This window comes from Comamonas resistens, assembly GCF_030064165.1.
Lineage (GTDB): Bacteria > Pseudomonadota > Gammaproteobacteria > Burkholderiales > Burkholderiaceae_C > Comamonas > Comamonas resistens.
In genome coordinates, this window is record NZ_CP125947.1 from 396564 (window position 1) to 627249 (window position 230686).

196 protein-coding genes, 6 tRNA genes, 9 rRNA genes and 1 pseudogene (2 of these 212 only partly in view) are annotated in these 230686 nt (G+C 61.0%); 145 read left to right on the forward strand and 67 right to left on the reverse strand.

Annotated elements, in window-relative coordinates; all coding sequences use genetic code 11:
- From QMY55_RS01800 to QMY55_RS01820, 5 genes are all read right to left on the reverse strand, one after another.
- On the reverse strand, positions 1-470 hold the start of the coding sequence (locus QMY55_RS01800) for a CMD domain-containing protein (protein WP_283487010.1). The gene continues 682 nt to the left of window position 1, outside the view; the window shows 470 of its 1152 coding nt (coding positions 1-470); its start codon is at positions 468-470; its stop codon lies beyond the left edge, outside the window.
- Between the two features lie 15 nt (positions 471-485).
- Entirely contained in the window at positions 486-1949 is a 1464-nt protein-coding gene (locus tag QMY55_RS01805) for a SidA/IucD/PvdA family monooxygenase (protein ID WP_283487011.1), read from the reverse strand.
- Between the two features lie 198 nt (positions 1950-2147).
- On the reverse strand, positions 2148-3158 hold the full coding sequence (locus QMY55_RS01810) for a Bug family tripartite tricarboxylate transporter substrate binding protein (protein WP_283487012.1): 1011 nt from the start codon (positions 3156-3158) through the stop codon (positions 2148-2150).
- A gap of 186 nt (positions 3159-3344) precedes the next feature.
- Positions 3345-3749 (reverse strand): YXWGXW repeat-containing protein, encoded by a 405-nt coding sequence (locus QMY55_RS01815; RefSeq protein ID WP_283487013.1) that lies wholly within the window; start codon positions 3747-3749, stop codon positions 3345-3347.
- A gap of 205 nt (positions 3750-3954) precedes the next feature.
- Complete coding sequence (locus QMY55_RS01820) at positions 3955-4686, reverse strand: helix-turn-helix domain-containing protein (protein WP_283487014.1); 732 nt, start codon at positions 4684-4686, stop codon at positions 3955-3957.
- Positions 4687-4798: 112 nt separating this feature from the next.
- Between QMY55_RS01820 and QMY55_RS01825 the strand changes: the two genes are divergently transcribed.
- Positions 4799-5599, forward strand: a complete 801-nt coding sequence (locus QMY55_RS01825) for a hypothetical protein (RefSeq protein ID WP_283487015.1) — start codon at positions 4799-4801, stop codon at positions 5597-5599.
- A gap of 105 nt (positions 5600-5704) precedes the next feature.
- Positions 5705-7672: an MFS transporter gene (locus tag QMY55_RS01830; RefSeq protein ID WP_283487016.1), complete on the forward strand. Its 1968-nt coding sequence runs from the start codon at positions 5705-5707 to the stop codon at positions 7670-7672.
- An 8-nt stretch (positions 7673-7680) separates the two neighbouring features.
- Here QMY55_RS01830 and QMY55_RS01835 read toward each other — a convergent pair whose 3' ends face one another.
- On the reverse strand, positions 7681-8418 hold the full coding sequence (locus tag QMY55_RS01835) for a DUF3047 domain-containing protein (RefSeq protein WP_283487017.1): 738 nt from the start codon (positions 8416-8418) through the stop codon (positions 7681-7683).
- 216 nt (positions 8419-8634) lie between these two features.
- On the opposite strand from QMY55_RS01835, the gene QMY55_RS01840 reads away from it, so the two are divergent.
- The 3 genes from QMY55_RS01840 to QMY55_RS01850 all read left to right on the forward strand — a co-directional run bounded on the left by QMY55_RS01840 (position 8635) and on the right by QMY55_RS01850 (position 11143).
- On the forward strand, positions 8635-9099 hold the full coding sequence (locus tag QMY55_RS01840) for a hypothetical protein (RefSeq protein WP_283487018.1): 465 nt from the start codon (positions 8635-8637) through the stop codon (positions 9097-9099).
- 38 nt (positions 9100-9137) lie between these two features.
- Positions 9138-9962: a DUF2145 domain-containing protein gene (locus QMY55_RS01845; RefSeq protein WP_407650678.1), complete on the forward strand. Its 825-nt coding sequence runs from the start codon at positions 9138-9140 to the stop codon at positions 9960-9962.
- Positions 9963-10033: 71 nt separating this feature from the next.
- On the forward strand, positions 10034-11143 hold the full coding sequence (locus tag QMY55_RS01850) for a zinc ribbon domain-containing protein (RefSeq protein WP_283487019.1): 1110 nt from the start codon (positions 10034-10036) through the stop codon (positions 11141-11143).
- Between the two features lie 28 nt (positions 11144-11171).
- Here the strand turns inward: QMY55_RS01850 and QMY55_RS01855 are convergent, their stop codons facing one another.
- Positions 11172-12176, reverse strand: a complete 1005-nt coding sequence (locus QMY55_RS01855; RefSeq protein ID WP_283487020.1) for a Bug family tripartite tricarboxylate transporter substrate binding protein — start codon at positions 12174-12176, stop codon at positions 11172-11174.
- Positions 12177-12199: 23 nt separating this feature from the next.
- Complete coding sequence (locus QMY55_RS01860) at positions 12200-13315, reverse strand: aryl-sulfate sulfotransferase (protein ID WP_283487021.1); 1116 nt, start codon at positions 13313-13315, stop codon at positions 12200-12202.
- A 112-nt stretch (positions 13316-13427) separates the two neighbouring features.
- On the opposite strand from QMY55_RS01860, the gene QMY55_RS01865 reads away from it, so the two are divergent.
- On the forward strand, positions 13428-14378 hold the full coding sequence (locus QMY55_RS01865) for a LysR family transcriptional regulator (protein WP_283487022.1): 951 nt from the start codon (positions 13428-13430) through the stop codon (positions 14376-14378).
- Positions 14379-14440: 62 nt separating this feature from the next.
- Here QMY55_RS01865 and tgt read toward each other — a convergent pair whose 3' ends face one another.
- Entirely contained in the window at positions 14441-15613 is a 1173-nt protein-coding gene (gene tgt, locus QMY55_RS01870) for a tRNA guanosine(34) transglycosylase Tgt (RefSeq protein WP_283487023.1), read from the reverse strand.
- Between the two features lie 122 nt (positions 15614-15735).
- Between tgt and QMY55_RS01875 the strand changes: the two genes are divergently transcribed.
- Positions 15736-16203 carry a universal stress protein gene (locus QMY55_RS01875; RefSeq protein ID WP_283487024.1) on the forward strand — a complete coding sequence of 156 codons (468 nt, stop codon included), beginning with the start codon at positions 15736-15738 and terminating at the stop codon, positions 16201-16203.
- Positions 16204-16254: 51 nt separating this feature from the next.
- On the opposite strand, the gene QMY55_RS01880 is transcribed toward QMY55_RS01875, so the two are convergent.
- Together QMY55_RS01880 and QMY55_RS01885 are read right to left on the reverse strand one after the other, a co-directional pair.
- Entirely contained in the window at positions 16255-16677 is a 423-nt protein-coding gene (locus QMY55_RS01880) for a hypothetical protein (protein WP_283488861.1), read from the reverse strand.
- Positions 16678-16772: 95 nt separating this feature from the next.
- Positions 16773-17312 carry a MarR family winged helix-turn-helix transcriptional regulator gene (locus QMY55_RS01885; protein ID WP_283487025.1) on the reverse strand — a complete coding sequence of 180 codons (540 nt, stop codon included), beginning with the start codon at positions 17310-17312 and terminating at the stop codon, positions 16773-16775.
- 101 nt (positions 17313-17413) lie between these two features.
- Between QMY55_RS01885 and QMY55_RS01890 the strand changes: the two genes are divergently transcribed.
- From QMY55_RS01890 to QMY55_RS01920, 7 genes are all read left to right on the forward strand, one after another.
- Entirely contained in the window at positions 17414-19738 is a 2325-nt protein-coding gene (locus QMY55_RS01890; protein ID WP_283487026.1) for a bifunctional salicylyl-CoA 5-hydroxylase/oxidoreductase, read from the forward strand.
- A 135-nt stretch (positions 19739-19873) separates the two neighbouring features.
- Positions 19874-20641, forward strand: a complete 768-nt coding sequence (locus tag QMY55_RS01895; RefSeq protein ID WP_283487027.1) for an SDR family NAD(P)-dependent oxidoreductase — start codon at positions 19874-19876, stop codon at positions 20639-20641.
- 150 nt (positions 20642-20791) lie between these two features.
- Complete coding sequence (locus tag QMY55_RS01900) at positions 20792-21646, forward strand: enoyl-CoA hydratase family protein (protein WP_283487028.1); 855 nt, start codon at positions 20792-20794, stop codon at positions 21644-21646.
- A 161-nt stretch (positions 21647-21807) separates the two neighbouring features.
- Positions 21808-22980: an acyl-CoA dehydrogenase family protein gene (locus tag QMY55_RS01905; RefSeq protein WP_283487029.1), complete on the forward strand. Its 1173-nt coding sequence runs from the start codon at positions 21808-21810 to the stop codon at positions 22978-22980.
- Between the two features lie 11 nt (positions 22981-22991).
- Entirely contained in the window at positions 22992-24626 is a 1635-nt protein-coding gene (locus QMY55_RS01910) for a benzoate-CoA ligase family protein (RefSeq protein WP_283487030.1), read from the forward strand.
- 76 nt (positions 24627-24702) lie between these two features.
- Positions 24703-25164: an acyl-CoA thioesterase gene (locus QMY55_RS01915; RefSeq protein WP_283487031.1), complete on the forward strand. Its 462-nt coding sequence runs from the start codon at positions 24703-24705 to the stop codon at positions 25162-25164.
- 24 nt (positions 25165-25188) lie between these two features.
- A complete protein-coding gene (locus tag QMY55_RS01920) occupies positions 25189-25581 on the forward strand; it encodes a RidA family protein (RefSeq protein WP_283487032.1) in 393 nt (130 codons plus the stop codon).
- Between the two features lie 233 nt (positions 25582-25814).
- Here the strand turns inward: QMY55_RS01920 and QMY55_RS01925 are convergent, their stop codons facing one another.
- The 3 genes from QMY55_RS01925 to QMY55_RS01935 all read right to left on the reverse strand — a co-directional run bounded on the left by QMY55_RS01925 (position 25815) and on the right by QMY55_RS01935 (position 29651).
- Complete coding sequence (locus tag QMY55_RS01925) at positions 25815-27032, reverse strand: phospholipase A (RefSeq protein ID WP_283487033.1); 1218 nt, start codon at positions 27030-27032, stop codon at positions 25815-25817.
- 111 nt (positions 27033-27143) lie between these two features.
- Positions 27144-27464, reverse strand: coding sequence for a hypothetical protein (locus tag QMY55_RS01930; RefSeq protein WP_283487034.1), 321 nt, complete (start codon positions 27462-27464; stop codon positions 27144-27146).
- A 114-nt stretch (positions 27465-27578) separates the two neighbouring features.
- On the reverse strand, positions 27579-29651 hold the full coding sequence (locus QMY55_RS01935; RefSeq protein WP_283487035.1) for an ATP-dependent helicase: 2073 nt from the start codon (positions 29649-29651) through the stop codon (positions 27579-27581).
- A 285-nt stretch (positions 29652-29936) separates the two neighbouring features.
- On the opposite strand from QMY55_RS01935, the gene QMY55_RS01940 reads away from it, so the two are divergent.
- The 6 genes from QMY55_RS01940 to QMY55_RS01965 all read left to right on the forward strand — a co-directional run bounded on the left by QMY55_RS01940 (position 29937) and on the right by QMY55_RS01965 (position 33805).
- Positions 29937-30671 (forward strand): hypothetical protein, encoded by a 735-nt coding sequence (locus QMY55_RS01940; protein WP_283487036.1) that lies wholly within the window; start codon positions 29937-29939, stop codon positions 30669-30671.
- Positions 30668-31234: a GTP-binding protein gene (locus tag QMY55_RS01945; RefSeq protein WP_283487037.1), complete on the forward strand. Its 567-nt coding sequence runs from the start codon at positions 30668-30670 to the stop codon at positions 31232-31234. The genes QMY55_RS01940 and QMY55_RS01945 overlap by 4 nt, the downstream gene beginning before the upstream one ends.
- Positions 31231-31629: a roadblock/LC7 domain-containing protein gene (locus QMY55_RS01950; protein ID WP_283487038.1), complete on the forward strand. Its 399-nt coding sequence runs from the start codon at positions 31231-31233 to the stop codon at positions 31627-31629. The genes QMY55_RS01945 and QMY55_RS01950 overlap by 4 nt, the downstream gene beginning before the upstream one ends.
- Positions 31630-31713: 84 nt before the next feature.
- Complete coding sequence (locus QMY55_RS01955; RefSeq protein WP_283487039.1) at positions 31714-32073, forward strand: hypothetical protein; 360 nt, start codon at positions 31714-31716, stop codon at positions 32071-32073.
- 181 nt (positions 32074-32254) lie between these two features.
- Positions 32255-33205, forward strand: coding sequence for an AEC family transporter (locus QMY55_RS01960; protein WP_283487040.1), 951 nt, complete (start codon positions 32255-32257; stop codon positions 33203-33205).
- Positions 33206-33478: 273 nt separating this feature from the next.
- Positions 33479-33805, forward strand: a complete 327-nt coding sequence (locus QMY55_RS01965) for a hypothetical protein (protein ID WP_283487041.1) — start codon at positions 33479-33481, stop codon at positions 33803-33805.
- A gap of 187 nt (positions 33806-33992) precedes the next feature.
- Here the strand turns inward: QMY55_RS01965 and QMY55_RS01970 are convergent, their stop codons facing one another.
- Entirely contained in the window at positions 33993-34763 is a 771-nt protein-coding gene (locus tag QMY55_RS01970; RefSeq protein WP_283488862.1) for an AraC family transcriptional regulator, read from the reverse strand.
- Positions 34764-34783: 20 nt separating this feature from the next.
- On the opposite strand from QMY55_RS01970, the gene QMY55_RS01975 reads away from it, so the two are divergent.
- Entirely contained in the window at positions 34784-35692 is a 909-nt protein-coding gene (locus QMY55_RS01975) for a sulfite exporter TauE/SafE family protein (RefSeq protein WP_283487042.1), read from the forward strand.
- A gap of 145 nt (positions 35693-35837) precedes the next feature.
- On the opposite strand, the gene QMY55_RS01980 is transcribed toward QMY55_RS01975, so the two are convergent.
- The 3 genes from QMY55_RS01980 to hemE all read right to left on the reverse strand — a co-directional run bounded on the left by QMY55_RS01980 (position 35838) and on the right by hemE (position 41091).
- The gene (locus QMY55_RS01980; protein ID WP_283487043.1) at positions 35838-36959 is read right to left on the reverse strand and encodes an asparaginase; all 1122 of its coding nucleotides are present in this window, start codon (positions 36957-36959) and stop codon (positions 35838-35840) included.
- A gap of 195 nt (positions 36960-37154) precedes the next feature.
- Positions 37155-39332, reverse strand: a complete 2178-nt coding sequence (priA, locus tag QMY55_RS01985) for a replication restart helicase PriA (protein ID WP_283487044.1) — start codon at positions 39330-39332, stop codon at positions 37155-37157.
- Between the two features lie 649 nt (positions 39333-39981).
- A complete protein-coding gene (gene hemE / locus QMY55_RS01990; protein WP_283487045.1) occupies positions 39982-41091 on the reverse strand; it encodes a uroporphyrinogen decarboxylase in 1110 nt (369 codons plus the stop codon).
- A 187-nt stretch (positions 41092-41278) separates the two neighbouring features.
- Here hemE and QMY55_RS01995 point away from each other — a divergent pair, with 187 nt between their 5' ends.
- The 14 genes from QMY55_RS01995 to QMY55_RS02060 all read left to right on the forward strand — a co-directional run bounded on the left by QMY55_RS01995 (position 41279) and on the right by QMY55_RS02060 (position 54582).
- Complete coding sequence (locus QMY55_RS01995) at positions 41279-42079, forward strand: enoyl-CoA hydratase-related protein (protein WP_283487046.1); 801 nt, start codon at positions 41279-41281, stop codon at positions 42077-42079.
- A gap of 15 nt (positions 42080-42094) precedes the next feature.
- Entirely contained in the window at positions 42095-42532 is a 438-nt protein-coding gene (gene paaI, locus QMY55_RS02000) for a hydroxyphenylacetyl-CoA thioesterase PaaI (protein WP_283487047.1), read from the forward strand.
- A 25-nt stretch (positions 42533-42557) separates the two neighbouring features.
- Positions 42558-43862, forward strand: a complete 1305-nt coding sequence (gene paaK, locus QMY55_RS02005) for a phenylacetate--CoA ligase PaaK (RefSeq protein WP_283487048.1) — start codon at positions 42558-42560, stop codon at positions 43860-43862.
- 13 nt (positions 43863-43875) lie between these two features.
- On the forward strand, positions 43876-44889 hold the full coding sequence (gene paaA, locus QMY55_RS02010) for a 1,2-phenylacetyl-CoA epoxidase subunit PaaA (protein ID WP_283487049.1): 1014 nt from the start codon (positions 43876-43878) through the stop codon (positions 44887-44889).
- A gap of 27 nt (positions 44890-44916) precedes the next feature.
- The gene (gene paaB, locus QMY55_RS02015) at positions 44917-45225 is read left to right on the forward strand and encodes a 1,2-phenylacetyl-CoA epoxidase subunit PaaB (RefSeq protein WP_283487050.1); all 309 of its coding nucleotides are present in this window, start codon (positions 44917-44919) and stop codon (positions 45223-45225) included.
- A 10-nt stretch (positions 45226-45235) separates the two neighbouring features.
- Entirely contained in the window at positions 45236-46003 is a 768-nt protein-coding gene (paaC, locus tag QMY55_RS02020) for a 1,2-phenylacetyl-CoA epoxidase subunit PaaC (protein ID WP_283487051.1), read from the forward strand.
- Positions 46003-46554: a 1,2-phenylacetyl-CoA epoxidase subunit PaaD gene (gene paaD, locus QMY55_RS02025; RefSeq protein WP_283487052.1), complete on the forward strand. Its 552-nt coding sequence runs from the start codon at positions 46003-46005 to the stop codon at positions 46552-46554. Before paaC ends, paaD begins: the two co-directional genes overlap by 1 nt.
- A 182-nt stretch (positions 46555-46736) precedes the next feature.
- The gene (paaE, locus tag QMY55_RS02030; RefSeq protein WP_283487053.1) at positions 46737-47810 is read left to right on the forward strand and encodes a 1,2-phenylacetyl-CoA epoxidase subunit PaaE; all 1074 of its coding nucleotides are present in this window, start codon (positions 46737-46739) and stop codon (positions 47808-47810) included.
- Positions 47811-47868: 58 nt separating this feature from the next.
- Positions 47869-48504, forward strand: a complete 636-nt coding sequence (locus QMY55_RS02035) for a TetR/AcrR family transcriptional regulator (RefSeq protein ID WP_283487054.1) — start codon at positions 47869-47871, stop codon at positions 48502-48504.
- Positions 48505-48638: 134 nt separating this feature from the next.
- Positions 48639-49787 carry an ABC transporter substrate-binding protein gene (locus QMY55_RS02040; protein ID WP_283487055.1) on the forward strand — a complete coding sequence of 383 codons (1149 nt, stop codon included), beginning with the start codon at positions 48639-48641 and terminating at the stop codon, positions 49785-49787.
- A gap of 91 nt (positions 49788-49878) precedes the next feature.
- Positions 49879-50907, forward strand: a complete 1029-nt coding sequence (locus QMY55_RS02045; RefSeq protein ID WP_283487056.1) for a branched-chain amino acid ABC transporter permease — start codon at positions 49879-49881, stop codon at positions 50905-50907.
- Entirely contained in the window at positions 50904-52787 is a 1884-nt protein-coding gene (locus tag QMY55_RS02050) for a branched-chain amino acid ABC transporter ATP-binding protein/permease (protein ID WP_283487057.1), read from the forward strand. Before QMY55_RS02045 ends, QMY55_RS02050 begins: the two co-directional genes overlap by 4 nt.
- Positions 52784-53533, forward strand: coding sequence for an ABC transporter ATP-binding protein (locus QMY55_RS02055; RefSeq protein WP_283487058.1), 750 nt, complete (start codon positions 52784-52786; stop codon positions 53531-53533). The genes QMY55_RS02050 and QMY55_RS02055 overlap by 4 nt, the downstream gene beginning before the upstream one ends.
- Before the next feature lie 182 nt (positions 53534-53715).
- Complete coding sequence (locus QMY55_RS02060) at positions 53716-54582, forward strand: GNAT family N-acetyltransferase (protein WP_283487059.1); 867 nt, start codon at positions 53716-53718, stop codon at positions 54580-54582.
- Between the two features lie 62 nt (positions 54583-54644).
- Here the strand turns inward: QMY55_RS02060 and QMY55_RS02065 are convergent, their stop codons facing one another.
- From QMY55_RS02065 to QMY55_RS02075, 3 genes are all read right to left on the reverse strand, one after another.
- Positions 54645-55157, reverse strand: coding sequence for a hypothetical protein (locus QMY55_RS02065; protein ID WP_283487060.1), 513 nt, complete (start codon positions 55155-55157; stop codon positions 54645-54647).
- Between the two features lie 111 nt (positions 55158-55268).
- Complete coding sequence (locus tag QMY55_RS02070) at positions 55269-57530, reverse strand: protein-disulfide reductase DsbD family protein (protein ID WP_283487061.1); 2262 nt, start codon at positions 57528-57530, stop codon at positions 55269-55271.
- A 97-nt stretch (positions 57531-57627) separates the two neighbouring features.
- On the reverse strand, positions 57628-59223 hold the full coding sequence (locus tag QMY55_RS02075) for an MATE family efflux transporter (RefSeq protein ID WP_283487062.1): 1596 nt from the start codon (positions 59221-59223) through the stop codon (positions 57628-57630).
- A gap of 80 nt (positions 59224-59303) precedes the next feature.
- Here QMY55_RS02075 and QMY55_RS02080 point away from each other — a divergent pair, with 80 nt between their 5' ends.
- Positions 59304-60167, forward strand: a complete 864-nt coding sequence (locus tag QMY55_RS02080) for a creatininase family protein (protein WP_283487063.1) — start codon at positions 59304-59306, stop codon at positions 60165-60167.
- A 105-nt stretch (positions 60168-60272) separates the two neighbouring features.
- Here QMY55_RS02080 and QMY55_RS02085 read toward each other — a convergent pair whose 3' ends face one another.
- The 3 genes from QMY55_RS02085 to QMY55_RS02095 all read right to left on the reverse strand — a co-directional run bounded on the left by QMY55_RS02085 (position 60273) and on the right by QMY55_RS02095 (position 62565).
- Positions 60273-61259: a Bug family tripartite tricarboxylate transporter substrate binding protein gene (locus tag QMY55_RS02085; RefSeq protein WP_283487064.1), complete on the reverse strand. Its 987-nt coding sequence runs from the start codon at positions 61257-61259 to the stop codon at positions 60273-60275.
- Between the two features lie 124 nt (positions 61260-61383).
- Complete coding sequence (locus tag QMY55_RS02090) at positions 61384-61845, reverse strand: hypothetical protein (RefSeq protein WP_283487065.1); 462 nt, start codon at positions 61843-61845, stop codon at positions 61384-61386.
- A gap of 48 nt (positions 61846-61893) precedes the next feature.
- Positions 61894-62565, reverse strand: a complete 672-nt coding sequence (locus tag QMY55_RS02095; protein ID WP_283488863.1) for a histidine phosphatase family protein — start codon at positions 62563-62565, stop codon at positions 61894-61896.
- Positions 62566-62847: 282 nt separating this feature from the next.
- Here QMY55_RS02095 and QMY55_RS02100 point away from each other — a divergent pair, with 282 nt between their 5' ends.
- The 3 genes from QMY55_RS02100 to QMY55_RS02110 all read left to right on the forward strand — a co-directional run bounded on the left by QMY55_RS02100 (position 62848) and on the right by QMY55_RS02110 (position 66399).
- A complete protein-coding gene (locus QMY55_RS02100) occupies positions 62848-63876 on the forward strand; it encodes an extracellular solute-binding protein (protein ID WP_283487066.1) in 1029 nt (342 codons plus the stop codon).
- A 143-nt stretch (positions 63877-64019) separates the two neighbouring features.
- Positions 64020-65672 (forward strand): ABC transporter permease, encoded by a 1653-nt coding sequence (locus QMY55_RS02105; protein ID WP_283487067.1) that lies wholly within the window; start codon positions 64020-64022, stop codon positions 65670-65672.
- 64 nt (positions 65673-65736) lie between these two features.
- Positions 65737-66399: an ABC transporter ATP-binding protein gene (locus QMY55_RS02110; RefSeq protein ID WP_283487068.1), complete on the forward strand. Its 663-nt coding sequence runs from the start codon at positions 65737-65739 to the stop codon at positions 66397-66399.
- A gap of 10 nt (positions 66400-66409) precedes the next feature.
- Here QMY55_RS02110 and QMY55_RS02115 read toward each other — a convergent pair whose 3' ends face one another.
- On the reverse strand, positions 66410-67378 hold the full coding sequence (locus QMY55_RS02115) for a PhzF family phenazine biosynthesis protein (protein WP_407650593.1): 969 nt from the start codon (positions 67376-67378) through the stop codon (positions 66410-66412).
- Between the two features lie 204 nt (positions 67379-67582).
- Complete coding sequence (locus QMY55_RS02120; RefSeq protein ID WP_283487069.1) at positions 67583-68761, reverse strand: aminotransferase-like domain-containing protein; 1179 nt, start codon at positions 68759-68761, stop codon at positions 67583-67585.
- Positions 68762-69130: 369 nt separating this feature from the next.
- On the opposite strand from QMY55_RS02120, the gene QMY55_RS02125 reads away from it, so the two are divergent.
- The gene (locus QMY55_RS02125) at positions 69131-70603 is read left to right on the forward strand and encodes an aminotransferase-like domain-containing protein (RefSeq protein ID WP_283487070.1); all 1473 of its coding nucleotides are present in this window, start codon (positions 69131-69133) and stop codon (positions 70601-70603) included.
- On the opposite strand, the gene QMY55_RS02130 is transcribed toward QMY55_RS02125, so the two are convergent.
- The 3 genes from QMY55_RS02130 to QMY55_RS02140 are packed head-to-tail and all read right to left on the reverse strand — an operon-like array spanning position 70600 to position 72853.
- Positions 70600-71427, reverse strand: a complete 828-nt coding sequence (locus QMY55_RS02130; RefSeq protein WP_283487071.1) for a ChbG/HpnK family deacetylase — start codon at positions 71425-71427, stop codon at positions 70600-70602. The two genes, QMY55_RS02125 and QMY55_RS02130, sit on opposite strands and share 4 nt — an antisense overlap.
- A complete protein-coding gene (locus QMY55_RS02135) occupies positions 71424-71840 on the reverse strand; it encodes a GtrA family protein (protein WP_407650594.1) in 417 nt (138 codons plus the stop codon). The genes QMY55_RS02130 and QMY55_RS02135 overlap by 4 nt, the downstream gene beginning before the upstream one ends.
- Entirely contained in the window at positions 71837-72853 is a 1017-nt protein-coding gene (locus QMY55_RS02140) for a glycosyltransferase family 2 protein (RefSeq protein WP_283487072.1), read from the reverse strand. The genes QMY55_RS02135 and QMY55_RS02140 overlap by 4 nt, the downstream gene beginning before the upstream one ends.
- A gap of 135 nt (positions 72854-72988) precedes the next feature.
- On the opposite strand from QMY55_RS02140, the gene QMY55_RS02145 reads away from it, so the two are divergent.
- On the forward strand, positions 72989-74455 hold the full coding sequence (locus QMY55_RS02145) for a glycosyltransferase family 39 protein (RefSeq protein ID WP_283487073.1): 1467 nt from the start codon (positions 72989-72991) through the stop codon (positions 74453-74455).
- A 48-nt stretch (positions 74456-74503) separates the two neighbouring features.
- Here QMY55_RS02145 and QMY55_RS02150 read toward each other — a convergent pair whose 3' ends face one another.
- The 3 genes from QMY55_RS02150 to flgA form a co-directional block, all read right to left on the reverse strand.
- A complete protein-coding gene (locus QMY55_RS02150; protein ID WP_283487075.1) occupies positions 74504-74866 on the reverse strand; it encodes a hypothetical protein in 363 nt (120 codons plus the stop codon).
- Between the two features lie 39 nt (positions 74867-74905).
- Positions 74906-75220: a flagellar biosynthesis anti-sigma factor FlgM gene (flgM, locus tag QMY55_RS02155; protein WP_283487076.1), complete on the reverse strand. Its 315-nt coding sequence runs from the start codon at positions 75218-75220 to the stop codon at positions 74906-74908.
- 171 nt (positions 75221-75391) lie between these two features.
- Positions 75392-76150 carry a flagellar basal body P-ring formation chaperone FlgA gene (gene flgA, locus QMY55_RS02160; protein ID WP_283487077.1) on the reverse strand — a complete coding sequence of 253 codons (759 nt, stop codon included), beginning with the start codon at positions 76148-76150 and terminating at the stop codon, positions 75392-75394.
- Positions 76151-76471: 321 nt separating this feature from the next.
- Between flgA and flgB the strand changes: the two genes are divergently transcribed.
- From flgB to QMY55_RS02245, 17 genes are all read left to right on the forward strand, one after another.
- The gene (flgB, locus tag QMY55_RS02165) at positions 76472-76885 is read left to right on the forward strand and encodes a flagellar basal body rod protein FlgB (protein ID WP_283487078.1); all 414 of its coding nucleotides are present in this window, start codon (positions 76472-76474) and stop codon (positions 76883-76885) included.
- 16 nt (positions 76886-76901) lie between these two features.
- Positions 76902-77306: a flagellar basal body rod protein FlgC gene (gene flgC / locus QMY55_RS02170; RefSeq protein WP_158385836.1), complete on the forward strand. Its 405-nt coding sequence runs from the start codon at positions 76902-76904 to the stop codon at positions 77304-77306.
- A gap of 16 nt (positions 77307-77322) precedes the next feature.
- Positions 77323-77991: a flagellar hook assembly protein FlgD gene (locus QMY55_RS02175; protein ID WP_283487079.1), complete on the forward strand. Its 669-nt coding sequence runs from the start codon at positions 77323-77325 to the stop codon at positions 77989-77991.
- A 37-nt stretch (positions 77992-78028) separates the two neighbouring features.
- Positions 78029-79288: a flagellar hook protein FlgE gene (gene flgE, locus QMY55_RS02180; RefSeq protein ID WP_283487080.1), complete on the forward strand. Its 1260-nt coding sequence runs from the start codon at positions 78029-78031 to the stop codon at positions 79286-79288.
- A gap of 146 nt (positions 79289-79434) precedes the next feature.
- Complete coding sequence (locus QMY55_RS02185; RefSeq protein ID WP_283487081.1) at positions 79435-80175, forward strand: flagellar basal body rod protein FlgF; 741 nt, start codon at positions 79435-79437, stop codon at positions 80173-80175.
- 18 nt (positions 80176-80193) lie between these two features.
- Positions 80194-80976, forward strand: a complete 783-nt coding sequence (flgG, locus tag QMY55_RS02190) for a flagellar basal-body rod protein FlgG (protein ID WP_283487082.1) — start codon at positions 80194-80196, stop codon at positions 80974-80976.
- A 169-nt stretch (positions 80977-81145) separates the two neighbouring features.
- Complete coding sequence (locus QMY55_RS02195; protein ID WP_283487083.1) at positions 81146-81856, forward strand: flagellar basal body L-ring protein FlgH; 711 nt, start codon at positions 81146-81148, stop codon at positions 81854-81856.
- Positions 81857-81876: 20 nt separating this feature from the next.
- Positions 81877-83025, forward strand: coding sequence for a flagellar basal body P-ring protein FlgI (locus QMY55_RS02200; RefSeq protein WP_283487084.1), 1149 nt, complete (start codon positions 81877-81879; stop codon positions 83023-83025).
- Positions 83022-84026, forward strand: coding sequence for a flagellar assembly peptidoglycan hydrolase FlgJ (flgJ, locus tag QMY55_RS02205; protein WP_283487085.1), 1005 nt, complete (start codon positions 83022-83024; stop codon positions 84024-84026). The genes QMY55_RS02200 and flgJ overlap by 4 nt, the downstream gene beginning before the upstream one ends.
- Positions 84023-85999: a flagellar hook-associated protein FlgK gene (gene flgK / locus QMY55_RS02210; protein ID WP_283487086.1), complete on the forward strand. Its 1977-nt coding sequence runs from the start codon at positions 84023-84025 to the stop codon at positions 85997-85999. Before flgJ ends, flgK begins: the two co-directional genes overlap by 4 nt.
- Before the next feature lie 29 nt (positions 86000-86028).
- Entirely contained in the window at positions 86029-87228 is a 1200-nt protein-coding gene (gene flgL / locus QMY55_RS02215; RefSeq protein ID WP_283487087.1) for a flagellar hook-associated protein FlgL, read from the forward strand.
- A gap of 41 nt (positions 87229-87269) precedes the next feature.
- Positions 87270-88544 (forward strand): HDOD domain-containing protein, encoded by a 1275-nt coding sequence (locus tag QMY55_RS02220; RefSeq protein ID WP_407650596.1) that lies wholly within the window; start codon positions 87270-87272, stop codon positions 88542-88544.
- A gap of 177 nt (positions 88545-88721) precedes the next feature.
- Positions 88722-89903 (forward strand): EscU/YscU/HrcU family type III secretion system export apparatus switch protein, encoded by a 1182-nt coding sequence (locus tag QMY55_RS02225; protein ID WP_283487088.1) that lies wholly within the window; start codon positions 88722-88724, stop codon positions 89901-89903.
- Positions 89903-92002 (forward strand): flagellar biosynthesis protein FlhA, encoded by a 2100-nt coding sequence (flhA, locus tag QMY55_RS02230; protein WP_283487089.1) that lies wholly within the window; start codon positions 89903-89905, stop codon positions 92000-92002. Before QMY55_RS02225 ends, flhA begins: the two co-directional genes overlap by 1 nt.
- Positions 91999-93585, forward strand: a complete 1587-nt coding sequence (gene flhF / locus QMY55_RS02235; RefSeq protein ID WP_283487090.1) for a flagellar biosynthesis protein FlhF — start codon at positions 91999-92001, stop codon at positions 93583-93585. The genes flhA and flhF overlap by 4 nt, the downstream gene beginning before the upstream one ends.
- A complete protein-coding gene (locus QMY55_RS02240; RefSeq protein ID WP_283487091.1) occupies positions 93578-94435 on the forward strand; it encodes a hypothetical protein in 858 nt (285 codons plus the stop codon). Before flhF ends, QMY55_RS02240 begins: the two co-directional genes overlap by 8 nt.
- A 5-nt stretch (positions 94436-94440) precedes the next feature.
- Positions 94441-95160, forward strand: a complete 720-nt coding sequence (locus QMY55_RS02245; protein WP_283487092.1) for an RNA polymerase sigma factor FliA — start codon at positions 94441-94443, stop codon at positions 95158-95160.
- A 69-nt stretch (positions 95161-95229) separates the two neighbouring features.
- On the opposite strand, the gene QMY55_RS02250 is transcribed toward QMY55_RS02245, so the two are convergent.
- The 4 genes from QMY55_RS02250 to motA all read right to left on the reverse strand — a co-directional run bounded on the left by QMY55_RS02250 (position 95230) and on the right by motA (position 98276).
- Positions 95230-95847 (reverse strand): protein phosphatase CheZ, encoded by a 618-nt coding sequence (locus tag QMY55_RS02250; RefSeq protein WP_283487093.1) that lies wholly within the window; start codon positions 95845-95847, stop codon positions 95230-95232.
- A 3-nt stretch (positions 95848-95850) separates the two neighbouring features.
- On the reverse strand, positions 95851-96237 hold the full coding sequence (gene cheY / locus QMY55_RS02255) for a chemotaxis response regulator CheY (protein ID WP_283487094.1): 387 nt from the start codon (positions 96235-96237) through the stop codon (positions 95851-95853).
- A 65-nt stretch (positions 96238-96302) separates the two neighbouring features.
- Positions 96303-97397: a flagellar motor protein MotB gene (gene motB / locus QMY55_RS02260; protein WP_283487095.1), complete on the reverse strand. Its 1095-nt coding sequence runs from the start codon at positions 97395-97397 to the stop codon at positions 96303-96305.
- An 18-nt stretch (positions 97398-97415) separates the two neighbouring features.
- Positions 97416-98276 carry a flagellar motor stator protein MotA gene (gene motA / locus QMY55_RS02265; RefSeq protein ID WP_283487096.1) on the reverse strand — a complete coding sequence of 287 codons (861 nt, stop codon included), beginning with the start codon at positions 98274-98276 and terminating at the stop codon, positions 97416-97418.
- A gap of 385 nt (positions 98277-98661) precedes the next feature.
- On the opposite strand from motA, the gene QMY55_RS02270 reads away from it, so the two are divergent.
- Entirely contained in the window at positions 98662-100236 is a 1575-nt protein-coding gene (locus tag QMY55_RS02270) for an O-linked N-acetylglucosamine transferase, SPINDLY family protein (RefSeq protein ID WP_283487097.1), read from the forward strand.
- Positions 100233-101399: a DegT/DnrJ/EryC1/StrS family aminotransferase gene (locus tag QMY55_RS02275; RefSeq protein WP_283487098.1), complete on the forward strand. Its 1167-nt coding sequence runs from the start codon at positions 100233-100235 to the stop codon at positions 101397-101399. Before QMY55_RS02270 ends, QMY55_RS02275 begins: the two co-directional genes overlap by 4 nt.
- Before the next feature lie 54 nt (positions 101400-101453).
- Here the strand turns inward: QMY55_RS02275 and QMY55_RS02280 are convergent, their stop codons facing one another.
- A complete protein-coding gene (locus QMY55_RS02280; RefSeq protein WP_283487099.1) occupies positions 101454-102449 on the reverse strand; it encodes an IS481 family transposase in 996 nt (331 codons plus the stop codon).
- A gap of 58 nt (positions 102450-102507) precedes the next feature.
- Between QMY55_RS02280 and QMY55_RS02285 the strand changes: the two are divergent.
- Positions 102508-103133, forward strand: a pseudogene (locus QMY55_RS02285) (IS5 family transposase); the annotation flags it as partial.
- A 6-nt stretch (positions 103134-103139) separates the two neighbouring features.
- On the opposite strand, the gene QMY55_RS02290 reads toward QMY55_RS02285, so the two are convergent.
- The 14 genes from QMY55_RS02290 to QMY55_RS02355 form a co-directional block, all read right to left on the reverse strand.
- Positions 103140-103826: a methyltransferase domain-containing protein gene (locus QMY55_RS02290; protein ID WP_283487100.1), complete on the reverse strand. Its 687-nt coding sequence runs from the start codon at positions 103824-103826 to the stop codon at positions 103140-103142.
- A gap of 52 nt (positions 103827-103878) precedes the next feature.
- Entirely contained in the window at positions 103879-104682 is an 804-nt protein-coding gene (locus QMY55_RS02295; protein ID WP_283487101.1) for a class I SAM-dependent methyltransferase, read from the reverse strand.
- Positions 104679-106625: a class I SAM-dependent methyltransferase gene (locus QMY55_RS02300; protein WP_283487102.1), complete on the reverse strand. Its 1947-nt coding sequence runs from the start codon at positions 106623-106625 to the stop codon at positions 104679-104681. The genes QMY55_RS02295 and QMY55_RS02300 overlap by 4 nt, the downstream gene beginning before the upstream one ends.
- Complete coding sequence (locus QMY55_RS02305; protein ID WP_283487103.1) at positions 106625-108121, reverse strand: glycosyltransferase WbsX family protein; 1497 nt, start codon at positions 108119-108121, stop codon at positions 106625-106627. Before QMY55_RS02305 ends, QMY55_RS02300 begins: the two co-directional genes overlap by 1 nt.
- A gap of 37 nt (positions 108122-108158) precedes the next feature.
- The gene (locus tag QMY55_RS02310) at positions 108159-110456 is read right to left on the reverse strand and encodes a glycosyltransferase (RefSeq protein WP_283487104.1); all 2298 of its coding nucleotides are present in this window, start codon (positions 110454-110456) and stop codon (positions 108159-108161) included.
- Positions 110453-111124, reverse strand: coding sequence for an acetyltransferase (locus tag QMY55_RS02315; RefSeq protein WP_283487105.1), 672 nt, complete (start codon positions 111122-111124; stop codon positions 110453-110455). Before QMY55_RS02315 ends, QMY55_RS02310 begins: the two co-directional genes overlap by 4 nt.
- A 6-nt stretch (positions 111125-111130) precedes the next feature.
- Positions 111131-111754 (reverse strand): LbetaH domain-containing protein, encoded by a 624-nt coding sequence (locus tag QMY55_RS02320; protein ID WP_283487106.1) that lies wholly within the window; start codon positions 111752-111754, stop codon positions 111131-111133.
- Positions 111744-112910, reverse strand: coding sequence for an aromatic ring-hydroxylating oxygenase subunit alpha (locus QMY55_RS02325; RefSeq protein ID WP_283487107.1), 1167 nt, complete (start codon positions 112908-112910; stop codon positions 111744-111746). The genes QMY55_RS02320 and QMY55_RS02325 overlap by 11 nt, the downstream gene beginning before the upstream one ends.
- 136 nt (positions 112911-113046) lie before the next feature.
- On the reverse strand, positions 113047-114396 hold the full coding sequence (locus tag QMY55_RS02330; RefSeq protein ID WP_283487108.1) for an aromatic ring-hydroxylating oxygenase subunit alpha: 1350 nt from the start codon (positions 114394-114396) through the stop codon (positions 113047-113049).
- A gap of 26 nt (positions 114397-114422) precedes the next feature.
- Positions 114423-115178 (reverse strand): SDR family NAD(P)-dependent oxidoreductase, encoded by a 756-nt coding sequence (locus tag QMY55_RS02335; RefSeq protein WP_283487109.1) that lies wholly within the window; start codon positions 115176-115178, stop codon positions 114423-114425.
- Positions 115175-115939, reverse strand: coding sequence for an SDR family NAD(P)-dependent oxidoreductase (locus QMY55_RS02340; RefSeq protein WP_283487110.1), 765 nt, complete (start codon positions 115937-115939; stop codon positions 115175-115177). The genes QMY55_RS02335 and QMY55_RS02340 overlap by 4 nt, the downstream gene beginning before the upstream one ends.
- Positions 115940-115946: 7 nt before the next feature.
- Positions 115947-116984: a ketoacyl-ACP synthase III gene (locus QMY55_RS02345; protein WP_283487111.1), complete on the reverse strand. Its 1038-nt coding sequence runs from the start codon at positions 116982-116984 to the stop codon at positions 115947-115949.
- A 17-nt stretch (positions 116985-117001) separates the two neighbouring features.
- Positions 117002-117232, reverse strand: a complete 231-nt coding sequence (locus QMY55_RS02350; protein ID WP_283487112.1) for an acyl carrier protein — start codon at positions 117230-117232, stop codon at positions 117002-117004.
- A 97-nt stretch (positions 117233-117329) separates the two neighbouring features.
- Positions 117330-118592, reverse strand: a complete 1263-nt coding sequence (locus QMY55_RS02355) for a flagellin (RefSeq protein WP_283487113.1) — start codon at positions 118590-118592, stop codon at positions 117330-117332.
- A gap of 495 nt (positions 118593-119087) precedes the next feature.
- Here QMY55_RS02355 and QMY55_RS02360 point away from each other — a divergent pair, with 495 nt between their 5' ends.
- The 5 genes from QMY55_RS02360 to QMY55_RS02380 all read left to right on the forward strand — a co-directional run bounded on the left by QMY55_RS02360 (position 119088) and on the right by QMY55_RS02380 (position 124262).
- Positions 119088-120287 carry a flagellin gene (locus QMY55_RS02360; RefSeq protein ID WP_283487114.1) on the forward strand — a complete coding sequence of 400 codons (1200 nt, stop codon included), beginning with the start codon at positions 119088-119090 and terminating at the stop codon, positions 120285-120287.
- Positions 120288-120511: 224 nt separating this feature from the next.
- On the forward strand, positions 120512-121711 hold the full coding sequence (locus QMY55_RS02365; protein ID WP_283487115.1) for a flagellin: 1200 nt from the start codon (positions 120512-120514) through the stop codon (positions 121709-121711).
- A 305-nt stretch (positions 121712-122016) separates the two neighbouring features.
- Positions 122017-123423 (forward strand): flagellar filament capping protein FliD, encoded by a 1407-nt coding sequence (fliD, locus tag QMY55_RS02370; RefSeq protein ID WP_283487116.1) that lies wholly within the window; start codon positions 122017-122019, stop codon positions 123421-123423.
- 113 nt (positions 123424-123536) lie between these two features.
- Positions 123537-123950, forward strand: a complete 414-nt coding sequence (fliS, locus tag QMY55_RS02375; RefSeq protein WP_283487117.1) for a flagellar export chaperone FliS — start codon at positions 123537-123539, stop codon at positions 123948-123950.
- A 12-nt stretch (positions 123951-123962) separates the two neighbouring features.
- On the forward strand, positions 123963-124262 hold the full coding sequence (locus QMY55_RS02380; RefSeq protein WP_003059178.1) for a flagellar protein FliT: 300 nt from the start codon (positions 123963-123965) through the stop codon (positions 124260-124262).
- A 228-nt stretch (positions 124263-124490) separates the two neighbouring features.
- Here QMY55_RS02380 and fliE read toward each other — a convergent pair whose 3' ends face one another.
- A complete protein-coding gene (fliE, locus tag QMY55_RS02385) occupies positions 124491-124799 on the reverse strand; it encodes a flagellar hook-basal body complex protein FliE (RefSeq protein WP_283487118.1) in 309 nt (102 codons plus the stop codon).
- 173 nt (positions 124800-124972) lie between these two features.
- On the opposite strand from fliE, the gene fliF reads away from it, so the two are divergent.
- The 13 genes from fliF to fliR all read left to right on the forward strand — a co-directional run bounded on the left by fliF (position 124973) and on the right by fliR (position 136478).
- Complete coding sequence (fliF, locus tag QMY55_RS02390) at positions 124973-126679, forward strand: flagellar basal-body MS-ring/collar protein FliF (protein ID WP_283487119.1); 1707 nt, start codon at positions 124973-124975, stop codon at positions 126677-126679.
- 134 nt (positions 126680-126813) lie between these two features.
- Positions 126814-127809: a flagellar motor switch protein FliG gene (fliG, locus tag QMY55_RS02395; RefSeq protein ID WP_283487120.1), complete on the forward strand. Its 996-nt coding sequence runs from the start codon at positions 126814-126816 to the stop codon at positions 127807-127809.
- The gene (locus tag QMY55_RS02400; RefSeq protein WP_283487121.1) at positions 127802-128629 is read left to right on the forward strand and encodes a FliH/SctL family protein; all 828 of its coding nucleotides are present in this window, start codon (positions 127802-127804) and stop codon (positions 128627-128629) included. The genes fliG and QMY55_RS02400 overlap by 8 nt, the downstream gene beginning before the upstream one ends.
- A complete protein-coding gene (gene fliI / locus QMY55_RS02405; protein WP_283487122.1) occupies positions 128626-130014 on the forward strand; it encodes a flagellar protein export ATPase FliI in 1389 nt (462 codons plus the stop codon). Before QMY55_RS02400 ends, fliI begins: the two co-directional genes overlap by 4 nt.
- Before the next feature lie 34 nt (positions 130015-130048).
- The gene (locus QMY55_RS02410) at positions 130049-130513 is read left to right on the forward strand and encodes a flagellar export protein FliJ (RefSeq protein ID WP_283487123.1); all 465 of its coding nucleotides are present in this window, start codon (positions 130049-130051) and stop codon (positions 130511-130513) included.
- 2 nt (positions 130514-130515) lie between these two features.
- Positions 130516-131937 carry a flagellar hook-length control protein FliK gene (locus QMY55_RS02415; RefSeq protein ID WP_283487124.1) on the forward strand — a complete coding sequence of 474 codons (1422 nt, stop codon included), beginning with the start codon at positions 130516-130518 and terminating at the stop codon, positions 131935-131937.
- Positions 131938-132136: 199 nt separating this feature from the next.
- Entirely contained in the window at positions 132137-132685 is a 549-nt protein-coding gene (locus QMY55_RS02420; protein WP_283487125.1) for a flagellar basal body-associated FliL family protein, read from the forward strand.
- A 15-nt stretch (positions 132686-132700) separates the two neighbouring features.
- Complete coding sequence (fliM, locus tag QMY55_RS02425) at positions 132701-133705, forward strand: flagellar motor switch protein FliM (RefSeq protein ID WP_283487126.1); 1005 nt, start codon at positions 132701-132703, stop codon at positions 133703-133705.
- Positions 133695-134126: a flagellar motor switch protein FliN gene (gene fliN / locus QMY55_RS02430; protein ID WP_283487127.1), complete on the forward strand. Its 432-nt coding sequence runs from the start codon at positions 133695-133697 to the stop codon at positions 134124-134126. Before fliM ends, fliN begins: the two co-directional genes overlap by 11 nt.
- Positions 134127-134157: 31 nt before the next feature.
- Positions 134158-134553, forward strand: a complete 396-nt coding sequence (locus QMY55_RS02435) for a FliO/MopB family protein (protein WP_407650679.1) — start codon at positions 134158-134160, stop codon at positions 134551-134553.
- Positions 134546-135295 (forward strand): flagellar type III secretion system pore protein FliP, encoded by a 750-nt coding sequence (gene fliP / locus QMY55_RS02440; protein ID WP_283487129.1) that lies wholly within the window; start codon positions 134546-134548, stop codon positions 135293-135295. The genes QMY55_RS02435 and fliP overlap by 8 nt, the downstream gene beginning before the upstream one ends.
- Positions 135296-135447: 152 nt before the next feature.
- Complete coding sequence (fliQ, locus tag QMY55_RS02445) at positions 135448-135717, forward strand: flagellar biosynthesis protein FliQ (protein WP_283487130.1); 270 nt, start codon at positions 135448-135450, stop codon at positions 135715-135717.
- Positions 135714-136478 carry a flagellar biosynthetic protein FliR gene (fliR, locus tag QMY55_RS02450; protein WP_283487131.1) on the forward strand — a complete coding sequence of 255 codons (765 nt, stop codon included), beginning with the start codon at positions 135714-135716 and terminating at the stop codon, positions 136476-136478. Before fliQ ends, fliR begins: the two co-directional genes overlap by 4 nt.
- 198 nt (positions 136479-136676) lie before the next feature.
- Here fliR and QMY55_RS02455 read toward each other — a convergent pair whose 3' ends face one another.
- Together QMY55_RS02455 and QMY55_RS02460 are read right to left on the reverse strand one after the other, a co-directional pair.
- A complete protein-coding gene (locus QMY55_RS02455) occupies positions 136677-137306 on the reverse strand; it encodes a response regulator (RefSeq protein WP_283487132.1) in 630 nt (209 codons plus the stop codon).
- A gap of 58 nt (positions 137307-137364) precedes the next feature.
- The gene (locus QMY55_RS02460) at positions 137365-138486 is read right to left on the reverse strand and encodes a hybrid sensor histidine kinase/response regulator (protein WP_283487133.1); all 1122 of its coding nucleotides are present in this window, start codon (positions 138484-138486) and stop codon (positions 137365-137367) included.
- A gap of 117 nt (positions 138487-138603) precedes the next feature.
- Between QMY55_RS02460 and QMY55_RS02465 the strand changes: the two genes are divergently transcribed.
- The 7 genes from QMY55_RS02465 (at position 138604) to QMY55_RS02495 (ending at position 145042) form a co-directional block, all read left to right on the forward strand.
- Positions 138604-139050: a hypothetical protein gene (locus QMY55_RS02465; protein ID WP_283487134.1), complete on the forward strand. Its 447-nt coding sequence runs from the start codon at positions 138604-138606 to the stop codon at positions 139048-139050.
- Between the two features lie 42 nt (positions 139051-139092).
- The gene (locus QMY55_RS02470; protein ID WP_283487135.1) at positions 139093-139455 is read left to right on the forward strand and encodes a response regulator; all 363 of its coding nucleotides are present in this window, start codon (positions 139093-139095) and stop codon (positions 139453-139455) included.
- 33 nt (positions 139456-139488) lie between these two features.
- Positions 139489-141678 carry a chemotaxis protein CheW gene (locus QMY55_RS02475; RefSeq protein ID WP_283487136.1) on the forward strand — a complete coding sequence of 730 codons (2190 nt, stop codon included), beginning with the start codon at positions 139489-139491 and terminating at the stop codon, positions 141676-141678.
- 61 nt (positions 141679-141739) lie between these two features.
- A complete protein-coding gene (locus tag QMY55_RS02480) occupies positions 141740-142228 on the forward strand; it encodes a chemotaxis protein CheW (protein WP_283487137.1) in 489 nt (162 codons plus the stop codon).
- Positions 142229-142284: 56 nt separating this feature from the next.
- Positions 142285-143160 carry a CheR family methyltransferase gene (locus QMY55_RS02485; RefSeq protein ID WP_283487138.1) on the forward strand — a complete coding sequence of 292 codons (876 nt, stop codon included), beginning with the start codon at positions 142285-142287 and terminating at the stop codon, positions 143158-143160.
- Positions 143161-143238: 78 nt separating this feature from the next.
- Complete coding sequence (gene cheD, locus QMY55_RS02490) at positions 143239-143916, forward strand: chemoreceptor glutamine deamidase CheD (RefSeq protein WP_283487139.1); 678 nt, start codon at positions 143239-143241, stop codon at positions 143914-143916.
- Positions 143917-143932: 16 nt separating this feature from the next.
- Positions 143933-145042 carry a protein-glutamate methylesterase/protein-glutamine glutaminase gene (locus QMY55_RS02495; protein ID WP_283488867.1) on the forward strand — a complete coding sequence of 370 codons (1110 nt, stop codon included), beginning with the start codon at positions 143933-143935 and terminating at the stop codon, positions 145040-145042.
- Between the two features lie 114 nt (positions 145043-145156).
- Here the strand turns inward: QMY55_RS02495 and QMY55_RS02500 are convergent, their stop codons facing one another.
- Entirely contained in the window at positions 145157-147049 is a 1893-nt protein-coding gene (locus QMY55_RS02500) for an ATP-binding cassette domain-containing protein (RefSeq protein ID WP_283487140.1), read from the reverse strand.
- 466 nt (positions 147050-147515) lie between these two features.
- Here QMY55_RS02500 and QMY55_RS02505 point away from each other — a divergent pair.
- From QMY55_RS02505 to rrf (QMY55_RS02575), 15 genes are all read left to right on the forward strand, one after another.
- A 16S ribosomal RNA gene (locus tag QMY55_RS02505) occupies positions 147516-149050 on the forward strand.
- A 106-nt stretch (positions 149051-149156) separates the two neighbouring features.
- A tRNA-Ile gene (locus QMY55_RS02510) sits at positions 149157-149233 on the forward strand.
- 30 nt (positions 149234-149263) lie between these two features.
- Positions 149264-149339: transfer RNA gene (locus tag QMY55_RS02515), tRNA-Ala, on the forward strand.
- Between the two features lie 367 nt (positions 149340-149706).
- Positions 149707-152584: ribosomal RNA gene (locus QMY55_RS02520) — 23S ribosomal RNA — on the forward strand.
- Between the two features lie 175 nt (positions 152585-152759).
- A 5S ribosomal RNA gene (gene rrf, locus QMY55_RS02525) occupies positions 152760-152872 on the forward strand.
- Positions 152873-153221: 349 nt separating this feature from the next.
- A 16S ribosomal RNA gene (locus QMY55_RS02530) occupies positions 153222-154756 on the forward strand.
- A 106-nt stretch (positions 154757-154862) separates the two neighbouring features.
- Positions 154863-154939 (forward strand) — tRNA-Ile (locus tag QMY55_RS02535).
- A gap of 30 nt (positions 154940-154969) precedes the next feature.
- Positions 154970-155045: transfer RNA gene (locus QMY55_RS02540), tRNA-Ala, on the forward strand.
- A gap of 367 nt (positions 155046-155412) precedes the next feature.
- A 23S ribosomal RNA gene (locus QMY55_RS02545) occupies positions 155413-158290 on the forward strand.
- Positions 158291-158465: 175 nt separating this feature from the next.
- Positions 158466-158578, forward strand: a 5S ribosomal RNA gene (gene rrf / locus QMY55_RS02550).
- Between the two features lie 349 nt (positions 158579-158927).
- Positions 158928-160462, forward strand: a 16S ribosomal RNA gene (locus QMY55_RS02555).
- Positions 160463-160568: 106 nt separating this feature from the next.
- A tRNA-Ile gene (locus QMY55_RS02560) sits at positions 160569-160645 on the forward strand.
- A 30-nt stretch (positions 160646-160675) separates the two neighbouring features.
- Positions 160676-160751: transfer RNA gene (locus QMY55_RS02565), tRNA-Ala, on the forward strand.
- Positions 160752-161118: 367 nt separating this feature from the next.
- Positions 161119-163996: ribosomal RNA gene (locus QMY55_RS02570) — 23S ribosomal RNA — on the forward strand.
- Between the two features lie 175 nt (positions 163997-164171).
- A 5S ribosomal RNA gene (gene rrf / locus QMY55_RS02575) occupies positions 164172-164284 on the forward strand.
- The 16S, 23S and 5S rRNA genes sit together here with 6 tRNA genes alongside, the layout of an rRNA operon.
- Positions 164285-164432: 148 nt before the next feature.
- Here rrf (QMY55_RS02575) and QMY55_RS02580 read toward each other — a convergent pair.
- Positions 164433-165512, reverse strand: coding sequence for an MBL fold metallo-hydrolase (locus tag QMY55_RS02580; RefSeq protein ID WP_283487141.1), 1080 nt, complete (start codon positions 165510-165512; stop codon positions 164433-164435).
- Between the two features lie 119 nt (positions 165513-165631).
- Between QMY55_RS02580 and QMY55_RS02585 the strand changes: the two genes are divergently transcribed.
- The 15 genes from QMY55_RS02585 to QMY55_RS02655 all read left to right on the forward strand — a co-directional run bounded on the left by QMY55_RS02585 (position 165632) and on the right by QMY55_RS02655 (position 182572).
- On the forward strand, positions 165632-166033 hold the full coding sequence (locus QMY55_RS02585) for a MerR family transcriptional regulator (protein WP_283487142.1): 402 nt from the start codon (positions 165632-165634) through the stop codon (positions 166031-166033).
- Between the two features lie 113 nt (positions 166034-166146).
- Positions 166147-166599 (forward strand): PaaI family thioesterase, encoded by a 453-nt coding sequence (locus QMY55_RS02590; RefSeq protein WP_283487143.1) that lies wholly within the window; start codon positions 166147-166149, stop codon positions 166597-166599.
- Between the two features lie 45 nt (positions 166600-166644).
- On the forward strand, positions 166645-167832 hold the full coding sequence (locus QMY55_RS02595; RefSeq protein ID WP_283487144.1) for an isovaleryl-CoA dehydrogenase: 1188 nt from the start codon (positions 166645-166647) through the stop codon (positions 167830-167832).
- 50 nt (positions 167833-167882) lie between these two features.
- Positions 167883-168545: a carbonate dehydratase gene (gene can / locus QMY55_RS02600; protein WP_283487145.1), complete on the forward strand. Its 663-nt coding sequence runs from the start codon at positions 167883-167885 to the stop codon at positions 168543-168545.
- 101 nt (positions 168546-168646) lie between these two features.
- Positions 168647-170467 carry a bifunctional isocitrate dehydrogenase kinase/phosphatase gene (gene aceK, locus QMY55_RS02605; RefSeq protein ID WP_283487146.1) on the forward strand — a complete coding sequence of 607 codons (1821 nt, stop codon included), beginning with the start codon at positions 168647-168649 and terminating at the stop codon, positions 170465-170467.
- Positions 170468-170529: 62 nt separating this feature from the next.
- The gene (locus tag QMY55_RS02610; RefSeq protein WP_283487147.1) at positions 170530-171714 is read left to right on the forward strand and encodes an acetyl-CoA C-acyltransferase; all 1185 of its coding nucleotides are present in this window, start codon (positions 170530-170532) and stop codon (positions 171712-171714) included.
- Between the two features lie 126 nt (positions 171715-171840).
- Positions 171841-172938 carry a hypothetical protein gene (locus tag QMY55_RS02615; protein WP_283487148.1) on the forward strand — a complete coding sequence of 366 codons (1098 nt, stop codon included), beginning with the start codon at positions 171841-171843 and terminating at the stop codon, positions 172936-172938.
- Positions 172935-173558, forward strand: a complete 624-nt coding sequence (locus QMY55_RS02620; protein ID WP_283487149.1) for a pyridoxamine 5'-phosphate oxidase family protein — start codon at positions 172935-172937, stop codon at positions 173556-173558. Before QMY55_RS02615 ends, QMY55_RS02620 begins: the two co-directional genes overlap by 4 nt.
- Positions 173559-173628: 70 nt before the next feature.
- Positions 173629-176001 carry an MFS transporter gene (locus tag QMY55_RS02625; RefSeq protein ID WP_283487150.1) on the forward strand — a complete coding sequence of 791 codons (2373 nt, stop codon included), beginning with the start codon at positions 173629-173631 and terminating at the stop codon, positions 175999-176001.
- Between the two features lie 141 nt (positions 176002-176142).
- Positions 176143-177150, forward strand: coding sequence for an ABC transporter substrate-binding protein (locus tag QMY55_RS02630; protein ID WP_283487151.1), 1008 nt, complete (start codon positions 176143-176145; stop codon positions 177148-177150).
- On the forward strand, positions 177147-177824 hold the full coding sequence (locus tag QMY55_RS02635; protein WP_283487152.1) for a GNAT family N-acetyltransferase: 678 nt from the start codon (positions 177147-177149) through the stop codon (positions 177822-177824). Before QMY55_RS02630 ends, QMY55_RS02635 begins: the two co-directional genes overlap by 4 nt.
- Before the next feature lie 2 nt (positions 177825-177826).
- Complete coding sequence (alr, locus tag QMY55_RS02640) at positions 177827-178975, forward strand: alanine racemase (RefSeq protein ID WP_283487154.1); 1149 nt, start codon at positions 177827-177829, stop codon at positions 178973-178975.
- A complete protein-coding gene (locus QMY55_RS02645; RefSeq protein WP_283487155.1) occupies positions 178972-179733 on the forward strand; it encodes a hypothetical protein in 762 nt (253 codons plus the stop codon). The genes alr and QMY55_RS02645 overlap by 4 nt, the downstream gene beginning before the upstream one ends.
- Positions 179723-180535 carry a hypothetical protein gene (locus QMY55_RS02650; protein WP_283487156.1) on the forward strand — a complete coding sequence of 271 codons (813 nt, stop codon included), beginning with the start codon at positions 179723-179725 and terminating at the stop codon, positions 180533-180535. The genes QMY55_RS02645 and QMY55_RS02650 overlap by 11 nt, the downstream gene beginning before the upstream one ends.
- The gene (locus QMY55_RS02655; RefSeq protein WP_283487157.1) at positions 180536-182572 is read left to right on the forward strand and encodes a SpoIIE family protein phosphatase; all 2037 of its coding nucleotides are present in this window, start codon (positions 180536-180538) and stop codon (positions 182570-182572) included.
- A 99-nt stretch (positions 182573-182671) separates the two neighbouring features.
- On the opposite strand, the gene QMY55_RS02660 is transcribed toward QMY55_RS02655, so the two are convergent.
- From QMY55_RS02660 to QMY55_RS02675, 4 genes are all read right to left on the reverse strand, one after another.
- A complete protein-coding gene (locus QMY55_RS02660; RefSeq protein WP_283487158.1) occupies positions 182672-184399 on the reverse strand; it encodes a solute carrier family 23 protein in 1728 nt (575 codons plus the stop codon).
- 11 nt (positions 184400-184410) lie between these two features.
- Positions 184411-185115: a carbonic anhydrase gene (locus tag QMY55_RS02665; RefSeq protein ID WP_283487159.1), complete on the reverse strand. Its 705-nt coding sequence runs from the start codon at positions 185113-185115 to the stop codon at positions 184411-184413.
- A gap of 169 nt (positions 185116-185284) precedes the next feature.
- On the reverse strand, positions 185285-185743 hold the full coding sequence (locus QMY55_RS02670; RefSeq protein ID WP_283487160.1) for an ATP-binding protein: 459 nt from the start codon (positions 185741-185743) through the stop codon (positions 185285-185287).
- Between the two features lie 29 nt (positions 185744-185772).
- Positions 185773-187527 carry a solute carrier family 23 protein gene (locus tag QMY55_RS02675; protein WP_283487161.1) on the reverse strand — a complete coding sequence of 585 codons (1755 nt, stop codon included), beginning with the start codon at positions 187525-187527 and terminating at the stop codon, positions 185773-185775.
- Between the two features lie 92 nt (positions 187528-187619).
- Between QMY55_RS02675 and QMY55_RS02680 the strand changes: the two genes are divergently transcribed.
- From QMY55_RS02680 to QMY55_RS02705, 5 genes are all read left to right on the forward strand, one after another.
- On the forward strand, positions 187620-187952 hold the full coding sequence (locus QMY55_RS02680; protein WP_283487162.1) for an STAS domain-containing protein: 333 nt from the start codon (positions 187620-187622) through the stop codon (positions 187950-187952).
- 274 nt (positions 187953-188226) lie between these two features.
- Positions 188227-188436, forward strand: coding sequence for a hypothetical protein (locus QMY55_RS02690; RefSeq protein ID WP_283487163.1), 210 nt, complete (start codon positions 188227-188229; stop codon positions 188434-188436).
- Between the two features lie 129 nt (positions 188437-188565).
- Positions 188566-189237, forward strand: a complete 672-nt coding sequence (locus QMY55_RS02695; protein WP_283487164.1) for an SDR family oxidoreductase — start codon at positions 188566-188568, stop codon at positions 189235-189237.
- Positions 189238-189282: 45 nt separating this feature from the next.
- Positions 189283-190413: an acyl-CoA dehydrogenase family protein gene (locus QMY55_RS02700; RefSeq protein ID WP_283487165.1), complete on the forward strand. Its 1131-nt coding sequence runs from the start codon at positions 189283-189285 to the stop codon at positions 190411-190413.
- A 166-nt stretch (positions 190414-190579) separates the two neighbouring features.
- A complete protein-coding gene (locus tag QMY55_RS02705; protein WP_283487166.1) occupies positions 190580-191371 on the forward strand; it encodes an alpha/beta fold hydrolase in 792 nt (263 codons plus the stop codon).
- Between the two features lie 16 nt (positions 191372-191387).
- Here QMY55_RS02705 and QMY55_RS02710 read toward each other — a convergent pair whose 3' ends face one another.
- Positions 191388-191879 (reverse strand): DUF421 domain-containing protein, encoded by a 492-nt coding sequence (locus QMY55_RS02710; RefSeq protein WP_283487167.1) that lies wholly within the window; start codon positions 191877-191879, stop codon positions 191388-191390.
- Positions 191880-192049: 170 nt separating this feature from the next.
- Between QMY55_RS02710 and QMY55_RS02715 the strand changes: the two genes are divergently transcribed.
- On the forward strand, positions 192050-192421 hold the full coding sequence (locus QMY55_RS02715) for a YchJ family protein (protein ID WP_283487168.1): 372 nt from the start codon (positions 192050-192052) through the stop codon (positions 192419-192421).
- Between the two features lie 143 nt (positions 192422-192564).
- Positions 192565-193290 carry an HAD family hydrolase gene (locus QMY55_RS02720; protein ID WP_283487169.1) on the forward strand — a complete coding sequence of 242 codons (726 nt, stop codon included), beginning with the start codon at positions 192565-192567 and terminating at the stop codon, positions 193288-193290.
- Positions 193291-193316: 26 nt separating this feature from the next.
- Here QMY55_RS02720 and QMY55_RS02725 read toward each other — a convergent pair whose 3' ends face one another.
- Entirely contained in the window at positions 193317-194012 is a 696-nt protein-coding gene (locus tag QMY55_RS02725) for a DUF4336 domain-containing protein (protein WP_283487170.1), read from the reverse strand.
- A 17-nt stretch (positions 194013-194029) separates the two neighbouring features.
- Positions 194030-195106 (reverse strand): AraC family transcriptional regulator, encoded by a 1077-nt coding sequence (locus QMY55_RS02730; RefSeq protein WP_283487171.1) that lies wholly within the window; start codon positions 195104-195106, stop codon positions 194030-194032.
- 133 nt (positions 195107-195239) lie between these two features.
- Here QMY55_RS02730 and QMY55_RS02735 point away from each other — a divergent pair, with 133 nt between their 5' ends.
- Positions 195240-196946, forward strand: a complete 1707-nt coding sequence (locus QMY55_RS02735) for an AMP-binding protein (protein WP_283487172.1) — start codon at positions 195240-195242, stop codon at positions 196944-196946.
- Positions 196947-197034: 88 nt separating this feature from the next.
- Here QMY55_RS02735 and QMY55_RS02740 read toward each other — a convergent pair whose 3' ends face one another.
- Positions 197035-198762, reverse strand: a complete 1728-nt coding sequence (locus tag QMY55_RS02740; protein WP_283487173.1) for a Na+/H+ antiporter — start codon at positions 198760-198762, stop codon at positions 197035-197037.
- Positions 198763-198859: 97 nt separating this feature from the next.
- Here QMY55_RS02740 and QMY55_RS02745 point away from each other — a divergent pair, with 97 nt between their 5' ends.
- The 16 genes from QMY55_RS02745 (at position 198860) to QMY55_RS02820 (ending at position 213544) form a co-directional block, all read left to right on the forward strand.
- Positions 198860-200467, forward strand: coding sequence for a carboxyl transferase domain-containing protein (locus tag QMY55_RS02745; protein ID WP_283487174.1), 1608 nt, complete (start codon positions 198860-198862; stop codon positions 200465-200467).
- Between the two features lie 45 nt (positions 200468-200512).
- The gene (locus QMY55_RS02750) at positions 200513-201415 is read left to right on the forward strand and encodes an alpha/beta hydrolase family protein (protein ID WP_283487175.1); all 903 of its coding nucleotides are present in this window, start codon (positions 200513-200515) and stop codon (positions 201413-201415) included.
- On the forward strand, positions 201412-202194 hold the full coding sequence (locus tag QMY55_RS02755; RefSeq protein ID WP_283487176.1) for an enoyl-CoA hydratase/isomerase family protein: 783 nt from the start codon (positions 201412-201414) through the stop codon (positions 202192-202194). The genes QMY55_RS02750 and QMY55_RS02755 overlap by 4 nt, the downstream gene beginning before the upstream one ends.
- Positions 202195-202291: 97 nt before the next feature.
- Positions 202292-203044 (forward strand): DUF4126 domain-containing protein, encoded by a 753-nt coding sequence (locus tag QMY55_RS02760; protein WP_283487177.1) that lies wholly within the window; start codon positions 202292-202294, stop codon positions 203042-203044.
- A 60-nt stretch (positions 203045-203104) separates the two neighbouring features.
- A complete protein-coding gene (locus tag QMY55_RS02765; RefSeq protein WP_283487178.1) occupies positions 203105-205126 on the forward strand; it encodes an acetyl/propionyl/methylcrotonyl-CoA carboxylase subunit alpha in 2022 nt (673 codons plus the stop codon).
- A gap of 342 nt (positions 205127-205468) precedes the next feature.
- Positions 205469-206392 carry a 2-hydroxyacid dehydrogenase gene (locus tag QMY55_RS02770; RefSeq protein WP_283487179.1) on the forward strand — a complete coding sequence of 308 codons (924 nt, stop codon included), beginning with the start codon at positions 205469-205471 and terminating at the stop codon, positions 206390-206392.
- Between the two features lie 16 nt (positions 206393-206408).
- On the forward strand, positions 206409-207317 hold the full coding sequence (locus tag QMY55_RS02775; RefSeq protein WP_283487180.1) for a hydroxymethylglutaryl-CoA lyase: 909 nt from the start codon (positions 206409-206411) through the stop codon (positions 207315-207317).
- Positions 207318-207382: 65 nt separating this feature from the next.
- Positions 207383-207937: a DUF2799 domain-containing protein gene (locus QMY55_RS02780; protein ID WP_283487181.1), complete on the forward strand. Its 555-nt coding sequence runs from the start codon at positions 207383-207385 to the stop codon at positions 207935-207937.
- A 38-nt stretch (positions 207938-207975) separates the two neighbouring features.
- On the forward strand, positions 207976-208515 hold the full coding sequence (locus tag QMY55_RS02785; RefSeq protein ID WP_283487182.1) for a DUF2799 domain-containing protein: 540 nt from the start codon (positions 207976-207978) through the stop codon (positions 208513-208515).
- 15 nt (positions 208516-208530) lie between these two features.
- Complete coding sequence (locus QMY55_RS02790; protein ID WP_283487183.1) at positions 208531-209100, forward strand: hypothetical protein; 570 nt, start codon at positions 208531-208533, stop codon at positions 209098-209100.
- Between the two features lie 53 nt (positions 209101-209153).
- Positions 209154-209594 (forward strand): hypothetical protein, encoded by a 441-nt coding sequence (locus QMY55_RS02795; protein WP_283487185.1) that lies wholly within the window; start codon positions 209154-209156, stop codon positions 209592-209594.
- 40 nt (positions 209595-209634) lie between these two features.
- Entirely contained in the window at positions 209635-210132 is a 498-nt protein-coding gene (locus QMY55_RS02800) for a YbaK/EbsC family protein (RefSeq protein ID WP_283487186.1), read from the forward strand.
- The gene (locus QMY55_RS02805; protein ID WP_283487187.1) at positions 210129-210413 is read left to right on the forward strand and encodes a DUF1289 domain-containing protein; all 285 of its coding nucleotides are present in this window, start codon (positions 210129-210131) and stop codon (positions 210411-210413) included. The genes QMY55_RS02800 and QMY55_RS02805 overlap by 4 nt, the downstream gene beginning before the upstream one ends.
- A 16-nt stretch (positions 210414-210429) precedes the next feature.
- The gene (locus QMY55_RS02810; RefSeq protein ID WP_283487188.1) at positions 210430-211074 is read left to right on the forward strand and encodes a 2-hydroxychromene-2-carboxylate isomerase; all 645 of its coding nucleotides are present in this window, start codon (positions 210430-210432) and stop codon (positions 211072-211074) included.
- A gap of 11 nt (positions 211075-211085) precedes the next feature.
- Entirely contained in the window at positions 211086-212903 is a 1818-nt protein-coding gene (locus QMY55_RS02815; RefSeq protein ID WP_283487189.1) for a DUF294 nucleotidyltransferase-like domain-containing protein, read from the forward strand.
- On the forward strand, positions 212900-213544 hold the full coding sequence (locus tag QMY55_RS02820; protein WP_407650601.1) for a 3'-5' exonuclease: 645 nt from the start codon (positions 212900-212902) through the stop codon (positions 213542-213544). Before QMY55_RS02815 ends, QMY55_RS02820 begins: the two co-directional genes overlap by 4 nt.
- A 152-nt stretch (positions 213545-213696) precedes the next feature.
- Here the strand turns inward: QMY55_RS02820 and QMY55_RS02825 are convergent, their stop codons facing one another.
- Both QMY55_RS02825 and QMY55_RS02830 read right to left on the reverse strand, forming a co-directional pair.
- Positions 213697-215427: a cation acetate symporter gene (locus QMY55_RS02825; RefSeq protein ID WP_283487190.1), complete on the reverse strand. Its 1731-nt coding sequence runs from the start codon at positions 215425-215427 to the stop codon at positions 213697-213699.
- An 8-nt stretch (positions 215428-215435) separates the two neighbouring features.
- On the reverse strand, positions 215436-215747 hold the full coding sequence (locus tag QMY55_RS02830) for a DUF485 domain-containing protein (protein WP_283487191.1): 312 nt from the start codon (positions 215745-215747) through the stop codon (positions 215436-215438).
- A gap of 291 nt (positions 215748-216038) precedes the next feature.
- Here QMY55_RS02830 and QMY55_RS02835 point away from each other — a divergent pair, with 291 nt between their 5' ends.
- The 5 genes from QMY55_RS02835 to QMY55_RS02855 all read left to right on the forward strand — a co-directional run bounded on the left by QMY55_RS02835 (position 216039) and on the right by QMY55_RS02855 (position 230171).
- Positions 216039-217721, forward strand: coding sequence for an MFS transporter (locus QMY55_RS02835; protein WP_283487192.1), 1683 nt, complete (start codon positions 216039-216041; stop codon positions 217719-217721).
- Between the two features lie 245 nt (positions 217722-217966).
- Positions 217967-218968, forward strand: coding sequence for a porin (locus QMY55_RS02840; protein WP_283487193.1), 1002 nt, complete (start codon positions 217967-217969; stop codon positions 218966-218968).
- Positions 218969-219331: 363 nt separating this feature from the next.
- Positions 219332-225298: an excinuclease ABC subunit UvrA gene (locus QMY55_RS02845; RefSeq protein ID WP_283487194.1), complete on the forward strand. Its 5967-nt coding sequence runs from the start codon at positions 219332-219334 to the stop codon at positions 225296-225298.
- Between the two features lie 191 nt (positions 225299-225489).
- Positions 225490-229560: a Pls/PosA family non-ribosomal peptide synthetase gene (locus QMY55_RS02850; protein ID WP_283487195.1), complete on the forward strand. Its 4071-nt coding sequence runs from the start codon at positions 225490-225492 to the stop codon at positions 229558-229560.
- Entirely contained in the window at positions 229557-230171 is a 615-nt protein-coding gene (locus QMY55_RS02855; RefSeq protein WP_283487196.1) for a 4'-phosphopantetheinyl transferase family protein, read from the forward strand. Before QMY55_RS02850 ends, QMY55_RS02855 begins: the two co-directional genes overlap by 4 nt.
- A gap of 16 nt (positions 230172-230187) precedes the next feature.
- Here the strand turns inward: QMY55_RS02855 and QMY55_RS02860 are convergent, their stop codons facing one another.
- Positions 230188-230686 carry the 3' portion of a hypothetical protein gene (locus QMY55_RS02860; RefSeq protein WP_283487197.1) on the reverse strand. The gene runs 14 nt beyond the window's last position, so only the last 499 of its 513 coding nucleotides appear in the window; the start codon falls outside the window, past its right edge; it ends in the stop codon at positions 230188-230190.

Sequence of the window (230686 nt, forward strand, 5' to 3'; positions counted from 1 at the left end):
CCCACCAGCAAGCGGGCCTGATAGGCCACAAAGCCGATCAACTGAGCCAGCAGCACGGTGTCGTTGAGCGACAGGCCGGCAGCCGGAATGGCCAGCAAGGCCTGCTGCTCGCTTTCCGCAGGGTTGAGCGCCAGGGTGCGCACAAAGTGCAGCATGGCATCGAGGCGCGCATTGCCGGTCTGGGCGCCGGCCTTGTCCAGAATGCTGCGCAGCTCGGCGGTGATCCCGGCGTCCAGTGCTTCGGCCCGGGCGCGGTATTCCGCCTCCAGCACACTTACGCCGCTGACGCGGGCCTGCTCGGCGGCCAGTATCAGGCGCTCGGCCTGGGTCAGCGCGCTGTCCAGCTGATTGCCCAGCAGCAGGTCTTCGCAGGCCTGGGTGGCCAGGGCAACCTTTCCGCGCTCGTGGCGGGTGGTGAATGTGGGGCTGCCTTGCTCGAGGCCGGCCAGTCGGTCTATGGTGTCTGTCATGCGAAGTCTCTTGATTTAGGGTTGCAGCTGGCGGATGCGCGCAGCGCTGTCAGCGGCGGTCCATTCCGTGCCGTCCAGCTCGGGCTCGGCATAAGCTTGCAGCTTGGCGAAGTGTTGCTCGATATCGCCCAAGTAGAACAGCGAAGCCAGGCCCTGGGCCAGCTTGCGCGCGCCGTCGCTGATGGCGGGAATGTCGCCGGACACCGTGCCATGCGAGAGCGCAGCGGGGTAGCAGAAGCAGTGGATATGGTCGATGCCGGGCAGATCACCCTGGAACTCGAACAACGGCCCCAGATCGGGCGATGCGCTCAGCTCCGCATCCTCATCACCGGCGGCTGGCGTGAAGCGGCTGCTCCACAGCTTCACATGCGGGGCGATATCGGCGAATTCGGGGCGCAGGCTCCAGTCGATGGCAAAACCCGTGGAGATGATCAGAAAGTCCAGCACGAAGCGGCCGGCCGTGGTCTGCACATGCAGCTTGTCGCCCACGACCGTTGCGCTCTGCACGGCGCAGCCCAGGTTGAAGAAGGCGTTGTCGTGGCGCGAGACGCGCAGCGTGCTGCCGTGCGGCGGTGGCACTTGCTGGGCATTGATGTAGTGGCGGATGCGCCATTTCCATTCGTCGGGCAGCAGGTACTGGCCATGGGTCAGGCCGGGTACGCCCGAACCCTTGGATTTGTTGATCTGCGGCAGTTGCTTGCGGCGAATCAGCATATCGACGCTGGCCGCGCCGTTTTCGAGCGCCGTCGCGGCGCTGTCCATGGCCGAGGCGCCGGCGCCGACCACGCCCACATGCTTGCCGGCCAGCGTGGCGTAGTCCATTTCGTCCGAGGAATGGGCCCAGAATTTCTTGTCCACAGCCTGCATGAAGGCGGGAATCGTGGCGCCGCCCAGACCGTCGCGGCCCGTGGCCAGCACCAGGCGGCGGGTCTGCCAGGTGGCGGTGACGCCGTTGGCCTTGACATCGATTTCCACCACGCCATCGGCCTGCGGGCGCACGGCGACGACTTCATGGCCGTTGCGCACATCGGCGCCGGTGACACGGCGGTACCAGCGTAGATAGTCCATCCACTGCAGACGGGGAATCTTGTCCAGCTCCGTCCAGGCGGCTATGCCGAACTGGGCGATGAACCAGGCGCGAAAGGACAGCGAGGGGATGCCCATGGCCGGGCCGGTCAGCTCCTTGGGCGAGCGCAGGGTTTCCATGCGCGCCGTGGTGGCCCAGGGGCCTTCGAAGTCCAGCGGCGCTTTGTCCAGCAGCACGGGCTTGATGCCGACCTGACCCAGCGCCACATGCAGGGCCAAACCAGCCTGACCGGCACCGATGACGATCACGTCATGCACGGGCAGATCGTGGCGGGTGGAGGGCGGAATCCAGGCCTTGGCGGGCCATCCCAGCGTGAGCAGATCGTCGCGCAGGCGTTCTTCCAGCGTTGCCAGCCCAGATGCAGCGGCTGTCGTAGAAGTAGAAATTGACATAGCTAAAACCCAAAAGCGCCTGAGGCTTGAGCCGCAGACGCATCAAACAAACACCGATAACTTAACACTGCTTGAACTCGAAGCAGGACCAAGTGAGAGACACCGAGGAAGGGCCGCCCCGCACCGACGGTGTCGTTCCTCTCCCTTAGCGCGCAGCGCGTAGAGAGAGGGGGAAGCGGCAGGGCCGCTCAGGGGGTGTTAGTCAATACTTATTTTGGCATCCTTGACCACCTTGGCCCATTTGATGCGATCGTCATGGACGGTTTTCTTGAACTGCTCGGGTGTCTCTTCGCGGATGGTATTGCCCTGGGAGACAAAGCGTTCGCGCACCTCGGGCTGGCCCAGCACTTCGTTGACCGCGTGATTGAGCTTTTTGACGATGGCGGGATCGGTGCCCTTGGGGGCAAAGATACCGAACCAGATGGAGCTGTTGAAGCCCTTGGTTCCTGGCAGGCCGCTGGCGGCAATAGTGGGCACTTCCTTGACGGCTTCCACGGGCTTGGCCGTGGTCACGCCCAGCAGACGCACCTTGCCGGCCTTGTAGTGGCTCAGCACGGTCTGCACCTGGTTCATGATGCAGCAGGTCTCGCCGCGCAGCACCGAGGTGATGGCTTCGGGGCCACCCTTGTAGGGCACGTGCACCATGTCCAGGCCCAGGCGCGAGTTGAACTCGGCAAACGCCATATGGGTGCCGGCGCCATTGCCGGTGGAGGCGTAGTTGTACTTGCCGGGATGGGCCTTGACCTCGTCGACGAACTCTTTGAGGTTCTTGACGTTGATCACATTGGGATTGATGGTCAGCACATTGGCCACGTCCACCAGCGGTGCCACGGGCACAAAGTCGGCCTCCACGTCGAACGGCAGTTTCTTGTAGAGCGCGGCATTGCTGCCATGGGTGGCGGCGGTGCCGAAGTAGATGGTGTAGCCGTCGGGCTTGGCGCGCGCCACGAACTCGCTGCCGATATTGCCGGCGGCGCCGCTCTTGTAGTCGATGATGATGGGCTGACCCAGAATCTTGCCCAGAGGCTCCTGCGCCACGCGGCCGATCACATCCACACCCGAGCCGGCATTGAAGCCCATGATCATGGTGATGGGCTGGTGGGGGTAGCTGGCCGCGCCGTGGTCGGCCGCCTGACTGGCAATGGGAAGCAGGGCGGCGGCCGCCGCTGTAGCAGCAAGACCAGAGAGAAAACGGGGCAGCAAACGCATGGTGGGACTTGTCCAGATAAACCGTGAATTCGGGTAATTGTGTCCGTAAATTAATGCCTTGCTTCTATATGCTTATGCAGCATAAAGGCTGTAGGGTTAAAACAAAAACAGCCCACACTCTATGCAAAGTGTGGGCCGAAATCCGCTGGAAAGTGATGACTGGCAGGGGACCAGCGGAGGGAGCGATCAGCGACGGTACGGATTGTTGGGGCTGCGGTCATAGCGGTTGGGCACGCCATCGCCATCACGGTCCCAGCGGCTACCGCGGTAATCCCAGCGGCCGCCATGCTGGCTCCAGGTGGGTGGGCGATACACATAGCCGGGGCGGGCTTGTACCCAGTGGCCGGCACGCCAGACATGGCGGTGGCCGCGTGGCTCCCAGTAACCGGGGGCCCAGATATAGCCGCGGCGTGGTGCAGGCACGACCTCATAGCGGGGAGGTGGCGGGGCGCCGAACTGGACATTCACAAAAGCACCCTGGCTGACACCTGGGCCGTACATCCCGTGGGCCTGGGCGGGAGCGGCAAAGCCAATCAGAGCCAGTGCACTGGCCGCCAGAGCGGCTTGGACTGTGGAGCGGATTGTCAGCATGAGAGCCTCCTTGATTCGAGTGGATGGGTTGCCTATGTGGTCTCGGGCATCCCTTGGGCTCTATGTTCGGTGGCTTGCGTCAACCCGCGGTTGCCGCTGTGCGAAGTCTTGCAATCTTGTGTGTCTGTTCGGTGAAGTATGTATATAAATGGCTTTCAGGCTATGCAGGTAAAGCGCATATAGCTACATATTTGGTAGTGGCTGCTCAGCGGCGCAGCGCGGCAAAAGCCGGCAGCTCCCATTTGCGCATGCCCAGCACCAGGGTGTAGCCCTCGATCTTGCTGGATCCCAGGCGCTGGTCCTGCAGATGCTGCTGAGAGAAGTCCTGGCCTATGCGCTGTATGCGCTCCACAAAGCTGGGCGCCAGATGGGGGGCGATGGATCCATGAACCAGCAGCATGGTCTCGTCCTCTCCGGCGAACTGGCCGCCGAAGTAGTCGAGCACGGCGTTTTCGCGAAAGAAATCCATGACCGGACCGTTGGTCTGCCAGCGGAAGGTCTTGGCCAGGCGCAGCTTGTAGCGGTTACCGGGGCGCAGCTCGATGATGCCGATGCGGTCCAGCTGGGCCAGATAGCCGATGCCCTCGGGTTCGCTGATGCGATAGGTGGCAACGATCTGCTCCAGCGTCCACTGGCTGAGCACGCAGATGGCCGTCAGCAGCAGCTTGCGGTCGGCGACCACGGCAACTTCCTGCTCGCGTGTGATCTGCTGCAGCAGAGGGCGGCTGTCGGCCACGCTGCGCGCCAGATCGGCAAAGTCCAGATGCAGGGCACGGCAGATCTCGTCGATGCGCGACAGCGGCATATCGCCCTTGGCCAGCATGCGCTTGACGCTGGATTCGGCCATGTCTATGGCCTCGGCCAGGTCGGCGTAGGTCATCTGGGCGGCTTTGAGTTCCTTTTTGATGGCGGTGACAAGGTCGGCGGTCGTGCTCATGGTATCGGTCTGTAGTACTGACGGTGCAGCGGTGTAGCGCAAGTGTAGAAGATCGATGCTGCAGCATGGGCTGATTCCCATACTGCGCGGCAATCACACAAGGAGCCGCGCCATGCGCCTGTACACCACGCCCGTTACCACTGTGGAAATGACGGTACCCGAGACCTCCGGAACGCTGGAGCAGCGCTTTGCACTGTTCGGCGGCATGGCTTTTTTGTTCACTCTGGCGCTGGTGTTGCCCGGCATGGCGCAGCCCGAGCACTATCACGCGTTTGCCGACCGGCGCGCTTGGGGCGCTCTGCCGCATGCGGCCGATGTGCTGAGCAATCTGGGTTTTGTACTGGCGGGGCTTGCCGGTTTTGTGGCGCTGTGGCGTGCCGATCTTTGCCGACTGCGTGGTACGGCCAGAGCGTTGTGCGCCTTGTTTTTTGCAGGACTGCTGTGCTCGGCTGCGGGCTCGGCCGTCTATCACTGGGCGCCGCAGAATGCCAGCCTGGTCTGGGATCGTCTGGGCATGAGCGTGGCTTTTGCCGGTTTGCTGGGGTTGGCGGTGCAGACCCGCATCGACGATATCAGCGCCCGCCTGGCGACGATGGTGATGCTGCTGGCGGCCCCGGCCAGCATATGGGTCTGGGCGCAGACCAGCAATGTCCTGCCCTGGGTGCTGGTGCAGGCAGGCGGCATGCTGATGGTGTTGTGGCTGGCTTTTGTGTCGCCGCGTCGCCATGCACTGCCGGTGGAGCTGGGTTGGGTGATCGGTCTGTACGCCTTGGCCAAGTTGCTGGAGATATCCGACAGCGATGTCTTTGATGTCAGCGGCCACCTGATCTCCGGCCATAGTCTCAAGCATGGGGTGGCTGCCGCCGCGGCATGGCCGGTGCTGCGTGCGCTGCGACAATGGCGAGAACAGTAATTTTCATAGCGGCTTACGCAGCAGTATCAAGCGGTTGCGGCATAAAACCTACACAAAACTCAAAGCAAATAGGCAAAATGCCAGCAGCGCACCAGGGAGAGACCCATGAATTCAACGCCGGCCGGTGAGACGACAGCCCTTGCAGATCCGCACTCGCACCCGGATTCGCATCCCAATCAGTTTGCCCTGCTGGGCCAGCGCCGCTTTGCGCCGTTCTTCTGGACGCAGTTTGCCGGGGCGGGTAACGACAATCTGTTCAAGTTCGCCTTCACGGTGATGGTGACCTACCAGCTCAGCGTCTCGTGGCTGCCGCCTTCTATGGCCGGGCTGGTGATTGGTGCGCTGTTCACCTTGCCCTATCTGCTGTTTTCTGCCACCTCGGGGCAGCTGACCGACAAATGGGACAAGACGCGCATGTTCCGCCTCGTGAAGAACCTGGAAATCGTCATCATGCTGATCGCGGCCTGGGGCTTTATCCAGGCCAATGTGCCGGTGCTGCTGCTGTGCGTGTTTCTCATGGGGCTGCACTCCACGCTGTTCGGCCCCGTCAAGTTCGCCTACCTGCCCCAGGTGCTCAATGACCGCGAACTCACTGGCGGCAACGGCATGGTGGAGATGGGAACCTTTGTCGCCATCCTGCTGGGCCAGGTCGCCGGTGGCTTGTTGATTGCCGTGCCCGAAGTCGGTCATATGCAAGTAGCCATGGCCTGCGTGTCGGTGGCCATCATCGGCCGTATCTGTGCGCAATTCATTCCCCATGCGCCGGCAACCGACCCGGGCCTGGTCATCAACTGGAATCCGTTCACCGAAACCTGGCGCAACCTTCAACTGGCACGTCAGCAGCCCGTGGTGTTCCGCTCGCTGCTGGGCATCAGCTGGATGTGGTTCTTCGGCGCGGTGTTCCTCTCGCAGTTTCCCAGCTTTGCCAAGGAGGTGCTGCATGGCGACGAGCATGTGGCATCGCTGCTGCTGGTGATCTTCTCGGTCGGTATCGGCATTGGCTCGCTGCTGTGCGAGGTGTTCAGCCGCCGTCAGGTGGAAATCGGCCTGGTGCCGCTGGGTGCCATAGGCATGAGCGTGTTCGCGGTGGATCTGTTCTTTGCCACGCGCTCCCTGCCGGCCTCCGAGCTGATGGGCGTGGCGACTTTCTTCGCCGAGCACAGGCATTGGCGCGTGATGCTGGACCTGGGGCTGCTGGCGCTATCGGCCGGTATCTACAGCGTGCCCATGTATGCGCTGATCCAGATGCGCAGCCAGCCCACGCACCGTGCGCGCATCATCGCGGCCAACAATATCCTGAACGCGCTGTTCATGATCGCCTCCGCCGTGCTGGCCGGCGCCCTGCTGGCCGCAGGCTGCAGCATTCCCCAGGTGTTTCTGATCACCGGCATTGCCAATGCCATCGTGGCGCTTTATGTGTTCCTGTTGGTGCCCGAGTATCTGCTGCGCTTCGTGGCCTGGGTCATCACCCACTTTGTCTATCGTTTCAAGGTGCGTGGCTACGAAAACATCCCCAGCCAGGGTGCTGCGGTGCTGGTCTGCAACCACGTGAGTTTTGTCGATGCCATCCTGCTCATGGCGGCCAGCCCCAGGCCCATCCACTTTGTGATGGACCACCGCATCTTCCAGGCTCCGGTGCTGGGCTGGCTGTTCAAACTGGCCAAGGCAATTCCGATCGCTCCGCACAAGGAGGATCCTGCAACCTATGAAGCCGCGTTCGCGCGTGCGGCAGAGGTGCTGCGCGAGGGCGATCTGCTGGCCATCTTCCCAGAAGGTGGAATCACCTTTGACGGCCAGTTGCAACCCTTCAAGGGCGGCATCATGAAGATTCTCGAACGAGCCAGGGACGATGGCCTGAATGTGCCGGTCATCCCCATGGCGCTGACCAATCTATGGGGCTCCTACTTCAGCCGCATCGAGGTGCGCGCAGGCAAGAATGTGGCCATGGTCAAGCCGCTGCGTCGCGGCCTGTTCAACCGCGTGGGCCTGGAGGTGGGCACGCCGGTGTCGGCTTTCGAGGTCACGCCAGGTTTGCTGCAGCAGCGCGTGGCGGATCTGCTGCACAAGGGTTGAGAGGAGCCTCAGGGGTGCAGATGGATGTCACCCATATAGGCCAGACCGCTGCCGTGGGTGTTGTCCGAGTCGGCGGAGATGGTGATGCCGATCAGCATGGGCATGGCGCTGGATTCATCGCCGAAGACCTGGGCGTAGTCGGCTGCCAGATTGCGCTGCTCCGCCACCCACTGGCCCAGGTGCTGCTCGCCGCTTTGCAGCACGATGTAGCGCATGCGATGGGTAAAGGCATTGTGCTGGGTGCTGCCCACGGCCTGTTTGTTGTCCCAGACATAGCAAAGCGTCTCAGCCGGAATATTCTCTCCCGTGCTGATCCTGCCCAGGCGCAGCCTGGTGCGCTCGCCCAGGCTCAGCTGTGATTTGTCAAAGTCGAAGGACACGCAGAGCTTGAGCGCGGAGTCATCGCCTGCCTTGCGGCTGATGTCGGCCTTTTCCACTAGGTGGTCGACACGCCAGCGCCACTGCAGCTGCGGGCTGGCCGAAGGCGCCTGGTGCAGGGCATAAACCATATTGCCGTAGGCATCCTGGGTGGCGACGCGCAGCACATGCTGGCCGTCGAGCTCCGCCACCGTGAATTCGGTGGCGTTTTTGCCGGGCAGGGTGGCAAAGTGCCAGGGCGCGGGCAGGGGGCCGGTGCTCATCTTCGAGAATGTCAGGGCAATATCGTCCTGGGCCCAGCCGCTGCCTGCGCAGAGGCCCAGGGCTGCGGCGACAGCCAGCGCAGGGCCGCGGGTAAAGGTCCGCATGATGGGGCTCATGATGATTGATAGTGGTGGGCCATGGATCGAGGCAAGATGTTGCCCGGGCGTCAGTCCGCCTCAAAGTATCAATGCAAGATACTGCGAGCGCTGCGACGCGCTGATTTTGACAAAACACCATGTGCTTTGCTGTTGGCGCATCGATGATTCATCTGTCGCCGCTACAAGGCGGTGACAGATTTCAACAACAACCGGGAGCTTTCAGTGATTTCAACCTCGACCCTGATCCGCCCTTTGCGCAACGGCCTGTGTGCGCTTGGCATGGCCTGCGCCTTGCTGTGCGGCGGTAGTGCTTATGCGCAAAGCGAGGCTTCTCTGGTGCTGTCGGCTCTGCCCGTGGCATCGGTGGTCGCTGCAGCCTCCGGTGGAGGATCGGAGCATGTCGTGGCTATTCCCCTTTTCCTGTCTGCTGCTGGCGCCTCTGTGGTGGTCGAGGCGGTGGAGTCCAGCGCCGAAGGCGTGAGCTATGTGCTCAAGAATGTGGCAGATGGCACTTCTGCCGTGGTCAAGGTTTCTGGCCAGGCGGCAGGCGCACTCTCAGTGGGCGTGGGCACGGTGGTGCAGACCAGTGTGATCGGCGCCGGCGTGATTCTTTCCGCTGCAGGCAAGGTGCTGGCCTTCATCCCCAATGAAATCGGCAAGGCACTGATGCACAACGAGCGTCTGTAAACACGGAGGTCACCATGAAACATACGGCCGTGCATGCCATGCTGCCCGCACAGAACCGTCGCCAGACTTTGTCCAGTACCGCTTTGCTGGTGCTGGGGGTCACCCTGATGGCCTGGACCGGCTTGGCCCAGGCGGGCCGAAGCTGTGAAAACAAGCCCTTGACGGCCGAGACCATGAGCAAGGGCCTGAATCTGGCGTTGAACACCGCCAGGGCACTGGATGCCGAATACAAGAAGAACGGCACCCAGGTCGTGCTGCTGGCACGGGAAGGGCAGGATCTGAGCAAGTACGAGCTCAAATATTCCCATTACGGCTGGGCCTACCGTACCCCGGAGGGAATATGGCGTGTGGCGCACAAGCTCAACGAATGCGGCACGGCAGGTGGCCATGTCTATCGTCAGGGCCTGGGTGAATTTTTCCTCGACGATATGTGGAGCTATACGGCCGGCATTCAGGTTCCCACGCCAGCCGTACAGAAGGCGCTGTGGAGTTTTCTGACCCAGCCCACGGTGCTGCGTCTGCAAAACGAGCCCTACAGCATGGTCAGCTATGCCTGGGGGCAGAAGTATCAGCAGTCCAACCAGTGGGCGACCGAGACATTGGCTGCGGCCATGAGCCCCGCCAACATCCAGAACCGGGCGCAGGCCCAGAGCTGGCTGCAAAGCCAGGGCTATGAGCCCGGTGTGCTGATCATCCGCGCGTTCTCCAGGCTGGGCGGTCGCATGACTGCGGCCAATATTGCGTTTGACGACCATCCCAATGATAAGCGCTATGCCAGCCGCATCGAGACGGTGACCGTGGATTCCGTGACCCGTTGGCTGCAGCGAGCGCAACTGGCATCCGAGGTACGGGAAGTCCGCTGAATTTCAAGAAAATCTGTCTCTGGTGTATTGAGGTCATACGCTGTCAGCTATGAATTGAGGAGCGATTGAATATGAGTAAATCCCTGCGATTGCCGGAAAAATGGTTCCGCCGCGGCCTGTGGCTGGTGGCCGCGGCCTTTGCTTTTTTTCTGATAGGACTGGGCAGCCTGGTTGTCGGCAATCTGCCGCAACCCAATACGGCGCTGGAGGTGGAACATTTCATCCCCGATGCCGATGCACAGCGCGTGCAGGCTGCGATCAACAAGGCGCAGGCCCTGGCCCATCAGACGGGCCGGGAGCGTGACAAGGCACAGCTCAAATACGATGCCGAAAGAGCCCGCTATCAGTCCGCGCGCGACACGTTCGAGAACTGGGTGTCCACACGCCGCGCGACCGAACGACCCGAGCAGGATGCAGAACTGCTGGCCCGCACCAAGGCACTTGACGCTATCAAGCAGTCCGAAAACAAGGCCCGCGAGGAGCTGGAAAAGCAGGAGCAGACCAATCTGGAAGCCTCGCAGGCCGTCTCGAACGCCGAAGTCGAGATGAGCCAGTTGCGAGACGCGGCCTACCCGCAGTGGCAATCGGCCATGCGTGCCAGCGAGCTGCGCGTTTTCCTCTATCGCCTGGCGATCACCTTGCCTTTGCTGGTGGTGGCAGGCTGGCTGTTCGCCAAGAAGCGCAAGAGCACATGGTGGCCTTTTGTTTGGGGCTTCATCTTCTTCGCGCTGTTTGCCTTCTTTGTGGAGCTGGTTCCCTATCTGCCCGACTACGGCGGCTATGTCCGCTATATCGTGGGCATCGTGGTCACGGTGCTGCTGGGCCGATACGCCATCATTGCGCTCAATCGCTACCTGGAAAAGCAAAAGCAGCGCGAGGCCATGCCCGAGGTGCAGCGCCGTGAGGAGCTGAGCTATGACGTGGCGCTGGAGCGGCTGTCCAAGAGCGTATGCCCGGGTTGCGAGCGTCCCGTGGACCTCAAGAACACCGAGATCGACTTCTGCCCGCACTGCGGCATCGGCCTGTTCGACCACTGCGGCCATTGCCAAACGCGCAAGAGTGCCTTCTCGCGTTTTTGCCATGCCTGCGGCACGCCGGCGAGCAAGGTGGTGCCGGTGCCTTCCGCCAGCGCAGCCAAGGTCTCGGCAGGCCTGGTCGAGCCGCCCGGCCAGGCCAGTTAATTCACGGGCCGCAGCCTGGGCCTGCGGCTCAGTCCGTGCGTATGCGCGCCTTGCGGATGGTGCTCTCCAGCACCTTCTTCTCCTGTTCCAGATAGGCCGCGAACTGCGGCTGGGTCATGCGCATGGGCTTGAAGCCGGCTTCCGTCAGCTTTCTGGCCGTGTCCGTCTCGGCCAGCACGGCTGCCGTTTCCCGGGCCAGACGGTCGACGATGCGGGCATCCGTGTGGGCCGGCACCAGCAGCCCTTGCCAGGCTTCGACCTCCAGTGCCTGCAACTGCGGCGTCTCCGACAGGCTGGGCGTCTGCGGCAGGGTGGCCACGCGCTGGCGCGAGGTCACGCCCAGGCCCCTGACCTTGCCTTCCAGAATGAAGGGCTGGGCCAGGGCCACGGGCAGCACGGCCAGATCGATCTGCCCGCCCGCCAGCTCGGTCAGCACCTGCGGGCCGGACTTGTAGGGCACATGCACCAGTTCGATGCCGGCCAGTTGCTGGATCAGCTCGCCGGTCAGGTGCAGGCTGGTGCCGACACCGTCGGTGCCGAAGGTCAGCCGCCCCGGGTGCTGGCGTGCCAGCTGCAGCAGATCGTCCGCGCTGCCGGCCGAAAGGCCGGGACGTGCGACCAGGGCAAAGACCGAGGAGGCCACGGGCGCCACGGGCTGCAGTTCCCGCAGGCCGTCATAGCGGAACCTGGTTGGCGACACCAGCGGTGCTATCAGCACCGAGCTGGCCACGCCGAACAGCAGCGTGTAGCCGTCGGCCTTGGCCTTGATGACACGCTGCGTGGCAATCGTGCCAGAGGCACCAACGATGTTCTCGATGATCACGGGCTGGTGCAACCGTTCGGCCAGGCGCGGCAGGACGAGCCTGGCGGCCACGTCCACGCTGCCGCCGGGCGCGAAGGGTACAACCACCGTCAGGGGCTGGGCCGGCCAGGATGGCGCGGTCGGGCCGGAGGCCCGAGCGGTCAGCGGCAGCTGCGGCAGCAGTGGCGCGCCCAGCGCCCAGGCGGCGAATTGTCTGCGTCGTATCGGCATGATGGCTCCTGCTCTGCGGTGTTTCAACGGGCCAGCCAGGGCAACTGGTCGGCGTGGTAGCGCCAGGTCTGGAACACGGTGTTCAGGCGTCCGGGGCCCGTGCGGCGGGCGGTGGCATCGGGGTACTCGCCGAACCAGGGCAGGATGAATTCCCAGACGACCTCGCCTTGCGGCGTGACTTCGAACAGGCGGCCGGTGGCCGATTCGGTGATGTGGGTGTTGCCGTTCCACAGTCGCTGCGCGTTGCCCATGAAGGCGGTGTAGAAGGCGTTGACCATCTCGTCCTGGTAGCTCCATGTCACCTCGTGGGTGGCCGGGTCTATCTCCAGCACCCGCGAGAAGGCCACGTGCGCGCCTTCGCGGAAGTTGCCGTTGTCGAAGGTCAGGATGTGGCCGTTGGGAAGGGGGACCGGCGCATGCTGGTGCGAGACCACCGAGGGCGGAATGTGCAGCGTCACGGCGCCGCTGGCCTTGTCCACGCCGATGATGCCCGAGGTGGTGCGCAGGCTCATGAGCACGCTGCCGTCGCCCGCCACGGCCAGGCCGTTGACCAGCGGCCAGTGGTAGCGGCCGAAGCCCGAATGGATGGGAAAGTCCTCGGGATCGAGGTGTTCCCAGGCCTTCCATTCCCAGACCAGGCGGCCCGAGCGGTCCACCTCGCGGATCACGTCCGCATACATCACTTCATCGGGGCCGTGGGCCGTGCCCCCGGGCACGCGCTCGGCAAAGCCCGGCGGCACGGGCGCGCAGGCCGCGTACAGCAGATGGCCGTTGGGCAGCCATTGCGCGTCGTGGTGATGGGCCGGGTCCTGGTAGCTCCAGACAACCTCGCCTTCGGGCGTGACCTCGTAGAAGTCGCCGCCATGCCACATGGACCAGGGCGCATAGAGATCGGGAGAGTTCGGATGATTTCCGTTGTAGCCCAGGTTGCCATTGGGCAGGATCACGGCGTGGCGGCCTGCGCGCACGGGCAGCTTCCATTCGTGGGCCACGCGGCCTTCGATGTCTATCAGGTAGACATGGCCGTTGGCGGTCTGGGGAGCGATCAGCGTATAGCCGCCGGCACTGAGGGCGGGATCGTGGGCGATGAGACCCGTGCCGCGGCGGCGCTGGGTGACTTGGTCGACGGTGGTGGTCATGCAGTTCTTTCTGAGACAGGAAGCGGTAACAGGCGCCACTCTAGAAGTTCGATAGCGTCAGGAATAGCTGTTTGTTTTTGATTGGGCGTCAGAAAAAAATTTACACTTGGCCATGCCAGCAATTTCACAGGCCTTTCGATGTTTTGACGAGGTGGCGCGCCGTGGCTCGGTGCGTAAGGCCTCCGCAACGCTGTATCTGACGGCGGCCGCGGTCAACCAGCAGATTCTGAATCTGGAGGCGCAAGTGGGCCTGCCGTTGTTCGACCGGCTGCCCAGGGGCATGCAGCTGACGGCGGCGGGTGAGATCGTGCTGGCGGCCGTGCGGCGCAGCCAGCGCGACTTCGATAATGCGCTGGCCCAGGTAGAGGATTTGCAGGCCCTGCGCCGCGGCCATGTGAGCGTAGGCGTCTCGCATGCCACGGCCGAATACCTCGTGCCCCAGGTGATCGCGGCCATGCACGGCCGCTATCCGGACATCACCTTCAGCGTGCGTGCCGGCATCGGAGAAGAGCTGCTGCGCGGCGTGGCGCAGGGCGAGATCGACGTGGCCTACTGCCTGCGGCGCACGCCTCCCGCGGGCGTGGAGGAAATGCGCTCCTGGTCTCAGCCGCTGGGCGTGGTGATGGCGCCGGACCATCCGCTGCGCACGCGGCCACGTCTGCTGCGCCTGCGTGACTGCCTGGCCTATCCACTGATCCTGATGGCGCCCGATATGGAGCTGCGCAGCATGCTGGAGCGCCTGGACGGCGGTGCGCTGGGGCAGACGCGGCCGCTGGTGGAAACCAGCTCCGTGCCCATGGCCCGGCGGCTGGTGGCGCGCAGCGCGGCGCTGGGCTTCATGGTGCCGGACAACGTGGCCGAGGACGTGGCGGCCGGGCGCCTGATCTGGCGCATGCTGCATGACACTGGAGCGCAGCTGCACAGCTGCGCCTACCAGCGCACGGGCTACGCCATGGCTGCAGCCATGGAGATGTTTCTGACGGAACTGGAGCACGCGGCAGACGAGCTGAAGGCACGCTTTGAAACCGGGGTGTCGTGGTCGCTGGGCGATCTGGCTGTCTGACCATCAGCGACTCCCGGGGCGTAGCCCCAGGGCAGGGCGAGCGGCCCTTGCAGGCCGCTGCCTCAGACGCCGCGAGCCCGGTCTGCCTTGAAGCGGGCGCGGAATTCGGTGAAGGTGCCGGCATCCAGCGCGTCGCGGATTTCCTGCATCAGGTTCAGGTAGTAATGCAGGTTGTGGATGGTGGTCAGCATGGGGCCCAGCATCTCGCCGCAGCGGTCCAGGTGGTGCAGGTAGGCGCGGCTGAAACCGTCGCGGCCGCCATCGTCCCAGCTCACACCGCTTTTGCCCGCGCATGCGTGGCAGGTGCAGGTGGTGTCTATGGGCTGGTGGTCCACCTTGTGGCGCGCGTTGCGGATCTTGAGGTCGCCGTAGCGCGTGAAGATGGTGCCGTTGCGCGCATTGCGTGTGGGCATCACGCAGTCGAACATGTCCACGCCGTCGGCCACGCCCTGCACCAGGTCCTCCGGAGTGCCCACACCCATCAGGTAGCGCGGCTTGTTGGCCGGCAGCAGATGGGGCGTGTGGGCCATGATGTCCAGCATCTCGTCCTTGGGCTCGCCCACGGAAACGCCGCCCACGGCGTAGCCAGGGAAGTCCATCTCGACCAGAGCCTCAAGCGATTCCTCGCGCAAGTTCTTGAACATGCCGCCCTGGACGATGCCGAAGAGTGCATTGGGGTTCTCCAGGCGCTGAAACTCGTCCTTGGAGCGCTTGGCCCAGCGGCGGCTCATTTCCATGCTCTTGCGCGCCTCGGCCTCGGTGGTCTTCTTGCCGTTGGTCTCGTAGGGCGTGCATTCGTCGAGCTGCATGACGATGTCCGAGTTCAGGATCGTCTGGATCTGCATGCTGACCTCGGGCGACATGAACAGCTTGTCACCGTTCACGGGGCTCTGGAAATGCACGCCTTCCTCGGTAATCTTGCGCATGGCGCCCAGCGACCAGACCTGGAAGCCGCCCGAGTCGGTCAGGATGGGCTTGTCCCATTTCTCGAATTCATGCAGTCCGCCGAAGCTCTTCATGATGTCCAGGCCCGGGCGCATCCACAGGTGGAAGGTATTGCCCAGGATGATCTGGGCGCCCATTTCCTCGAGGCTGCGCGGCATCACGCCCTTGACGGTGCCATAGGTGCCCACGGGCATGAAGATGGGGGTCTGAACCTTGCCGTGGTTCAGGGTCAAGGTACCACGGCGCGCGTGGCTGGACGGGTCGGTCTTGAGAAGGTCAAACTGCAGCATAGTCCGGTATTTTCCCAGATGACCGAAGGCATTGCTCCAATGGCCTGATCTTGACCTATGGCGCCTCCCAGTTTTTGCCGCCTGAGCCTACACTGCAGAGGTTGGACAACAAGGAGAGCCTGATGGTCAAAATCATGATTGCGGTGGATGGTTCCGAAGCTGCTCTGGAGGGGGTGCGCCATGGCATCAAGCTCATGCAGCAAGGGCTGGATGCTCACTTTGTCATCGCTCATGTGCAGAAAGAAGCGTCGCTGCTGGAGCTGGCGACCACCGATTCGGATCTGATTGCCAACGCCAGCATAGAAGCAGGCATGGACCTGATCGCCCCGGCGCAGGAATTGCTCAAGGCTGCAGGCGCGCCTTACGAGGTGGAGATCAGCCTGGGTGAGCCAGGCAATACCTTGATCGATATTGCGCAGAGCACAGAGTGCGACCAGATCATCATCGGTGCCACGGGCCAGGGCGGTCTGGGCAGCATTCTCATCGGCTCGGTATCCCGGGAGGTGGCCAGACACAGCCGCCTGCCGGTGACGATTGTGAAACTGCCCGAAGTCGTCGAGGCTACAGATAGCGAGGAAGAGGAATCCTGAAACGATAGCTGCTGGCGCAATCAGGCATTGCGCTAAATGTGTTTTTGATGACTATGCTGCCCGGCGTTGCTGGGCAGATTCGCGGTGCTGCCAGCTGCTGTGGCCGCCCGGCTTGCGTGCATTCATCTTGCCGTGCGGAATATGGGCCAGCCGCATCAGCAGCCAGCGGCAGTAACCCTGCACGCGCAGGCATTTGTTGAGTTCTTCCTCGGGCAGCGGACCGGAGACCACGACCAGCCGGTCTGCTTCATCCCAGTCGCCCGCCATGCGCAGGCGCCGCTGCGTTCCCATGGCCCAGGCGTTGATACGCGTGGGATGGCCATGCTGGTAAATACGGCCCGTGACGCGGTCGAAGGCAATGGCTATGAGCTCGCTCTTGAGGCGATAGGGCCGCTCTCCGGTGATGGCATTGGGCGCATCACGCAGGTCGTACAGGTAGTAGTGCCCCGATCTGAGCTGATATCGCAGATGCAGTAAATCCATGAACCATGCCCTTCAAAGCGTGTGCCACGCAGGACTGCGTGCTGGGCATTCTCCACGAAATGATGGGCAAATGGTGGTTTTCAGGCTCAGGCGTCTTCTGCGGGGCTGAGCACCAGTCGCAGCTTGCCCAACTGCTCGTACAGATCCTGGGCGTTGTCCTGGCCCAGTGGGCCCAGCAATTGTTCGAGCCAACGCTCATGGGCGACAGCCATGGCCTTGAACTGCTTTTTGCCTGCGCGAGTCAGCCGCACGATCATGGAGCGGCGGTCTTCCTCGTCGGCCACGCGCTCCACCCAGCCCTCGGCCTCCAGCTGATCGGTCAGTCCCGTCACATTGCCGCCCGTCACCATCAGATATTCGGACAGCGTTTTCATGCGCAACCCTTTGGGAAAGCGGCTGAGCTGCGCCAGATAGTCGAAGCGCGGCAAGGTGGTGCCGAATTCATTGCGCAGCTGGGTGCGGATCACCTGTTCGATCTGCGTGCTGCAGGTCAGCAGGCGCAGCCACAGGCGTACAGCCTGATGCTCGTCATGAGACAGACCAGCCTCCCTTCCCAGGGCTTCTGGCTGTGCAGCGGAAACGTCTGAATGGAATTTGTCCATGGCATGAAGGGTGCACCCACCCATGTGTTTTTGCTTCAGGGTTAGGCCCGATTTTAGTGAAAAATTCATGCATTAATAATTTAGATATAAAGTAATTTTCAACGAGCCAGAACTGGATCTCCGAGATGAAAATCGTCTGCATAGGTGGCGGCCCCGCCGGTCTGTATTTCGCGCTGCTGATGAAGCAGCTGAACGCGGCGCACGATGTCACCGTCGTGGAGCGCAACAAGCCCTACGACACCTTTGGCTGGGGCGTGGTGTTCTCCGATGCGACCATGGACAATATGCGCGAGTGGGACCCGGTGACGGCCGCGCAGATCGAGGAGGCCTTCAACCACTGGGACGACATCGAGCTGCTGTTCAAGGGCCGCCGGATCCGCTCGGGCGGCCACGGCTTCGTGGGCATAGGCCGCAAGCACCTGCTCAACATCCTGCAGGCGCGCTGCGAGCAGCTCGGCGTGAAGCTGGTGTTCGAGACCGAGGTACAGTCCGACGAGGACTATGTGGATGCCGACCTGGTCATTGCCAGCGACGGCGTGAACTCGCGCATCCGCACCAAGTACGCCGACACCTTCAGGCCCGACATTGTCACGCGTCCCAACCGCTTCATCTGGCTGGGCACGAACAAGGTCTACGAGGCCTTCACCTTCGACTTCGTGCGCACCGAGCACGGCTGGTTCCAGGCCCACATCTACAAGTTCGACGACAAGACCTCGACCTTCATCGTCGAGACCACCGAGGACACCTGGAAGGCCAGCGGACTGGACCAGGCCGACCAGCAGCAGTCCATAGACTTCTGCGAAAGGATCTTCGCGGACAACCTGCAGGGCGAGAAGCTCATGACCAATGCGCGCCACCTGCGGGGCTCGGCGTGGATCAACTTCCAGCGCGTGGTCTGCGAGCAATGGTGGCTCAGGAACGCCAAGGGCAGCCATGTGGTGCTGATGGGTGATGCCGTGCACACGGCGCATTTCGCGATTGGCTCGGGCACCAAGCTGGCCATCGAGGATGCGATCGAGCTGGCGCGCCAGTTCAAGCTGCTGGGCAATGTGTCGGGCGATGGGCGCGAGCATATCCCCGAGGTGCTGGCAGCCTATCAGGAGGCGCGCCGCGTGGAGACGCTGCGCATCCAGAACGCGGCCTGGAACGCCATGGAGTGGTTCGAGGTCTGCGGCCAGCGCTACTGCGACCATCTGGAGCCGGAGCAGTTCATGTACTCCATGCTTACGCGCAGCCAGCGCATCAGCCACGAGAACCTGCGCCTGCGCGATGCGGGCTGGCTGGGCGGTTACGAGCAGTGGCTGGCGCAGAAGAATGGCGTGCAGGTCGAGGGCAAGGCGCCGCCGCCCATGTTCCTGCCCTACCGGCTGCGCGGCCTCACGCTCAAGAACCGCATCGTGGTCTCGCCCATGGCCCAGTACTCGGCCGTGGACGGCGTGCCCGGCGACTATCACCTGGTGCATCTGGGCGCGCGCGCCCTGGGCGGTGCGGGCCTGGTGTTTGCCGAGATGGCCTGCGTGAGCCCCGAGGGCCGCATCACCCCGGGCTGCCCGGGCACCTACAGCGAGGCGCAGAAGGCGGCTTGGAAGCGCATCGCCGACTGGATCCATGCTCACACCGACGCCAAGTTCGCCATGCAGATCGGCCATGCGGGCGCCAAGGCCTCGACGCGCGTGGCCTGGGAGGGCACCGACCTGCCGCTGGAGGAGGGCAACTGGCCCATCATCTCGGCCTCGCCCCAGCAATACCTGGAGGGCGTGAGCCAGATCTCCAGGCAGATGACGCGCGCCGACATGAACGAAGTCAAGGCCCAGTTCGTGCACGGCGCGCAGATGGCAGCCGACATCGGCGCCGACTGGCTGGAGCTGCACTGCGCCCACGGCTACCTGCTGTCGGCCTTTATCTCGCCGCTGACCAACCACCGCGACGACGAATACGGCGGCAGCCTGGAAAACCGCCTGCGCTACCCGCTGGAAGTGTTCCGGGCCGTGCGCGCCGCCTGGCCCGAGGACAAGCCCATGTCCGTGCGCATCTCGGCCCATGACTGGGTGCCGGGCGGCATCACGCCGGACGATGCGGTGCAGATCGCCAAGGCCTTCAAGGCCGCGGGAGCGGACCTGATCGACTGCTCGTCGGGCCAGGTCAGCAAGCAGGAAAAGCCGGTCTACGGCCGCATGTTCCAGACGCCGTTCGCCGACCGCGTGCGCCAGGAGGCCGGCATTGCCACCATGGCCGTGGGTGCGATCAGCGAGGCCGACCACGCCAACTCCATCATTGCGGCCGGCCGCGCCGACCTGTGCGCCGTGGCGCGGCCGCATCTGGCCAATCCGGCCTGGACGCTGACCGAAGCGGCCAAGATTGGCTACACGCCCATTGTCTGGCCCAAGCAATATTTCCAGGGCAAGCGCCAGATGGAAACTTTGTTCGAGCGTGAAAAGGCCTTGAAATGAAACACCCCCTGAGTCGCTTCGCGCCTTCCCCCTCTCTCGCTTCGCGGGAGGGGGACGATACCTTCGCTGCGAGGCGGCTCTTGCTCGGTATCTCTGGCTTGGAGCGCGCCAGTTTCATGCGCTATGGAGAACTCGATGACGCGCGATTTGAATGATCAACATGCGCTGGTGACCGGCGCCGGCCAGGGCATAGGCGAGGCCATCGCACGCCAGCTGCTGGCGCGCGGTGCCAGGGTCACGGTGCTGGGGCGCAGGGCCGGGACGCTGCAACAGCTGGTGGACGAGTTCCCCGGCCTATGCCACATGGAACTTGCCGATGTGGCCGATGAATCCCAGGTCAAAACCGCTTTTGCGCAGGCTGCATCTGCGCTGGGTGCTATCGATATTCTGGTCAACAACGCGGGCCAGGCACAGAGCGCGCCGTTTCTGAAAATGGACGCGGCGCTGTGGCAGAACATGCTGGCCGTCAACCTCACGGGAACCATGCTGTGCATACAGCAGGTGCTGCCCGTCATGGTGGAGCGCGGTCGCGGGCGCATCGTCAACGTGGCCAGCACCGCGGGGCTCAAAGGCTATCCCTATGTGGCGGCCTATTGCGCGGCCAAGCATGGTGTGGTGGGCCTGACGCGCGCGCTGGCGCTGGAGCTGGCGAGCAAGGGCGTCACAGTCAACGCCGTCTGCCCCGGCTATACCGAAACCGAGATCGTGCGCGAGAGCATTGCGCGCGTGGTGGCCAAGACCGGCCGTACGCCCGAGCAGGCCATGGCCGAATTCGTCAAGGGCAACCCGCAGGGCCGGCTGGTCCAGCCGCAGGAAGTTGCCGATGCCGTGCTGTGGCTCTGCGGTCCGGGCGCGGGGGCGATTACCGGCCAGGCCATAGCCGTAGCCGGCGGCGAAGTGTGATGCACCCCCTGAGCCGCTACGCGGCTTCCCCCTGGAAGGGGGACGGCGCCTTCGCAGCGGAGCGGCCCTTGCTCGGCGCCACTGGCTTGGGCTGGGGTGGCTTGAGAGACAGTGCCTTGGATGACTTATTCAATGGAGAGCGAGACCAAGATGAGTGAATACGCAATCGATCCCGCGCTGGTGGCGGGCAACCATCAGTATCTGGCCGGCTACGAGGCCCGGCATTTCCTGTGGCAGGTGACGGACGGCGTGGCCACGATCACGCTCAATCGGCCCGAGCGCAAGAACCCGCTGACCTTCGACTCCTACGCCGAGCTGCGTGACCTGTTCCACAGGCTCAAATGGGCACAGGACGTGAAGGCCGTGGTACTGGTGGGCGCGGGCGGCAACTTCTGCTCGGGCGGCGACGTGCATGAAATCATCGGTCCGCTGGTGCAGCTCAAGGCGCCCGAGCTGCTGATGTTCACACGCATGACGGGCGAGCTGGTCAAGACCATGCGCGCCTGCCCCCAGCCCATCATCGCGGCCGTGGACGGCGTCTGCGCGGGGGCCGGCGCCATCATGGCCATGGCCTCGGACATGCGCCTGGGCACGGCGCGCAGCAAGACGGCTTTTCTTTTCAACCGCGTGGGCCTGGCGGGCTGCGACATGGGGGCCTGCGCCATCCTGCCGCGCATCATCGGGCAGGGCCGCGCCAGCGAGCTGCTCTACACGGGCCGCAGCCTGGGCGGGGAAGAGGGCGAGCGCTGGGGCTTCTTCAACCGCCTGTGCGATCCCGAGGCCGTGCTGGATGAGGCGCGCAAGCTCGCGGCGGACCTAGCGGCCGGCCCCACGTTCGCCAACGGCATCACCAAGACCATGCTGCACCAGGAATGGGCCATGACCGTGGAGCAGGCCATAGAGGCCGAAGCCCAGGCCCAGGCCCTGTGCATGCTGACCCAGGACTACGGGCGCGCTTATCACGCGTTTGTCGCCAAGCAAAAACCTGAGTTCAAGGGGAACTGAAATGAAGCTCCCCCTGAGCCGCGGCACGGCTTCCCCCTCTCTCGCTTCGCGGGAGGGGGACGACGCCCTCGCTGCGGGGCGGCCCTTGCTTGGCGTCCCAGGCTTGGGCCGTGCCGGTTTGGCGAATCATTGAGTGATGCTTGGTATTACGGAGACTTGAAATGGCAGATGAGAATTATCTGAAATGGCCGTTCTTTGAAGCCCGCCATGCGCAGCTGGCGCAGCAGCTCGACGCCTGGGCAGCGCAGCATATCGCCCACGATCACGGCCCCGATGTGGATGCCGAGTGCCGGCAACTGGTCAAGGCCCTGGGGGCGGGCGGCTGGCTGCGCCATGCGGTGGCCGGTGCCGAGTTCGGCGGCGCTGGCGAGGAGATCGACACGCGCTCCATCTGCCTGATCCGCGAAACCCTGGCCCGCCACAGCGGCCTGGCCGACTTCGCCTTTGCCATGCAGGGCCTGGGCTCGGGAGCCATCAGCCTGGCCGGCACGCCCGGGCAGAAGCAGCGCTACCTCGGCAAGGTGGCGGCGGGCGAGGCGATCTCGGCCTTTGCGCTGTCCGAGCCCGAGGCGGGCTCCGATGTGGCGGCCATGGCCTGCGAGGCCAGGCTTGAACGTGATGGTGAGGGCGACCACTATGTGATCAACGGCGAGAAGACCTGGATCTCCAACGGAGGCATTGCCGATTTTTACGTGGTCTTTGTGCGCACGGGCGAGGCGCCAGGCTCGCGCGGCATCTCGGCGCTGATCGTCGATGCCGAAACGCCAGGCTTTGAGATCGCCGAGCGCATCAATGTGATCGCGCCGCACCCGCTGGCGCGGCTCAAGTTCACCCATTGCCGCGTGCCAGTGACGCAGCGCGTGGGTGCGGCCGGCGAGGGTTTCAAGGTGGCCATGCGTACGCTGGACGTGTTCCGTACCTCTGTGGCCGCAGCGGCCCTGGGCTTTGCGCGGCGTGCGCTCGACGAGGCGCTCAAGCGTGCCACCACGCGCAAGATGTTTCAGGGGGTGCTGGCGGACTTCCAGCTGACCCAGGCCAAGCTCGCGCAGATGGCCACGCAGATCGACAGCGCGGCCCTGCTAACCTACCGCGCCGCCTGGCAGCGCGACCAGGGCGAGAACGTGACGCGTGAGGCCGCCATGGCCAAGATGACGGCCACCGAGAACGCCCAGCAGGTCATAGACGCCGCCGTGCAGATCTGGGGCGGGCTGGGCGTGGTCAGCGAACAGCCCGTGGAGCGCCTGTACCGCGAGATTCGCGCGCTGCGCATCTACGAGGGCGCGACCGAGGTGCAGCAGCTCATCATCGCGCGCGAACTGCTCAAGAGCGTCTAGGAGAGCCAGCCATGTCCTATACCGCCCATATCGACACCTTTGCTTTTGATAACCTGCCGCCCGCCGAACTGCAGCCCGAGTACGTGTTCGAACTGCCCGAGCTGCAGTTTCCCGAGCGCCTGAATTGCGCGGCCGAGCTGCTGGACCGCCATGTGGAAGAAGGGCGTGGCGACAGGCTGTGCATACAGGCAGAAGGCCTGCGCTGGACCTACGCCGAACTGCAGGACAAGGCCAACCGCATCGCCCATGTGCTGACCCGGCAACTGGGCCTGGTGCCGGGCAACCGCGTGCTGCTGTGCGCGCCCAACAATCCCATGATGGTGGCCTGCTGGTTCGGCGTCATCAAGGCCGGTGGCATTGTCGTGGCGGCCATGCCGCTGCTGCGCGCCAAGGAGCTGTCCACCATCGCCGACATCGCCCAGATCAGCCACGCGCTGTGCGACGAGGCACTGCGGGCCGAGGTGGAGGGCGCACAGCAGAAATCCGCCACGCTCAAGACCCTGCGCTTCTTCAACGGCCGCGCAGACGTCGCCAATGCCACCAATGCCGCCGACGCGCTGGAGCCCTTGATGGCCCAGGCATCGGGCCAGTTTCAGACGGTGGACACGGCGGCCACCGACACCTGTCTGCTGGGCTTCACCTCGGGCACCACGGGCGTGCCCAAGGCCACCATGCATTTCCACCGCGATGTGATGGCCGTCTGCGCCTGCTGGCCGCCACATGTGCTGCGCGCCGAAGCCGACGATGTGTTCATAGGCAGCCCGCCGGTGGCCTTTACCTTCGGCCTGGGCGGGCAGGTGCTGTTTCCCATGTCCATAGGCGCCTCCATGGCGCTGCTGGAAAAGGCCGGACCCAACCAGCTGGTGGACGGCATGGAGCGCTTCGGCGCAACCGTGGTGTTCACGGCGCCCACCTCCTACCGCGTCATGGCCCAGCAGGGCGAGCGCCTGCGCAAGACCCGGCTGCGCAAATGCGTGTCGGCAGGCGAGGCGCTGACGGCCTCCACGCGCGCGCTCTGGAAGGACGCCACGGGCATAGAGATCATCGACGGCATAGGCTCGACCGAGATGCTGCACATCTTCATCTCGCACCGCGAGGAGGAGGCGCGTCCCGGCGCCACGGGCAAAGCCGTGCCCGGCTACCGGGCCAAGGTGGTGGACGACGAGGGCCGCGAGCTGCCGCCGGGCACGGTGGGCAAGCTGGCCGTGCAAGGCCCCACGGGCTGCCGCTATCTCAACGACAGCCGCCAGAGCAAATATGTGAGCCAGGGCTGGAACCTCACCGGCGATGCCTATCTGATGGACGCAGACGGCTATTTCGTCTACCAGGCGCGCACCGACGACATGATCATCTCGGCCGGCTACAACATCGCGGCGCCCGAGGTCGAGGAGGCCTTGATGCAGCATGCGGCCGTGGCCGAATGCGCGGTGATAGGCGTGGCCGACGCGGAGCGCGGCCAGATCGTCAAGGCCTTTGTCGTGCTGAGTGCGGGCCATGCGGCGGGCGATGCCATGGTCAGGGAGCTGCAGGATTTCGTGAAGAGCACCGTCGCCCCCTACAAATATCCGCGTGCCGTGCAGTTTGTGGACCAGCTGCCGCGCACGGCCACGGGCAAGCTGCAGCGCTTCAGGCTGCATGGACAATGAATGCTATTTTTGCAGGAGCTGTTGGCGCTTTTCCATCAAGCGCTGCAGGTCGATTTGATTGAAACAGGTGAAGGCGATGACTAACGAGGCCGTGGCAGGCAAGCGCTTTGTGACGCAGGTTCCCATCCGGTTTGCGCATTGTGATCCGGCGGGCATCATCTTCTTTCCCCAGTACCTGGTGTTGTTCAACGGACTGGTGGAGGACTGGTTCAATCAGGCCCTGCAACTGCCTTATGCGCACATGGTGCAGACCGAACGCATAGGCCTGCCCATAGTGCATCTGGAGTGCGACTTCCGCGCCATCACCCGCATGGGCGAGAACGTGGACTTCGGCCTGAGTGTGGCCAAGCTGGGCCATCGCTCGCTGACGCTGGCGGTGGATTGCCGCGGCGCGGACGGCGAGCTGCGCGTGGCCGCCACCAAGGTGCTGGTGTTCACCGACCTGCAAAGCCACAAGGCGATCGTCATACCCGTCCATATACGCGCCGCGATGGAGCGCTGGATGCATGAGCTCGCCGAGCCGCCGCGCGGAAACTGATTTGGTTTTTAGAAAGGAATGACGATGCAAGTACTGCTGCCTTCGGGCTGGCCCCGCCCCAAGGGCTATGCCAACGGTGTGTCCGTCAGCGGCCGCCAGATCTATGTGGCCGGCATGATAGGCTGGGATGCCGAGGGCGTGTTTCACTCCGACGACCTCGTGGAGCAGGTACGCCAGGCCATGCAGAACATCGTGGACGTGCTCAAGGAAGGCGGCGCCGGGCCCGAGCACATCGTGCGCATGACCTGGTACATCACCGACAAGAAGGAGTACCTGGCGCGCCAGGCCGAGATCGGCAAGGTCTACCGCGAGCTGATCGGCTCGTTCAGTGTGGCCATGACGGCCGTGCAGGTGGCGGCCTTGATCGAGGATCGCGCCAAGGTCGAGATCGAAGTGACAGCCGTGGTGCCGGAATGACTATGTTTTAAATAGCTGCTAGCGCTTGATTTGATTGGGTTTTCAAGATGGGATACCTTGAAACTCATCAATACCAAGCGCAACCAGCTATCAAATACGAATCCTGAGCAGCAACCTTTGGTAGGCGCCATCTACAAAACTGGCGCGGCCCAAGCAAGGGACAGCGAGGAAGGGCCGCCCCGCACCGAAGCTATCGTCCCCCTTGGGGAAGGCGTGCAGCGCCTCAGGGGGGCCTAAAAATCCAGCAGGCTAAAGCCCACGCTTAGCACCGTGCGCTTGTAGTTGTAGTCCACCAGGCTGTCACCGTAGCCGCTGAACAGCTGGACATGCAGGCGCAGATTGCTCTTGCCGCCGTTCCAGCCCTCGCCCAGGGTGCGCAGCCATTCGATGCGGCCCGAGCCCCTGCCCTGGCCCAGCGAGCCGCGGGCCGTGAAGCCCAGGTAGTTCTGCTCGTTGACATTCCAGCCCAGCTTGACTTCGCCGCGGCCTATGTAGTCCTGGATATGCGGGTTGTCGTCGTCGGGCGCGCTTTCGCTGATGCGCTTCCAGGCCTTGAGGTGCAACTGCCAGCGGTTGCCCAGTTCGGCACCGGTCATCAGATACCAGCGGTTCCAGCTGCGCGACAGCGGATTGCTTTGGCCGTTGGACTGGTGCACCAGGCCCACGCCCGAATAGCGCCAGCGCCAGCCAAAGGGCAGCTGCGCGTCGGTGGGGTAGACATAGAACACCTCGGGCTCGTGGTCCGTGGTGCGGAAAGGGCGCGAGATGGCGCCGTTGAACAGCTGCCAATACGACTGCTGGGTATAGCCGAACCACAGCGAGTCCTTGCCGCCCGAGGTCGGCCCGGTCAGCAGGCCAGAAGCCAGCTTGGTGCGCGCCGACAGCTGGATGCGCATCTCATGCTTCTGGTAGCCCTCGGGCTCAGGCGAGCCGCGGCTGGGCGAATAGGGCTGGGTGTCGACACGGCTGCCGAACACGGTGGATATCGACATCGGTCGGTAGCCGCGGAAGCTGAAAGTGCCGCAGTCAGAGCCGGGCTCGAGCTCGTAGTAGCGCGAGATCTCGCTGTAGCGCGGGTCGCGGCAGCCGCCGTTGGTCGGTGTGGCGGGCAGGACCAGACCCTGGTTGTCGTCGGCTGCGACCACGGGTGTCGGCTCGGGCGCTGCTGCAGGGGTGTTGACGGCGCTTGCGGCATTGGTGTCGGGCAGGCTCCAGTTGGCGCCGGGCGGAGCCGTGAGCGGCTGCTCATGCTGGGCCCAAGCGTCGAAGCAGGCCAGGCGTGCCTGGTTGTCGGTGGTGGCTGCGCACTGGCGCCAGCCTTGCGCAGGCGGCGGCAGCTCAGGCTCAGCTGCCTTGGCCGGTGCCATGGCCGTCAGGCTGCCGAGTGTGAGGGCTGAAGCAAGGGCCAGAGGCAGCGGTTTCAGCGGCAAGGTAGGCAAGGAAGCGGGCATGGATGAATGATATGCATGACTTGCGTTGCTAAAGGAAACTGTCTTGATACATCCGCGGCGGCCCGGCTTGTTTGCGCAAGTCCTGTATGGATGGGCTGGCGACGGAGAGACTCAAGGCTGCTTGCGGAGCATGAACTCCTGGGCAGGAGCCTCTTCGGATGCCTGAAAGTTGCCGCGAATTTCCCGGCCACAGCTGGAGGGGATGACTTCGCCCAGCCAGGTTCCGGTAATGCGGGTCCCATCTGCACTTTCCTCCAGCGTGACGACTCCATTGTTGAGGTCGCCGACCATGGGGTGGGTGGAGCCGTCGCGCTCTATCGTGCCTTTGACGGTTCCCTTCCATTCGGGGTGCGGGCCCAGCACCAAGTGCACCGAGTCGTTCAGGCTGGGAATGGAACCTCTCCACTCTCCCTGCAACTGCTTGTCGGTCATTTCCCAGCCCGGTGGGCAGGTGCTCTCTGAATCGGGTTGATTTTGCGCTGTAGCGCTTGATAGATAAGCGCTTGCAGCTATGAAAACAAGAATTCTAAAGATCATGGGCTGTGCTCAGTTGGGTGCACCGGGGCCTGGCTGGGTCTTGCGTGCAGCGAATTCCTCCCGCAGCTTGCGCAGCTTCTCGCGCGGGTCTTCCTTGGCGGTGGCGGCGTCCAGGCCCATCTCCTTGATGAAGCGGCTGGGCTGGCAGGCGACCATTTCCCGGCCTTTCTTGCGGCGCTTGGTCCAGCTCACGGCCAGTGTGCGCTGGGCGCGGGTGATGCCCACGTACATCAGGCGGCGCTCTTCCTGCAGGCGGGCCGCGGTTTCGTCGCTGACCTTTTGCTGGCGGCCGTCGTCATCGTCGAGCTTGAAGGGCAGCATGCCCTCGGTCACGCCCACCAGCATGACATGGGGCCACTCCAGACCCTTGGATGCGTGCAGCGTGGAGAGCACGACCATGTCCTGCTCCTTCTCGCGCTCGCTGATGGTGGAGAGCAGGGCGATGTTCTGCGAGACCTCGAGCAGGCTCTTGACCTCGGTCTGGGTGGTCGTGCCCGCCGCATCCTCGATCTGGCCGCCCGCGCGCTGGGCCATCCAGTCGCAGAACTCCAGCACATTGCTCCAGCGCGCGGCGGCCACGGATTCGCTGTCCTCGCTGTCGTAGAGATACTGTTCGTAGCCGATTTCCTTGAGCCAGTCCATCAGAAAGGCTCGCGAGGCCTCTGCCCCCAAGGTATGGCGGGCGCGGTATTCCAGATCGTTGATGCTGCGGCCAAACTCCAGCAGACCTTCGAAGGCTTTTTTGGGCAGGGCGTCTTCCAGCATGGCATTGAACAGCGAGCCGAACATGGACAGCTTGTGCGCGCCCGAAAACTCGCCGAGCTTGCCCAGCGTGGTGTGGCCAATGCCGCGGCGCGGCGTGGTGATGGCGCGCAGAAAGGCCGGGTCGTCGTCGTTGTTGATCCAGAGCCGGAACCAGGCGCACAGGTCCTTGATTTCCGCACGGTCGAAGAAGCTGGTGCCGCCCGAGACCTTGTAGGGGATGTTGAGCTTGCGCAGCGCCTTCTCGAAGGGCTTGGCCTGGTGGTTGGCGCGGTAGAGGATGGCCATGTCCTTCCAGGCCGGCTGCGGGTTCATGCTGGCGCGCAGGCCCTGGATGCGTGCGGCCGCGCGTTCGGCCTCGTGCTCCTCGGTATCGCAGTCCACGATGCGCACGGGTTCGCCCTCGCCCAGCTCCGAGAACAGGGTCTTGGGAAACAGCTTGGGGTTGGGGCCGATGACGTTGTTGGCCGCGCGCAGGATGGCGCTGGTGGAGCGGTAGTTCTGCTCCAGCTTGATGATGTTGAGCTGCGGAAAATCGACGGGCAGCTTCTTGAGGTTGTCCAGCGTGGCGCCGCGCCAGCCGTAGATCGACTGGTCGTCGTCACCCACGGCCGTGAAATGGCCTCTGCTGCCCACCAGCATCTTCAGCAGCTCGTACTGCGTGGCATTGGTGTCCTGGTATTCGTCCACCAGCACATGGCCCAGCAGGCGCTGCCATTTCTCGCGCACCTCCAGGTGGTTCTTGAGCAGGCGCATGGGCATGCCGATGAGGTCGTCGAAGTCCACGCTCTGGTAGGCCGTCAGCCGCTCCTCGTAGCGCTGCATGATGAGGGCGATGCTGCGCTCGTTGTCGTCCTGGGCCATGGCCAGGGCCTTGCGGCTGTCCCAGCCGTTGTTCTTCCAGCCGCTGATGGTCCATTGCCACTGGCGGGCCGTGGCCACATCGGTGGTGCCGCCCGCGCAGTCCTTGAGGATGCCCGTGACGTCATCCTGGTCCAGGATGCTGAACTGGGGCTTGAGGCCCAGCACATGACCGTCCTCGCGCACCATGCGCACGCCAAGCGAGTGAAAGGTGCAGATCAGCACCTCCTTGGCCTGGCGGCCGATCAGCCCGGCGGCGCGCTCGCGCATTTCGGCGGCGGCCTTGTTGGTAAAGGTGATGGCCGCAATGCGGCGCGGGGCCAGGCCGTTTTCAATCAGCCGCCCGATCTTGTGCGTGATCACCCGGGTCTTGCCCGAGCCCGCACCAGCCAGCACAAGGCAGGGGCCTTCGGTGTAATGCACGGCCTGGAGCTGAGCGAGATTGAGACCAGCAGACATGGAACAGATTGACCCTTCATCCTTGAAACAAGGTCTCGGAGGATACCGCTTTGGCATCCGAAGGCCCGAGGCTCGCCATCACAACTGACAAAGAAAAGGGGTGGGCCTAGGCCTGTTCCCGCCTTTCGGGTCAGCACAGCACTGGATAATTTTGTAATAAGGTGTGAATATTGGTGTCAAAAATTGTTTTTTCGTGGCAATTTGCGGCTGAGATGTGAAAACCTTGTTGCTATTGTTTCGCTGCAGCAATGATTCCAACGATGAAGAACAAGCAGGGCGGTTTGCATGGCGAAGACCATTGGTGAGGTCAACTGGGCGGCGCAGTTGTGGACGCCGGCAGTACAGCAGCGTTTCGATGCGCTGTTTGCCGTGGCGTCGCGCAAATCGCTTTCTGCCTGGACCCAGGTGCCCAGCGAAGCCGCCGAGGTGCTGATCCTGGACGGTGCCATGCCGATGCAGGACGACAAGGCCTTCCCCTGTGTGGTTTATGTGGGTGGTGATGCCTCCATGCAGCCGCTGGGACGTTCATCCCAGGGCTGGGCCGCGCATCTGGATGTGGAGTTCACGCTGTCCGACCTCATCGACATGCTCGATCGCGCGGCCGTATTCCTCATGGACTGGAAGGCTCGCCAGATGAAAGCCGCGCCCCTGACCTTGCAGCGCGCCATGTCGGATCTGCAGGAGCGGGGGATGGGCTGCCCGCACCGCTTTCAGCTCAAGTCCTGGGTGGTGTTGCCCGGGGCTGCCAACACGGCCCAGAACCTGCGCGCATTGGCCCTGCTTTCCCGTGGTCCGATTGCCGTGCAATCGTTGAGCGAACACTCGGGTGTGGAGTTGCCGCAGCTCGTTGCCCTGTTGTCTCTGCCACAGGTGCAGGCTGCATTGCGCTGCAGTCTGCAAGCCGTCGAGGTATCCAGGCCTCAGGGAACGACAGATACAACTACAGCTGCGGCCGCATCGATCACCCGGCAGTGGGTACAGAAGCTGACAGGCTGGATCACGCGTGGAGGGCGCTCATGACATCTTTCATCCCCAGGCAGCCCGGGCAGGGCCTGCTGCGGGTCAGTCTGCTCGGCCCCATGGGCATAGGCAAGACCACGGCGTTGCACAGTCTGTGCGGCCAGCTCATGGCGGGCAGCGATGTCCCCAATCTGGACAAGGCCGCTCATGCCAAGGAGTTCACCACGGTGGGCGCCGAGTTTGGCGAGATCGACCTGGGATCGGGCGAGCGCCTGCAACTGGTGGGCAGCCCCGGCCAGGACCGCTTTGACTTCGTGCGGCGCTGGGTGCTGTCGGCTTCGGTAGGTGTGCTGCTCATGATCGACGTCAACGACGGCGATGCGCTGGACTATGCCAGCGAGATGCTGACCGGCCTGGCCGAGCTGGAGACTGCGCCGCTGCTCATCATCCTGAGCTGCCGCCCTGCCAGCGAAGCGCGGCTGGAGGCGTTCAGCACGGCGCTGATGTCCCGCGGACATGCCATTGTTCCCGTTGTTCAGGCCGATCCGCGTGATCGTCAGCAAATGCTCGATGCCCTGGGGGTGCTGGCCTCGCTGCTGTCCTTGCAAAGTCAGACTTTATGAAGACCCATACCTCTCCTGTCATTCCTGCCGAAGTCGTTCAGGCCGGGCGCGACATTCTCCTGCGTGCCGTGTCCCCTGTGGAGGGGGTGCGCATCGCACTGCTGTGCACGCCCGATGGCTTTGAGATCACGGCGCTGCGCATTCGCAGCGAACTGCCAACCGAGCGCCTGTCCGCCATGGCGGGTTCGCTCATGGCCATGGCCAAGGCCGTGGCCAATGAAATCGGTCACAAGGACTGCAAGCGCCTGACTTTCGAAACGGAGTCGGGCACGGTGGTGTTCCAGGCAGTGGGCGGCCAGTTTCCGGCCGTGCTGTGCCTGGTTGTGGATCAGAACGCCTTGCTGGGCCGCGCACTCTGGGCGGCGGGTGAGGTCGCAACCGGGTTCATGCCCTGACAGGTGGTTGCGCTCGTTCTGAGTTTCAAAGTGTGCGCATTGTGCGTACGGGTTCCTGGGTTCGCATTTCTGAAAGGTGGATTTATGGCCTCTATTCAAGATTCCCTGAACGCTTTGATGGCCGTGGAAGGCGCCATCTGTGCAGCCTTGGTGGACAGCACCAGCGGCATGCTGATGGGGGGCGCCGGCGGCGGCGTGGACATGGAGCTGGCTGCGGCGGGCAATACCGAAGTGGTGCGGGCCAAGCTCAAGACCATGCGTATGCTGAACCTGAACGACCAGATTGATGACATCCTGATCACGCTGGGCAAGCAATATCACATCATCCGCCCGGTGGCCGCCAACGAGGGTGTGTTCTTCTACCTGGTGCTGGACAAGAGTCGTTCCAACCTGGCCCTGGCCCGCCGCAAGACCATGGATGTGGAAAAGGAGCTCAAGCTCTGAGTGCCTGAGCCCTTTGCCAGCCCCAAGCCTGCCTTGTGCAGGCTTTGTTGTTTGCTGCGTCCTGTGGGGATGTGCTTGAGCCGAGCAGATGGCCTGGACCTCGTGCGGCGCGAGGTCTGTCTGCAGATAATTTCAGGTGCCCACCGGGCCGAAATGAGCAAGCACCGTTCACAATTTGCCGGTGCTGTCTGTTCTTCTCATCACCTTTCCCTTTTTTGCGCTGGTGGCCTGCGGCTTCTTGGCGACCTGGCGCGGCGTGCTGCCGCAGGCCGCCATTCCGGGGCTCAACGCTTTTGTGCTGTACTTTGCCTTGCCCTGCATGCTGTACCGCTTCGGCGCGCAGACGCCGATTCACCAGTTGCTCGATATCAACGTCACCCTGGTCTATCTGTGCTGTGCGGCGCTGATGGTGGGCGCGACCGTGCTGTTGACACGCAAGCGCCTGGGCTGGAACGACGCGGCATTCGGTGCACTGGTTGCCGCCTTCCCCAACACCGGCTTCATGGGCGTGCCCATGCTGGCCGCCCTGCTGGGCGCGCAAAGTGCTGGGCCGGTGATCGTGACCATGGCCATAGACATGGTTGTCACCACCTCGGCCTGCATTGCGCTGTCGCGCCTGGATCTGGCGGGCGGGCAGGGCATCTGGCCGGCGGTGCGCAACTCGCTCAGGGGCATGGCCTCCAACCCCATGCCCTGGTCCATCTTGCTGGGCGGTCTGGCCTCGGCCATGGGCTGGGTATTGCCAGGCCCGGTGGACAAAACCGTGGCCATGCTGGCAGGGGCCGCATCGCCCGTCGCACTGTTCACCATAGGCGCGGTGCTGGCGCGCTCGCAGATGAATAGCCATGAGCGCGTGGCTGCTGTGGACTATGTGCCGATTGCACTGGCAAAACTCATCATCCACCCGCTGCTGGTCTGGGCTGCGGGCATGGCGGCGATTGCACTGGGCATGCCGTTGCAGCACGATACTCTGGTCGTGCTGGTGCTGCTGGCCGCGCTGCCATCGGCCAGCAATGTCTCGCTGCTGACCGAGCGCTACGGCGCCCACAGCGGCCGCGTGGCCCGCATCATTCTGGTCTCGACCAGTCTGGCTTTCCTGAGCTTCTCCGCCACCGTGGCGCTGATGACTTGATAAAAAATAATAGCGGCTTGCGCTTTCTCAGTAAGCGAAAACCGCTGTTTTGATGGCTATTCTCTGAGCTGCGCCGGGTTCCCTAAAGGCTGCCAAGGGCTCAAAACGAAAGCCCGGTAGCCACCGAGGTTCAACGACTGCCGATGATGTTCAAGGCCATCGAAACGGCAGGCAGCATCTTTCTTCAAGTTACAAACACCGAGTCAACGCCCCAAAAAATTCCTCGTTAAAGAGACTAAGCATGGCGAGTGCCATAGCCCTGAAAGTCACTTGATGAATTACACGTCACTCTCGCTGTTTGCCGCCCTTGCCTTGGCTTCGGTGCCAGGTCATGCAGAGGTCTATGTGGGTATAGGCTATGGTGCTCCGGCTCCTTACGTGGCCGCACCTTCCCCGTCGTACTACTACGCGTCACCGCCCGTTCAATACGGGCCGCCACCGGTTCAATACCTGCCGCGGCCGGTCTATGCCCCTCGACCCTTGATCGTGGCGCCGCCGCCAGAAGCTGTTCCGGATTGGCGCTGGCGCGAAGATGGCCGACGTTGGAACCGATGGGAACGACACCATCATCGAGGCTGGCGTGAGGATGACGATGATTGACGTAAGTCCAGGCGTCGGCACTTGACTCAGGTGCCTGGAAGATGTCCCGGGATCGCGGCTGGGGGCCGCTCCTGGACGCTCTTCGACTGTCACAGAGCCGCCGAAGCACGAAGCTGATCTGCACAAACCGGCGGTTGACGGCAGTCATTCATCAGCAGCGAATCAGCCATATGGCCATCAGCCCGGGTTACCACGATGTCGCCATGAAGTTTGATGGCTTGCTCCCGAGCTTCTTGCGAAACATGGTGGAGAAGGCGCCAGGGCTGTCATAGCCCAGTTGCAGCGCCACCGTTGTCACCGGGTCACCGGCTCCCAGTCTGGCCATCGCATAAAGAAGACAGGCCTGGCTTCTCCACTCTGCAAATGACATTCCGGTTTGCGCGCGAAAGAACCGGCTGAAGCTGCGTTCACTCTGGTGCAACTGCTGTGCCCAGGCCAGTGGCGACAAGCGCATGTCGGGCTGGTGAAGAAAAGCCATGCATAAAGTCGCCAGTCGTTCATCTCGAGGCACAGGCGCAAAGAATGGCAATGCTGCTGCGCGACCGACCTCGAGCAGCAAGAGCGACATCAGCGCACCATCGCGACCGCGCTCGTCATACAACGCTGGCAAGTCGATAGCTTCGATCAGCAGCTGCCGCAGCAAGGGGGACACGGCCAGCACCTCGCAATGCGATTGGCTTCTTGGTACCTCGTCAGGCTCGATGTAGAGGCTTCGTGTGTTGACTCCCACCATCTTCACCCTGTGCGGCTTGCCTGCTGGAATCCACACCCCACAGTGTGGCGGTATCACCCAGGCGCCGTCGTCGGAACCGACCTCCATCAATCCGGTTGCACCATAGAGAAACTGTGCGCGGCGGTGGCTATGGGTGTCCAGAACGGTGCCAGGCGCATAGTCGGTGCCAATGGCCACAACGGCGCGCGGTGTGGCATCGAGTGAGTTCAGTGATTGGTTGCGCACAGCGAGACTGCAAAGCGTGAATGGCCGAAATGCAAATATTGTTGGCCAAACATCGAAAGCGCGCCAGTTCAGAGCCATTTACTGTGACGGCTCCTGCATCCATGGAGTTTTTCGTGTCCTTGTATTTGCTGTTGGCCGTCTGCGGTTGTGTGACGGGCGTTACCACCGTTCTGTTTGGTTTTGGTGGCGGGTTCGTGGTGGTGCCGCTGCTGTTTCGCATATTGTCCACCTCGAGCGGCCCAGGCAGTGCGGCGGGGCAGTCGGCCATGCAGATTGCCGTTGCCACATCCACTTGCGTGATGGTCTTTGGTGCGCTTCTGGCAACCTGGCGCCACCAGCGGGCAGGAACCGTGGATTGGGTGAGCGTCAGGCCATTGCTGGGTCCTATTGGCGCCGGGGCGATACTGGGCGCGCTTGCGGCAAGCCTTGTTCAAAGCGAATGGCTGCGCTGGGCGTTTGCGGCATACCTGATGCTGACCATTCTGGACTGCTGGCTGAGGCCTGGATTTCTTGCCCAGCCCACAACCAAGCAGCGCCGCCCTGGGGCACTGGCGAATACGCTGTCCGGACTGGTGATCGGGTGGGTTGCCGCATTGCTGGGAGTCGGCGGTAGCGTGATGACCGTTCCCCTGATGCGCCGCCGTGGAATTGAAATGACAAGAGCTACCGCCATGGCGAATCCGCTATCGCTGCCGGTCGCGCTGGCGGGAACAGCAACCTACATCGCCCTTTCCACGCAATCTCCTTTAGCGCCTGGGGAGTGGCATCTCGGCTATATCGACATACGAGCCGCTGCTGTGCTCGTGGTCGGCTCTTGGATCGGTATCCGTGCCGCATCGCTGTGGATTGGTCGTATTCCAGACCGAGTTCACGCGAAGGTCTATTTGGGGCTGTTGATCGCCGTCTTTTTGGCGATGGTGACCACATGAGGCCCGAGCCAAAAGCAAAACGTCTTGCGCAGGCGACACCTGCGCAAGACGTTTTCAATATCCAAACCAACCCTGTCATCCCCTTCCCTAGCGCGCAGCGCGTAGAGAGAGGGGGAAGGCGCGTCCGCGCCTCAGGGGGATTGGATCAATACTCCCAGAACATCCGCTGCAGTTCCTTGGTGTTGGCGCCCTTGGTCAGTGCCAGCATGGTCAGCAGACGCGCTTTTTCAGGGCGCATATCGTGGGCGACCACCCAGTCGTACTTGTCGTCGGGCTGCTCGGCATTGCGCAGCACAAAGCCGTAGGGCACGCGTGAGGAACGCACGATGAGCACACCCTTGCCGCGGGCATCCTGCAGCGGCTTGACCATGCGGTCGGCCACCGAGCCATTGCCCGTGCCGGCGTGGACGATGGCCTTGGCGCCGGCATCGACCAGTGCGTTCACGGCCGTGGGCTGGACGCTGCCGTAGGCATAGACGATGTCCACCTGGGGCAGCTTGTCGATGTTGTCGATATTGAATTCGGAGTTGTTGGTGTGGCGCTTGACGGGGGCGCGGAACCAGTAGTTCTTGCCTTCGACCACCATGCCCAGCGGCCCCCACTGGCTGTGGAAGGCACTGGTCTGGATATTGATGTCCTTGTTCACATCACGGGCGGTGTTGATCTCGTCATTCATGGTGACGAATACGCCCTTGCCGCGCGCATCCTTGGACCCTGCCACGCTCACGGCATTGAGCAGGTTCAGCGCACCATCGGCCGACAGGGCCGTGCCGGGGCGCATGCTGCCGACCACGGCGATGGGCTTGTCGGTATGCACGGTCAGGCTCAGGAAGTAGGCGGTCTCGGCCAGAGTGTCCGTGCCGTGGGTGATGACGATGCCGTCCACATCGGACTGCTTGGCCAGGGCGGAGACGCGTTTGGCCAGGGTCAGCAGGTTGTCATTGGTAAAGCTTTCGGAAGCGATCTGGAACACCTGCTCGCCACGCACATTGGCCACATTGGCCAGTTCGGGCAGGCCGGCCAGCAGCTTGTCCACAGGCACCTTGGCGGCCGTGTAGGTGGCGCTGTTGACGGTGGAGGCACCGGCACCCGCAATCGTGCCACCGGTGGCCAGAACCACCACATTGGGCTTGGCCGTCTGAGTCTTGGCCGCTGTTGCGGCAGCGGGCGTGGCATCCTGGGCCAGAGCTGCTCCGGGGACGGACAGAATGCTCAGTGTGGCAAGAGTGGCAGCCAGCAGGGTCTGGCGGAAAACGTTTTTCTGCATGAGGGTGTGCTCCATGTTGGAAGAAATCGGCTTCTTGTGGAGCCGAGCCTCACACCATGCAATAGCCATGCCGGCTTGCCCATTCGCGCAAATCCCGATGGATTTGGCAGGCGGCTGCGATTTATATAAATTGATAGCTGTCAGCGATTGTGGGTAAAGGGCTGGAGGGCTAAAAACCTTAAATCCTGGACGGCTTTAGATGCTCAGCGGGTCCACATCCACCAGCCAGCGCACCAGCGGCCTGTGCTCGGGCAGGCCGCGCAGCCAGTGCAGATATTGCTGCCAGGCGTTCAGAAAGCGCAGCAGGGCGCTGCGGTTGCCGGCCTCCAGCAGCATCTGGGCACGCTCCACATTGGCCACGCGCTGCACCGCCATGGGGATGGGGGGATAGATGAACACTTCGTCCAGATGGGGCAGGGCGGCATCGCGTGCGACCTGGGTGGCGGCACTCAGAAAAGCCTGTGCGGCTTCCTGGCTGCGTGCATCGGCGCGGACTATGGCCTGGAAAGCATAGGGCGGCATGCCCGCGTCCAGGCGCTCCTGCAATTGCTGTCTGGCAAAGGCGGGATAGTCATGCTTGCGCAGCGCTGTGTAGACGGCGTTTTGCGGATCATGGGTCTGAATCCACATCTCGGGATGACTGCCCTGGGCCTTGACATACTGGGCGTCACGTCCCGCCCGGCCAGCCGCTTGCATCAGCAGGCAGAACAGGCGTTCGGGCGCGCGATAGTCGCTGGAGTACAAGGCGCTGTCGGGCTGCACGGCGGCGACCAGCGTGATGCGCCGGAAGTCATGGCCCTTGGCCACCATCTGCGTGCCGACCAGCACATCCACATCGCCGGCATGCACCTGGGCCAGTTGCTCTTCCAGGCTGCCCTTGGCCTTGGTGGTGTCGGCGTCTATGCGTGCCACGCGAGCAGGGTCCCCATCGGGGCGCTGCACATTGCGCAGCAGCCGCTCCAGCTCTTCCTGCAGCTGCTCCGTGCCTTTGCCCAGCGGCAGAATGTCGGGGTTGCCGCAGCTGGGGCAGGCAAAGGGCACGCGCTGGGTAAAGCCGCAGTGGTGGCAGCGCAGCGTGCGGTCGCCCTTGTGGAAGACCTGGTGGGCGCTGCAATGCGGGCAGTCGCTTTTCCAGTTGCAGTCGGCGCAGAACAGCACGGGGGCAAAGCCGCGGCGGTTCAGCAGAACCAGGCTTTGTTCGCCGCGCTGCACGCGCTCGGTGATGGCGTCCATCAGCGGCGGTGAGAATACGGCTCGTTTGGGCTGCTGGGTCATATCGACCAGCCGCACCTTGGGCAGCGATGCCGTGCCTGAGCCGGTCGCGCCTATGCGGCTGGGCATATTGAGGCGCAGATAGCGGCCCACCTCGGGGTCGGATGCGTGCCAGCTCTCCAGCGAAGGCGTGGCGCTGCCCAGAATCACCTTGGCTCCGGTATCGCGCCCGCGCCAGATGGCCAGATCGCGTGCCGAGTAGCGCGCACCCTCCTGCTGCTTGTAGCTGGCGTCATGCTCCTCGTCGACCACGATTAGCGTCAGCTGCGGCAGGCTGGCAAAAATCGCCATGCGCGTGCCCAGCACAATGCGGGCTTGGCCCATGTGGGCGGCCAGCCAGCTTTTGAGACGCTGCGGGTTGGTCATGCCGCTGTGCATGCTGACTACGGACTCCTTGCCGTACCGGGGCGCAAAGCGGCCGACAAAACGCTCTTCCAGCTGGGGCGTGAGATTGATCTCGGGCACCATCACCAGCACCTGGGCCTCGGGGTTGGCATCGAGCACGGCCTGTGCGGCGCGCAGATAGACCTCGGTCTTGCCGCTGCCCGTGCTGCCGTAGAGCAAAAAGGGGCCGGAGTTTTGCTCTATTTGCTCGAAAACCAAGGACTGTTCTGCGCTGAGTGCTACCAAATCAGGTGTTGCTGCAGCTTGTGCTTTTGCCGGCTCGGCGGCCTCGGCAATCGCTGGTTCCTGCTTCAGGGCGGCTTTCTTGCTCTTGGGTTTGGCAGGCTTGGGTGGAGCCAGGCGGCGCGCCAGCTGTTCGGGCGTCATGTCGCGCAACTGAGGCGGCAGCGCAGTGACGGCGATCTCGCCCACGCTGCGTTGGTAGTAATGGGCGGCAAAGCCGACCAGGCGCCGCCAGTTACGGCTCAACGGGGGAATTTCCCTCAGCACGGCAGCGATGGAGCGCAGTTCCACGCCTTCGGGAAGGCCATCGGGCGCGGAAGGCGCATCCCACACCACTCCTAGCAGTTCCCGTTTGCCCAGCGGCACCCGCACCAGGGTGCCGGGAAGCAGAGGCTCGTCACTGCGGTAGCTCAGCAGTTCCCCCACGGCGCTGTGGGCAGGCGTCTGAACGGCGACGTTGACGATGTGAGACATGGGCGAGAGGTGGGGGAAAGAGCGGGTGCTTGTCGGTCAGCCTGACTGCTGGCACAGGAGCTATAGCAGATTTTGATGCTGCTGCAGGCTTTGCGGCTTGTGGATAACTTTGTGGGGGAAATTCGAGTGATAGAGGCTATGGATCTTCAAATCGGCATTTGTCTATTTGTATAAGACGGATAGAAGAATTTGAAAATATAAATAAAACAATAACTTATTTGGTTTTTACGTGATCTTGGAGGGTGCGTGAATCAGGCTGAAAGCTAGCCACCTGCTTGTGCACATCTGTGCATAAATGAGGGGCGAGGGGCTGTCAAGACCGAAGCTCCCTAGACCTAAATTCGCTTAAATTCTTCCGTAAAGTGGACAAATCGCCAAGAAAATAGCGCTAATGCACGCAGTGGCGTGGCCTGCAGGGCAGGTGATCCATTCGGAGTGTGGATAACTTCGGAAGGCTTTGCTCAGAAAATAAAAAAATGTGAAAACTTGCCGATGCCCATGAAATTTGTGGTTTCTGAAAACCCATTGAAAAATCAAAGGCTTGAATGAATTTGCGCGACATCTGTTGGTGCAAATGTCGCGCAATAACCATTTGTAGATACAGGTTGAATTCAAGGGTTAACCCTTGAATCTGCTGCCATGAAGGCGTTTAGCCGCGCAGCTTGCGCGAATGGCTGTGTACGGCTTCCACCAGGGCCGCCACATGCTCGGGCGGAGTGAACTGGCTGATGCCATGGCCCAGGTTGAAGATGTGGGTGGGGCCGGTGGTGTTTCTGTCGGTATGGGGTTTGCCAAAGCTGTCCAGCACGGCACGCGCCTGGGCGGCAACCTGCTCGGGCGCGGCAAACAGCACATTGGGGTCGATATTGCCCTGCAGTGCCTTGCCGGGGCCGCCGACTTCGCCGCCCACAATGGCGCGAGCCTTGCCCAGATTGGCCGTCCAATCCAGGCCCAGGACTTCGCAGTCGATGTCCTTCATGTCGGGCAGCCAGATGCCGCCGCCCTTTGTGAAGACGATGCGGGGCACATCGGTTCCGTCCACGCCGGTGCGCTTGAGCTGGGCCAGTACGCGCTTGGTATAGGCCAGGCTGAATTCCTGGAACGCGCCATCGGCCAGCACGCCGCCCCAGCTGTCAAAAATCATCACGGCCTGTGCGCCGGCGTCGATCTGGGCGTTCAGGTAGAGGGCCACGCTGTCGGCATTGACTTCCAGGATGCGGTGCATCAGGTCGGGGCGCGAATACATCAGCGACTTGACGGTTCGGTAATCGTCGCTGCCCTTGCCTTCGGTCATATAGCAGGCCAGGGTCCAGGGGCTGCCGGAGAAGCCGATTAGCGGCACACGGCCGTTGAGCTCCTTGCGGATATTGGTGACGGCGTCGAAGACATAGCGCAGCTTGTCCATATCGGGGACGGCCAGTTCGGCCACGGCGGCCTCGTCACGCACAACCTTGGCAAAGCGCGGACCTTCGCCTTCGGCGAACGACAGGCCCAGGCTCATGGCGTCGGGCACGGTCAGGATGTCGCTGAACAGAATGGCTGCGTCGAGCGGGAAGCGTTCCAGCGGCTGCAGGGTCACCTCGGTGGCGTAGTCCACATTGGTGGCCAGGCCCATGAAGCTGCCGGCCTTGGCGCGGGTGGCCTTGTACTCGGGCAGGTAACGTCCCGCCTGGCGCATCAGCCACAGGGGCGTGTAGTCAGTAGCCTGGCGACGGCAGGCGCGCAGGAAGGTGTCATTGGTCAGGGGGGCGAAGCTCATGGCTTGATTGTCGCCCAGTCTGGCTGCCCCATTGCATGCAATCCCGAGCAGCAGTCCACACCTTGCGTGAATACAGAGCATGGGGTTTGTGCGGGTTTGATGCAGATCAGTGCAGGAATACTATTTCCCGACCGGTTGGTAGATTTTGTTGATCTGCCACAAGCCATACCCTGTCACAGGAGTGAGCATGTCGGAGTCCCTCGTCCTGGTGGGGCAGCAAGGTGCGGTGCGCACGCTGACCCTCAATCGTCCCAAGGCCCTCAACAGCTTCACGCAGGCCATGCATGTGGAGCTGCTGGCGGAGCTCAAGGCAGCTGCCGCAGATTCAGGAGTGCGCTGCCTTGTATTGACGGGTGCTGGACGCGGTTTCTGTGCAGGACAGGACCTGGCCGATGAAGGGGCAGCCCCGGCACCCGAGGGGCTGCCGCCCACCGATCTGAGCTTGTTGATAGCGCGCCATTACCGCCCGCTGTGCGAGCAGCTTCGCGCCATGCCCATGCCGGTGATTGCCGCCGTCAATGGTGTGGCTGCCGGCGCGGGGGCCAACATCGCGCTGTGCTGCGATCTGGTCGTGGCCTGCGAGTCGGCCAGCTTCATTCAGGCCTTCACCAAAATAGGCCTGTTGCCGGACAGCGGCGGTACCTGGTTGCTGCCCCGACTGGTCGGCCGCCAGCGAGCACTGGGGCTGGCGTTGCTGGGCGATAAGCTTTCAGCCCACGATGCCGAGGCCATGGGCCTGATCTGGCGCGCGCTTCCGGATGCGGGCTTTGAGATCTCGGTGGCCGAGATGGCAAACAAGCTGGCTGCCATGCCCGTCAAGGCGCTGATTGCCACCCGCAATGCCATCGATGCGGCCCAGCATCTGAGTTTCGAGGAATCGCTGGCGCTGGAGGCGCAGACGCAAAAGCAGCTGGGTAGTGCCCACGACTATCTGGAGGGAGTGTCGGCCTTCATGGCCAAGCGCGCTCCCGTGTTCACGGACCGCTGAAAGCGAGGCAGACCCATGACACCTCAGCAAACGGCAGAACTGGTACGTGATGGCATGTTTGCCCGTGACCGTGCCGCGCAAAGTCTGGCCATGCGCATCACCCATATTGCTCCGGGTGAAGCCACGATAGAGATGCCTGTGCGTGACGACATGCTCAACGGCTTTGACACCTGTCATGGCGGCTATATCACCGCGCTGGGAGACACGGCGTTTGCCTATGCCTGCAATACGCGCAACGAGATGACGGTGGCATCGGGCCTGTCGGTGGACTTCGTGGCGCCGGGCCGCCCCGGCGATGTGCTGGTGGCCCAAGCGCGCGAGCTGTCGCAGGCCGGGCGCACCGGTGTCTATGACGTGACCATCCGCAACCACCAGGGGCAACTGATTGCGCTGTTCCGGGGCAAATCCTACTCAATGAAGGGCAAGCCCACGGTGCCTGCCCAAGCTGCCTGACTCCAGCCATCAAAAGGTCATCACCATGGATGCTCGCAAACACCACACTCAAGTGCTGGACGCCATTGAAACCGCCAGCCGCGATGAAATCGAGGCGCTGCAGCTGCAGCGCCTGCGCTGGACAGTGCAGCATGCCTATGACAACGTGCCGCACTACCGCAAGGCCTTTGATGCCAAAGGCGTGCACCCGGCCGACTTGAAGACGCTGGCCGATATCGCCAAATTCCCCTTCACCACCAAGAAGGATTTGCGCGACAACTATCCGTTTGGCATGTTTGCCGTCCCGCGCGAACAGATCAGCCGCATACATGCCTCCAGCGGCACCACGGGCAAACCCACGGTGGTGGGGTATACCAGGAACGATATTGATATCTGGGCCGACCTGGTGGCGCGCTCCATCCGCGCGGCGGGCGGCCAGGCAGGCGACCTGATCCATGTGGCCTATGGCTATGGCCTGTTCACGGGCGGACTGGGCGCGCACTATGGGGCCGAGCGTGCTGGCTGCACGGTCATCCCCATGTCGGGCGGGCAGACCGAGAAGCAGGTGCAACTGATCGCGGACTTCAGGCCCGACATCATCATGGTCACGCCCTCGTACATGCAGGTCATCATCGAGGAGATGCAGCGCCAGGGCATGGACCCCGCGCAAAGCTCGCTGCGCATAGGCATCTTCGGTGCCGAGCCCTGGACCGAGGCCATGCGCCACGAGCTGGAAACCAAGGGCGGGCTGGATGCCGTGGACATCTATGGTCTGTCTGAGGTCATGGGGCCGGGAGTGGCCAGCGAATGCGTGGAAACCAAGGATGGCCCGGTGATCTGGGAGGACCACTTCCTGGCCGAAATCATCGACCCCGATACCGGCGAGGTACTGCCCGAAGGCAGCGAGGGGGAACTGGTGTTCACCTCTCTGTCCAAGGAGGCCATGCCCATCATCCGCTACCGCACGCGCGACCTCACGCGGCTGCTGCCGCCCACGGCGCGCTCGTTCAGGCGCATGGGCAAGATCGTGGGCCGCTCGGACGACATGCTCATCATCCGCGGCGTCAATGTCTTTCCCACGCAGATTGAAGAGATCGTGCTGCAGAACGCGCAGCTGTCCGGCCAGTATCAGATCGTGGTCACGCGTGACGGGAATCTGGACCAGGTGGCGGTGCGTTGCGAGCTGCAGCCCGGCAATGCCGGCGAGAAGCAGCAACTGGCCGAGTGGGTGCAGCAGCGCATCAAGACCCTGATAGGCATCAGCACCGCGGTCGAGGTGCTGGGCTCCGATTCCATCGAACGCACGCTGGTCGGCAAGGCCCGCCGCGTGATCGACAAGCGTTCTCGTTGAAGGAGGTGCAGCCATGTACACCCAAGCCATGGATTTGATGGGCAAGGAAGGCCGGGCCGAGGCCCCCGTGCTACGCAGCGCCGAGGAGCTGGCGCTGGAGGCGCGCTTTGATGAGCGCATCGACGCGGGTGAGTTCATCGAGGCCAAGGACTGGATGCCCGAGCATTACCGCAAGACCCTGCTGCGCCAGATCAGCCAGCATGCACATTCCGAGATCGTCGGCATGCTGCCCGAGGGCAACTGGATCACGCGGGCGCCCACACTCAAACGCAAGGCTATTTTGCTGGCCAAGGTGCAGGATGAGGGCGGGCATGGCCTGTATCTGTATGCGGCTGCAGAGACGCTGGGCACCAGCCGCGACCAGATGTTCGAAGCCCTGCACCAGGGCAAGGCCAAGTACAGCTCCATCTTCAACTACCCCACGCTGAGCTGGGCGGACATGGGCGTGATCGGCTGGCTGGTCGATGGCGCGGCCATCATGAATCAGGTGCCCATCTGCCGCTGTTCCTATGCGCCCTATGCCCGTGCCATGGTGCGCATCTGCCGCGAGGAGAGCTTCCACCAGCGCCAGGGTTTCGACAGCCTGCTGACCATGATGAAGCAGGGCACGCAGGCGCAAAAGGACATGGTGCAGGATGCCGTCAACCGCTGGTGGTGGGCCACTTTGATGATGTTCGGCCCGCCTGATGACCAGTCACCGAACACGGCCCAGTCCATGCGCTGGGGCATCAAGCGCATCAGCAATGACGACCTGCGCCAGAAATTTGTCGATGCCACGGTGGAGCAGGCTCAGTTGCTGGGCGTGAGCCTGCCCGATCCCGAGCTGCGCTGGAACGAAGAGCGCCAGCACTACGACTTCGGTGCCATCGACTGGGACGAGTTCTGGCGTGTGGTCAATGGCGACGGCCCCTGCAACCGCGAGCGGCTGGCTGCGCGTGTCAAAGCCTGGGAGGGCGGTGCCTGGGTACGCGAGGCTGCCCTGGCTCATGCGGCCAAGCACAGCGAAGCCCCGCGCAAGCAGGCCTGAAATCCAATCTGAATCCCGGAGTTCATCATGAGTACAACCCCTGAAACCAGTCCGCGCAACGAATGGCCGCTGTGGGAAGTCTTTGTCCGCAGCAAGGCCGGGCTGGATCACAAGCATTGCGGCAGTCTGCATGCGGCAGACGCCGCCATGGCCATACAGATGGCGCGCGATGTTTATACGCGCCGTCAGGAAGGCACCAGCATCTGGGTTGTTCCCTCGGCGCAGATCGTGGCCAGCGACCCTGGCGACAAGGACATGTTCTTCGACCCCGCGCAGGACAAGGTGTACCGCCACCCCTCGTTCTATCAGCTGCCCCAGGCCGTCAACCACATGTGAGGAGTGTTCCATGCAACACAGCATCACCTTGCAGGACGATCCGGCCCAGCAATATCTGCTGCGCATAGGCGATACCTGCCTGATCCTGGGGCAGCGCATTGCCCAGTGGTGTGGTCACGCACCGATTCTTGAAGAAGACATTGCGCTGTCGAACATGGCGCTGGACCTGATAGGCCAGGCCCGCGCCGTGTTGACGCTGGCGGGCCTGGCTTCGGGGCACGACGAAGACCAGCTGGCCTTTCTGCGCGAGGAGCGCCACTACTACAACCCTACGCTGGTCGAGCTGCCACGTGGCGACTTTGCCTTGACCGTGGTGCGCAACACCATGGTGGCGACCTTCATGGCGTTGCTGTGGGAAGAGTTGTTGACGTCCAGCAATGCCGAGCTGGCCGCCATTGCCGGTCAGGCGCTGAAGGAAGCGCGCTACCACCAGCAGCATGCGGCCGACTGGATGGTGCGTCTGGGTGACGGCACGGTCGAATCGCGTAGGCGCGCACAGGCTGCGGTCGATGCGCTGTGGCGCTATGCGCCCGAGCTGTTCAGCGGCGATGCCGTGGATCTGCAGGCGGAACAGACCGGGCTGGGTCCAAGCTGGGGTTCACTGCAAAAACACTGGCAGGCGCAGATGGAGTCAGTGCTGCATGCTGCAACTTTGGAAGCGCCCAAGGCCTCGGCCTTCATCAGCACCGGCAAGCGCGGCATGCACAGCGAGCATATGGGCTACATCCTGGCCGAGATGCAGCATCTGCAGCGCGCCTACCCGGGCGGAGTCTGGTGATGGCTGCCGTGGCTTGCTTGAGCACATCGGAGCGCGTGCAGCGGGCCTGGGCCGTGCTGGCGCAAATTCCGGACCCGGAGGTGCCCGTGGTCACGCTTTGCGACTTGGGCATGGTGCGCGCGGTGCAGGAAAGCGGTGATGTGCTGGAAGTGGCGCTGACGCCTACCTATTCGGGGTGTCCCGCTACGGAAATGATAGAGCAGAGTGTGGTCGAAGGCTTGCAGGGCGCAGGCCTTGGCCCTGTGCAGGTTCGACTGCAGCGCGCTCCTGCCTGGACCACGGACTGGATCACGACCGAGGGGCGCGAAAAGCTGCGGGCCTACGGTATCGCCCCACCTGGCGCAGTGCCTGAGCATGAGCCCATCAGCCTGCGCTTTGTACCTCGTGAGCAGTATCGGCAGCAGCGCACCGCGGATGGTGTCGCAGTGGCTTGCCCGCGTTGCGGCAATGTGAAGACGGAGCGACTGTCAGCCTACGGATCGACAGCCTGCAAGGCGCTTTACCGCTGCCTGAGCTGCCACGAGCCTTTTGAATATTTCAAGCCGATATAAGCCATGAATCACCACCTGAACAGCTGCGCTGTTTCCTCCTCTCTCGCTTCGCGGGAGGAGGACGATGCCATCGCTGCGAGGCGGCTCTTGCTTGGCATCTCTGAGAGACGCTGTGAGCGCTTGTGGTGTGCAGCGAGTCTTGTTGCCGCCAGCAAGAAATCAATTCCGATAGAGGCATCCTGATGAGTACCTTGTTCTATCCTCTGACGGTACGTTCCGTGCAGCCCGATACGGCAGAGGCTGCCATCGTGAACTTGGAGGTGCCGGACAATCTGCGGGAGCAGTTTGCCTTCACCCAGGGCCAGTACCTGACCTTGCGCGCCGAGGTCGACGGGCAGGACCTGCGCCGCAGCTATTCCATCTGCTCAGGGGTGGATGACGGGCAGTTGCGCGTGGGGGTACGCCGTGTGGACGGCGGGGCCTTTTCCAACTGGGTGCACGCCCAGCTCAAGGCCGGTGATCAGATCCAGGTCATGCCACCGCAGGGACGCTTCTTCATTCCTGTCGAACCCGCGGCGCAGCGCCAGTATCTGGCGATTGCGGGCGGCAGCGGTATCACGCCGATTCTGTCCATCATCAAGACCGTGCTGGCGCGTGAGCCGGGCAGCTGCGTGACGCTGCTTTATGGCAATCGCAGCCTGCAGTCCACCATGTTCAAGGAGGAATTGGACGACCTCAAGAACCGCTATCTGACGCGGCTGGTGTTGCACCATGTGTTTTCACGCGAGGAGACGGAAGCCCCGCTCAATATGGGCCGCATGAACCAGGCCAAGGTGACGCAGCTGCTTCAGACCGTGGCGCCCGTGCAGGCGCTGGATGCCGTGTTTGTCTGCGGCCCCTATCAGATGAACGACGAGGCGGAGGCTGCGCTGCTGGCCGCAGGGGTTCCGCAGGAGCGCATTCACATCGAGCGTTTCGGCATTCTGCCCTCCACGGGCGGGGGGGCGCCTGCCCGTCATGTGCAGGAGGTTCAGGCCGCGCAGATCACCTTGATACGTGACGGATTGACGCGCAGCTTCCCCTTCAAGTCTGCACACGGGAATCTGCTGCAGGCCGCGGAGGCGGCTGGCCTGGAAGTGCCGTACTCCTGCACCTCGGGCGTCTGCGGCACCTGCCGCGCCAAATGCCTGGAAGGCGAGGTGGCGATGGAGCGCAACTTTGCACTCAGTGCACAGGAGGTCGCCCAGGGCTTTGTGCTGACCTGTCAGTGCCATCCGCTCAGCAGCAATGTGGTGCTATCGTTTGATGAGCGTTAACCACAGAATGTATCAATGAAAGAGCTGGAAATTTTGAAAAATCACCTGGAGAGGACCTATGGCTAGAGGTCGTGCAGCAGGTTATGACGATCAGCGTGATCTCATTCTTCAGCATGCGGCCGCGCTGTTTGCGCGCCAGGGCTACGCCGCGACCAGCATGAACGAGGTGGCTCAGGCCTGCGGATTGTCCAAGCCGGCCATCTATCACTACTTCACCGAGAAATACGCGCTGCTGTTCGAGATCTGCGACACGCATCTGACCCGGCTGCAGGCTTTGGAGCAGGAAGTCAAGGACTTGCCGGGGCTTGATGCGCAGCAGCGCCTGCGCAGCCTGATTGCGCGTTTCGTCGAGGAATATGCCTTGTCTGCGCATGCGCATCGCGTGCTGACGGAAAGCGTGCGCTATCTCAAGGGTGAGGATCACCAGCAGGTGCTGGACAAGGAGCGCGCACTGGTTGCGGGCTTCAGCAAAACGCTGGCACAGATACGTCTGGATCTGGATGAGGCAGGGCTTTCCAAGGCCATCAGCATGCTGCTTTTTGGCATGATGAATTGGATGTTTACCTGGCTGCGCTCCGATGGCGCGCTGGATCAGGAAGCGATGGCGCAATTGGTGGCGGATTTGTTCATGGGAGGAATCGGGGAGGTACAAACCCCGACTCCCAAGGCCGAAAAAACACTGGCACAAATATAGTTACCAAGATAAATTGTGCGCGCCAAGGAATCGAAAATGCATTGAAAAAAAGAGCGGTCGTCCATTGGGAAGCAGGCCGCCATTCAGTGATGTGGCAGCTGGATTTTTGTGTGAACCACTTCTAGGAGACAAACATGAAGCGCATTGCAAAGTTGGGCCTGGTCGCCGCCGCACTGGCCGCAGTCTGGGGAACGGCTCTGGCCGACATCACGGTGGGGGTGGTGGTGTCCGCCACGGGGCCTGCTGCCTCGCTGGGCATTCCCGAAAAGAACACGGTGGCCCTGATGCCCCAGACCATGGGTGGCCAGAAGGTCAACTATGTGATTCTGGACGACGCCTCGGACACCACGGCCGCCGTCTCCAACACCCGCAAGCTCGTCAGCGAAAACAAGGCCGACATCATCATCGGCTCCAGCACCACGCCCAACTCGCTGGCCATGATCGATGTGGTCTCCGAGAGCAAGACGCCCATGATCACGCTGGGCGCCTCGGCGCGCATCATCGAGCCCATGGATGACAAGAAGAAGTGGGTCTTCAAGGTGCCTCAGAACGACAGCATGATGGCTGGTGCCATTGCCGATCACATGGCCAAGAGCGGCGTCAAGACCGTGGGTTTCATCGGCTTCAACGATGCCTATGGCGAAGGCTGGCTGCAGGAGTTCAAGAAAGCCGCGGAAGCCAAGGGCATCAAGATGGTGGCGACAGAGGCGTTCTCGCGTACCGATACCTCGGTGACAGGCCAGGCGCTGAAGATCATGGGCGCCAAGCCCGATGCGGTGCTGGTGGCTGGCTCGGGTACTCCCGCAGCGCTGCCTGAGAAGACGCTCAAGGAGCGCGGCTACAAAGGCAAGTACTACCAGACGCACGGCGTGGCCAATGCCGACTTCCTGCGCGTGGGAGGCAAGGATGTGGAAGGCACGCTGCTGCCGGCCGGTCCCGTGCTGGTGGCCCATCAGCTGCCGGATTCGCATCCCGTGAAAAAGACGGCCATGGCCTATGTGGACGGTTATGAGGCCAAGTTCGGCAAGGGCAGTGCCGCGACCTTTGGCGGTCACTCCTGGGATGCGGGCAAGGTGCTGGAGGCTGCCGTGCCTGTGGCTCTGAAGAAGGCGCAGCCAGGCACGCCCGAGTTCCGCGCCGCCCTGCGCGATGCGCTGGAGCAGACCAAGGGCGTGGCGGGCGCGCATGGCGTGTTCACCATGTCGCCCACGGACCACCTGGGCATCCAGAACGGCGTGGTCATGGTCAAGATTGAAAACGGTACCTGGAAGTACCAGCCCTAAGCCCGTTACGCCCATGACACTTCATCCTGCCTGAAGCCAGTGCGCTTGCGGGTTGGATGGGGTGCGGGCGGCTTCAGCGAAAGTTTCCATCATGGATTTGCAGATTGCCTTGCTGCTTGGGCAGGATGGCATTGTCAACGGCGCCATCTATGGGCTGTTGGCGGTGGCCCTGGTGCTCGTCTTTTCCGTTACCCGGGTCATCTTCATACCGCAGGGTGAGTTCGTTTCCTTTGGGGCGTTGACCCTGGCCATGATGCAGGCCAAGCATTTGCCGTCCACGCTGTGGCTGCTGCTGGTGCTGGCAGCCATTGTTCTGGTGATCGACATCTTGCGCTCATTGACGGGGCGGGAGGTCAGCTGGCCCGCTTCGCTGTTCTGGACGGTGCTCGCTCCAGGCCTGGCCTTTTTGCTGGCTTATGTGCTGCGGCCGTCTTCGCTGATGCTGCAGGCCGTCACCACCCTGGCCATCATCACTCCCATGGGGCCGCTGATGTACCGCCTCGTGTATCGCCCGCTGGCCAATGCCACCGTGCTCAGCCTGCTCATTGTTTCCGTAGCCATGCATGGCGTTCTGGTGGGGCTGGGACTCTATTTCTTTGGTGCAGAAGGCTCACGCACTCCTGCATTTTCAGAAGCCTCTTTCCAGTTGGGCGACATCCCGGTTTCAGGTCAGTCGCTGGTCGTCATCGGGGTGACCATTGCGCTGGTGCTGGCGCTGTTCGTGTTCTTTGGCCGCTCCATGGTGGGCAAGGCTCTGCGCGCCACGGCCATCAACCGCGTGGGCGCACGTTTGATGGGCATCCCTACCGGGCTGGCCGGTGACGTGAGCTTTGCACTGGCGGCGCTGATCGGCGCCATCTCCGGTTTGCTGATCGCCCCTTTGACGACTGTGTACTACGACACCGGTTTTCTGATCGGTCTCAAAGGCTTTGTGGCCGCCATTGTGGGTGGACTGGCCAGCTACCCGCTGGCCTTGGCGGGTGCCGTTCTGGTGGGGCTGTTGGAAGCGTTTTCCTCCTTCTGGGCCAGTGCCTACAAGGAGGTTCTGGTCTTCACCTTGATCATTCCGGTGCTGTGGTGGCGCTCGCGTAACAGCCACCATGTGGAGGAAGAAGAATGAGTACGCCCGTATCTACCCAGGCAGCAACTGCCGTGCTGCCGGAGCGTCGAGGCCTGATCAGCGCACGGATGCTGACGGCCGTGGTGATTCTGGCACTGGCGCTGAGCTGGAATTTTCTGCCGGACTTCACGATTGTTCTGCTTTGCTACATCGGCCTGTATTCCATGGTGGCACTGGGTCTGGTGATGCTGACCGGTGTGGGCGGAATGACATCGTTCGGTCAGGCGGCTTTCGTGGGAGTAGGGGCCTATGCAACAGCCTGGGTCTGCACATCGCCCATGGCTGTCAATGCCCTGGGTGGCCTGTTTGGCGCCCAGGCTCTGCCCTGGCTGGGTCTGGTGCTGGGCTTTGTCATCACCTTTGTCGTAGCCTGGGTGCTGGGCTCGGTCACCGTGAAGCTGCAGGGCCACTATCTGCCGCTGTGCACCATCGCCTGGGGGCTGAGTCTGTACTACCTGTTCGGCAATATGGAGTTTCTGGGCGGCCAGACCGGTTTGACAGGGATTCCCGCGATCAGGATTGCCGGGCTTGATCTGTCTTCCTCGCGCACCATGGGCGTGGTGATCTGGGGCGTGATGCTGCTGGCCATGTGGCTGCTTTACAACCTGCTGGATTCGCGTGAGGGCCGGGCCATACGCTCCCTCAAGGGCGGGCAGGTCATGGCGGAATCCATGGGGGTGAATACCGCGCGCTACCGCGTCAAGCTGTTTGTGCTGGCGGCGCTGCTGGCAACTCTGTCGGGCTGGCTGTATGCGCATATGCAGCGCTTTGTCAGCCCGGCACCGTTCAATCTCAACATCGGCATCGAATACCTGTTCATGGCCGTGGTCGGCGGGGCCGGTCACCTGTGGGGCGCAGTTCTGGGCGCTTCCATCATCACCTTACTCAAGGAAAAGCTGCAGGACATTCTGCCGGCCCTGCTTGGCAGCAACGGCAATTTTGAAGTCATCGTCTTTGGCCTGCTCATGGTGCTGGTGCTGCAACGCTTTGCCGAGGGGCTGTGGCCCACGTTTCAGCGCCTGACGGCCGGGCTGGTGCGCCCGCCAGAGAAAAAGCTGCAGGGAGCGCCTCAACCGCTGGATCAGCGCTCCTTGCCTGCTGTCGGCACGGTGCTGCTGAAAGCCGAGCATGTCATCAAGAGATTTGGTGGGCTGGTGGCCAACAACGATGTCTCCATGCAGCTCAAGGCTGGTGAAGTTCATGCCTTGATCGGCCCCAATGGTGCGGGCAAGAGCACGTTCTTCAACATGATCTCCGGGGTTGACTCGCCGACCGAAGGCCAGGTGCAGCTGATGGGCGAGGTCATGGGCGATGCGCCTTCGCGCCGGTTTGCCGCACTGGGCCTGGGGCGCACTTTCCAGCATGTGCGTCTGCTGGGGCAGCGCTCGGTATTGGAGAACGTGGCGCTGGGCGCGCACCAGCGGGCCCACAAGGGATGGATGGCATCCATGTTGCGTCTGGACAGGGGCGAAGAGGCCGCATTGCTGGCAGAAGCGCGTAGGCAGATCGAGAGATGCGGGCTGGGGCCTTATGCCGATGTGCCTGCCGCCTCGCTGGCCCTGGGCCAGCAGCGCATCGTGGAAATTGCCCGGGCCTTGGCCAGTCAGCCAGCGGCCTTGCTGTTGGACGAGCCCGCTGCTGGTCTGCGGCACCTTGAAAAACAGGCGCTGGGCAATCTGCTGCGTCAGTTGCGTGCCGAAGGTCTTGGCATTCTGGTGGTGGAGCACGATATGGAGTTTGTGATGAATCTGGCCGATCGCATCACGGTGCTGGAGTTCGGTACGGTTATTGCCGAAGGCACGCCGGCCCAGATTCAGTCCAATCAACGCGTGCTCGACGCCTATCTGGGTGGTGGTGACGATGAGGAGGCCGCAGCATGAGTGGCGAGACATTGCTTGAACTGCGCGGGCTGAGCGTTTTTTACGGCCCTGTGGAGGCCGTGCATCAGGTTCAGCTAAACGTCCAGGCCGGCGAGATCGTCACGGTGATCGGCCCCAACGGTGCGGGCAAGACCACGCTGCTGTCGGCGGCCATGGGTCTGCTGCCGTCCAAGGGGGAGATCCGGCTGGATGGCGAGCGTATTGCCAAGCCCTCGGTGGAAGGCATGGTTTCCCGGGGGCTGGGCCTAGTGCCTGAAAAGCGCGAGCTGTTTGGCGAGATGTCTGTCGAAGACAACTTGCTGCTTGGCGGTTTTTCTCTGTGGCGCAAGGGGCAGCGTGACCAGAACGCACGCATGGAGGAGGTGTTTGCCATCTTCCCTCGCTTGAAGGAGCGGCGGGCACAGATGGCATCCACGCTCTCCGGTGGCGAGCGCCAGATGCTGGCCATTGGCCGCGCACTGATGGCCAAGCCACGTTTGCTGATGCTCGATGAACCCTCGCTGGGACTGGCTCCGTTGATCGTCAAGGAGGTGCTGCAGGTGGTGGCCAGCCTGCGCAACCACGGCGTTTCCGTGCTGCTGGTCGAACAGAACGCGCGCGCTGCTCTCAAGGTGGCAGACCGTGCCTATGTGCTGGAGATGGGCTCCGTGGCGCTGAGTGGCAAGGCCAGTGATCTGCTGGGCGACAAACGCATCATCGAGACCTATCTGGGCATAGGCAACAAGACGGCTGTCGAAGTGGCCTGAGCTACCTCTCTCCTGCACCTCAACGCAGCTCCTGAGCTGCGTTTTTCTTGGGTAGCTGTCATTCAAACGTCATGAAAATGACTCGCAGCCTTCATCTGCGTTTTTCACAATGACCGCACGCAGACACACCGTGTGGCACAGGCAGGCCGCCAACTGCGTCCAACACTGAGAGGAAAGCAGAGATGAGGCATCCCGAGGTACTTGATGCACTGAACAACCAGGCCATCACGACACCCCAGTCACCGCTTGTTCCGCTTTCTTCCCGCTCTTCCCCTCCAAATGCAGCTGCGCCAGCCCTGCGCTTGCAGGTGCGCTGGGCCAGGCATCTTGATGAAGTCCGTCAGGCGCAGCGCCTGCGCTATCAGGTGTTTGCCCAGGAGATGGGAGCCGTTCTGCAGACTCCGGTGGCAGGCCACGATGTCGATGCTTTTGATGACTTCTGCGAACACCTGATGATCTGCGACGAAGAACAGGAGCGCGTCATCGGTACCTACCGTCTGTTGACTCCCGCCCAGGCTCAGCGTGCAGGGGGCTTGTACAGCGATCAGGAATTTGACCTGACGCCCATCAACGTCTGGCGTGACCGCATGGTGGAGCTGGGCCGTAGCTGCGTGCATGTCGATCACCGCCAGGGGGGGGTGATTCTGGCTCTATGGGGCGCGCTGGCCGAGTTCATGCAGCGTAACCGGCTCGAAGCCATGGTGGGCTGTGCCAGCATTCCCATGCAGTATCCGGGTCTGGCACATGGCGAAGGGCCTGCACGTATCTGGCAGCAATTGCGCCAGACTCATCTGGCCGAACCCGAGCTGCAGGTGCGTCCCCGCGTGGCCTTGCCCGAAGAGCTGGCGCATATCAGCCATGTTTCGGCCGACGCCCTGAAGGTGGAGCCTCCCGCCTTGATTCAGGGCTATCTGCGCACGGGCGCCAAGGTGCTGGGGGCGCCAGCCTGGGACAGCGACTTCAACACCGCAGACCTGCCCATCATGATGCGCATGCAGGATCTGCCCTCGCGCTATCTGCGCCTGTTTGCACGCGGCAGCAAGAGCTGAGCGGCTATTCCGCAAACAAAAGCGCCCGCAGAGGGCGCTTTTTGCTGTGATCGTTCGGATCGTCAGGACGCGTGAGCCGGTTTCTCATCGAGCCCTTCGGCCAGCAGGCCCAGTGCCGACAGGCCCAGACCCAGCATGACGAACACATAGGTGGCGGTGGCCAGACCCAGGCTCAGGCTGTAAGCCCATTGCAAAACGGTGCAGGCCCAGCTCCATTGCGAATACAGGCTGTCGCACTGACCGCTGACAGGCATGTGCACATACCAGGTCACGGCAACCCACATCAGTACCAGCATGGTGGCGATGGTGGCTATCTTGTGGTGCTTTTCCTGGTGCATGCTCCACAGCAGTACACCGGGGATGGCGGCACCCCAGACAAACATCATCAGCCAGCTCAGCGCGGGAGCCTGTGCCAGCGCATGCTGCAGCCAGTTCATCTTGGGCATCTCGTTGACCAGGCTCAGGACATCCCACACGAAAGGAAGAATCAGTCCTGCAATTGCCAAACTGGCCAAGCCCAGAGCGCGCAAAAAAGGATGGCGCCGGGTCGGGGAATGGGAGAGATCGGCATGCATGGCTCACCTCCTGAACGGTTCAGGCGGCCCGCAGGTGCGGGTAGCGCCTGGGTGGTAGACGAGTTCAGTCTAGACCGTTTGCGGCGCTTGTGCCATAGGGGAGTCTCAGGTCTATATCTGTTCCAGCGCTCCCAGAACTTCGGACTTGCTCAGCAGCTCCGACAGAACCACGGGGGGCTTGCCGGGGGCATAGAGCACATAGACAGGCACGCCGCTGCGTCCCAGGTCATGCAATGCCTGGGTGATGGCCGGGTCCTGGCGCGTCCAGTCGGCCCGCATCAGCTGCACCTTGCGCTGCTCGAAGGCATTCAGCACCTCGGCGCTGTTCAGGGTGGTGCGTTTGTTGACCTGGCAGGTCACGCACCAGGCGGCAGTGAAGTCCACAAACACGGGCTGCCCTGCCGATTGCAGCGACTGTACTTTCTCGGCTGACCAGGGCTGCCAGAGTTCGCCTGATTCGGCCTGCGTGACGCTCGCGGCTGGCGCGGAAATCATGGGCACTGCGTAATAGCCGATGGCTGCAGCAAGCAGCACGGCTGCAGTGCCCAGGACGGCGCGGCTTTTGCCCACCAGGCCCAGAGCCCAGATCAGGGCCGCCAGCGCCAGCAGCAAGGCCAGCAGGGCGGCTGCAGCATCCACGCCGCTTTGGTGGCCCAGCACCCAGACCAGCCAGACCACGGTGGCAAACATGGGAAAGGCCATGGCATGACGGAAGGTCTGCATCCAGGCGCCGGGGCGCGGCAGCCAGCGTACGATGGCGGGCACAAAGGCCGCCAGCACATAGGGCAGGGCCATGCCCACACCCAAAGCGCCGAACACCGTCAGGGCCTGTGCCGTGGGCATGTCGATGGCGAAGCCCAGCGATGCCCCCATGAAGGGGGCTGTGCAGGGCGAGGCAATGGCCACGGCCAGCACGCCGGACAGGAAGGAGTCCACGACCGGGTTGCGCGCCTGGGCATTGGCCAGGCGGCTGGGCAGGATGCTGCCGAACTCGAACAGGCCGGCCAGGTTCAGGCCCAGCACGGTGAACAGGGCGGCGAGTACGGCAACCACCGCAGGTGATTGCAGCTGAAAGCCCCAGCCCAGTTGCTGGCCGGCAGCGCGCAGGCTCAGCAGCAGTGCTCCCAGGGCCAGAAAGGACAGGATGACGCCGGCGGCATAGGCTAGGCCGCCCATGCGCTGGGCACGCTGGTTCTGGCCGTGGCCGGCAAAGCCCAGCACCTTGATGGCGAGGACCGGGAAGACGCAGGGCATGAGGTTGAGGATGAGCCCGCCGATCAGCCCGCCCAGCAAGGCCGCCCAGAGGCTGGATGCGCTTGCGGAAGAGGGGGCAGTGGGCGCTGCCGCGGCATTCTTGTTGGCTTCCAGCGCCGCTGCCAGGGCCGGAGAAACGCCGGTCAGCGCGGCGGCTGTCCATTGGCCATCCACATCGAGTTCGCTGCGCCAGGCAATGGGCCGGCCTTGCGACAAGGCTGTGTCGCGCGCCGCGGCTGGCAGGGCCACGACCACGGCCAGCTGCTTGGGTGTTTCGCCGCGCATGTCCGACAGCGGCAAGCCTTCTGCTACCCAGGTGCTGCCGTCCCAGCGCTGCTGCCAGTCCTTGCTGGACTCTGCTGCGTGTTTGAAGGTGTCGGCATTCTCGGGATAGAGCTCAAGCGGCTGACCCTGCAGGGCCGCGGGCAGGTCGGAAATGCGGACATTGATGCGGTCGTCACTTGCGGCGGCTTGCACCGTGGCCTTGCCCGCCGTGCCCAGCTGCACGGGTTGCAGGGTGTGAGCCTTGAGAAAGTCGTCGCCATGGGTGGCGGTAGAGCCCTGTACGGGCAGCTGCAGCGTGAATTCGCCGCTTTCGGGGATGCATTCCACCCGGCAGATCAGCCAGCTGGCCGAAAGGTGAATCTCTGCACTGCCGCTGGCAGGAGCCTGGAAGTCCGCCGCCACCTTGACGGGCACCGGCAGCAGGATGCGGCCCTCATAGCCGTAATTGACCAGAGGGCCTACGCGCAGTGCATGAGGGACCGGCCAGGCTATGGCGCCAGCGCTGAGACCCGCAGGAAGCTGCCACTGCAGATCGGTGGGCAGGCCGGAGTCCCCCGCATTTTTCCAGTAGGTATGCCAGCCCGGCTCGTGATCCAGTTGCAGGCCCAGCCACAGGGTTTGACCGGGCTGCACGCCATCGGGGGCTTGCGCGACCAGCTCTGCGCGCACGCGCGGGGTCTGAACGACAGAGGATGGCGCACCGCTGGAGGTTTTAAGGTTGATTTGGGCTCTAGCACTTATGGGTAAAGCGCTGATAGCTATCAAAAGCAGTGCAAAAAACCACAGTGCTGCAGCGCTGAGGTGAATACGGGGAGAAAAAGGGCGGGACGGCATGACCATTACTGGGAGCGTGATCGCATGATTTGGTTCCAGCTTGGCAGTATGCGCTGGCAAGGTGAAGGCAGTATGAGGGGGCGGCAAGCCTATGGTCTCAGGAGTCCGCCGTCTTGGCCTGATTGGCCACGGGGCCTGGCGGCAGGCCCGCCACTTCGGCGGGAATGGCCACGCGGTCACAGGCAGGGGATCGCTCCAGCAGGGCATCGCTGTCCAGCGCAGGGGCGTCAGCGTCGGCCTTGAATGGGGCGCTGGTTGAGGGCGTGGAGGCCGCAGCACCTGTTCCTGTGGGCAGCATGCGGGCCTTGCGCCAGTTGCCCCAGCGGTAATAGGCCAGGATCATGAGCACCGAGGCGGTCGAGCTGATGGGAAAGCTCCACCAGATGGCGTCCACACCCAGCAGGGGTTGAAGCCATTTGGCCGCAGGTACGCGAATGCCCCACATGGCAATGCCCAGAATCAGCATGGGGGCGAGCACGGCGCCCGTGGAACGCACCACGCCGGACAGTACAAAGGTCACGCCAAAGAACAAAAAAGAGCCTATGGCAATGTGGTTGAGGTGGCGCGCCACCTCCAGCGAGGCGCTGCCCGTGGGCAGAAACCAGCCCAGCACATGGCGGTCCAGCAGCAGGATCAGGACGATCAGCCCGCCGGTCAGCAGCACATTGATGAGCATGCCTGCCCGCGCCGTGGCGTCCACGCGCTTCCACAGCCCTGCGCCCACGTTCTGGGCGGCCATGGACGAACAGGCTGCGCCAATGGCCATGGCCGGCATCTGCACATAGGTCCATAGCTGCAGCGCTGCGCTATAGGCCGATGAAGTCAGCACGCCAAAGGCGTTGACCAGGGAGATCATGGCGATCATGGCCATGGAAATCATCATCAGCTGCACGCCCATGGGCAGGCCTTTGACGACCAGCGTGCGCACAATCGTCCAGTCAGGCTTGAACAGGCCCAGCTGGCGCCGGCCTATCCACAGCGGGTGGCGGTGTTTGTGCAGCCAGCCCAATAGCGCGAAAAAGCTCAGGCCGTTGGCAATCAGCGTGGCCAGGGCCGAGCCCTGGATGCCCAGGGCCGGCACCGGACCCCAGCCAAAGATCAGCAGCGGGTTCAGCGAGATATCGAGCACCACCACGATGAGCAGGAACCAGAACGGCGTGCGCGTATCGCCAGAGCCCCGCAAGGCAGCCGTCACAAAAGTGAACATGAACAGCAGGGGAATGGCCAGAAAGATGACCTTGAGATAAGACTCGGCCAGCGGCAGCGAGGCCTCGGGCGTGCCCATCCAGTGCATCAACGTGTGCGACAGCGGCCAGCCCAGCAAGGCCAGCAGCAGGGAAATCAGCCCGAAGAAGGTGGCGCTGCTGCCCAGCACGCGCTTGGCCTGGGCAATGTTGCGCGCGCCCATGGACTGGGCGATCAGGATGTTCGTGGCCATGCTGACGCCGAACATGGCACCAATCAGCGCAAACATCACATTGTTGGCATTGGCCGTGGCCGTCAGCGCCGCTTCCCCCAGGTGCCCGCCCACCCAGACGGCATTGACCGAACCATTGAGCGACTGCAGCACATTGCCGGCCAGTATGGGCAGGGCGAAGGTCAGCAAGGTACTGGCAATCGGACCCTGGGTCAGATCACGGGTCCGTGGCTTGGACATGGGGGGCTTGGAATGACTGGTGCTGGCTTCGGGCATGCAGCGATTGTGGCGGCAGGCCACATTTCTGTGTTGACCGATGGCGACTCCCGGCCCTGGAGAGCGTCGCAGCCGCTACGATGACGGGCATGAGCAATACCTTCCCTCCCGCTGCGCGCTGGCCTTCACGCTTCTGGGCCCAGGTCTCGGCCCATGACTTTGCGCTGGCCCAGACCAACGGGCTGGCCGCCGACACCGTGGCCGTGCTACCGGTGGGCGCGGTGGAACAGCATGGGCCGCATCTGCCGTTGTCGGTGGATGCCAGCCTGGTTGACGGCGTGGTGGCGGCGGCCTTGCCGCAGCTGCCTGCAGATCTGCCGGTACTGTTTCTGCCACCGCAGAACATCGGTCTGTCGGTGGAGCACAGCCATTACGCGGGCACGCTGACGCTGGAGCCTGCCACGCTGATTGCGCTGTGGACGCAGCTGGGCGCCTGCGTGGCGCGCGCCGGGGTGAAAAAGCTGCTGCTGCTCAACGGCCATGGCGGTCAGGTCAGCGTGATGGATATCGTGGCGCGCGAGCTGCGCATCAAGCATGGCCTGCTGGTTTACAGCGCCAGCTGGTTCGGGCTGGTGGACGATGCGGCCAACCAGCAGTTCTGTGCGCATGAGCACCGCTTCGGCATTCACGGCGGCGAGGTGGAAACATCGATGATGCTGCATCTGGCACCCGAGACCGTGCACATGGAGCGCGCGCAGAACTTCGCCTCCAGCTCGGAAGTGCGGGCCGGCAAATATCACTTCATCGGCAATGGCCGCAGCGCCAAGCTGGGCTGGGCCATCGAGGACTACAACCCGGCCGGAGCGGTGGGCAATTCCGCCGCTGCCACGGCCGAGCGCGGCGCGAAGGTTGTGCAGTCCGCCGCAGAAGGTCTGGTCAGGCTGCTGGGCGAGATTCATGATCTGCCGCTGAGCACGGTAGGGAATCAGCCGCAGCCACTTTGAATTCAGGAGCCGTTCACGCAATAACAGCCTGCAAATGCAGGCTGTTTTGTATTGAACTCCATTGCTGTCAAGCGCTAGAAGCTACTGAAAGCATAGTCCTCGCTGTCATTGCTTCGGTATTTTTGCCTGAACGATCACATCGCCCCAGCGCTTGATTTCAGACTGCAGCAGTTTGGCCGTCTGCTCGGGCGTGCTGGCCTGGGCCTGCACATTGAGCTCACGCAGCTTTTTGGCGACTTCGGGGTTGTTGACGGCAGCGTTGATTTCCTGGTTCAGGCGGGCGATGACGGCAGCCGGAGTCCTGGACGGTGCGGCCAGCGCATTCCAGGAGGAAGCCACAAAGCCCTTGACGCCCGATTCCTGGGCCGTGGGCACATTGGGCAGCAGCGGCGAGCGCTTGTCGCCGGTCACGGCCAGCAGGTTCACGGCCTTGGAATTGATCTGTCCCATGATGGGGGTGAGGATTTCCACGGCCGCATCGACCTGCTTGCCGCGCAGGGCCGTCACCACGGCGGGCGTGCCGTTGAAGGGCACGATCTGCGCGTCAATGCCGGCTGTGGTCTTGAACAGCTCGGCCGCCAGATGCTGGGTGCTGCCCACGTTGATGCTGCCCAGGTTCAGCTTGCCGGGGTTGGCCTTGGCGTAGCCGATCAGCTCGCCCAGATTCTTGAACGGCGACTTGGCATCGGTGATGACGCCGATGTCGAAGTAGCCCAGGGTGGAGATCGGCGTCAGGTCCTTGACCATGTCGAAGGGCAGGTGGTTGAACAGATTCACCGTGACGGCGCTGCCGTTGGACATCAGGAACAGCGTATGGCCGTCGGGCGCGGACTTGGCCACGGTATCGGCCGCCACGATGCCACCGGCGCTGGGCTTGTTGTCGATGACCACGGGCTGGCCGAGCTGGGCGGACAACTGCTGGGCCACGACGCGGGCCGTGACATCGGCCACGCCACCGGCGCCAAAGGGCACGACGATGCGAATGGGACGGTTGGACAGGCCTTCGGCCTGAGCGGTTGCGGCAAACCCTGTCAGCAAGGCAGCCCCCGCTGCAGCGCTGATCAGGGATTGGGTGAAATGGCGACGCTTCATGGTCTGTGTCTCTCTGTAGCTGAAACCTAATCGGCACAGTTTGGCGCAAAACCAGGAGGCGACACAGCGGAAAACCGCTCTGCCAGCTATGCCTGAAAAAGATAGCGAGGCTGGTGCCGGTCGTTCAGTCGCCCGGCTGTGCATCGATGGCCAGGACTTCCGTCATGCCCCAGTGGTGCATGGCCTCGCGCAGTATCAGCAGGGCAGCGGCCGATTCGGCGGTCTGTGTCAGCTGCAGCTCATGAAAGCCCGGCTGCAATGCCTGACGGGCCAGGGCGGAGAACAGGTTTTCCACGGCTTCACGGCTGGCGCTCTGGGCATGGGGCAGGCCCGTGGCGTTCTGGATCAGCTGGCCGACCAGCGCATCGCGGCTGCCCAGCACCCGGGCCTCGGACGGCAGCCATTGCCCGGCAGGCATGATGGCATCTTCCACATTGGCAATGGCGTTTTCCAGCGTCAGAGCATTGGGCATGCGATGGCCAAAGGCCTGGGTCAATGTGGAAATGCCAATGGGCAGCAGGCGCTGCGCGTTACCGGCAGTCAGGGTCAGCGTGGTTTCACCGAGATGGAGCGTGACTTGATGCATGCAGGACTTGTATCAGATTGTGTGCCTGCTGCACAGCTTTGCCGCCATTCATGCACTGGTGATCCAGCTGCGGTGCTTATCGGTGTCCAGGTGGTTGAGGGTGTTGAAGGTCTGCAGCATCAGCCGCTTGGGATTGATGCTGAATTCGCTGACCGCGATATTGCGCAGCCGCATATTGAGGGCAATCGTCACCTCGGGCGAGGTGCCCAGCACCTGGCCCACGGCCGTGGAGATGGGGCCGCCGCTGCTGACCAGCAGCACATTCCGGCCGCTGTGGGCATGGCGTATTTCTTCCAGTACCTGGTGCACGCCACCCGAGAAGCTTTCCCAGTCGGGCATGCCCTCGGGGCTGATGGTGCCTCCCATCCACTGTGCCAGCGCATCGCAAAGCAGGCGAAAGTGGTGGCGGTACAGCTCGGGCGTATCGGGCCTGGGCAGGGGGGCGGGGTGGATGGCGCGCAGCAGTGCCTCGCTGTCGTATTCATTGAGCCCGGGGCGGCTTTGCAGGCTTGCGCTGCTCCCCATCCCCTGCTCGATGCCGGCCAGAGTCTGCTGGTGGCGCTTGAGCGTGCCCGCATAGACAGTATCGAACTTCAGCCCGCGCTCGCGCCAGTACTCACCCAGGCGCACGGCCTGCGCCTGACCGCGTTCGCTGAGCTGGTCGTAATCATCGGCGCCAAACGAGGCCTGGCCGTGGCGCACAAGGTAGAGGGTTCCCATGGGGCGGATTGTGTTGCGGCGGTTTTGCCCGGCGCTGTCATGCGGGCGACCTGATGGCGCTTGGGCGACAGCCATAGGGCCACTGCGGCGGTCTGGTATGTGCTGCCAGGCGCAGGCCAAGAGCGGTTAAGATGATTGAGAGCTATTCTCAAAAACATAACATCACGCTCCGCTTCCAGCGCCTGGAACCTGTCTTTGCTGCAGTGCGGCAGAGCCCTTGTTCCGGCGCCCGTTGCGGAGCGTGCTTTTTTGTGCGCTTTCTGTCACCTTCTGGAGACCTCCATGTTCCGACGACCCTTGTTTGCACTGGCCGCCGTTGCCAGCCTGTGCGCCCCTGCGCTGTCCGCCCACGCCGAGGACATCACGCTCTACACCACGCGTGAACCGGCATTGATCCAGCCGCTGCTGTCGGCCTTCACTGCCCAGACCAAGATCGGCGTGAAGACCGTCTTCGTCAAGGATGGTCTGCTGGAGCGCGTCAAGGCCGAAGGCGAGCGCTCCCCCGCCGATGTGCTGATGACCGTGGATATCGGCAATCTGCTGGATCTGGTCGACGGTGGCGTGACCCAGCCCGTGAAGTCGGCGGCACTGGAGGCAGCCATTCCCGGCCAGTTGCGCGCGGCAGACAATCAGTGGTTTGCGCTGTCCATGCGCGCCCGTGTGCTGTATGCCGAAAAGGACATGAAGATCGGCGCCTTCCGCTACGAAGACCTGGCCAAGCCCCAGTTCAAGGGCAAGGTCTGCAGCCGTGCCGGCCAGCACCCCTACAACACGGCGCTGATTGCCGCCATGATTGCCCATGAGGGCGAGGCCAAGACCGAGCAGTGGCTCAAGGGCGTGAAGGCCAATCTGGCGCGCAAGGCTACGGGCGGCGACCGCGATGTGGCACGCGACATTCTGGGCGGCATCTGCGATGTGGGCCTGGCCAACACCTATTACGTGGGCCATATGAAGGCGGCCAAGGAAGGCACGGACGCACGCAAGTGGGGCGATGCCATCAAGGTCGTCAAGCCCACGTTTGCAGACCCCAAGAGCGGCACGCATGTGAACATCAGCGGTGCTTCGGTAGCCAAGCATGCGCCTCACCGCGAGCAGGCCGTGAAGCTGCTGGAGTTCCTGGTCTCCGAATCGGCCCAGAACATGTATGCCCAGGCCAACTACGAGCACCCCGTGCGCAAGGGTGTGGCGCTGGACCCCGTGGTGGCCCAGAGCATTGGCGAGATCAAGATCGACCCGCTGCCGCTGACCGAGATCGCCAAGTACCGCAAGCAGGCCAGCTTGCTGGTGGACAAGGTGGGGTTTGATAAATAAGTAGCCCCCTGAGGCGCTGATGCGCCTTCCCCCTCTCTCGCTTCGCGTGAGGGGGACAACACCTTCGCTGCGAGGCGGCTCTTGCTCGGTGTTCCTTTGATGGAGCATGCCTGTCCAAGGGCCGTTTCCTTTTCGATTTTTTGATGTTTTCTTATCTTCGTTCCGGGCTGCGGCCCGTCGGGCCGGTGTGGCAGGGCGCAAGCTGGTTGATTGCGCTGGGGGTGTTGGCGCCCATTGCCTCACTGGCCTGGCTGGCGCTGGGGGCCGATTTTTCGCACTGGCAGGATCTGGTGCGCTATGTGCTGCCCGATGCTGCCGCCAATACGGCCTGGCTGCTGGGCGGGGTGGGCCTGCTGGTGCTGATTGTCGGCACGGGCTGCGCCTGGCTGGTGACGGCTTATGACTTTCCGGGGCGGCGCTGGCTGCATTGGGCGCTGCTGCTGCCGCTGGCCATGCCGGCCTATATCGTGGCCTTTGCCTACCTGGATCTGCTGCACCCCATTGGCCCGGTGCAGGGTGCACTGCGCTGGTTGCTGGGCTACGACAGCCCGCGCCAGTGGCGGCTGCCCGATCTGCGCTCCATGGGCGGTGCGATCTTTGTGCTGGGCTTCACGCTCTACCCCTATGTCTATATGACGGCGCGGGCCATGTTCATGACCCAGCCTGCGCACTTGATGGAAGCGGCGCGCTCGCTGGGCGAGACGCGCTGGGGTGCTTTTTGCCGAGTGGCCCTGCCCATGGCGCGGCCGGCGCTGGTCGTGGGCCTGAGCCTGGCCCTGCTCGAAACCCTTAACGACATAGGTGCGTCCGAGTTCCTGGGCGTGCACACGCTCACGGTGTCGATCTACACCACCTGGGTCACGCGCTCCGATCTGGCTGGGGCTGCGCAGATCGCCTGCTCCATGCTGCTGGCCGTGGTGGCCCTGGTCTGGCTGGAACGCCAAGGCCGCAGCCGTCAGCGCTTTGGCTCGGCCCAGCGCATGCGGGCGATAGCATCGCATCGTCTGCCAGCCCGCACGGCCTGGCTGGCCACGCTGTTTTGCAGCGTGCCCGTGCTCATCGGTTTTGCCGCTCCCGCAGCCTATCTGGCCTGGGAAAGTGCCAAGCGTTTTGCCCATGGCACGGGTATCTCGGCAGGTCTGTGGTCCAGCCTGCTCAATACGCTGGGGTTGGCGCTGGGGGTGACCGTGATCGCGGTTGCTGCCGGTCTGGTCGTGGCCTGGGCCACGCGTACCAGTGTCAGCACGCGTGCGCCTTCGCGCTGGCAGGCGCAACTGGCGGCGCTGGGTTATGCCGTGCCGGGCACGGTGCTGGCCATAGGCTTGCTGACGCCTGCGCTGGCGCTGGATGCCGGGCTGGCCCGGTTGTTTGGTGCAGAGGGTTTGCCACTGATGGGGCAAGGCGTGGTGCTGGTCGTGGCCTGCGTGATCCGTTTTCTGGTCATGCCCGTGGGCGGTATCGAGGCGGGGCTGGCCCGCATTCCGCCGACGCTGGAGCAGGCTTCGCGCCTGTTGGGTGAAAGCCGTCTGGGAACCCTGCGCCGCGTGCATCTGCCGCTGCTGCGCCCTGCCATGGTCACCAGCGCCATGCTGGTGTTTGTCGATGCCATGAAGGAGTTGCCTGCCACCTTGCTGTTGCGCCCGGCCGACTTCGATACCCTGGCCACCTGGCTCTATGCCGAAGCCGCGCGCGGCACCTATGAAGAAGGCGCGATTGCCGCGCTGTGCATTGTGGTCGCGGGCCTGGTTCCCGTCATGCTGCTGGCGCGTACCCAGCTTTCAGAGAAAAATAATTAAGATGAAATTGGATTCAAACGCTTATGGGTATTGCGCCAGAAGCTATTGAATGTGAAGTGATTGCATGACTGCCTCTCTACAAATTGCACAGCTGCATCTGGGCTATGAATCGCCTCAGGGCTTTCACACCGTGCTGCAGAGCTTTGACCTGCAAGTGCCTGCCGGCCATATCGCCAGCCTGCTGGGGCCCTCGGGTTGCGGCAAGACTTCGGTGCTGCGTGCCATCGCAGGCTTTGAGCCCGTGCGCGCGGGCAGCATTCATCTGGGCAAGGTGCTGCTGTCCGGCCCCGGAACCCATCTGCCGCCCGAGCAGCGCCATGTGGGCATGATGTTCCAGGAGTACGGCCTGTTTCCCCATCTGACTGCCGCACAGAACGTGGGCTTTGGCCTGCGCCGCATGGGCAAGCCGGAGCGCGACCAACGTGTGCAGGAGTTGCTGGCCGTGGTGGGATTGGCGAATTCAGGCAGCAAGTTCCCGCATGAGCTGTCCGGCGGTCAGCAGCAGCGCGTGGCTCTGGCGCGGGCCCTGGCGCCGTCCCCGGCCTTGCTGCTGCTGGACGAGCCTTTTTCCAATCTCGATGCCGCCACGCGCGAGCGCCTGACGCTGGAAGTGCGCGACATTCTGCGTGCGGCTGGCCAGACCGCCATCCTGGTCACGCACAACGCGCAGGAGGCTGAAACCATGTCCGACCAGATCTGTCAGATGACGCCCATCCAGGGGCTGTAAGAGAGAGGCCTTACAGTAGCACGTGGCCGCTGGTCACGGTGATGGTATGGCCGCCCACCCAGAGCTTGCCGTTGTTGCCGGTCTGCACATGGACCTGCCCGTCGCGGCCCACGCATACCCCCTGGGCTGCGGTATAGGGCGTTTGCAGCAGGCCCTTGCCCGTCAGCCACTGAGCCAGCGCTGCGTTGAGGCTGCCGGTGACGGGGTCTTCGCTGGCGGTTTCACCGATCAGAGCACGAACTTCCAGCTGAGGATGGGTAGAGGCGCTCTTGCCCTGCGCTGCTTCCTCGGCTTGCTTGGCAAAGGCGCGCGCCTCGCGGCTGGAGCGGCCTATCAACGGAGCATCCTCTTGCTCCTCGTAAATGGCAGCCAGACCGGCCTTGGCGTCCAGCTTTTTGAGCGCGCCAAAGTCCGGCTCCACCGCCAGCACGGTATCGGGGTGGTCCAGCAGCAGGCCCAGCCAGGCCGAGCCGTTGTAGAGGCGGCGCGCCATCAGCAACTGTTCACGCGCAAGGCCCAGTGCTTGCAGCACGGGGGCCAGCTCGGCTTCCGGCACCTCCTGGGAGTCCAGGGAGGGGGCTTCAAAAAACAGAGCGCCTTGCGCGCTTGCCGTAATGGGTACCAGCCCTTTTTTGCATTCCTGCAGCACTTGATCCGGATTGCGCGGCTGGCCGCCCTGGGCCAGCCAGGCGTGGCAGCTGCCCAGTGTGGGGTGACCGGCAAAAGCCAGCTCGCCCGCGGGCGTGAAGATGCGCAGCAGATAGTCGGCGCCTGCGGCCAGCCCGTCGGCACTGGGTTGCATCACAAACGTGGTTTCGGACAGATTGGTCCAGCGTGCAAAAGCCTGCATCTGTGTGTCGCTCAAGCCATCGGCGTTCAGCACCACGGCCACGGGGTTGCCGAGCAGCGCGGTTTGCGTGAACACGTCCACGGTCATATAGGGACGGGAGATGGGGCTGGTTGAGACGTTGGCAGACATGGGCAGCGATTGTCGGCAAAAAGAAAAACCGGCGCAGGGCCGGTTGATGAGGCATTGCACATGCCATGGGGTATCAGAGACGCCGAGCAAGAGCCTAGGCGGCCCCGCCGCCTTGCGGCGATGGCGTCGTCCCCCTCCCGCGAAGCGAGAGAGGGGGAAGGCGGGGCCGCCTAGGCGCGGAGCGCCTCAGGGGGAGCCTTCAGATCAGAGGCTGGCCTTGATCGCGTCGGCCAGCGACTTGATGCCGGTGTTGATTTGCTCGGCGGACACCGTCACATACGACAGGCGCAGCGTGTTGTTTTGTGCATCGCCGGCATAGAAGGGGGCGCCGGGCACAAAGGCCATATTGCGTTCCACGGCCTTGGCCAGCAGCGCCTGTGCATCCATGCCAGCGGGCAACTTGACCCAGAGGAACATGCCGCCCACGGGGCGTGTCCACTTCACGTCGAGGCCGGCCATCTCGCGCTCCAGCGCCATCAGCATCACATCGCGCTGGGCCTTGTACATGGCGCGGATGGTGGGCACATGGCGGTCCAGGAAACCGTCCTTGATGACTTCGGCCACCACGCGCTGGTTGAAGCTGGGGGTGTGCAGGTCGGCGGCCTGCTTGGCCTGGGTCAGCTTGCCGTAGACGGACTTGGGCGCCACGATGAAGCCGATGCGCAGGCCGGGAGCCAGCACCTTGGAGAACGAGCCCATATAGATCACGCCCTCGGGGTTGCGTGCAGCCAGGGGCAGTGGGGGCTCCTGCTCGTACCAGAGGTCGCCGTAGGGGTTGTCCTCGATCAGGGGGATATCCAGCTCCCTGGCCTTGTCGACCAGAGCCTGGCGGCGTGCATCGCTCATGGTGCGGCCGGTGGGGTTCTGGAAGTTGGGCAGCACATAGGCCAGACGGGCCTTGTCGGCGCCGGTGCCGACCTGGGCCGCGAAGGCGTCGATCAGCATGCCTTCGTCATCGCTGTCCACGCCTTCGGCCACGGGTTCCATGGGGGTGAAGGCCTGCAGTGCGCCCAGATAGGTGGGCTTTTCGACCAGGATGCGGCTGCCCTTGTCCAGGAAGATCTTGCCGATCAGGTCCAGCGCCTGCTGGCTGCCGGTGGTGATCAGAATCTGCTCGGGATCAACGCTCCAGGGCAGGAAGTCGGCAATCGCCTGACGCAGCGGGGCAAAGCCTTCGGTGGTGGAGTACTGCAGGGCGGCGGCGCCGTCGCGCTGCATCACGGCCTGACAGGCCTCGGTGAATGCATCCAGGGGGAAGGCCTTGGGGGAGGGCAGGCCGCCAGCCATGCTGATGATGCCGGGGCGGTCGGTCAGCTTGAGGATTTCGCGGATGGCGGAGGAATTCATCTTGGCAGCACGTTCTGCCAGCGTCCAGGTTGTCATAAAACAGTACTCGATCTCTACGTTGCCAGCCCCGGCGGGACTGGCCAATGTGCGGTCTCACGCCGTTGTCGGGCATGTGCTGGCAAAAGCGCGAGCTTTTTGACAGCGCGGGTAGCGCCGCCAGTGTGCACCAGCGGTGGGTTTATTGTGTCGCTGCCTGCTTGCCAATGTGGGCTGCTGGGCAATTGCGACGATTTGGTCTGCTGCCGGTGGGCGATGAACCGTGGCCCAAGTCCTCAGTAGAGGGCGGCCAAGCGAGGTTGATGGATTCAATATACGCTTGAGACCATTACAGTACCTATACAGACAGGCTCACAATTCTTGCTTCTGTATTGGTGTCCGCTTCAGTACAGTTTTCCGCCCATCACCATGTCCATCTCCCTGTCCCGCCAGGCGGCCCTGACCCTGACCCAGCAGCTGGCCGAGCGTCTGGCCGAACGCATACACATGCGGCTGCTGCCCGCGGGGGCGCGCCTGCCTTCGGTGCGCGAATGCGCGCGCCAGCAGGGTGTGAGTCCGTACACGGTGGTGGCCGCCTACGACCTGTTGCAGGCCCAGGGGCTGGTCGAGGCCAGGCCGCAACGTGGATTCTTTGTGCGGGACTATGCACAGAATCCGCTCCAAACCCAGGAGGGGAAGGCGCAAGCAGCTATCAATGGCAGAGCGGTTGACACTCCGGTCGGCATCGCACCGGGTACACGTATCAACGCCACCATGTTGATTCGCGGCATGTTTGTGGAGAGCGTGGCCGGCAAACCCCAGCCCGGTGCCGGTGTGCTGCCCGCCGAATGGCTGGATGCCGGCTTTCTGGTGGCGGCCATGCGCAAGGTCACCAGCGGGCAGGCGCTGCGCGAATCCTTGGTGCGCTATGGCGAGCCCATGGGTGACAGCAGTCTGCGCGAGGCGCTGGCCCGGCGTATGCAGCGCATAGGCATTGCGGCCGCCCCGGGCCAGATCATCACCACCATGGGGGCGACCCAGGCGCTGGACATTGTGAGCCGTGCCCTGCTGCAGCCCGGCGATCCGGTAATGGTGGAAGAGCCGGGCTGGGCCGTTGAATATGCGCGCCTGGCTGCCATGGGCATGCGCGTGCTGCCCGTGCCGCGCGGGCCCGAGGGGCCGGACATGGCGGTGATGCAGCGCTATTGCGAGACCATGGCCCCCAAGCTCTATGTGAGTGTCAGCGTGCTGCACAACCCCACGGGCTACAGCCTGAGCGCGGCCAGCGCCCACGAGGTGCTGCAGATGGCGCAGCGCCACGGCTTCTATGTGGTGGAAGACGATAGCTACTGCCATATCGCTGCCGATCATGCACCGCGCGTGACGATGCTGGACCGCTTGCAGCGCAGCATCTACATCAGCGGCTTTGCCAAGGTGCTGGTGCCCAATTGGCGCCTGGGCTATATGGCGGCGCCACCGGAGCTGGTCGAGAGGCTGCTGGACACCAAGCTGCTGTCCACCCTGTCCACGCCGACCCCCATGGAGCAGGCCCTGGCCCTGTGCATGGAACAGGGCCAGCTGCGCCGCCATGCCGAGCGGCTGCGTCAGCATCTGGCCCAGGCGCGCACGCGCAGCGTGGCGCTGGCCCAGGCAGCCGGCTGTCGTTTTGTGGCCGAGCCTGCGGGCATGTTCGGTTGGGTGGATACCGGTGTGGATACCGAGGTGCTGACCCAGTTGCTGCTGGACGAGGGCTATATGATCGCCCCGGGCGCCATGTTCCACGCCAGCCGGGGCTCCAGCACCTGCATGCGCATCAACTTTGCGACCACGCAGGACGCCACCTTCTGGCGTGTCTTCGAGCGTGTGGTGGCGGGAATGCGGGCCCAGGCCCAGAAGTCCTAGCGCAGATGGATGGGGCCCTGATGAATATGGCAGCTATTGCGTTGCAGCAGCTCGCCAAAGGCATCGGACATCAGATATTCGAATTCCACGGGGCGCTGCCTGCCAATGGCGTCTCCTTCCACCACGTCGCTGGCCGGGTGGCACATCAGCAGGCCGCCGGCCGCCATATGCGGCAGCCAGGCGGCCATCTGCCTGTCGTAGCTGGCCGTGTCGGGTGCATCAAAGCCATAGACGCCGCCAAAACCATGGTTCATGGGAATGTCTGCATGGCGCAGCCGCCGGGTGGTGGCCCAGCCGCCGAGCAAGGCAATGATGGCGGCCTTGGGGCTGCGCCACAGACCCGAGGCCGGTGCCGTGGAGCGCACCCAGGGCATCTCGTGCGTGGCATAGCGGGCCTGGAGCTCGGCCTGCATGGCTTCACGCAGGCCCGGCAACTGGTGCACATGCTGGTGGCCGTCGATAAAGTCCGGTGGCGTGCCCATGGCCTGCTCGAAGGCATCGAGCTGCTCGCGCCAGGCCGCGCGCATCTGCGCCTGCGGCAGTTGCCGGGCATAGGCTTGCCGGATCACGGTTCCCAGCGCCTGTGCGGCATGCTGCCCGTCATGGCCTTCGGTCAGATTGAAGTGCAGGCCGGCAGAGAGCCGGGGGCGCAGCTCCCGTAAGGCCGGTGCGGCTTGTGGCCAGAGGGGCGAAGTGGTCATGCAACTGGTGGCGGACAGACGACCGGCAAGAGCCAGCTGCCGCACAGCGTCGTCCACCAAGGGGTGCAGAGCGTAATCATCGGCGCACAGCAGGATGGGACGGGTGGTGCTCATGTGATTCATTCGGCCTTGTGCGCCTTGAAGGCCCAGAACTTGCTCATGACGAACGTGCCGACGGCCACCAGCACCAGCACGGCGGCCAGACTCCAGAAGTAATGCCAGTGCAGCCAGTTCAGGGCAATGTAGTAGAGCAGCTCATTGGCGACGAAGGACAGGCAGGCCACGGCGAAGAATCTGGCCACCACCGGCCAGCCTCTGGCTCTGGTCGCTGAAAATGTGAACAGGGCATGGCCGTTGTAGCTGACGACAAAAGCCACCAGAAACGCCAGTACATTGGCCGCCAGAGGCGGCATGCCCAGCAGAGCAACCAGCAGGCCGACCACCGCCAGATGTGTGGCAGCGGCCGTGCCTCCGACCAGCACGAATTGGAGCAGCTGCGGCAGGCGGCGCAGTCTTTGCAGCAGTTGCGCGATCACGATGGCTCGCGCTCATGTTCACGCAGAGGGCTGCGGTCTTCGTCATGTGCCACCAGGTAGATGGGGCGGCGCTTGACCTCTTCGTAGATACGGCCGATGTACTCGCCCAGAATGCCTATGGACAGCAGCTGCACGCCCGAAAACAGCATGATGCTGGCAGCCAGCGTGGGCCAGCCGCGCAGCGGGTTGCCAAAGAACAGGGCCTCTATGGCAATCCACAGGCCATAGGCCAGTGCCAGCAGGGAAATGCCGGCACCCACCATGCTCCAGATGCGCAGGGGCAGGGTGGTGAAGGAGGTCAGCCCCAGCAGCGCCAGCGAGCCCAGACGGCGCAGATTGAAGCTGGAGCTGCCTGCGGCGCGATCCTTGGGCACGAAGGGTAGAGCTACGGTCTTGAAACCGACCCAGGCGTACAGGCCCTTCATGAAACGGTTGTTTTCGGGCAAGGCCTTGAGGGCATCGACAACCTTGCGGTCCATCCAGCGGAAGTCGCCTGCGTTGGGCGGCATCTTGACCGAGCTGCCAGAGTTCATCACACGGTAGAACAGTTGGGTACCCATGCGCTTGGCGCCGCTTTCTGCCGCGCGGTCGGCAATCACGCCATAGACCATCTCGTAACCCGATTGCCACAGCTCGTGCATTTCGGCCAGCATCTCCAGTGGATGCTGGAAATCGGCGTCTATCAGCAGCACGGCATTGCCACGGGCATGGTCTATGCCGGCAGACAGGGCGGCTTCCTTGCCGAAGTTGCGCGACAAGGCCAGATAGCGCAGCGGCAGCTCCTGCGCAAGGCGCAAGCTCAGCTCATGTGTGGCGTCGCGGCTGCCGTCGTTGACCACCACGATCTCGAAATCGGGCGTCAGAGCCCGGACCGTCTGGGCCAGCGCGCGCAGAAAGCCTTCAATATTCGCTTGTTCGTTATAGGCCGGCACCACGCAGCTCAGCCTCAGCGGCTGACGCGGCAACTGGGCTGGCGGGGCTGCGGGAGCATATTCGGCGTGAAGATCGGTCATGGAGCAGGATTTTCGCGCAAGTCGGCGACTGCTTGCTGGGCTGGCAAGGTTTGCACTGTGCCCGAAGGAGGCCGTCGCTATACTCACGCCCCTAGGCAATGCTGCCCCGGCTCTTTTCTTTCCTGTGATCGTCTGATGACCGCTGTCCCACGCGAATCTCTTGTTCTAACCGGCCGTACCGTTGCCGCCTTGCTGGCGGTGTACGGTGTGATCTGGCTGGCCATTAACTGGCTGACGGCCCTGGCCGCACCCGGTGACAACGTGGAGCAACTGATCTGGATTCGCTCCCTGGAGCTCGGCTATTTCAAGCATCCGCCCATGCCGACCTGGATCATGGCCGCCTCCGCGGCCGTCTTTGGGCCGTCCGTAGGCCTGACCTATGTGCTGGGCGGCGTGCTCACACTGGGCTCGTTGGCGATTTTCTGGAAGCTGCTCTGCGATATGCGCGGCCGGGCCTATGCGACCGTGGGTCTGCTGGCGGCGCTGAGCATCACCTTCTATTGCGGCAGGCTTTACTACTACAACCACAACGTCGTGATGATGTTGTGGATCTCGCTGGCCGTGGCGCTGACCTGGCATGTCACGCAGAAACCGTCGCTGGCTGGCTGGGCCTTGTTGGGCCTGGTCTCGGGCCTGGGCATGCTCAGCAAATATCAGTATGTGCTGGCACTGGGCGTGATCGGCCTGTGGTGGTTGCGCATAGGCGCCTGGAAGAACCCGGTGCATGTCAAAGGAGCCGCACTGGCTGCCGTGATCGGCCTGCTGGTGCTGTCTCCCCATCTGTACTGGCTGAGCACCCATGACTGGATGCCCATGCATTACGCCGAGCGCACTTCCCTGGGTCTGCATCTGGATACGGCCGCCCGCATCAACATGTCCTGGAAGTTTGCGGTGGACTGGATCTTCAACCGCTGCATGCCTGCCTGGATCGTGCTGGGAGTGGCTCTCTGGTGGGGGCGCAAGAGTGCCGCTCAGGCAGAGCTTGGGCAAGCGCCTGCCTCTGAAGACAGGCAGCTGCGCGAATTCTGGCTGCTCTGGGGCTGGGTGCCGCTGCTGGCCATTCTGGCCCTGTGCCTGTTCACAGGTTCCTATCTGCATCTGCAATGGGGCACGGCCTTTATGTTCCTCTGCGTGCCTGCTGTCATGGAATTGGTGCGTTCGCCCCAGAGCTGGGGAGGAACGGGGCGTTTGCGTGCCGCCTGGGTGACATTTGCGGTCTTGCAGGCGCTGCTGTTGCTGCAGTTCTGGCTGGCGTCGCCCTTGGGGCTTTCGGGCTACAAGAGCACCCATCAGAACCATATCCCCGTGGACAAGATTGTGGAGGGCCTGGTTCCCGGGGCGCATCAGGCGCTGGGCGGTCCTGTGGACATCATCATCGGCCCGCAGGCGCTGGCCGGGCGTATTGCGATGGAGCTGCCTGAGCGTCCGCGCGTCTATGTGGAGCGCAATCTGCAGTACAGCCCCTGGATTCACGAGGAAGAGCTGCCCACGGCCCGGATCATCGAAGTATTTGTGGCGCCTGACCCGCTGCCCGAAGGCGCCATGCGTGCATACGGCGTGTGGGCCTGGCGGCCTGTAAAGATCGGTGTGGGTGAGCACTGAAACAAAAAGGCGGACCTGAGGTCCGCCTTTTTGTTGAAGAGCCTGGGCTTAGCTGGCCGCGTGATAGATCCGCGCGCGGCCTGTCTGCGATGCGCCGCGCAAGCTGCTTTCATAGGTGCTGTCATCGGCCGAGGGCACCAGGGCCTGGGCGCGGCGCTGGTTGAGTACGTTCAGGCGGGCCAGCTGGTCGCGCATCAGCGTGATTTCAGCATTCAGATGCTGGGCGCGATCGAGCAGGGCGGGCGTCCAGTCTTCAGGCGCAAAGCGTTTGACAAGCTGGGAGACGGCCACCATGGCGTCGCGCAGCCGGGTGCTGGATTGCTCCAGCGCGGAGGCGTCCGAAGATTGCAGCGATGTCGAGACGGTCTGAACCACCGCATCCAGCGAATCGAGCATTTCCTGCAAGGTCATCGGGTCAGTCTCTGTTCAAGGGCTCAGGCAGGGGGCGCTTCAGCCGCGAGCGTGAACCAGGAATTCTTCGGTATTGGCCAGCAGCTTGTCGGCCACGGCTTCGGCGTTCACGCGGAAAGTCCCGTTGGCAATGGCTTCGCGCATGGCCTTGACGCGCTCTGTGTCGAAGTCGGAACTGGCGCGGCCCTGATTGTCCAGGGCACGGGCTGACGATGAGAAAGAGACGGGCACACCGGCGGCTTTCTCGGGTAAACCCTTGGTTGATTCTTCGGTGGCAATCGCAGTCGCGGATTTGGGAGCCTGTTTGGCTGCGGCAGTGGCCTGCGGCAGATCCGGCTTGTTACCTATCTTCATGCTGGTTCTCCAATCGCCCTGTATCGGCGTAGGGCGCTGTAGCCTTGCTTTCGACAAGAGCGCGCAAAACTTGAGGAATATTTTCGGGGTGTGAGCCGTGTTTCTGTAACCGCTGGTTAGTGCCAGCATCCAAAGAGGCTTGGGGGCAGAAGAGATGTCGGAACGGCATGTTCACTGAACCTGAACCACGCCGCTGGCGTTGACCGTGCCCGTGACAAGGCGGCCATTATCCATGCGAACGCGCACTTGCTGTCCTTCTCCGGCCGCAGCCATAGCCTTGCCGGAACCCGAAACACTGAAGCCACCGCCATTGACCATCACCTGCACGGGCGATCCCGCCGTGAACAATGCCGGCGGGCGCACCATGTTCTGGCGCAGCGCCTGTCCCGATGTCAGCGGGCGGGCCGTCACCATGCCTATGAAATCCTGGGCATTGGCGAAGACGGCAGCGCTGTCCTCGGCCCAGTCCACTTCCGCAGGGACTGCATCCTCGGCGCTCAGCGTCTTGCCGGCAGGAATATTGCCTTGGGCCACCCAGGCAGGGCCGTAGGCGCGCACGGTGATCGGCAGAAACACATTCCAGGGCACGGCCCCTTCCAGGCAGCGCAGGCCCAGGCGGGTACGTCCCCAAAGCCGGCTTCCTGCCGGAAGATAAGGCTCTACACGGGCACAGGCGGCCAGGCGCAAGCGTGAGTCCAGCTGGCCCATCTGCACTTCCATGCGCAGCGGCGAGCCGTTGCTGGCCTGGGGGGCATCGGCTGCAGGCTGGTGCAGGGCAGCATCCACAAAGCGCTGGCCGATCTGGCTCAGCTGTGCGGCGCCATCCTGGGCCTGAGCGCTAGCCCCCGTCAGCACGGCGACCAATCCCCACGCCGCAGCCACGCCCCGCAGAGGGCGGCATGGGTTGGATGGGGGAAAACGGCCAGACATGCATCAATCCTTTATAGGACTTACGCAAACAAGCCGGGCCGCCGATGCGCAGGGCCGCCGATGCGGATGCACAAGGAGCATTCCCATAAGGGAAATGTCTTGCTTGAACCTGATTGCGTAAGTCGTGCTTTGCAGTCCACAGAGACAAGTACTGCAGACGATGGCTGCAAATATAGGTGCAGCAGAGGTGGGGCAATGGTTGGAAGTGCCAGTGCATTACCGCTTTCTTCGCGCTTTAGTTTGGCGAGCCGATTTTCATAATCCTCGCATGCCGCAGTCTGCATGACCAGGCAGCAATGAATTCTTGAAAGCGAGGCCGCGATGCTGAACAAAATGACCGAACGACTGGACTTCCAGAGCGAAGCGCTGCTGCTGCGCGCCGAGCGCCAGCGCGCCATTGCCAGCAATATCGCCAATGCCGACACCCCCGGCTATGTGGCGCGCGACTTCAATTTTCGTGAAGCCCTGATGGCGGCGACCAGCGGCCCCAAGCCCTTGACTCAGGCCAGCACCACGGCGGCCGGCCATATTCCCTTGCAGGCGCAGATGTCCGATGAGGCGCTCAAGGCCAAGCTCGGCTACTCGGTCAACTCCCAGCCCAGCCTGGACAGCAACACCGTGGATCTGGACCGTGAGCGCGCCAACTTTGTGGATAACGCCGTGCGCTACGAGGCCACGCTGCGTTTCATCAACGGCCAGGTCAAGACCATGCTCAGCGCCATCCAAGGCCAGTAAGCCCAGGAGCTAAACCATGTCCATGTTTTCCATCTTCAATATCTCGGGCAGCGCAGTCAGCGCCCAGTCGCAGCGCCTGAACGTGGTGGCCTCCAATCTGGCCAACGTCGATGCCGTGGCCGGCCCTGACGGCAGCGTCTACAAGGCACGTCAGGTCGTATTCCAGACCGTGCCCATGGGCAACGACGGCAGTGCGGGCGTCAAGGTCAATGCCATCAGCGAAGACAACACGCCCGGCCGCCGCATTCACGATCCAAGCCACCCGTTGGCCGATGGCGAGGGCTATGTCACCCATTCCAATGTGAGTGCTGTGGACGAGATGGTCAACATGATCTCGGCCTCGCGCTCCTACCAGAACAACGTGGAAGTCATGAACACGGCCAAGACGCTGCTGCTCAAGACTTTGCAAATGGGCCAGTAAGCCCGAAAGGCCAGACATGATTTATGGCACCGACAGCACGGGCGCGACCGGCACCAATGTTTCCAGCGTCAGCAAAAGCAAGTCCGAGGTCACCAACCCTCAGGAGGCGCAGGATCGTTTTCTGAAATTGCTGGTTGCGCAGTTGCAGAGCCAGGATCCCATGAACCCCATGGACAACGCGCAGATGACCTCGCAGATGGCGCAGATCAATACCGTGACCGGGATTCAGCAGCTCAACCAGACCATGCAGAGCATGGCGGGCCAGTTCACGGCCATGCAGGTGCTGCAGGGCACCTCCATGATCGGCCGCACAGTGCTGACTGAAGGCAACACATTGGGCGTTGCCGCAGATGGAACGCATACGGCAGCCTTTGACCTTGAGGGCTCGGCGGCCAGCGTCAAGGTCTCTATTACCACGGCCAGTGGCGAACTGGTAGACACCATCGACCTGGGCTCGGGCCAGGAAGGACGCAACTACTTCACCTGGAATCCGGCCGGTAAATACAGTGGCGACGCATCGCAGCTGCGCTACACCGTGACGGCTGCCAACGCGGGCGCTGCAGTGGCTGCAACCACGCTGTCGCCGCACGCAGTGATCGCCACAAGCGCCAACAACGGCAACCTGACCCTGGAGTTGGACAACGGCTCCAGCCTCGCCTACGCCGAAGTCAAGGCTGTTTACTAATCAGCATTCCGATCGATCTGCTTCACAGGAGCACACCATGAGTTTTCAACAAGCGCTTTCCGGCCTGAACGCTGCCGCGCGCAATCTGGATGTTATCGGCCACAACATCGCCAACTCGGGCACCACGGGCTTCAAGTCCTCGCGCGCCGAATTTGCCGAAGCCATGGCCAGCGCCGCAGGCTCGGCCAGTGGCCAGTCCGTGGGCATCGGTGTCAACGTGGCTGCAGTGTCCCAGCAGTTCAAGCAAGGCGACATCACGGCCACCGGCAACAATCTGGACGTGGCCATCAACGGCAACGGCTTCTTCATGCTGCGCCAGCCCGACGGTACCGAAGCCTATACGCGCGCCGGCAACTTCAAGCTCGACAAGGATGGCAATCTCAAGACCAACAGCAACGACCAGATACTGGGCTTTCCTGTGGATCTGACCACAGGCAAGGCGCTGACTGGCACACAGCCCGTGCCCATGTCCTTCCCCTCGGGGCAGGCTATGCCCGCCAAGAGCACTACCCAGGTTGCGCTGACCATGAATCTGGACGCGCGCGCCCATAACGCGGCAGGGGACCCTGCCGCAACACCACCAGTGGCAGCCACGCCGCGTGCCACCTACGGCACATCGCTGGAAGTCTTTGACAGCCAGGGCGTGGCAACGCCGCTGAGTCTGTATTTCGTAAAGACGGCAAACCCCAATGAGTGGGAAATTTACACCACGCTTGACGAAACCGTGCAGGCCCCTGGCTCGCCTGTGGGCAAGCTGACATTTGACGACGCGGGTAACCCTACGCCACAGCCCTTGCCGCCGCTGGCCATCGTCCTGAATGCAAGCAACAACCCCAACAATCCCAATCCGGCGACCATCAACCTGAATGTCGATTTCGCCAAGGTCACGCAGTTCGGCACCAAATTCTCCGTCAATGACATCAAGCAGGACGGTTATACCGCCGGCACCATGACGGGCCTGAATATCAGTAAGGATGGCTCCATCGTTGCCACCTACTCAAATGGTGTCAAACGCACCGAAGGCCAGTTATCCCTGGCCAGCTTCACCAACCCCCAGGGCCTGGCCTCGGTGGGGGATAACAAATGGGTATCAACCCCCGATTCGGGTGTGGTTGTGGCCGGTCTTGCTCAGACCGGTACGCTGGGCACGCTGCAATCGGGAGCGCTCGAAGGATCCAATGTGGACCTGACAGCCGAGCTCGTGGACATGATGACTGCCCAGCGTGCCTATCAGTCCAATGCTCAGGCCATCAAGACGCAGGACCAAGTGTTCTCCACTCTGGTGAATTTGAGGTAACCCCCTGAGGCGCTTTGCGCCTTCCCCCTGAAAAGGGGATGAAGCCTCGCTGCGAGGCGGCCCCTGGCTTGAATCGCGTCAGCCTCGGGCGACATGGGCAAAGGCGCAGCGCCAAGGATGATTGATTCGAGCGAAGGAGATTCAGCATGGACCGCATTATTTATACGTCGATGACTGGGGCCAATGCGGCGGCCCAGCGTCAGGCCGTGCTGGCCCACAACCTGGCCAATGCGGGCACCAATGGTTTCCGTGCCGAGATGTCCACGTTCCGCTCGGTGCCGCTGCAGGGCTCCGGTGCCGGCACGCGTGTGTTTGCGCTGGAGGCGACCTCCGGATATGTGGACACCCCCGGCCCTGCGCAACGCACAGGCCGCGCTCTGGATGCCATGGCCATGGGCCGTGCCTGGTTTGCCGTGCAAGGCCTGGACGGTCAGGAAGCCTATACGCGCAATGGCGTGTTTGAAATTTCGCCCGAAGGGCAACTGGTCAACAGCAACGGCCAGGCCGTGCTCTCCGACGGCGGCGCGCCCATCGACATCCCGCCCGAGTCCACGATTTCCCTGGGCTCGGACGGCACTCTGACCGCCAAGATGGGCAATCAGCTGCCCGTGGCCGTGGGACGCGTCAAGCTGGTGACGCCGCCCGTCGACGAGCCTCTGGTGCGCGGCGATGACGGTTTTTTCCGCGCAGCGCAGGGCGATGCGTTGCCCAACGACGAGACGGCACGCCTGCTGTCGGGCTCCATCGAAGGCTCGAACGTCAACTCCGTCGAAACCATGGTCGGCATGATCGCCGCGTCGCGCCAGTTCGAGCAGCAGATGAAGCTGATGCAGACCGCTGAAACCAATGACAAATCGGCCAGCCAGTTGCTGAGCTTGAACGGCTGATAGCCGAAGGAATACGCCATGATCAATTCGCTGTTCATCGCCAAGACCGGCATGGAAGCCCAGCAGACCCAGCTGGACGTGATTTCGCACAATCTGGCCAACGTCTCCACGACGGGCTACAAGCGTGCCAACGCCGTGTTTGAGGATCTGATCTATCAGAACCTGCGCCAGTCCGGTTCCCAGACCACCGAGCAAAATCAGCTGCCGACTGGCCTGCATCTGGGTCTGGGCGTGCGCACCGTGGCCACCAGCCGCAACTTTCTGCAGGGCAGCCTGCAGCAGTCCAGCAACGCGCTGGATGTGGCCATCAACGGCAATGGCTTCTTCGAGGTCAACATGCCCGACGGCACGATTGCCTATACACGCGACGGCTCTTTCGAGGTTGACGCCCAGGGCCAACTGGTGACTTCCAGCGGTCTGCCCGTGGCCAACGGCATCACCATTCCTCAAGGGGCAACCAAGGTCTCCATCAGCGCGGATGGCGTGGTCAGCGCCACCATGCCGGGCCAGGCTGCGCCGCAGCAGGTCGGCAATATTGCGATGAGCCAGTTCATCAACCCGGCCGGACTGGAGCCGCGTGGGCAAAACCTCTACATCGAGACCGCCTCCTCGGGCCAGCCCCAGCAGGGAACACCAGGTACCAACGGCCTGGGCACGATTCAGCAGGGTTATCTGGAAGCATCGAATGTGAACGTGGTGCAGGAACTGGTGACCATGATCCAGACCCAGCGTGCCTATGAGATGAATTCCAAGGCCATCCAGACTTCCGACCAGATGCTGGCCAAGCTGGCGCAGCTTTGATATTTACTATGAATTAAGGAGCTTATTGCGCTTTCCAGTATTGAGATTTCATAGAAAAGCTATTGAATCCAATATGGAGCAAGCGCTGAAAGCTCTTTTTTAGATAGCGTGCGTTGCGCACGCCAAATGCATGAGAGGCCAAGAGCCTGAGTGCCAAGGACTTGCCGCCATGTTCAAAGCCCCTGTTTTTCATAGCCCAACTGCAAGCGCCATTGCAGCCGCTCTGTTGGTGTCCGGTTGCGCAATGCCGCCCAATGCACCGCCGCCGGTGGACATGCCTTCCACTGCTGCGCCCGTGTTGCAGCCGCGCGAGCAGATGGCGCAGGCTCCTACGGGCAGCCTGTTCAATGCCAGTCGCTATCGTCCCATGTTCGAGGATCAGCGAGCGCGCATCGTGGGAGATGCCGTCACGGTGCAGATCGTGGAGCGGGTGTCTGCAGGGCAGAGTACGGACTCCAAGGTCGGGCGCAACAACGACATGAGCACCAGCATCAAGGGCTTGCCGCTGTTCAGGGGCGGGGCGGAGGCGACGCTGGCAGAGGCGCTTTCCATGGGTGTGGGCAGCAAGAACGATTTCAAGGGCTCGGGTGCGACCACCAGCAATAACTTCTTCACCGGCTCCATTGCCACCACCGTGGTCGATGTGCTGCCCAATGGCCATCTGGTGATTGCGGGTGAGAAGCAGATCGGCGTCAACCATAACGTCGATGTGCTGCGTTTCACGGGCACGGTGGACCCGCGTTCGCTGCGTCCGGGCAGCACCGTGGCGTCGACCCAGGTGGCCAATCTGCGCGTCGAGTCGCGCAGCCGTGGACAGGCTGGTGAAGCCCAGTCAATTGGCTGGTTGTCACGCTTCTTTTTGAACGTTATGCCGTTCTGATTCTCTAGAGAATGGACGGTATGAAAGTACTGTCCACGCTCCTGTCACTGCACCCGGCGCGCACCTCCTTGCTGGTGCTTGCAGCCCTGGGCGCCAGCGGGCTCACCCTGCCTGCGCATGCCACACGCATCAAGGAGGTTGCTGCCATTCAGGGTGTGCGCAGCAACCAGTTGACCGGCTATGGTCTAGTGGTCGGCCTTGACGGCACGGGCGACCAGACCACGCAGATGCCCTATACCAAGCAGGCACTGGCCAATTACCTGGAGCAGATGGGCATCGCCCTGCCGGCCACGGGCAATGCGGCGCAGTTGCAGCTCAAGAATGTGGCGGCGGTGATCATCACGGCCGATCTTCCTGCCTTTGCCCAGCCCGGCCAGGCCATCGACATCAATGTCTCCTCCATGGGCAATGCCAAGTCGCTCAAGGGTGGCACGCTGGTGGCGACCCCGCTGCGCGGCGCAGACGGCGAAATCTACGCGCTGGCCCAGGGCAATGTGGTGGTCGGTGGTGCCGGGGCCGCGGCGGGCGGCTCCAAGGTGCAGGTCAATCACCTGAACGCAGGCCGCGTGCCGCAGGGCGCGCAGGTGGAGCGTGCAGTGCCCACCCCCGTCAACCAGGGCAACACGATCACGCTGGGTCTGAATCAGACCGACTTCCAGACCGCCGACAAGATGGTGCGCGCCATCAACCAGCGCATGGGCGCGGGCACGGCCATGGCCTTGGACGGGCGCACGGTGCAGGTCAATGCCCCCATCGATCCGGGCTCGCGCGTGCGCATGATCGCCGAGATTCAGGAGATGCCCATCGAGACCTCCAAGCCGGCGGCCAAGGTGGTCATCAATGCCCGCACCGGCTCCATCGTGCTCAATCAGGCCGTGACCCTGGGCCCCTGCGCGATTGCGCACGGCAATCTGTCCATCACCATCAGTACCACGCCGGTCATCAGCCAGCCTGCACCGTTTTCGCAGGGGCAGACCGTGGTGGCGCAGAAGTCCGATATCCAGGTCAAGCAGGAGCCCGGCAAGGTCATCAATATGCCCAATTCGCCCCAGCTCACCGATGTGGTGCGGGCGCTGAATTCACTGGGCGCCACGCCCCAGGACCTGCTGGCCATCCTGCAAGCCATCAAGGCAGCAGGCGCCATGGATGCCGAACTGGAGGTGATATGAGCACGTCGCTGCCCCATTCTTCATCGCTGGCGGCCAGCAATGCGCTGGCCGTCGATGCACGCTCGCTCAATGCGCTCAAGACGGCGGCCGGCGAGAACAGCCCCCAGGCCGCGCGCGAGACCGCCAAGCAGCTCGAGTCGCTGTTCATGCGCGAGATGATCAAGAGCATGCGCGAGGCGACCATGAAGTCCGGCCTGCTCGACAGCGCCCAAGGCAATCTCAGCACCGATTTGCTGGATCAACAGCTTTCCGTGGCCATGGCTGGCCAGCCCGGCGGCCTGACGGACGCCATCAGCAAGCAGCTGGCACGCAGCATGGGAGTCGACGCCGCCGAAGACGCGGAAATTGCCGTGCCTTCGACGCTGAGCCTGAGCCGCAATGCCTGGCGCAATGTGGGCAGCAGCGGGGCCTGGAGCGGCAATCGCAGCCAGGCTGCGCAGTCCATCAATGCCTATGCACCGGCGCCCAAGGGGCGCGACAACTTTGTCACGGCGCACACCAGCGCGGCGCAGCGCGTGGCGGCGGAAAGCGGCATTCCTGCCCACTACATGATCGGTCAGGCCGGCCATGAAACCGGCTGGGGCAAGAGCGAGATCCGCAACAAGGATGGCAGCAATTCCTTCAACCTGTTCGGTATCAAGGCCGGCGGTGGCTGGAAGGGCAAGGTCGCCGAAGTCACGACCACCGAGTACATCAACGGCGCTCCTAAAAAGATCACGGCCAAGTTCCGCGCCTACGACTCGTATGAGGAGTCCTTCCGCGACTATGCGCGCCTGATCGGCAGCAATCCGCGTTACGAAAAAGCCATGGCCCAGACGGGCTCGGCCCATGCCTACGCCAGCGAGCTGCAAAAGGCCGGCTATGCCACCGATCCGGCCTATGCCGCCAAGCTCAGCCGAGCCATTCAAAGCGTGACGCAGGTCAGCCAGGCCGTGGCCCGTAGCCCGGCGGTCGGCGCCCGTACCGCACAGATCAACCAGATCACCGAGAACCAGTCATGAGTCTTCTGAATGTGGGCGCTCGTGCCCTGATGGCCAACCAGGTTGCCCTACAGACCACGGGCAACAATATTGCCAATGTCAATACGGCTGGCTACTCGCGCCAGAGCGTGGTCCTGAAGACCTCGTCAGGGCAGGACATTGGCGTGGGATACATCGGCAATGGCGTGGATGTGGCCACCATCGTGCGCAATTACAACGATCTGTTGTCACGCCAGGCGGCTATGGCTGGGGCCGTAAGCGCAGGGGACACAGCGCGCGCAGAGTCCCTGTCGCGCATGCAGGAAATCTTCACGGGTGGCAAAAATGGTATTGGCGGGGCCATCAGTGACATGACGAATGCTTTTGCCGACATCGTAGGAGCGCCGACCGACCCGACTGCGCGCAACGTGGTGCTCACGCGCATGAATGAAATGGCGGCGCGCTTTCGCTCGGCGTCCGGCCGGCTTGAAGAGCTGGACTACACCAGTCGCCAGCAGATGGCCAATGATGTAACCCAGGTCAACAGCCTGGCTGCACAGGTGGCGACGCTCAATGGTCAGATCAGCCGGGCCATGGCCACGGGCAATACGCCCAATGATTTGCTGGATCAGCGCGACCAACTGGTGCGCGATATCAACAAGTTCGTGCAGACCAGTCAGATTCAGGCCGATGACGGTTCGCTCACTCTGTTCGTGGCCAACAGCCAGCCGTTGGTGATGGGTACCAGCTCTGCCAGGATGAGCCTGCGTGAAGCCACGGAATACCCGGGCAGTGGTCGCCAGGCGTTGTATTTCGAACAAAGTGGTAGCCAGTCCCTGGAGCTGACGCCTTCCATGCTTGGCGGGGGCGAGATTTCAGGACTGCTGCAGTTTCAGTCCGAAGACCTGGCCGAGGGGCGCAACCTGCTGGGGCGTCTGGCTACGGCGCTGGGCACAGCCATGAACCAGCAAAACCAGAGCGGTCTGACGCTGTCGGGCGCGCGTGGCACGGCGCTGTTCAATGTGCCTGATTCGGTGAAAGGCTATACCAATATCAGCGGCGTGACGGCGCGAGCTGATTTTGTGGATATCAGCTCTACCGATGTGCCCAAGCCGCCCTATGACACGGCAGGTTATATGCCTTCGGACTACAAAGTGGTCTTCAAAGATGGTGGTGCGCTATCTCTGGTGCGTCTGTCAGATAACAAAGCCTGGAGCTTCAACAGTGTGGGTGATCTGGCGAACACCACAGTGGATGGTTTGCGCTTCAACATCTCCGGCCCTGGCGCCAGGAGCGAGTCCGTGCTGTTCCAGCCCTATGCGGGTGTGGTCAAGGATTTCAAGGCTCTGGTGTCGACTCCCGGCGATCTGGCGGTGGCCAATCCCATCACTGCAGGCATGAACCAGAGCAACCAGGGAAATCTGCAGCTGGAGTCGCTCAAGGTGCTGTCACCCAATACCGCGCTGCCACCCATACCGGGAGGGGTTGATGTGAGCTTCCAGGTCGATTCCGTCACCGGTGCCATTACCTACACGGTGGCCGGATCGGTGGGCAGCGATGGCAGTGGCAAGACCTATGTGTCAGGGCAGCCTATCGAGATTGACGGCTGGAGCATCACGCTCAGCGGCACACCGCACGCAGGCGATTCGCTAAAGGTCGGCAATGCGCTGGATCCCCAGTATGGCGACAACTATCGTCGCAACGCAGGCAACGCTGCGGCCTTCATGGATCTGCGCGACAAAGAGCTGTTCGACGGCAACACCACGCTGAGTGATGGCTTCTCCAGTCTCATGGCTCAGGTCGGAACCCGCACTCAGAGCGCGACTTATGCCGCCAAACTGTCACAGACCATCGCTGCCAACCTGGAGACGGATCGTACCTCGGTGTCGGGCGTCAACCTGGACGAGGAAGCCGCCAAGCTGCTGCAATACCAGCAGGCCTATCAGGCCTCGGCCAAGATGTTGCAGATTGCGCAAGGCATTTTCGACAGCGTTCTGCAAACCGTGGGTCGCTGAGCGCGTGGCTGATTGAAGGAGATTCAGATATGAGCACTATCACCCGTCTGGGCACGGCGAATATGTACGACAGCACGCTGCGCAACATCAATGGGCGCCAGAGCGACCTGGCCAACATCGCGGAAAAGAACGCTGCTGGCAAGCGCGTGCTGCGCCCCAGCGACGATCCGGTGGCCGCCGCGCAGGCTGAGCGCGCGATCACACGCATGGCTCGGACCGACGCTGACCAGCGCGCGCTGGACGCACAGCGCGGAGTCATCGAATACGCAGGCTCCACGCTCAAGGCCTCGATGGATGCATTACAGGAGTTCCGTGGTCTGTTGTTGGGCGCGGGTAATGGCGCCTATGAGCAAAGCTCTCGCGATGCGCTGGTAACGCAGATGACCAGCCTGCGCGACCAACTGCTTACCTACGCCAACCGCAAGGATTCCAACGGACTGCCGCTGTTTCGGGGGCTGGACAGCTCTGAGCAACCCATACAGGGCTACAACTTCGCGGGGCAGCCTGGCCAGACTGCCAGCAGTGACAACAGCATCGCCAATACCATTGACGGCGCTGCAGCCTGGATGAATGTACCCACGGGCAATGGCGTGCTGGCGGTCTCCATTGGCGCGGGCAATACCGGCAAGGCTTGGGCTGACGTAGGGGTGATCACCGATCCGGCTGCGGCTACGGCGCTGACGGCGCCCGTGGACATCGCTTTCTCCAAGGACGCCTCGGGCAATCTGCAATATAGCCTGGATGGAGGCGCCACCTTCACGTCCTACAAATCCGGTGACGCCATCAACGTTGCAGGTATGAAGCTGACCGTGACCGGCGAGCCGGCTGTGGGCGACAAGTTCACGGTCAAGCCCAGCGAACGCACCACGTTGTTCAATATCCTCGACCAGGCCATTGCCGCTGTGCGCAGCGGCGCCAAAGCTAATGGCAGTACCGATACAGGTGCGCTCACGCATGCCGTCACGCGCGGTGTGGCGGAGATTGATGCGGGCCTGAATCGCTTGAGCTCGGCACAGAGTCTGACTGGCGATTTGCTCAACCGCGCCGATCGGGTGGAAGAAGGGCTGGCTCTGCGCAAGGATAGGCTGGAAGGCGAGCGTTCCAGCGCCGAAGATATTGATTTGATTGCGGGGCAATCCGAGCAGCAGATGCGCCAGCTGGGGTTGCAGGCTGCGCTACAGTCCTATGCTTCTATCCAGAAGCTGTCTCTGTTCAACTTCATTAACTGACTCCGTGATTCGGCCCTCGCAAAAGCCGCGTCCGCCTTGCTATGGCCCAATCCGTTCTCTGTTCCCTGACTCTTGGTTATCGTCCGTTGTGGGACCGTCAACGGCGCTTGACCGGTATTCAACTGTTTGTGCACGAGGACCCGGGCTGCAACGCAGATATGGGGCACTTCCTGCGCAGCCTGAATGAAATCTGGAGCCAGCAGGCCCCACCGCTGCTGATTTCTGCCCAGTCCCGGCAGGTGCTGTGCAATCTGCTCGAACATGCGCCCCAGGGTAGTCCATGGATCGAGGTGCAGGGCGACTGGCTGCAGCAGGACGAGGGCATCTACGAGCTGGTCCAGAAGGCCAAGGCGCGTGGCCTGATGCTGGTCTGGGGTGGTTCCCTGGCCGAGGTGCCTGATGCGGATGCGGCACGCTGCTTTGCCAGTAGCTTGCTCAGCCTTCCCCCGGAGGGGGCGAACGGCATCGCCAATGTAGTGAGAAGCGCAACCGGCAAGCTGGAAGCAGCCGCCAAGGCGGAGGACGCCGGCTTTTTTACCGATCAATCGCTGAGCCTTCTGGGTGGCCAGATGTACCAGGGCTTGCAAAGCCTGGAGCTGGCGCGGGCCTGCCTGGATACGCATGATGCCGCTGGCGTGGCAGGCTGGCCCGTGGTGGATACGATTCAGGCCTTCAAGCTGCAGCAGCCCCAGCCGTCGCGCGACGTGCTTTTCAGATTGATGAAGGCCATCGACAAAGAGCAGTCGCTCGATGTGATGGAGGAGATTCTGAGCTCCGACCCGGTGCTGGCCTACCGCTTCCTGCTCTACACCAACTCGGCGGCTCTGGGCCTGCGTCGTGGCGTGGATTCGCTGCGCCGGGGGCTGGTCATGCTGGGTCTTGGCACACTGGAGCGCTGGCTGGCCGACCAGCTGCCTCACGCCTGCTCCGAGCCGGATCTGGTACCGCTGCGTACCCAGGTCGTGCTCAGGGCACGTCTGGCCGAGCGGCTGATCGAGGCGGGCGTCAGTCTGGAGCTGCAGCGTGAGATGTATCTCTGCAGCCTGTTTTCCCAGCTGGATCTGCTGCTGCACGAGCCTGTGGCGAATATTCTGCGCCGCACACCGCTCAATGAGCGCATCTTCAATGCCATCGTCACGCGAACCGGCCCTTATGCCGCCGTGTTGCAGATGAGCCAGGCGCTGGAGAGCAGCGATGCCGCGCCGATTCGCCAGCTGCGTGAGCAGGAAGAGTGGGATGCCGAAGAGCTCAACCGCCTGCTGCTGCGCATGCTCAGCGAACTCAAGCTTGGCATGCCCCAGACGCAAAGCGCTTGAACCTGAATTGGCATGAAAAAGGGCTTGAGCCCTTGTTCATCCAGCGCTGAAAGCTATCAAATTTGCTGTTTTGAACTGCTGCCTAGTCGTGCATAAGCATGGCTTGCCTGCCGCTTATCCGCGCATTGCCAGCAAGCCAGATTCGGACAATCTGGGCATCCCATCCGTCCGTGCGTCATGTCCGAATCCCAAGACAAAAACCTACCCGCCACCCAACGCAAACTGCAAAAGACGCGTGCGGACGGTCAGGGTGCGCGCTCGCGCGATCTGTCGCATCTGGCAATCCTGGGTACGGGGGCGGCGCTGATGTTTGTGGGCACGCAGCCGCTGATCAACCATTTGCGCGAAGCCATGGCCCGGCAGCTGGTCTTCAATGCTGCTGCCGCCAAGACTCCGGCGCTGATGCTGGAACGTGTTCAGTCCATGCTGATGCTGGGCCTGGGCATTGCAGTGATTTTTTCGCTGGTCACCACCACGGCTTCGGTGCTGTCTGGCGTGGCCGCCGGTGGCTGGATTTTCAGTTTCAAGCCCGTGCAGCCCAAATTCAGCAAGCTCAACCCCCTGTCGGGCCTGAAGAATCTGTTTTCCAAGCAGCAGCTGACCACGGTGGTCAAGATGGTGTTCATGACCATTGTTTTGGGCTTTGTAGCCTGGAAATACATGAGCGCCAATATTGCCGAGATCGCATCGGTCTCGACCCAGCCTTCGCCCATGGCGCTGTCCATGGTGGGCTCCTGGATGACTACAGGCGTCACGTTGCTACTGGTGGTGGTGCTGCTGGTGGCGGTGATCGACGTGCCGCTGCAGGCGTTTCTCTTCAAGTCGCGCCTCAAGATGAGCCACGAGGAAGTCAAGCAGGAGCACAAGGACTCCGACGGCAATCCGCAGATCAAGGGCAAGCTGCGTCAGAAACAGCGCGAGATTGCCGACCGCGCCAGCGTCTCTGCCGTGCCGCGTGCCGATTTTGTGGTGACCAACCCTACGCACTATGCCGTGGCGCTGCGCTATGACGACGCCACCATGGCTGCCCCGCAGGTGATTGCCAAGGGCACGGACCTGGTGGCGCTCAAAATTCGTGAAATCGCGGGTACGCACAAGATTCCGGTGCTCGAATCCCCCATGCTGGCGCGCGCCCTGTATACCCATGCCGATCTGGATCAGGCGATTCCAGCTGCGCTCTATACCGCCGTGGCCCAGGTGCTGGCCTATGTCTATCGCCTCAAGGCCGCATTGAGCGGTCAGGGCCCCATGCCCGATGCCCTGGGCGAGCCGCCCGTGCCGGTGGAGCTGGACCCGCACCGTGGTCGCACCCAGCCAACAGTCGCCGATGCCGCCGCGCAGCAAGAAGGTAATCTGTGATGACGTCGAATCCTCTGCAACTGTTCCAGAAGTGGTCTGGCTCCAACGCCGGTATCCTGCAAGGGTTGATTGCGCCCGTCCTGATCGTGGCGATTCTGGGGCTGATGGTGCTGCCCATTCCGCCGTGGATGCTGGACACCTTCTTCACCCTCAACATCGCCGTGGCGCTGATGGTGATGATGGTCGCGGCCTACATGATCAAGCCGCTGGATTTTGCGGCCTTCCCCTCGGTGCTGCTGCTGACCACCTTAATGCGCCTGTCGCTGAACGTCGCCTCCACCCGCGTGGTGCTGCTCGAAGGCCATCAGGGGCCGGGCGCTGCTGGCGCGGTGATCGAGGCCTTCGGCCATTTCCTGATCGGCGGCAACTTCGCCGTGGGTTTGATCGTGTTCGCCATTCTGGTGGTTATCAACTTTGTCGTGATCACCAAGGGTGCCGAGCGTATTGCCGAGGTTTCGGCCCGCTTCACCTTGGACGCCATGCCCGGCAAGCAGATGGCCGTGGACGCCGATTTGAACTCCGGCCTGATCGATGAGACCGAGGCCAAGCGCCGCCGCGCCGAGATTCAGGAGGAAGCCAATTTCTTCGGTTCCATGGACGGAGCCAGCAAGTTTGTGCGCGGTGACGCCATCGCCGGTATCTTGATTCTGGTCATCAACATCATCGGCGGCCTGATCATCGGCATGGCCCAGCACGGCCTGTCGGCCGGCGATGCGGCCAATAGCTATATCCTGCTGGCTGTGGGCGATGCGCTGGTGGCGCAGATTCCAGGGCTGTTGATCTCGGTGGCCGCAGCTATCGTGGTTTCGCGCGTCAGCAAGGAAACCGATGTGGGCCACCAGATCGTGACCCAGTTGCTCATGTCGCCCAAGGTGCTGGGCATCACGGCGGCCATTTTGCTGCTGCTGGGTCTGATTCCGGGTATGCCCCATCTGGTGTTCCTGGGCATAGGCGGCATGTTGGGCTGGATTGCCTGGAAGCTGGAAAAAAAGCAAAAGGCGCGCGCTGCGGCACCCGAGCCATCGGCCGTCGTCCCCCAGGTCAACCAGGGCGATGGCGAAGCCACCTGGGACGATCTGCAACCCGTGGATCTGCTGGGCCTGGAGCTGGGCTATCGCCTGATTGCACTGGTGGACAAGAGCCGTCAGGGCGATCTGCTGACGCGCATCAAGGGCGTGCGCCGCAAGTTTGCACAGGAAGTGGGTTTTCTGCCGCCGGCCGTCCATGTGCGTGACAACCTCGAACTCAAGCCCAGCGCCTATCGCATGACGCTGCGCGGCGTCATGGTGGGCGAGGGTGAAGCCTTCCCCGGCATGTTCCTGGCCATCAATCCCGGCGGCATCACCACCCCGCTGATCGGCACGGCGACGACCGACCCGGCCTTTGGTCTGCCTGCGCACTGGATCGACGAGCGGCAAAAGGAAGCGGCACAAATGGCCGGTTTTACCGTCGTTGATTCGGAAACCGTGATGGCGACGCATTTGTCACACTTGATGCAAGTGCACGCGGCCAAGCTGTTGTCCCGTACGGAGACGCAGCAACTGGTCGATCACGTGGCCAAGCTTGCTCCCAAACTCATCGAAGAAGTCATTCCGAAAATGGTGCCCATCACGACGTTCCAGAAAGTGCTCCAGCTGCTGCTGGAGGACTCTGTGCACATCCGTGATATCCGCACCATCATCGAAACTCTGGCCGAGAACGCCACGCAGACGGCTGACCCGGTGGAGCTGGCACGCCGCGTGCGTATTGCGCTGTCGCCTGCCATCGTGCAGCAGATCTATGGCCCCACTCGTGAGCTCAATGTGATTGCCATCGAGCCCGGCCTGGAGCGTCTGCTGGTGCAGGCTCTGTCGAATCCCAATGCGCCATCGCTGGACCCCGGCGTGGCGGAAATCCTCACACAAAAAGCGGTCGATGTGGCCAACCAACAGGAAGAGCTGGGCCTGCCCGCCTGCCTGCTGGTGCCCGACGCGATCCGCAACTCTCTTGCCAAGCTGCTGCGCCGTGTGGCGCCGCGTCTGCAGGTGCTCGCGCACAGCGAAATCCCCGAGACGCACACCATCCGCATCGGCCCGATTCTTAAAGGTGCATCCGCATGAACATCAAACGCTTCTACGCCCCCACCGCCCGCGAGGCCCTGGCCAAGGCGCGCATGGTCTTTGGCGACGGCACCCTGATTCTTTCCAATCGTCAGACGCCCGATGGTGTGGAGGTCATGGCCACGGCCGAAGAGACGCTGCAGGACATGGACTCCGCTGCGCAGGCCGGATCGTCCCTGAGGCAGGCGCTCGATCGCCGTGCGGCCGATGAAGGCATGAGCTTGCGCAAGGAACGCGGCCTGCCGCTGGCCCCCGCTGCGGTCAAGCGCGATTCGGCCGGGGCGGCCATGAGCACGCTGGAGCATGTACAGGCCCGCGAGATGCAGGCCCAGGAAAAACTGCAGGCCAAGCAGGTCAAGGAACTGGCTCAGCACTCCGTGCAGGACGATGTGGAGCAGCTGTCCATGAGCACGCTGACCTTCCAGGACTATGTACGCGAGCGCATGCTGCGCCGCCGCCATGAATCGTCGCTGGAGAGCAACGAGCCTTTGCCCACTTTTGCCCAGCGCGTGCAGGATCGCAACAACGAGCGCCCGGCCATGGCTGCCAAGGCGCAACCGGCAAGCGTGGCACGCCACAACCCGCTCAAGTCCGAGGCTATCCAGCTCAAGGAAAGCAGCCCCAAGGCCTCTGCCGCAGCGGCTCCGCAGAACTTCATGCAGGAAATGCAGGCCATGAAGGATTTGATCGAGGAGCGCTTCAATACGCTGACCTGGCTGGGCCAGACCCGCCAGAATCCGATTCAGTCCAGTCTGATGCACAAGCTCATTCGTGCCGGCTACTCGCCCGCACTTGCACGTGCGCTGATTGAAAAGCTGCCGGAGACGCTCTCTGCCGGCGACGCCGTGCGCTGGCTGATGCAGGTGCTGGAGCGCAATCTGCGTACCGATGCGGCCCAGCCCGCCATCTATGAGCAAGGCGGCGTGTTCGCCCTGGTCGGTGCGACCGGCGTAGGCAAGACCACCACCACGGCCAAGCTGGCGGCGCTGTGCGCGGCCAAACATGGCCCGGCATCCGTGGGCCTGATCACGCTCGATACCTATCGCATCGGCGGTCACGACCAACTGCGTACCTATGCCCGCATGCTGGGCATGGTGGCCCATCAGGCCCATGACAAGGCGGCGCTGCAGGATCTGCTGGGTCTGCTGCAAAGCAAGAAGATGGTGCTGATCGACACCACGGGTGTGGCACCGCGCGACCCGCGCAAGGACGAGATCATGGATGTGCTGGCCATCGATGGCGTGCAGCAGCTGCTGGCCGTCAATGCGGCCGCGCAGGGCGATGCGCAGGATGATGTCATGCAGGCCTTCAAGGCCCGTGGCTCGCACCAGGCCATCCTCACCAAGGTCGATGAAGCCGTGAAGATCGGCCCGTCGGTCGATACCTTGATTCGCCACCAGATTCAGCTGCGCGGCGTGACCAACGGTCAGCGTGTGCCCGAAGACTTCGAGCGTGCCAGCGCCCAATTGCTGGTGTCGGCTTCCATGCGCTCCGCGAGCAAATCGGCCTTCGATCCGCAGTCGCTGGATCTGGACTTCTTCTTCACGCCCTCGTCGGGTGGCATAGAGGCAGCCCATGCTTGAACGTCGCTCTCCTTTGCATCAGGGCATGGCCCTGCATGTCAGCGACGCCAGCACCGCAGGCCTGCGCGTGCTGGCTGTGCTGCACAGCGCATCGGGGGCAGCGGCGGAGCAGGCCGTGCTGTGGCCGCTGTGCGCCCAGCTGCAGCGCCTGGGCCAGAAGGTGCTGGTGCTGGACGGCAGCCAGGCCGAGTCTTTTCATGCGCCAGGTCTGGCGCAGTTGCTGGTGCAGCATGCCTGGCAGGCCCAGGCTGGTCTGCGCTCTGCCGTGGCCGATAGCCAATCAGTGGCCAGCCTGCCGGCGCGCCAGGGCCTCAAGCAGCTCAAGGCATTGGCCGGGGACATGGGGCTTGATGTACTGACCGCGCTGCAGGCCTATGTACGTGGCTTCACGACGGTGCTGATCTACGCGGGCAGCGAAGCTCTGACGCCGCTGCTGCAAGGCCAGGGTCTGCAGCCGCTGCTCGTGGTGCCCCCCGATGCCGAGCATCTGATCGATAGCTACCGCCAGCTCAAGCATCTGGCCGTGTTCGCTGGTGTGGAGTGCACGATTGCTGCACTGGAGGCACCCTTGAACGCAGATGGTCCGCAGAAATATGACTGGAGCCGCAAGCAGACCAGCTTGCAGACCGCCCAGCAAAATGCTCAGACACGCTTGCAGCGTTTGAATGCTTTGCTACAGTGTTCGCAGCGCCATCTCGGTGATGCGCCCGTGCTCATGCGCTTGCGCTGGCGTCAGTCCAGCGATCTGCACCAGCTCACGCTGCACATGCTCAAGACGGCCTGCATCCTGCCCGCCCACTCTCAGCCTGCAGCAGCTGCCGTACCTGAATCTCTTGCCTGGAGCCATTGACAGCCATGTACACCGCCAAAGGCCAACTCGACCGCGATGGGCTGATCCGTCAGCATGTACCGCTCGTGCGTCGGATTGCCCTGCATATGATCGCCAAACTGCCACCGAATGTGGAGCTGGATGATTTGATCCAGGTCGGCATGATCGGCCTGGCCGAAGCGCTGTCGCGCTTCGAGAGCGAGCAAGGCGTGCAATTCGAGACATTTGCCAGTCAGCGCATACGCGGTGCCATGCTCGATGAGCTGCGCGAAGGCGACTGGATGAGCCGCAGCTCGCGCAAGAGCCAGAAGGAAATCGAGCAGGCGCTCAATCGGCTGGAGCAGCGCCTGGGCCGCCCGCCACTGGAGTCCGAAATCGCCGCCGAGCTGGGCATGGCGCTGGACGACTACCAGTCCCTGCTGGGCAAGGTCCGCGGCACGCAACTGGTCTACCTGGAAGACATAGGTGGGGGCGATGGCGATGATGGCGACGACTATCTGGAGCGCCATGTGGCGGATTCAGGTGCCGACCCCTTTGCCTTACTGCGTGACCAGCGCTTGCGCGCTGCGCTGGTCGATGCCATCAAGCAACTGCCCGAGCGCGAGCAGTATGTGATGGGCATGTACTACGAGCACGACATGAACCTCAAGGAAATCGCCGCCGTGCTGGGGGTGACCGAGTCGCGCGTATGCCAGCTGCACAGCCAAGCCATTGCACGCTTGCGCACCAAGATGCGAGCACACTGAGGGATTCAGTGAATTCGGGCTGTAGCGCTTATGTATCAGGCGCTACGTGCTATGAAATAAATTCTGAAATCAGAAACCCAGACTGGCCAGCAGATCATCGACCTGTGATTGAGAGGTCACGATATCGGCCGTGTTTTCCGGGTCGACCACGGGGCCGGCCAGCTTGGGCTGAGCGGTCTCGGCAGGTGCCAGTACAGGTGCTTGCGCTATTTCGGGGGAAGTCTGGATCAGCAGCTCCAGCAGCTGGGATTCCAGATCGGCGGCCAGTGCCACGACGCGGGCAATGACCTGGCCAGTCAGGTCATGAAAGTCCTGGGCCATCATGATCTCGGTCAGATGGCTGTTGGTCTGCTGCGTGCCTTCCTCGACTTCCTGCAGGTAGTTCATCACCCGGCCTTTGGCCACGGCAGCCACCGGGTCCTTGATGAGCTCTGCACGCATGGCGCGGGTGCGCTCGGCCAGCGCATCCTGCTGGTTTTGCGTCACTTCCACCTGGCCCAGCACCTTTTCTGCGGCCTCGCCCGTCAGGCGGGCGATATAGGACAGGCGGCTTTGCGCGTCGGGCAATTCGCCCATGCTGCCGCGCAAGCGGTCCGCATAGCCCAGCTCGTTGAGAGAGTTATGCAACTGGCGTGTCAGGACGCCAATCTTGTAGTGGACGTTGGCGGAAGCCGGCTCGCTGCTCATGACTTAGAGGTCGAGTTTCTTGATGATGAGGTTGACCTTCTCTTCCAGCGTGGCCTTGGTGAAGGGCTTGACGATATAGCCAGCAGCGCCGCCCTGGGCAGCAGCCACGATATCTTCCTTGCGGGCCTCGGCCGTGACCATCAGCACCGGCAGATGCTTGAGCTTTTCATCCTGCTTGATCTCGTTCAGCAACTGAAAGCCATTCATGTTCGGCATGTTGATGTCGGTCACGACAAAGTCAAACTTGCTAGCACGCAGCTTGCTGATGGCCACCACGCCATCTTCTGCCTCATCGGCATCGGCAAAGCCGCTTTCCTTGAGCAGGTTGCGCACGATGCGGCGCATGGTGGAAAAATCATCAACAATCAAAAATCGCAGGGCATTAGCCACGAGAGGCCCTTTCGGTCGGAATAGGTGCGAGGGAACAAATTTTCAGCCGCGATAGTAACAATTTGTCAATCTCGGGGCGATGGTCGTGCATTGTCAGGCTTTTCGACAGATTCTGGGACAACTTCAGGGCTTGTTACAAACTCTTCAGCAGGGACCAGGGTCTGGACTGCCGGTATTACCTTGGTGTTACCACCTTGGGTAGCTGGTGCAGCGGGCTTGCGAGCAAGCGCCGATGTTGCTGCCTTGTGCAGGCTGTCAATGGCGTCGTTCGCGTTTTCGGCGGTTTCGGTCTGGCCCAGGCCCAGCACGCGGCGCTCGGCTTCCTTGGTCAATACCGTGATGGTGATGCGGCGGTTTTGCGCGGCGCGGGGCTGATCGGGCAGCAGCAGATCGCTGTTGGCCATGCCCACCACGCGGGCCAGTTGGTCCAGAGGCATGCCGGCATTCACCAGTTCGCGGCGTGATGCATTGGCACGGTCGGCAGACAGCTCCCAGTTGCTGTAGCCTCGATCGGCATTGCCATAGGGGGCTGCATCGGTGTGGCCCGAGAGGCTGATGCGGTTCTCTGCGTTGCCCATGGCCGCGCCGATTTCGCGCAGGATATCGCGCATATAGGGCTTGACCACGGCGCTGCCGCTGTCGAACATGGGGCGGTTCTGATCGTCCACGATCTGGATCAGCAGCCCGTCCTGCGTGATTTCGGTGCGGATCTGCGAGCGGTACTCGTTGAGCTTGGCGTTGCTGGCAATCATCGCGTCCACCTTGGCCTTGAGCGCATGCAGGCGCTGGGCATCCCGCTTGGACTCGTCAGCGCGGCCCATGGCCTGGCTGGCGCGGCGGTTGGCATTGTCATCGGCTTCGGAGCGGCGCACCTGACCATGCACCTTGCTCAGGTCATTGCCACCACCAGGCACGATGCTGGAGCTGTTGCCTGCGCCGCTGCCGCCCGACATGGCCACCTTGAGCGGGGCATTGAAATACGCGGCAATGCCTTGCAGCTCCCCCTGGGCCGTGGAGCCCAGCAGCCACATCAGCAGGAAGAAGGCCATCATCGCAGTCACAAAGTCGGCATAGGCAATCTTCCAGGCACCGCCATGGTGGGCAGGTGCCACCTTCTTGACACGCTTGATGATGATGGGCTGCAGTTTCTTGTCAGCCATGAGAGTGCTCCACGCGCATCACTTCTTGCCCTTGACGTGGGACTCCAGCTCCAGGAAGCCGGGGCGCTCGGTCGAAAACAGCACCTTGCGGCCGAACTCGATGGCCGTGGCCGGGTTGTAGCCCTGCATGCTGGCCAGCAGCGTGGCCTTGATGCATTCATATTCCTTGGCGCCGTCCTGGGTGCGCTGCTCCAGCAGGGCCGCCATGGGCTCGACCAGCGCATAGGCCAGCAAAATGCCCAGGAAAGTGCCGACCAGAGCGGAGGCAATCATGCCACCCAACACGGCAGGCGGCTGGCCCACAAAAGCCATGGTGTTCACCACGCCCAGCACGGCGGCAATGATGCCGAAGGCGGGCAGGGCGCCAGCCAGGCGGTTCAGCGCCGCCACCGGGCCATGGGCCTCGGCATGGTGAGCTTCGATTTCGCTGTCCATCAGCGCCTCGATCTCATGGGCGTTGAGGTTGCCCGAGACCATCATGCGCAGATAGTCGGTCAGGAACTCCATCACATGCGTGTCGGCCAGCAGCGCGGGGTAATTCTGGAAGATGGTGGAGGACTGTGGCTCTTCCACATCGGCCTCGATGGACATCAGGCCCTCCTTGCGGGCCTTTTGCAGCAGCTCATACAGAAGAGCCATGATCTCCATATACCGCGCCTTGGTATAGCGCGAGGGCTTGAGCGCGGACGGAATCGCCTTGGCCGTGGCCTTGAGCACCTTGGGCTGATTGCTCACGATAAAGGCTCCCAGGGCGCCACCGCCAATGGTCACCAGCTCGAACGGCAGCGCCTTCATGAGAACACCCACGCTGCCGCCATGCAGCACATACATGCCGAAGATGCAGCCGAAGGCGACGATATAACCGATGAGAACAAGCATGGGGAGTGATTGTGAGAGGGCTGGCCGCTGTCGTTGGCGCAAAAAGCCGGGTGATTGCTTGCTAGATCGGCAGCTTCAGGCGCTTTTGTAGAGTTGCCGTGCCATCTACTTTACCCGCAGGTGCTATGAAGGTGGCTTCGCTGCAAGATGTTGAAGCGTTGAATTGTGCGGTGAAAGCGTGCCTGTTTATGCGTGGCAGTTGCGGGTCTTAATTGCCCAATGGCGACGAATCGCGCAGTTATATTGGCGCGCAGGTATCGGGCGCTGATATGGCGCTGACGATGCATTTTCGGCACTTTTTTGGGTATCTATGTCATCTTCCCCCATCACCGCTCAGTCAGACCCGTCGTCAGCCGTTTTGTTGGGACTTGAAGAAATCCATCAGTTGATTAAGACCAACGAGTTCGTCCCTGCGCTCACAGCCTTGATGCAACGGGTGGCGCAGGACATGCGCAATCCGAAGCTGTGGCTGTTGATTGGCTTGGCCTATACCCGTATGTCCGACTGGACGCCCGCGATCGAAGCACTGCAGACTGCGCTGGAGATTGATCCCCAGGAAGTCCAGGCTGAGCATCTACTGTCCATGGCCTGGTTCAGCACGGGCCGCAAGCAGGAAGCCTGCGATCTGATCGACAAAGTGGCCAGGAAAGGAAACCTGGGGCCGCAATGGATGCTGCGTGCCTATATACATGCGCACACCAGCCGTGACCCCATGCTGGCGCTGCAGACCGCGCGCGACTGGGGGCGGCGCTTTGCTGATCCGCTCACGCGCAAGGCCAAGCCGCTGAAGGTGGCGGATCGCAACCCACGCAAAAAGCTCAAGATCGGCTACGTCACGGCGGACTTTCGCCAACACTCGGTGGCCTTTTTCATGCAGCCTGTGCTGGCCCACCACGACCCGGACTATGTCGAAGTGCATGTCTACTCCAACGGTCCTAGCGACAGCACCACTGAACACATGCGTTCTTTGGTGCCGCATTGGCTGGACGTGAGGGCGATGGACGATGAGGCGCTGTGCGAAAGAATCCGCCAGGAGGGAATCGATGTGCTAGTGGACTTGTCCGGTTTTACACAGGGCCACCGCCTGGGTGTTTTCGCTCGCCGCGCCGCGCCTGTGCAGGTGACCTGGCTGGGCTATATGCAGACACTGGGCATGAAAGCCATGGACTATCGCCTGGTAGATATGGGCATTGCCCCGCCCAGCCATGCACCGTATTACTCGGAAGCCTTGTTCTATCTGAAGAACATGGCCAGCTATGCTCCGCCTGCCTATGCGCCGTTGTGCGAAGAGCCGCCCATGCTGCGCAATGGCTACCCCACACTGGTCTCGCTCAATAGCTCGGCCAAGATCACCGATGAGATGCTGGGCATCTGGGCGCGCATTCTGCATGCGCGCGAGGACGCACGCCTCATCATCATGGTCAAGGAAGAAAACGCCGATGCGGCCCAGGCCCATATGCAGCCGCGCGTGGAGGTTGCAGGCATGCCGCTGGATCGCGTATCCGTGCTGCATCAGCAGCCGCTCGACCAGTTCATGGAAATGGGGCATATCGCAGACATTGCACTCGATACCTCGCCCATCTCCGGCGGCACCACGACCTTGCATGCGCTATGGATGGGGCTGCCTATTGTTGCTATGGATGCAGTACGTGGAGCAGATGCATCCTCGGCTCGTATGCTCCAGGGACTAGGATTTGGCGGAGTGATCGCTGCGGATCCGCAGGGTTATGTGGATGCAACACTGACGCTGATGAGTGACTCAGGCTATTTGCTGCGTCTGCGTGCCTCAGCAAGGGATCAGCTCAGGTGCAGCGTCTTGATGGATTACATATCGCGAACGGCGGAGCTGGAAAAGGCTTTTCGCCTAATGTGGCTCAACTATCTGTGTGGTGATCGCAAGGCCTTGAGCATCAATGTCGACTTGGTGCAGACATTGGCCGAGATGGACGCAACTGCATGACCACCAACCAGGAGCTGCCATGGGTTCCGCTGCTGGTGCCCGACATGCCGTCGCCGCAGGAACTGCTGCCCTGGCTGGAGCGCATGCATGCGGTACGGCACTACTCCAACTTCGGCCCGCTGGTGCAGGAGTTGGAGAAGGCGTTCGCACAGCAATTTGCTCTTGAGTCGGAGCAACTGACCACAGTGGCCAACGCCACTCAGGGATTGGAGTTGGTCTTGCAGGCACTGGATTTACCAACTGGTTCCCGCATCCTGCTGCCAGCCTTCACCTTTGTTGCCACGGCCACCGCTGTGGTGCGTGCAGGCCATCAGCCTGTGCTTGCCGATGTGGATGCGCACACCTGGATGCTTACGCCCGAAATCGCACGCGCGGCCTGCGAGTGCATGCGAATCGATGCCGTACTGCCTGTCGCCACCTTCGGCATGCCGCACGACATGCGGGCCTGGCAACAGTTCGAGCGAGATACGGGCCTAGCCGTGGTCATTGACGCTGCAGCCGCTTACGGCAGCCAATGGCTGCAAGGCGCAGAGGGAACGCTAGTCTTCAGCCTGCACACCACAAAAAGCCTGCCCGCAGGCGAAGGTGGCTTGGTGGTCTCCACGCGCCCAGGCCTGGGCGCCAAGGTGCGCCAACTCTCCAATTTCGGTATCAACCTCGACCCTGGCGCTGCCATGCCCGTGGGCGCGCTCGCCGACCTAGGCAGCAATGCCAAGATGAGCGAATACCATGCAGCCATCGGTTTGGTATCGTTGCAAAAATGGGAACAGCATGCACATAAAAGGCGCACGCTGCAGGCAGATTTGATACGTGAAATCTGCCTAGCCAGCGGCCATAGCTTGGCTTGGCAGGCTCAAGGTCCGGCTGGACCACAGATGGCTCCCACGCTGCTGTGCGTGCAACTGCCTGATGCCGCGGCCCGCACTACGGTGGAACGAGCTTGTCAGGAGGCTCGAATTATGACGCGGCGCTGGTACCAGCCGCTGCTGCAGCACATGGACGTGCTGCAGCAGCAGTGCCTGTCACTGGATACGCCCAATGCAGTGCAACTGGCGCAGACGCTGCTGGGGCTGCCGTTTTTTTGGGGCATAACGCTGGAGCAGCGTCAGAGAATATGTGATGTGGTAGCGAGGGCCTCGGCGGCTGCATGTTCTTTGAAATAGATGTAGGCCTTCGCGGAGTGATGCACCGGTCAAGGGACAAATTTCCAAATGTTATCAAGCGTAGGCAAGCGAAGGGCTTGCCAGAGATTTAATGTTCAGTCCCACAGTGAGATGGTGCGGATGAAGTCTAAAGCGACTTGGATCTTTTTCCCACGCCTCGCACATCGCACGGAATGGTGTCTTCCACTTGAGCGCTTTCAAGTGCTTGCCGAAGTTGTAGCTTTGAACAAATGCCTGGACATGCTTGCGTAGCTGCTCCAGGCCCTCGTACTCATACGCATTGATCGTGGATTCCTTGATGGTCCGGTTCATGCGCCCGACCATGCCGTTAGTCCAAGGGTGGTACGGCTTGGTATGTCGTTTTTCAATTCCATTGAACTTGCAGATACGCTCGAAGATGTGACCGATGCATGTGTCGGTGACGCCGCCTCTGAAGCGTTCTTGCCCTGTGAAGGCCATGCCGTTGTCCGTCAGAACGGTATGTATGCGGTACGGGAAGGCCACGAGCACCTGCCGAAGGAACTGCGCTGCGTTGGCTTTCGTAGCCCTGTCAAAGAACGCAACATGCGTGAACTTTGTGACGCGGTCTATGGCAACAAACATGTGCTGTCTGCCGCTGGAGATCTTCATTTCGGCACTGTCGATGTGCACGAAGCCCAGCGTCGTTTCTTCAAACTTTCCGTGCCTTCTCGGCACCCGCGTTGCGGGCTGTCGGCTGATGCCGTGACGCTGCAGGCAACGATGCAAGGCGCTGCGGCTGAGCTTGGGTGCTGTCTCCAGGAGCTGCCCCATGAGATCGTCCAGCGACAGATGCCCTTGCTTGCGTAATGCAATTGCCAGGTGTTCTTGCTCTTGAGAAAGATGCTGGCTTGCTCTGTCCCGAGGACCCATGGGCTCATCGAGAACAGAGGTGCGCGCACGCCACTTGGCCACGGTCTTGGGGTTAAGGCCATAGAGCTTGGCCAAAGACCGATGGGATCCGGTGGCTAGCTGGAGTTCTGCGCGGATACGCGGCGTCGTGCGGGCGCTGCCATGCAGGCGGATTGCCATAGTGCTCTCTCCTGTTCTGAGCTGAAGAATGCACCATGACTTCCTGGGACCGTACAGTTACGGCAGTGGTATGACCTGCTGGCGGCGCCTGCGTGACTGGAATGCCGATGGCGTCTGGCAGCGTTTGCACCAAGCCATGCTGGTGCGTCTGCGCGAGCATGACCAGATTGATTGGAGCCGAGCCAGCATAGATGGCTCCTCGGTGCCAAGCCCCCGGGGGGCCAGGAAACGGGCTCCAACCCCACGGACAGAGGCAAGCTCGGCTCCAAACGACACCTCGTTGTAGATGCCAGAGGCATCCCGCTGGTGATCCTCGTCAGCGGTGCCAACAGGCACGACTCCATGATGTTTGAGAAATGCATGGATGCGATTCCAGCCGTTGCAGGCTTGCCGGGGCGGGCACGCAAGCGACCGGCGAAGCTGCATGCGGACACAGGCTACGACTACAAGCGCTGCCGAGCCTACCTCAGACGACGAGGCGTGGCCAGCCGGATTGCCAGGCGAGGAGTCGAGAGCAGCGAGAAACTGGGCAAACATCGCTGGGTCGTGGAGAGAACACACGGATGGTTTGCAGGTTTTGGCAAGCTGCGAATCCGCTTTGAAAGGCGGCTGGGCATCCACGAAGCGTTGCTGAAACTGGCCGCTGCGATTATCTGTGCACGCTTCGTGGATCGGTGGTGTTAGCCGCTCTTATAAATTACCTTTATACTTTTCAAGTAAAGCCACATGATCCGGGCTAAGAGTTTGCTCGTTCATCAACCCGGATTTGGAAATGGAATGATATCCATTGGTATATCCGGTACATGTATCGATAATTCTTTCTCTATACGCGTACTCGTATTTTTCGTCTTTCACGAATACAGCCACGAAATCGTGCCAAGGGTCCACAGTTCCATCTTCTGATTTTGCTCCAATGAAAGACTCCAACATTCGAGGGGTGTAGCCCATTCTCTTTCCCCATGCAACCAATGCCAACCCAGAGTCAGGATAAAACCGCCAACAGTCAACAGGGCAACGATGGAAGCTCCCATTGCTCGGGGCATTCAAATAGAAGAGACCTTGAGGCTTCAAAACTCGTAAGATATCTAGAAAAACCAACCAAAAGAACTGTGAGTGCTCAAAAACTGAACTACATACAACGGCATCAACAGAGGCATCCTCTAATGGAAAATTGTATGGGTCATCGATAACGACATCCACGCCTTTCCCTTCGGTAAAGTCCAAACCGATGTATCGCACGCCATCAGGACTGACATCACGCAGAGAACCATTAATGTCACACGATCCAATTTCGGCAATCGTGAAATCATCTGATTTAGGTTGAGAACAATAAACCTCAAAAAAACGTTTTCCGTAATGCATAGCAGACTGATGCATTTTATTTCCTATCAATTTATCAGATGTGTTAATGAAAAATGGTCAATCCGCTTCATTTTGATGCAATAACCGACCATGCATTGGTGTCTTCATTTACTTTCGGCATAGAACTACCTGCCAAGGACAGATGACCCGGTAACACCTCCTCAACACTTCCTGCGATCACACGATTCCCAATAAGATTCAGCTCGGCAGATTTTTTTCTGATGATACAAAGTGAGTTGCAAAATTCGATTGAATTAATTTTTTCCAGAACACTCTCAGAAATAGTTACTTTGTAAGCTTCACGAAAATTATTGAGTATCTCAGATCGCTTGGCTTCTATACCCCAATGCTGGTGATTAATGACATCCACAAGAGACTTGAAAAAGGAAATTGATGAAGTTGGGTGAAAAATTCCTCCTTCGAACGCGTTCCAATAGCTGCAGCAGACATCCTCCACCACATAAACTCCTCCATCAGATAGGAGAGGAAAATATCGTGCGAACGACTTTACGATATCGCTAGAACGGTGTGATCCATCGTCAATGATGATATTAATATCATCTGATATTCCAGATATCTTGTCCTGCGTGGCATCAGAATTTGCATCGCCAACCACAACCGAAATCCTAGCATCTTCATATTGGAGAGCTTGGCAGCCCGGATTGATATCACATCCGACAAGATGCGATGCATTTTTAAAATATTTTGCCAAAACCTCAAGCGACCCGCCATTTGAAACACCTATCTCCAAAAGGCTTATGGATTTTCTGGAAAAATCGGAGAAAATTTCCTCATATTTTTTCAAATATGAAAACCATTTGTCAGAAACCTTGCCTTGGTGGCTTTCATATAAGGCCTGCAACGTACTCATTCCTCGGACTCCACTGCGCGCTCGGCGATCTCATCAATTAGCGTGTTGATTGTCACGCATTCCACCTGTACTTTTTTGCACGTCTCAAGAACCCAGGCTTTTCCTCCGGGGCTGGATGAAAAATCAATAGCCAAGGCATTCGGATATTGTTCAATACGTTGCAAAAATTCGGCGCTAGTCCAGCGGGGCGCTCCATAAATCTTCTCGCAATCCGCGCGATCATCAATTGCTGCAATTGCATTTTTGTAATATCTGGCCACGACAGGGCCGTAAATGCATCCATCCGTCGAAAACGGAGCCATAAGGAAAATTGGGCGCAAATGCACCTGGGAAAGGAAATGGCCTTCCGGAGAATTTTTCTCGGACAATAACGCGCACCCCAGCAGTGCCTGCTTCCTGTTTTGTTTCATGGCAGTATTTTCATTGCCATCAATCAAAGAGATTTTCTTGTTCTCCTGCAAGCAACTCTCATAAGATTCTTCTGGATCGTAGGAGATTTTCAGTACATACTGACAAATTAGGGAGTGTGGATTATTAATAATATTTTTAATAGTCGGGCCAGGAAGGTGAGGAAAGGGGTCGTCAGGCTGAAATCCCCACATGCCTACTGAAGTAGTCTCAAAGCTTTCTATCTTGAGCAGGTTCTTTGCTAAAAAACCTGGAATCGTTTTATGCGTGAAAAATCGAATATGAGTAGCGTCAAGCAGGCCGACATCGGTATATGAGAAATCATCGATAAGAAGTCCTGCCTTGATACTGGCATGTGCAAGATTTGGAAGAGAAACCAGAAACCGCCCTCCAGGCTTCAGGTAGCACAACATTTTCTCTAGAACTTCACATGGGTCATAGATATGCTCCAGAACATCCCCGAAGATGATGTAATCGAATTTACCAAAATATTCAGGGTAAGAATTTTCAGACAGCTGATTGAGATCAACCCGACTAACCTGTTCATACGCCCCCGTTCCTTGCGAGACAAGAACCGAACCAGCGTTGTGTTCCATGCCGTACATGGTGCAACCTTTGCTGTTGTGGAGAGCTACTCCCAAATCCCCGCAGGCACATCCTACATCCAGAACGACTGCTCCGTCCGAAACATATCTGAATAATATGCTTTTTGAATCATTGGCTGCATCCGTGGAAACGGAAGAAACCTTGTAAACAGCAGATCGTGCATCAGCGTCCGCACTGAGGGGAGAAACCTTGGGGACAATATTCGAGCAAGCGAGCGATGCGGATTTTCCCTCGCCACCGATTAGAGTAACCACGCCAGCATACAATCCATTTTTGTATTTTCTATCCAGATAGTCCAAATCTTTAAAATATGCGTCCCGACCATCCAGTGAGTCCGCTTGATTCCAATGGCAGCAATGCACGCGCAATATTTTTGAGTGCACTTTGAAATCTCGAAATGCCTTGATGCAAAAATCCTCGACATACAGATCGAATGTTAAATTCTCGTCAAACCGCAGCCTGTACTTTGAAACCAACGACGAATGCACAATCAAGCACTGGCAATCAAGCGTATCGACTATCGCGCCCGTATGGGAAACTTGGCAAAGCAAAAGACGAGCATTAGATCCATCCCTCTTTTTTTCCTGGCACTGACCGCGATACTCCCTGACATACGACCCATTTGGGTGACTGAATAGCGCGGCCCCTATCGGACCATAAATACACTCTTGATTCAAGGAGCTCAGAAGAGGAACAATATTTTCCTGTAATTCCCAATCGCTATGGCAAAAAACAAACCATGCCGATTCATTATAATTGTAATTGTCAAGAAAATCATTATAGCGAGCGGCTATGTTTTTATTTTCGCCCCTGTTATCAATGCCATGCAGCGATATGGATTGGTTATCTTTGATAAACGAATTTTCCGCCACGCACCTGGAATACAAGCCCATGTCAATAAACACTGAAACCAATATGACGCGATTCATTATTTTTTACCTTTCAGCAGGGCATCACGCGTAGCTTGCAGATATGCATAGCCGTAGTGGCTATCGGGTTCAAGATGTGCACCTTCCGCCCATTCATTCCATGCATTTACAAAAATTAAACTCTCGTCTCGAGAATGATTTTTCCGAGTGTATTCGATGCAACCGCTCAACCATTCTTTATAGACTTCGGGAGTGATTCCATCCAGAACAATGCTGCCGCTGTATGCTTTTCTGGGTGTGTTATCCCATGATGGTGCAACGCCTTTGAAGAGTTTGTACCGCACGTCATACAAATATTTTTTCTCCGCTACATAGTTTTCACCATCCCATACTTCACCACAAAAGTTGGGGTTTATGAAAACATTCAGCGACTTCTCATTTACCCCTCGTTCTTTCATCGAATGCGGCGGAAACTCCAGCATTGCGTCCATGCCCCATTGTCTAGGGTCATCTTGAAATCCGTGGGAATTTACTGAAATTAAATAAAGCCCAGGGAAACCATTTTCGACAGATTTTCTGCGCAAAGTATCGATAAACTGCAGGAATCTCTCTTTTTTGAATAAATGTGGCCTATATATGCTTAGCACTGGCTTTTCATTTATTTTAATATAGCGTTTATCATTAAAAAACGGCAAAATATCATCAAAAAATTTCTCGTCATCGTCCGGAAGAAGTTCCTGCTTATATCGAACTTCTCGATCTCCTCCGTCCCAGAGCTTTCCCCAATTTTCATTTGCCCAATTCAAGCAAAATGGAAAATCTATATCCTGATTACTCAGCCATTGAAATATGGGCATCTCCATCAAGCGAGAGCCAGAGAACCAATAATAGTGGAAGCAAAAACCGTAAATACCAAAAATCTTTGCTATTTCCACTTGGCGATGTACGACTGAAATATTGTTTAAATCGTAATAGCCAACATCAATGGGTAATTGAGGCTGATAATGGCCGGTGTATTGAGGGATGGCCTTGGTTACATTGGTCCATTCAGTGAAGCCTTTTCCGAACCACTCGTCGTTCAACGGAAAAGCATGAAATTGCGGTAAGTAGAATGCGATAGTTTTGATGTCTATCTTGTCAAGTTCGTTTTGCGGCACAGTTTCCAGTGGAACGAAATTTCCTCCTGTTCCACGTACACTTTTCGAGACGATGAAATCCGTATAATCTGAAATTTGCTCAAAGGTACAGCTTGGCAACTCGCCGAATTCCCGGAGGGCTTGCCTAAAACTTAAACATCGAACACCGACTAGGTCGCATAGTCCGGCAACCCAAGCCTTTCCCCTTTCGCTGATGGATAAATCAATTGCTATCGCCCCCTCGTAATCACTAGCCCTTTCCTTAAATGCATCGCTGTTCCAGCGTGGCACGCCATAGATACTATGTTTTTCACTCGTATCATCAACTACGGAAATTACATTGCCATACGTTTTCACAATTTCGGAACCATATCTCGATCCAAGGCGAGAATTAGGAGCCATCAAAAAAATAGAGGGCATGTTGCACATTTATTAATAAAATTTATTATGTAAGCGATCAAATCCGTGGCGGCCACGCCAGACTCATATTCTCTTTATGTGCGGTCAAGTTAGGGCTGTAGGCCGGATCCCCCGCTTCGAAAAACTTTCCCCATCTGCGCCGTATATAGGCGATCTCTCGCTGTAACCTGATCAGCTTTTCAGGTGTACAGTCCAGACCGCGCGAAGCGGACTCATGGTGATACAGTAAAGCATTAGGTGTCCAAACGTTGCGATAACCTTTTTCAATAAAACGCAGGCATAGGTCAATATCGTTCAAGCCGACGATGAGATCCTCCTCATTCAAGCCTCGTACCTCGTCATAGATGCTTTTTTTCATTGCCAGACATGCGCCTATCAACGCGCTATACCCCCGCATCAAGCAGGCCCATCCGGCATATCCTGGGTGCATATGCGAAAAATTACGAAAAACTTGGCCCACGAGCATGTGGCTATCATCTGCCAACACAATACCGGCGTGCTGAACTGTTTCGTCGGGATAAAGCAACTTGCCACTCACAGCCCCCACACCAGGTTGCAATGCAATGCTGACCAACTCGTCCAGCCAATTGGGTGTAATCACTTCCACATCATTATTCAAGAGCACCAGGATGTCCCCGCAAGCCACTTTGGAGGCCGCATTATTTAGCGCTGAATAATTGAAGGGGCGAGCATCTTTTAGAACACGGAGCCCTGGCTTGCGTGCCAGTTCCGTAAAATATGACAACGACAGTGGGTCGTCCGATCCATTGTCCACTAGGATAATTTCATAATTATGATATGTGGTCTTGCTTTCTATGCTTTCAATGCATTTTTTCACTAGATCCACTGCGTTGCGCGTTGGAATGATGATACTGGCCAGAGGCTTGGAATCGGGCAAGGCATAGCGCACACGGTAGCCATGGTCTGACAGCTCGGCCTGCGCATCAATGCCTCGTCGTAACAAGTGCGCGTTCAGTGCCTGCACTCCAGCTTCAGTGAAAACCGGAATGTTGCTGGCCTCGCCCGAAGACATGTCTTCGGGCAAGCGTTCGTGATACAGCACACGTGGAATATGAACGATCTGCTTTTCGTCAATCCGCTCAAGGTATCGCAGAGCCAGGTCGTAATCATAGGCCTCAGCGCATCCAGCGTTGAAACCACCCAATTCGCGCAACAAGGAAACTCGATAAGCTGCCGAGCGGCCGATCAAATTTTGCGAGTAGAAAAGATCTCGATTCCAATTGCATTTAAACCAATGAGCAAGGCGAAATCCTTTTCCATCTATTTTGTCTTCGTCCGCGTAAAGAAGCTCGGCATTCGAATGCATGTCGATAGCTTCTGCAAACCGAAACAAAGCGTCTTCACTTAAGGTGTCTTGTGCTCTCAGCAATACGGCCCATTCTCCATGAGCCTGCGCCAGCGCCTGATTCAATGCTGCTGCGGTATGCAAGCAGGCGGTGTCTATTTGGCACAGTTCCCAATGCGGATAAAGCTGCGACTTGATGGATGCGATGGAATGAGCGAGATGAGTGTGAGCCGGATCACTCTCGTCAATCGCAAGCAGGATGGAAATCAGAGGCTTTCGGCTCAACGCGGCGATGCTCGAGCGAATGCTGTCGCGCCCCACGTCGTCCAGAGTGTCGAATTTTTTAATCCACTGAGCATAGTCGTCGGTGGTCTGTACGGTCGCAGGCGACGGCATGCGCCAGTGATAAAGAACCCTTGGAATGTGATGTATCTGCTCATCGACGATATGGTCTAGGCAGCGCAAGGCGAGGTCATACCCATGCGAGCCTTCCATGCCGATGCGAAATCCCCCTATCTTGCGCACCAACTGGGCATGATGGACGCCGAGATGAAACACCGTCCCATGGCTGCGGAAAAATGCGCGATTCCAGGCTGGCTTGCTCATGGGCGAACAGTGCTCGCCTTGGCTGTTCAGCTTGTCTTCATCGGTATGGATCAGGCGGATGTCCGGATGTCTGCTGATCGCATCAGCAACCCAGCGCAGTGCGTCGAAACTCAACAGATCATCGTGATCCAACACGGCAATCCACTCGCCAGTCGCGAGCTCCAGCGCGCTATTCAGCGCTGCCGACACTCGGCCGTTTTCTTTGCGCAGAACCAGCCGGATTCGATCATCTTTGGCGGCATACTGCTGCAAGACATCATGGACGGCCTGCGAGGGCGAAGCATCGTCGGCGATGCACAACTCCCAATGCGGGTAGTCCTGCTCCAGCACAGACTCGATGGCCTGCGCCAAATACGTAGGGGCCGTGTTGTACGTAGCCATCACGATGGATATCAACGGTGCCGTCATTTGCTTTTGATTCAAAAAATGATGCGTGCAGGGTTGCCAAAAACTGTGGCTCCTGCTGGTACGTTCTTGACCACGACAGCCCCGGCCCCTACCGTCGCACCTTCTCCTATTTGAATGCCTGGAGTAATAGTGGCATGGGGATGAATGACGGCATGGCGGCCAATAACGGCTTTGCCGCCGATGAATACCATAGCGCCGATTTGTGCGTAGTCTCCAATCTGTGCATCGTGTCCGACGATGGTCTGGGTATGGATGTTGACGAAATTGCCAATCCGCGCATCCGGACTGATCTGTGTCAGGTGGCTGAGTAGGCAGCCATCGCCTAATTGAACACGGTTACCGAGCAAGGCGTGAGCCTGGATGCGCAGAAAGTGTCCGCCGGCATCCTGCAGGGGGCGGGAATATTGTTCTCGTTGGCGTGGGTCACCGAGCGCGCAGACAAACAGGTCTTGCGGCCTAGGGGCATAGGTCAAAGGGTCGCCCAGAATCGGCGTGGATTCATAGTTCAATCCATCGAGGAGGTGACTGCGGCTGTCCAGAAAGCCTTTGACTGTCCAAGCCTTGCCATATCCCGGATCTGCCTGCAGCAGCGCCAGTACTTCGCGTCCCCAGCCGCCGGCCCCAATGATGAGAACCTGTGGCAGCGAAGGTTGAGGTGATACGGGTAGATCGGAAGATGGCATTTCGTGTCAAGAGTTGTAGGTGTAGATGGGCTGGTCGTAGCGTGGATCGAAGTACGTCTTCTCAGCCACATCATGGCTGTAGCGCTGGGGCCAACCTAGTTCGCAGCATGCACCTATGCGTATCCTGGGGGCCACCAGGGCGCCGTTGCGCAGTGTGCAATGTGCGCCGATGTGCGCGCCATCGCCGACATGGGTGCCCGCTTCCAGCCAGCAGGCGGATTGAATATCTACGTTGCAGCCCACTTGCGAGCCCGGCAGCAGAATGCTGTTGGAGCCGATGTGACTCCCCCAGCCCACGATGGCACCGTCGCCAATGAAGGCATTGGGTTCGACTTGCACATTTGAGGCCAGCAAGGCTCGAGGACTGATGAACGGCTCCAGTGCAAAGCCGCGTTCCACCAGTGCGGACATCAATTCTTGGCGCTTGAAGTTACAGAATCGCTCGTCGAATGCAACAAAGGCCGTGCCCACAGCTGGCGATAGGGCATCCAATGCGCCAAGGTCAAATTCATAGATGGCATTTTGTGAAATGCTTATCTTTTCCAGTTGCAGATTAGGGTGAGCTCGGTGCCAAGCATCATGCACTACCTCTAGAAAGGTACCGCTGCCAATAATCCATTTATAGGCCATTTTCAGTTTCCATCAGAGTGTGATACCAGCGTTCTATCAATCGGTTCATGCCCTCATAAGCGCCTTGGGTAGGGTGTGGAGCACCGGTATGCAAGGCCGCTTGGACGGCTTCCATGATTTTCACATCTTCACCAACAACCAGTTTGCTTTCATGCATCTCAGCGAGTAGAACAGCACTGGAGGATTTAAAGGGGGGCTGTTTTTTGCGTGAAGTGAACCGATAAACCTCTATATTTGTGCAACCTGGGGAAATGGGGATGTGGTTCTCAATAGTGAACGAGTACCCACCATTGGCACTTGCAATATGTAGATTGGGATACGCCAGCCAATTGTAGTAGGCATTCTCATTGCCCCAACGCTGCACTAGATCATGCCAAGCAAAGCGCTGCATTTTGGGGATGTCGGCATCTTTGCCTCCAAAACTGAATGTGCACATCTCTTTACGCAATGCGAAAGGACTGGTATCCGGCAGTTCCTGGGCAGATGCTTGCAATAGCTTCTCATTTATGGAGGGGAGGAAGGTGACCGCCTTGGCCAGTGTCTTAGGGTGAACGTAGGTGATATGGTTGAAGTCACGTAAATTTTCGTAGGGCAATTTCCAGTTGAAGCGGCATGTCCAGGTGGTGGCCATGACTTCGCTGTCATAACTATTGGAGCTGCTCTCCAGTGAAACGAGAAAATCAGGAGAAAATTGCTCCTCCAGCGCCAGAGGATGATTATCTAGATTTACAAAAATCAGGTTGCCGACAGCACGTAGAGAGAACTCGCGTAGCTTGAAGAATTGTTTTTGTGTATCGCTGAAGTGATAAATGGAATCGCAATGCGGAATATGGGAGACGTGGCCTTTGTCATCATATTTCCAGCCATGATATGGGCAGACCAGAGGACGGCAACCTGTTGGCTCGGTCTGGATCAGCGCACTGCGGTGCAGGCAGACGTTTTCAAAGGCATGGAGTTCCCCGTGAAAGTTCTGGATGACGACCGGAATGCCTGCGATCTTGCGGGTGATGAAGGCGTTGTGCTTGGATAGCTGCGTTTTGAGTCCGGCGAACAACCAAACCTTGCGGAAAATTTTCTGTTGTTCACGTTCAAAAATATTGCTGTCCAAATAATACTTGGGATGCATTCGTGAGCGCATGGCAGCTTTCGGATCCAATGGTCTTCAACCCAAGAGGTGGTAAATGGTGGTTGACATGATTTTCAATGAATTTTATGCCGATGTCGCCTGCAAGAGAGGGCGCTCTGGAGGCATATCAATCCGCTCCGTGTGCAAAATGCTGGTATTATCCAATTCATAGGCCATGTTCCGTCTCCATCAGAGTGCTATACCAGCGTTCCACCAGCCGGTTCATGTATTCATAAGCACCTTGAGTTGGTTTGGGTGCATGAGGATGTAAAGCCGCTTGTACATTTTCTAAGATTTTTACATCTTCTCCAAGAACCTGCTTGCTACCATGCATTTCAGCAAGCAATACTGCACTGGAGGAACTAAAATTATTTTTCTTTTTTGTAGTGAAACGGTATATCTCCATGTCCGTGCAATCGGGAGATATAGGTGTATGGTGTTCAATGGTGAAGGAGTGTCCGCCGTTGGTGCTTACAATGTGCAAATTGGGGTAGGCCATCCAATGGTAATAAACATCTTCATTTCCCCAGCGCTCCACAAAGTCATGCCATTTGAAGTTTTTTGCTATTTCTAAAGGGGTGGCTGGGCCTTTTGCGCTAAAGCGGCGCATTTCTTGCCAGAGATTTTGTGTCGAAGAATCGGAGAGGGAATCCATCGACTCCTGAATTAGGATACTATAGAAATATGGCTTGAATTTAATTTCCTTTGATATGGTCTTGGGATGAACGAAATTGACATGATGAGGATCACGGTAATTCTCGTAGATTAGTTTCCAATTATATTTCCCGCGCCATGTGGTCACCATGACCTCGGTGTCATAGGCATTGGAGCTGCTCTCCAGCGAGGCAATAAACTCAGGTGAGAACTGTTCCTCCAGCGGCATGGGCTGCGGATCCAGATTGACGAACAACAGATTGCCGATTACGCGCAGCGCAAACCGGCGCAGTTTCAAGCTGCATTTTTCTGAATCGTCGAAACGGTAGATGCCATCGCAATCAGGTATATGTGCGACCTGCCCTTGTTCGTCATAACGCCAAGCGTGATAGGTACATACCAGCGGACGGCGGCCAACAGGCTCGGTCTGAATCAGCGCGCTGCGGTGCAGGCAGACGTTTTCAAAGGCGCGCAGTTCACCGTGAAAGTTTTGGATGACGACTGGAATGCCTGCGATCTTGCGTGTGATGAAGGCGTTGTGCTGAGTCAGCAGTGTTTTCAGTCCCGCAAACAGCCAGACCTTGCGGAAGATTTTGTGCTGCTCACGCTTGAAGATCTCTTGGTCCAGGTAGTACTTGGGGAGCATTCGGGATTGCATGGCGGTTTTCAGGTCAAATTGCTCACAAACCCAAAGAGGGCAATTGCAGATAGCTATGGTTTTATCGGTGGGTATTTGAGAGATGACCTTATAGGTGGTGGCCGGCCGATGGGGCGGCTTTTGGCTAGCTTCCAACCAGGGGGCTTGCTGCTTCCGGATCCGAACCTTGGCTTTGTGTGGGAAGGCGCTGTAGCTGGCAGGCAATGCGGGTCCTCTGTCTTTTCTCCCTGTCAAAGCATCGCACCGCCATTCATCAGCAGGCTGGTGCCAGTCACCCAGCGGCTGGCATCGGAGAGCAGATAGACTGCCGCATTGGCCACGTCTTCGGGAGTTCCGAGACCCAGGAGGTGGCGGGCCTTTTCGGCCTCGATCATGTCGTGTTCGGCACCCCACATGGCGGTGGGTATGGTGGATGGCGATATGCCATTGACGCGGATCTTGCGCTTGGCTTGCTCTAGAGCCAGGCAGCGGATGATGCCCAGCAGCCCCGACTTCATGGCGGAATATGGGCCGACGCCGCGTGTGCCGATATGCGCTGCCGTTGAGAGCAGGAACACGATGGAGCCCTGGGGGGCGATGGCATTGGTATAGAGCAATTGCTGGGTCAGCATCACAGGCGCCAGAAAATTGACTGCATACATCTGCGTCATGATGTCTTCGGTCAATTGGCGCAGGGGGCAGATTCTTTGTTGTCCCGCGCAGTGAATCAGCCCATGGATGGGGCTGCCGGCCGCCAGAGCCAAGCGGTTGCGGTCGTCGGAAATGGTCAAGTCGGCCGTTATTTGCACATGTCCCTGGCCGTGCAACTGATCCATGGTTTGCTGTAAGCGCGTGGCATCGCGGCCGGTGGCGATGATGCGGGCACCGCGCTGGGCACAGGTAATGGCGGTCTGCCGACCGATGCCGGAGGAGGCTCCCGTGACCAGGATGTTCTTGCCATGAAGCGAAAAGGCCGCTGCGGTGGGGTTGAGGTCGCAAGTGCTCATGCGTAGATGTCCGAAGGAACCATCAGGCCACCGTCAATGATGAAGTAATTGCGAGTCACCCATCGGCTGGACGGAGAAAGGAAGAATATGGCGGCGTTGGCAATGTCTTCGGGCTCTCCTAGGCCCAGGGGAGCCATATGCATGAGCTCTTCCATATTGCCGCCGTTTTGTCCCAAGCCGTCGAGTAAAGGCGTGCGCACATAGCCGGGAACGATGCAGTTGGCGCGAATGCCTTGCTTGACCGTTTCTCGGCCTAGTACACGCATGGCACCCAGCAAAGCCCCCTTGCTAGCGGCATAGGCGGCACTGGCCATGGGGCCGGTATGCGAAGCGAGGGCGGATATGAAAACAATCGAACCTTGGGGCCGAATCTGTCGCTTGGCCAGCAGCTCCTTGGTCAGCAATATGGGAGCATAGGTGTTATGGCTGAACATCTCATCTAGGTGCGCTGGCTTCAGCATGCGCAATGGCACCAGTTTGGAGATGCCTGCCGCATGCACGATGCCATCTACCGGGCCCGCTTGGGCCGTGAGGATTGTCAAGTCTTCTGCGCGTGTCAGGTCCGCAGTGATGGACTGATGGTCTTTGCCAGTCAGCGCAGCCAGCGTATCAGCCAGTCGCTCGGTATTGCGGCCCGTGATGAGCAATTGCGCACCCATGTTCGCACAAGCAATTGCTGTGTGCCGACCTATGCCGGAGCTGGCACCAGTGACCAGAATGCGTTTGCCAGCCAGGGAAAAAGGATCAGGAAATGGGGCCATGTTTCAGCTAGGCTTCGAGCATGGGGGAGAACTTCGCGTCGTCAATGTCCACAATGGCGGTACCCCACGACAGCCCAACGCCGAAGCCGCCCAGCACTAGCTTGTGCGCGGTGCCGTCCAGCGCGCTGTGCAGGCGGGCGCTCATCGTGACGGGTAGCGATGCACCGCTGGTGTTGCCGAAGTCATGCAGTGAGGAGGGCACCTTTTCTACAGGTAGACCCAGCTTCTTGCGGATGGTTTCGTTGATCATCCGGTTGGCTTGGTGGAAAACGAAATAGTCCACCTCGTCCTTGGACACGTTGGCGTATTGGAGCACTCGTTCCACAGCAGGCGGCACGCGTTGTGTGGAAAAGCTCAGAACGGAGGGGCCGTCGAGCCGAAGATAGTCCGGCCCTGACAGATTGCCATGTTCGTCCCGCGTGGGGATGTGGTGCTGCGGACCATAAGGCTCGCGGTGGCCGCCTACAGGCAGCATGATGGCCCGGTAGCCGCTGCCGTCGCTGTTGAGGTCGAAGTGCATCGGTGGGGCATCGGCGCTGAATTCCAGTGCGGTCACTGTGCCTGCATCAGAGAACAGCGGGTCTTTGACCTTCAGGCTCTTGTCTCCGATCATCAGCAGCCCCTTCTTCACCCCGCCTGCCGCAATCATGCTGCCTAGTAGATGCAGGCCGAACGGGTAGCCCGAGCAGCCCAGATTCACGTCAAAGGCAATGGTGGAGTGCGGCAGTCCCAAGCGATCCTGCAAGATGATGGCTGTAGCTGGAACTAAGTAGTCGGGCGACTGGGTCACGACGATCAGCGCATCGATTTCCTCGCGCTGCCACTGCAAATCTGCGAGCAGCTTTTCGGCTGCGACAAAGGCCAGATCTGAAAAGGTCTGCCACTCGGGGCAAATACGCCGGGTCTGAATGCCGATATTGCGTACCAGCCGCTCGCGCTCGGAGCGCTGAGAAGGCGGGCAGTCCTCCAGATTGGAAACTATCCGTTTGGGCACGCAGCTTGCCATGCCCGCAAAGCGGACGTTGTGCAGTGTAGACAGCGCCATGGGGTGCCTTTCCGGGTTTAGCCCAGCAGTTTGTAGAGATCGTTGAGGGCGACGCAGGTCTTGAGATCGTCGCCGGTAATGGTCTTACCGTAGTCCACATCGAACATCACGATCACGCCCAGCGCGGCCAGCGAATCCCACTCGGGCAGGCTTTTGAGCTCGGTGTCGGGCGTCACCTCCACGGACTCCTGGAAGTCCACGGCGGTCAGAAAATTTTCGATGAATTGGTCGATGGTGATAGAGGACATGATGAGCCGATTCTGTAAAAAAGCCGCTTGTTAGCCATGGCGAACAAGCGGCCCAGGGTCTTTTGCGAGCGCCTGCGGGGCAGGCACCGCAAGTCTCTTATTTTTGCAGCAATTGCAGCACTTGCTGAGGAATCTGGTTGGCCTGGGCCACCATGGCTGTGCCGGCCTGCTGCAGGATCTGTGTGCGGCTCAGGTTGGCAGTTTCCTTGGCAAAGTCGGCGTCCACGATACGACCCCGCGCGGCGGAGAGATTTTCGGACTGGATGTCAATATTGTTCACTGCATTCTCGAAGCGGCTTTGCATGGCGCCGAGTGTGGCGCGGGCGCTATTGATTTGATCGACGGCGCTGTCGATCTTCCTGAGCGCGACCCAGGCGCCGGCTTGGGTGCTCACATCGATATCCTCAATGCCCTGTGCCTTGCTGACGGAACTGGCATCCGTGGCTCCGCCAGGGATACTGATGCCCGTGGGGTTGTCTGCAGGGTCAAGGCCGGTGTTGGTGGCAAGGAAATCTGCTCCGCCAAAGGCAACTTTCATGGGGTCGCCGTTGCTATCCAGTTTGCCGGACAGGATTTCCACCTTGAAGTTTTCCGTACCGTCGATCTTGGTCAGATAGGCCGTCACACCGGTATCGGAGGACTTGTTATTGATGGCCTCGACGACCTGACCCAGACGCTCCTGGGGGCTGGATGCGGCAGACAAAGGGCCCAACTGGACAGGTGTACCGGTGCCAACCGTGACTGTCAGATCGGTGGCCGCAACGCTGAAGTTGCCTAGAGGGGCAGAGGCTGCAAGCGGTTGAGCTGTGACAACGGATGGGGCGCTCGATTGGGCGTAGGACACCGATGAAATTTTGGACGAACGCGTATCGGCCAGCGCGCCCAGCGTGATGTTGTCACCCGAATTGGCACCCACCTGGAACACGGCGCCCGCAAAGCTGCCTTCCAGCAGTTTTTGGCCGTTGAAACTGGTTTGTTTGGCCACGCGGTCGATTTCTGCAGACAGCTGCTTGACTTCGGCTTGCAGGGCTTCACGGTCGCTCTTGCTATTGGTGGCGTTGCCCGCCTGCACGGCCAGCTCACGCATGCGCTGCAGCATGTCACCCACCTTGCCCAGCGCGCCTTCAGCGGTCTGCGCCAGCGAGATGCCGTCGTTGGCATTGCGCGATGCGACTTGCAGGCCGCGCACCTGGGTGTTCATGCGCTCGGCGATGGCCAGGCCGGCCGCATCGTCCTTGGCGCTGTTGACGCGCAGCCCTGAAGACAGGCGCTGCATGGAGGTGGCCAGCGAGCTGCCCGAGAGGGCTAGATTGCGCTGGGCGTTGATCGAGATGATGTTGGTGTTGATGGTCGCAGCCATGTCTAGAAACCTCCGGAATTAGGGCTTGGAGCATCGCAGCAGTGACCAAAGACACCGGTTAAGCGATTGGCAAACCTAGCGATGAGAGGATTCTTCTATGAACGGCGGGCTGGCATACGACCGAATAAAGCGCCAAATCCCCGTCTTCTTGTAGCTTCCCTGTGCTTTGTCTCGCAGCCCAGGCGCAAGTGGTCTTGATTGCAGTCATGGGCTGATATGGGGCAAAGAGCCTCAGTGCATGGACTGTTAAGTGAGTGATGCTATCAATATTGCAGATATCGCCATGTGCTTGCCGGGTGCTGCCAGTTCTTCGGTGACTTGCAGCGGATGAAATGAAAAAACGCTAAAGAAAAAAAAATACAGCCCGATAACTGGGTTGTACGGAGCAGGCAAGTCGCTCAAAGCGGCAGGCAAAGCCCAAAGAGGCTGTCAAGGCAAGGCTCCGGCAACCAAGCAAACCATTCATCAATACCGTCTGCGTAAGGGAAATTCATCATGGCAATGACCATCAACACCAACGTTGTTTCGATCAACGCACAGCGCAACCTGGGCCTCTCGGGCAGCTCGCTGGCCACCTCCATGCAGCGCCTGTCCTCGGGCCTGCGTGTCAACAGCGCCAAGGATGATGCGGCCGGCCTGGCTATCGCTGAGCGCATGAGCACCCAGGTGCGTGGCTTGTCCGTGGCCTCGCGCAACGCCAATGATGGTATTTCCCTTGCGCAGACCGCTGAAGGCGCAATGGGCAAGGTCGGCGACATGCTGCAGCGCATGCGTGAGCTGGCCGTGCAGTCCGGCAATGCCACCAATAGCAAGTCCGACCGCGAAGCCCTGCAGGCCGAGCTATCGCAGCTGCGTGATGAAGTGGATCGCGTGGCCAAGACCACGACTTTCAACGGACAGAAGGTGCTGGACGGCACTTTCACCGGCGGCGTGTTCCAGGTAGGCGCCAATTCGGGCGACAACATTACCGTAAGCGCGCTGGCTAACATCAAGGTGGATGAGCTGGGCAAGTCCGCTTATGGCAAGTTGGCGGATATCGCTGTGGCGACTGTCAAAACCGAGGCGCAGGCTTCGATTTCGCAGGGCGATGTGAAGATCGACATCACTGGTGCCAATGGCACGAAGGTCACTGCCACGATCAAGCAAGACGCCAATGTGACTGAGGATGAAGCTCTGGGCAAGGTGATCTCTGCCATCAACAGCAAGACGGCCGACACCGGTGTGACGGCCTTCCTGAGCGACGACAAGACTCAGATTGAACTGCGTGCCACGGCAAAGCCGCAGGATGGCGAGGATATTGCCAAGATTGCGATCAACACGGGCAGCAGCGTGGCAGCGATGGATGTGTTGACGGCTGGCACTGCCATTGAGGGTGGCAGCAAGGGTATCGATCAGGTGGATATCAGTACCCAATCCGGCGCTTGGGATGCCCTGCAGCGCATCGACAAGGCCATCGACAAGGTGAATGCTTCCCGAGGTGAGCTGGGTGCGGTGCAGACCCGCTTCGAAAAGGCCATCGAGAACATCGACATCATGGGTGAGAACCTCTCTGCAGCCCGAGGCCGTATCACCGATGCTGACTTTGCCAAGGAAACCGCCAACCTGAGCCGCACGCAGATTCTGCAGCAAGCCGGTACGGCCATGGTGGCACAGGCCAACCAACTGCCCCAGCAAGTGCTGAGCCTGCTGAAGTAGTCGGAATGGGCCTTGACGCTGCGCTCTTGCGCCAAGGCCCGGCATAGAAACCCAAGGCGTTGCAATGCAAACCTCCAGCGCGGGTTGCAGGGCCTTGAAAAGAACGGGTAGCCAGACTGCCTGGAAAAAAGGAGCTGGAGAACGACTGGTGCATGTTCTGCGTGGGCCCGTCGCCATCGAGATCCGTATCACAGAGTGAGCGTTAGAAACAAGGGGAAACTCAAATGGCAATGACCATTAACACCAATGTTGTGTCCATCAATGCACAACGCAATCTGGGGCTGTCTGGCAACTCGCTGGCGACTTCCATGCAGCGCCTGTCCTCGGGTCTGCGTGTCAACAGCGCCAAGGATGATGCGGCCGGCCTGGCTATCGCCGAGCGCATGAGCACCCAGGTGCGTGGCCTGTCCGTGGCCTCGCGCAATGCCAACGACGGCATCTCGCTGGCGCAGACCGCTGAAGGCGCGCTGGGCAAGGTGGGTGACATGCTGCAGCGCATGCGTGAACTGGCCGTGCAATCAGGCAATGCCACCAATAGCAAGTCCGACCGCGAAGCCCTGCAGGCCGAGCTGTCGCAACTGCGTGACGAAGTGGACCGCGTGGCCAAGACCACCAGCTTCAACGGTGCCAAGCTGCTGGACGGGAACTTCACCGGCGCGGTGTTTCAAGTGGGCGCCAACTCGGGCGACAACATCACCGTGGGCGCATTGGCCAACACCAAAGTGGCTGAACTGGGCAACTCCACCTACGGCAAGGCTACGACGGATCTGGTCGCTGCGACCGTCAAAACCGATGCGCAGGCTTCAATCTCGCAGGGCGATGTGAAGATCGACATCACTGGCGCCAATGGCACGAAGGTCACTGCCACGATCAAGCAAGACGTCAATGTGACCGAGGACGAAGCCCTGGGCAAGGTGATTGCTGCCATCAACAGCAAGACGGCTGACACCGGTGTGACGGCTTTCCTGAATGAGAAGAAGGACGGAATCGAGCTGCGCGCCACCGAAAACACGGCTGACGGCGATGATCTGGCCAAGGTAGTGATCGACACGGGCGGCAGCATTGCCTCGGCAGATGTGGCGACTGGCGCCATCGAAGAAGCTGGCAGCAAGGGCATCGATACGGTGGACATCTCTAGCCAGTCCGGCGCCTGGGATGCCCTGCAGCGCATCGACAAGGCCATCGACAAGGTGAATGCTTCCCGAGGTGAGCTGGGTGCGATTCAGACCCGCTTCGAGAAGGCGACGGAGAATATCGATATCCAGTCCGAGAACCTCTCGGCAGCCCGCGGTCGTATCACCGATGCCGACTTTGCCAAGGAAACCGCCAACCTGAGCCGCACGCAGATCCTGCAGCAGGCCGGTACGGCCATGGTGGCACAGGCCAACCAACTGCCGCAGCAAGTGCTGAGCCTGCTGCGCTAATGGCGGTACTTGCTGGCGCCGCTTCTATGAGGGCAGGCGCTAGCAAGCTTTTGTGAAAGTTTGCTTTTGATGGCGGTCTTGCCGATGCAAGACCGCCTTTTTTGTTTTTGGGAGACAAAAACGCCTCAAGTTTTTGCGGTGGTTGCCGAAAAAAGCGCGGGTAAGCCATGTTTTGGGGTGCTCAAGGCAGCGATAGGCAAGGCCTCATGCTGCTTTTCGCGCTTTTGACTTGTCCTGCTTTGGCTCAAAATGTGCCGCAGTGATTGGCATGGGCTACAGGAGTCCGTTGCCGCAAGGAGTATGAAATGGCTGGTATTTCCTCTATCGGTATTGGCAGTGGCCTCAATGTTTCCGACATCATTTCCAAGATGGTGGCGTTGCAGAAGCAGCCCTTGCAGGGATTGCAGGCCAGGCAGCAGACGATTCAGACCCAGATCTCAACCTATGCCCAGATCAAGTCGCTGACCAACACCCTGGCCGATGCAAACGCCAAGCTCACGCGCGACAGCGGCTGGAACTCGATGAGCATTAGCTCCAGCAACCCGGCGGTGTCTATGACGGTATCGGGCATTGCCAGCGCTGCGACGTATGACGTGTCGGTGACGCAATTAGCACGGTCGCAGACCTCGGTGAGCGCTTCGCGTGATGTGGACCAGAAAATAGGTACAGCGGGAATGCTGACCATTCAGGGGGCCAAGACCGGAGCGCTGCCGGTGGAAGTGAAGTACAACAGCGGCGACACGCTGACCACGCTGGCCGTGAAGATCAATGAGCAGGCCGGTGACATGCAGGCCCTGGTGATGCGCGACGGCGCCGGCAAGGAGCAGTTGGTATTGCGTTCCAAGGCTACAGGGAATGATGCGAAGTTCGATGTGAGCGATACCGGCGCTGTGGGGAATTTCTCGACCCCGCTTGGCCAGGATGCCCAGGATGCGCTGATCAAGATCAACGGCGTGACGCAGGCGTCGAGCACGGACAATTTCGACAATGTGCTGCCGGGCCTGAAGATCACGGTGAGCCAAGTGACGGTCGATCCAGTAACCCAGGCAGACAAGCCTGCGCGCGTTTCCGTGACCGCCGACAAGGCGGGAACCAAGAAGAACATTCAGGATTTCATCGATGCCTTCAATGCGCTCAATGACTTGTTGAGCAAGACCACCAAGGGCATGCGTGATGAAAACGGCAAGACGGTTTCCGCAACCGATGACAAGGATCCATCGGGTGTTTTCCAGGGTGATTCGTCCACGGTGAGCTTGCAGAGCAGCCTGCGTTCGCTACTGGGCGGGACGGCAAGCAACGCCTCAGGTGGGCTCAAGCGTCTGGCTGACATCGGTATCGAGTACAAGGATGGCTCCCTGAAGATCACCAAGTCCGATAAGTTGGACAAGGCCATGGATTCTCCCGATGCGCTCAAATCGCTGTTCGCGGCCAAGGCTTCCAGCGATGGTTCGGGTGGCGGCATTGCCGTGGGCCTAAAGAAATTCACGGATGAGCTGCTGGCCTATGACGGCACGCTGAACAGCAAGTCGGATGCGCTGGAGTTGCGCAAGAAGAACAACCTGAAGGACCAGGACAAGGTGAATGCGGGCGCGGCGACGCTGGAGGCCAAGCTGTCGAGGCAATACTCGGCGCTGGATTCGCAGATGGCGTCGATTACCGCGCTGAACACCTATATGCAGAACCAGATTGCGGCCTGGAACAAGAGCAAGTAAGACAAGACTTGCTGCACGAGATGAGTCCGAAGTTTTGCTCGGATTCAAAAAACAGTTGATTTTGCAGAGCGGCTGCCGATACACAAGGTACGCCGTTGACAAGGAAGCCTGCCATGTACTCCCCCTCTTTTTCCCGTGCCACGAGTGCCTATCGCCAGGTGAGTGCCCATTCTGGCGTGGAAAGCGCATCGCCCCACCGTCTGATCCAGATGCTGTTCGAGGGGCTGTTGCAGCACCTGAATGCTGCGCGCGGCGCCATTGAGCGCGGCGAGGTGGAGGTTAAGGGCTCTCAACTGGGCCGAGCCGTGCGCATTTTGGAAGAAGGCCTCAAGGGCAGTCTGAACCGTGAGCAAGGAGGTGAGCTGGCCATGAATCTGGGGGCTTTGTACGACTATTGCATCCAGCGCCTGACCTATGCCAATCTGCGCAACGATGTGCAGGCGGTGGAAGAGGTGGTGGCGCTGGTCGAGCCTGTGGCCCAGGGCTGGCAGGAAATCGGTTCCGCTCCGGCAGTGGCCGGGCAGTAATGCTATGCATATATGGAGCACACATTGATCGACTTCTATCGCGCCATTGAGGAAAGCAGTGCCAAGATGCTGCAAGCCGCCCAGGCCAAGGACTGGGATGGTGTTGCGCGCTATGAGGGCACTTGTGCCGTGCTGATCGAGCAGCTGCGCTTTCGCTCGCGAGATGAAAAGCTGGCGCCCGAACTGCGCAAGGAAAAGGCGCGCATCATGCAACGCATCTTGCGCAACGATGCCCAGATTCGCGTGCTGGCCGAGCCCTGGCTTGCAAGTTTCGAGCATATGTTCGACGGTCAGCCGCATGTAATGCACTGATTGCAAGCCACTCAAGCAAAAGCCTTGCTGCAGCAATGCACCAGGGCTTTTCTGTTGGTGCTTGAATATCTATGCCAAATTGGTTTCAAACCCTGTGGATTCAAGCGCTACAAGCTATCAATTTAATGGCGGAGTACCTGCTGCTCGTCTGGGCATAACAAAAAGCCCGCATGTCTTCCGACATGCGGGCAAGCCTTGGAGGGCAAAAGTTTCAGGGATGAGTCGCGCTCACACCTGCATATTCATGACATCGGAATAGGCCTGCACCAGGCGGTTGCGTACATGCAGCGTGGCCTGGAAGCCGATCTGTGACTTCTGCATGGCCACCATGGTCTGCTCCAGGCTGACGGCAGGGTTGTCCAGCTGCACTTCGCGCTGCAACTGGGTGGAATGGTTTTGTGCGCTGCTGACCGATTGCAGCGCGCTTTGCAGGGCCTGGCCGAAGCCGCCAGCGGCAACGGGTGATGGAGAGCCGCCGACCTTGCCAAGCTGGCTGCCCAGCTGAGCGGGAGAGAGTGCAGGAATCTTGAGGTCCATGGGTATATCCAGCTTGGAAGATTGATTGGGTGCAATCCTAGGTTTTCCCGTGCTCTGCAGACGGGGGATAAATGGGTGAAACGGCGCGCTTATCGGGGGAACGCGGCGAGGCCGAATCCGAATAATCCACAGGACGCTAGACCTCGTGTGGGGTCTGACACCTTGGAATTCAAATGTCTGCTGTTGCTGAAATCCCTGTCCCCAATGCCATGCCCGGCTCCGCGCAGCCGGCCCGCCCTGCGCTCGCGCAGCGCTGGAATGCGCTCGATCGTGGTCAGCGGCTGCGTTGGGGGGCGCTTGCCGCCCTGGTCGCCGTGGGTCTGGTGGCCGCAGCGGTGTTCTACCGCCAGCCGGACTACAAGCTGCTGTTTGCCAATGTGAGCGACAAGGATGGTGGTGCCATCGTGGCGCAGCTCACGCAGATGAACGTGCCCTACAAGTACAGCGAGGGCGGCGGCTCCATCCTGATTCCTGCAGACCGTGTGCACGATGTGCGCCTGAAGCTGGCCACGCAAGGCCTGCCCAAGGGCTCGGTGACGGGCTTCGAGCTGATGGAGAACAGCAAGTTCGGCATCACCCAGTTTCAGGAACGCCTGAATTTCCAGCGCGGTCTGGAAGGGGAGCTGACGCGCTCCATCCTGGCGCTCAATGCCGTGCAAAGCGCACGCGTGCATCTGGCGCTGCCCAATCAGAACGGTTTTTTCCGCGAGCAGCAAAAGCCTTCGGCTTCCGTGCTGCTGAGCCTGCACCCCGGCCGTATGCTGGACCGCGCGCAGATTGCCGGCATCGTGCATCTGGTGGCCTCCAGCGTGCCCGAGATGGACCCGGCTGCCGTCAGTGTGGTCGATGACACCGGCAAGCTGCTGTCGCAGTCGCCAGACGGTACGGCCGGCAGCGTGGACATGCAGCAGTTCCTCTATACCCAGCAGGTGGAGCAGCAGTATGTGCGCCGCATTCTGGACATCCTGGAGCCTGTGGTCGGCAAGAACAATGTGAAGGCCCAGGTCTCAGCCGAGCTGGACTTCAGCCAGACCGAATCGACGTCGGAGCAGCATCGCCCCAATCAGGCTGCCGATGGTGGCGCGGTGCGCAGCCAGCAGGTGATGGAGACCAATGGCGAAAAAACGGCCACTCCTCCTACCGGTGTACCTGGCGCGACCAGCAACCAGCCACCCCAGAACTCCACCGCGCCCATCAATGGCGCCAATCCCGCGCCGCAGGCCGCTGGTGGCGGTCAGGGCGGCAGCCAGGGCAGCAAGCGTGAGTCCATTACCAATTACGAGGTGGACAAGACCGTCAAGGTCACGCGTGGCAGCACCGGCAATATCAAGCGCCTGACGGCGGCCGTGGTGGTCAATGCGCCGCTGGCCGTGCCCGCCGGCGGCGACGCGGCAACCGCAGCCAATGCGGCGGCTGTCAGCTCAGGCATGCGCCCGCTGACCGCGCAGCAGCAAGAGCAGCTGTTGACGCTGGTGCGCGAGACCGTGGGTTACAGCGCGGATCGTGGCGATTCGGTGAATCTGGTCAGTGCCCCTTTCATGAGCGAGGCTACACCTGCAGAGCTGCCGCTGTGGAAAGACCCTGAAATGCAGGCCATGGCCAAGAGCCTGGGTGTGCCGATTGCGCTGGCCTTGTTTGGTGCTCTGGTGCTGCTGGGACTGGTGCGTCCGTTGCTCAAGTCGCGCAAGGCAGCGCCTGGCAGCCAGCTCAATGCCATCGAGGGCGAGGCGCTGGATCGTCCCGCCTTGCCAGCCCCGGCAACCGATCTGACCCCCACCAAGGAACAGGTGCGCATGGATCAGGCCAGAGCCCTAGCCAAGCAGAACCCGATCGCGGTGGCAAATATCGTGAAGACATGGATTAACGGAGAGGGGGCATAAGTGCCTTCCCCTGAGCGGCAGCACCGCTTCCCCGAGAGGGGCGACACCGTCGCGCGGGATGCCCCTTGCTTGGTGTCTCCGACTTGGGATGCGCCGACTTTTGGCGCCTGAATAACTGAATAGAGAGTTTGGATATGGACGACAGAGGCCTGAACGACGCTGCCATCTTGCTGGTCTCCCTGGGTGAGGAAGAGGCCGCCGAGGTATTCAAGCACCTGACGCCCAAGGAAGTGCAGAAGCTGGGCGAGACGATTGCCCGCATGCGTGGCGTGACGCGCGAAAAGGTGGATTTTGTGATCGACCGTTTCACCAGCGACGCCGCTTCCCAGAGTCTGCTGGTCGACGACGCCAGCGACTATGTGCGTTCGGTGCTCAAGCGAGCGCTGGGTGACGACAAGGCCGCGCTGCTGATCGACCGCATCTTGCAGGGCGGTGACATCTCGGGCATTGAAAGCCTGAAGTGGATGGATCCGCTGTCAGTGGCCGAGCTGTTGCGCGGCGAGCACCCGCAGATCGTGGCGGCCATTCTCGTGCATCTGGAGTACGAGCAGGCCGCAGCGGTGCTGATGCAGCTGCCTGACCGTTTCCGCAGCGAAGTCATGCTGCGTGTGGCGACGCTGGAGGGTATTCAGCCTGCAGCGCTCAAGGACCTCAACGAGGTGCTGTTCCAGGTGCTGGCCGGTGGCGACAAGGTGCGCAAGACCTCGCTGGGCGGGGTCAAGACCGCTGCCGAAATGCTCAACCAGCTGGGCGGCAACGCCGATGTGGCGGTGCTGGACTCCATCCGCCATTACGACCCCGAGCTGGCGCAGAAGATCATGGACAAGATGTTTGTCTTCGACGACCTGGTCAAGCTCGACGACCGTTCGGTGCAGCTGGTGCTGCGCGAGGTGGTGTCGGAGACGCTGATCGTGGCGCTCAAGGGTGGCTCGATGGAGGTGCGCGACAAGATCCTGGCCAATATGTCCATGCGTGCTGCCGAGTCGCTGCGCGAGGATCTGGAAGGCCGCGGCCCCATGCGCCTGTCCGAAGTGGAGGCCCAGCAAAAGGAAATCCTCAAGGTCGTGCGCCGTCTGGTCGAAGAGGGTCAGGTGACCATCAGCAGCGGTGCGGAGGACAGCTATGTCTAACGGCCAGCCTGTGCGCTCCCACTCCCGTTTCATTCCGCAGGAAGAGATCGACGACAACGCCGTGGTGCAGTGGCGCTTTGGCGCGGTGGATGCGCAAGGCGGTGCCTTCAAGGTGGAGCCATCGGCGGGTTTCATTCCTGCGGGGTCACCCCAGCAGTTCAATGGTTTTTCGCCCACGCTGACGCATCAGGCCCCGGCTAGGCCAGAGGTGGAAGACGAGGCGCAGCAGGAGCCGCAGACTCCGGCCTTCGATGAAGAGCAGCTGCAGCAATTGCTGGAACAGGCCCGTGCCGAGGGCCATGCCCAGGGGCTGGCCGAAGGGCGTGCCCAGACCCAGCAGCAGTGGCAGCAGCGGCTGGACGACCATATCAGTGGCGCGGGCCGTGAGAGTGCGCAGCGCGTGGACCAGGTGCTGCAAGGGCTGGACGAGAACTTCAAACAGATGCAGGCCGGCATGGCGCAGGAGCTGCTGAATCTGGCTTGCGACATCGCCCGCCAGGTGGTGCGCCAGGAACTGCGCAGCCAGCCCCAGGCCTTGCTGCCGGTGATCCGCGAGGCGCTGGACATGCTGGTCGATGAAAACCGCCCGGTCACCGTGCGCTTGAATCCGTCGGACTACGAAGTGCTGGACCAGCCCTTGCGGGCCGCGCATGGCACGCACAGCCGTATTCAATGGGTGGGCGATGCCTCCATCGCCGTGGGCGATGTCAAGGTCGAGTCCGGTGGCGCCGAGATCGACGGCGGTCTGGACAAGCGCTGGCGCCGCGCCGTGGCGGCGCTGGGCTTGGTTTCCACATGGTATGACGGGGACAAGGCATGAACCCCTGGCAGCAATTCATGGCCCAGGCGCGTTCGCGCTATGCCGAGCCTGTGCCGCTGGAATGTCATGGTCGGCTGACCAAGCTGACGGGCATGGTGCTGGAGGCCTCGGGCTTGCGCGTGCCTGTGGGTGCGCAATGCCATATCCATCAGACCGGGCAGGAGCCTGTGCTGGCCGAGGTGGTCGGTTTTGCCGGCGAGCGTGCCTTTTTGATGCCGGCCGGGGATATCCAGGGCCTGTCCAGCGGCGCCATGGTCACGCCTGCCGCTCCTTTCATTCCTGTGCCTCAGCTGGGCGTGCCGCAGAGCGAAAAGGTCAGCCAGACCGTGGGTGTGCTGCGCTTGCCCATGGGGGACGGCCTGCTGGGCCGGGTGGTGGATTCGCAAGGTATCCCGCTCGATAGAGGTCCCGTTCTGGATGATGTGGTGCCCGAGGTGCTGGACCGCAACCCCATCAATGCCATGGACCGCGACCCCGTGCGCGAGTCGCTCGATACCGGTGTCAAGGCGCTCAACGCCTTGCTTACCGTGGGCCGCGGCCAGCGTCTGGGCCTGTTTGCGGGCTCGGGCGTGGGCAAGTCCGTGCTGCTGGGCATGATGGCGCGCTACACCCGGGCCGATGTGATCGTTGTGGGCCTGATCGGCGAGCGCGGCCGCGAGGTCAAGGAATTCGTCGAGGACATTCTGGGCGCCCAGGACCGCAGCCGCGCCGTGGTCGTGGCCGCTCCCGCCGATGCGCCGCCGCTGCTGCGCATGCAGGGCGCCAGCTACGCCACGGCCATTGCCGAGCATTTCCGCGACAAGGGCAAGCATGTGCTGCTGCTCATGGATTCGCTGACCCGTTACGCCATGGCCCAGCGCGAGATTGCCCTGGCCATCGGTGAGCCGCCTGCCACCAAGGGCTATCCGCCATCCTGTTTTGCCAAGCTGCCGGCTCTGGTGGAGCGCAGCGGCAACGGTCTGCATGGCGTGGGCTCGATCACGGCCTTCTACACCGTGCTGTCCGAAGGCGATGACCAGCAGGACCCGATTGCCGATGCAGCCCGTGCGATTCTCGACGGCCACGTCGTGCTGTCGCGTGCGCTGGCCGAGACCGGGCATTACCCGGCCATCGATATCGAGCAATCGGCTTCGCGCGTCATGCACAACGTGGTCTCGCGTGAGCATTTCGAGCTGGCGCGCCGCTTTCGCGCCGTCTATTCGCGTTACCAGAAGGGCCGTGATCTGGTTCAGGTGGGCGCCTATGTGCCGGGCTCGGACCCGCAACTGGACGAGGCGATTGCGCTGCAGCCGGCAATGACCGGGTTTCTGCAGCAAAGCATGTTCGAGAGCTCCAGCATGGAGCAAAGCCTGTCGGGCATGGCGCAGGCCATGCAGCAGGGCTGAGCGTCAACGAATTAGCCAGAGGGAGTAGCCGCAGATGTCGTCCTTGAATGCATTGAATGTCGCCATTGAAGCCGCAGAGCGCAAGCGTGACGCCGCTCGTACGGCCATGCTGGAGCGTCAAAGTGCCCGGCAGGCCGCCCAGGCGCAGATGGATCAGCTGCAAGGCTATACGGCAGAGATGCAGGCCCGCTGGGGCGCACAGGAGGGCCTGGCTGTGCAGCCCGAGGTCATGCACCACCAGTATCAGTTCATGGAGCGGCTGCAGCACGCCATAGGCTTGCAGACCCGTGTGGTGGCCGATCAGGACATCCGCCTGGAAACGGCGCGCCAGGCATTGCTGGCGGCCGAGCTGCGTGTGACCAGCCTGCAAAAAGTGGTGCAGGTGCGCAAGCGCGACATGGCCCTGGTGCAGATGCGCCGGGAACAAAAGGAAACCGATGAGCGCGCGGCCATGGCCTTTTTTCGGCGCAGCCTGGGCCTGCAGTTCCAGGAGGCCTGAAGATGACGGATACCCGGATTGATGCCCCCCGCAACGGCGAGCCGCGAGCTGCAAAGCTTGCTCAATACATGTCCTCGGTGCGAAGTGCTGGAGCTGCCGGCGAAGAAGCCCAGGGGTTTTCTGTCTTACTGGCTGCGCTGGACGATCTGGCAGGGCTGGCTGCTGCCGGCTTGGCGGAGGATTCGGCGATGGCAGAAGATGCGCCGGAAGAAAAACCGGCCCTGAGCACCTTGGCGCAGGAAGACGCCTTGCTGGCGGCTCAGGGACATGCGCCATGGATGAGCCTGGTGGGCCAGACCGCACGACTGGATGCTCAAGGCAATGTTGATTTGAGCTTGGTGAAGCAGGCTACGCGCCTGAACTCTCAGAGCGATGTGGATCTGAGTTTGGTTGGGCAGACCGCGCGCCTGGATGCGAAGGGCGATGCCAGCCAGAGCGTGACCACGGACTTTCTGTCGGGCCGGGGCAATATCACCCAACTGGCGCATAGGCAGGAGTTGCAGCAAGGCCTTCCCAGCGCACATGCGGCTTTGCAAACGCAGGATATTCAGAAAAATCCCGATCAAACCCAGACGGGGCAGGCGCAAGCAGCTATTGATATTGAAGCCGCCACCTCATTCCAGTCTGCGGTTGACAATCCGCAGCTACTGGAGACGGAGCAGGGTGCGCAGGTCGTCAAGGCAGAGGATGCTCTGACCGCCCGCTCAGAGCCGGTACTGCATGGCAAGGCGCAGGGCGTGGAAACCAGGGGCATCAGCTTGCAGGGCATGACGGCGGTACAGCCGCAGGTGCTGGAGGAACTCAAGGATTTGCTGCGAACCGCGCGCTCACCCCAGCCGTCCGAAACCGAGACGGTGGGCAAGCCTGGCCCAGGTGCCGGATCGCACGAGGCAGTCGCGGCAGCGGCCGGCTTGGCCATGGGGGCATCCAGCGGGAATATGCAGGGTGGTGGCCAGGACACAGCGAACTCCGAGGCGGGCATGGATGGCCGGCCTGGAACACCCACCGAGCGCGAGCAGGAAGTCTCCGAACAAGTCGCCTTCTGGGTCCATCAGAAGACGCAGAATGCCGCACTTTCCATACAGCACGAGGGCAAGCCGATTCAGGTTCAGGTGCAGCTTCACGGCCAGGAGGCGCATGTGCGCTTCGCTGCGGATGATGAGCAGGCACGTCAGCTGCTGGCCGATGGCCAGTCCCAGCTGGGCGAGCTGCTGCAGGCTCAGGGTCTGAATTTGGCCGGAGTCAGTGTGGATGCGGGAGGCGCCGGCGCTGAAGATGCGGGCCGCAGAGGCGCCGATGCGCAGCCGGCCCAGACGCGGCTGGCCCGTGTGAGCAGCCGGGCGGCAGAGCTGCCAGCCGACGCTGCTCTGGCACAGCGCAACACCGTGCCGGACGGGCGCCCGGGGGTCGATCTGTTTGTCTGATCGGGGAAGCTGAAGCCGCGAGACCGACCTCGGGGTTCTGTAACAAGCCAGAGTCGAACCCGGGATCAAACCGGGTTTCTCGCTTTTATTCCGGCAATGCCCCAGGGGGCGCGCGGCGAATAATTCGGGCGTGGACCTTCCGTGTCGTGGCAATGGCTGCGAGGTGGATGCAGTCCCTCACTCTTGAGGAATACCCGCCGTGTCAGCCAACTCCAATGTCGCCCCTGCCGCTCCTGCCAAAAGCAAGAAGCTGATTGTCATCGTGGCCATCGTGGCCGTGCTGGCCATTGTGGCTGCTGCGGCCTATGTGCTGATGATGCAGCGCCAGCACAACAGCGCAGATGGTGACGAGGGCGCCAGCGCCACCGTCACGGTGCCCACTTTCCTGCCGCTGGACAATATGGTGGCCAATCTTTCGGACCCTGGCGGCGATCGCTTTGTGCAGCTGGGCATCACGCTGGAGCTGGCCGATGAGAAGACGGCTTCCACCGTCAAGCAATATCTGCCCAGCATCCGCAACGGCATTCTGATGCTGGTGTCGCAGCGCACGGCCGATGAGCTGCTGGCGCGCGAGGGCAAGGAAAAGCTGGCGGCCGACATTCTGGAAGAGGTGTCCGCCCCCCTGGGCTTTGGTGCCAATGCCAAGAAGCGTGCGCGTGACGACGAGGATGCGGACGAGGATCGCCCCCGCTCCAGCCGCAAGAACCCCGTGCGCCGCGTGCTGTTTGCCAGCTTCATCATCCAGTAAGCCGGGAGGAAATGCATGAGCGATTCTTTTCTCTCTCAGGAAGAGGTTGATGCTCTTCTGGAAGGCGTTACCGGCGAGAGCCAGCGCTCTGAAGTGGTGGAGGTCGATCTCGGCCAGGTTCGCAGCTACGACATCTCCAGCCAGGAACGCATCGTGCGTGGGCGCATGCCCACCATGGAAATTGTCAACGAGCGTTTTGCCCGCAATTTCCGTATCGGCCTGTTCAACTTCATTCGCCGCAGCCCCGAGGTTTCCGTCGGCACGGTGACGGTGCAGCGCTACAGCGCTTTTCTGCGCGAGCTGGCCGTGCCCACCAATTTCAACATCATGGCCATCCGCCCCTTGCGTGGCAACGGTCTGATCGTCTGCGAGCCTTCGCTGGTCTTTGGCGTGATCGACACGCTGTATGGCGGCACGGGCCGCCTGCAGACCCGTATCGAGGGCCGTGATTTTTCGACCACCGAGCAGCGCGTGATCAACCGCCTGGTCAATGTGGTCTGCGAGGAATACAAAAAAGCCTGGCATGGCATCTATCCGCTGGAGCTGGCCTATCAGCGCTCGGAAATGCAGCCTCAGTTCGCCAATATCGCCACGCCCAGCGAAATCGTGGTTTCGACCGCATTCCAGCTGGAGATCGGCGATATCTCGGGTTCCATCCATATCTGCATGCCTTATGCGACGTTGGAGCCGATTCGCGATGTGCTGTATTCGTCCACCCAGGGCGATGCCATCGAGGTGGACCGCCGCTGGGTCAAGGTGCTGACGCGCGAGATTCAGGCCGCCGAGGTGACCTTGGTGGCCGAGCTGGCCCGTGCCGACGCCACGGTGGAGCAGCTGCTGGCCATGCGCCCCGGTGATTTCATTGAACTCGACCGCGAGCCGCTGATTCGCGCCTCCATCGGTGGGGTTCCGGTTTTCGAGTGCCAGTACGGCACGCACAACGACAAATACGCAATCCGCGTGGAGCGCAGCCTGCGTGGCGGCGAGTCCGGCTGGATGGGAGAGAAGCATGGCAATTGATGACAACAAGCCCGCGGGCGATGATCCGTTTTCCGGTTGGGCCGAGGCGCTGGAAGAGCAGCGTCAGCATGACCAGGCCGCAGAAGGAGCCGATATGTCCGAGCAGGGCGGCCCGCTGTCAGGCGACGCCTCGCGCAATTACGGCGATGTGCCGGTGCATGACATCAACATGGTGCTGGACATTCCGGTTCAGCTGTCCGTGGAGCTGGGCCGCACCAAGGTACCCATCAAATACATTCTGCAGCTGGCACAGGGCTCGGTGGTCGAGCTCGATGCGCTGGCCGGCGAGCCCATGGACGTGCTGGTCAACGGCTATCTGATCGCCCAGGGCGAGGTGGTGGTGGTCAACGACAAGTTCGGTATCCGCCTGACCGATGTGGTCACGCCGTCCGAGCGCCTGCGCCGGGTCAGCCGTGGTTGAGAACGCAGCGGGCGCGGCAGCGGCTCCTTCCATGTGGCCCACGCTGGCCCTGGTCGCCTTGTTTGTGGCGGCCATGGCAGCGCTGCCATGGCTGGTGCGCCGTTTGCAGCAAAAGAACCTGCTGCCCCGCGGCATGGGCATGGCGCGCGGAGCCGCACCGCTGCCATCGCAGGTGCTGGGCACGCTGTCCATTGGCCCCCAGCAGCGTGTGATGACGGTGCAAGTGGGCGAGGGCGCCGAGGCCGTACGCCTGGTGCTGGGCGTGACGGCGCAGCAGATTCAATGCCTGCATGTGCTGAAAACGCAGGCTGCATCTGCGCAGGCAGCTCATTCTTATGTAGCGCATTCACCAGCCATGCCGTCGTTCAACGATTCGTTGATCCAGGCTCAGGCCGATGGATCTGCCCGGAATTCAGGAAATGACTAAGTTCGTATCTCGTGCGGCGACGGGTCTTTTGCTGGCGTTGCCGCTGGTGGCCGCCGCCCAGGGCGCACCCGCCAGTTTGCCGCTGCTGGTCGGCCAGAGCGGTGGCGGCACCAGCTATTCCGTGCCCATCCAGACCTTGCTGTTCTTTACGGCACTGTCGTTCCTGCCCGCCATCCTGCTGTTGATGACGGGTTTCACCCGCATCGTCATCGTGCTGAGCCTGCTGCGTCAGGCGCTGGGTACGCAGTCGGCTCCGCCCAATCAGGTGGTGATCGGTCTGTCGCTGTTTCTCACCATGTTCGTGATGGGGCCCACGCTGGACAAGGTCTATCAGGATGCCTACCTGCCCTATACCCAGAACAGCATCAGCTTCGAGCAGGCCATCGAAAAGGCCGAGGCTCCCATGCGGGGCTTCATGCTCAAGCAGACACGCCAGTCGGATTTCGCCCTGTTCAAGCGTCTGGCCAAGCTCGACGCCGATGTCACCGCCGAAACCGCGCCGCTGCGCGTGCTGGTGCCCGCCTTTGTGACCAGCGAGCTGAAAACGGCGTTCCAGATCGGCTTCATGATCTTCATTCCGTTTCTGGTCATCGACATGGTGGTGTCTTCCATCCTGATGTCGCTGGGCATGATGATGCTTTCGCCGGTGCTGGTGGCTCTGCCTTTCAAGCTCATGCTGTTTGTGCTGGCCGATGGCTGGAACTTAATTATTGGGTCGCTGGCCGCCAGCTTCGCAACATAGCGGATCCCCCTGAGGCGCTTGCCTAGGCGGCCCCGCGCCTTCCCCAAGGGGGACGACACCTTCGGTGCGGGGCGGCCCTTCCTCGGTGTCTCGCACATTGAGCCGCGCCAGTTGCAAGCGTATTGGATTCGTTGAATTTTGAAGAGAGCGTCATGACTTCTCAATTTGTTCTGACCTTTGGCCGCGAGGCCTTGACTCTGTTGCTCATGATCTCCATGCCGGTGCTGGGCGTGGTCATGGGCGTGGGCTTGCTGGTCAGCGTCTTTCAGGCCGTGACCCAGGTGCATGAGGCCACGCTGGCCTTTGTGCCCAAGTTGCTGGCAGCGGTGCTGGTGTTTGCTGTGGCCGGGCCTTGGATGCTGTCCACGCTGGTGGATTTCATTCGCCGCACCATAGAAAGCATTCCAGGCTCGGTGGGATGATTTCCTTTAGCGAAGCCCAGATTGCCGCCTGGCTGTCGCCGCTGATTTGGCCTTTTGTGCGCGTGCTGGCGCTGTTCACCACGGCGCCCGTGTTTTCTCAGCGGGCCATTCCCATGCGGCTCAAGGTCGGGCTGGCCTTTCTGGTGGCGCTCTGCGCTCAGCCCATATTGGGTGATCAGACCGTGGTCAGCATTGCCTCGCCCCAGGCGCTGGGTACGCTGGTGCAGCAGGTGGTGGTGGGCTTGTCGGTAGGCTTTGCCGTGCGCCTGGTGATGGCGGCGATCGAGGTTGCCGGAGAAGTCGTCGGTTTGCAAATGGGTCTGAACTTTGCGTCGTTCTTCGATCCGACCAGCAATGCCCAGCTCAGTGCGGTGGCGCGCTTCATGGTGCAGATTGCCACGCTGCTGTTCATTGTCATCAACGGCCATTTGCTGGTGCTGATGGCAGTGCTCAAGAGCTTTGAGGCTTTTCCCGTCGATGGCAACTTCATGCATGCCATTGCCCAGATGCGTCTGCACGAGATGGGCAGCGCAGTCTTTTCCAGTGCGTTCTGGATTGCCCTGCCCATGATTGCCATGCTGCTCTTCGTCAACCTGGTGCTGGGCATCATCTCGCGCGTGGCGCCGCAGATGAATATCTATGCCGTGGGCTTTCCGGTCACCTTGACCGTGGGTCTGGTGGGTTTGACCGCGACCTTGCCCTTGCTGGAGCAGCCGCTGGTGGCCTTGCTGCAAAAGGGCATGACGATTTTTGGCGTTTAGTTGCAGGCCTGATTTAGCTGTTTTGATAGCTGCTGGCGCAGAGTAGGTAAGCGTTAGAGACCATTTTCTTCAAAACTGGCGCAATCCAGATCAGGGGCAGCGAACAAGCGCCGCCGCGCAGCGAGGCTGTCGTCCTCCTCTGGGGGGCGCCCGGCTAGGGGAAGGCGCGGGGCCGCCTAGGCAAGCGCCTCAGGGGGGTCAAATCAGCTTGTTATGAATCGCGTAGGCGGTCAACTCGGCATTGCTGCTCAAGCCCAGCTTTTCCAGTACCCGGGCCCGGTAGACGCTCACGGTTTTGGGGCTGAGCATCAGTTCCTGCGCAATATCGGTCTGGCGCTGGCCGCTGGCAATTTTCAAGAGGGTCTGCATCTCGCGCTCGGACAAGGCCTCGTGCGGCACGGGGGCGGCTGGCTGGGCCAGGCTGTCGGCCAGCATCTGCGCGACCTCGGCGGTCAGGTACTTGCGGCCGGCATGAACGGTACGCACGGCCTCGATCAGCAGCACCGGGTCGCCCGCCTTGTTGGCATAACCGGCCGCGCCGGCCTTGATGCTGCGCAGGGCGTACTGATCCTCGGGGTACATGGAGACCATGATGACGCGGATCTGTGGATGGGTTTCCCGTACGCTGGTCAGCACTTCCAGGCCGCTGCGGCCCGGCATGTTGATGTCCAGCAGCAGCACATCGCAGGCGGCTTCGCGCAGGGCCTCGCGCAGCTCGGCGTAGCTGCCTGCCTCGGCGGTGACACGGATGTCTGTGGCTTCGGCCAAGGTGTCGCGTATGCCTCTTCGCAAGATGGCATGGTCATCGCATAGCACCACGTGGATCAAAGTCGCTCTCCCAGGGAAACAGTCCGACGGTCGCAACATGGACAGGCACTGCGTTTGCTCATGTTTTGATGTCGGTCAGAGGAATGGTGAGGATGATAGAGCTTCCCCGACCGGGCTGACTACTCACATCCAGCCAGCCTTGTACGGTGCGCGCACGCTCATTCAGGCCTCTGAGGCCGAAGGACTGGGGCTTTTCGCGATCTGCGGGGCTCAAGCCTACCCCGTCATCTGTTACTTCCAGTGTCAAAAAATCCTCGTGATCGGATAGATCCAGCGTGACCTGGCTGGCTTGGGCATATTTGCTGACATTGGTCAAAGCCTCCTGGGCTGTGCGATAGACCACAACCTGCAGCGCGGGGGCAAACTCGGCCTGCTGGCAGCGCACATCGAGCCTGGCGGGAATGCCGGTGCGGCGCTCGAAGTCCTGCACCAGCCACTGAATGGCGGGCAGCAGGCCCTGGTCCAGTACCGGCGGGCGCAGGTTCTGCATGATGCGCTGGCTGGCCCCCAGCGCATGCTCCAGCATCTGCAGAGCGGATTGGGCGTGCTCGCGCAGCCCACCTTCGGGGCTGTTGCGCCGTATCCAGGCCAGATCGAATTTGACGGCGGTGAGCGAGCCTCCGATATCGTCGTGAATTTCACGCGAAATGCCGGCGCGCTCCTGCTCGATGCTGGTGTGCAGATGCTCGGTCAGCTCGGCCAGGCGTTTTTCGGAGGCCGCCAGCTCCTGCATGGCGCGGCGTCGGGCGCGCCGGGCTTCATGTACTTCCAGGGCGCGCTTGACCACATGAGGCAGGCTGGCGATCTGGTCCTTGAGCAGGTAGTCGCTGATGCCCAGGCGCATGATGTCCACGGCGGCAGATTCGCCAATGGCACCCGACAGCAACACGAAAGGCGGATGCTCGGGCAGCCGGCGCACCAGCTCCCAGACGTCGAGTGCGGTAAAGCCTGGCAGGTGGTAGTCGGCCAGGATCAGGTCGAAATTCTGCGCCTGCAGCGCCGCTTCGGTGGCCTGCAGACTGTCCACTGTCGTGAGCAGACAGGGTAATTGACCGCGCTTGAGACTCAGGCGTGCCAGAGTCTGATCGGCGGGAGAGTCTTCAATATGAAGGATCTTCACACGCTGTTCCTGCGATTGCTCATAGCCAAGGGCGCTATCATTAGATACATTTTGGAACATGGGAAGCAATAGTCGTCAAATCGTGAGCGAAAGCTGCGGCGGCGAACTGGAGCCGGTTCCTTGCACGGAGCATGACGGTCAGCCCGTCATGCAAGGCCAATCGCTGTTGGAGTAACAATGCAGACAACGCAAAACCCATCGGGTGTGCCTGCGGTCGCCATGCCCGTCATGGTGGCCGCGGAGCTGCAAGATGCCTTGCTCGTCACGCTGCGTGACTTGCAGCGTCTTGAGGGTCTGCTCGACCATGCCACGCAGAATCTGCTGCAGCGTTTCGATGAGGCCAATGGGCAATTGTCGCATCACGGCCAGTCTGATGCTGGCGTTCTGGAAGGCGCGCGCGAGGCTTTGCGTCTGGCGGTGACGGAGTTGCAGTTTCACGACATGTCCTCTCAGCTGATTGCCCATATGTCCTCCACCTTGCAAGCCTGTGCGCTGCGCCTGGGGGCGGCCACCATGGGCGTGGACGAGGAAGAAGACGGGCCCGCCTGTCTTCCGCAACTGCCCGACAGACCCAATCCCGTCACGCAAAGCGAGATGGATGCTGGCTCCGTGGAGCTGTTTTGACCTTTCACCCTATTTCCTGTTGCCCATCTGTTGGAGCTATACATGCGATCGATTCTGGCTGTTGATGATTCCCCCTCGATGCGAAAGATGGTGTCTTTCACATTGACCGGTGCAGGTTTTAAGGTGGTGGAAGCCGTCGACGGAGTGGATGCGCTTGAAAAAGCGAAAGCGCAGAACATTGATCTGGTACTGGCCGACCAGAACATGCCGCGCCTGGATGGCATCGGCCTGACGCGCAAGCTGCGCGAGGATCCCAAATTCCAGGGAACCCCCATCCTTATTTTGACCACCGAATCCAGCGATCAGATGAAGCAGGCCGGTCGTGCTGCGGGGGCTACGGGATGGTTGGTCAAGCCTTTCGACCCCAACCGATTGATCGAAGTCATTCAAAAAGTGCTGCGATAAGCCGATAGACCAAGAACAACAGCAGGAAACACCATGGCGGACTTACACCAGGATGGCGCAGGCGCAGACTTTGACCTGAGCCAGTTCTATCAAATCTTTTTCGAGGAAGCGAGCGAGAACCTCGACCAGATGGAGCAGATGCTGCTCAGCCTGGACTTGTCTGCGGCCAATGACGAGGAGCTCAACGGCATCTTTCGCTGCGCGCACTCCATCAAGGGAGGTGCCGCCACGTTTGGCTTCTCGGATGTGACCGAGCTGACCCATCGCATGGAGTCCCTTCTGGACCGATTGCGCCGTCACGAGATCACGCCGGTGCCTGCCATGGTGGATGTGCTGCTGGAGTCGGCCGACGCCAGTCGCAGCTTGCTGGCCCGCCATCAGGCCGGAGGTGAGGGCGAGCCCATGTCCACGGCCGAGCTGGTCATGCGCATCGAGACCCTGGCTCAGGGGCTGACGGAAATCCCTCAGCTTGGCAGCGTGGCGACCGAGCAGCCGGCGGTGGAGCCTGTGGCCGTGATCGCCGAGCCCCAGGTCAGCCACGTTCCGCAAGCCGTGCCTGCCATTTCCGACGCTGTCATCGGTACCGAGCCGCCTGCTGGCGCACGTACGCTGCAAATCAATATCGGCCCTTTGAGCAAGCTGGAGATGGGGGATGCCATCAAGGAGCTGTTCCGCGATATTCCGGGCCTGGGCACCATACAGGACCAGCCCGGCGCAGCCGATGGCTATCGTCTGTTCCGGGTCAGAACCGCATCGACCGACGATGAACTGCGCGATCTGTTTGTCTTCCATGTCTCCAAGGAACAAGTACAGATCAGCGATGCGCAGCAGCCTGCGGCCGTGATCGAGGCCGAGACTCCGGAAGAGATCTCTGAGCCCGTGCAGGACGAGGCTGCATTGCCGCCTCATAATCTGCCGCCCGAAGAGGCCTACGGCTTCTTTCCTGGCTCTCCAGGAGCGCCAGGGTTGCTCTTGAATAAAGAGCAGTCTGCGCAGAATGGACAGGCTCTGGCGGCTCAAAATACTGCAAAAACTGCGCCCAAGGCCGCTGCTCATATGGAGTCCACCAGCATCCGCGTGGATGTGAAGAAGGTGGACCAGCTGATCAATCTGGTGGGCGAACTGGTCATTACCCAGGCCATGCTGGCGCAGAATAGCCAGGGGCTGGATCCGGCCGCCTATCAGCAATTGCTGGCGGGGCTGGCCGACCTGGATCGCAACACCCGCGATCTGCAGGAATCGGTGATGTCGATCCGCATGATTCCCATGTCTACCGTGTTCAGCCGCTTTCCGCGCATGCTGCGCGATCTGGCCGGCAAGATGGGCAAGAAGATCGACCTCATCACATTGGGTGAGGCCACCGAGCTGGACAAGGGCCTGGTCGAAAAGATCACCGATCCGCTGACCCATCTGGTGCGCAACAGCGTCGATCACGGTATCGAGCTGCCCGAAGACCGCCTGGCGGCGGGCAAGTCCGAGCACGGCACGCTGACGCTGGCGGCTTCGCATCAAGGCGGCTCCATCGTCATCGAGGTGCGTGACGACGGCAAGGGCATGAATCGCGAGAAGATTCTGCGCAAGGCGCGCGAGCGCGGCATGGACGTATCCGACAGCATGCCCGACAGCGAGGTCTGGCAACTGATTTTCGCGCCAGGCTTTTCCACGGCCGATGTGGTGACCGATGTCTCTGGCCGTGGCGTTGGCATGGATGTGGTCAAGCGCAATATCACCTCGCTGGGCGGCACGGTGGAGATCGAATCCACGGCCGGTGTGGGCATGAAGGTGGCGGTGCGGCTGCCGCTGACCCTGGCCATCATGGACGGCATGTCCGTCGGCGTGGAGGACGAGGTCTACATCCTGCCGCTGTCGTCGGTGGTGGAGTCCTTCCAGGTCAATACCGACGATGTGAACACGGTGGCCAATGGCACGCAACTGGTCAAGGTTCGTGACGAATACATGCCGGTGATTGCGCTGGAACGCACCTTCCAGGTGCCGCGCGCCGATGAGAGCAAGACCAGCAACATCATGGTGGTGGTCGAGGCCGATGGCAGCCGCGTGGCCCTGCTGGTGGATGAGCTGCTGGGCCAGCATCAGGTGGTGGTCAAGAACCTGGAGAGCAACTACCGCAAGGTTCCCAATGTCTCCGGAGCCACGATTTTGGGGGATGGCTCGGTGGCCCTGATCCTGGACACCGGCGCCCTGGTGCGCAGAACCCGTCATTGAGCCGCTGCCCACGCAGCGCCAATCCAATCATCCGCATGGCACTAGGCCTCAAGGAGCTGAAATGAACCAGACCAACAAGACTGCAGCAGGCGTGGCCACGGGCGCACGCGAGTACCTGACCTTCCGCCTGGGCGAGGAGGAATACGGCATCGACATCCTCAAGGTGCAGGAAATTCGTGGCTACGAACAGCCGACCCGAATTGCCAATGCACCGGAGTTCATCAAGGGCGTGGTCAACCTGCGCGGCACCATCGTGCCCATCGTGGACATGCGCCTGCGCTTCAACTGCTCGGAGATCGAGTACAACGCCTTCACCGTGGTCATCATCCTGAACCTGGGCAGCCGCGTGGTCGGTATCGTGGTGGATTCGGTCAGCGATGTGATGGAGCTGTCCGCCGAAGCCATTCGTCCCGCACCCGATATCGAGAGCGCCATCGACAACGGCTGCATTCTGGGTCTGGGATCGGTGAGCGAGCGCATGCTGATCCTGCTGGACATCGAGAAGCTCATGGGCAATGTGGACATGGGCCTGGTGGCCTCTGAAGCCTGAGCCGCGCCGGAATCGATGTGCTGAACCCGGAACGCCATTCCGCCTCTGCTTCCTCTTTGGCTCGAAACACCCAAGAGGTCGATGCCCCGCTGGGCGCATCATTTGGTCCGCTGGCGCAGGGGCGCGAGTTTGCCTGGTCCGGGCGCGATTTTTCCCGGGTGCAGGCGCTGATCTACAAGCGTGCGGGTATCAGCCTGCACGATGGCAAGCACGCCATGGTCTATAGCCGCTTGTCGCGCCGGTTGCGGGATACGGGGCATGACAGCTTCGGCAGCTATCTGGACTGGCTGGAATCCATCAACGACGGTCCGGAGTGGCAGGAGTTCGTCAACGCACTGACGACCAATCTGACCTCGTTCTTCCGCGAGGCCCATCATTTCGAGATCCTGGCCCAGCATCTGCGCAGCCACAAGCCTGCAGGCAATGGCTGGAAGGTCTGGTGCAGTGCGGCTTCCACAGGGGAAGAGCCGTACTCGATTCTGATGACGGCGGTGGAGAACCTGGGCGCATCGGCCAGCTTCGCCCTGACGGCCAGCGATATCGATTCACGGGTGCTGGACGTTGCCTCGCGCGGGGTCTATCGGGCTGAAAACCTCAAGGGAGTGAGTACCGAGCGGCTGCATCGTTTCTTTCTGCGGGGTCGTGCTACCAATGCAGGCATGGTGCGGATCAAGCCCGAGATCCGGCGCATGGTGGACTTTCTCAACGTCAATCTGATTGCGGGCGATTACACGTTCCGTGAGTCTTTTGACGTGGTTTTCTGCCGCAACGTGATGATTTATTTCGATGCCGCAACGCAGCGCCGTGTGCTGGAGCGCATCCATCGCGTGATGCAGCCCGGTGGCCTGCTGTTTGTGGGGCATGCTGAAAATTTCAGCGATTCTCGTGACCTGTTTGCACTCAAGGGCAAGACGGTTTATGAGCGCCAATGAGGCTGAACTGAGAGGGCTTGCCGCATGATGAATCCGCCTTCAGCCGAACTGGCTGCGAAAATAGAGCGCAGAGCTTCCATGCGTGTGCACAACTATGGTGCAGCAGATTACCCAGACCCCGCTGCTGCGGCACCTGCTGCCTCGCTGGAGCAGCTCAAGCGTCAGCCACGCCAGCGCGGCGAAGCCTCGTTTTTCTACTTCGATCCGCATTTCCAGCTCAATGCGGCCAAGGTGCTGCCCGGTGAGTACTTTGTCTCCCGCGAGGATATGACCATCGTCACGGTGCTGGGCTCCTGCATTGCCGCCTGTCTCTGGGACCGTTTCATGCGCGTTGGCGGCATGAATCATTTCATGTTGCCGGATGGGGACAGCAGCGATGTCTCGGGGCGCTACGGCTCCTACGCCATGGAATTGCTGATCAACGAGATGCTCAAACTGGGCGCACGGCGTGAGTCCATGCAGGCCAAGATTTTCGGTGGCGGTCAGGTCATGGCCAACTTCACGACCATGAATGTGGGCGAGCGCAATACCTCGTTCGTCACCGAATATCTGCAAACCGAGCGCATTCCCATCGTCTCCCAGGACGTGCTGGACATCTATCCGCGCAAGGTGGTATTTTTTCCGTCCACCGGCAAGGCCATGGTCAAGCGTCTGGCCCATGCCCATCCCGAGGCTCTGGTGCAGCAAGAGTTCAGCCGTGGCAATGCCGCCGTGGTGGCGCGCAATACGGCTGGCGGGTCGGTGGACTTGTTTTGAGGAAGGTTGAGCGTTGATAAAGCCAAAAATCCGGGTGATCGTGGTGGACGACTCCGCGCTGGTGCGCAGTCTGCTGGCCGAGATCATCAACCGTCAGCATGATATGGAGTGCATCGGTACGGCCAATGACCCGCTGATTGCCCGCGAGATGATTCGCGAGTTGAACCCGGACGTGATTACGCTGGATGTGGAAATGCCCCGCATGGATGGCATTGACTTTCTGGGGCGGCTCATGTCCCTGCGGCCCATGCCCGTGCTGATGATCTCCACGCTGACCGAGCGCGGTGCTGAGGTCACCATGCGTGCGCTGGAGTTGGGTGCCATCGATTTTGTGGCCAAGCCCCGTGTCGGTGTGGCCAATGGCCTGCAGGAGCTGGCCAGCCAGATTGTGGACAAGATCCGCGTGGCAGCCGTCGCCCAGGTGCGGCGGCTGGCGGTTGCTCCCAGTGGTGTGGCAGCTGGCGCTGCAAGCCGGCCCGCCGCTGCGGCCCGTCCCGCGCCTGTCTCTGGTTTGCTGGGACGTATTTCCACCGAGAAGATCATTGCCATCGGTGCCTCGACCGGCGGTACTGAGGCCATCCGTGAAGTGCTCACGCATCTGCCGGCAGACTGCCCGGCCATTGTCATCACCCAGCATATGCCGCCGGGCTTTACGACCAGCTTCGCGGCGCGGCTCAACAGCCTGTGTCAGATGACGGTCAAGGAAGCCGTGCATGGCGAGCGCCTGCTGCCAGGTCATGCCTATATCGCTCCCGGCGGTAAGCATTTCTCTATCGCACGCAGTGGCGCCAACTATGTGGCCGTAGTCGACGACGCACCGCCCGTGAACCGTCACAAGCCATCGGTGGAGGTGCTGTTCAAATCCGTGGCCGCTCATGCCGGCCGCAATGCCTACGGGATCATGCTGACCGGCATGGGGGCCGACGGAGCGACAGCCATGCGCGAGATGCGCAATGCGGGTAGCTACAACTTGGTGCAGGATGAGGCCAGCTGCATAGTCTTTGGCATGCCCCGTGAAGCGATTGCCCATGGCGCTGCCGACGAGGTACTGCCCTTGCCACAGATTGCGCAGGCGTTGCTGGGCAGGCTGCGTGGCGGATCCGATCAAGTCCATCACCGGATCTGAGGCTATCTAAAAAGAGAGCGCCTTGCGCTTGTCGTTTAATGAGTCCAGGTGCTTTATATGCCGAAACTCATGGAAGACAAGCGTAAGGCGCTCTTCTTATTGATAGGCTAGGCGTTATTCGGACAGCAACGTCCAGCGCTCCAGCGCCTCCATCAGCGCTTCGTCAATCTCCGCATCGCGCTGATGCATGGCAACCGCCTTGGCGTTATCGGATGCATACAGGCTGCCGTCGGCCAGTGCATCCTGAATCTGCTTCTGCTCGGCCTCCAGTGAGGCAATCAGCTCAGGCAGGGCTTCCAGCTCACGCTGCTCCTTGTAGCTGAGCTTTTTCTTGGCAGTCGTTGCTGCGGGCGTTTCGCTACGGGCTTGCGCCGGTTTGGCTTCCTCCTTGGGCTGAGCCTTGGCCTGTGCTGCTTCGGCAATCGCCTTGCTGCGGCGTGACTGCTCCATCCAGTCCGTCACGCCACCTTCGTATTCACGCCAGTGGCCCGGACCTTCCCAGGCAATAGTGCTGGTGACCACGTTGTCCAGGAAGGTACGGTCGTGGCTGACGAGGAAGACCGTACCGTCATAGTTCTGCAGCAGCTCTTCCAGCATGTCCAGCGTCTCGATGTCGAGGTCGTTGGTCGGCTCGTCCAGCACCAGGACATTGGCAGGGCGGGCAAACAGGCGGGCCAGCAGCAAACGGTTGCGCTCGCCGCCAGACAGCGATCGGACCGGGGAGTGCGCACGGGCCGGAGAGAACAGAAAGTCGGCCAGATAGCTCTTGACGTGCTTTTTCTGGCTGCCGATCTCGATCCACTCGCTGCCCGGGCTGATGAAGTCCTCCAGGGTCGCATCCAGATCCACCTGGTGGCGCATCTGGTCGAAGTAAGCCACCTGAAGATTGCCCCCCAGGCGTACCTGACCGCTGTCGGGAGCCAGCTCGCCCAGAATCATCTTGAGCAAGGTGGTCTTGCCGGCGCCGTTCGGCCCCAGCAGGCCCACCTTGTCGCCACGCAGGATGGTGCCGCTGAATCTTTCAACGATCTTCTTTTCACCAAAGGTCTTGCTGACACCGGTGAGCTCGGCCACGATCTTGCCCTGATAGCCGTCGCCCTTGCCCGAGGCGATATCCATATTCACGCCACCCAGCACATCGCGGCGCTGTGCGCGATTGGCCCGCAGCTCCTGCAGGCGGGAAATACGGCTTTGGCTGCGGGTGCGGCGGGCTTCCACACCCTTGCGGATCCAGATCTCTTCCTGGGCCAGCAGCTTGTCGGCCTTGGCGTTGATGATCGCTTCCTGATTGAGCTGCTCTTCCTTCTGCAGCACATACTGGGAAAAATTGCCAGGGTAGGTGCGCAGAATGCCTCTATCCAGTTCCACGATGCGTGTCGCAATGCGATCCAGAAAGCTGCGGTCGTGGGTAATGGTGACGACGCTGCCCTTGAACGCAATCAGCAGCTCTTCCAGCCACTCGATCGAATCCAGGTCCAGGTGGTTGGTCGGCTCGTCCAGCAGCAGCACGTCGGGGCGGGCCACCAGAGCCTGTGCCAATGCCACGCGCTTGCGGGTGCCGCCAGACAGGCTGCCCACCAAAGCGGTGGGGTCCAGATGCAGGCGCTGCAGCGTCTCTTCCACGCGCTGCTCCCAGTTCCAGGCGTCATAAGCCTCGATCTGCGTCTGCAGCGCATCCAGATCCTCGCCTTCACCGCCCGCCAGATAGCGCTCGCGGATTGCAATCACCGCTGCAATGCCGTCCGAAGCAGACTCGAAGATCGTGTGCTCAGGGTTCAGATCCGGCTCTTGCGCCACATAAGTAATGCGGACCCCGTTTTGAACCTGGAGCTGGCCGTCATCGGCCTTGGCCAAGCCGCCCAGGATCTTGAGCAGCGAAGACTTACCAGCGCCGTTACGGCCAATCAAGCCGACACGCTCGCCGGCTTCCAGGGAAAAAGTGGTGTGGTCCAGAAGGGCCACATGCCCGAACGCCAGTTGAGCGTCCAACAAAGTAATCAGTGCCATCGTGCGCGCATTATGTATGGATGCCATAGAGGCAGAGGCCGTCAGGCCTCTGCCTCTATCTCCTGCAACCCTCAAGCTGCCAGCAAAGACCACGTCGCTGCATGAAGTTTTTGTGTCAAAAAATGGCGGCCTAGGGTTTCACCTATGCTATAGTTCAATCCATCGCAGCAAACAACTGCCTCGCAAGCTCTCAAAGAAATTGCGAAACAGCTTTGAAAACTGTGCTACAATGCAAGGCTTCGCTGATCGCAGCAAGCAACGAGATTTGAAATTGGTTTTGGCTGATTTTGTCTCGGTTCCTTAAAAAAATACAGCCGATAAGCGTGGGCGTTTGGTGGCAAGCAGCCAGTTCTACGGAACAAACTCTTCGGAGTTATCAAACGTTCACAAAAACAGTAATAAAGAAGATTTATCTTCTGATTTCCGTCAAGTGAATGAGCAGTCGAAAGACTTTAAATTCAAGATCGAACTATAGAGTTTGATCCTGGCTCAGATTGAACGCTGGCGGCATGCTTTACACATGCAAGTCGAACGGCAGCACGGACTTCGGTCTGGTGGCGAGTGGCGAACGGGTGAGTAATACATCGGAACGTGCCTAGTAGTGGGGGATAACTACTCGAAAGAGTGGCTAATACCGCATGAGATCTACGGATGAAAGCAGGGGACCTTCGGGCCTTGTGCTACTAGAGCGGCTGATGGCAGATTAGGTAGTTGGTGGGGTAAAGGCTTACCAAGCCTGCGATCTGTAGCTGGTCTGAGAGGACGACCAGCCACACTGGGACTGAGACACGGCCCAGACTCCTACGGGAGGCAGCAGTGGGGAATTTTGGACAATGGGCGCAAGCCTGATCCAGCAATGCCGCGTGCAGGATGAAGGCCCTCGGGTTGTAAACTGCTTTTGTACGGAACGAAAAGCCTGAGGCTAATATCCTCGGGTCATGACGGTACCGTAAGAATAAGCACCGGCTAACTACGTGCCAGCAGCCGCGGTAATACGTAGGGTGCAAGCGTTAATCGGAATTACTGGGCGTAAAGCGTGCGCAGGCGGTTTTGTAAGACAGTGGTGAAATCCCCGGGCTCAACCTGGGAACTGCCATTGTGACTGCAAGGCTAGAGTGCGGCAGAGGGGGATGGAATTCCGCGTGTAGCAGTGAAATGCGTAGATATGCGGAGGAACACCGATGGCGAAGGCAATCCCCTGGGCCTGCACTGACGCTCATGCACGAAAGCGTGGGGAGCAAACAGGATTAGATACCCTGGTAGTCCACGCCCTAAACGATGTCAACTGGTTGTTGGGTCTTAACTGACTCAGTAACGAAGCTAACGCGTGAAGTTGACCGCCTGGGGAGTACGGCCGCAAGGTTGAAACTCAAAGGAATTGACGGGGACCCGCACAAGCGGTGGATGATGTGGTTTAATTCGATGCAACGCGAAAAACCTTACCCACCTTTGACATGTACGGAAGTTACCAGAGATGGTTTCGTGCTCGAAAGAGAACCGTAACACAGGTGCTGCATGGCTGTCGTCAGCTCGTGTCGTGAGATGTTGGGTTAAGTCCCGCAACGAGCGCAACCCTTGCCATTAGTTGCTACATTCAGTTGAGCACTCTAATGGGACTGCCGGTGACAAACCGGAGGAAGGTGGGGATGACGTCAAGTCCTCATGGCCCTTATAGGTGGGGCTACACACGTCATACAATGGCTGGTACAAAGGGTTGCCAACCCGCGAGGGGGAGCTAATCCCATAAAGCCAGTCGTAGTCCGGATCGCAGTCTGCAACTCGACTGCGTGAAGTCGGAATCGCTAGTAATCGTGGATCAGAATGTCACGGTGAATACGTTCCCGGGTCTTGTACACACCGCCCGTCACACCATGGGAGCGGGTCTCGCCAGAAGTAGGTAGCCTAACCGCAAGGAGGGCGCTTACCACGGCGGGGTTCGTGACTGGGGTGAAGTCGTAACAAGGTAGCCGTATCGGAAGGTGCGGCTGGATCACCTCCTTTCTGGAAAAACGCTGCTTAAAATTGAACGTCCACACTTATCGGTTGTTGGAACAAGCCAAGGCCTGGCACTGATCGAAGCAATTCGAGAGGGGCGAGGAATTGGAATGGGTCTGTAGCTCAGCTGGTTAGAGCACTGTGTTGATAACGCAGGGGTCGTTGGTTCGAGCCCAACTAGACCCACCAAAAATTCCAATGTCTGGTGAGAAGGATCCCGGGGGATTAGCTCAGCTGGGAGAGCACCTGCTTTGCAAGCAGGGGGTCGTCGGTTCGATCCCGTCATCCTCCACCAAAAACGGCGCACTAAAAGTGCTACAATCGAAGGCTTCCCAATACAAAAGCAGTCTGCGTCAGACTGCTTTTGTATTGAGATACATCTCAATAGGCTGTTCTTTAAAAATTCATAGAGTCGAAATCAGCGTTGCTGGTGGAAAGCGAAATCGAAAGATATTCGCACCGTGCCGCCAGCAACATTTTGATTGCGTCAAAACAGATATTTTGCGAATGCGAAATTATCTAGTAATGACGAATATTCTCTAAGCTGCATTGAAAGATGCAGCCAAAGATATTCACATTACGGCATAACGCGTGAGGTGCAAGACCTCACCAGTCTTTGAAATCTAGAGCTTTGTGCTTCGCAAGAGGCATCAAAGTTATAGGGTCAAGTGACTAAGAGCATATGGTGGATGCCTTGGCGATGATAGGCGACGAAAGACGTGATAGCCTGCGATAAGCTTCGGGGAGCTGGCAAATAAGCTTTGATCCGGAGATTTCTGAATGGGGGAACCCACCTCGCAAGAGGTATCGCATACTGAATACATAGGTATGCGAAGCGAACCTGGAGAACTGAAACATCTAAGTACCCAGAGGAAAAGACATCAACCGAGATTCCGATAGTAGTGGCGAGCGAATTCGGAAGAGCCTTGCAGTGATAGTCGATCGGTTAACAAAACGGCATGGAAAGGCCGACCATAGTGGGTGATAGTCCCGTATGTGAAAACCGATCGGTGGTACTAGGCTGCAGACAAGTAGGGCGGGGCACGAGAAACCCTGTCTGAATATGGGGGGACCATCCTCCAAGGCTAAATACTCATCATCGACCGATAGTGAACCAGTACCGTGAGGGAAAGGCGAAAAGAACCCCGGGAGGGGAGTGAAATAGATCCTGAAACCGTATGCTTACAAAAAGTCGGAGCCCTTCGGGGTGACGGCGTACCTTTTGTATAATGGGTCAGCGACTTACATTCAGTGGCAAGCTTAACCGAATAGGGGAGGCGAAGAGAAATCGAGTCCGAATAGGGCGACTAGTCGCTGGGTGTAGACCCGAAACCAAGTGATCTATCCATGGCCAGGATGAAGGTGCCGTAACAGGTACTGGAGGTCCGAACCCACTAATGTTGCAAAATTAGGGGATGAGCTGTGGATAGGGGTGAAAGGCTAAACAAACTTGGAAATAGCTGGTTCTCTCCGAAAACTATTTAGGTAGTGCCTCAAGTATTACCGTCGGGGGTAGAGCACTGTTTAGGCTAGGGGGTCATGGCGACTTACCAAACCTATGCAAACTCCGAATACCGACGAGTACAGCTTGGGAGACAGAGCACCGGGTGCTAACGTCCGGACTCAAGAGGGAAACAACCCAGACCGCCAGCTAAGGTCCCTAAAATTGGCTAAGTGGGAAACGAAGTGGGAAGGCTAAAACAGTCAGGATGTTGGCTTAGAAGCAGCCATCATTTAAAGAAAGCGTAATAGCTCACTGATCGAGTCGTCCTGCGCGGAAGATGTAACGGGGCTAAGCCAGTTACCGAAGCTGCGGATGCACAGTTTACTGTGCGTGGTAGGAGAGCGTTCTGTAAGCCTGTGAAGGTGTCTGGTAACGGATGCTGGAGGTATCAGAAGTGCGAATGCTGACATGAGTAGCGTTAAAGGGGGTGAAAAGCCCCCTCGCCGTAAGCGCAAGGTTTCCTACGCAACGTTCATCGGCGTAGGGTGAGTCGGCCCCTAAGGCGAGGCAGAGATGCGTAGCTGATGGGAAACAGGTCAATATTCCTGTACCGATCAATAGTGCGATGTGGGGACGGAGAAGGTTAGCTCAGCCAACTGTTGGATATGTTGGTTCAAGCCTGTAGTCGTGCCTGGTAGGCAAATCCGCCAGGCTGAGATGAGGGGTGATAACGAGTCTGCTTGCAGACGAAGTGAGTGATACCCTGCTTCCAGGAAAAGCCACTAAGCTTCAGCTATTGACGACCGTACCGCAAACCGACACTGGTGCGCGAGATGAGTATTCTAAGGCGCTTGAGAGAACTCAGGAGAAGGAACTCGGCAAATTGACACCGTAACTTCGGGAGAAGGTGTACCCCAAGTCAGTGAAGTTGAACAAACGGAGCTAAAAGGGGTTGCAAAAAATTGGTGGCTGCGACTGTTTAATAAAAACACAGCACTCTGCAAACACGAAAGTGGACGTATAGGGTGTGACGCCTGCCCGGTGCTGGAAGATTAAATGATGGGGTGCAAGCTCTTGATTGAAGTCCCAGTAAACGGCGGCCGTAACTATAACGGTCCTAAGGTAGCGAAATTCCTTGTCGGGTAAGTTCCGACCTGCACGAATGGCGTAACGATGGCCACACTGTCTCCTCCTGAGACTCAGCGAAGTTGAAATGTTTGTGATGATGCAATCTCCCCGCGGAAAGACGGAAAGACCCCATGAACCTTTACTGTAGCTTTGTATTGGACTTTGAACGGATCTGTGTAGGATAGGTGGGAGGCTTTGAAGTGCGGTCGCTAGATCGCATGGAGCCAACGTTGAAATACCACCCTGGTGCGTTTGAGGTTCTAACCTAGGTCCATTATCTGGATCGGGGACAGTGCATGGTAGGCAGTTTGACTGGGGCGGTCTCCTCCCAAAGCGTAACGGAGGAGTTCGAAGGTACGCTAGTTACGGTCGGACATCGTGACGATAGTGCAATGGCATAAGCGTGCTTAACTGCGAGACTGACAAGTCGAGCAGATGCGAAAGCAGGACATAGTGATCCGGTGGTTCTGTATGGAAGGGCCATCGCTCAACGGATAAAAGGTACTCTGGGGATAACAGGCTGATACCGCCCAAGAGTTCATATCGACGGCGGTGTTTGGCACCTCGATGTCGGCTCATCTCATCCTGGGGCTGTAGTCGGTCCCAAGGGTATGGCTGTTCGCCATTTAAAGAGGTACGTGAGCTGGGTTTAAAACGTCGTGAGACAGTTTGGTCCCTATCTTCCGTGGGCGCTGCAGATTTGAGGAAGCCTGCTCCTAGTACGAGAGGACCGGAGTGGACACACCTCTGGTGTACCTGTTGTCACGCCAGTGGCATCGCAGGGTAGCTAAGTGTGGAAGAGATAACCGCTGAAAGCATCTAAGCGGGAAACTCGTTTCAAGATGAGATCTGCCGGGGCCTTGAGCCCCCTGAAGGGTCGTTGTAGACCACGACGTTGATAGGCTGGGTGTGGAAGCGCAGTAATGCGTTAAGCTAACCAGTACTAATTGCCCGTGCGGCTTGACCCTATAACTTTGGGTTGAAGCTCAGAAAATGAAGACGGAATGGATCGAAAGATCGTTCAAGTTATGCCAAGTGATGGCGCAATCGAAAAGCTGATAGAAGACTCTATGAATTCGTTGGAGAGAGAGTAAGGGATTAAGAAGTTAATGCCCAAGCGATCGATCCGACAAAAAGTTTATGCCTGATGACCATAGCGATTTGGTACCACTCCTTCCCATCCCGAACAGGACAGTGAAACGAATTTGCGCCGATGATAGTGCGGGTTCCCGTGTGAAAGTAGGTCATCGTCAGGCTCTTACGCCAAAACGCCTGGCTCACGCCAGGCGTTTTCTTCTCTCTCTTCGGCAAGAGGTGTGAGAAGAAAACGCAAAAGCGTTCTAAAAGCGCCGTGAAAACTGTGCTACAATGCAAGGCTTCGCTGATCGCAGCAAGCAACGAGATTTGAAATTGGTTTTGGCTGATTTTGTCTCGGTTCCTTAAAAAAATACAGCCGATAAGCGTGGGCGTTTGGTGGCAAGCAGCCAGTTCTACGGAACAAACTCTTCGGAGTTATCAAACGTTCACAAAAACAGTAATAAAGAAGATTTATCTTCTGATTTCCGTCAAGTGAATGAGCAGTCGAAAGACTTTAAATTCAAGATCGAACTATAGAGTTTGATCCTGGCTCAGATTGAACGCTGGCGGCATGCTTTACACATGCAAGTCGAACGGCAGCACGGACTTCGGTCTGGTGGCGAGTGGCGAACGGGTGAGTAATACATCGGAACGTGCCTAGTAGTGGGGGATAACTACTCGAAAGAGTGGCTAATACCGCATGAGATCTACGGATGAAAGCAGGGGACCTTCGGGCCTTGTGCTACTAGAGCGGCTGATGGCAGATTAGGTAGTTGGTGGGGTAAAGGCTTACCAAGCCTGCGATCTGTAGCTGGTCTGAGAGGACGACCAGCCACACTGGGACTGAGACACGGCCCAGACTCCTACGGGAGGCAGCAGTGGGGAATTTTGGACAATGGGCGCAAGCCTGATCCAGCAATGCCGCGTGCAGGATGAAGGCCCTCGGGTTGTAAACTGCTTTTGTACGGAACGAAAAGCCTGAGGCTAATATCCTCGGGTCATGACGGTACCGTAAGAATAAGCACCGGCTAACTACGTGCCAGCAGCCGCGGTAATACGTAGGGTGCAAGCGTTAATCGGAATTACTGGGCGTAAAGCGTGCGCAGGCGGTTTTGTAAGACAGTGGTGAAATCCCCGGGCTCAACCTGGGAACTGCCATTGTGACTGCAAGGCTAGAGTGCGGCAGAGGGGGATGGAATTCCGCGTGTAGCAGTGAAATGCGTAGATATGCGGAGGAACACCGATGGCGAAGGCAATCCCCTGGGCCTGCACTGACGCTCATGCACGAAAGCGTGGGGAGCAAACAGGATTAGATACCCTGGTAGTCCACGCCCTAAACGATGTCAACTGGTTGTTGGGTCTTAACTGACTCAGTAACGAAGCTAACGCGTGAAGTTGACCGCCTGGGGAGTACGGCCGCAAGGTTGAAACTCAAAGGAATTGACGGGGACCCGCACAAGCGGTGGATGATGTGGTTTAATTCGATGCAACGCGAAAAACCTTACCCACCTTTGACATGTACGGAAGTTACCAGAGATGGTTTCGTGCTCGAAAGAGAACCGTAACACAGGTGCTGCATGGCTGTCGTCAGCTCGTGTCGTGAGATGTTGGGTTAAGTCCCGCAACGAGCGCAACCCTTGCCATTAGTTGCTACATTCAGTTGAGCACTCTAATGGGACTGCCGGTGACAAACCGGAGGAAGGTGGGGATGACGTCAAGTCCTCATGGCCCTTATAGGTGGGGCTACACACGTCATACAATGGCTGGTACAAAGGGTTGCCAACCCGCGAGGGGGAGCTAATCCCATAAAGCCAGTCGTAGTCCGGATCGCAGTCTGCAACTCGACTGCGTGAAGTCGGAATCGCTAGTAATCGTGGATCAGAATGTCACGGTGAATACGTTCCCGGGTCTTGTACACACCGCCCGTCACACCATGGGAGCGGGTCTCGCCAGAAGTAGGTAGCCTAACCGCAAGGAGGGCGCTTACCACGGCGGGGTTCGTGACTGGGGTGAAGTCGTAACAAGGTAGCCGTATCGGAAGGTGCGGCTGGATCACCTCCTTTCTGGAAAAACGCTGCTTAAAATTGAACGTCCACACTTATCGGTTGTTGGAACAAGCCAAGGCCTGGCACTGATCGAAGCAATTCGAGAGGGGCGAGGAATTGGAATGGGTCTGTAGCTCAGCTGGTTAGAGCACTGTGTTGATAACGCAGGGGTCGTTGGTTCGAGCCCAACTAGACCCACCAAAAATTCCAATGTCTGGTGAGAAGGATCCCGGGGGATTAGCTCAGCTGGGAGAGCACCTGCTTTGCAAGCAGGGGGTCGTCGGTTCGATCCCGTCATCCTCCACCAAAAACGGCGCACTAAAAGTGCTACAATCGAAGGCTTCCCAATACAAAAGCAGTCTGCGTCAGACTGCTTTTGTATTGAGATACATCTCAATAGGCTGTTCTTTAAAAATTCATAGAGTCGAAATCAGCGTTGCTGGTGGAAAGCGAAATCGAAAGATATTCGCACCGTGCCGCCAGCAACATTTTGATTGCGTCAAAACAGATATTTTGCGAATGCGAAATTATCTAGTAATGACGAATATTCTCTAAGCTGCATTGAAAGATGCAGCCAAAGATATTCACATTACGGCATAACGCGTGAGGTGCAAGACCTCACCAGTCTTTGAAATCTAGAGCTTTGTGCTTCGCAAGAGGCATCAAAGTTATAGGGTCAAGTGACTAAGAGCATATGGTGGATGCCTTGGCGATGATAGGCGACGAAAGACGTGATAGCCTGCGATAAGCTTCGGGGAGCTGGCAAATAAGCTTTGATCCGGAGATTTCTGAATGGGGGAACCCACCTCGCAAGAGGTATCGCATACTGAATACATAGGTATGCGAAGCGAACCTGGAGAACTGAAACATCTAAGTACCCAGAGGAAAAGACATCAACCGAGATTCCGATAGTAGTGGCGAGCGAATTCGGAAGAGCCTTGCAGTGATAGTCGATCGGTTAACAAAACGGCATGGAAAGGCCGACCATAGTGGGTGATAGTCCCGTATGTGAAAACCGATCGGTGGTACTAGGCTGCAGACAAGTAGGGCGGGGCACGAGAAACCCTGTCTGAATATGGGGGGACCATCCTCCAAGGCTAAATACTCATCATCGACCGATAGTGAACCAGTACCGTGAGGGAAAGGCGAAAAGAACCCCGGGAGGGGAGTGAAATAGATCCTGAAACCGTATGCTTACAAAAAGTCGGAGCCCTTCGGGGTGACGGCGTACCTTTTGTATAATGGGTCAGCGACTTACATTCAGTGGCAAGCTTAACCGAATAGGGGAGGCGAAGAGAAATCGAGTCCGAATAGGGCGACTAGTCGCTGGGTGTAGACCCGAAACCAAGTGATCTATCCATGGCCAGGATGAAGGTGCCGTAACAGGTACTGGAGGTCCGAACCCACTAATGTTGCAAAATTAGGGGATGAGCTGTGGATAGGGGTGAAAGGCTAAACAAACTTGGAAATAGCTGGTTCTCTCCGAAAACTATTTAGGTAGTGCCTCAAGTATTACCGTCGGGGGTAGAGCACTGTTTAGGCTAGGGGGTCATGGCGACTTACCAAACCTATGCAAACTCCGAATACCGACGAGTACAGCTTGGGAGACAGAGCACCGGGTGCTAACGTCCGGACTCAAGAGGGAAACAACCCAGACCGCCAGCTAAGGTCCCTAAAATTGGCTAAGTGGGAAACGAAGTGGGAAGGCTAAAACAGTCAGGATGTTGGCTTAGAAGCAGCCATCATTTAAAGAAAGCGTAATAGCTCACTGATCGAGTCGTCCTGCGCGGAAGATGTAACGGGGCTAAGCCAGTTACCGAAGCTGCGGATGCACAGTTTACTGTGCGTGGTAGGAGAGCGTTCTGTAAGCCTGTGAAGGTGTCTGGTAACGGATGCTGGAGGTATCAGAAGTGCGAATGCTGACATGAGTAGCGTTAAAGGGGGTGAAAAGCCCCCTCGCCGTAAGCGCAAGGTTTCCTACGCAACGTTCATCGGCGTAGGGTGAGTCGGCCCCTAAGGCGAGGCAGAGATGCGTAGCTGATGGGAAACAGGTCAATATTCCTGTACCGATCAATAGTGCGATGTGGGGACGGAGAAGGTTAGCTCAGCCAACTGTTGGATATGTTGGTTCAAGCCTGTAGTCGTGCCTGGTAGGCAAATCCGCCAGGCTGAGATGAGGGGTGATAACGAGTCTGCTTGCAGACGAAGTGAGTGATACCCTGCTTCCAGGAAAAGCCACTAAGCTTCAGCTATTGACGACCGTACCGCAAACCGACACTGGTGCGCGAGATGAGTATTCTAAGGCGCTTGAGAGAACTCAGGAGAAGGAACTCGGCAAATTGACACCGTAACTTCGGGAGAAGGTGTACCCCAAGTCAGTGAAGTTGAACAAACGGAGCTAAAAGGGGTTGCAAAAAATTGGTGGCTGCGACTGTTTAATAAAAACACAGCACTCTGCAAACACGAAAGTGGACGTATAGGGTGTGACGCCTGCCCGGTGCTGGAAGATTAAATGATGGGGTGCAAGCTCTTGATTGAAGTCCCAGTAAACGGCGGCCGTAACTATAACGGTCCTAAGGTAGCGAAATTCCTTGTCGGGTAAGTTCCGACCTGCACGAATGGCGTAACGATGGCCACACTGTCTCCTCCTGAGACTCAGCGAAGTTGAAATGTTTGTGATGATGCAATCTCCCCGCGGAAAGACGGAAAGACCCCATGAACCTTTACTGTAGCTTTGTATTGGACTTTGAACGGATCTGTGTAGGATAGGTGGGAGGCTTTGAAGTGCGGTCGCTAGATCGCATGGAGCCAACGTTGAAATACCACCCTGGTGCGTTTGAGGTTCTAACCTAGGTCCATTATCTGGATCGGGGACAGTGCATGGTAGGCAGTTTGACTGGGGCGGTCTCCTCCCAAAGCGTAACGGAGGAGTTCGAAGGTACGCTAGTTACGGTCGGACATCGTGACGATAGTGCAATGGCATAAGCGTGCTTAACTGCGAGACTGACAAGTCGAGCAGATGCGAAAGCAGGACATAGTGATCCGGTGGTTCTGTATGGAAGGGCCATCGCTCAACGGATAAAAGGTACTCTGGGGATAACAGGCTGATACCGCCCAAGAGTTCATATCGACGGCGGTGTTTGGCACCTCGATGTCGGCTCATCTCATCCTGGGGCTGTAGTCGGTCCCAAGGGTATGGCTGTTCGCCATTTAAAGAGGTACGTGAGCTGGGTTTAAAACGTCGTGAGACAGTTTGGTCCCTATCTTCCGTGGGCGCTGCAGATTTGAGGAAGCCTGCTCCTAGTACGAGAGGACCGGAGTGGACACACCTCTGGTGTACCTGTTGTCACGCCAGTGGCATCGCAGGGTAGCTAAGTGTGGAAGAGATAACCGCTGAAAGCATCTAAGCGGGAAACTCGTTTCAAGATGAGATCTGCCGGGGCCTTGAGCCCCCTGAAGGGTCGTTGTAGACCACGACGTTGATAGGCTGGGTGTGGAAGCGCAGTAATGCGTTAAGCTAACCAGTACTAATTGCCCGTGCGGCTTGACCCTATAACTTTGGGTTGAAGCTCAGAAAATGAAGACGGAATGGATCGAAAGATCGTTCAAGTTATGCCAAGTGATGGCGCAATCGAAAAGCTGATAGAAGACTCTATGAATTCGTTGGAGAGAGAGTAAGGGATTAAGAAGTTAATGCCCAAGCGATCGATCCGACAAAAAGTTTATGCCTGATGACCATAGCGATTTGGTACCACTCCTTCCCATCCCGAACAGGACAGTGAAACGAATTTGCGCCGATGATAGTGCGGGTTCCCGTGTGAAAGTAGGTCATCGTCAGGCTCTTACGCCAAAACGCCTGGCTCACGCCAGGCGTTTTCTTCTCTCTCTTCGGCAAGAGGTGTGAGAAGAAAACGCAAAAGCGTTCTAAAAGCGCCGTGAAAACTGTGCTACAATGCAAGGCTTCGCTGATCGCAGCAAGCAACGAGATTTGAAATTGGTTTTGGCTGATTTTGTCTCGGTTCCTTAAAAAAATACAGCCGATAAGCGTGGGCGTTTGGTGGCAAGCAGCCAGTTCTACGGAACAAACTCTTCGGAGTTATCAAACGTTCACAAAAACAGTAATAAAGAAGATTTATCTTCTGATTTCCGTCAAGTGAATGAGCAGTCGAAAGACTTTAAATTCAAGATCGAACTATAGAGTTTGATCCTGGCTCAGATTGAACGCTGGCGGCATGCTTTACACATGCAAGTCGAACGGCAGCACGGACTTCGGTCTGGTGGCGAGTGGCGAACGGGTGAGTAATACATCGGAACGTGCCTAGTAGTGGGGGATAACTACTCGAAAGAGTGGCTAATACCGCATGAGATCTACGGATGAAAGCAGGGGACCTTCGGGCCTTGTGCTACTAGAGCGGCTGATGGCAGATTAGGTAGTTGGTGGGGTAAAGGCTTACCAAGCCTGCGATCTGTAGCTGGTCTGAGAGGACGACCAGCCACACTGGGACTGAGACACGGCCCAGACTCCTACGGGAGGCAGCAGTGGGGAATTTTGGACAATGGGCGCAAGCCTGATCCAGCAATGCCGCGTGCAGGATGAAGGCCCTCGGGTTGTAAACTGCTTTTGTACGGAACGAAAAGCCTGAGGCTAATATCCTCGGGTCATGACGGTACCGTAAGAATAAGCACCGGCTAACTACGTGCCAGCAGCCGCGGTAATACGTAGGGTGCAAGCGTTAATCGGAATTACTGGGCGTAAAGCGTGCGCAGGCGGTTTTGTAAGACAGTGGTGAAATCCCCGGGCTCAACCTGGGAACTGCCATTGTGACTGCAAGGCTAGAGTGCGGCAGAGGGGGATGGAATTCCGCGTGTAGCAGTGAAATGCGTAGATATGCGGAGGAACACCGATGGCGAAGGCAATCCCCTGGGCCTGCACTGACGCTCATGCACGAAAGCGTGGGGAGCAAACAGGATTAGATACCCTGGTAGTCCACGCCCTAAACGATGTCAACTGGTTGTTGGGTCTTAACTGACTCAGTAACGAAGCTAACGCGTGAAGTTGACCGCCTGGGGAGTACGGCCGCAAGGTTGAAACTCAAAGGAATTGACGGGGACCCGCACAAGCGGTGGATGATGTGGTTTAATTCGATGCAACGCGAAAAACCTTACCCACCTTTGACATGTACGGAAGTTACCAGAGATGGTTTCGTGCTCGAAAGAGAACCGTAACACAGGTGCTGCATGGCTGTCGTCAGCTCGTGTCGTGAGATGTTGGGTTAAGTCCCGCAACGAGCGCAACCCTTGCCATTAGTTGCTACATTCAGTTGAGCACTCTAATGGGACTGCCGGTGACAAACCGGAGGAAGGTGGGGATGACGTCAAGTCCTCATGGCCCTTATAGGTGGGGCTACACACGTCATACAATGGCTGGTACAAAGGGTTGCCAACCCGCGAGGGGGAGCTAATCCCATAAAGCCAGTCGTAGTCCGGATCGCAGTCTGCAACTCGACTGCGTGAAGTCGGAATCGCTAGTAATCGTGGATCAGAATGTCACGGTGAATACGTTCCCGGGTCTTGTACACACCGCCCGTCACACCATGGGAGCGGGTCTCGCCAGAAGTAGGTAGCCTAACCGCAAGGAGGGCGCTTACCACGGCGGGGTTCGTGACTGGGGTGAAGTCGTAACAAGGTAGCCGTATCGGAAGGTGCGGCTGGATCACCTCCTTTCTGGAAAAACGCTGCTTAAAATTGAACGTCCACACTTATCGGTTGTTGGAACAAGCCAAGGCCTGGCACTGATCGAAGCAATTCGAGAGGGGCGAGGAATTGGAATGGGTCTGTAGCTCAGCTGGTTAGAGCACTGTGTTGATAACGCAGGGGTCGTTGGTTCGAGCCCAACTAGACCCACCAAAAATTCCAATGTCTGGTGAGAAGGATCCCGGGGGATTAGCTCAGCTGGGAGAGCACCTGCTTTGCAAGCAGGGGGTCGTCGGTTCGATCCCGTCATCCTCCACCAAAAACGGCGCACTAAAAGTGCTACAATCGAAGGCTTCCCAATACAAAAGCAGTCTGCGTCAGACTGCTTTTGTATTGAGATACATCTCAATAGGCTGTTCTTTAAAAATTCATAGAGTCGAAATCAGCGTTGCTGGTGGAAAGCGAAATCGAAAGATATTCGCACCGTGCCGCCAGCAACATTTTGATTGCGTCAAAACAGATATTTTGCGAATGCGAAATTATCTAGTAATGACGAATATTCTCTAAGCTGCATTGAAAGATGCAGCCAAAGATATTCACATTACGGCATAACGCGTGAGGTGCAAGACCTCACCAGTCTTTGAAATCTAGAGCTTTGTGCTTCGCAAGAGGCATCAAAGTTATAGGGTCAAGTGACTAAGAGCATATGGTGGATGCCTTGGCGATGATAGGCGACGAAAGACGTGATAGCCTGCGATAAGCTTCGGGGAGCTGGCAAATAAGCTTTGATCCGGAGATTTCTGAATGGGGGAACCCACCTCGCAAGAGGTATCGCATACTGAATACATAGGTATGCGAAGCGAACCTGGAGAACTGAAACATCTAAGTACCCAGAGGAAAAGACATCAACCGAGATTCCGATAGTAGTGGCGAGCGAATTCGGAAGAGCCTTGCAGTGATAGTCGATCGGTTAACAAAACGGCATGGAAAGGCCGACCATAGTGGGTGATAGTCCCGTATGTGAAAACCGATCGGTGGTACTAGGCTGCAGACAAGTAGGGCGGGGCACGAGAAACCCTGTCTGAATATGGGGGGACCATCCTCCAAGGCTAAATACTCATCATCGACCGATAGTGAACCAGTACCGTGAGGGAAAGGCGAAAAGAACCCCGGGAGGGGAGTGAAATAGATCCTGAAACCGTATGCTTACAAAAAGTCGGAGCCCTTCGGGGTGACGGCGTACCTTTTGTATAATGGGTCAGCGACTTACATTCAGTGGCAAGCTTAACCGAATAGGGGAGGCGAAGAGAAATCGAGTCCGAATAGGGCGACTAGTCGCTGGGTGTAGACCCGAAACCAAGTGATCTATCCATGGCCAGGATGAAGGTGCCGTAACAGGTACTGGAGGTCCGAACCCACTAATGTTGCAAAATTAGGGGATGAGCTGTGGATAGGGGTGAAAGGCTAAACAAACTTGGAAATAGCTGGTTCTCTCCGAAAACTATTTAGGTAGTGCCTCAAGTATTACCGTCGGGGGTAGAGCACTGTTTAGGCTAGGGGGTCATGGCGACTTACCAAACCTATGCAAACTCCGAATACCGACGAGTACAGCTTGGGAGACAGAGCACCGGGTGCTAACGTCCGGACTCAAGAGGGAAACAACCCAGACCGCCAGCTAAGGTCCCTAAAATTGGCTAAGTGGGAAACGAAGTGGGAAGGCTAAAACAGTCAGGATGTTGGCTTAGAAGCAGCCATCATTTAAAGAAAGCGTAATAGCTCACTGATCGAGTCGTCCTGCGCGGAAGATGTAACGGGGCTAAGCCAGTTACCGAAGCTGCGGATGCACAGTTTACTGTGCGTGGTAGGAGAGCGTTCTGTAAGCCTGTGAAGGTGTCTGGTAACGGATGCTGGAGGTATCAGAAGTGCGAATGCTGACATGAGTAGCGTTAAAGGGGGTGAAAAGCCCCCTCGCCGTAAGCGCAAGGTTTCCTACGCAACGTTCATCGGCGTAGGGTGAGTCGGCCCCTAAGGCGAGGCAGAGATGCGTAGCTGATGGGAAACAGGTCAATATTCCTGTACCGATCAATAGTGCGATGTGGGGACGGAGAAGGTTAGCTCAGCCAACTGTTGGATATGTTGGTTCAAGCCTGTAGTCGTGCCTGGTAGGCAAATCCGCCAGGCTGAGATGAGGGGTGATAACGAGTCTGCTTGCAGACGAAGTGAGTGATACCCTGCTTCCAGGAAAAGCCACTAAGCTTCAGCTATTGACGACCGTACCGCAAACCGACACTGGTGCGCGAGATGAGTATTCTAAGGCGCTTGAGAGAACTCAGGAGAAGGAACTCGGCAAATTGACACCGTAACTTCGGGAGAAGGTGTACCCCAAGTCAGTGAAGTTGAACAAACGGAGCTAAAAGGGGTTGCAAAAAATTGGTGGCTGCGACTGTTTAATAAAAACACAGCACTCTGCAAACACGAAAGTGGACGTATAGGGTGTGACGCCTGCCCGGTGCTGGAAGATTAAATGATGGGGTGCAAGCTCTTGATTGAAGTCCCAGTAAACGGCGGCCGTAACTATAACGGTCCTAAGGTAGCGAAATTCCTTGTCGGGTAAGTTCCGACCTGCACGAATGGCGTAACGATGGCCACACTGTCTCCTCCTGAGACTCAGCGAAGTTGAAATGTTTGTGATGATGCAATCTCCCCGCGGAAAGACGGAAAGACCCCATGAACCTTTACTGTAGCTTTGTATTGGACTTTGAACGGATCTGTGTAGGATAGGTGGGAGGCTTTGAAGTGCGGTCGCTAGATCGCATGGAGCCAACGTTGAAATACCACCCTGGTGCGTTTGAGGTTCTAACCTAGGTCCATTATCTGGATCGGGGACAGTGCATGGTAGGCAGTTTGACTGGGGCGGTCTCCTCCCAAAGCGTAACGGAGGAGTTCGAAGGTACGCTAGTTACGGTCGGACATCGTGACGATAGTGCAATGGCATAAGCGTGCTTAACTGCGAGACTGACAAGTCGAGCAGATGCGAAAGCAGGACATAGTGATCCGGTGGTTCTGTATGGAAGGGCCATCGCTCAACGGATAAAAGGTACTCTGGGGATAACAGGCTGATACCGCCCAAGAGTTCATATCGACGGCGGTGTTTGGCACCTCGATGTCGGCTCATCTCATCCTGGGGCTGTAGTCGGTCCCAAGGGTATGGCTGTTCGCCATTTAAAGAGGTACGTGAGCTGGGTTTAAAACGTCGTGAGACAGTTTGGTCCCTATCTTCCGTGGGCGCTGCAGATTTGAGGAAGCCTGCTCCTAGTACGAGAGGACCGGAGTGGACACACCTCTGGTGTACCTGTTGTCACGCCAGTGGCATCGCAGGGTAGCTAAGTGTGGAAGAGATAACCGCTGAAAGCATCTAAGCGGGAAACTCGTTTCAAGATGAGATCTGCCGGGGCCTTGAGCCCCCTGAAGGGTCGTTGTAGACCACGACGTTGATAGGCTGGGTGTGGAAGCGCAGTAATGCGTTAAGCTAACCAGTACTAATTGCCCGTGCGGCTTGACCCTATAACTTTGGGTTGAAGCTCAGAAAATGAAGACGGAATGGATCGAAAGATCGTTCAAGTTATGCCAAGTGATGGCGCAATCGAAAAGCTGATAGAAGACTCTATGAATTCGTTGGAGAGAGAGTAAGGGATTAAGAAGTTAATGCCCAAGCGATCGATCCGACAAAAAGTTTATGCCTGATGACCATAGCGATTTGGTACCACTCCTTCCCATCCCGAACAGGACAGTGAAACGAATTTGCGCCGATGATAGTGCGGGTTCCCGTGTGAAAGTAGGTCATCGTCAGGCTCTTACAGAGAAAAACCCCGTAGTCAGATGACTACGGGGTTTTTTATTGCTCGCTTCGAAATGAGGAGCAATTTGCGCAGGCTGTCAAAGCATTGCGGCTGTAAAAATACCGGAAATCCATAAAAAGAGAGCGCCAGGCGCTCTCTTTTTATTTACGCGGCAGCTGGAAGCGTATTACGCCATGCTCATCGCGTCTGCGTTGGAGCTGCCGAGCAAACCAGAGATGGTGAAGATGGGCCAGGGCTTCGCCCATGGCAAAGGTCATCTGGTGGGGGTCGAGTGTGCGCTTGAAAAGGATAGACAAGATATCCGCCGCGCTGAGGGAGCGGGTTTGCGCTGCTTTCATGATGTCATCAAGGCGCTCCTGATGATGATTCAGCAATTGATGAACACGTGGATGCAGGCCGGTGAAAGGCTTTCCGTGCGATGGCAACACATAGCAGTCCTGAGGCAGTTCAAGGTAGCGTCGTAAAGAACTGAGGAAGAGCTGCAAGGGGTTGGCTTCAGGCTCGGAGGCATGCACGCTGACGTTGGCTGAAATGCGCGGGAGCACCATGTCGCCGCTGATGAGGATGTTCAGCGCCTGGCAATACAGTGCCATATGCTCGGGTGCATGGCCATAGCCGACGATGCATTGCCAGTCATGGCTACCGATGGTGATGCTTGAGCCGTCCATGATGCGGCAATAGGTTTCGGGAATGGGACTGACCAGCGAGGAGTAGTAACTGCCGCGTCCCCGGACATGCGTGAGAAAGTCTGCATCCGTCTGGCCATGCAGGCGATAGAACTCAAAGCCCGATTCGCCGCCAAAACCATCACGATCCTTCATTGCGACACGGGCCGTGTTGTAGTCGGTGGCACTGATCCAGAGTGGAGCCTTCCAATGTTCGCACAGCCAGCCGGCCAAGCCGATGTGGTCGGGATGCATGTGCGTGACGATGACTCGCAGAACAGGCAGGCCCTCGAGCTCATTCGCAAAAATCTGCTCCCACTGGCTGCGTGCTTCTGTGCGATTGACGCAGCAGTCGATGACTGACCATCCATCCACCATCTGTCCGTACATATCTTCCTGGCGGTCACGCAGCAACCAGAGGTTGATGTGATCCAGTGCGAATGGCAGAGACATTCGAATCCATTTGATGCCGGGTGCTATCTCCAGACATTGGCCGGCGGCCGGCAGATTCTCACCCAATGGATATTGAAGAGCAGATTCATGGGGATGGTTCATGGGTGGCCTATATCGTTTAGCATTGACGTTAACGTAAACGTCAGTGATTTAAACAATATTTTAAAGAGCGGGATGCGTGGTGCAGTCACCTGCGCGATGCATTCTTGCTAGGTAGAACCATGTCTAACAACTACACCATCAGCGATCTGGCCAAGGAGTTCGATCTCACCACCCGAGCTATCCGCTTCTATGAGGATATGGGTCTGCTGCAGCCTGAGCGATCCGGGGCAGCGGGGCGCAATCGCGTGTATTCGTCGCGTGACCGCGCACGACTGCGGCTGACGCTGCGTGCCAAGCGGCTGGGCCTGTCATTGACCGAGGCCAAGGAGATCATCGATCTCTACGACAGCCCACGTGATACCGGCGTTCAATTGAAGAAGTTCCTCGACGTCCTGGCTGTGCATCGCAAGCAGTTGGAGAGCCAGATGGCTGATCTGCAGGCCACTCTGGATGAGGTGCAGGAGCAGGAGAAAGAGGCGCGTCAGCTTCTGAAGAAGCTCGACAAGAAAAATGCTGCATAATTGACGTTTACGTAAACGTCAATGTGAGTGAGAAGAGCCGGCCTTGTGAGCTGGCTTCTGTGAAGCTCTGTTGGCGTCAGTACCAGTCAATTCAGATCTTGTGGAGACCATGCATGAAATTGCAGGACGACTCAATGGATTACGAGAGTCGCGTACGCCAGAGTTTTGGCTTGCAGGGGGCCATGCAGACCTTGGGGGCGGAACTCACCCGCATAGCGCCAGGTGCCGTGGACATCTGCCTGGATTGGGCGCCCGGCCTGACTCAGCAGCATGGCTTTCTGCATGCAGGCATGGTGTCCACTGCCCTGGACTCCGCATGCGGCTACGCAGGGCTGACCCAGATGCCAGCCGATGCCGCGGTGTTGACCATCGAATTCAAGATCAATCTGTTGGCTCCGGCAAAAGGACAGCGCTTTCGCATGGAAGGGCGGGTGATCAAGCCGGGACGCACGATCACCGTGACGGAAGGCCGGGCCTATGCCATAGACCAGGATAAAGAAAAGCTGGTGGCTACCATGGGCTGCACGCTGATGTGTGTGCAGGACCGCCAAGGCCTGAGCGATTAAACCAACCATTCAATCCAGATTCGACGATATCAATAGGAGACAACCATGAGCCTTGCCAATCTGCCAGGACTGAATTTCCAGCTGGGCGAAGACATCGATGCCTTGCGCGATGCGGTGCGCGAATTCGCGCAGAGCGAGATTGCACCACGTGCCGCGGAGATCGACCGCAACGACCAGTTCCCCATGGATCTGTGGCGCAAGTTCGGTGATCTGGGCGTGCTGGGCATCACCGTGCCCGAGCAGTACGGCGGTGCCAATATGGGCTATCTGGCCCATATGGTGGCCATGGAGGAGATCTCGCGTGCCAGCGCCTCGGTGGGCCTGTCCTATGGCGCGCACAGCAATCTGTGCGTGAACCAGATCAACCGCAACGGCAACGAGGCGCAGAAGGCCAAGTATCTGCCCAAGCTGATCAGCGGCGAACATGTGGGTGCACTGGCCATGAGCGAGCCCGGTGCTGGCTCCGACGTGATCAGCATGAAGCTCAAGGCCGAGGACAAGGGTGGCTACTACCTGCTCAATGGCAACAAGATGTGGATCACCAACGGCCCCGATGCCGACACCTTGGTGGTCTATGCCAAGAGCGAGCCTGAGATGGGCGCGCGTGGCGTGACGGCCTTCCTGATCGAAAAGGGCATGAAGGGTTTCAGCATCGCGCAGAAGCTGGACAAGCTGGGCATGCGTGGCAGCCACACGGGTGAGTTGGTGTTTCAGAACGTCGAAGTGCCTGCCGAGAACGTGCTGGGCGGCGTGAACATGGGCGCCAAGGTGCTGATGAGTGGCCTGGACTACGAGCGCGCCGTGCTGACTGGCGGGCCGCTGGGCATCATGCAGTCGGTGATGGACAACGTCGTTCCCTATATCCACGATCGCAAGCAGTTTGGCCAGAGCATTGGTGAGTTCCAGCTCATCCAGGGCAAGGTGGCCGATATGTACACCGTGCTGCAGGCGGGCCGCTCCTTCGCCTATACGGTCGCCAAAAACCTCGATCTGCTGGGAACCGACCATGTTCGTCAGGTTCGCAAGGACTGCGCCAGTGTCATTCTCTGGTGTGCCGAGAAGGCCACCTGGATGGCTGGCGAAGGCGTGCAAATCTATGGCGGCAATGGGTATATCAACGAGTATCCGCTCGGTCGTTTGTGGCGAGATGCGAAACTCTACGAGATTGGTGCCGGAACCAGCGAAATTCGCCGCATGTTGATAGGCCGCGAACTGTTTGCTGAAACCTGCTGAAAAAGCAGGAGCTGCGCCGTTCTTTCAACCACAAAAAGAAGGATAGCTTCATGACAACGACCTCCATCGAAGAACTGTTTGTCCACAACCGCGAATGGGCAGACCAGATGGAGCGTGATCGTCCTGGTTTCTTTACCGGACTGATGGCGCAGCAAAAACCCAAGTACATGTGGATCGGCTGTTCGGACAGCCGTGTGCCAGCCAACCAGATCACGGGTCTGGAGCCTGGCGAGGTGTTCGTTCACCGCAACGTGGCCAACGTGGTGGTACCCAGCGATCTGAACTGCCTTTCCACCATCCAGTACTCGGTCGATCATCTGAAGATCGAGCACCTGATGGTTGTTGGCCACTATGGTTGCGGCGGCGTGTATGCGGCCCTGAACAATCTGCGCCTGGGCCTGGTGGACAACTGGACCCGCCATGTGCGCGATGTGCGCGACAAGCACATCAAGCTGCTGGAAGGCATCTCCACCCAGTTCCGCCACGATGCGCTGTGCGAGCTCAACGCCATCGAGCAGGTGGTCAACGTGGCACAGTCCACGGTGATGCAGGATGCCTGGGCCCGAGGGCAGAAGGTGACTTTGCACGGCTGGTGCTACAGCCTCAACAACGGCCACATTACCAACCTCGAAATGACCGTGCCCGGTGTGGGCGGTCTGGAGGATGTCTACAACAAGGCTGTCGAGAAGGTCGCAGCGCGCAAGCGCGACTGATCGCTGCCGCTGCGCAGTTGCAGTGCTGTGGTGCAGGTCCGAGACGCCAGCCGTCCGGCCTGCCTGACCGCATTGCTTGTTTTTGGAGCGACTGGCCCGCCATGTTTCCGCAACGACTGGACGCCCCGCAGGCCTATGCCATTGCACAGGCCTTGATGCATGGTTTCAACCTGCACTACCGTATGTTCAGTGCGGAGGCTGCCAGAGCCAAGCACCGCTTTGAATCCATGGACTGGCAGGGTCAGCAGCGCGCGCAGCGCGAGCGTATAGCGTTTTATGACCTGCAGGTGCGTGCCTGCATTCAACGGCTGGAAGAGGAGTTTGAAGCCAGCCAGCAGAGCATGGCCGTCTGGCAGCAGGTCAAGCTGCACTATATCGGGTTGATGGTGGATCATCTGCAGCCCGAGCTGGCCGAAACTTTTTTCAACTCGGTCACCACCAAGATCCTGCACCGCACGCACTTTCACAACGACTTCATCTTTGTGCGCGCGGCCGTCAGCACGGAGTATCTGGAAAATACGGAGCCCGGGGCCATCCCCACTTACAGGGCCTACTATCCCGGCAGTCGCGAGCATCTGGAGGACACGCTGCAGACGCTGTTCGAGCAATTGCAACTGGCTTGCCCCTTTGAGGATCTGGCGCGGGATGTGCATTTGCTGGCCGATCGCATGCGCCACAAGCTGGCGAGCCTGACGCTCAGACCCAACTTCCAGATTCAGGTGCTCTCCAGCCTCTTCTATCGCAACAAGGGCGCTTATCTGGTGGGCAAGATCATCACCGGCTATACCGAGCTGCCGCTGGCAATTCCCATCCTGCATGGCAGCCGAGGCCAGCTGATACTGCATGCGGCATTGTTTGGTGAAGACGATCTGCATGCGCTGTTCAGCTTTGCGCGGGCTTACTTCATGGTGCACATGGACGTGCCCAGCGCCTATGTGAGCTTTTTGCATCGCCTGATGCCGCGCAAGCCGCCTACCGAGATCTACAACGCACTGGGTCTGGCCAAGCAGGGCAAGACGCTGTTCTATCGCGATTTTCTGCATCATTTGCGCCATTCCAGCGATCAGCTGCGCATTGCGCCGGGTATCAAGGGCTTGGTCATGCTGGTGTTCGACCTGCCCAGCTTTCCCTATGTCTTCAAGCTCATCAAGGACCGCATCGCCAGCAGCAAGGAGATCACACGCTCCCAGGTCAAGGACAAGTACCAACTGGTCAAGCGCCATGACCGGGGCGGGCGCATGGCCGATACCCTGGAGTACAGCCTGGTGGCCTTTCCGCGCAGCCGCTTCAGCAGCGAGTTGCTGGCCGAGCTGCAGGCGCATGCCCCTGAACAGATAGAGATCAGCGACCGTGACGGTGACGGCCAGGAAGAGGTCATCATCAGCCACCTTTACATCGAGCGGCGCCTGGTACCGCTGAACCTGTTTCTGATGGAGTGTCTGGCCGAGGCCGATACCAAGCCCGAGCGCCGCGCGGCCATGGAAAAAGCCATCGTGGAATACGGCAATGCCATCAAGGATCTGGTCGCCACCAATATCTTTCCCGGTGACATGCTGTGGAAAAACTTTGGCGTGACCCGCGGCGGCAAGGTCGTGTTCTACGACTATGACGAGATCGAATATCTGACGGATTGCAACTTTCGCGATGTGCCGTTGCCGCGCAACGAGGAGGAGGAAATGTCGGGCGATATCTGGTACCCGGTCGGCCCACGAGATGTATTTCCCGAAACGTTCGGGCCTTTTCTGCTGGGCCATCCTGCCGTGCGCGACATCTTCATGCGCCACCATGCCGACTTGCTGGAAGCTGATTTCTGGCGCTCTCATCAAAACCGTATCCGCGATGGGCAGATGCTGGATGTGTTCCCCTATGAGCGCAGCCACTTCCTGCACGCGGGCGAGACAGGCCTGGCCACGCAGACTTGAATTTTCTCAACCCATAGCCTCGTTCAAGAGGCAATCCCCCCCCCCCTCAAAGGAGACAAACCATGCATCAGGACCCCGTCGTCATCGTCAGCGCAGCTCGCACTCCCATGGGCGCATTCCAAGGCGATTTTTCCGATCTGGCTGCCCATGACCTGGGCGGTGCAGCCATCAAGGCTGCGGTGGAGCGTGCAGGCATCCAGCCCGAACTGGTGGAGGAAGTGCTGTTCGGCAACTGCCTGATGGCCGGCCAAGGCCAGGCGCCCGCCCGCCAGGCCGGCTTCAAGGGCGGTTTGCCGCAATCCACAGGTGCCGTGACCCTGTCCAAGATGTGCGGTGCCGGTATGGAGGCCACGATTCTGGCCCACGACCAGCTCATCGCAGGCAGTCGTGAGGTGATGGTCGCCGGCGGCATGGAGAGCATGACCAATGCGCCCTATCTGCTCAAGAAGGGACGTGGCGGCTATCGCATGGGGCACGACAAGATCTTCGATCACATGATGCTCGACGGCCTCGAAGATGCCTATGAAGCAGGCCGCTCCATGGGCACCTTCGGCGAAGACTGTGCCGCCAAATACCATTTCACGCGTGAAGCGCAGGACGCGTTTGCCATTGCCAGCGTGCAGCGCGCGCAAGCTGCTGCGCAAAGCGGTGCGTTTGACGCCGAAATCACGCCTGTCACCGTCAAGACCCGCAAGGGCGATGTGACCGTCAGCCTGGACGAGGGGCCGGCCAAGGCCAAGCTGGACAAGATCGGCAGCCTCAAGCCAGCGTTCAAGAAGGACGGCACGATCACCGCAGCTTCCAGCTCCAGCATCAACGATGGCGCTGCCGCCATGGTGCTGATGCGTGAATCCACGGCCAAGCAACTGGGCTGCAAGCCGCTGGCGCGCATTGTCTCGCACGCCACCTTTGCGCAAGCTCCCGAGTGGTTCACCACGGCTCCTGTGGGTGCGACCGAAAAGGCTCTCAAGAAGGCCGGCTGGAAGGTCGAGGACGTGGATCTGTGGGAGATCAACGAAGCCTTTGCCGTCGTGCCCATGGCGCTGATGGCCGACCTCAAGGTGCCGCATGACAAGGTCAACGTGAATGGCGGTGCCTGTGCCCTGGGGCACCCTATTGGCGCCAGCGGTGCGCGTATTCTGGTGACGCTGCTGCATGCGCTGAAGGCACGCGGCAAGAAGAAAGGTCTGGCCACGTTGTGCATCGGCGGCGGTGAGGCCACAGCCATGGCGGTCGAGCTGGTCTGATCGACTTCTGCCGCGTTTCAGCGAGCCGGTGCCGATTGCTCCAAGTCGTCACCGGCTTGCGATACATTGAGGCCATGTTCAACGACTGCCGGGAGAGCGCTGGCAGCCATCTAGTGAAAGTCCTTCATGAGCGCAGACATTGACCGAGACGATGACCGGACCGTGGTACCGCTGAGCGATCAGCAGGCTCAGGCATTCTGGAGAGAGTTTTCCCGCCAGTTGCCCGCGCTGCAAGCACTGGATGGACATGGTTTTGTGAGTACGGCCAATGAGGTGCTGAACAACTACGCTCCAGGCCTGGCCATCGAACTGGAAGGTGCTGCCAAGGAGGCCGGCTCCAAGCTCGTGATTTCGGCGCATGGCAACACGGCCGAGTTCGAGAACGCGCAGGTGCTGGTGCGCAATGCGCCCAAGCTACAGAACTTTGCCGTACAGGCCTATCGCAGTCGCACCCTGGGTTCCGACTTCGGCATGCGCATGGAGGACTTTGAGCTGACCAGCTCCGATGTGCTGGTGGGCTATTACGATGCGGGCGGAATCACGGGGCTGGAGCTGGCATTTGCCAAGCCGATTCCCTCGGACATGATGGGCCATGCCCAGCATATGTCCTTCATCATGCTCGACCATATCTTGGGCGAGTGGGATTTTTCGGTGCGCGTGGGGCCGGTGGAGTTCGTCGAAGAGATCTCGCAAGGTCTGAGCAGGCCGGTAAAACTCTCGGAATTTCCGCCCGTCTTTGACGGCTTTGTGCGTCAGGAGCTGGGGCGCAGCTACGAATATCCGCAGGAGCAGGACAGCCGTTGGCTGTCGCTGGAAGTGCGTGCCCGCGATGCCGAGGACGGTGATCCTCCCGATATCCTGACCTTTCATGATTCGGCCAATGCCGTGGCGACGCGAGCCGACCTGTCGTACTTCATGGAATGGCGCTTCAGCTTCGACAGCCAGGCCCAGCTGGACCAGGTGCGCGATGTGCAGGATGCGCTGGACACCGAATTGGCCCGCCATCAACGCGGTATTCTGGTCTTCACAAGAGTGGAGAGCATGAGCTCGCGCGTGGCCGCCTATTACGTCGATGACCCCCTGCATGCGCAGCAGCAGGCCGAGCAGCTTGCGGCCAAGCATGCCGGCGGTATCAAGGCCGAGCTGAACATGAGCTTTGACCCCGCCTGGAACGAGTATCTGTCGTTGTATGGCGCGATTCATCGTCGAGGCGAGGAAGAATGATTCAGTCTCACGAACAGTTGCGTCAGCTCTATGCTGAGCCTGCCGAGCGGGCCTTGCTCAAGCAGCAACTGGAGCTCGACCGCTACTGCCTGCGCTTCATCGCCCTGTCGCCGTTTGTGGTTCTGGCCACAGGTGGTGCCAACGGAGCCATGCTCGACGCTTCGCCGCGCGGTGGCAAGCCCGGTTTCGTCAAGGCGCCAGATGCCCAGACACTGTTGATCCCAGACGCGGGCGGCAACAACCGCCTCGACAGTTTCAGCAATCTGATCGACGACCCGCGCCTGGGTCTGCTGTTCTTTGTACCGGGGTTTGATGAAACCCTGCGCGTCAACGGCACGGCGCGACTGCGCGATGAGGCGCATTACACAGCGCTGTTCGCCAGCGACCATTTCCGTCCCAGGCTGGTGATCGAAGTACAGGTGCAAGAGGCCTATCTGCACTGCGCCAAGGCCTTGATGCGCTCCAGGCTCTGGAGTGCCGAGGCGCAGGTGCCGCGCAAGGTGATGCCATCGCTCAACCAGATGATCCAGTCACAGCTAGGCATGACCAGCGAGCCTGAATCGCAGGAAGCCATGGTGGCGCGCTATGCGTCACTGATTGCCCAGGAGCAGAACCGATGAAGTGCGCAGCGGCAGTGGGCGTGGATCTGGCCGATGGCCTGCATGCAGGCTAGGCCACCTGGGGCGGTGAATGCCTAGGCCCTGGGCGGCAGCTTCGATGACGCGGCTGCTGTGGCGCTTTGCCGCCATGCTGGCCGTCATTTGCGCAGCGACGCTGCTTGCCGGCGGTTACCTGACAGAGAACACCTTGCGCAGCGCGCAGCAGGAGGCATTCACGGACCGTTTTATGCTGGCTTCCCAGCGTGCGGCCACGGCTGCGGAGAATGCCCTGGCGTTGGGCGTTCCCTTGGCTCCAGACACGCCCCTGGCCGGGCTGCTGGCGCGTGAGGCGGCGCTGGAGCCGGCGCTGAGCTCTTTTGTGATTGATTCCGCACAGGGCGAACCGCTGCTTGCCGTGACCGTTGGTCAGCCAGCTGCGATGCAGGGGGGGGCACAAGCCAGCACGCCTATCCGCAATGATCTGGGTCAGACAGTGGCCTGGGCCAGGTTGCACTATGACGACAGCGCACTGAGCGCCGCGCAGCAGCGGCTGCATCAGGCGGTGCTATGGGCCGTCTGGCCTGCGCTGGCCCTGGTGTGTGCGGCGCTGGGGTTGCTGTGCGGGGGGCTGGTGGCCAGGCTCGGACGGCGGCATCGGCCGCTGGGGCTGCCAGGAGGGGAGCGCGCCCTGCTGACCGTCGCTTCGGCGCTGCTGCTGGGGGCTGCGCTGGCCTGGGTGGGCTGGCAGGCCGGCGTGGCGGGTCGGGCCAGCATCCAGCCCGACCAGATCGCCAAGGCCCAGGCCATGGTTCGCTCCAGTGCCGCGCTGATTGCCAGGGCTCTGGAAGCAGGCGTGCCCGCCGATGCGCTGGTGGGTGTCGAGGCACACGCGGCGGCATTGCACGCGCAAAGCCCTGAAATCGCCGAGCTGGCTTTTCTGGCCCCTGACGGACGCCTGTTGGCCGGAACCGTTCCGGCAGAAGGCCGGCTCCCGGTCCGGGCTCCGGTGCTGACGGCCGCCGGTCAGGAGCGGCAGGCCGGCGAGGTGGTATTGGCACTGGACCCCGGCGTGCTGACGCGCAGGCTGCAGGCCACGCTGCTGGACCTGGCATTTCTGGGTGCGATCTGTCTGCTGATGGCGCTGGAGTTGCTGGCGCTAGGCCTGGGCACGCGCGGCGCCCGCGCGCTGGCCGCGGCCGATGCGCGCCGCAACCGCCGGGCGCAGGCTGCGCCCGGTGCTGCTGCACAGCCCTGGCGCACTACCGGTGCTGCAGCTGTGCGGCCGGCGTTGTTCCTGTTCATGCTGGCCGAGGAATTGACGCGGCCCTTCTTGCCGACCTGGGCGCGCGCGCTGGCGCCCACTGACGGCCCGCTGTCACCGAATCTGCTGGCCAGCCTGCCGCTGGTTGTATTCCTGGCGGTCGTGGCCCTGCTGCAATGGCCTCTGGCCGCCTGGTCAGAGCGCCTCGGACGCCGTTCGGGGCTGATACTTGGCGCACTGCTGGGTGCTGCGGGTCTGGCTCTGGCTGCGGCCCTGCCCGGATACGCCGCGCTGGTTGCGGCGCGCCTGCTGGGTGCGGTCGGCTTTGCCATGGTGTTCGTATCGGCGCAGGGCGCCGCCATCGACGGCTCGGCCAGCCATGACCGCGCGCGCAGCCTGGCGCAGTTCGTGCGTGCCATTCTGGTGGCTGGCCTGTGCGGGCCGCCACTGGGTGGGCTGGCCGCTGATCGCTGGGGAGCTCCTGCAGCCTTTGCCTTGGCGGCTTGCGTGGCCTTGCTGGCCGCCGCCGTGGCCTGGAGGCAGATGCCAGCCCCCTCCCGGGCCGTGCAGCAGCCCGTGGCTGCGGTGCAAGGCCTTTCCTGGTCGGCCATGCTGCGCCAGCCCGGCCTTGGGGCCCTGCTGCTGGGCTGTGCACTGCCGGCCAAGCTGTTGCTGGCAGCGCTGTGTTTTTACCTGCTACCCATGCATTTGCAGGACATGGGCTATGGCAGTGCCGTTACCGGACGGCTGCAGACCATTTATCCGCTGACCATGGTTCTGCTGGTTCCACTGGCCGCGCGCCTGGCGGATCGTTGGCGGCGGCGCGGCAGCTTTGTCGTGGTCGGGGGACTGCTGGCCGGAGCCAGCGCCATGCTGGCCTGGCCCATGGATGCAGACCCCATGCAGCTGGCGCTGATTCTGCTTGGATTGGGTCTGGGGCAGGCGCTGTCCATCACGCCCCAGTCGGCCCTGGTCGCTGATCTGGCTCGCAGCCTGCCGGCTCGCCAGGGGGCTGGCCTGCTAGGTCTGTTCAGGCTGACAGAGCGTGGCGGCAGCGCCTTGGGGCCTGCCTTGGGTGCCTGGCTGCTGCCTGCCGTTGGCTTCAGCCCGGCGCTGGCGGTCATCGGCGCACTGGTGCTTGGCGGTAGTCTGGCCTATGGCTGTAGCCTGAGCCGGCAGAAGGCGCTGCGTACCAGAGGCTGAATATTTGGCCTGAGAGGCGGTGGCGGGCACATCGATTGAACAGAATTTTTTGAAAAAATTCTTGTAAGGCTTTGTGAGAGACTAGTGCGCATGTCACGCCGCCGCTTTCTCCGCCATTGCCTGCAGGGCACCAGCTTGCCCATGCTTGGACCGCTGTCTGCCATGGCTGCTCCGGTGTTGCAGCCGGTGGGCGGCCGGGCTTTCCATATTCTGATGATCACTTTTCGTGGTGAAACCGATGTGGACAAGGGCTTCCGGGCCTATCTGGCCGATGCCGGGCTGCAGGTACGTTACACGGTGCGCGATGTGCAGCAGGATGTCTCCCGCATTCCTGCCATCCTGCAGGAAGCAAAGGCGCTGGCACCGGACCTGATCTATGTCTGGGGCACGCCCGTCACGCTGGCCGTGGTGGGACCCTATGACGAACCCGACACGCAGCGACGCTATGTGCACGATATTCCCGTGGTCTTTGCGCTGGTGGCCGCGCCTGTGCAGTCGCGCATCGTGCCGCGGCTTGACGTACCGGGGCGCAAGGTGACAGGAGCCGTGCATGTGGTGCCGCCCGAGGTACAGCTGCGCGTCATGCAGAACTACCGGCCTTTCACCAAGCTGGGCGTGCTCTACAACGGAGCCGAGCCCAATTCACGGGCCATCGTGGCCCAGGCCAGGGTTTTTTGCCAGCGCCAGGGCGCTGAGTTGGTGGAGCGTACCTTTCACACGAATGAGCAAGGCCAGCCCGTGGGCGACGGCGTGGAAGACCTGGTGGCGCAAATCCACGCCGCAGGCGCGCAATGGCTGTACCTGCTGCCCGACACCTTCCTGGGAACGCTGTACGGTCGAATCACCCCCGCAGCATTGCAGCTGCAACTGCCGTCCTTCGGTGCGGCGGAGCTGGCCGTGCGCTCGGGCGGTGCGTTGCTGGGGCTGGTCAGCCGCTATTACTCGGTGGGACAACTGGCTGGCGCCAAGGCCGTGGACATCCTGGTCGGCGGCAAGCCGGCAGGCGCACTGCCCGTGGAAACGCTCAAGCGCTTTTCCCTGCTGGTCAATATGCGCGTCGCCCATAGCTTGCGCATGTATCCGCCCATCGACATGCTCAACTACGCTGAAGTCATTGCCGTGGGCGATGCAGCGGCCTTCTCGTCATGACGAACCCGGCTCCCGACGCAAGCCGCCTGCAGTGGCGCCTGCTGCAGGAGGCAGACCTGCAGTCCATGTATGGACTGCATTTGCTCAGCATTGCCGGCATGGCCGCTCAGGCGGTCAAGCCCGAGACGCGGGAATTCATGCTGAGCCTGTTGCAGGGCCGGGGGCGCGTGATCGGCGCCTGGCATGAAGATGCCCTCGTTGCCTATGGCGTGCTGCAGCATGATTTACTCGAGCACGACGATCCGCGCAGCCTGTTGGGACTGACGGCGGCCCAGCCGGTCTGCAAGCTCGCGGGTGCGGCCGTGGACCCAGGTTGGCGCGGCCAGGGGTTGCAGCGTGCGCTGATCCGGCGCCGCATGGACTGTGCTCCCCGTGACGCCGCGCTGTTTGCCACCGCCGCACCCTGTAATCTGCCCAGCTGGCATAACCTGCTGGCCTGCGGCTTTGCGGTGCGTGCGCTGCAATACCTCTACGGCGGCCATGCGCGCTATCTGCTTGCCCTGCTCCCGCAGGAGCAGGCTGTCTCGCTGCGGCCCGAAGCGGAGGTGTGCGTGGAACTGGACAACGGCGAGCTGCCGCAGCAGCAGGCCCTGCTGATGCAGGGGTGGCGCGGCACGGCTGTCGGCATGGCCGCCGGCAGCCTGCGTCTGGTGACGACTGTGAAGGGCAGGTAGCCATGAGCCTGCAGCTTGCCGCGCATGATGGGCCGCGCCTGTGCATAGACCTTGGCGCGCTGGAGCACAACTGGCAGGTCGTGCGCGGCGTCTGCCCGGGCAGCCGTGTCGGCGCTGTGGTCAAGAACGATGCCTACGGCCTGGGAGTTTCGAACGTCGTCCCTCAACTGTGGCAATGGGGCTGCCGCGATTTCTGGGTGGCGACCGTGGACGAGGCGCTGGCCGTGCGAGCCTGTCTGCCTGCGGATGCGAGGGCGGCGGGGCTGCGTATCCTGGTGCTCAATGGCCTGGCCGGGCTGACCGCTGAAGATTTTGCTGCGCATGGCCTGACCCCTGTGCTCGCCGGGCCCCATGAGCTGGCGGCCCTGACCGGTTATGCCGCGCGCCATGACAAGCGCTTTCCTGTGGCCCTGCACCTCGATACGGGGCTGACGCGCCTGGGCTTTGGCACTGCAGAGCTGGCGCAATTGCAATCCGGCTCCAGGCTCTGGGACGATGCCCAGGTTCAGCTGTGGGTGACCCATCTGGGGCGCTTCCACGACCCCGAGGCGCTGCAGTGCCAACGCCAGCGTGAGCGCTTTGTGCAATGGACGGCGCAACTGCCGCGGGCCGAGCGCAGCGTCGCCACCTCGTCCAGTGTGTTCGCGGGGCCGGGCTGGCATTTCGAGCAGGTGCGCGTCGGCAGCGCCTTGTTCGGCGTGCCCATAGGCGCGCACGCCGCCGAGCTGCTGCAGCCCGTGGCCAGCCTGAGAGCGCCTGTGCTGCGCGTGGCCGATGTGTCCGAGGGCACCGAGGTCGGCTATGCGGGCAGCTATGTCACGGGCGGCCCGCGGCGCATCGCCACCGTGGCCATGGGCTACGGTCATGGCCTGCCGTTCAGTCTGGTCAACTGCGGCCACCTGATCCTGGCGGGACGGCCGGCTCCCATCGTCGGTGGCGTGGCCATGGGCATGGTGGGGCTGGATGTGAGTGGCTATGCGCCCGGAGAAATCCAGCCTGGCATGTGGGCCGAGGTCTATGGTCGGCAGCAGCCGCTGCAAACGCTGGCCGCAGCGGCCGGCGTAGCCGCCAATGTAGTGCTGGCGCTGTCGGCCGCACTGGCACCGCACCGCCGCCAGTGCGGCGCGGCCGAAACCATGGAGGCCGCATGACGCTGCCGGGGCGCATCCATGCTGTCGTGCAGGTCTGTGTGCTGGCCCTGCTGGCGGCCTTGCTGCTGCTCACGCAGCAGGCCGAGCGCACCCGTCAGGCAGATATGGAAGCGCAGCTCGATGGCTATCTGCTGCGCAGCTTGCGCACCACGGCCGAGAACTTCCTCTCCACGGGATTGCAGCTGGAGCAGATGGAGGCGCTGCAGGGCGTGATCGAGCGCGAGCAGGCTTCCTTTGCACGGGTCGTTGCCATTGATGTCTATGCCGCCAGCGGCAGCGTGCTCTACAGCACCGATGTCGACAGCCGCGGCCGGCCCGTGCCCGACGACTGGCGTCGGTATCTGGCTCAGGAGCAGCCCTGGCATGCCGAATCGCTGATGCTGCGGCAGATCGGCCAACGTTTTGACAACGACCTGGGCCAGGCGGCGGGAGGCATCGTCATCACCCTCTCCACTGCACCTGTTCCGCAAACGCTGGAACAGTGGAAACAAAAAGGGCAGCAGGGGCTGCAATGGTTGATGCTGGCGGCCTTGGCCTGCCTGGTGGCCTGGGCCTGCGTGTACATGGGGCTCAAATTTCTGCTGCGGCCCTACGGCAATGCCGCACGCATTCTGCAAGGCAGGCCGTTGGCCCAGAGCGATGCACAGACGACTGCGCTGACGCAGGCGGCCTTGCGCCAGCGCGGGCAGTGGCAGGCCATGCAGCAAGGCTGCCAGCAGAGCATGAAGCAGCTGGAGGAGCTGGATCATGAGGCTTGAGCGCAGTTTTCCGGCCCTGCAGGATCTGCGCTGGCGTGCGGGCCTGCTGGCTTTTGCGGTGCTGCTCGTCGTCGGCAGTGGCTGCGCGCTGTGGGCCCTGCACGAACTGCGCATAGGGGGCGCACGCGCTGCCAGTCAGGATGCTCGGGCCATGGCCCGGTCCGTGGCCCAGACCCTGGCCCAGCAACTGGGGCGCGCGGCAAGGCTGGGTATTCCGCTGCAGGAGCTGCCGGGCGTGGCGCCCTACCTTGCGGCGGCACTTGAGCGCCAGTCCGCGCTGGCCTCGATTGCGGTGGTGCTGCCTGACGGCCGCACGCTGCATGCCGTGGGGGCCGAGTCCGCTCCCGGCGATGCAGCAGACTCGGTTCGCGTGGAGATCGCTGCCAAGAAAGGGGTGGCCGGTGCCGTGGTGGCTGTGGCAGGAGGCCGTGCCGCCAGGCCGCAAAGTCTGGCGCGGGCTCAGGCGCTGAGCGCAGCAGCGGTGCTGGCGCTGGCTGTGGGCGCAGGCCTGTGGGCGGCGCTGGGGCCGGGCGCGCAGCTGGAGCGCCAGCGCCGGGCGGCAAGGGCCTGGCTGGAGGGGGGCGTACTGGCCGATATTTCCGGGCTGGAGGTCCTGTGCCGTGGAGGCGGGTTGCAGCCCCTGTTGGAAGCCCTGACCCAGGGCGATGCCGAGCAGCGCGCGGCGCAAGAGGCTGTGAAGGCCTATGCCCAGGAGTTGCTGGCCATGGATTTCGACGGACTGATGCGTGAAGACATAGAGCGCATCGTGAACCCTGCCGCCGGGCAGTCGGAGGAAGGCTGAATGCTGCTGCGCACGCGCATCACCCTGATGGCCGCCGCAGGCCTGCTGCTGACGGCGCTGGGCCTGGGCAGCGCCGGACTGTTGCGTGAACAGTTGCTACTGCAGCGCCTGGCCGTCACGACCCAGGCCGCGCAGACGGCGTTATGGGCCGAGGCCCTGGCTGCGGAAGACCAGACGCTGGACCAATACGCGGACCGGCTGGTTCTGGCACCGCATTTTCTGCAGGCTGTGCGGCGCGCCGATCCGGCTGCCATTTCCCAGGCCATGGCACAGGCGGGCCTGAAGCCCGGGCCGGGCCAGCCGCTGGATCTGGTGGCTGTGCTGAGCCTGGGCCGCAGTCCCATGGTTCAAGGGGCGGTGCCGCAGAGGGCCTTGCTCGATGCGGACAGCCTGGAGCGGGCCGTTGCAGGCGATGTCATGGACGGACTGCGCGTGCTCGGGGCAGATCAGGTGCTGGTGATTTCCACCAGAAGACTGCCCGACCAGTCCGAGCCTGCGGTGCTGGCGCTGGCGCGCGATGCGCACCATGCCCTGCAGCACATGGCGCAGCGCACGGCTTCCGTGGCCACGTTGCTCGACCTGCGCGGTAATCTGCTGGCGACCACCGATGCCGAGCTGTGGCGGGCTGCGGCTCGGCATGTGGTGCAGCGTGCGGCGCAGCATGGCGAACTGGAGCTGGACGGCAAAACCTATACCCTCAGCAGCATGCCGGTGAACGATCTCGCAGGCCATGCGGCAGGCACGCTGATCACGCTGGCCGACCACACCCAGGATGCTGCGGCAAGCCGTTTTCTCGGGCGGCTGGCGCTGGGCGCCATTGCTGCCTTGCTGCTGGCCGTGCTGCTGGGGCTGAATTTCTACCTGCGTCGCAGCCTGCGTCCGCTTGAGCGTTCCATCGACGTCTTGCAGGCGCTGGCCCAGGGCGATGCCAGCGTGCGCCTGTCCTATGCGGGCAATGATGAAATCGGTCGCATTGCCCGGGCCGTGGCTGCTTTCCGGCGCAATGCACAGGAGCTTGCTGCCGCACGCGCCTTGCGTGAGCGCGTGCGCCGCCGGCAGGAGCGCCTGCTGCGCACCAAGCTGCAGAGCCTGGCTGAAGCCACGCACCAGCCCCTGGCGCTGCAGGCCGGTGATGGAGACGAGGATAGTGACGAGGATAGTGACGAGGAGCAACTGCGTCAGCTGGCCGGTGTGATGAACGAGTTGTCGGGCCGGCTCATAGACCAGCACCAGCGCCTGACCGGCATGGTGCAGGAGCTGCGCGAGGCCCTGGTCACGAAGAACCGCCTTGCGGGTCTGGAGCAGGAGCTGCAGATCGCGGCCCAGGTCCAGCTGAGCATCTTGCCGCGCCAGCAGCCGCAGGACGCGCGCGTGCAGCTGCATTGCCACATCACGCCGGCGCGCGAGGTCGGCGGGGACTTCTACGACTACTTCTTCATCGACGATGCACATCTGGGCTTTGTGATCGCCGACGTTTCCGGCAAGGGCGTGCCCGCTGCGCTGTTCATGACCATCACGCGCACGCTGCTCAAGGCCACGGCACAGTTCATCGCCGAACCCACGAAATGCCTGGGCCAGCTCAACGACCTGCTGGCCGCAGAGAACGAGCAGATGATGTTCGTCACGCTGTTCTATGGTGTGCTGAATCTGGAAAGCGGTCAGCTGCGCTACGTCAATGCCGGGCACAACCCGCCATACCTGCTGCGCGCGGACGGCGGCGTGGCCTTGCTGCCGCGTACCGGCGGCATGGCCGTGGCCGTGAGCGAAGGCTTTCCCTACCGCGCGGGCAGCGTGGAGCTGGGTATTGGCGACCAGCTATTCCTCTATACCGACGGTGTGACCGAGGCCTTCGATCCCGATGGGCGGGAATATGGCGAGCCCCGGCTGGAGCAGGTGCTGTGCACGCTGATGGCCGGGCCCGAGCACGCGCCGGCGCAGCTGGCCGCAGGCGTGCTGGCCGATGTCCATGCCTTCGAGCGCGGCGCACCCCAGGCCGACGACATCACCTGCGTGGCGCTGCGCTATATGGGCTCCTGAAAACAGGAGCTTATTGCGCTTGCTGGATAAGGAATTGAAGGCATTTCATTTCTGAAATGCTGGTGTGGCAAGCGCAAGCAGCTATTTTTTTTGAGTGCATTAATTCTCGAAGGTCAGCCGCAGCGTGCACAGCCCATCGGCATTGCTGCTGGCGCGTGCACCGTGAGCCGACTGGCTTACCAGGTAGCCGGTCATCTGCAGCTCGGCCTCGGTGCTGGCCATCAGCTCTTCGGCCGACGGGGGCTGTTTTGCCAGCGGCAGCAGGCCGCCGCGGTAGCGCACGATGAGGGTGAAGATGTATTCGTCAAAGCCCGTCTCCACCTCGATCTCGCTCTGCGGGTCCGCCAACAGATGATGGCCGGTGAGTGCCTCCACCACCTGCCAGCCCACCAGCTCGGCACGGCGCACGGGCTCGTGGCGTGCGCCCCAGAGCCGACCCTGACTTTCGAGGAACTCGGTGATGTCGTCCAGCGTGGTGTGGTCCAGCGCGAAGCGCTTGCGCGTGCCCTGGCGTATGCCCAGACGGAATACCGAGGACATGAGCACCGTCACGCACACGCCCGCCGCTAGGCCCGACAGCGCCACATAGGCCAGCGAGGGCCATAGCTGCTGAATGGCCGGCTGGATGATGGGCATGCCCGTGCCCACCATCAGGCCCAGCCCCACGGCCAGCACGCGCCGGTTGTCCAGCATGCGCGAGGCGATCAGCTGCAAGCCGCTGAGCGTGGTGAAGGTGGCAAGGTACAGCAGCAGCGCGCCCATGACGGATGCGGGCAGCAGCAGCCACAGGCCGATCAGCTTGGGTACCAGCGCGGCCAGCAGCAGCAGGCCCGCCGTCCAGTAGCCGAGATAGCGGCTGGCGCTGCCCGAGGCTGCAGCCAGGCTCACGGCGCCGCCGCTGGCGGCCAGCGGCAGGCCGTTGACCAGGGCCGCGAACAAATGGGCCACGCCCTCGGCACGCACGCCGCGTGCCAGCGGGCGCAGATGGGGTCGCACCCAGTCGGCATCGGCGCTGCGCTGCACGATGGTCTGCGTGCCCATGGAAGTCAGAGAGAGCACGAAGCCCGTGACGATATATGGCGCTATGGCCATGGGCTCGAAGCTCCAGCCGAAGACCGGCAACTGAGGCAGCCGCACCCAGGCCAGTTGCTGCCAGGCGTGCAACTGCTCGGGCATCAGATCCAGCAGCAGACTCAGCGCCATGCCCACAAGCAGGCCGGCCAGCGGCGCCATGAGCTTGAGCAGACCCCTGGCCCAGACGTTGCAGCCAATCATGGTGCTCAGCGCCAGTGCTCCGGTCAGCAGCGAGGCGCCGGTCAGCGGCTGGCCATGCGACAGCCGCGTGCCGGTAATCTGCTGCAGGCCCAGCGCGCCCAGGCCCAGCCCGATCAGCATCACTGCCACGCCCGATACTTCGGTGGTGAAGATATTGCGCATGCGCATGATGAGAAAGCTGAAGGCGATCTGCGTCAGCCCCACCACCCAGATCATGCCGAACACTGCTTGCAGACCCGAGCCCGGCAGACTGGCCACCAGATACATGCCCGGCAGCACAGCGCCCGTGGCCTGCAGCGGGTAGTAGTAGCCAGCGCCCAGGTAGCGCAGCGCGCGCACCTGCAGCACGATAACCAGCGCCGACACCAGCAGCGTGGCCGAGGCGATGTCCAGAAAGCCGCTGCGCTCCTCCAGCCCCGCCGCGCGTGCATAGATATCGGGAATGATCATCAGCGCGCCGAGAAAGGCCAGTTGCTGCAGGGCCAGCCCCAGAGCCAGCTTTGTGGGCAGCGGGTCGTTGACGCCGAAGGCGATGTTGTCTGGGCGGCGCATCTGTCAGTCTTTCAGTCGATGACGGGCATCAGCTGCGTGCCGCCGGGCTCGGTGGTCCAGAGGTCGCCCGTGTCCAGGTCGAACCACCAGCCGTGCAGCACCAGATTGCCTGCCTCGACGCGTTCGCGCACCCAGGGATAGCTCATGAGGTTCTTCAGCGAGCCGGCCACCGAAGCGCGCTCGACCAGCGCCGGGTTGTCCTTCAGGCGCTCCAGCGGGGCCAGCAGGGGCTGGCCCTGGGCGTCTTTCTCGGAGAGCTGCAGGCGGCTGGCGTCCAGTGCCATAGAGACCCAGTTGCCGATGAAGTCGCTTTGCAGCCACTGTCCACCCGCGCCGCCCAGCATGGCCTTGATGCCGCCGCAGTGCGCGTGGCCCAGCACGATGATGTGGTCTACCTTCAGGTGGCATACCGCGTATTCGATGGCTGCGCCCGCACCGTCGAAATGGTGTGCGGGATCGTAAGGAGGCACCAGGTTGGCCACGTTGCGCACCACGAACAGCTGACCTGGATCGGCGTCGGACAGCAGCGTGGGATCCACGCGCGAGTCACTGCACGAAATCACCAGGGCTGGCGGCGATTGGCCTTGATCGACCAGCCGGTGCATCAGCTCGCTGTTGTCTTCATAAAAGCGCTGGCGAAAGCGCTTGATGCCCTCCAGCAGATGGCTGATGTCGCGGCAGGCGTCGCCGGCGTGTGCATGATCATGATGGGCCAAAATGATTTCTCCACAAAACAAGTTAGGACTTGCGCCAATCAGGATGAATCAAGGATTGCTGTTTTGAGGCAACGCTCTTGCTTGAGCCTGATTTGCGCACATCGTGCAAAGGTCGGGAACGAGAATCCTGCCACAGCCCTGGCGGGCTGCAACATTTGCTTGCATTCGTTTATGGCTCCAGCGCCACTTCCAGCAGCAGCACATTGCGCAGCGCTTCGCGGCGGTACAGCATCTGGTGCAGATAGTGGCGCATCAGCCGCAGGCCATGGCCACCGACCTGCGCCTCGTCCAGCGAGGCGGCCAGATCGGGCGAGGCCTGGGCCGTCGGGTCGAAGGCCACGCCGTTATCCTCGATCCTCAGAGCCAGGCCATGTGCCGTGGGGCCGCAGGCCAGCCACAGGTGCAATGGCTGGTCGGGCTGAGGGACGATATTGGCCAGGGCTTCGTCGGCGCACAGCGTCAGTGCAAACAGTGTCTTGGGCGGCCAGGCCTGGTGCTCGCCCAGTGCCTGCAGCCAGGCCAGTGCGCCGGAGATGCTCTCGGGGCCGGGCATGGGCTCGAAGCGCTGCGCCGGCGCGGTCCAGGCCGGCCATTCGGGTTGTGCAGTGGCGGTTGCCGCAGTGCTCATGGGTGGCAGCTCCTTGGAGTTTTGGGGCCTCAATGCTCGAAATGCAGGCGCAGCATGGCTTCACCAGTACCGACGTTATCTGCGGTGCTCACACGGTCCGCCAGATGGCGCAGCAACTGGCCCGAGACATTGGCCAGCGCCGCGTCGATGGCGCTGTCGTCACCATCCAGCAGCGCGGCGGACGCCGGCGCGGCCGGGCCCGAGGACAGGGCCAGCGGCGCGCCCGTGTGCAGCATCTCCAGGTCGAGGTTGAATTCGTCGAAACTGCCGCGCATGCCCGTCAGCTGACGTCCCTGGGCAGCCACGGCCTCGGCGGCCTCCAGGGCGGCAATGGCCGCGCGCTGCACCACGTTGCGCCGCGCACCCCAGGCTGCGCCCCAGGTCTCGACCAAGCCCGTGATGTCTGCATGCAGCGTGGGGCTGGCAGACTGCAGCGATTGCGCAGCGCGCTGCGAGGTGCCGATGCGAAACAGCAGGTTCAGCACGATGACCAGAATGCCAGCGACCACAAATCCGTCACCCAGCAGGAAATGCAGCCCCGGGGGCAGATGCTGCGCCAGTTGCGGCATCTGCATCAGCGTCAGGCCTGCGCTCAGCGACAGTCCCACGGCAAAAATACCGCGGCTGTCCATGGCGCGTGAAGCAATCAGCTCCATACCCGAGACCATCAGAAACCCGGCCGCATACAGGCCCACGGCGCCCAGCACGGGCTCGGGAATCAGCGTCAATGCCATGGTCAGCTGCGGCAGAAAAGCCACCAGAGCCAGGAGCAAAGCCGTCATGAACCCGATGACGCGGGCCGTGGAGCGCGTGGCGTAGACCAGGGCGATATTGGCGGAGCTGACGCAGGTGGGAAAGCCGCCCAGCATGCCCATGAGCAGATCACCGATGCCGTTGGCCTTGATGCCGCTGCCCACGGCCTGCATGTTGGCGCGCTTCCAGTCCGCGTCGTCCATCTTGTCGAGCATGATGACGCTGCCCAGCATATCGAGCTGTGTGAGCACGGCCACCAGCGCCACGGCCACCATCATGCCGGCATCAAGGCCGAGCACCGGCGCAGCCACCTGCGGCAGCGCCACCAGCGGCACGTCCTGCAGCACCTGCAGGCCTTCGAGTTGGCCCAGCATGGCTGCCACCACAACGCCCGCCGCAATGGCCACCAGCAAGGCCATGAGGCGCAGCCGCCTGCCCCAGACCGACAGCACCACGATGCAGCCCAGCGTGATGCCGGATACAAGCGCGCTGCCGCCATCGACATGCCATTGCCCGTCCACGCCCAGCGCATGGCGTACTGAGGACGACACCAGCGCCATGCCGCCCATGCAGATCACCACGCCCACGACAGGCGGTGGAAACAGCGCTCGCATATGGCGCACCAGCGGTGCCATGACCAGCGTCACCACGCCGTAGACCAGCGCCGCAGTCGCCATGCCGCCAGGCCCATGCGCGGCCACCAGTGCCGACACAAAGGCGATCATGAACGGGTTGGGCATGTGTACCAGCAGCGCGCCGCTGCCCCAGCGTCCGCCCCAGGCCTGCAGCGCCGTGCACAAGGCCATGCCCAGCAGCGTCATGGCCACCATGGACTGCGTGCCCCAGCGGTCCAGCCCGGCCGTACGCGCCGCGACCAGCACATAGGTGACGAAGGCCATGGCCGTGGCCGCATGCTGCGCGCCCAGCACCAGCAAGGCACCGGCCGAAGGCCGCTCGTCTGCGGCGTATACGAGGTCGGGCGGACGGCGGCGTACGGCCAGTGCGGGCAAGCGCAGAAAGGACAAATACATGGTCGGGAAAATTCTGGCAGGGTTCGGCAAGAGGCCACGCTATCATCGCAGCGGCTTGCATTCTGCGATAAACCACAGAGAAAATTATTTCCATGACGATTGCCATCGAACCTACCGCCGCCGCCACCATCGTGCCTCTGCAAGGGCAGATCAACAGCGCCAATGCCGCAGCCATCGAGGCACAGGTGCTGGCGCTCGTGGATGGCGGCACCAAGAATCTGATCCTCGATTTTGCGGGCCTTGACTACATCTCCAGCGCCGGTTTGCGCATGGTTCTGGTGGTGGCCAAGCGCCTCAAGCAGGAAAGCGGTCTGCTGGTGCTGTGCGGCATGCAGCCGCATGTGCGCGAGGTCTTCGACATCAGCGGCTTCCTGGCCATCCTCAATGTCGAGCCCACGCGCAGCGAGGCATTGACTCGGTTCTGAGTGGACATCTTGCTGTCCTCTCTGGCAAAGGGCGCAGGCCATTTTCACGACAAGAAAACAAAAAACGGCGCAACCGTGCAGCGGCGTCAAGCAGTTCATCACCGGGGGCAAGAACGGTGATGTGGCCGTTGTCATTGCCATTGCCGACAAGGCGACAAGGCGACAAGGCGGCGGGTAAAAAAGGCATGAGCGCCTCTCGTACCGACCGCCAGCCCCGGCTCATCGTGGCGCGCCTTGAGGACAAGCGGGGCCGGCACAGCGGCGATACGGCACGGTGCTGTTCGCAAGCGATCATTTCCGCCCCAGGCGGGTGATCAAGGTGCATGTGCAAGAAGCCTGTCTGCACTGCGCCAAGGCCTTGATGCACTCCAGGCGCTGGAGTGCCGAGGTGCAGGTGCCGCGCAAGGTCATGCCATCGCTCAATCAGATGATCCGGTCGCAGTCAGGCATGACCAGCGAGCCGTGGCCCGCTACAGCGCGCTGATTGCAGCAGAGCAAGGCAAACAGAGCTGATCGATAGGGCTCATTGAAATGGATAGCTGATTGCGATAATGGTTAAAGGAGTTCAGTTGAAAAATATCTTGAAACCTAATAACGATAGGCGCTGGCAGCTATGTCTTTGATACTGATTCTGGGAGCCTCCCGCGGGCTGGGCAAGGCGTTGACCCAGGCCTATGTGGAGCAGGGGCATCGTGTTATCGCAACGGTGCGCAAGGCCGAGGACATGGCTGCCGTGCAGGATCTGGGCGCACAGGTGTTGCAAGTCGATCTGGCCAACCCGGCCAGCATCAGCGGTCTGGCCTGGCAACTCGATGGCAAGAGCATCGATCTGGCGCTGTATGTCGCTGGCGTCTGGGATGGGCATGCGGCGGGCGTGCCGCCCACGCAGCAGCAGTTTGATGCCGTCATGCACAGCAATGTGCTGGGCTTCATGCAGGCGCTGCCGCAGATTGCTCCCATGGTGCAGGAGGCTGGAGGCGTGGTGGCGGCTTTTTCCAGCGAGATGTCGCTGCTTTCCAGTGCGGACGAAAGCGCTTGGCTGTATCGCGTCAGCAAGGCCGCCCTCAATATGGCCGTGGCTTCGGCCTGCCGGCAATGGCCCGGACTGACGCTGCTGGCGCTGGATCCGGGTTGGACGCAGACCGAGATGGGTGGCAACTCTGCGCCTGTGACGGTGGCGCAAAGCGTGCAGGGCCTGATGCAGGTGTTGGAGCAAGTCCGCCCCGAAGACCGTGGCAGCTTGCTGCGTTATGACGGAACGCGTACTCGTTTTTTGGATGCCTAGCCCAGGCTGAAAAAGGGTATACAGCTATAAATATTGGAGACATTCATGCTGCTGAATCAGGACCAGGAAATGATTCGCGAAGCTCTGCGCGATTTTGTGCGAGAGCAGATCACTCCCCATGCGGCGCGTTGGGACAAGGAACACCATTTCCCCAAGGATGTGCATAAGGGCCTGGCGGCGCTCGGTGCCTACGGCATCTGCGTGCCCGAGAGCCTGGGCGGCGCAGGCCTGAACTATCTGAGTCTGGCTCTGGTGCTCGAAGAGATTGCCGCAGGCGATGGCGGCACCAGCACCGTCATCAGTGTGACCAACTGCCCGGTCAATGCCATTCTCATGAAATACGGCAATGCCCAGCAGCAGGAGCAGTGGCTGCGTCCGCTGGCTCAAGGAACGATGCTGGGAGCCTTCTGCCTGACCGAGCCCCATGTGGGCTCGGATGCGAGTGCGCTGCGCACCACGGCCACGCGCGAGGGTGACGAGTACCTCATCAACGGCGTCAAGCAGTTCATCACCAGCGGCAAGAACGGCGATGTGGCCATTGTCATTGCCGTCACCGACAAGGCTGCAGGCAAGAAGGGCATGAGCGCCTTCATCGTGCCCACGTCCAATCCCGGCTATCAGGTTGCACGCCTGGAAGACAAGCTGGGCCAGCACAGCAGCGATACGGCACAGATCAATTTCGACAACTGCCGTATTCCCGTCGCCAACCTGATCGGCGCCGAAGGCGAGGGCTACAGGATTGCACTGTCGGCGCTGGAGGGTGGACGCATAGGCATTGCCGCGCAAAGCGTGGGCATGGCACGTGCGGCTTTTGAATGCGCGCTGCAATACAGCAAGGAGCGCGAGAGTTTTGGTCAGCCCATCTTCAATCACCAGGCCGTGGGTTTCAGGCTGGCGGACTGTGCCACGCAGATCGAAGCGGCGCGTCAGCTGATCTGGCACGCGGCCAGTCTGCGCGATGCAGGCCAGCCTTGCCTCAAGGAGGCGGCCATGGCCAAGCTGTTCGCCAGCGAGATGGCGGAGCGCGTCTGCAGCATGGCCATCCAGACCCTGGGCGGCTATGGCGTGGTCAATGATTTCCCCGTGGAGCGCATCTACCGCGATGTGCGCGTGTGCCAGATCTATGAGGGAACGAGCGACGTGCAGAAAATCATCATTCAGCGGGCGCTGGCCTGAATGCGCTGACGGCGCGGGCGCAAAAAGCAGAGGCTGTCAACCTTGCCGGTGCATCTGTGGCAGCTTAGGGCCATGCCGGTTGCTGTTGTCACCTGCGCTGTCTAGGATGCTTTGAGCAAGGGGCTGCGCGCCCCGTTTCCTATCACTGCAGCAGGGAGACCACCACATGCCTTTTGCTCCGGTCAACGGCCAGAACATCTATTATGAAGACACGGGCGGACGCGGCCCGGCCATCGTGTTCTCCCACGGCTTGCTCATGGATCGCAGCATGTTCGATCCGCAGATCGAAGCCTTGCAGGCACAGTTCCGTTGCATCAGCTGGGACGAGCGTGGTCATGGCCAGACGGCAGATCCCGATCATTGCGCCCCCTTCACCTATTACGACAGCGCTGACGATCTGGCCGCATTGCTCAAATTTCTGGGTGTGGAAAAGGCCGTGCTGGTCGGCATGTCGCAAGGCGGCTATCTGTCGCTGCGCTGCGCGTTGATCCATCCCGATGTGGTGGCTGCGCTGGTGCTGATAGACACCCAGGCCGTGATGGAAGATCCCGAGCAGATGCCGCATCACGAGGCCTTGCTCAAAGCCTGGATGGAGCATGGCTTGTCCGACGATATGGCGGCCACGGTAGAGCGTATCGTCCTGGGTGAAGGCTGGGGCGGTGCAGCCCAGTGGCGCGCCAAATGGAAGCAGGCTTCACCTATCAACCTGGGGCAGAGTTTTGCCACGCTGGCGCTGCGCGATGACATCAGCCCGCGCCTGGCAGAGATCAAGGTACCGGCCCTGGTCATCCATGGTGACAAGGATGCCGCCATTGCCCCCGAGCGTGCACGTGCCATGTTCAAGGCCTTGCCCAATGCGCGCTGGGTGGACGTGGCAGGCGCGGGCCATGCCTCCAATCTCACCCATCCCGAGCCCGTGAACCTGGCCATTGAGCAATTTCTGAACTCCTTGGGCTGATGACTGGGAAGGTGACTTAAGCCTCGCCCAGATCGGCAGCGCTGCGCTTGCGCAGCACCACGGTGATCTGCCCATTGGTTTCTATGGTGGCGCGTTCCACCTCATGGGCATTGAGGCAGCCGTTGGAGCGCAGGGCAGCTGCCAGATCTTCGGCGGTGATCCTCTCCTGAGTCATCAGGCTGGGTTGAACCATCCCCTGGTGAATCAGGACCTTGGGCTTGCCGTTCACCAGCTTGCGCAAGGTGGGTGAGCGATAGGTCAGGTAGGACAGCAAGACATGGCAGATGATCAAAGTGCTGGCGCTGATCAAGCCGCCGATCAGGGAGTTGTCTCCGGCATTCATGGAGTTCTGCACGGCGTTGGACAGAATCAGCAGCAGCACCAGGTCGAAAGGTGCGTACTGCCCGGTCTGGCGCCGCCCCGTCAGGCGCAGAAACACCAGCAAAAACAGATAGACGGCGACGCCGCGAATCACAAATTCCCACCACGGAACGGCCATAGCCCACATAGAACCTCCCTTGTACAGCGGCTACTGTGCACCCTGGCTGCGGTGCAAGGCAAGCCGTATGAGCTGCTGGAATGGGCTGACAATGTGCTATTGCAGACCATGCCTGTCGGGGCAGATACCGAGGTGCCGTGAAAGCCAACGAAAAAAAACAGGATTGCCCTTGCGGGCGCATGAACGCCAAAGCCAGGTCATTGGCTTATGCCGACTGCTGCGGCCGTTATATCGAGCATTGGGACGAGCAGCCAGCCCCAGATGCCGAGTCCTTGATGCGTTCGCGCTACAGCGCTTTTGTGCAGGAGAACGCTTCTTATCTGCTAGCAACGTGGCATGCGAGTCAGCGTCCGCTGCAGCTGGACTTTGAAGCCTCCACGAAATGGCTGGGGCTGGAGATCAAGGACTTTCAAGTGACGGGCCAGGATAGTGCCGAAGTTGAATTCGTCGCCCGCTATCGCATGGATGGACGCGCCGTGCGCATGCATGAGCGCAGCTGCTTTGTACGCGCAGAGGGGCGCTGGTATTACGTGGATGGCGAACAGTTCTGAGCCGGAGTCCGCGCAACTGGCCGGAGTGTCCTTCCCTTGAACTCAAAAAAAGACATGCTCGCATAATCGGGAGCATCTTTTTTTTGACCAAAGGCGCCATCAGGCGCCTTTTTTGCATCGCTGGCTGCGATGCGGATGATTTCATGACTGCTTTCGACGCTGTGCTTTTTGACTGTGATGGGGTGCTGGTGGACAGCGAATCCATCACCAACCGTGTGCTGTGCATCATGCTCAACGAGTCCGGCTGGGCCATCAGCCAGGAGGAGTGCACGCGTGACTTCATTGGCAAGACGGTGCGCAGCCAGGCTGCCATCATCGAAGCGCACACGGGCAAGCCTTTGACCGATGCGTGGATGGCCGAGTTCTATGAGCGCCGCAACGTAGCCCTGCAAGCCGAACTCGTGGCCATAGCCGGTGCGGTGCAAGCCGTCCAGCAGATTCACGAGCTATGCCAGGGCCGTATCGCCTGCGCTTCGGGCGCGGACCGTGCCAAGGTGGAGATGCAGCTGGCCAAGGTGGGAATGGCGCCCTATTTCGAAGGCCATGTCTACAGCGGCCATGAAATGCCGCGCAGCAAGCCCTTCCCCGATGTGTATCTGGCCGCGGCCCAGGCGCTGAACGCCGATCCTGCCAAATGCCTGGTGATCGAAGACACCATGACCGGCGTGCAGGCTGGTGTGGCAGCCGGTGCCACGGTCTGGGGCTACTTCCCCGCCGATCAGGGCCATGCGTCGGCGGAGCAGTTGCTGGAAGCCGGTGCTGCCTGCGTGTTCGGCCATATGGGCGATCTGCCTGCCATGTTCGCGGCAGTGTGCAAGAGTGCGGCTTCCGCCACCCCGGGCGACGGCGACGAGCACGAGATTTCGTGAGTCTGCAGTCGCCGCGAGCGGCCTGATCAATCCCAGATTGATAGCGCTTCACGAAGGCGCTGCATGGGGCTGTCGGCAATAACACTGTTGTGCAGCAGTATCACGCGCTGTACCGGCAGGCTCTCGATCTGCCGTGCACAGGCCTGTACGGCGGCCTTGTCCCTGACCAACAGGCGTATGGTGCGCGGCACGGTCAGGCGTTCATGACCCCCGGTCAACCCCAGATACATGCGCACCGGCAGGCTCAACGGGCCCTGCCAGCATTGAAGAAGGTCGGTGGCAATCAGGCTGCCGCTGCGGGGGTGAAACCAGAGGGTCTCATCCAGCATGGGAATGCCGTTGACAGGCAGGCATTGCAGCTGCCCGGCCCAGGCAGCGCTTTCATCTGGTGGGACGAGTTGCATCTGCGGCAGATCCGGATGCTTGTGCAGCACGCCCGCCGTACCGTACAGGCGGGCCTGTGGATAAAGCCGGGCCAAGGCTGGCACGAACATATGGTGCATGGCGCTGGGCGCCACGATATGGCGCAGCGGCCCCAGTGCGTCCAAGGCTGTTTGCTGCGCTGGCGTCAGCGGCACGGCGGAGTGGGAAAACAGGCTGCCGTCGGCGAGCCGGATCACGGTCATGCGTGTGCTGATGGCCATGCCTTTGTTGCTGAACTGATAGCTCAGGGCCCAGACGCCATCGGCAATAGATTGCCATTCTTGGGTGGATTGCTGCATGAGATTGGGTACTGGATTCAAGAAATACGCTGGCCGGCTGTCTTGCGAAATTCCGAAGGGGAAAGCCCGGTCCACAGCCGGAAAGCGCGGATAAAGCTTTTGTCATTGAGAAAGCCGCAGGCCTGTGCCACGCGCTTGATGGGACGGCTGGTGCGCAGCAGCAGCGCAATGGCGCGCTCGCGGCGGATCTCGTCCTTGAGTGCCTGCAGCGATACCCCTTCCTCCTTGAGCTGGCGGTGCAGGCTGCGCTGGGACAGATGCAGCTGGCGCGACAGGGTCTCGGCCGTCTGCTGCTCCTCGGTGCTGGCCGTTAGCAACTGGCGCACACGCTGAACCAGTGTCTTCTCGCGCTGATAGGGGCGCACCTGGATCGGCAGGGCGCGCTGCAACATGCGGTTGAGCGCCGTCTCGTCACGTGCCAGGGGGGCTTGCAGCCAGTGGGCCTCGAACTGCAGGCTGGCGACGGGCGCATCGAACTCCAGACTGCCCGGTGCGAACAGCACCTGATAGACGCTGGCATGCGGCGGTGCGGCAAACGGAAAGCTCGCCTGCAGCAAGCCAATGGGTTCGTTGATCAGCCAGCTGGCAAAACCATGAATATTGCGCAGCACGGAGATCAGGCAGAACTCCCGCATATCTCCCAGCGACCGGCACTCATGCAAGGTCAGCGTGGCGATGCCGGCCTGCTCGCTCAGGCTCAGCTGGATGTCGCTGGCGATCAGGCCATGGTGGCGGCACCAGCGTGCCAGAGCCAGGCCCAGCTGCGGCGCACTGATGCTGGCGCGGGCCAGCATGCCGTAGCTGCCCCAGGGCAGGCGGCGCTGAAACCAGCCCAGAGCCTCGTCGTCAAGCTCGCGCATGGCGGCGTCCGACAGTGCCTCCATCTGCAGGGCCGTGATGCACTCATCAGCATGGTTTAACAACTCTGGCGGGATTTGTGCCTTTTCAAGTGCGGCCAGCGGCGACATCTGGCGCTCTTCATAGGCCCGGACGATGGCCTTAACAAAGGCCATCGGGGTAATTGCCGGGTGCGATTTGAGGACGGAACTGGCATTGTGTGGCAGCGGCGTCTTGACCAGGGAAGGGGTAAGCATTTGGCAATTATTGCAACCTTACTGACTTCTTCTGGACAGGGCTAGCCCTTATTCTGGGCTGCAGAACAAGGTGCTGAATGGAAGCCGCGCAACCTGTTTGCAAAAGGATGCGGGGTCAAGGAGACAGGAAACCATGAACACGCTGACCGCCAGTTATGCCAAGGGGCGCACGGATGTACCGCTGATCGAGCAGACGATCGGTGATTTTTTTGCGGCCATGGCGCAGCGCCAGGGCAGTCGTGATGCGCTGGTCAGCCGCCACCAGGGCTTGCGTTACAGCTACGCCGAGCTGCATGCGGCGGCACGCCAGCTGGCCAGTGCCCTGCTGAACCAGGGGCTGGAAAAAGGCGATCGCGTCGGCATCTGGAGCCACAACAATGCCGAGTGGGTGCTGATGCAGCTGGCCACGGCCCAGATCGGTCTGGTGTTGGTCAACATCAACCCCGCCTATCGCACGTCGGAAGTCGAGTACGCACTCAACAAGGTAGGCTGCAAGGCACTGGTGACCATGCCCCAGTTCAAGACCAGCGACTACCTGGGCATGCTGTGCGAACTGGCCCCTGAGCTGATGGTGTGCGAGCCCGGAAAGCTGCAGTCGGCACGTTTGCCCACGCTGCGCAGCGTGGTCTGGATAGATGTCGCAGGCCAGGGCGAAGAGCAGCCCGGCATGCTCCGTTTTTCGCAGCTGCTGGCGCAAGGTACACCTGCAGATGAGCGCATAAATGCCATTGCTGCCACGCTGAAGAATACCGACCCCATCAATATCCAGTTCACCAGCGGCACCACGGGCTTTCCCAAGGGCGCGACGCTGACCCACCGCAACATCCTGAACAACGGCTTCTTCATCGGCGAATGCATGCGGCTCACGCCCGAAGACCGCTTGTGCATTCCCGTGCCGCTCTACCACTGCTTCGGCATGGTGCTGGGCAATCTGGCCTGCTTTACCCATGGCTCGACCATCGTCTATCCCAACGATGGTTTCGACCCCATCACCGTGCTGGAAGCTGTGCAGGCAGAGAAATGCACGGGCCTGCATGGTGTGCCCACCATGTTCATTGCCGAGCTCGATCACCCGCGCTTTGCCGAGTTCGATCTGTCCACACTGCGCACCGGCATCATGGCCGGCTCGCCATGCCCTATCGAGGTCATGAAGCGCGTGGTCAGCGATATGCATCTGTCCGAGATCACCATCGCCTACGGCATGACGGAAACCAGCCCCGTGAGCTGCCAGAGCGACAACGAGACGCCGCTGGAAAAGCGCGTGGCCACCGTGGGCAAGGTGCAACCGCATCTGGAGGTGAAGATCGTCGACCCGACCACGGGCGAGATCGTGGCACCCGGTATTTCGGGCGAGCTGTGCACACGCGGCTATTCGGTCATGCACGGCTACTGGGACGACGAGGCCAAGACGCGCGAGGCCATCGACGCCGAGCACTGGATGCATACCGGCGACCTGGCCACCATGGACGAAGAGGGCTATGTGAACATCGTGGGCCGCATCAAGGACATGGTGATTCGCGGCGGCGAGAACATCTATCCGCGCGAGATCGAGGAATTCCTCTACCGTCACCCTCAGGTGCAGGACGTGCAGGTGGTCGGTGTGCCCGATGTGCGCTACGGCGAGGAGTTGTGCGCCTGGATCATCGTCAAGCTCGGCCAGACCTTGGGCGAGGATGATGTGCGTGCTTTTTGCAAGGGGCAGATTGCGCATTACAAGGTGCCGCGCTATATCCGCTTTGTCCAGGCCTTCCCCATGACGGTGACGGGCAAGATCCAGAAGTTCAAGATCCGCGACGAGATGATCGAGCTGCTGGATCTGCGTGTCATCAAGACCGCTTGAGATGGTGGCGGCCATGCGCAGCTTGCTCTTGCCCATGAAAAAGCCCCGCACAGGCGGGGCTTGGGCGGCAGCATGCGCGCGTAGGTCTTCAGTGGCCACCGGTATCGCCGGGCGCCAGACCTGCTGCGCGGCGGGCCACGACCAGGCGCTTGCGCATGGCAATTTCCTGCATGTCCAGCTCGCTGACCAGGCTGCGCAGCGATTCGTCATTGATGCGGTGAGCCTGCCGCTCGGCGTAGTAGAAGTCGCGCTCGGCGTGAATGCATTCGATGCGGGTTTCGATCTCCAGCACATAGCGCAGCTTGCGCTGGCGCACGACCTCGGGCGCTTCGCGCAGGGATTCGATGCTCTGGACCGCACCGCTGCCGTCGTCCAGCAGCTGGATACGGTTGCGGTACTCCTGAATCAGGTGGCCGTTGACCTCCTGGCGCATGGCCACCCATTCGGGATCGCGCTTCTGGATTTCTTCTTCGGTCAGCGTGAGCCGGGTCATGGCCGCCATGCAGGCCTGTTCGCGCGCCAGACGCTCTTCACGCACGGTGGGCGATTCCTCGTGGGCCGGCAGGTAGCGCAGCACGATGGGCAGGCCCACGGCTCCGATGACCAGGGTGAACAGGATCGTGCCCGTGGCCAGGAAGATCAGCATGTCGCGGGCCGGGAAGGGCTGGCCGTTACCCAGCAGCATGGGCACGGACAGGGCACCGGCCAGCGTCACCGCGCCGCGGATGCCGGCCAGTGTGGTGGCCAGGTTGAGCAGGGCCGAGGGGCGCTCGCTCATCTTGCCCTGCCGGTGGGCGCGCAGCAGCAAACCGTGCACGCCCAGCGTCAGCCAGATCCAGCGCATCAGCAGCAGCGCAAACGAAATGGCGGCCACATAGCCCACCAGAATCCACCAGTCATGCCCGGCCTGATGCAGGGGCACACCGATGATGGAGGGCAGCTGCAGGCCCAGCAGCAGGAAGATGGCACCGTTGAAGGCCGCTTCCACCATGCTCCAGGTGCCTGCGGTCTGCATGCGCTCGCTGATGTAGCTGCTGCGTTCCAGATCGGCGAAATTGGTGGCGATGCCGGCTGCCACCGCGGCCAGAATGCCGGAGACGCCGATCTTCTCGCCCACGATATAAGCGGCAAACGGCAGCAGCACCAGCAGCAGCACCATCTGCGTGGCCGCCACATCGCCCAGGCGGCGCGTGATGGTGCCGCGCGCATGGCTGAAACCCCAGCCGATCAGCGTGCCCACACCGAGGCCGCCCACGGCCATCCAGGTGAATTCCTTGGCGACTTCGCCCCAGGAAAAGACGCCGGTCAGCGTGGCGGCAACCGCAAATTTCAGCGCCACCAGGCCCGATGCGTCGTTGAGCAGCGACTCGCCTTCCAGCACATGCATGGTTTTTTCGGGCATGCCCAGATTGCGCGTGATGGCCGATACGGCCACGGCATCGGTGGGCGAGACCACAGCTGCCAGGGCAAAGGCCACCGTGAGCGGAATTTCGGGAATCATCCAGTGGATCAGATAGCCCAGGCCCAGAACGGTGAGCAGCACCAGGCCCAGGGCCAGCAGCAAGATGGGCTTGGCCAGCGCAAAGAATTCACGCTTGGGAATGCGCCAGCCGTCGGCAAACAGCAGCGGTGGAATGAACAGCAGCAGGAACAGTTCGGGGTCGAAGGCGATGTGCAATCCCGCCTGGGGCCAGGCAATCAGCGCGCCCAGCGCAATCTGGATCAGAGGCAAGGGAATGGCCCGGATATAGCGGGCCACGATGCCTGTCAGTGCTCCCAGGAGCAGGACAAGAAGTACGGTTTCAACAGCATGCATAAGGCATTTTCTTCAACTGCGGTTGCAGCGCTGTGTCCGAGCAAGAAAAAAACCAAGTTCCCGTATCGGGCAAAGTAATCAAGACAAGAGGTAAGCAATGAGCATCCTGGGGACACAACTGAATCCGCGCTCTGCGGACTTTCTGGCCAATGCGGCGGCCATGCAGGCGCTGGTGGACGATCTGCGTGCGCGCTGCGAGCAGACCGCGCTGGGCGGCAACGAAGCCGCACGGGCCAAGCATGTGGCACGCGGCAAGCTGTTGCCGCGTGAGCGTGTGCAGCGCCTGCTCGATCCCGGCACGCCGTTTCTGGAGCTGTCGCCGCTGGCGGCGCTCAATATGTACAACAACGACGCGCCGGGCGCAGGCGTGATTGCCGGCGTGGGCCGTGTCAGCGGCGTGGACTGCATGATCGTCTGCAACGATGCCACCGTGAAGGGGGGTACCTACTACCCGATGACGGTGAAAAAGCATTTGCGTGCCCAGGAGGTTGCGGCGCAGAACCATCTGCCCTGCATCTATCTGGTGGACTCGGGTGGCGCCAATCTGCCCAACCAGGACGAAGTCTTTCCCGATCGCGAGCACTTTGGACGCATCTTCTTCAACCAGGCCAATATGAGCGCCCAGGGCATTGCCCAGATCGCCGTGGTCATGGGCAGTTGCACGGCAGGCGGCGCCTATGTGCCGGCCATGAGCGACGAGTCCATCATCGTCAAGAACCAGGGCACCATCTTCCTGGGCGGCCCGCCGCTGGTGAAGGCTGCGACCGGCGAAGTCGTCAGCGCCGAGGACCTGGGCGGCGGCGATGTGCACACGCGCCTGTCGGGCGTGGCCGACCATCTGGCCGAGAACGACCTGCACGCGATCGCCCTGGCCCGCCAGGCCGTCAGCAATCTCAATAAGAACAAGCCTCAAACGCAGACGGATCATGCGCCAGCAGCTCCTGTATTTGATGCTCAAGAGCTGTATGGCGTGATCCCCGTGGATACGCGCAAACCCTTCGATGTGCGCGAGATCATTGCCCGTATCGTGGACAGCAGCCAGTTCGACGAGTTCAAGGCCCGTTTCGGCAACACCCTGGTCTGCGGTTTTGCGCGCATCGAGGGCATGCAGGTCGGCATCATTGCCAACAACGGCATCCTGTTCAGCGAGTCGGCCGTCAAGGGCGCGCACTTCATCGAGCTGTGCTGCCAGCGCAAGATTCCTCTGGTCTTTCTGCAGAACATCACGGGCTTCATGGTGGGCCGCAAGTACGAGAACGAAGGCATCGCGCGCCATGGCGCCAAGCTGGTCACGGCCGTGGCCACGGCCAGCGTGCCCAAGTTCACCATCATCATCGGCGGCAGCTTTGGCGCCGGCAACTACGGCATGTGCGGCCGTGCGTACTCGCCGCGCTTTCTGTGGATGTGGCCCAACGCGCGCATTTCCGTCATGGGCGGCGAGCAGGCTGCCAGCGTGCTGGCCACCGTCAAGCGCGACGGCATCGAGGCCAAGGGCGGCAGCTGGAGTGCCGAGGAAGAGGAGGGCTTCAAGGCCCCGATTCGTCAGCAGTACGAAGACCAGGGCCACCCTTACTACGCCACGGCCCGCCTCTGGGATGATGGCGTAATCGACCCTGCAGACACGCGCCGCGTGCTGGCGCTGGGTCTGTCGGCCACGCGCAATGCGCCGATCGAAGACACCAGGTTCGGTGTGTTCCGCATGTAAGCGACCGAGGGCCTGACCATGATGCGCTGCGCTGTCCCCGCTCCGATGCAAGCTCTGCTTTGTGCAGCGCTGGCCTTGCCCATGGCGGCCCAGGCCGATGTGCAGCAGTTCGACGCGCGCATTCCCGTCTGGGTGCCAGCCACCGAACAGGTTGCTGCGCATACGGCCAATCTGGCAGGCCATGTCTATCGTCCGCAGGGTACAGGCCCCTGGCCGCTGGTGGTGCTGAGCCATGGCACGCCCAGTGGTGCCGATGCCCGTGCGGCGCTGACCGAGCGCTACGGCCCGCAGGCGGTGGCGATTGCAGCCCTGGGCTATGTGGTGGTGACAGGGCTGCGCCGCGGCTACGGCGCATCGGACGGTCCTCTGGCCGACCGCTATGGCAGCTGCGACGCACCCGATTACCCGCATGCCGCGCAGGAAGCTGCACGCGATGTGGCAGCCATCATGAGCTACGGGCAGAAGCTGCCGTTTGTGAACAGCGCCCAGGTGGTGCTGATGGGCAAGTCGGCAGGCGGTTTTGCCTCGTTGGCGCTGGCGGCCCAGCAGCCTGCGGGTTTGCGCGGCGTCATCAACTTTGCCGGTGGCCGGGGCTCGCAGCCCAGGATGCGCGAAAAGGCCGAGGTCTGCGGCGAGGCGCAGCTGCTCAAGACCATAGCCGGCTTTGCCGCCACCAGCCGGGTGCCTCAGCTGTGGATTTATGCCGAAAACGATAGCTACTTCCGCCCGCCGCTGGTACGCAAGATGGCCGAAAGCTATAGGGCCGCAGGCCAGAGCCTGACGCTGGTGTTTGCTCCGTCCACCGATGAGGAGGGACACCGGTTTTTCGACCGCGCAGCCAATATCGGGCAATGGCTGCCGCAGGTCCGTGAATTTCTGATGCAGCAGTTGCCAGGCATGGCGACTGCACAACTGCAAAGCCATAACTCACAGGGAGACAAGCCATGACCGCTTTGACTTTGACCGTGGACGGCGGCATTGCCCGCATCACGCTGACCCAGCCCGAGATCCGCAATGCCTTCAGCGACGAGGTCATTGCCGAGATTACCACCGCGTTTCACACGGCGGGGGAACGACCCGATGTGCGCGCCATCGTGCTGGCCGCCGAAGGTCCGGCTTTCTGCGCCGGCGCCAATCTGAACTGGATGCGCCGCATGGCCGATTACTCGCGTGACGAGAACCGCGTCGATGCCGGTCTGCTGGCCGAGATGCTGCGCGTCATCTACGAATGCCCCAAGCCCACGATTGCGCGCGTGCAGGGCGACGTCTATGCGGGCGGCATGGGCCTGGTGGCCTGCTGCGACATGGTGGTCAGCGTGGATACCGCGGGCTTTTGCCTCAGCGAGGTCAAGATCGGCCTGATTCCCGCCACCATCAGCCCCTATGTGATTCGCGCCATGGGCGCGCGCGCTTCGCACCGCTACTTCCTCACGGGCGAGCGCTTTTCGGCGCAGGAAGCGCACCGCATAGGCTATGTGCACGAGGTGGTCGATGCCGAGCAGCTGGACTCCGTGGTCGACGGCTGGCTCAAGCATCTGCTGAGCGCCGGGCCTGCCGCCGTGCGTGCCTGCAAGCGCCTGGTGCTGGATGTGGCCGAGCGTGAAATCAGCGAGCAGCTGATTGCCGCCACCGTGGAGCAGATTGCCACCATACGCGCCAGCAGCGAAGGCAAGGAAGGCGTGCAGGCCTTTCTCAACAAGCGCAAGCCCAACTGGCTGCCCGGCTGAGACAGGATGAAACAGGGCTGAACCGACAGACCTTGCACCTGTGAGGGCCTAGAGTGGGCGCAAGCGCCGCACGGCACACAGGACAGGGAAGCACATCATGGACATCTGGCAAACCATCATCGACTGGCTGCACCGCGCCGGCCTGCATGTGGACCCGAGCACGGCCCAGGCCGTGGGGCAGGCTGCAGACCAGATCGGCGACGTGGCGGCCAGGGCCGGCAACGCCGTGGGCCAGATGGACATGGGCTCCATGCTGGCGCTGGCTGCGGCCCTGGGCTGGGCCAGCGGTTTTCGCCTCTATGCCGTGATGTTTCTGGTCGGTCTGCTGGGCGCCACGGGGCTGGTGCCCCTGCCCGGCGGCCTGCATGTGCTGCAGCACCCGATGGTGCTGCTCATCAGCGGCGGTCTGCTGTTCGTGGAGTTCTTCGCCGACAAGATTCCGCTGGTCGATTCGGCCTGGGACATGTTCCAGAGCGTGCTGCGCATTCCCGCCGGTGCAGCGCTGGCGGCCATGGTCTTTGGTGCCGACAACGCCACCATGGCCACGGCCGCTGCCTTGATGGGCGGCACGCTGGCGGCCACCAGCCAGGCTGCCAAGACCACGACCCGGGCGCTGATCAACACCTCGCCCGAGCCGTTCTCGAATGTGGGAGCCAGCCTGGCCGAAGACACGGTGTCCGTGGGCGCCATCTGGCTGGCGCTGGCCAACCCGCTGGTCTTCGCTGCGGTGCTGCTGGTCGTGGTGATTGCGATGTGGCTGGTGATCTGGGCACTGTGGCGCTTTCTGAAGGCGATTTTTCGACGCCTGCGCGGCGAGGGTGAAGCGCAGGATTCTTTGCAAAAAACATAGCTGCCTGCGCTTGATGGATCTGCGCTGGATAGCGATATGACTTAAATATTTGGAGACAGCATGTTCAAGAAAATTCTGATTGCCAACCGTGGTGAGATCGCCTGCCGGGTAGCGGCTACGGCACGTCGCATGGGTGTGAAGACCGTGGCCGTGTATTCGGATGCCGATGCCCAGGCCAAGCATGTGGCAGCCTGCGACGAGGCCGTGCACATTGGCGGCAGCGCCCCCAAGGACAGCTATCTGCGCTGGGAGCGCATCCTGGAAGCCGCCAAGGCCACGGGCGCCGAGGCCATCCACCCCGGCTACGGTTTTCTGTCCGAGAACGAAGACTTTGCCAATGCCTGTGCGGCGGCCGGTCTGGTCTTCATCGGCCCGCCCGCCAGCGCGATTCGTGCCATGGGCCTGAAGGCAGAGTCCAAGCAACTGATGGAGAAAGCCAAGGTGCCGCTGGTGCCCGGCTATCACGGCCACGATCAGGACCCCGCAATGCTGCACAAGGAGGCCGACCGCATCGGCTACCCCGTGCTCATCAAGGCCAGCGCGGGCGGCGGTGGCAAGGGCATGCGTCTGGTGGAAAAGAGCGAGGACTTTGCGGCCTCGCTGGAGTCCTGCAAGCGCGAAGCCATCAACAGCTTTGGCAACGATGCCGTGCTGATCGAAAAATACGTGCTGCGCCCTCGCCATATCGAGATCCAGGTGTTTGGCGATACGCATGGCAACTGCGTCTATCTGTTCGAGCGCGACTGCTCGGTGCAGCGCCGCCACCAGAAGGTGCTGGAGGAAGCGCCGGCTCCCGGCATGACCGAAGCCCTGCGCAAGCAGATGGGTGAGGCCGCCGTGGCCGCGGCCAAGGCCGTCAACTACGTGGGTGCGGGCACGGTGGAGTTCATCGTCGAGCAGCCCGGCGGCTATGACCAGCCCGAAGCCATGAAGTTCTACTTCATGGAGATGAACACCCGCCTGCAGGTGGAGCACCCCGTCACCGAGGCCATCACCGGCGAAGACCTGGTGCAGTGGCAGTTGCTGGTCGCCAGCGGCAAGCCCTTGCCCAAGCAGCAGAGTGATCTCAGGATCATCGGCCATGCGATTGAAGCGCGCATCTGCGCCGAGAACCCCGAGAACAACTTCCTGCCCGCCACCGGCCATCTGGCCGTCTATCGCAAGCCCGAGTGCAGCAGCTTCGAGATCGCCAATGTGCGCGTGGACGATGGCGTGCGCGAGGGCGATGCCATCAGCCCCTTCTATGACTCCATGATCGCCAAGCTCATCGTGCGTGGCGACGATCGTGCCCAGGCGCTGGCGCGCCTCGATGCGGCACTGGCCCAGACCCATATCGTGGGCCTGACCACCAATGTGCAGTTTCTGCGCCAGGTGGTGAAGAGCCAGGCCTTCAGCAACGCGCTGCTCGATACGGCGCTGATCGAGCGTGAACGCGAAGCCCTGTTCGGCAAGGACTTTGTGGGCCGCGATCTGGCCGTGGCTGCGGCCATGGCCCATCAGCTGCAGCAGGAGCAGGCGTTGCAGGGCGCAGACCCGTTCAGCCGCCGCGATGGCTGGCGCATGCTGGGTCGCGACGAGCGCCAGTTCGGCTTTGAGTACCGTGGCGAAGCATTGAATGCAGCCCTGGCCTATGGCCGTGATGGTCAGACCCATCAGCTGCGCGTCGGTGAGGGCGAAACCCGCAGCGAGGCCGTGCTGCAGTGGCGTGCCCTGGCCGACGGCCGTCTGGAGCTGAACCTGAGCGGCAGGCGCTGCGTGGCCGTGGTTCACGCCCAGGGCGATCAGCTGTCGGTCTTTACCGATGCCGGCAGCACCCAGATCATCGTGGTCGACCAACTGGCCCATGCGGGCGATACCGGCCACGAAGGCGGACGCCTGACAGCCCCCATGCCCGGCAAGGTGGTGTCGTTTGCCGTCAAGGCCGGCGACCAGGTCAGCAAGGGCCAGCCGCTGGCCGTGATGGAAGCCATGAAGATGGAGCACACGATTGCCGCGCCCGGCGACGGCGTGGTGCTGGAGCTGCTTTATGTGCCCGGCGACCAGGTCAGCGAAGGCGCGGAACTGTTGCGCCTGGAGGTGTGAATCACCCCCCTGAGCCGCTACGCGTCTTCCCCCGCTCTCGCACCGCTACGCGTTGCGGGCAGGGGGACGCAGCCCTCGCTGCGGGGCGGCCCTTGCTCGGCGGCTCTGGCCTGGGGTGTGCTCGTTTCAGGTGCTGTGAGCTGGATGTTTTTCTGTGTTACTGCTGCAGCGTGGGTTGAACTGTTTTGCAAAAAGAGCGGTTTGCGCCGGATGAGCAAGGGTTCTGGACGGATTTGATGTCGAGATCGATATGTATCAAGCGCAAGCAGCTTCTTTTTCAATAGCGGTCTATTTGCCGATGACGTCTGCAGCCCACGCGCCAAACCGTTAGGCTTCACATCTATGAAAGTCCTATTTTGCTGTGAAGATACGCGGCCAGAACCCTGGCTCAAAGGTTTGCATGAAGCGCTGCCCGGCGCGGAGATCGCCATCTGGGAGCCGGGTGCGGCGCAGGCCGACTATGCGCTGGTCTGGGCACCGCCCCAGCAGTTCATCGACGAGCAGGCCGCCGGCCTCAAGGCCATGTTCAACATCGGCGCAGGCGTGGATGCATTGCTGCCGTTGACCATTCCCTCGGAGCTGCCCGTCTACCGCCTCGAAGACGCGGGCATGGCCGTGCAGATGGCCGAGTACGTGGCGCAGGCCGTGATCCGCTTTTTCCGCGGCCTGGACCGGTACGAAGCCGATATGGCGCAGGGCCTGTGGCAGCACCAGCGCAACCCCAAGCGGGCCGACTATCCCGTGGGCGTGATGGGCCTGGGCAAGATGGGCGAGCGTGTGGCCAGGGCGCTGACGGTGTTTGACTTCAAGGTCAACGGCTGGAGCCGCTCGCCGCGCGAGATGCAAGGCATACGCTGCTTCAGCGGCATGGAAAACCTGGACGCCTTCCTGTCCGAAACCCGCATTCTGGTCAATCTGCTGCCTTTGCACGACGAAACCCGCGACATCATCAATGCGCGCACATTGTCTTTGCTGCAGCCCGGGGCCTATGTGATCAATGTGGGCCGTGGCGGCCATGTGGTCGATGCCGACCTGGTGGCGCAGATCGAGAGTGGCCATGTCAGCGGTGCCATGCTCGACGTGTTCCGCGAAGAGCCCTTGCCCGAAAATCATCTGTTCTGGAACCAGCCCAAAATCATCCTCACCCCCCATACCTCGGCCCGTACGCTGGCGGCGGACAGCATTGCCCAGATTGTGGGTAAGGTCGCTGCCATGAGCCGGGGTGAGCCCGTCACAGGTCGTGTCGATCTGAAAAAGGGATATTGATCCCAAGGAGACAAGAATGAAGTACCCCGCACGCGTCAAGATCATCGACGTAGGCCCGCGCGACGGCCTGCAAAACGAGAAGCAAGCTGTGCCAGCCTCGGTCAAGATCGAGTTGGTGCAGCGCCTGCAGGACGCGGGCCTCAAGGAGATCGAGGTCACCAGCTTTGTGTCGCCCAAATGGGTGCCGCAGATGGCGGACAACGCAGAGGTCATGGCCGGGATCGCGCGTGACAGCGGGGTGCTTTATTCGGTGCTGACACCCAACCTCAAGGGCTTCGAGGCGGCAGTGGCTTCCAGGCCTGACGAAATCGTGGTGTTTGGCGCGGCCAGCGAAGCCTTCAGCCAGAAGAACATTAACTGCTCGATTGCCGAAAGCATCGAGCGTTTTGCCCCCGTGGTGCAGGCGGCGCTCGATGCCGGCATTGCCGTGCGCGGCGCCATCAGCTGCACCGTGGGCTGCCCTTACGAGGGCGAGATTGCCCCCGAGAAAGTGGGCTATGTCGCCCGGCTGATGAAGGACATCGGCGTGCAGCGCGTCGACGTGGCCGACACCATTGGCGTGGGCACGCCCATCAAGGTGCAAAAAGCGCTGGAGGCCACGCTGGCACACTTTGGTATCGACCAGGTATCGGGCCATTTTCACGACACCTATGGCCAGGCTCTGAGCAATACGCTGGCGGCACTGGAGCTGGGCGTCTGGAACTTCCAGTCTTCGGTCGCGGGTCTGGGCGGCTGCCCCTATGCCAAGGGCGCCACGGGCAATGTGGCCACCGAAGACGTGGTCTATCTGCTGCAGGGCATGGGCATTGAAACGGGTATCGACCTGGACAAGCTCATCGACGCCGGCCAGTTCATCAGCGATCACCTGGGCCGGCCCACGCAGTCGCGTGTGGCCAAGGCGCTGCTGACCAAGCGTGCCGGTTGACGGTATGACATCAAGCGCGTGCTGCACGCTTTTATGCTTTCTTGCCAATATAAGGAGGTGTGGATATGCGTGTGGAAAAACAGACGGCCTTTCGCTTTGCATGGCTGGTCGCAGTGGTGAGCCTGGCAGCTGGTTGTTCGACGATGGATGCCGATGAGTGCCGCGTGGCCAACTGGTCGGGGCTGGGCTATGCAGATGCAAGCAAGGGAAAGGATGTCTCGATGGCCGGCGACCGGGCACAGGCATGCAGCGAACATGGCTATCGCATGGACATGGCGGCCTATCAGCGTGGCTGGAATGAGGGGCTCAAGGAGTTCTGCACCTTCCCTGGCGGCCAGGCTTTTGGCGATAGAGGTGGCAACTACAAGCCTGGCTACTGTCCGCCGGGCGCGGAAAGCCAGTTTCTGGCCAGCTATCTTCCCGCCTACAAGAGGTATCAGTATCAGCAGCGTATCGACGGTCTGCAGCGGGATATCAATCGCAAAAATAGCGAAATCATCCGTCTGCAGTCCAGGAAGGATGGCAGCGACGAAGGGAAAATCTCCCGCCTCAAGGGCGAAGTCAGTGCGCTGAACAACCAGCTCCAAAGCGAGCGCATGCGGCAATTCATGGACCGCTAGTCATCAGGCTGTGTGGGGCGGGTTGTTACCATGAGCTCATGTATGCATCACGTATTTATCTGGCTTTGACACTGTCCTCAGTCGCCTTGCTGTCCGCCTGTGCAGGCATGGATGCACAGGAGTGCAGAGACACGGACTGGGCCTATCTTGGCCAACTGGACGCCATGGATGGCAAGCAGGACATCACCACCCGGGCCAAGCGCCATTTCCGCACCTGCAAGGAAAACGGTGTGCAGATGGATGTACCTGCCTATCAGCAGGGCTGGCTGCGCGGGCTCAAGGATTTCTGTACGCCGGAGAGCGGCAAGGCTTTCGCCGAGGCAGGCAGGAAATTCCAGATGGGCTATTGCCCGGCCCAGCTGGAAGCGGCCTTTTTGCAAGGTTATTCCCCGGCGCGTGAGCGCTATGAAATGAAGGAGTCCGTTGCCGAGCTTGAGCGGCGCATTTCCGCCAAGAAGAAGGAGCTGCGCGAGGCACGCGATGCCAAGAACAGCGGCAGCCATATTGCCTATGTGCAAAAGGACTTGCGCGATCTGCAGCAGGAGCTGTTCCAGTTGCGGCTCAAGCTTGCCCAGTAAGGCGGGAGTCTGAGCATGCAGACGGCTTCCGACTTCATTGCGGCCCTGACGGTGGACGACTCCCTCAAGGCCGCGCAAATGCAGCCGGTGTTGGTGGCCCTCATGCCCTGGCTGCAGCAGGCGCCGGCGGTGGAGGTCCATCAGCTGGCTCGGGCGCTGCTGGTCGCCAACACGCGCTGGCATGTGGTGCTGCACGACACCTTGTCCTGGCTGGCCGAGGGTGACTGGCCTGCGCTGGTGGCCGCAGCACTGCAAAGTGCCCAGGTGCGCGGCAGCATGAGCGAGGCCGAGCGCACGGTGCTGGAAGCCGCAAGTTATCAACAGCCCGGGTTGCTTGCTCCACTGCAGTCGCAGCTGGAAGAGCTGGATTGGGGTATAGAGTGTTTTGAGCCGGAAACCCAGGTGCAGAATGCGCAGTCAGCTATGCATTTGATATTTCCTCCGCATTATCTGCGGCGTGGAATTTCTTGGATACCCAGGCATTGGCTCCGAGCTGGAACCTGCAGCCCGGCCCTGAGCGCTGGCGCTTCGGCGGTGCGGGTGTGGGCCGCTGCCAGCATTGTGGCGGGCCTCTGCAGCATCTGATCAGTCTGCCTGCAGGCAATGTGTATGGGAGTAATCAGCCAGCTGGAAAAACCGTGCAGCTGCAGCTGTGCCTGTCCTGCATGGAAAGTGGTGTGGGCGAGCTGCATTACTTCCATGATGAAGCGGGTCAGGCCCATTGCCTGAATGCCGCGCAGGACGGGCAGCTGCAAGCACCGGATAGGGAGTACGGGCCTTTGCAAGCTACCGAAGTTGCACTGGCCGATACACCGGCACGCTGGCAGCGGCAGGACTGGGGCCAGTCCAACGGCCGCGAGAATCTGCACCGCGTCGGTGGTGAGCCGTCGTGGATTCATTCGCCCTGGGAGCCGCTGTGCACGGGCTGCGGCCAGGCCATGCGCTTTGTGCTGCAGCTGGATGCGCAGATTCCTCAGGCCGAGGGTGGGGATGCGCATTTCTGGGGCAGTGGCGGCATGCTTTACGGCTTTGCCTGTTCGCCCTGCGCGCGCAGTGCCTACATCACTCAGTACACTTGATGCACGGGGCGCGGTGGGCGCTCTTTCTTCGAGAGTTTGTATGTGTGGATCAGAACTTCACGCGCTGCCTGAAGGGGTGCAGCGCGTCAGCCGCTTTTTGCAGGATGCCGGTCATCCTCATGCGCCGCAGATGCTGGACGGCGCAGCACGCACGGCGCAGGAAGCCGCCGATCAGCTCAGCATTCTGGTGGGGCAGGTGGCCAAGAGCATCATCTTCAAGCGCAGGCTGGACGGTGCCGCCGTGCTGGTGGTGACATCGGGTGACAAGCGCGTGGATGAGAAAAAGGTGAAAGCCATCGTGGGTGCCATAGGCCGCGCCGATGCAGATTTTGTCAAAGCCAGCACGGGCTTTTCGATTGGCGGTGTCAGCCCTGTCGCGCACGCGACCAGGCTGGTGACCTTGATCGATCAGGAGCTGCAGCGCTTTGATGTGGTCTGGGCCGCAGCGGGTCACCCTTATGGCGTGTTTCCCGCAACGCCTGCACAGCTGCAGGCTTTGACCAGTGCGCCATGGTCCGATGTGGTGGAGCAGTCATGAGCGAAACGATGAATCTGCAAGAGCAGCAGGCGCAGCAACTGGTGCAACTGGAAAGCAGGGCCGAGGCGGCTTTGATCTGGGCCAAGGCCGATCAGCCCGTGGCCTCACCCTGCATCAATGTCTGCCGCATGACCGAGGACCGCAGCCATTGCAAGGGCTGCTTTCGTACCATTGACGAGATCAGGGCCTGGTCCAAGGCGGATGACGAGCAGCGCCTGCAGATCTGGGCGCAGTTGCTCAAGCGCGCGGGCTTGCAGGATCCCAGAGCCGCAGATTTGTGAACCGAAAGGGCGGAGCATGAAGCACATCACTTTCTATCTGGACTTTGTTTCGCCCTATGCCTGGCTGGCATTTGCACAGTTGCCCGAGCAGCTCAGAGGCATCAGCTGCCATGTGCGCTACCGCCCAGTCTTGCTTGGCGCTTTGCTCAAAAAGTACGCGAATCCCGGCCCCGCAGGCATTCCACCCAAGCGCGACTGGACCTACCGCCATGCCGAGTGGCTGGGTCATGCACAGGGCACGCCGCTGCACATGCCGCTGCACCACCCGTTCAACCCCTTGCCTCTGCTGCGGCTGGCGCTGGAATGCAGCGATGACGGCTGCATCAACCGCTTCACGGCCGAAACCATCTTCCGCCATGTGTGGGAGGGCGGGGCCGATGCACTGGCTCCGGAGCGTCTTGCGGCCCTGCGCACGCAGCTGTCAGCACAGCTGCGCACGGACGAGCAGGCCGCGGAGCGTGCCAAGGCCTTGCTGCGCTCCAACACCGAAGATGCTTCGACCGCAGGCTTGTTTGGCGTGCCCAGTCTGGCGTTCGATGAACGTGTCTTTTTTGGCTTGGATGGATTGCCCATGTTGCGTGCCTGCTTGCAGGGCGACAGCTGGTTCGACCAGGGGCGCTGGGAAGCAGCTGCAAGTGTGGAGCAAGGCTTGCAGGCTTGAATGTCTGTGCCATGCCCAATTCCTTCAATTTCTCGGTTTCCCCCTTTGACTGCTTGACGCCCGACGAGCAGGCGCTGGTGCGCAACAGCGTCGATATTGCCTATTTTCCGGAAGGCGCTGTGCTGCTGGACCGGGGTGTGGCGCCCACCCATCTTTTTGTCATCATCAAAGGCCATGTGGAGCAGACCGAAGGGGAGCAACTGCTGGCCTCCTACGGACCCGAGGATTGCTTTGATGGCCGAGCCCTGGTTGCAGGGCGCGCCAGCAGCCGCTTTGTGGTGGTCGAGGAGTTGGTGGCCTATCAGCTGTCGCGTGACATCATCAACGAGCTGATTGCGCGCAACCGGGCCTTTGGCGCCTTGCTGTTTGCGGATCTGGGGCACAAGCTGGGTACGCTGGCCCAGTTGGCCGATCAGCACGAGAGACAGTCGCTGACCTTGATGCGTGTGGATCAGGCCTTTGTGCGCCCTGCCCATGTGGTGGACGCATCCACCGATATCGTCAGCGTGACGCGCTTGCTGCACGAGCAGCGCATCACCAGTGTGCTGGTTTCGGGATTGCCGCAGGGCCTGGGTATCTTCTCCAACACCACGCTGCAGCGTGCCATTCTCGACGGGCGTGCGCTGACCGAGTTGACCGTTGGCGAGTTCGCCAGCAGCCCTGTGATCAGCGTTCGCGCCAGTGAGCAACTGGGCGATGCGATGGCGCTGCTGTTGCGTGCCCGCGTTCACCGGCTGGCGGTGCTGGACGAGGCGGGCCAGGTGTGCGGCATTCTGGATGCGCTGGATCTGTTCAGCTTTCTGGCCAACCACTCGCATCTGATCCTGGTGCAGATCGAGCAGGCCGGTGATCTGCAGGCGCTGGAGCAACCGGCGGCGCAGATCAACGAGCTGCTGTCCGCCCTGCACCGGGGCGGTACGCGCGTGGCGCTGATGGCGCAACTGGTGCAGCAGCTCAACACCCGCTTGTTCGAGCGCGCCTGGCAGATGCTGGCACCTTCGGATCTTGTGGCCAATAGCTGTCTGTTCGTGATGGGCAGCGAAGGACGGGGCGAACAGCTGCTCAAGACCGATCAGGACAATGGCCTGTTGCTGCGCGATGGCTATGTGCCGCCCGCCGATCTGGCGGCTATCTGCGATGCTTTTTCCGCCGTGCTGCAGAGATTCGGTTATCCGGAATGCCCGGGGCGCATCATGTTGAACAACCCGGAGTGGCGCGGCACGGCCAGCGAATTCGCGCAGCGTTGCCAAGGCTGGCTGCTGATGCCCAGCGCCGACAGCCTGATGCGGCTGGCCATCTTTCTGGATGCGCGTGCGGTGGCCGGCGATGCGGAACTACTGGCGGGTGTGCGCCAGAAGCTGCAGGCACTGGCCACGGATAACGATGCCTTGATCGCCCGCTTTGCCGCGGTGATCGACAGCTTTGGAGAGTCTGGCCGCTGGTGGAGCCGATTGCTGGGCCGCGATGACGAATTCAGCCGCGTGCACCTGAAGAAGGCCGGCATCTTCCCCCTGGTGCATGGTGTGCGCAGCCTGGCTTTGGCGCGGCATGTGGATGCGACAGGCACGGTAGAGCGCATAGAGGCGCTGGTCGCCGACGGAACGCTGGATGCGGCCCTGGGCCGGGAGATGCGCGAAGCCCTGCATCTGCTCATGGGCCTGAGACTGCAGGCAGGGCTGAAAGAGCTCCAGCGCCACCGGCCCGTGACGGCCGAGGTGGACCCTGCCACGCTGAGCAGCCTGGAGCGGGATCTGCTCAAGGATGCGCTGGCCGTGGTACGGCGTTTCCGGGCCTTGCTGCAGCAGCGTCTGCGGCTGGATGTGCTGTGAAGATCCGTTCCTGGCTTCAGTCCTGGCAGCATCAGCGGCTGCTGCGCCAGCTGAGCAGTCCCTCATACGCCTTTGTGCTGGAGCCGCCGCCGCTTGATGAATGGGTGTCGCTGGACTGCGAAACCACGGGGCTGGATACGCGTCGCGATCACATTGTCTCCATCGGTGCGGTACGCATTCATGGGCAGCGCATCCTGACCAGCCAGCGGCTGGAGCTGCTGGTGCGCCCGCCCCAGGGTGTCAGTGCGAACAGCGTACGCATCCACCAGCTGCGCGAGCGTGATCTGGCGCGGGGCATGCAGGCCGAGGAGGCCGTGCTGGAGCTGCTGCGCTTCATTGGCAGCCGCCCCTTGGTGGGCTACTACCTGGAGTTTGATCTGGCCATGATCAATCGGGTGCTCAAGCCCGTGCTGGGCATTGCTCTGCCACAGCCGCGCAACGAAGTGTCCTCGCTGTACTACGACTACAAGTTCAGGCAGCTTGCGCCGCATCGTCAGCAGAATCCCGAGATTGATCTGCGTTTTGACAGCCTGATGCAGGATCTGGAACTACCCCAAAGCCGCGCTCATGATGCTCTCAACGATGCGGTGATGGCGGCGCTGGCCTTCATCAAGCTGCGCCAGTTGCTGGGGCAGCACTGAGCAATATTTAAAAAGCCCCATGTTGGCCCACTTCGTGCTGCCGCTGCCCCTTCGAGAGGGGCTTTTTGTCTTTGGGGGCCGGCAATAAAAAAGCCGGACTCGAAAGCCCGGCTTGTAGTTGCAGCGCGCCCGTGGCCGCGCTGCAGGACGGGTTAGTGACCCGATGCGCGAGAGGCACCCAGACCGGTTTCCGAGCGCACTTGCTGCGCCGCAAAAGCCTCTTTCTCCTTGTCTGCCTGGCCGCTCTTGTCCAGCACCGAGAACAGCCACACGCCCACAAAACCGATGGTCATGGAGAACAGTGCGGGTGAGGTGTAGGGGAACCAGGCCGAGCCGGCAGGGTTGCCGAAAGTGGCTTCCCAGACCGATGGGGAAACAATGGTCAGGCCCACGGAAGAGATCAGACCCATGAAGCCGCCGATCACGGCGCCCTTGGTGGTGCAACCCTTCCACAGCACGGACAGCAGCAGCACGGGGAAGTTGGCCGATGCGGCAATCGCAAAGGCCAGTGCCACCATGAAGGCCACGTTCTGCTTCTCGAACACAATGCCCAGCAGCACGGCGATGGCGCCCAGGGTCAGAGTGGTCAGACGCGAGACCTTGAGTTCGGAGGCGCTGTCCGCCTTGCCGTTCTTGAAGACGGTGGCGTAGAGGTCATGCGACACGGCAGAGGCACCCGACAGCGTCAGACCTGCAACCACGGCCAGGATGGTGGCAAAGGCCACGGCCGAGATGAAGCCGTAGAACACATTGCCGCCCACGCTCTTGGCGACCAGCACGGCCGCCATATTGGCCGTGCCTGCACCGCCGAGGATCACGCCCTTGGCCGTGTCGGCCATTTCAGGGTTGGTGAGCACCATGGTGATGGCGCCAAAGCCGATGATGAAGATCAGGATGTAGAAGTAGCCGATCCACACGGTGGCCCAGCCCACGGATTTGCGGGCTTCCTTGGCATCAGGCACGGTGAAGAAACGCATCAGGATGTGGGGCAGACCCAGGGTGCCGAACATCAGCGCCATGCCGAAACTGATGGCGGAAATGGGGTCCTTGATGAAGCCGCCGGGGCCCATGATGGATAGCCCCAGCTTGGCCGCCACGTCAGGCTCCTTGCCGCCGGCTGCCGCGATCTCTGTCTTGACGCGCACGCCATCGGCAAACAGCTTTTCAAAGCTGAAGCCGTAGTGCGACATGATCATGAAGCCCATGAAAGTCACGCCAGCCAGCAGCATGCAGGCCTTGATGATCTGCACCCAGGTGGTGGCAGTCATGCCGCCGAACAGCACATAGACCATCATCAGCACGCCGACCAGCACCACGGCCACCCAGTAGTCCAGGCCGAACAGCAGCTTGATCAGCTGGCCTGCACCCACCATCTGTGCGATCAGATAGAAGGCCACGACCACCAGCGTGCCGCTGGCGGCAAACATGCGAAATGGCCCTTGGGCAAAGCGGTAGCCGGCCACGTCGGCAAAGGTGAACTTGCCCAGGTTGCGCAGGCGCTCGGCCAGCAGGAAGGTCAGGATGGGCCAGCCCACGAGAAAGCCGATGGAGTAAATCAGGCCGTCGTAGCCGCTCGTCATCACCTGGGCCGAAATGCCCAGGAAGGAGGCCGCTGACATGTAGTCGCCCGCAATGGCCAGGCCGTTCTGGAAGCCGGTAATGCCGCCGCCAGCCGTGTAGAAGTCCGCTGCGGATTTGGTGCGACCGGCAGCCCACTTGGTGATCCACAAAGTGGCCAGCACGAAGACCGTGAACATGATGATGGCAGTCCAGTTGGTGGACTGCTTGGCCGTATTGCCAATATCACCACCGGCTGCCAGGGCAGAGCCGGCAACCGAGAGCAGGAGAGATGTGGCCAGCGCAGGGATCAGCGCGCGTTGCATGGAGCTCTTCATTTCTGGGCGTCCTTCAGGATCTGCTGGGTCATCTGGTCGAACTCGTTGTTGGCGCGACGGATGTAGAACAGCGTGATGGCGATCGTGAAGATGATCACGAAGAGGGCAATCGGAATACCCAGTGTGGTGACGCCAGCGCTGCTCAGAGGCTGGGCCAGAAGCTCCTTGTCGAAAGCAATCAATGCCACATAGCCGTAGTAGACGACGAGCATCAGAATGGTCAGCGTGGAACCTAGCCGGTTGCGTTTGCGGCGCAATTCCTGGTAGACAGGATTGCGTTGAATTTTCTCAGTTGCCGAGTCAGTCACTTTGTCTCCTTGGGATGCGAGCTGCACGCTCTTTTCGAGATGAGTTGCTATGCAGGTCTGGCCATTCTGTGAAGCGCGTCTGACCGCCTCCTTACTTGCGATATGGGTGTTTTCACCGGGTTTTTCATATCGAAAAAAAGCGGATTCGGGTTAGTGCTGAGAGGGTCGGGAAAAGCCTTGTCTTGAATTTTTACAAATCGGTTTTTTGTAAGTTAGCGGTCAGTTGTCACTTTGATATTGGACAAACAGGTGGATTGGCAGCGCCTGATTTTTAAAATCTAGGAGACAAACATGGCCATCAACGCGACAGCAAACATGGGGGGGAAGTCGGCTCCACGGCCGATGAGCCCGGAGGAGCGCAAAGTGATCTTTGCGTCTTCGCTTGGAACGGTTTTCGAGTGGTACGACTTCTATCTGTATGGCTCGCTGGCGGCCATCATTGCCAAGCAGTTCTTCAGTGGACTGGATGCGGGCTCTGCCTTCATCTTCGCGCTGCTGGCCTTTGCCGCAGGCTTCATCGTGCGGCCCTTCGGCGCACTGGTGTTTGGCCGCCTGGGCGACATGATCGGTCGCAAGTACACCTTTCTGGTGACGATTCTGATCATGGGCCTGTCCACCTTCATCGTGGGCGTCCTGCCAACTTACGCCAGCATTGGCGTGGCTGCCCCCATCATCCTGATCGCACTGCGCATGCTGCAAGGCCTGGCGCTGGGCGGCGAGTATGGCGGCGCAGCAACCTATGTGGCGGAGCATGCGCCCGATGGCAAGCGTGGCGCCTACACCTCCTGGATTCAGACAACGGCCACGCTGGGGCTGTTCCTGTCGCTGCTGGTGATTCTGGGTGTACGCACCTCGCTGGGCGAAGAGGCGTTTGTTGACTGGGGCTGGCGCATTCCCTTCCTGGTGTCCATCCTGCTGCTGGGCGTCTCGGTCTGGATTCGTATGACGCTGTCCGAGTCGCCGGCCTTCCAGAAGATGAAGGCCGAAGGCAAAGTCTCCAAAGCGCCTTTGAAGGAGTCGTTTGGTCAGTGGAAGAACCTCAAGGTGGTGATCCTGGCTCTGCTGGGCTTGACCGCAGGTCAGGCCGTGGTCTGGTACACAGGCCAGTTCTACTCGCTGTTCTTCCTGACCCAGCAGCTCAAGGTCGACGCCGTGACTGCCAATCTGATGATCGCGGCCGCGCTGCTGATAGGTACGCCTTTCTTCGTGATCTTTGGCACGCTGTCGGACAAGATCGGCCGCAAGCCCATCATCATGCTGGGCTGCATTCTGGCCGTGTTGACCTACTTTCCCGCCTTCAAGGCTCTGACTGCAGCCGCCAACCCCGATCTGGCTGTGGCTCAGGCCAGGAACAAGGTCGTCATCGTGGCCGATCCGGCTGAATGCTCGTTCCAGTTCAATCCGACAGGTACAGCCAAGTTCACCAGTTCCTGCGATGTGGCCAAGCAGGCCCTGGCCAATCGTTCGGTAAGCTACGAAAGCGAAACGGCACCGGCTGGCACGCCAGCGGTTATCAAGATCGGCGACGACACCATTGCCAGCTATTCGCTGGCAGGCCTGGGTGCCGATGAACTCAAGGCCAAGGGGGCAGAGTTCAACAAGACCGTGACCGAAACCCTGAAGAAGGACGGTTATCCCGACAAGGCTGATCCCAGCAAGATGAACAAGCCTTTGATGGTCGCCATCCTGTTCTACCTGGTGCTGCTGGTGACCATGGTCTACGGCCCTATTGCCGCCATGCTGGTGGAACTGTTCCCCACGCGCATCCGCTACACGTCCATGAGCTTGCCCTATCACATCGGCAATGGCTGGTTTGGCGGTCTGTTGCCCACCATGTCCTTCGCCATCGTGGCGCAGACCGGCAATATGTATAACGGCCTCTGGTATCCCATCATCATCGCGGGCGTGACCGCCGTGATCGGTACGCTGTTCGTACCGGAAACCAAGAACCGCAATATCTACGCCGAAGACTGATCTTCAATGGGGGCCGCAGTTCCCGCGGCCTGCTCACCAAGGCCCGCGCAGCGCAAGCTCGCGGGCTTTTGCCATATTGCTGCGGTGTTTCAGTAGTGTGGCAACAAAGCATCAAACACTCATTTTTTTGAGACGCAAATCAAGCTTTTCCAAGGTGCGCACCTAGAATTGCTCCTAGCCGCGAGGGGGCCACAAACCTACAAGCCAATGCGGTGCACAACATATTTCAAGATCAGGAGCACTCAATGACCAAGATGACTCGCATCGCTCTGGCCGCACTGGCAGTGATGGGCGCAACTACTGCCATGGCACAGAGCAGCGTGACGCTGTATGGCCGTATCAACACCACTGTCGAGCGTCAGAAGATTGGTGATGTGAACAACACCAAGATGGAGAACAACGCGTCGCGTTGGGGCATCCGTGGTACCGAGGATTTGGGTGGAGGCCTGAAGGCTGGCTTCATTCTGGAAAGTGGCTTCAGTTCTGATACTGGTGCTGCTGCATCGACCTTCTTCGGTCGTCAAAGCGAACTGAATCTGTCCGGCAACTTCGGTATGCTGCGTCTGGGCAACTTCTTCCCCGAGTCGTACTTTGCTTCTGCTGACTATGTCAGCATGCACAACCACGATACCGGCACTTCCAGTGATGCCCTGTACCAAGATCCTAATTGGATGGGTGCTTCGGCTGGTGGCCAAGGCGGTGCCGGCGGCGTTGGTACTGGCAACAAGGTTGCTTACCGCACTCCTTCCATGGGTGGTTTCTGGGCCGAAGGTTCGGTTTCCCTGCACGAAAAGGCTGCAAGTACCAACAGCAAGAACGGCTACGATCTGGCTGCGAACTACAGCCAAGGCCCTCTGCATCTGGGTGCAGGCTACAGCCGCTGGGACGGCAACTGGCAGGCGTCTGTGCGCGGTCTGTACACCCTTGGTCAGCTGACTTTCGGCGGCTACTATCAGCGTAACGACGAAAACCTGCTGGGTTCGCGTAATAATTTCCGCCTGTCTGCCATGTACACCATGGGCGCATCCGAGTTCCACCTGAACGCCGGTCGTGCCAACAGCTGGAGCGAGCTGTCCAACTCCGCTGGTACTCAGTACACGCTGGGCTACAACTACAACCTGAGCAAGCGCACCAAGGTGTACGGTTACTACACTCGTGTGAATAACGGTGCCAATTCTTCGTACGGCTCTGGCGTTCGTGGTGCTGACTTCAGTTCCTTCGCTCTGGGTGTGCGTCACGCCTTCTAATTTGTGCACCGCGTAAGCGGTGTCTCCAGCAGCTGCAGCTGATAATGCAGACCATTACTCCAAGTTCATACCCCATGTCGCAAGGCATGGGGTTTTTTCTTGGGCGTTGTAGCCGATACCCGGTTTCTTCGATGAATGAATATGCCCCGAGGTGAGGCTGTGATTGGCTTGCAGCTCGCCATCTCGAGGTGGGTCGCAGCGGATGTCTGAGTGGAAAGCATGTTGAAGATACCGAGCCAGCCCAAGTAAATCCGTCACGCTGCTCCAGGCTCGCATTGGAAATGCGTTGGGCAATCACGTGCCAGCCTCAGGTGCTTGGCAAGACTGCCTAGAATGTTTGGCCTCTACTGAAGACCAAACACTATGACGCAGGGCCTGATTCGCATCCGTGGTGCACGCCAGCACAATCTCCGCAATCTGGATATCGACATCCGCACCGGCGAGCTCACGGTGGTGACAGGGCCCAGCGGTTCGGGCAAATCCAGCCTGGTGTTCGACACCCTGTATGCCGAAGGCCAGCGCCGCTATGTCGAGACATTCTCGGCCTATGCGCGCCAGTTCCTGGACCGCATGGACAAGCCGGCCGTGGACAAGGTCGAAGGCGTGCCGCCCGCGATCGCCATCGACCAGACGAATCCGGTGCGCAATTCGCGCTCCACGGTGGGCACGATGACCGAGCTCAACGACCACCTCAAGCTGCTGTTCGCGCGCGCCACCCAGCTGTTCGACCGCGAGACGGCCCAGCTGGTGCGTCACGACACGCCCGAGACCATCTACGCCGAGCTGGCCCGGCGCTGCGCGGCGGCGGGCGATCCGCGCATCGCCATCACCTTCCCGGTCGAGTTGCCAGCCAACACGTCGCCGGCCGAAGTGGAGCAATGGCTGTCGGCCAGCGGCTTCACCAAGGTGCAGGCCGAGCGCGAAGTGGAGCGCCACGCGGGAGAGGTACTGCGGGCCGGCGAAGTGCCCGCCAAGGGTGCGAAGAAGGCCAAGGCGGCGCCCGAGAAGATCAAGGTGCTTGACGTGGTGGCCGACCGTTTTCGTCTCGGCAAGGCAGAGCGCGCACGGGCCATGGAGGCCATCGAAGTCGGGCTCAAGCGTGGCAGCGGCAGGTTGACGGTTTACGTGCTGCCGGAAAGCGGTGAGGCAGATGCGGCCGAGCCAGAGCTGTGGAAATTCTCGCAAGGCCTGCATTGCCCCGAGAGCAACCTGTCCTATCACGAGCCGATTCCGTCCATGTTCTCGTTCAACTCGGCCGTGGGCGCCTGCGAGGCCTGCCGCGGCTTCGGACGGGTGATCGGCGTGGACTGGGGTCTGGTGATTCCCAACGACAAGCTCACGCTGCGCACCGGCGCCATCAAGCCCGTGCAGACGCCGGCCTGGAAGGAGATCCAGGACGATCTGATGCGCCATGCCGAGGCCGAAGGCATTCCGCGCGACACGGCCTGGGCCAAGCTGACCCAGGCGCAGAAGGACTGGGTCGTCGAAGGTTCGCCGAACTGGAACGGCAAGTGGAACCAGACCTGGTACGGCATACGGCGCTTCTTCGAATACCTGGAGAGCAAGGCCTACAAAATGCATATCCGGGTGCTGCTGTCCAAGTACCGCAGCTATACCGAATGCCCGACCTGTGGCGGCGCGCGCCTCAAGACCGAGAGCCTGCTGTGGCGCATCGGCAGCAAGCAGGCGGCGGACAGCGTGCTGTCCACCCATGGCGAGGGCGCCGAGGGCCGCTACCAGCGCTTCATGCCCCGGGGCACGGGCTGGAGCCGCGAGCAGCTCGACAGCCTGCCGGGCCTGTGCCTGCACGACCTGATGCGCCTGCCGATCACACGCTTGCGCGATTTCTTCGCGCAGCTGGCGCCCGGCACCGCGGCCGACAGGAGCGATGGCGATGCACAGGCGCTACGCATGCTGCACGAGGAGATCATGACGCGCGTGCAGTACCTGTGCGACGTGGGCATTGGCTACCTCACGCTGGACCGGCAAAGCCGCACGCTCTCGGGCGGCGAGGTGCAGCGCATCAACCTGACCACGGCCCTGGGCACCTCGCTGGTCAACACGCTGTTCGTGCTCGATGAGCCTTCCATCGGCCTGCACCCGCGCGACATGGAGCGCATCACCGAGGCCATGCAGCGCCTGCGCGACGCGGGCAACACCCTGGTGGTGGTGGAGCACGACCCGGCCGTGATGTTCGCGGCCGACCGCATGATCGACATGGGGCCGGGCCCCGGTGCGCGCGGCGGCCAGATCGTGTTCGACGGCACGCCCGAGGAACTGCGCCAGGCCGACACGCTGACCGGCGCCTACCTGGGCGGACGCAAGCAAGTGGGCTTCGGCTTCAAGCGCATGGTGACCGAATCCACGCCGCGCCTGATCCTCGAAGGCGCGCGCGAACACAATCTGCAGGGCATCAGCGTGGAGTTCCCGCTGCAGCGCCTGGTGACCATCACCGGTGTCTCGGGCTCGGGCAAGTCCACGCTGATCCAGGATGTGCTGGTGCCGGCGCTGATGCGCCACTTCGGCAAGCCTACCGAATCGGCGGGCGCGTTCGAGCGCCTGATGGGCGCCGACCATCTGGCCGACGTGATGTTCGTGGACCAGTCGCCCATCGGCAAGACGGCGCGCTCCAATCCCGTGAGCTATGTGGGCGCTTGGGATGCGATCCGCGAGCTGTTCGCGGTGGCGCCGCTGTCGCGCCAGCGCGGCTACACGGCCGCCAAGTTCAGCTTCAACAGCGGCGACGGCCGCTGCCCCACCTGCGGCGGCTCGGGCTTCGAGCATGTGGAGATGCAGTTCCTTTCGGACGTGTACCTGCGCTGCCCGGACTGCAACGGCTTGCGCTACCGGCCCGAAATCCTCGAGATCACGATAGAGCGCGGCGACCGGGCCTTGAACGTGGCCGATGTCCTGGAGCTCACCGTGGCCGAGGCGGCCCTTCTCTTCTCCCAGGATAGAGACGTGATCCGTGCGCTGCAGCCGATTGTCGACGTGGGCCTGGAGTATGTGAAGCTGGGCCAGCCCGTGCCCACGCTCAGCGGGGGCGAGGCGCAGCGCCTCAAGCTCGCGGGCTTCCTGGCCGAGGCGGCCAAGGCGCAGTCCAAGAGCAAGCAGTCGCTGGCCAAAAAGGGCACGCTGTTCCTGTTCGACGAGCCGACCACGGGCCTGCACTTCGAGGACATCGCCAAGCTTATGCGCGCGCTGAGGAAGCTTCTGGAGGCCGGCCATTCGCTGATCGTGATCGAGCACAACCTCGACGTGATCCGCGCCAGCGACTGGCTGATCGACCTGGGCCCCGAAGGCGGCGACGGCGGCGGCCTGGTCGTGGCCGAAGGCACGCCCGAGGACGTGCGGCACGCCCCCGGCTCGCACACGGCCCAGGCCCTGCGCGAGTACGACCTGGCCATGGGCGTGGGCGGCGAGGCCGTGCGCGAGGTGGCGCCCATGCTCTACAAGCCCGAGCGCAAGGCCAGGGCCAGCCAGGCGCCGCAGGCCAAGAATGCGATCGAGATCGTCAATGCCAAGGAGCACAATCTCAAGAATCTCAGCGTCGATGTTCCGCGCGGCAAGTTCAACGTGGTGACTGGCGTTTCGGGTTCGGGCAAGTCCACGCTGGCCTTCGATATCCTGTTCAACGAAGGCCAGCGCCGCTATCTCGAATCGCTGAATGCCTATGCGCGCTCCATCGTGCAGCCCGCGGGGCGGCCCGAGGTCGATGCGGTCTACGGCATTCCACCCACGGTGGCCATCGAGCAGCGTCTGTCGCGCGGCGGACGCAAGTCCACCGTGGGCACGACCACCGAGGTCTGGCATTTCCTGCGCCTGCTCTACGTGAAGCTGGGCGTGCAGCATTGCATCCACGACGATGCCATCGTGCAGCCGCAGACCGAGGAAAGCATTGCCGCCCAGCTGATGACGAACTTCCGCGGCCAGACCATAGGCCTGCTGAGCCCCCTGGTGGTCAACCGCAAGGGCGTCTATACCGAGCTGGCCGACTGGGCGCGACCGCGCGGCTACACGCATCTGCGCGTGGACGGCGAGTTTCTGCCGACTACGGGTTTTCCACGCATCGACCGTTTCAAGGAGCACACCATCGAGCTGCCCGTGGCCAGCGTGACGGTGACGGCCGCCAACGAGGGCGAGGTACGCGCGCATCTGCGCCAGGCGCTGGAGATCGGCAAGGGCGTGCTGCACGTGCTCTCGGGTCTGGAGAACTTGGCCGAGGCCATGCAGGGCGGGCAAAGCACGGCGGGCATAGGCAATCTGCAGGTGTTTTCCACCCAGCGCGCCTGCCCGGTCTGCGCCACCAGCTATGCCGAGCTGGACCCGCGGCTGTTCTCGTACAACAGCAAGCATGGCTGGTGCCCCGACTGCGTGGGCACGGGCGTGAAGCTGAGCAAGGACCAGCGCAAGGTCTATGACGACACGCTGCTGGCCGACGACAACCGCGGCCGCGAGGTGAAGTTCGAGGGCCAGGAGGTGGAAGACCTGGCCGAGGTCGAATGCCCGACCTGCCACGGCACGCGCCTGAACCCCACGGCGCGCGCGGTGAAGTTCCACGGCACGGGCATTACCGACATTGCCCGGCTGTCCGTGTCCGACGTGCGCCGCTGGGTACAGGCGCTGGCGTTGTCGGGCCGTGAAAGCGATATCGCGCGCGACCTGATTCCCGAAATCCAGAGCCGTCTTGAATTCCTCGAGGAAGTGGGCCTGGGTTATCTCACGCTGGACCGCGGCGCGCCCACGCTCTCCGGCGGCGAAGCCCAGCGCATCCGCCTGGCGGCCCAGCTGGGCAGCAATCTGCAAGGGGTCTGCTACGTGCTGGACGAGCCCACCATCGGCCTGCATGCGCGCGACAACCAGATCCTGCTCAACGCCCTGCACAAGCTCGGCGACAAGGGCAATACGCTGGTCGTCGTGGAGCACGACGAGGACACCATACGCCGCGCCGACCACATCATCGACATCGGCCCCAGCGCCGGCATACGCGGCGGGCGCCTGGTGGCCCAGGGCACGGCGGCCGACATCATGGCGGCCGGGGATTCGGTCACGGGCCGCTATCTGCTGCATGCCATGCGCCATCCGTTCCAGCCGCGCCGCTGGGTGGGCGAGGGCGAGCCGCCCGCAGCGGCAGATACTGCTCTGAAAACGGAAGCGGCTGCCGCAGAGCAGGAGGTCGTTGCGGAGGTAAAAGCCTCCAAGACCCGCAAGAAGAAGGCGCCAGCTGCTACGGAAGTTGAAGCGGCGCCGGAATCCTCTGGGCTCAAGTGGCTGAGCGTGCTCGGCGCCCATATGCACAACCTGCAGAACGTGGATGCGCGCGTGCCGCTGGAGCGGCTGGTGGCGGTGACGGGCGTCTCGGGCTCGGGCAAGTCCACCCTGGCGCGCGACGTGCTGCTGGCCAATGTGGCGGCCTGGGTGGGCCAGCGCGCCACCAAGGCCGGGCGCGACGCGATGGATGCCGGCAAGGCGCCGCCGCTGGTGGGCTGCAAGGGCCTGCAGGGCTTCGAGACCGTGGACCGCGTGCTCGAGGTGGACCAGACGCCGATCGGCAAGACGCCGCGCTCCTGCCCGGCCACCTACATCGGCTTCTGGGACACCATCCGCAAGCTGTTCGCCGAGACGCTGGAGGCCAAGGCGCGCGGCTATGCGGCCGGGCGCTTCTCGTTCAACACCGGCGAAGGCCGCTGCCCGGCCTGTGAAGGCCAGGGCATGCGCACCATCGAGATGAGCTTTCTGCCCGATGTGAAAGTGCCTTGCGAGGTCTGCCACGGCGCACGCTTCAATCCCGAGACCCTGGCCGTGACCTGGCGCGGCAAGAGCATTGGCGATGTGCTGCAGATGGAGGTCGACGAGGCCGTGGAGTTCTTCGCCTCCATGCCCAGCATCGCCCACCCGCTGCAGCTCTTGAAGGACGTGGGCCTGGGCTATCTGACTCTGGGTCAGCCTTCGCCCACGCTCTCGGGCGGCGAGGCCCAGCGCATCAAGCTGGTGACCGAACTGACCAAGGTGCGCGACGACGTGACCCGGCGCGGCCAGAAGGCGCCGCACACGCTGTACGTGCTCGACGAGCCCACGGTAGGCCTGCACATGGCCGACGTGGACAAGCTGATCCGCGTGCTGCATCGCCTGGTCCACGCGGGCCACAGCGTGATCGTGATCGAGCACGACCTCGACGTGATCGCCGAGGCCGACTGGATCATCGACCTGGGCCCCGAAGGCGGCAGGGACGGCGGCCGTATCGTCGCGGCCGGCACGCCCGAGGATCTGGTGCTGGCCGCAACCCATACCGGCAAGGCGCTGGCGCCCGTGCTGGCGCGTACTGCCTAGGGCTAAGACCGTCAGGCAATGGTTGCGCAATATCCACACATTTCCGGGGAGCCGCCTCCATCAATGTAAATATTGCGCAATGCGGCTGTCAGCAACTGCCCAGGCCACGCCCAAAGTCAATAATGGCGGGCAGAGAAGAGCGGCGCCACTAGGTTCGGATGCAAGGTTGCACCGGGTAAGCCGTTGATGCCATGTCCGACACCATTGTTTTGCGCGGGCCCGAGAGGCTGGATTTTTTGTGCCAGGAGGTGCTGGCCGATATTTTTGAAGCAACTGCCCTGGCCCATCCAGAGCAGATTGCGTTGATCGAAGGGCAGGGCGAGCAGCTGAGGCAGCGCAGCTATGCCGAGCTGGATGGCGATGCCAGCCGTGCCGCACATAGGCTGATCGAGGCCGGCATACGCCCCGGCGACATGGTGGGCCTGTGGCTGCCGCGGGGCATCGAACTCCTGACCTTGCAGCTGGCCATTGCCAAGACCGGCGCGGCCTGGTTGCCCTTCGATGCCGAAACTCCGCTGGAGCGCATTGCCACCTGCCTGGAGGACGCCAGTGCCAAGGCGCTATTGATTGCAGAGCGCAGGACGCAGGATGTACAGGCGCAAGCCGATATTTCAGCGCAGATATTCACCGAGGCGGAGCTGCTTGCGGCGCTGCCGGCAGAAGCGCCATTGCGCCGCCGCGAAGGCGCTTTGCCCGAGCATCCGGCCTATGTGATCTACACCAGCGGCTCCACCGGCAAGCCCAAGGGCATAGCTATCACCCAGGGCAGCATCTGCCACTTTCTGCGCAGCGAGAACGCGCGCCTGGGCGTGCGCCGGGATGACAAGGTCTACCAGGGCTTCTCGGTGGCCTTCGACATGTCGTTCGAGGAGATCTGGATCAGCTATCTTGTAGGTGCCACGCTGTGGCTGGCGCCGCGCGAGATCGCCGGCGACCCCGAGGCCCTGCCGCGCGCGCTGATGGAGCAGCAGGTCACGGTGCTGCATGCCGTGCCCACGCTGCTGGCGCTGTTCGCGCAGGATGTGCCGAATCTGCGCCTCATCAACCTTGGCGGCGAGATGTGTCCGGAGTCGCTGGTGGCGCGCTGGGCCAACGCCTCGCGTCAGATGTTCAATACCTATGGGCCTACCGAGGCCACGGTGTCCGCCAGCCTGGCCGAACTCAAGGCGGGCGAGCCTGTGACGATTGGGACGCCGCTGCCCAATTACAGCCTGGTCGTGGTGCAGGTGATAGAGGCCGACAGCTTTCCGGCTGGTACGGCGCCCAAGCTGATAGGCCTGCCTCAGGGCGAAGTGGGCGAGCTGTGCATTACCGGCCCCGGCGTGGCAGCAGGTTATCTGGGGCGGCCCGAGCTGACGGCAGAGAAGTTTCTGAGCAACCCCTGGGCCAACGGTCCGCATGACACCCGCCTGTACCGCACCGGCGACCTGGCCCGTATTGACGAGCAGGGGCAGATTCACTGCCTGGGCCGTGCCGACGACCAGATCAAGATTCGCGGCTTCCGTGTGGAGCTGGGCGAGATCGAGGCCGTGCTGGCCCAGCAGCCTGGCGTGGGAACGACGGCGGTGCTATTGCGCCGTGACGATGGCATGGATCAGTTGGTGGCCTTCTATGTACCCACCGACGAGCCCTGTACCGCCAATCAGCTGCGCGCTGCGCTGGCCGACCGCCTGCCGCCCTATATGGTGCCCGCGCGTTTCGAGGTGCTGGCCGAGATGCCGCGCCTGACCTCGGGCAAGATCGATCGCAAGGCTCTCAAGGCCATGGAGCTGTCCCAGGCTGCAGCTCCCACGGACTCCGATACGCCGCAGACAGAGGCTGAGCAAGTGCTGTTTGCAGCGCTGGCGCAGATTTTCCCGGGGCAGGCGATTCGGCGCAGCCAGGACTTTTTCAGCGATCTTGGCGGGCATTCGCTGTTCGCCGCACGTTTGACATCGCTGCTGCGTGCCGATCCACGCTTTGCACAAGCCACCGTCAGCACGGTCTATCAGCAGCGCAAGGTGGGCCTGATTGCCGAGGCCTTGCAGGCCGCCATGACGGTGGGCGGTGCTGCCGAGCAACAGCGTCCCTTCCGCATTCATTCGGCGTGGCGGCGCTGGCGCTGCGGTGCGGCGCAGTCGGTGGCGATTCCGCTCTTGGTGTTGATCAAGATGGCGCAGTGGCTGGCACCGTTCTTCACCTACCACTTCTTCACCGGCGACGAGAGCGATTCAGTCTGGTTTGCCGTGGCCATGTCGGTGCTGGCCTTTGCTGTTGCCACGCTGGCCGAATTCGCCATCGCCTGGGCCGGCAAATGGCTGGTGGCCGGGCGCCTCAAGCCCGGGCGTTACCCGCTATGGGGGCTGACCTATTTCCGCTGGTGGTTTGCCGACCGTCTGGTGGAAGCGGTGCCGATTGCCATGATCACGGGCTCCTCGCTGCACCCGCTATGGCTGCGTGCCCTGGGCGCCAAGGTGGGGCGTGAGACCAATCTGGGGTCGATGACGGTGCGCGCGCCCGACCTGCTGAGCATCGGCGACGGCGCAAGCATAGGCAATGCCGTGAATCTGGAAAACGCGCGCGTCGAAGGCGGCGAGCTGGTGCTGGGCCGCATCGAGATCGGCAACGAAGTCTGCATAGGCTCGTATGTGGTGATAGAGGGCAATAGCCGGCTTGAAGATTGGGCGCATCTTGAGGGCCAGTCCGCTCTGGCGGATGGCTCGGTACAGCCCGCGCGCAGCGTGTGGGCGGGCTCGCCCGCGCGTGCCAAAGGCGTTTTTGACCCCGCCAGCCTGGAGCCCCGGCAGACGGCCAGCTTGCTTCGCCAGGGGCTGGAGATGCTGGCCTACGTCCTTGGCGGGCTGCTGGTGGCAACCCTGTTCTTCATGCCGGTGTTTCCAACCTTCATGCTGATCGACATACTGGATATCGACGCCATTTCCGTACGTCCCTTGCTGGAGCAGGGGGTGGTCGATGCGGGCGGAGCCTTTATCCTGCGCCTGCTCAAATTCTTCATGCTGGCTCTGCCATCCAGCCTGGTGCTGGTGGCTTGCACGGTGCTGGTGGCGGCGCTGGTGCGCTATCTGTTCCTGCCCAGAACCAAGGCCGGTACCTGGTCGGTACACAGCGGCCGCTATCTGGGCAAGTGGATGGTCAACCAGATTCAGGAGGCGAGCCTGGGCACGCTGCATGGCATCTATGCCACCGTGTATTCATCGACCTGGTACAGGCTGCTGGGTGCCAAGGTGGGCAAGCAGACCGAGCTGTCCACCGCGCTGGGCGTGGTGCCCGATATGCTGACCCTGGGCGACGAATGCTTTGTGGCCGATGCGGTGATGCTGGGCGACGAGCAGATCGATGGCGGCTGGATGACGGTCAAGCCCACGGTGGTCTCGCGCCGCAGCTTCATCGGCAACGGAGCCTATGTGCCCGACGGCTCGACCATTCCCGAAAACGTGCTCATCGGCGTCATGACGGCCGTGCCGCGCAATGCCGATATGAAAGACGGCGACACCTGGCTGGGCTCTCCGGCCATCAACCTCGCTGCCCGTGAAGTGGCCCAGGGCTACCCAGAGCATCTGACCTTTGCGCCATCGCCCTGGCGGCGGCTGGGGCGCGGTCTGGTGGAGGCTGCGCGCATTGCCGTTCCTCATGCGGTCGTCATTGCCGTCGGCTATGCGATTGTGCTTGATGCGATGCCGCTGGCATCCGAAGGGCGCTGGGGCGCCGTGGTGCTGGATCTGGCCGTGGCCGGCATCATCTTCGGCATGGTGGCCTTCTTCGTCGTGGCCTTGTTCAAATGGCTTGCCGTCAGGCGCTATGCCAAGACCGCCGTGCCCATGTGGACGCCGTTTGTCTGGCTCTCCGAGGCTGCGACCAATATGTACGAAGGCCTGGCCATCCCCAACTTTCTGCGCTATCTGCGCGGCACACCCTGGCTGCCGCTGGCCATGAATCTGATGGGCAGCAGGGTTGCCGCCAGCGCCTGGCTGGATACCACGGACATCACCGAGCATGACTGCGTGACCATAGGCGAGCACAGCGAACTCAATGCACTGTGCTGTCCGCAGACCCATCTGTTTGAAGACCGGGTGATGAAGATCGACCATGTGGTCATCGGCAAGCGCGTGACCATGGGCGCGCGCTGCACCGTGCTTTACAGCGCAAGCGTGGGTGACGATGTGCAACTGGGCCCGCTGACGCTGGTGATGAAGGGCGAAGCCCTGCCAGCCCGCACCCGCTGGGAGGGGGCTCCCGCAGCGCCCATGCGGCAGCCTGCATGATGCAGATCCAGACCTGCGAGCTTGTGGGCGAGGCACCGGTCGGATGGCCTCGGTTGCGGCTGGTGAAGGGTCTGGATGCTCGGGATCGCGACAGTGCCCGGCTGCAGGCCAGGGCAGCGCTGCGCAGCTGTCTGGCGCTGGAGCTGGGCTGTGCCGAGGCCGAGCTGGAGATCAGCAATCTTCGCAACCAGCCACCGCGATTGCGACTGCACGGACAACGGCTGGATGAGCTGCATTGCTCCATCAGCCATGCGCCGGGGCTGGCGCTGCTGGCCTGGCACCGGGGGGGCGCGGTGGGAGTGGATATTCAGGCCGTGGATGAAGGCATGCCCCGTGCAGAGCTCGAAGCAGTGGCTCGGCTTTTCTTGCCGCCAAAAGTGGTTGAGATGCTTTCGGATACTGCGGAAGGTGCTCTGTTTTTTGAAGAGTTTGCAGGCGCCTGGGCGCAGCAGGAGGCACAGCTCAAATGCGCGGGACTGGGCCTGGTGGAATGGAGTGCAGAGCTGCAGGCCCGGTTGACAGGTATGAGCTGTGCTTCGCTGTCCTTGGCGCAAAGCCACGCAGCAGCCGTGGCCTGGTGGCCTGCAGCCGACGAGGAAGCGCTCGCCTGACACGCAGAAGCCCAGGTCACTGCATCCAGCCACCGCGCTGGGCATGGATGCGGGTCCAGGCATCGTCCAGGCGGTTGTTATGGATTTCGCAGGAGGCTTGCTTGTTGGCTGCGCCCTCGGAAAAAGCTCCCCATTGATTCATGGTGGAGAAGCGCACGGGAATGGTGATGGTCAGCACCCGCTTGTCCTTGGTGTAGTCCAGATACTGGGTATCGGGCGGCAGCTGCATCTGCTTTTTGTACCAGTCCAGGCAGAGCCGGGCTTCGTGTTCGTAGACCGATGCGGGCAGATGGTTCGGTGGCGGCGGCAGAGGCTGGCTGGGCTCCTGAGGGATGGAGACGACATGGCCGCTGCCCGATAGCGGTGCGTTCTGCAAAGGGGGCGCGGGCGCAATGCTGGCGCTGCTGCTGCCTGCCGGGCAGGCTGTATCCTGATACCAGATGCGGCCACCGCTTTCACAGCGTTGAATGGCCGAGGCCAGAGGGCTCAGGCAGGTGAGCAGCGCAAAGGGCAGC

Coding starts and splice junctions, on each gene's coding strand:
- QMY55_RS01805 (WP_283487011.1), bottom strand. CDS start 1,949: ATGTCAATTTCTACTTCTACGACAGCCGCTGCATCTGGGCTGGCAACG.
- QMY55_RS01810 (WP_283487012.1), bottom strand. CDS start 3,158: ATGCGTTTGCTGCCCCGTTTTCTCTCTGGTCTTGCTGCTACAGCGGCG.
- QMY55_RS01815 (WP_283487013.1), bottom strand. CDS start 3,749: ATGCTGACAATCCGCTCCACAGTCCAAGCCGCTCTGGCGGCCAGTGCA.
- QMY55_RS01820 (WP_283487014.1), bottom strand. CDS start 4,686: ATGAGCACGACCGCCGACCTTGTCACCGCCATCAAAAAGGAACTCAAA.
- QMY55_RS01825 (WP_283487015.1), top strand. CDS start 4,799: ATGCGCCTGTACACCACGCCCGTTACCACTGTGGAAATGACGGTACCC.
- QMY55_RS01830 (WP_283487016.1), top strand. CDS start 5,705: ATGAATTCAACGCCGGCCGGTGAGACGACAGCCCTTGCAGATCCGCAC.
- QMY55_RS01835 (WP_283487017.1), bottom strand. CDS start 8,418: ATGCGGACCTTTACCCGCGGCCCTGCGCTGGCTGTCGCCGCAGCCCTG.
- QMY55_RS01845 (WP_407650678.1), top strand. CDS start 9,138: ATGCTGCCCGCACAGAACCGTCGCCAGACTTTGTCCAGTACCGCTTTG.
- QMY55_RS01850 (WP_283487019.1), top strand. CDS start 10,034: ATGAGTAAATCCCTGCGATTGCCGGAAAAATGGTTCCGCCGCGGCCTG.
- QMY55_RS01855 (WP_283487020.1), bottom strand. CDS start 12,176: ATGCCGATACGACGCAGACAATTCGCCGCCTGGGCGCTGGGCGCGCCA.
- QMY55_RS01860 (WP_283487021.1), bottom strand. CDS start 13,315: ATGACCACCACCGTCGACCAAGTCACCCAGCGCCGCCGCGGCACGGGT.
- QMY55_RS01865 (WP_283487022.1), top strand. CDS start 13,428: ATGCCAGCAATTTCACAGGCCTTTCGATGTTTTGACGAGGTGGCGCGC.
- tgt (WP_283487023.1), bottom strand. CDS start 15,613: ATGCTGCAGTTTGACCTTCTCAAGACCGACCCGTCCAGCCACGCGCGC.
- QMY55_RS01875 (WP_283487024.1), top strand. CDS start 15,736: ATGGTCAAAATCATGATTGCGGTGGATGGTTCCGAAGCTGCTCTGGAG.
- QMY55_RS01885 (WP_283487025.1), bottom strand. CDS start 17,312: ATGGGTGGGTGCACCCTTCATGCCATGGACAAATTCCATTCAGACGTT.
- QMY55_RS01890 (WP_283487026.1), top strand. CDS start 17,414: ATGAAAATCGTCTGCATAGGTGGCGGCCCCGCCGGTCTGTATTTCGCG.
- QMY55_RS01895 (WP_283487027.1), top strand. CDS start 19,874: ATGACGCGCGATTTGAATGATCAACATGCGCTGGTGACCGGCGCCGGC.
- QMY55_RS01900 (WP_283487028.1), top strand. CDS start 20,792: ATGAGTGAATACGCAATCGATCCCGCGCTGGTGGCGGGCAACCATCAG.
- QMY55_RS01905 (WP_283487029.1), top strand. CDS start 21,808: ATGGCAGATGAGAATTATCTGAAATGGCCGTTCTTTGAAGCCCGCCAT.
- QMY55_RS01910 (WP_283487030.1), top strand. CDS start 22,992: ATGTCCTATACCGCCCATATCGACACCTTTGCTTTTGATAACCTGCCG.
- QMY55_RS01915 (WP_283487031.1), top strand. CDS start 24,703: ATGACTAACGAGGCCGTGGCAGGCAAGCGCTTTGTGACGCAGGTTCCC.
- QMY55_RS01920 (WP_283487032.1), top strand. CDS start 25,189: ATGCAAGTACTGCTGCCTTCGGGCTGGCCCCGCCCCAAGGGCTATGCC.
- QMY55_RS01925 (WP_283487033.1), bottom strand. CDS start 27,032: ATGCCCGCTTCCTTGCCTACCTTGCCGCTGAAACCGCTGCCTCTGGCC.
- QMY55_RS01930 (WP_283487034.1), bottom strand. CDS start 27,464: ATGACCGACAAGCAGTTGCAGGGAGAGTGGAGAGGTTCCATTCCCAGC.
- QMY55_RS01935 (WP_283487035.1), bottom strand. CDS start 29,651: ATGTCTGCTGGTCTCAATCTCGCTCAGCTCCAGGCCGTGCATTACACC.
- QMY55_RS01940 (WP_283487036.1), top strand. CDS start 29,937: ATGGCGAAGACCATTGGTGAGGTCAACTGGGCGGCGCAGTTGTGGACG.
- QMY55_RS01945 (WP_283487037.1), top strand. CDS start 30,668: ATGACATCTTTCATCCCCAGGCAGCCCGGGCAGGGCCTGCTGCGGGTC.
- QMY55_RS01950 (WP_283487038.1), top strand. CDS start 31,231: ATGAAGACCCATACCTCTCCTGTCATTCCTGCCGAAGTCGTTCAGGCC.
- QMY55_RS01955 (WP_283487039.1), top strand. CDS start 31,714: ATGGCCTCTATTCAAGATTCCCTGAACGCTTTGATGGCCGTGGAAGGC.
- QMY55_RS01965 (WP_283487041.1), top strand. CDS start 33,479: ATGAATTACACGTCACTCTCGCTGTTTGCCGCCCTTGCCTTGGCTTCG.
- QMY55_RS01975 (WP_283487042.1), top strand. CDS start 34,784: ATGGCCGAAATGCAAATATTGTTGGCCAAACATCGAAAGCGCGCCAGT.
- QMY55_RS01980 (WP_283487043.1), bottom strand. CDS start 36,959: ATGCAGAAAAACGTTTTCCGCCAGACCCTGCTGGCTGCCACTCTTGCC.
- priA (WP_283487044.1), bottom strand. CDS start 39,332: ATGTCTCACATCGTCAACGTCGCCGTTCAGACGCCTGCCCACAGCGCC.
- hemE (WP_283487045.1), bottom strand. CDS start 41,091: ATGAGCTTCGCCCCCCTGACCAATGACACCTTCCTGCGCGCCTGCCGT.
- QMY55_RS01995 (WP_283487046.1), top strand. CDS start 41,279: ATGTCGGAGTCCCTCGTCCTGGTGGGGCAGCAAGGTGCGGTGCGCACG.
- paaI (WP_283487047.1), top strand. CDS start 42,095: ATGACACCTCAGCAAACGGCAGAACTGGTACGTGATGGCATGTTTGCC.
- paaK (WP_283487048.1), top strand. CDS start 42,558: ATGGATGCTCGCAAACACCACACTCAAGTGCTGGACGCCATTGAAACC.
- paaA (WP_283487049.1), top strand. CDS start 43,876: ATGTACACCCAAGCCATGGATTTGATGGGCAAGGAAGGCCGGGCCGAG.
- paaB (WP_283487050.1), top strand. CDS start 44,917: ATGAGTACAACCCCTGAAACCAGTCCGCGCAACGAATGGCCGCTGTGG.
- paaC (WP_283487051.1), top strand. CDS start 45,236: ATGCAACACAGCATCACCTTGCAGGACGATCCGGCCCAGCAATATCTG.
- paaD (WP_283487052.1), top strand. CDS start 46,003: ATGGCTGCCGTGGCTTGCTTGAGCACATCGGAGCGCGTGCAGCGGGCC.
- paaE (WP_283487053.1), top strand. CDS start 46,737: ATGAGTACCTTGTTCTATCCTCTGACGGTACGTTCCGTGCAGCCCGAT.
- QMY55_RS02035 (WP_283487054.1), top strand. CDS start 47,869: ATGGCTAGAGGTCGTGCAGCAGGTTATGACGATCAGCGTGATCTCATT.
- QMY55_RS02040 (WP_283487055.1), top strand. CDS start 48,639: ATGAAGCGCATTGCAAAGTTGGGCCTGGTCGCCGCCGCACTGGCCGCA.
- QMY55_RS02045 (WP_283487056.1), top strand. CDS start 49,879: ATGGATTTGCAGATTGCCTTGCTGCTTGGGCAGGATGGCATTGTCAAC.
- QMY55_RS02050 (WP_283487057.1), top strand. CDS start 50,904: ATGAGTACGCCCGTATCTACCCAGGCAGCAACTGCCGTGCTGCCGGAG.
- QMY55_RS02055 (WP_283487058.1), top strand. CDS start 52,784: ATGAGTGGCGAGACATTGCTTGAACTGCGCGGGCTGAGCGTTTTTTAC.
- QMY55_RS02060 (WP_283487059.1), top strand. CDS start 53,716: ATGAGGCATCCCGAGGTACTTGATGCACTGAACAACCAGGCCATCACG.
- QMY55_RS02065 (WP_283487060.1), bottom strand. CDS start 55,157: ATGCATGCCGATCTCTCCCATTCCCCGACCCGGCGCCATCCTTTTTTG.
- QMY55_RS02070 (WP_283487061.1), bottom strand. CDS start 57,530: ATGCCGTCCCGCCCTTTTTCTCCCCGTATTCACCTCAGCGCTGCAGCA.
- QMY55_RS02075 (WP_283487062.1), bottom strand. CDS start 59,223: ATGCCCGAAGCCAGCACCAGTCATTCCAAGCCCCCCATGTCCAAGCCA.
- QMY55_RS02080 (WP_283487063.1), top strand. CDS start 59,304: ATGACGGGCATGAGCAATACCTTCCCTCCCGCTGCGCGCTGGCCTTCA.
- QMY55_RS02085 (WP_283487064.1), bottom strand. CDS start 61,259: ATGAAGCGTCGCCATTTCACCCAATCCCTGATCAGCGCTGCAGCGGGG.
- QMY55_RS02090 (WP_283487065.1), bottom strand. CDS start 61,845: ATGCATCAAGTCACGCTCCATCTCGGTGAAACCACGCTGACCCTGACT.
- QMY55_RS02095 (WP_283488863.1), bottom strand. CDS start 62,565: ATGGGAACCCTCTACCTTGTGCGCCACGGCCAGGCCTCGTTTGGCGCC.
- QMY55_RS02100 (WP_283487066.1), top strand. CDS start 62,848: ATGTTCCGACGACCCTTGTTTGCACTGGCCGCCGTTGCCAGCCTGTGC.
- QMY55_RS02105 (WP_283487067.1), top strand. CDS start 64,020: ATGTTTTCTTATCTTCGTTCCGGGCTGCGGCCCGTCGGGCCGGTGTGG.
- QMY55_RS02110 (WP_283487068.1), top strand. CDS start 65,737: ATGACTGCCTCTCTACAAATTGCACAGCTGCATCTGGGCTATGAATCG.
- QMY55_RS02115 (WP_407650593.1), bottom strand. CDS start 67,378: ATGTCTGCCAACGTCTCAACCAGCCCCATCTCCCGTCCCTATATGACC.
- QMY55_RS02120 (WP_283487069.1), bottom strand. CDS start 68,761: ATGACAACCTGGACGCTGGCAGAACGTGCTGCCAAGATGAATTCCTCC.
- QMY55_RS02125 (WP_283487070.1), top strand. CDS start 69,131: ATGTCCATCTCCCTGTCCCGCCAGGCGGCCCTGACCCTGACCCAGCAG.
- QMY55_RS02130 (WP_283487071.1), bottom strand. CDS start 71,427: ATGAATCACATGAGCACCACCCGTCCCATCCTGCTGTGCGCCGATGAT.
- QMY55_RS02140 (WP_283487072.1), bottom strand. CDS start 72,853: ATGACCGATCTTCACGCCGAATATGCTCCCGCAGCCCCGCCAGCCCAG.
- QMY55_RS02145 (WP_283487073.1), top strand. CDS start 72,989: ATGACCGCTGTCCCACGCGAATCTCTTGTTCTAACCGGCCGTACCGTT.
- QMY55_RS02150 (WP_283487075.1), bottom strand. CDS start 74,866: ATGACCTTGCAGGAAATGCTCGATTCGCTGGATGCGGTGGTTCAGACC.
- flgM (WP_283487076.1), bottom strand. CDS start 75,220: ATGAAGATAGGTAACAAGCCGGATCTGCCGCAGGCCACTGCCGCAGCC.
- flgA (WP_283487077.1), bottom strand. CDS start 76,150: ATGTCTGGCCGTTTTCCCCCATCCAACCCATGCCGCCCTCTGCGGGGC.
- flgB (WP_283487078.1), top strand. CDS start 76,472: ATGCTGAACAAAATGACCGAACGACTGGACTTCCAGAGCGAAGCGCTG.
- flgC (WP_158385836.1), top strand. CDS start 76,902: ATGTCCATGTTTTCCATCTTCAATATCTCGGGCAGCGCAGTCAGCGCC.
- QMY55_RS02175 (WP_283487079.1), top strand. CDS start 77,323: ATGATTTATGGCACCGACAGCACGGGCGCGACCGGCACCAATGTTTCC.
- flgE (WP_283487080.1), top strand. CDS start 78,029: ATGAGTTTTCAACAAGCGCTTTCCGGCCTGAACGCTGCCGCGCGCAAT.
- QMY55_RS02185 (WP_283487081.1), top strand. CDS start 79,435: ATGGACCGCATTATTTATACGTCGATGACTGGGGCCAATGCGGCGGCC.
- flgG (WP_283487082.1), top strand. CDS start 80,194: ATGATCAATTCGCTGTTCATCGCCAAGACCGGCATGGAAGCCCAGCAG.
- QMY55_RS02195 (WP_283487083.1), top strand. CDS start 81,146: ATGTTCAAAGCCCCTGTTTTTCATAGCCCAACTGCAAGCGCCATTGCA.
- QMY55_RS02200 (WP_283487084.1), top strand. CDS start 81,877: ATGAAAGTACTGTCCACGCTCCTGTCACTGCACCCGGCGCGCACCTCC.
- flgJ (WP_283487085.1), top strand. CDS start 83,022: ATGAGCACGTCGCTGCCCCATTCTTCATCGCTGGCGGCCAGCAATGCG.
- flgK (WP_283487086.1), top strand. CDS start 84,023: ATGAGTCTTCTGAATGTGGGCGCTCGTGCCCTGATGGCCAACCAGGTT.
- flgL (WP_283487087.1), top strand. CDS start 86,029: ATGAGCACTATCACCCGTCTGGGCACGGCGAATATGTACGACAGCACG.
- QMY55_RS02220 (WP_407650596.1), top strand. CDS start 87,270: ATGGCCCAATCCGTTCTCTGTTCCCTGACTCTTGGTTATCGTCCGTTG.
- QMY55_RS02225 (WP_283487088.1), top strand. CDS start 88,722: ATGTCCGAATCCCAAGACAAAAACCTACCCGCCACCCAACGCAAACTG.
- flhA (WP_283487089.1), top strand. CDS start 89,903: ATGACGTCGAATCCTCTGCAACTGTTCCAGAAGTGGTCTGGCTCCAAC.
- flhF (WP_283487090.1), top strand. CDS start 91,999: ATGAACATCAAACGCTTCTACGCCCCCACCGCCCGCGAGGCCCTGGCC.
- QMY55_RS02240 (WP_283487091.1), top strand. CDS start 93,578: ATGCTTGAACGTCGCTCTCCTTTGCATCAGGGCATGGCCCTGCATGTC.
- QMY55_RS02245 (WP_283487092.1), top strand. CDS start 94,441: ATGTACACCGCCAAAGGCCAACTCGACCGCGATGGGCTGATCCGTCAG.
- QMY55_RS02250 (WP_283487093.1), bottom strand. CDS start 95,847: ATGAGCAGCGAGCCGGCTTCCGCCAACGTCCACTACAAGATTGGCGTC.
- motB (WP_283487095.1), bottom strand. CDS start 97,397: ATGGCTGACAAGAAACTGCAGCCCATCATCATCAAGCGTGTCAAGAAG.
- motA (WP_283487096.1), bottom strand. CDS start 98,276: ATGCTTGTTCTCATCGGTTATATCGTCGCCTTCGGCTGCATCTTCGGC.
- QMY55_RS02275 (WP_283487098.1), top strand. CDS start 100,233: ATGACCACCAACCAGGAGCTGCCATGGGTTCCGCTGCTGGTGCCCGAC.
- QMY55_RS02280 (WP_283487099.1), bottom strand. CDS start 102,449: ATGGCAATCCGCCTGCATGGCAGCGCCCGCACGACGCCGCGTATCCGC.
- QMY55_RS02290 (WP_283487100.1), bottom strand. CDS start 103,826: ATGCATCAGTCTGCTATGCATTACGGAAAACGTTTTTTTGAGGTTTAT.
- QMY55_RS02295 (WP_283487101.1), bottom strand. CDS start 104,682: ATGAGTACGTTGCAGGCCTTATATGAAAGCCACCAAGGCAAGGTTTCT.
- QMY55_RS02300 (WP_283487102.1), bottom strand. CDS start 106,625: ATGAATCGCGTCATATTGGTTTCAGTGTTTATTGACATGGGCTTGTAT.
- QMY55_RS02305 (WP_283487103.1), bottom strand. CDS start 108,121: ATGCCCTCTATTTTTTTGATGGCTCCTAATTCTCGCCTTGGATCGAGA.
- QMY55_RS02315 (WP_283487105.1), bottom strand. CDS start 111,124: ATGCCATCTTCCGATCTACCCGTATCACCTCAACCTTCGCTGCCACAG.
- QMY55_RS02320 (WP_283487106.1), bottom strand. CDS start 111,754: ATGGCCTATAAATGGATTATTGGCAGCGGTACCTTTCTAGAGGTAGTG.
- QMY55_RS02335 (WP_283487109.1), bottom strand. CDS start 115,178: ATGAGCACTTGCGACCTCAACCCCACCGCAGCGGCCTTTTCGCTTCAT.
- QMY55_RS02340 (WP_283487110.1), bottom strand. CDS start 115,939: ATGGCCCCATTTCCTGATCCTTTTTCCCTGGCTGGCAAACGCATTCTG.
- QMY55_RS02345 (WP_283487111.1), bottom strand. CDS start 116,984: ATGGCGCTGTCTACACTGCACAACGTCCGCTTTGCGGGCATGGCAAGC.
- QMY55_RS02350 (WP_283487112.1), bottom strand. CDS start 117,232: ATGTCCTCTATCACCATCGACCAATTCATCGAAAATTTTCTGACCGCC.
- QMY55_RS02355 (WP_283487113.1), bottom strand. CDS start 118,592: ATGGCTGCGACCATCAACACCAACATCATCTCGATCAACGCCCAGCGC.
- QMY55_RS02360 (WP_283487114.1), top strand. CDS start 119,088: ATGGCAATGACCATCAACACCAACGTTGTTTCGATCAACGCACAGCGC.
- QMY55_RS02365 (WP_283487115.1), top strand. CDS start 120,512: ATGGCAATGACCATTAACACCAATGTTGTGTCCATCAATGCACAACGC.
- fliD (WP_283487116.1), top strand. CDS start 122,017: ATGGCTGGTATTTCCTCTATCGGTATTGGCAGTGGCCTCAATGTTTCC.
- fliS (WP_283487117.1), top strand. CDS start 123,537: ATGTACTCCCCCTCTTTTTCCCGTGCCACGAGTGCCTATCGCCAGGTG.
- QMY55_RS02380 (WP_003059178.1), top strand. CDS start 123,963: ATGGAGCACACATTGATCGACTTCTATCGCGCCATTGAGGAAAGCAGT.
- fliE (WP_283487118.1), bottom strand. CDS start 124,799: ATGGACCTCAAGATTCCTGCACTCTCTCCCGCTCAGCTGGGCAGCCAG.
- fliF (WP_283487119.1), top strand. CDS start 124,973: ATGTCTGCTGTTGCTGAAATCCCTGTCCCCAATGCCATGCCCGGCTCC.
- fliG (WP_283487120.1), top strand. CDS start 126,814: ATGGACGACAGAGGCCTGAACGACGCTGCCATCTTGCTGGTCTCCCTG.
- QMY55_RS02400 (WP_283487121.1), top strand. CDS start 127,802: ATGTCTAACGGCCAGCCTGTGCGCTCCCACTCCCGTTTCATTCCGCAG.
- fliI (WP_283487122.1), top strand. CDS start 128,626: ATGAACCCCTGGCAGCAATTCATGGCCCAGGCGCGTTCGCGCTATGCC.
- QMY55_RS02410 (WP_283487123.1), top strand. CDS start 130,049: ATGTCGTCCTTGAATGCATTGAATGTCGCCATTGAAGCCGCAGAGCGC.
- QMY55_RS02415 (WP_283487124.1), top strand. CDS start 130,516: ATGACGGATACCCGGATTGATGCCCCCCGCAACGGCGAGCCGCGAGCT.
- fliM (WP_283487126.1), top strand. CDS start 132,701: ATGAGCGATTCTTTTCTCTCTCAGGAAGAGGTTGATGCTCTTCTGGAA.
- fliN (WP_283487127.1), top strand. CDS start 133,695: ATGGCAATTGATGACAACAAGCCCGCGGGCGATGATCCGTTTTCCGGT.
- QMY55_RS02435 (WP_407650679.1), top strand. CDS start 134,158: ATGTGGCCCACGCTGGCCCTGGTCGCCTTGTTTGTGGCGGCCATGGCA.
- fliP (WP_283487129.1), top strand. CDS start 134,546: ATGACTAAGTTCGTATCTCGTGCGGCGACGGGTCTTTTGCTGGCGTTG.
- fliQ (WP_283487130.1), top strand. CDS start 135,448: ATGACTTCTCAATTTGTTCTGACCTTTGGCCGCGAGGCCTTGACTCTG.
- fliR (WP_283487131.1), top strand. CDS start 135,714: ATGATTTCCTTTAGCGAAGCCCAGATTGCCGCCTGGCTGTCGCCGCTG.
- QMY55_RS02460 (WP_283487133.1), bottom strand. CDS start 138,486: ATGTTCCAAAATGTATCTAATGATAGCGCCCTTGGCTATGAGCAATCG.
- QMY55_RS02465 (WP_283487134.1), top strand. CDS start 138,604: ATGCAGACAACGCAAAACCCATCGGGTGTGCCTGCGGTCGCCATGCCC.
- QMY55_RS02470 (WP_283487135.1), top strand. CDS start 139,093: ATGCGATCGATTCTGGCTGTTGATGATTCCCCCTCGATGCGAAAGATG.
- QMY55_RS02475 (WP_283487136.1), top strand. CDS start 139,489: ATGGCGGACTTACACCAGGATGGCGCAGGCGCAGACTTTGACCTGAGC.
- QMY55_RS02480 (WP_283487137.1), top strand. CDS start 141,740: ATGAACCAGACCAACAAGACTGCAGCAGGCGTGGCCACGGGCGCACGC.
- cheD (WP_283487139.1), top strand. CDS start 143,239: ATGCGTGTGCACAACTATGGTGCAGCAGATTACCCAGACCCCGCTGCT.
- QMY55_RS02500 (WP_283487140.1), bottom strand. CDS start 147,049: ATGGCACTGATTACTTTGTTGGACGCTCAACTGGCGTTCGGGCATGTG.
- QMY55_RS02580 (WP_283487141.1), bottom strand. CDS start 165,512: ATGAACCATCCCCATGAATCTGCTCTTCAATATCCATTGGGTGAGAAT.
- QMY55_RS02585 (WP_283487142.1), top strand. CDS start 165,632: ATGTCTAACAACTACACCATCAGCGATCTGGCCAAGGAGTTCGATCTC.
- QMY55_RS02590 (WP_283487143.1), top strand. CDS start 166,147: ATGAAATTGCAGGACGACTCAATGGATTACGAGAGTCGCGTACGCCAG.
- QMY55_RS02595 (WP_283487144.1), top strand. CDS start 166,645: ATGAGCCTTGCCAATCTGCCAGGACTGAATTTCCAGCTGGGCGAAGAC.
- can (WP_283487145.1), top strand. CDS start 167,883: ATGACAACGACCTCCATCGAAGAACTGTTTGTCCACAACCGCGAATGG.
- aceK (WP_283487146.1), top strand. CDS start 168,647: ATGTTTCCGCAACGACTGGACGCCCCGCAGGCCTATGCCATTGCACAG.
- QMY55_RS02610 (WP_283487147.1), top strand. CDS start 170,530: ATGCATCAGGACCCCGTCGTCATCGTCAGCGCAGCTCGCACTCCCATG.
- QMY55_RS02615 (WP_283487148.1), top strand. CDS start 171,841: ATGAGCGCAGACATTGACCGAGACGATGACCGGACCGTGGTACCGCTG.
- QMY55_RS02620 (WP_283487149.1), top strand. CDS start 172,935: ATGATTCAGTCTCACGAACAGTTGCGTCAGCTCTATGCTGAGCCTGCC.
- QMY55_RS02625 (WP_283487150.1), top strand. CDS start 173,629: ATGCCTAGGCCCTGGGCGGCAGCTTCGATGACGCGGCTGCTGTGGCGC.
- QMY55_RS02630 (WP_283487151.1), top strand. CDS start 176,143: ATGCTTGGACCGCTGTCTGCCATGGCTGCTCCGGTGTTGCAGCCGGTG.
- QMY55_RS02635 (WP_283487152.1), top strand. CDS start 177,147: ATGACGAACCCGGCTCCCGACGCAAGCCGCCTGCAGTGGCGCCTGCTG.
- alr (WP_283487154.1), top strand. CDS start 177,827: ATGAGCCTGCAGCTTGCCGCGCATGATGGGCCGCGCCTGTGCATAGAC.
- QMY55_RS02645 (WP_283487155.1), top strand. CDS start 178,972: ATGACGCTGCCGGGGCGCATCCATGCTGTCGTGCAGGTCTGTGTGCTG.
- QMY55_RS02650 (WP_283487156.1), top strand. CDS start 179,723: ATGAGGCTTGAGCGCAGTTTTCCGGCCCTGCAGGATCTGCGCTGGCGT.
- QMY55_RS02655 (WP_283487157.1), top strand. CDS start 180,536: ATGCTGCTGCGCACGCGCATCACCCTGATGGCCGCCGCAGGCCTGCTG.
- QMY55_RS02660 (WP_283487158.1), bottom strand. CDS start 184,399: ATGCGCCGCCCAGACAACATCGCCTTCGGCGTCAACGACCCGCTGCCC.
- QMY55_RS02670 (WP_283487160.1), bottom strand. CDS start 185,743: ATGAGCACTGCGGCAACCGCCACTGCACAACCCGAATGGCCGGCCTGG.
- QMY55_RS02675 (WP_283487161.1), bottom strand. CDS start 187,527: ATGTATTTGTCCTTTCTGCGCTTGCCCGCACTGGCCGTACGCCGCCGT.
- QMY55_RS02680 (WP_283487162.1), top strand. CDS start 187,620: ATGACGATTGCCATCGAACCTACCGCCGCCGCCACCATCGTGCCTCTG.
- QMY55_RS02695 (WP_283487164.1), top strand. CDS start 188,566: ATGTCTTTGATACTGATTCTGGGAGCCTCCCGCGGGCTGGGCAAGGCG.
- QMY55_RS02700 (WP_283487165.1), top strand. CDS start 189,283: ATGCTGCTGAATCAGGACCAGGAAATGATTCGCGAAGCTCTGCGCGAT.
- QMY55_RS02705 (WP_283487166.1), top strand. CDS start 190,580: ATGCCTTTTGCTCCGGTCAACGGCCAGAACATCTATTATGAAGACACG.
- QMY55_RS02710 (WP_283487167.1), bottom strand. CDS start 191,879: ATGTGGGCTATGGCCGTTCCGTGGTGGGAATTTGTGATTCGCGGCGTC.
- QMY55_RS02715 (WP_283487168.1), top strand. CDS start 192,050: ATGAACGCCAAAGCCAGGTCATTGGCTTATGCCGACTGCTGCGGCCGT.
- QMY55_RS02720 (WP_283487169.1), top strand. CDS start 192,565: ATGACTGCTTTCGACGCTGTGCTTTTTGACTGTGATGGGGTGCTGGTG.
- QMY55_RS02725 (WP_283487170.1), bottom strand. CDS start 194,012: ATGCAGCAATCCACCCAAGAATGGCAATCTATTGCCGATGGCGTCTGG.
- QMY55_RS02730 (WP_283487171.1), bottom strand. CDS start 195,106: ATGCTTACCCCTTCCCTGGTCAAGACGCCGCTGCCACACAATGCCAGT.
- QMY55_RS02735 (WP_283487172.1), top strand. CDS start 195,240: ATGAACACGCTGACCGCCAGTTATGCCAAGGGGCGCACGGATGTACCG.
- QMY55_RS02740 (WP_283487173.1), bottom strand. CDS start 198,762: ATGCATGCTGTTGAAACCGTACTTCTTGTCCTGCTCCTGGGAGCACTG.
- QMY55_RS02745 (WP_283487174.1), top strand. CDS start 198,860: ATGAGCATCCTGGGGACACAACTGAATCCGCGCTCTGCGGACTTTCTG.
- QMY55_RS02750 (WP_283487175.1), top strand. CDS start 200,513: ATGCAAGCTCTGCTTTGTGCAGCGCTGGCCTTGCCCATGGCGGCCCAG.
- QMY55_RS02755 (WP_283487176.1), top strand. CDS start 201,412: ATGACCGCTTTGACTTTGACCGTGGACGGCGGCATTGCCCGCATCACG.
- QMY55_RS02760 (WP_283487177.1), top strand. CDS start 202,292: ATGGACATCTGGCAAACCATCATCGACTGGCTGCACCGCGCCGGCCTG.
- QMY55_RS02765 (WP_283487178.1), top strand. CDS start 203,105: ATGTTCAAGAAAATTCTGATTGCCAACCGTGGTGAGATCGCCTGCCGG.
- QMY55_RS02770 (WP_283487179.1), top strand. CDS start 205,469: ATGAAAGTCCTATTTTGCTGTGAAGATACGCGGCCAGAACCCTGGCTC.
- QMY55_RS02775 (WP_283487180.1), top strand. CDS start 206,409: ATGAAGTACCCCGCACGCGTCAAGATCATCGACGTAGGCCCGCGCGAC.
- QMY55_RS02780 (WP_283487181.1), top strand. CDS start 207,383: ATGCGTGTGGAAAAACAGACGGCCTTTCGCTTTGCATGGCTGGTCGCA.
- QMY55_RS02785 (WP_283487182.1), top strand. CDS start 207,976: ATGTATGCATCACGTATTTATCTGGCTTTGACACTGTCCTCAGTCGCC.
- QMY55_RS02790 (WP_283487183.1), top strand. CDS start 208,531: ATGCAGACGGCTTCCGACTTCATTGCGGCCCTGACGGTGGACGACTCC.
- QMY55_RS02800 (WP_283487186.1), top strand. CDS start 209,635: ATGTGTGGATCAGAACTTCACGCGCTGCCTGAAGGGGTGCAGCGCGTC.
- QMY55_RS02805 (WP_283487187.1), top strand. CDS start 210,129: ATGAGCGAAACGATGAATCTGCAAGAGCAGCAGGCGCAGCAACTGGTG.
- QMY55_RS02810 (WP_283487188.1), top strand. CDS start 210,430: ATGAAGCACATCACTTTCTATCTGGACTTTGTTTCGCCCTATGCCTGG.
- QMY55_RS02815 (WP_283487189.1), top strand. CDS start 211,086: ATGCCCAATTCCTTCAATTTCTCGGTTTCCCCCTTTGACTGCTTGACG.
- QMY55_RS02825 (WP_283487190.1), bottom strand. CDS start 215,427: ATGCAACGCGCGCTGATCCCTGCGCTGGCCACATCTCTCCTGCTCTCG.
- QMY55_RS02835 (WP_283487192.1), top strand. CDS start 216,039: ATGGCCATCAACGCGACAGCAAACATGGGGGGGAAGTCGGCTCCACGG.
- QMY55_RS02840 (WP_283487193.1), top strand. CDS start 217,967: ATGACCAAGATGACTCGCATCGCTCTGGCCGCACTGGCAGTGATGGGC.
- QMY55_RS02845 (WP_283487194.1), top strand. CDS start 219,332: ATGACGCAGGGCCTGATTCGCATCCGTGGTGCACGCCAGCACAATCTC.
- QMY55_RS02850 (WP_283487195.1), top strand. CDS start 225,490: ATGTCCGACACCATTGTTTTGCGCGGGCCCGAGAGGCTGGATTTTTTG.
- QMY55_RS02855 (WP_283487196.1), top strand. CDS start 229,557: ATGATGCAGATCCAGACCTGCGAGCTTGTGGGCGAGGCACCGGTCGGA.